206 protein-coding genes, 4 tRNA genes, 1 other RNA gene and 3 pseudogenes are annotated in these 230,686 nt (G+C 51.1%); 132 read left to right on the top strand and 82 right to left on the bottom strand.

The window, feature by feature from the left end; all coding sequences use genetic code 11:
- Positions 1-59: 59 nt before the first annotated feature.
- From ACJJIB_RS17505 to ACJJIB_RS17455, 11 genes are all read right to left on the bottom strand, one after another.
- Positions 60-134: transfer RNA gene (locus tag ACJJIB_RS17505), tRNA-Gln, on the bottom strand.
- Positions 135-173: 39 nt separating this feature from the next.
- Positions 174-250 (bottom strand) — tRNA-Met (locus ACJJIB_RS17500).
- Between the two features lie 91 nt (positions 251-341).
- Complete coding sequence (locus ACJJIB_RS17495) at positions 342-1,295, bottom strand: DMT family transporter (protein ID WP_444886988.1); 954 nt, start codon at positions 1,293-1,295, stop codon at positions 342-344.
- 63 nt (positions 1,296-1,358) lie between these two features.
- A complete protein-coding gene (gene ychF, locus ACJJIB_RS17490) occupies positions 1,359-2,450 on the bottom strand; it encodes a redox-regulated ATPase YchF (RefSeq protein ID WP_252083035.1) in 1,092 nt (363 codons plus the stop codon).
- Between the two features lie 203 nt (positions 2,451-2,653).
- A complete protein-coding gene (gene pth / locus ACJJIB_RS17485; protein ID WP_444884009.1) occupies positions 2,654-3,250 on the bottom strand; it encodes an aminoacyl-tRNA hydrolase in 597 nt (198 codons plus the stop codon).
- A 5-nt stretch (positions 3,251-3,255) separates the two neighbouring features.
- The gene (locus tag ACJJIB_RS17480) at positions 3,256-3,879 is read right to left on the bottom strand and encodes a 50S ribosomal protein L25/general stress protein Ctc (RefSeq protein ID WP_252083033.1); all 624 of its coding nucleotides are present in this window, start codon (positions 3,877-3,879) and stop codon (positions 3,256-3,258) included.
- A 190-nt stretch (positions 3,880-4,069) separates the two neighbouring features.
- The gene (locus ACJJIB_RS17475; protein WP_286037025.1) at positions 4,070-4,999 is read right to left on the bottom strand and encodes a ribose-phosphate pyrophosphokinase; all 930 of its coding nucleotides are present in this window, start codon (positions 4,997-4,999) and stop codon (positions 4,070-4,072) included.
- A 363-nt stretch (positions 5,000-5,362) separates the two neighbouring features.
- A tRNA-Gln gene (locus ACJJIB_RS17470) sits at positions 5,363-5,437 on the bottom strand.
- A 10-nt stretch (positions 5,438-5,447) separates the two neighbouring features.
- Complete coding sequence (gene ispE / locus ACJJIB_RS17465; RefSeq protein ID WP_444886987.1) at positions 5,448-6,350, bottom strand: 4-(cytidine 5'-diphospho)-2-C-methyl-D-erythritol kinase; 903 nt, start codon at positions 6,348-6,350, stop codon at positions 5,448-5,450.
- 64 nt (positions 6,351-6,414) lie between these two features.
- Positions 6,415-7,053 (bottom strand): lipoprotein insertase outer membrane protein LolB, encoded by a 639-nt coding sequence (gene lolB, locus ACJJIB_RS17460; RefSeq protein WP_252083030.1) that lies wholly within the window; start codon positions 7,051-7,053, stop codon positions 6,415-6,417.
- Positions 7,037-8,845, bottom strand: coding sequence for a tetratricopeptide repeat protein (locus tag ACJJIB_RS17455; RefSeq protein ID WP_444886986.1), 1,809 nt, complete (start codon positions 8,843-8,845; stop codon positions 7,037-7,039). Before ACJJIB_RS17455 ends, lolB begins: the two co-directional genes overlap by 17 nt.
- Positions 8,846-9,079: 234 nt before the next feature.
- On the opposite strand from ACJJIB_RS17455, the gene hemA reads away from it, so the two are divergent.
- The 4 genes from hemA to ACJJIB_RS17435 are packed head-to-tail and all read left to right on the top strand — an operon-like array spanning position 9,080 to position 13,250.
- Entirely contained in the window at positions 9,080-10,357 is a 1,278-nt protein-coding gene (gene hemA / locus ACJJIB_RS17450) for a glutamyl-tRNA reductase (RefSeq protein ID WP_444884013.1), read from the top strand.
- Positions 10,354-11,436 (top strand): peptide chain release factor 1, encoded by a 1,083-nt coding sequence (gene prfA, locus ACJJIB_RS17445; protein WP_252083027.1) that lies wholly within the window; start codon positions 10,354-10,356, stop codon positions 11,434-11,436. Before hemA ends, prfA begins: the two co-directional genes overlap by 4 nt.
- A gap of 38 nt (positions 11,437-11,474) precedes the next feature.
- Positions 11,475-12,305 (top strand): peptide chain release factor N(5)-glutamine methyltransferase, encoded by an 831-nt coding sequence (gene prmC, locus ACJJIB_RS17440; RefSeq protein ID WP_444886985.1) that lies wholly within the window; start codon positions 11,475-11,477, stop codon positions 12,303-12,305.
- Between the two features lie 39 nt (positions 12,306-12,344).
- Positions 12,345-13,250, top strand: a complete 906-nt coding sequence (locus ACJJIB_RS17435) for a cation diffusion facilitator family transporter (RefSeq protein ID WP_444886984.1) — start codon at positions 12,345-12,347, stop codon at positions 13,248-13,250.
- A gap of 4 nt (positions 13,251-13,254) precedes the next feature.
- Here ACJJIB_RS17435 and ACJJIB_RS17430 read toward each other — a convergent pair whose 3' ends face one another.
- From ACJJIB_RS17430 to ACJJIB_RS17420, 3 genes are all read right to left on the bottom strand, one after another.
- Positions 13,255-14,757, bottom strand: coding sequence for a succinylglutamate desuccinylase/aspartoacylase family protein (locus ACJJIB_RS17430; RefSeq protein ID WP_444886983.1), 1,503 nt, complete (start codon positions 14,755-14,757; stop codon positions 13,255-13,257).
- An 86-nt stretch (positions 14,758-14,843) separates the two neighbouring features.
- On the bottom strand, positions 14,844-16,235 hold the full coding sequence (locus ACJJIB_RS17425; protein WP_252083023.1) for an MATE family efflux transporter: 1,392 nt from the start codon (positions 16,233-16,235) through the stop codon (positions 14,844-14,846).
- Positions 16,236-16,451: 216 nt separating this feature from the next.
- A complete protein-coding gene (locus tag ACJJIB_RS17420) occupies positions 16,452-17,165 on the bottom strand; it encodes an alpha/beta fold hydrolase (RefSeq protein ID WP_444886982.1) in 714 nt (237 codons plus the stop codon).
- A 126-nt stretch (positions 17,166-17,291) separates the two neighbouring features.
- On the opposite strand from ACJJIB_RS17420, the gene ACJJIB_RS17415 reads away from it, so the two are divergent.
- The 3 genes from ACJJIB_RS17415 (at position 17,292) to ACJJIB_RS17405 (ending at position 20,887) form a co-directional block, all read left to right on the top strand.
- The gene (locus tag ACJJIB_RS17415; protein WP_252083021.1) at positions 17,292-17,909 is read left to right on the top strand and encodes an HvfX family Cu-binding RiPP maturation protein; all 618 of its coding nucleotides are present in this window, start codon (positions 17,292-17,294) and stop codon (positions 17,907-17,909) included.
- A 49-nt stretch (positions 17,910-17,958) separates the two neighbouring features.
- Positions 17,959-19,491, top strand: coding sequence for an ATP-dependent RNA helicase RhlB (rhlB, locus tag ACJJIB_RS17410; protein WP_444886981.1), 1,533 nt, complete (start codon positions 17,959-17,961; stop codon positions 19,489-19,491).
- A gap of 265 nt (positions 19,492-19,756) precedes the next feature.
- Positions 19,757-20,887, top strand: coding sequence for a hypothetical protein (locus ACJJIB_RS17405; RefSeq protein ID WP_444886980.1), 1,131 nt, complete (start codon positions 19,757-19,759; stop codon positions 20,885-20,887).
- A gap of 37 nt (positions 20,888-20,924) precedes the next feature.
- On the opposite strand, the gene ACJJIB_RS17400 is transcribed toward ACJJIB_RS17405, so the two are convergent.
- From ACJJIB_RS17400 to gatC, 6 genes are all read right to left on the bottom strand, one after another.
- Complete coding sequence (locus tag ACJJIB_RS17400) at positions 20,925-22,016, bottom strand: glycosyltransferase family 4 protein (RefSeq protein ID WP_444886979.1); 1,092 nt, start codon at positions 22,014-22,016, stop codon at positions 20,925-20,927.
- A gap of 160 nt (positions 22,017-22,176) precedes the next feature.
- A complete protein-coding gene (gene cysZ / locus ACJJIB_RS17395; RefSeq protein ID WP_252083017.1) occupies positions 22,177-23,010 on the bottom strand; it encodes a sulfate transporter CysZ in 834 nt (277 codons plus the stop codon).
- A 32-nt stretch (positions 23,011-23,042) separates the two neighbouring features.
- On the bottom strand, positions 23,043-23,342 hold the full coding sequence (locus ACJJIB_RS17390) for a PA4642 family protein (protein WP_444886978.1): 300 nt from the start codon (positions 23,340-23,342) through the stop codon (positions 23,043-23,045).
- A 64-nt stretch (positions 23,343-23,406) separates the two neighbouring features.
- Positions 23,407-24,858, bottom strand: coding sequence for an Asp-tRNA(Asn)/Glu-tRNA(Gln) amidotransferase subunit GatB (gene gatB, locus ACJJIB_RS17385; protein ID WP_444886977.1), 1,452 nt, complete (start codon positions 24,856-24,858; stop codon positions 23,407-23,409).
- Between the two features lie 11 nt (positions 24,859-24,869).
- Complete coding sequence (gene gatA, locus ACJJIB_RS17380; protein ID WP_444886976.1) at positions 24,870-26,315, bottom strand: Asp-tRNA(Asn)/Glu-tRNA(Gln) amidotransferase subunit GatA; 1,446 nt, start codon at positions 26,313-26,315, stop codon at positions 24,870-24,872.
- Positions 26,316-26,386: 71 nt separating this feature from the next.
- Positions 26,387-26,674, bottom strand: coding sequence for an Asp-tRNA(Asn)/Glu-tRNA(Gln) amidotransferase subunit GatC (gene gatC, locus ACJJIB_RS17375; RefSeq protein WP_444886975.1), 288 nt, complete (start codon positions 26,672-26,674; stop codon positions 26,387-26,389).
- Positions 26,675-27,029: 355 nt separating this feature from the next.
- Here gatC and ACJJIB_RS17370 point away from each other — a divergent pair, with 355 nt between their 5' ends.
- The 7 genes from ACJJIB_RS17370 (at position 27,030) to msrB (ending at position 36,684) form a co-directional block, all read left to right on the top strand.
- A complete protein-coding gene (locus ACJJIB_RS17370) occupies positions 27,030-28,064 on the top strand; it encodes a rod shape-determining protein (protein WP_020412569.1) in 1,035 nt (344 codons plus the stop codon).
- Between the two features lie 129 nt (positions 28,065-28,193).
- Positions 28,194-29,036, top strand: coding sequence for a rod shape-determining protein MreC (gene mreC, locus ACJJIB_RS17365; RefSeq protein ID WP_444884021.1), 843 nt, complete (start codon positions 28,194-28,196; stop codon positions 29,034-29,036).
- Positions 29,023-29,502 carry a rod shape-determining protein MreD gene (mreD, locus tag ACJJIB_RS17360; RefSeq protein ID WP_252083011.1) on the top strand — a complete coding sequence of 160 codons (480 nt, stop codon included), beginning with the start codon at positions 29,023-29,025 and terminating at the stop codon, positions 29,500-29,502. Before mreC ends, mreD begins: the two co-directional genes overlap by 14 nt.
- A gap of 96 nt (positions 29,503-29,598) precedes the next feature.
- Positions 29,599-30,210, top strand: a complete 612-nt coding sequence (locus ACJJIB_RS17355) for a Maf family protein (protein WP_444884023.1) — start codon at positions 29,599-29,601, stop codon at positions 30,208-30,210.
- Positions 30,207-31,694: a ribonuclease G gene (gene rng, locus ACJJIB_RS17350; protein WP_444886974.1), complete on the top strand. Its 1,488-nt coding sequence runs from the start codon at positions 30,207-30,209 to the stop codon at positions 31,692-31,694. The genes ACJJIB_RS17355 and rng overlap by 4 nt, the downstream gene beginning before the upstream one ends.
- A 78-nt stretch (positions 31,695-31,772) precedes the next feature.
- On the top strand, positions 31,773-36,044 hold the full coding sequence (locus ACJJIB_RS17345; protein WP_444886973.1) for a YhdP family protein: 4,272 nt from the start codon (positions 31,773-31,775) through the stop codon (positions 36,042-36,044).
- A 106-nt stretch (positions 36,045-36,150) separates the two neighbouring features.
- Positions 36,151-36,684: a peptide-methionine (R)-S-oxide reductase MsrB gene (gene msrB, locus ACJJIB_RS17340; RefSeq protein WP_444886972.1), complete on the top strand. Its 534-nt coding sequence runs from the start codon at positions 36,151-36,153 to the stop codon at positions 36,682-36,684.
- A gap of 150 nt (positions 36,685-36,834) precedes the next feature.
- On the opposite strand, the gene yjgA is transcribed toward msrB, so the two are convergent.
- The 12 genes from yjgA to ACJJIB_RS17280 form a co-directional block, all read right to left on the bottom strand.
- Positions 36,835-37,344 (bottom strand): ribosome biogenesis factor YjgA, encoded by a 510-nt coding sequence (yjgA, locus tag ACJJIB_RS17335; RefSeq protein ID WP_252083006.1) that lies wholly within the window; start codon positions 37,342-37,344, stop codon positions 36,835-36,837.
- 64 nt (positions 37,345-37,408) lie between these two features.
- Positions 37,409-38,776 carry a magnesium transporter gene (gene mgtE / locus ACJJIB_RS17330; RefSeq protein ID WP_435583621.1) on the bottom strand — a complete coding sequence of 456 codons (1,368 nt, stop codon included), beginning with the start codon at positions 38,774-38,776 and terminating at the stop codon, positions 37,409-37,411.
- A gap of 106 nt (positions 38,777-38,882) precedes the next feature.
- Entirely contained in the window at positions 38,883-39,152 is a 270-nt protein-coding gene (locus ACJJIB_RS17325; protein ID WP_252083005.1) for an HPr family phosphocarrier protein, read from the bottom strand.
- A 20-nt stretch (positions 39,153-39,172) separates the two neighbouring features.
- A complete protein-coding gene (gene rapZ, locus ACJJIB_RS17320) occupies positions 39,173-40,033 on the bottom strand; it encodes an RNase adapter RapZ (protein WP_444886971.1) in 861 nt (286 codons plus the stop codon).
- A gap of 127 nt (positions 40,034-40,160) precedes the next feature.
- A complete protein-coding gene (ptsN, locus tag ACJJIB_RS17315) occupies positions 40,161-40,622 on the bottom strand; it encodes a PTS IIA-like nitrogen regulatory protein PtsN (protein WP_444886970.1) in 462 nt (153 codons plus the stop codon).
- Positions 40,623-40,625: 3 nt separating this feature from the next.
- Positions 40,626-40,916 (bottom strand): ribosome hibernation-promoting factor, HPF/YfiA family, encoded by a 291-nt coding sequence (gene hpf, locus ACJJIB_RS17310; RefSeq protein ID WP_252083002.1) that lies wholly within the window; start codon positions 40,914-40,916, stop codon positions 40,626-40,628.
- A 181-nt stretch (positions 40,917-41,097) separates the two neighbouring features.
- A complete protein-coding gene (locus tag ACJJIB_RS17305) occupies positions 41,098-42,543 on the bottom strand; it encodes an RNA polymerase factor sigma-54 (RefSeq protein WP_444886969.1) in 1,446 nt (481 codons plus the stop codon).
- Between the two features lie 193 nt (positions 42,544-42,736).
- Entirely contained in the window at positions 42,737-43,462 is a 726-nt protein-coding gene (gene lptB / locus ACJJIB_RS17300) for an LPS export ABC transporter ATP-binding protein (protein WP_444886968.1), read from the bottom strand.
- 91 nt (positions 43,463-43,553) lie between these two features.
- Positions 43,554-44,102, bottom strand: a complete 549-nt coding sequence (lptA, locus tag ACJJIB_RS17295; protein ID WP_444886967.1) for a lipopolysaccharide transport periplasmic protein LptA — start codon at positions 44,100-44,102, stop codon at positions 43,554-43,556.
- Complete coding sequence (gene lptC / locus ACJJIB_RS17290) at positions 44,089-44,655, bottom strand: LPS export ABC transporter periplasmic protein LptC (protein ID WP_444886966.1); 567 nt, start codon at positions 44,653-44,655, stop codon at positions 44,089-44,091. The genes lptA and lptC overlap by 14 nt, the downstream gene beginning before the upstream one ends.
- Positions 44,655-45,194: a KdsC family phosphatase gene (locus ACJJIB_RS17285; RefSeq protein ID WP_444886965.1), complete on the bottom strand. Its 540-nt coding sequence runs from the start codon at positions 45,192-45,194 to the stop codon at positions 44,655-44,657. The genes lptC and ACJJIB_RS17285 overlap by 1 nt, the downstream gene beginning before the upstream one ends.
- 63 nt (positions 45,195-45,257) lie before the next feature.
- Positions 45,258-46,229, bottom strand: a complete 972-nt coding sequence (locus tag ACJJIB_RS17280; protein ID WP_444886964.1) for a KpsF/GutQ family sugar-phosphate isomerase — start codon at positions 46,227-46,229, stop codon at positions 45,258-45,260.
- A gap of 414 nt (positions 46,230-46,643) precedes the next feature.
- Between ACJJIB_RS17280 and ACJJIB_RS17275 the strand changes: the two genes are divergently transcribed.
- The 6 genes from ACJJIB_RS17275 (at position 46,644) to ACJJIB_RS17250 (ending at position 52,147) form a co-directional block, all read left to right on the top strand.
- Positions 46,644-47,297: an MlaC/ttg2D family ABC transporter substrate-binding protein gene (locus ACJJIB_RS17275; RefSeq protein ID WP_252082995.1), complete on the top strand. Its 654-nt coding sequence runs from the start codon at positions 46,644-46,646 to the stop codon at positions 47,295-47,297.
- A gap of 87 nt (positions 47,298-47,384) precedes the next feature.
- Positions 47,385-47,618, top strand: a complete 234-nt coding sequence (locus ACJJIB_RS17270; RefSeq protein WP_444884033.1) for a BolA family protein — start codon at positions 47,385-47,387, stop codon at positions 47,616-47,618.
- Positions 47,619-47,660: 42 nt separating this feature from the next.
- Positions 47,661-48,923 carry a UDP-N-acetylglucosamine 1-carboxyvinyltransferase gene (gene murA, locus ACJJIB_RS17265; RefSeq protein ID WP_252082993.1) on the top strand — a complete coding sequence of 421 codons (1,263 nt, stop codon included), beginning with the start codon at positions 47,661-47,663 and terminating at the stop codon, positions 48,921-48,923.
- A 59-nt stretch (positions 48,924-48,982) separates the two neighbouring features.
- Positions 48,983-49,618 carry an ATP phosphoribosyltransferase gene (gene hisG, locus ACJJIB_RS17260; protein ID WP_444886963.1) on the top strand — a complete coding sequence of 212 codons (636 nt, stop codon included), beginning with the start codon at positions 48,983-48,985 and terminating at the stop codon, positions 49,616-49,618.
- Positions 49,619-49,634: 16 nt separating this feature from the next.
- On the top strand, positions 49,635-50,942 hold the full coding sequence (hisD, locus tag ACJJIB_RS17255; RefSeq protein WP_444886962.1) for a histidinol dehydrogenase: 1,308 nt from the start codon (positions 49,635-49,637) through the stop codon (positions 50,940-50,942).
- A gap of 41 nt (positions 50,943-50,983) precedes the next feature.
- On the top strand, positions 50,984-52,147 hold the full coding sequence (locus ACJJIB_RS17250; protein WP_444886961.1) for a hypothetical protein: 1,164 nt from the start codon (positions 50,984-50,986) through the stop codon (positions 52,145-52,147).
- A 24-nt stretch (positions 52,148-52,171) separates the two neighbouring features.
- Here ACJJIB_RS17250 and ACJJIB_RS17245 read toward each other — a convergent pair whose 3' ends face one another.
- Together ACJJIB_RS17245 and ACJJIB_RS17240 are read right to left on the bottom strand one after the other, a co-directional pair.
- Entirely contained in the window at positions 52,172-52,606 is a 435-nt protein-coding gene (locus ACJJIB_RS17245; RefSeq protein WP_444886960.1) for a nuclear transport factor 2 family protein, read from the bottom strand.
- A gap of 27 nt (positions 52,607-52,633) precedes the next feature.
- On the bottom strand, positions 52,634-53,776 hold the full coding sequence (locus ACJJIB_RS17240; protein ID WP_444886959.1) for a S1C family serine protease: 1,143 nt from the start codon (positions 53,774-53,776) through the stop codon (positions 52,634-52,636).
- A gap of 606 nt (positions 53,777-54,382) precedes the next feature.
- Between ACJJIB_RS17240 and sat the strand changes: the two genes are divergently transcribed.
- Complete coding sequence (gene sat / locus ACJJIB_RS17235; RefSeq protein ID WP_444884039.1) at positions 54,383-55,573, top strand: sulfate adenylyltransferase; 1,191 nt, start codon at positions 54,383-54,385, stop codon at positions 55,571-55,573.
- A gap of 91 nt (positions 55,574-55,664) precedes the next feature.
- On the opposite strand, the gene ACJJIB_RS17230 is transcribed toward sat, so the two are convergent.
- Positions 55,665-56,105, bottom strand: a complete 441-nt coding sequence (locus tag ACJJIB_RS17230; RefSeq protein ID WP_444886958.1) for a Z-ring associated ZapG family protein — start codon at positions 56,103-56,105, stop codon at positions 55,665-55,667.
- 357 nt (positions 56,106-56,462) lie between these two features.
- Between ACJJIB_RS17230 and zapE the strand changes: the two genes are divergently transcribed.
- The 9 genes from zapE (at position 56,463) to ACJJIB_RS17185 (ending at position 64,878) form a co-directional block, all read left to right on the top strand.
- On the top strand, positions 56,463-57,587 hold the full coding sequence (gene zapE / locus ACJJIB_RS17225; RefSeq protein ID WP_444886957.1) for a cell division protein ZapE: 1,125 nt from the start codon (positions 56,463-56,465) through the stop codon (positions 57,585-57,587).
- Positions 57,588-57,714: 127 nt separating this feature from the next.
- Positions 57,715-58,143, top strand: coding sequence for a 50S ribosomal protein L13 (gene rplM, locus ACJJIB_RS17220; protein WP_152454552.1), 429 nt, complete (start codon positions 57,715-57,717; stop codon positions 58,141-58,143).
- Between the two features lie 15 nt (positions 58,144-58,158).
- Positions 58,159-58,551, top strand: a complete 393-nt coding sequence (rpsI, locus tag ACJJIB_RS17215; protein WP_252082984.1) for a 30S ribosomal protein S9 — start codon at positions 58,159-58,161, stop codon at positions 58,549-58,551.
- A 301-nt stretch (positions 58,552-58,852) separates the two neighbouring features.
- On the top strand, positions 58,853-59,452 hold the full coding sequence (gene petA / locus ACJJIB_RS17210) for a ubiquinol-cytochrome c reductase iron-sulfur subunit (protein WP_444884041.1): 600 nt from the start codon (positions 58,853-58,855) through the stop codon (positions 59,450-59,452).
- A complete protein-coding gene (locus ACJJIB_RS17205) occupies positions 59,449-61,650 on the top strand; it encodes a ubiquinol-cytochrome c reductase (protein WP_444884042.1) in 2,202 nt (733 codons plus the stop codon). The genes petA and ACJJIB_RS17205 overlap by 4 nt, the downstream gene beginning before the upstream one ends.
- A 104-nt stretch (positions 61,651-61,754) precedes the next feature.
- Complete coding sequence (locus tag ACJJIB_RS17200; RefSeq protein WP_252082981.1) at positions 61,755-62,381, top strand: glutathione S-transferase N-terminal domain-containing protein; 627 nt, start codon at positions 61,755-61,757, stop codon at positions 62,379-62,381.
- 25 nt (positions 62,382-62,406) lie between these two features.
- Entirely contained in the window at positions 62,407-62,802 is a 396-nt protein-coding gene (locus tag ACJJIB_RS17195) for a ClpXP protease specificity-enhancing factor (RefSeq protein ID WP_252086012.1), read from the top strand.
- A gap of 245 nt (positions 62,803-63,047) precedes the next feature.
- Entirely contained in the window at positions 63,048-64,148 is a 1,101-nt protein-coding gene (locus ACJJIB_RS17190; protein ID WP_444886956.1) for a GGDEF domain-containing protein, read from the top strand.
- A 106-nt stretch (positions 64,149-64,254) separates the two neighbouring features.
- Positions 64,255-64,878 (top strand): Yip1 family protein, encoded by a 624-nt coding sequence (locus ACJJIB_RS17185; protein ID WP_252082979.1) that lies wholly within the window; start codon positions 64,255-64,257, stop codon positions 64,876-64,878.
- Positions 64,879-64,897: 19 nt separating this feature from the next.
- On the opposite strand, the gene ACJJIB_RS17180 is transcribed toward ACJJIB_RS17185, so the two are convergent.
- Positions 64,898-66,793, bottom strand: coding sequence for a M48 family metallopeptidase (locus ACJJIB_RS17180; RefSeq protein WP_444886955.1), 1,896 nt, complete (start codon positions 66,791-66,793; stop codon positions 64,898-64,900).
- 3 nt (positions 66,794-66,796) lie between these two features.
- Positions 66,797-67,393 (bottom strand): LemA family protein, encoded by a 597-nt coding sequence (locus tag ACJJIB_RS17175; protein ID WP_444884045.1) that lies wholly within the window; start codon positions 67,391-67,393, stop codon positions 66,797-66,799.
- A gap of 177 nt (positions 67,394-67,570) precedes the next feature.
- Here ACJJIB_RS17175 and ACJJIB_RS17170 point away from each other — a divergent pair, with 177 nt between their 5' ends.
- On the top strand, positions 67,571-68,761 hold the full coding sequence (locus ACJJIB_RS17170; RefSeq protein ID WP_444886954.1) for a thiolase family protein: 1,191 nt from the start codon (positions 67,571-67,573) through the stop codon (positions 68,759-68,761).
- A gap of 128 nt (positions 68,762-68,889) precedes the next feature.
- On the opposite strand, the gene ACJJIB_RS17165 is transcribed toward ACJJIB_RS17170, so the two are convergent.
- The 4 genes from ACJJIB_RS17165 to ACJJIB_RS17150 form a co-directional block, all read right to left on the bottom strand.
- A complete protein-coding gene (locus ACJJIB_RS17165) occupies positions 68,890-69,480 on the bottom strand; it encodes a BON domain-containing protein (RefSeq protein WP_252082975.1) in 591 nt (196 codons plus the stop codon).
- Between the two features lie 3 nt (positions 69,481-69,483).
- The gene (locus ACJJIB_RS17160) at positions 69,484-70,074 is read right to left on the bottom strand and encodes an SIS domain-containing protein (RefSeq protein WP_226645585.1); all 591 of its coding nucleotides are present in this window, start codon (positions 70,072-70,074) and stop codon (positions 69,484-69,486) included.
- Positions 70,075-70,137: 63 nt separating this feature from the next.
- The gene (locus ACJJIB_RS17155) at positions 70,138-70,500 is read right to left on the bottom strand and encodes a YraN family protein (RefSeq protein ID WP_252082974.1); all 363 of its coding nucleotides are present in this window, start codon (positions 70,498-70,500) and stop codon (positions 70,138-70,140) included.
- The gene (locus ACJJIB_RS17150) at positions 70,487-72,400 is read right to left on the bottom strand and encodes a penicillin-binding protein activator (RefSeq protein ID WP_444886953.1); all 1,914 of its coding nucleotides are present in this window, start codon (positions 72,398-72,400) and stop codon (positions 70,487-70,489) included. Before ACJJIB_RS17150 ends, ACJJIB_RS17155 begins: the two co-directional genes overlap by 14 nt.
- Before the next feature lie 39 nt (positions 72,401-72,439).
- On the opposite strand from ACJJIB_RS17150, the gene rsmI reads away from it, so the two are divergent.
- From rsmI to mutT, 21 genes are all read left to right on the top strand, one after another.
- A complete protein-coding gene (gene rsmI, locus ACJJIB_RS17145; protein WP_444886952.1) occupies positions 72,440-73,282 on the top strand; it encodes a 16S rRNA (cytidine(1402)-2'-O)-methyltransferase in 843 nt (280 codons plus the stop codon).
- A 69-nt stretch (positions 73,283-73,351) separates the two neighbouring features.
- An RNA gene (gene rnpB / locus ACJJIB_RS17140) (RNase P RNA component class A) lies at positions 73,352-73,719 on the top strand.
- Positions 73,720-74,184: 465 nt separating this feature from the next.
- Entirely contained in the window at positions 74,185-74,628 is a 444-nt protein-coding gene (gene mraZ, locus ACJJIB_RS17135; protein WP_252082971.1) for a division/cell wall cluster transcriptional repressor MraZ, read from the top strand.
- Between the two features lie 12 nt (positions 74,629-74,640).
- The gene (rsmH, locus tag ACJJIB_RS17130; RefSeq protein ID WP_444886951.1) at positions 74,641-75,573 is read left to right on the top strand and encodes a 16S rRNA (cytosine(1402)-N(4))-methyltransferase RsmH; all 933 of its coding nucleotides are present in this window, start codon (positions 74,641-74,643) and stop codon (positions 75,571-75,573) included.
- 4 nt (positions 75,574-75,577) lie between these two features.
- Positions 75,578-75,853, top strand: a complete 276-nt coding sequence (gene ftsL / locus ACJJIB_RS17125) for a cell division protein FtsL (protein WP_444886950.1) — start codon at positions 75,578-75,580, stop codon at positions 75,851-75,853.
- 165 nt (positions 75,854-76,018) lie between these two features.
- Positions 76,019-77,779: a peptidoglycan D,D-transpeptidase FtsI family protein gene (locus ACJJIB_RS17120; protein WP_444886949.1), complete on the top strand. Its 1,761-nt coding sequence runs from the start codon at positions 76,019-76,021 to the stop codon at positions 77,777-77,779.
- Positions 77,776-79,305, top strand: coding sequence for a UDP-N-acetylmuramoyl-L-alanyl-D-glutamate--2,6-diaminopimelate ligase (locus ACJJIB_RS17115; protein WP_444886948.1), 1,530 nt, complete (start codon positions 77,776-77,778; stop codon positions 79,303-79,305). Before ACJJIB_RS17120 ends, ACJJIB_RS17115 begins: the two co-directional genes overlap by 4 nt.
- Positions 79,302-80,681 carry a UDP-N-acetylmuramoyl-tripeptide--D-alanyl-D-alanine ligase gene (locus ACJJIB_RS17110; RefSeq protein WP_444886947.1) on the top strand — a complete coding sequence of 460 codons (1,380 nt, stop codon included), beginning with the start codon at positions 79,302-79,304 and terminating at the stop codon, positions 80,679-80,681. Before ACJJIB_RS17115 ends, ACJJIB_RS17110 begins: the two co-directional genes overlap by 4 nt.
- Positions 80,681-81,766, top strand: a complete 1,086-nt coding sequence (mraY, locus tag ACJJIB_RS17105; RefSeq protein ID WP_252082965.1) for a phospho-N-acetylmuramoyl-pentapeptide-transferase — start codon at positions 80,681-80,683, stop codon at positions 81,764-81,766. The genes ACJJIB_RS17110 and mraY overlap by 1 nt, the downstream gene beginning before the upstream one ends.
- A gap of 7 nt (positions 81,767-81,773) precedes the next feature.
- Complete coding sequence (gene murD, locus ACJJIB_RS17100) at positions 81,774-83,156, top strand: UDP-N-acetylmuramoyl-L-alanine--D-glutamate ligase (RefSeq protein WP_444886946.1); 1,383 nt, start codon at positions 81,774-81,776, stop codon at positions 83,154-83,156.
- A complete protein-coding gene (gene ftsW / locus ACJJIB_RS17095) occupies positions 83,153-84,385 on the top strand; it encodes a putative lipid II flippase FtsW (protein ID WP_444886945.1) in 1,233 nt (410 codons plus the stop codon). The genes murD and ftsW overlap by 4 nt, the downstream gene beginning before the upstream one ends.
- A complete protein-coding gene (murG, locus tag ACJJIB_RS17090; RefSeq protein ID WP_444886944.1) occupies positions 84,385-85,482 on the top strand; it encodes an undecaprenyldiphospho-muramoylpentapeptide beta-N-acetylglucosaminyltransferase in 1,098 nt (365 codons plus the stop codon). The genes ftsW and murG overlap by 1 nt, the downstream gene beginning before the upstream one ends.
- 55 nt (positions 85,483-85,537) lie before the next feature.
- Entirely contained in the window at positions 85,538-86,980 is a 1,443-nt protein-coding gene (murC, locus tag ACJJIB_RS17085; protein WP_444888942.1) for a UDP-N-acetylmuramate--L-alanine ligase, read from the top strand.
- 6 nt (positions 86,981-86,986) lie between these two features.
- The gene (locus ACJJIB_RS17080) at positions 86,987-87,793 is read left to right on the top strand and encodes a cell division protein FtsQ/DivIB (RefSeq protein ID WP_444886943.1); all 807 of its coding nucleotides are present in this window, start codon (positions 86,987-86,989) and stop codon (positions 87,791-87,793) included.
- 112 nt (positions 87,794-87,905) lie between these two features.
- A complete protein-coding gene (gene ftsA, locus ACJJIB_RS17075) occupies positions 87,906-89,141 on the top strand; it encodes a cell division protein FtsA (RefSeq protein WP_444886942.1) in 1,236 nt (411 codons plus the stop codon).
- An 88-nt stretch (positions 89,142-89,229) separates the two neighbouring features.
- Positions 89,230-90,489: a cell division protein FtsZ gene (gene ftsZ / locus ACJJIB_RS17070; RefSeq protein ID WP_252082958.1), complete on the top strand. Its 1,260-nt coding sequence runs from the start codon at positions 89,230-89,232 to the stop codon at positions 90,487-90,489.
- A gap of 428 nt (positions 90,490-90,917) precedes the next feature.
- On the top strand, positions 90,918-91,829 hold the full coding sequence (lpxC, locus tag ACJJIB_RS17065) for a UDP-3-O-acyl-N-acetylglucosamine deacetylase (RefSeq protein WP_252082957.1): 912 nt from the start codon (positions 90,918-90,920) through the stop codon (positions 91,827-91,829).
- A gap of 201 nt (positions 91,830-92,030) precedes the next feature.
- A complete protein-coding gene (locus ACJJIB_RS17060) occupies positions 92,031-92,966 on the top strand; it encodes a M23 family metallopeptidase (RefSeq protein ID WP_252082956.1) in 936 nt (311 codons plus the stop codon).
- Positions 92,967-93,128: 162 nt separating this feature from the next.
- Positions 93,129-95,873 carry a preprotein translocase subunit SecA gene (gene secA, locus ACJJIB_RS17055; protein WP_444886941.1) on the top strand — a complete coding sequence of 915 codons (2,745 nt, stop codon included), beginning with the start codon at positions 93,129-93,131 and terminating at the stop codon, positions 95,871-95,873.
- Between the two features lie 216 nt (positions 95,874-96,089).
- Positions 96,090-97,292: a bifunctional glutamate N-acetyltransferase/amino-acid acetyltransferase ArgJ gene (argJ, locus tag ACJJIB_RS17050; protein ID WP_444886940.1), complete on the top strand. Its 1,203-nt coding sequence runs from the start codon at positions 96,090-96,092 to the stop codon at positions 97,290-97,292.
- A gap of 9 nt (positions 97,293-97,301) precedes the next feature.
- Positions 97,302-97,700 carry an 8-oxo-dGTP diphosphatase MutT gene (gene mutT / locus ACJJIB_RS17045; protein ID WP_444886939.1) on the top strand — a complete coding sequence of 133 codons (399 nt, stop codon included), beginning with the start codon at positions 97,302-97,304 and terminating at the stop codon, positions 97,698-97,700.
- Positions 97,701-97,765: 65 nt separating this feature from the next.
- Here the strand turns inward: mutT and yacG are convergent, their stop codons facing one another.
- The 5 genes from yacG to pilB all read right to left on the bottom strand — a co-directional run bounded on the left by yacG (position 97,766) and on the right by pilB (position 102,752).
- Entirely contained in the window at positions 97,766-97,981 is a 216-nt protein-coding gene (gene yacG, locus ACJJIB_RS17040; RefSeq protein WP_444886938.1) for a DNA gyrase inhibitor YacG, read from the bottom strand.
- Between the two features lie 73 nt (positions 97,982-98,054).
- Positions 98,055-98,651: a dephospho-CoA kinase gene (gene coaE, locus ACJJIB_RS17035; RefSeq protein WP_444886937.1), complete on the bottom strand. Its 597-nt coding sequence runs from the start codon at positions 98,649-98,651 to the stop codon at positions 98,055-98,057.
- A gap of 134 nt (positions 98,652-98,785) precedes the next feature.
- Entirely contained in the window at positions 98,786-99,664 is an 879-nt protein-coding gene (locus ACJJIB_RS17030; RefSeq protein WP_444886936.1) for a prepilin peptidase, read from the bottom strand.
- Positions 99,665-99,670: 6 nt separating this feature from the next.
- On the bottom strand, positions 99,671-100,888 hold the full coding sequence (locus ACJJIB_RS17025; RefSeq protein WP_444886935.1) for a type II secretion system F family protein: 1,218 nt from the start codon (positions 100,886-100,888) through the stop codon (positions 99,671-99,673).
- 151 nt (positions 100,889-101,039) lie between these two features.
- Positions 101,040-102,752, bottom strand: coding sequence for a type IV-A pilus assembly ATPase PilB (gene pilB / locus ACJJIB_RS17020; protein WP_444886934.1), 1,713 nt, complete (start codon positions 102,750-102,752; stop codon positions 101,040-101,042).
- A gap of 399 nt (positions 102,753-103,151) precedes the next feature.
- Here pilB and ACJJIB_RS17015 point away from each other — a divergent pair, with 399 nt between their 5' ends.
- The gene (locus ACJJIB_RS17015) at positions 103,152-103,577 is read left to right on the top strand and encodes a type IV pilin protein (RefSeq protein ID WP_444886933.1); all 426 of its coding nucleotides are present in this window, start codon (positions 103,152-103,154) and stop codon (positions 103,575-103,577) included.
- Between the two features lie 1,109 nt (positions 103,578-104,686).
- Here the strand turns inward: ACJJIB_RS17015 and ACJJIB_RS17010 are convergent.
- The 3 genes and pseudogenes from ACJJIB_RS17010 to imuA all read right to left on the bottom strand — a co-directional run bounded on the left by ACJJIB_RS17010 (position 104,687) and on the right by imuA (position 106,603).
- A complete protein-coding gene (locus ACJJIB_RS17010; protein ID WP_444888941.1) occupies positions 104,687-105,466 on the bottom strand; it encodes a DinB/UmuC family translesion DNA polymerase in 780 nt (259 codons plus the stop codon).
- A 6-nt stretch (positions 105,467-105,472) separates the two neighbouring features.
- Positions 105,473-105,874 (bottom strand): annotated as a pseudogene (locus ACJJIB_RS17005) (Y-family DNA polymerase); the annotation flags it as partial.
- Between the two features lie 21 nt (positions 105,875-105,895).
- Complete coding sequence (imuA, locus tag ACJJIB_RS17000) at positions 105,896-106,603, bottom strand: translesion DNA synthesis-associated protein ImuA (RefSeq protein WP_444886932.1); 708 nt, start codon at positions 106,601-106,603, stop codon at positions 105,896-105,898.
- 204 nt (positions 106,604-106,807) lie between these two features.
- Between imuA and dcd the strand changes: the two genes are divergently transcribed.
- Genes dcd through ACJJIB_RS16985 form a run of 3 tightly spaced genes read left to right on the top strand, consistent with a single transcriptional unit; the run spans position 106,808 to position 108,801 of the window.
- The gene (gene dcd / locus ACJJIB_RS16995) at positions 106,808-107,377 is read left to right on the top strand and encodes a dCTP deaminase (protein WP_152454498.1); all 570 of its coding nucleotides are present in this window, start codon (positions 106,808-106,810) and stop codon (positions 107,375-107,377) included.
- A 28-nt stretch (positions 107,378-107,405) separates the two neighbouring features.
- Positions 107,406-108,614: a BaiN/RdsA family NAD(P)/FAD-dependent oxidoreductase gene (locus tag ACJJIB_RS16990; protein ID WP_444886931.1), complete on the top strand. Its 1,209-nt coding sequence runs from the start codon at positions 107,406-107,408 to the stop codon at positions 108,612-108,614.
- A gap of 1 nt (position 108,615) precedes the next feature.
- Complete coding sequence (locus ACJJIB_RS16985; RefSeq protein WP_252082943.1) at positions 108,616-108,801, top strand: hypothetical protein; 186 nt, start codon at positions 108,616-108,618, stop codon at positions 108,799-108,801.
- Positions 108,802-108,943: 142 nt separating this feature from the next.
- On the opposite strand, the gene ACJJIB_RS16980 is transcribed toward ACJJIB_RS16985, so the two are convergent.
- Positions 108,944-109,213 (bottom strand): YMGG-like glycine zipper-containing protein, encoded by a 270-nt coding sequence (locus tag ACJJIB_RS16980; protein WP_444886930.1) that lies wholly within the window; start codon positions 109,211-109,213, stop codon positions 108,944-108,946.
- Positions 109,214-109,365: 152 nt separating this feature from the next.
- On the opposite strand from ACJJIB_RS16980, the gene ACJJIB_RS16975 reads away from it, so the two are divergent.
- On the top strand, positions 109,366-109,575 hold the full coding sequence (locus ACJJIB_RS16975; protein WP_444884072.1) for a DUF3820 family protein: 210 nt from the start codon (positions 109,366-109,368) through the stop codon (positions 109,573-109,575).
- Positions 109,576-110,152: 577 nt separating this feature from the next.
- Here ACJJIB_RS16975 and ACJJIB_RS16970 read toward each other — a convergent pair.
- The 5 genes from ACJJIB_RS16970 to gltA all read right to left on the bottom strand — a co-directional run bounded on the left by ACJJIB_RS16970 (position 110,153) and on the right by gltA (position 116,941).
- On the bottom strand, positions 110,153-110,701 hold the full coding sequence (locus ACJJIB_RS16970) for a Tll0287-like domain-containing protein (RefSeq protein ID WP_252082940.1): 549 nt from the start codon (positions 110,699-110,701) through the stop codon (positions 110,153-110,155).
- A gap of 12 nt (positions 110,702-110,713) precedes the next feature.
- Entirely contained in the window at positions 110,714-112,066 is a 1,353-nt protein-coding gene (locus ACJJIB_RS16965; RefSeq protein ID WP_444886929.1) for a cytochrome c3 family protein, read from the bottom strand.
- A complete protein-coding gene (locus ACJJIB_RS16960) occupies positions 112,067-114,097 on the bottom strand; it encodes an FAD-dependent oxidoreductase (protein ID WP_444886928.1) in 2,031 nt (676 codons plus the stop codon).
- Between the two features lie 699 nt (positions 114,098-114,796).
- Positions 114,797-115,333: a hemerythrin domain-containing protein gene (locus ACJJIB_RS16955; protein WP_252082936.1), complete on the bottom strand. Its 537-nt coding sequence runs from the start codon at positions 115,331-115,333 to the stop codon at positions 114,797-114,799.
- A gap of 318 nt (positions 115,334-115,651) precedes the next feature.
- The gene (gene gltA / locus ACJJIB_RS16950) at positions 115,652-116,941 is read right to left on the bottom strand and encodes a citrate synthase (RefSeq protein ID WP_252082934.1); all 1,290 of its coding nucleotides are present in this window, start codon (positions 116,939-116,941) and stop codon (positions 115,652-115,654) included.
- A 442-nt stretch (positions 116,942-117,383) separates the two neighbouring features.
- Between gltA and sdhC the strand changes: the two genes are divergently transcribed.
- The 10 genes from sdhC (at position 117,384) to ACJJIB_RS16900 (ending at position 129,793) form a co-directional block, all read left to right on the top strand.
- On the top strand, positions 117,384-117,758 hold the full coding sequence (gene sdhC, locus ACJJIB_RS16945; protein WP_444886927.1) for a succinate dehydrogenase, cytochrome b556 subunit: 375 nt from the start codon (positions 117,384-117,386) through the stop codon (positions 117,756-117,758).
- Complete coding sequence (sdhD, locus tag ACJJIB_RS16940) at positions 117,752-118,120, top strand: succinate dehydrogenase, hydrophobic membrane anchor protein (RefSeq protein WP_252082931.1); 369 nt, start codon at positions 117,752-117,754, stop codon at positions 118,118-118,120. The genes sdhC and sdhD overlap by 7 nt, the downstream gene beginning before the upstream one ends.
- Before the next feature lie 3 nt (positions 118,121-118,123).
- Positions 118,124-119,896, top strand: coding sequence for a succinate dehydrogenase flavoprotein subunit (gene sdhA / locus ACJJIB_RS16935; RefSeq protein WP_252082930.1), 1,773 nt, complete (start codon positions 118,124-118,126; stop codon positions 119,894-119,896).
- Positions 119,897-119,915: 19 nt separating this feature from the next.
- Positions 119,916-120,620 carry a succinate dehydrogenase iron-sulfur subunit gene (locus tag ACJJIB_RS16930; RefSeq protein WP_252082928.1) on the top strand — a complete coding sequence of 235 codons (705 nt, stop codon included), beginning with the start codon at positions 119,916-119,918 and terminating at the stop codon, positions 120,618-120,620.
- Positions 120,621-120,827: 207 nt separating this feature from the next.
- Positions 120,828-123,656 carry a 2-oxoglutarate dehydrogenase E1 component gene (locus tag ACJJIB_RS16925; RefSeq protein ID WP_252082927.1) on the top strand — a complete coding sequence of 943 codons (2,829 nt, stop codon included), beginning with the start codon at positions 120,828-120,830 and terminating at the stop codon, positions 123,654-123,656.
- Between the two features lie 46 nt (positions 123,657-123,702).
- Complete coding sequence (gene odhB, locus ACJJIB_RS16920) at positions 123,703-124,896, top strand: 2-oxoglutarate dehydrogenase complex dihydrolipoyllysine-residue succinyltransferase (RefSeq protein ID WP_444884076.1); 1,194 nt, start codon at positions 123,703-123,705, stop codon at positions 124,894-124,896.
- Positions 124,897-124,960: 64 nt separating this feature from the next.
- Positions 124,961-126,403, top strand: coding sequence for a dihydrolipoyl dehydrogenase (lpdA, locus tag ACJJIB_RS16915; RefSeq protein WP_020412682.1), 1,443 nt, complete (start codon positions 124,961-124,963; stop codon positions 126,401-126,403).
- A gap of 162 nt (positions 126,404-126,565) precedes the next feature.
- Positions 126,566-127,732: an ADP-forming succinate--CoA ligase subunit beta gene (gene sucC, locus ACJJIB_RS16910; RefSeq protein ID WP_252082922.1), complete on the top strand. Its 1,167-nt coding sequence runs from the start codon at positions 126,566-126,568 to the stop codon at positions 127,730-127,732.
- Positions 127,733-127,734: 2 nt separating this feature from the next.
- On the top strand, positions 127,735-128,607 hold the full coding sequence (gene sucD, locus ACJJIB_RS16905) for a succinate--CoA ligase subunit alpha (RefSeq protein WP_020412684.1): 873 nt from the start codon (positions 127,735-127,737) through the stop codon (positions 128,605-128,607).
- Between the two features lie 466 nt (positions 128,608-129,073).
- Positions 129,074-129,793, top strand: coding sequence for a M12 family metallopeptidase (locus tag ACJJIB_RS16900; RefSeq protein WP_444886926.1), 720 nt, complete (start codon positions 129,074-129,076; stop codon positions 129,791-129,793).
- A 175-nt stretch (positions 129,794-129,968) separates the two neighbouring features.
- Here ACJJIB_RS16900 and ACJJIB_RS16895 read toward each other — a convergent pair whose 3' ends face one another.
- Together ACJJIB_RS16895 and ACJJIB_RS16890 are read right to left on the bottom strand one after the other, a co-directional pair.
- Positions 129,969-131,342: an MATE family efflux transporter gene (locus tag ACJJIB_RS16895; protein ID WP_444886925.1), complete on the bottom strand. Its 1,374-nt coding sequence runs from the start codon at positions 131,340-131,342 to the stop codon at positions 129,969-129,971.
- Positions 131,343-131,354: 12 nt separating this feature from the next.
- Positions 131,355-131,918, bottom strand: coding sequence for a DUF2239 family protein (locus tag ACJJIB_RS16890; protein WP_444886924.1), 564 nt, complete (start codon positions 131,916-131,918; stop codon positions 131,355-131,357).
- 256 nt (positions 131,919-132,174) lie between these two features.
- Between ACJJIB_RS16890 and mtnP the strand changes: the two genes are divergently transcribed.
- Genes mtnP through ACJJIB_RS16860 form a run of 6 tightly spaced genes read left to right on the top strand, consistent with a single transcriptional unit; the run spans position 132,175 to position 137,581 of the window.
- The gene (gene mtnP / locus ACJJIB_RS16885; protein ID WP_444886923.1) at positions 132,175-133,074 is read left to right on the top strand and encodes an S-methyl-5'-thioadenosine phosphorylase; all 900 of its coding nucleotides are present in this window, start codon (positions 132,175-132,177) and stop codon (positions 133,072-133,074) included.
- A 5-nt stretch (positions 133,075-133,079) separates the two neighbouring features.
- Positions 133,080-134,027 (top strand): arsenosugar biosynthesis radical SAM (seleno)protein ArsS, encoded by a 948-nt coding sequence (gene arsS / locus ACJJIB_RS16880; RefSeq protein WP_444886922.1) that lies wholly within the window; start codon positions 133,080-133,082, stop codon positions 134,025-134,027.
- A gap of 36 nt (positions 134,028-134,063) precedes the next feature.
- Positions 134,064-134,747: a TVP38/TMEM64 family protein gene (locus ACJJIB_RS16875; protein WP_444886921.1), complete on the top strand. Its 684-nt coding sequence runs from the start codon at positions 134,064-134,066 to the stop codon at positions 134,745-134,747.
- Between the two features lie 7 nt (positions 134,748-134,754).
- Positions 134,755-136,230 (top strand): dihydrolipoyl dehydrogenase family protein, encoded by a 1,476-nt coding sequence (locus tag ACJJIB_RS16870; protein WP_444886920.1) that lies wholly within the window; start codon positions 134,755-134,757, stop codon positions 136,228-136,230.
- Positions 136,231-136,272: 42 nt separating this feature from the next.
- Positions 136,273-136,947 carry a TIGR04283 family arsenosugar biosynthesis glycosyltransferase gene (locus ACJJIB_RS16865; protein WP_444886919.1) on the top strand — a complete coding sequence of 225 codons (675 nt, stop codon included), beginning with the start codon at positions 136,273-136,275 and terminating at the stop codon, positions 136,945-136,947.
- A complete protein-coding gene (locus tag ACJJIB_RS16860; protein WP_444886918.1) occupies positions 136,940-137,581 on the top strand; it encodes a TIGR04282 family arsenosugar biosynthesis glycosyltransferase in 642 nt (213 codons plus the stop codon). Before ACJJIB_RS16865 ends, ACJJIB_RS16860 begins: the two co-directional genes overlap by 8 nt.
- Before the next feature lie 332 nt (positions 137,582-137,913).
- Here ACJJIB_RS16860 and ACJJIB_RS16855 read toward each other — a convergent pair whose 3' ends face one another.
- Together ACJJIB_RS16855 and mltF are read right to left on the bottom strand one after the other, a co-directional pair.
- Positions 137,914-138,066 (bottom strand): hypothetical protein, encoded by a 153-nt coding sequence (locus ACJJIB_RS16855; RefSeq protein ID WP_444884086.1) that lies wholly within the window; start codon positions 138,064-138,066, stop codon positions 137,914-137,916.
- Positions 138,067-138,084: 18 nt separating this feature from the next.
- Positions 138,085-139,560 (bottom strand): membrane-bound lytic murein transglycosylase MltF, encoded by a 1,476-nt coding sequence (gene mltF, locus ACJJIB_RS16850; protein ID WP_444884087.1) that lies wholly within the window; start codon positions 139,558-139,560, stop codon positions 138,085-138,087.
- A 413-nt stretch (positions 139,561-139,973) separates the two neighbouring features.
- On the opposite strand from mltF, the gene purL reads away from it, so the two are divergent.
- The 3 genes from purL (at position 139,974) to ACJJIB_RS16835 (ending at position 145,810) form a co-directional block, all read left to right on the top strand.
- Positions 139,974-143,840, top strand: coding sequence for a phosphoribosylformylglycinamidine synthase (purL, locus tag ACJJIB_RS16845; RefSeq protein WP_444886917.1), 3,867 nt, complete (start codon positions 139,974-139,976; stop codon positions 143,838-143,840).
- A gap of 464 nt (positions 143,841-144,304) precedes the next feature.
- The gene (locus ACJJIB_RS16840) at positions 144,305-144,628 is read left to right on the top strand and encodes a TfoX/Sxy family protein (protein WP_252082900.1); all 324 of its coding nucleotides are present in this window, start codon (positions 144,305-144,307) and stop codon (positions 144,626-144,628) included.
- A 300-nt stretch (positions 144,629-144,928) separates the two neighbouring features.
- Entirely contained in the window at positions 144,929-145,810 is an 882-nt protein-coding gene (locus ACJJIB_RS16835) for an aldo/keto reductase (RefSeq protein ID WP_444884089.1), read from the top strand.
- A gap of 80 nt (positions 145,811-145,890) precedes the next feature.
- Here ACJJIB_RS16835 and ACJJIB_RS16830 read toward each other — a convergent pair whose 3' ends face one another.
- From ACJJIB_RS16830 to ACJJIB_RS16820, 3 genes are all read right to left on the bottom strand, one after another.
- Positions 145,891-146,409, bottom strand: coding sequence for a TrmH family RNA methyltransferase (locus tag ACJJIB_RS16830; protein ID WP_444884090.1), 519 nt, complete (start codon positions 146,407-146,409; stop codon positions 145,891-145,893).
- A 24-nt stretch (positions 146,410-146,433) separates the two neighbouring features.
- Entirely contained in the window at positions 146,434-147,033 is a 600-nt protein-coding gene (locus ACJJIB_RS16825) for an SLATT domain-containing protein (protein WP_444884091.1), read from the bottom strand.
- Positions 147,034-147,242: 209 nt separating this feature from the next.
- Entirely contained in the window at positions 147,243-147,914 is a 672-nt protein-coding gene (locus tag ACJJIB_RS16820; protein WP_444886916.1) for an outer membrane beta-barrel protein, read from the bottom strand.
- 400 nt (positions 147,915-148,314) lie between these two features.
- On the opposite strand from ACJJIB_RS16820, the gene ACJJIB_RS16815 reads away from it, so the two are divergent.
- The 3 genes from ACJJIB_RS16815 (at position 148,315) to ACJJIB_RS16805 (ending at position 151,017) form a co-directional block, all read left to right on the top strand.
- The gene (locus ACJJIB_RS16815) at positions 148,315-149,694 is read left to right on the top strand and encodes an SLC13 family permease (protein WP_444886915.1); all 1,380 of its coding nucleotides are present in this window, start codon (positions 148,315-148,317) and stop codon (positions 149,692-149,694) included.
- A 140-nt stretch (positions 149,695-149,834) separates the two neighbouring features.
- Complete coding sequence (locus ACJJIB_RS16810) at positions 149,835-150,110, top strand: DUF1737 domain-containing protein (protein WP_252082889.1); 276 nt, start codon at positions 149,835-149,837, stop codon at positions 150,108-150,110.
- 238 nt (positions 150,111-150,348) lie between these two features.
- Entirely contained in the window at positions 150,349-151,017 is a 669-nt protein-coding gene (locus ACJJIB_RS16805; RefSeq protein WP_252082888.1) for a DNA-3-methyladenine glycosylase I, read from the top strand.
- A gap of 93 nt (positions 151,018-151,110) precedes the next feature.
- On the opposite strand, the gene ACJJIB_RS16800 is transcribed toward ACJJIB_RS16805, so the two are convergent.
- On the bottom strand, positions 151,111-151,881 hold the full coding sequence (locus ACJJIB_RS16800) for an SIMPL domain-containing protein (RefSeq protein WP_252082886.1): 771 nt from the start codon (positions 151,879-151,881) through the stop codon (positions 151,111-151,113).
- 575 nt (positions 151,882-152,456) lie between these two features.
- Here ACJJIB_RS16800 and ACJJIB_RS16795 point away from each other — a divergent pair.
- The 4 genes from ACJJIB_RS16795 (at position 152,457) to ACJJIB_RS16780 (ending at position 156,585) form a co-directional block, all read left to right on the top strand.
- A complete protein-coding gene (locus tag ACJJIB_RS16795; RefSeq protein WP_444886914.1) occupies positions 152,457-152,684 on the top strand; it encodes a hypothetical protein in 228 nt (75 codons plus the stop codon).
- Between the two features lie 29 nt (positions 152,685-152,713).
- On the top strand, positions 152,714-153,289 hold the full coding sequence (locus tag ACJJIB_RS16790; protein WP_444886913.1) for a hypothetical protein: 576 nt from the start codon (positions 152,714-152,716) through the stop codon (positions 153,287-153,289).
- Between the two features lie 1,004 nt (positions 153,290-154,293).
- Complete coding sequence (locus ACJJIB_RS16785) at positions 154,294-155,511, top strand: hypothetical protein (RefSeq protein WP_252082881.1); 1,218 nt, start codon at positions 154,294-154,296, stop codon at positions 155,509-155,511.
- 543 nt (positions 155,512-156,054) lie between these two features.
- Complete coding sequence (locus ACJJIB_RS16780) at positions 156,055-156,585, top strand: redoxin domain-containing protein (RefSeq protein ID WP_444886912.1); 531 nt, start codon at positions 156,055-156,057, stop codon at positions 156,583-156,585.
- A 158-nt stretch (positions 156,586-156,743) separates the two neighbouring features.
- Here the strand turns inward: ACJJIB_RS16780 and ACJJIB_RS16775 are convergent, their stop codons facing one another.
- From ACJJIB_RS16775 to ACJJIB_RS16765, 3 genes are all read right to left on the bottom strand, one after another.
- Complete coding sequence (locus ACJJIB_RS16775; RefSeq protein ID WP_444886911.1) at positions 156,744-157,130, bottom strand: DUF2750 domain-containing protein; 387 nt, start codon at positions 157,128-157,130, stop codon at positions 156,744-156,746.
- Between the two features lie 872 nt (positions 157,131-158,002).
- Positions 158,003-159,499: a hypothetical protein gene (locus ACJJIB_RS16770; protein ID WP_444886910.1), complete on the bottom strand. Its 1,497-nt coding sequence runs from the start codon at positions 159,497-159,499 to the stop codon at positions 158,003-158,005.
- A gap of 905 nt (positions 159,500-160,404) precedes the next feature.
- A complete protein-coding gene (locus ACJJIB_RS16765; protein ID WP_444886909.1) occupies positions 160,405-160,692 on the bottom strand; it encodes a metallophosphoesterase family protein in 288 nt (95 codons plus the stop codon).
- A 2,016-nt stretch (positions 160,693-162,708) separates the two neighbouring features.
- On the opposite strand from ACJJIB_RS16765, the gene ACJJIB_RS16760 reads away from it, so the two are divergent.
- From ACJJIB_RS16760 to ACJJIB_RS16745, 4 genes are all read left to right on the top strand, one after another.
- On the top strand, positions 162,709-167,352 hold the full coding sequence (locus ACJJIB_RS16760) for a fibronectin type III domain-containing protein (RefSeq protein ID WP_444886908.1): 4,644 nt from the start codon (positions 162,709-162,711) through the stop codon (positions 167,350-167,352).
- 184 nt (positions 167,353-167,536) lie between these two features.
- Positions 167,537-173,626: a toxin TcdB middle/N-terminal domain-containing protein gene (locus tag ACJJIB_RS16755; RefSeq protein ID WP_444886907.1), complete on the top strand. Its 6,090-nt coding sequence runs from the start codon at positions 167,537-167,539 to the stop codon at positions 173,624-173,626.
- 11 nt (positions 173,627-173,637) lie between these two features.
- Positions 173,638-174,000 carry a hypothetical protein gene (locus tag ACJJIB_RS16750; RefSeq protein WP_444886906.1) on the top strand — a complete coding sequence of 121 codons (363 nt, stop codon included), beginning with the start codon at positions 173,638-173,640 and terminating at the stop codon, positions 173,998-174,000.
- Positions 174,001-175,080: 1,080 nt separating this feature from the next.
- Entirely contained in the window at positions 175,081-175,194 is a 114-nt protein-coding gene (locus ACJJIB_RS16745) for a hypothetical protein (protein ID WP_444886905.1), read from the top strand.
- Positions 175,195-175,776: 582 nt separating this feature from the next.
- Here the strand turns inward: ACJJIB_RS16745 and ACJJIB_RS16740 are convergent.
- The 3 genes and pseudogenes from ACJJIB_RS16740 to ACJJIB_RS16730 form a co-directional block, all read right to left on the bottom strand.
- Positions 175,777-175,920 (bottom strand): annotated as a pseudogene (locus ACJJIB_RS16740) (ribonucleotide-diphosphate reductase subunit beta); the annotation flags it as partial.
- Positions 175,921-176,238: 318 nt separating this feature from the next.
- Positions 176,239-177,486: a ribonucleotide-diphosphate reductase subunit beta gene (locus tag ACJJIB_RS16735; RefSeq protein ID WP_252082869.1), complete on the bottom strand. Its 1,248-nt coding sequence runs from the start codon at positions 177,484-177,486 to the stop codon at positions 176,239-176,241.
- Positions 177,487-177,938: 452 nt separating this feature from the next.
- Positions 177,939-180,881, bottom strand: coding sequence for a ribonucleoside-diphosphate reductase subunit alpha (locus ACJJIB_RS16730; protein WP_444886904.1), 2,943 nt, complete (start codon positions 180,879-180,881; stop codon positions 177,939-177,941).
- Positions 180,882-180,920: 39 nt separating this feature from the next.
- On the opposite strand from ACJJIB_RS16730, the gene ACJJIB_RS16725 reads away from it, so the two are divergent.
- Positions 180,921-181,175: a hypothetical protein gene (locus tag ACJJIB_RS16725; RefSeq protein WP_444884105.1), complete on the top strand. Its 255-nt coding sequence runs from the start codon at positions 180,921-180,923 to the stop codon at positions 181,173-181,175.
- Positions 181,176-181,703: 528 nt separating this feature from the next.
- On the opposite strand, the gene argF is transcribed toward ACJJIB_RS16725, so the two are convergent.
- A complete protein-coding gene (gene argF, locus ACJJIB_RS16720; RefSeq protein WP_444886903.1) occupies positions 181,704-182,618 on the bottom strand; it encodes an ornithine carbamoyltransferase in 915 nt (304 codons plus the stop codon).
- 22 nt (positions 182,619-182,640) lie between these two features.
- A complete protein-coding gene (locus ACJJIB_RS16715) occupies positions 182,641-183,825 on the bottom strand; it encodes an acetylornithine transaminase (protein WP_444886902.1) in 1,185 nt (394 codons plus the stop codon).
- A gap of 322 nt (positions 183,826-184,147) precedes the next feature.
- On the opposite strand from ACJJIB_RS16715, the gene grxD reads away from it, so the two are divergent.
- Positions 184,148-184,480: a Grx4 family monothiol glutaredoxin gene (gene grxD, locus ACJJIB_RS16710; protein ID WP_444884108.1), complete on the top strand. Its 333-nt coding sequence runs from the start codon at positions 184,148-184,150 to the stop codon at positions 184,478-184,480.
- A gap of 112 nt (positions 184,481-184,592) precedes the next feature.
- Here grxD and bfr read toward each other — a convergent pair whose 3' ends face one another.
- From bfr to ACJJIB_RS16695, 3 genes are all read right to left on the bottom strand, one after another.
- On the bottom strand, positions 184,593-185,084 hold the full coding sequence (bfr, locus tag ACJJIB_RS16705; RefSeq protein WP_252082861.1) for a bacterioferritin: 492 nt from the start codon (positions 185,082-185,084) through the stop codon (positions 184,593-184,595).
- A gap of 299 nt (positions 185,085-185,383) precedes the next feature.
- The gene (locus ACJJIB_RS16700) at positions 185,384-186,712 is read right to left on the bottom strand and encodes a DUF2254 domain-containing protein (RefSeq protein ID WP_444886901.1); all 1,329 of its coding nucleotides are present in this window, start codon (positions 186,710-186,712) and stop codon (positions 185,384-185,386) included.
- A gap of 149 nt (positions 186,713-186,861) precedes the next feature.
- On the bottom strand, positions 186,862-187,104 hold the full coding sequence (locus tag ACJJIB_RS16695; RefSeq protein ID WP_435583619.1) for a bacterioferritin-associated ferredoxin: 243 nt from the start codon (positions 187,102-187,104) through the stop codon (positions 186,862-186,864).
- A 305-nt stretch (positions 187,105-187,409) separates the two neighbouring features.
- Between ACJJIB_RS16695 and ACJJIB_RS16690 the strand changes: the two genes are divergently transcribed.
- The 7 genes from ACJJIB_RS16690 (at position 187,410) to ACJJIB_RS16660 (ending at position 194,941) form a co-directional block, all read left to right on the top strand.
- Positions 187,410-188,012, top strand: a complete 603-nt coding sequence (locus ACJJIB_RS16690; protein WP_252082857.1) for a peroxiredoxin — start codon at positions 187,410-187,412, stop codon at positions 188,010-188,012.
- Positions 188,013-188,258: 246 nt separating this feature from the next.
- Positions 188,259-189,470 (top strand): serine hydrolase domain-containing protein, encoded by a 1,212-nt coding sequence (locus ACJJIB_RS16685; RefSeq protein ID WP_252082855.1) that lies wholly within the window; start codon positions 188,259-188,261, stop codon positions 189,468-189,470.
- 261 nt (positions 189,471-189,731) lie between these two features.
- Entirely contained in the window at positions 189,732-191,648 is a 1,917-nt protein-coding gene (gene htpG / locus ACJJIB_RS16680) for a molecular chaperone HtpG (protein WP_252082854.1), read from the top strand.
- A gap of 252 nt (positions 191,649-191,900) precedes the next feature.
- Positions 191,901-192,932, top strand: a complete 1,032-nt coding sequence (locus tag ACJJIB_RS16675; protein ID WP_444886900.1) for an NAD(P)H-dependent glycerol-3-phosphate dehydrogenase — start codon at positions 191,901-191,903, stop codon at positions 192,930-192,932.
- A 12-nt stretch (positions 192,933-192,944) separates the two neighbouring features.
- Positions 192,945-193,463 carry a DUF4389 domain-containing protein gene (locus ACJJIB_RS16670; RefSeq protein ID WP_444886899.1) on the top strand — a complete coding sequence of 173 codons (519 nt, stop codon included), beginning with the start codon at positions 192,945-192,947 and terminating at the stop codon, positions 193,461-193,463.
- Positions 193,464-193,482: 19 nt separating this feature from the next.
- A complete protein-coding gene (gene sixA, locus ACJJIB_RS16665) occupies positions 193,483-193,941 on the top strand; it encodes a phosphohistidine phosphatase SixA (protein WP_444886898.1) in 459 nt (152 codons plus the stop codon).
- 133 nt (positions 193,942-194,074) lie between these two features.
- Positions 194,075-194,941 (top strand): alpha/beta fold hydrolase, encoded by an 867-nt coding sequence (locus ACJJIB_RS16660; protein WP_444884112.1) that lies wholly within the window; start codon positions 194,075-194,077, stop codon positions 194,939-194,941.
- On the opposite strand, the gene ACJJIB_RS16655 is transcribed toward ACJJIB_RS16660, so the two are convergent.
- Both ACJJIB_RS16655 and folE read right to left on the bottom strand, forming a co-directional pair.
- Positions 194,938-195,282, bottom strand: a complete 345-nt coding sequence (locus ACJJIB_RS16655) for a 5-carboxymethyl-2-hydroxymuconate Delta-isomerase (RefSeq protein WP_252082845.1) — start codon at positions 195,280-195,282, stop codon at positions 194,938-194,940. The two genes, ACJJIB_RS16660 and ACJJIB_RS16655, sit on opposite strands and share 4 nt — an antisense overlap.
- 59 nt (positions 195,283-195,341) lie before the next feature.
- Positions 195,342-195,887 carry a GTP cyclohydrolase I FolE gene (gene folE / locus ACJJIB_RS16650; RefSeq protein WP_252082843.1) on the bottom strand — a complete coding sequence of 182 codons (546 nt, stop codon included), beginning with the start codon at positions 195,885-195,887 and terminating at the stop codon, positions 195,342-195,344.
- 374 nt (positions 195,888-196,261) lie between these two features.
- Here folE and prmB point away from each other — a divergent pair, with 374 nt between their 5' ends.
- Positions 196,262-197,185, top strand: a complete 924-nt coding sequence (gene prmB, locus ACJJIB_RS16645) for a 50S ribosomal protein L3 N(5)-glutamine methyltransferase (RefSeq protein WP_444884114.1) — start codon at positions 196,262-196,264, stop codon at positions 197,183-197,185.
- Between the two features lie 177 nt (positions 197,186-197,362).
- Positions 197,363-198,439, top strand: coding sequence for a chorismate synthase (aroC, locus tag ACJJIB_RS16640; RefSeq protein ID WP_444886897.1), 1,077 nt, complete (start codon positions 197,363-197,365; stop codon positions 198,437-198,439).
- 97 nt (positions 198,440-198,536) lie between these two features.
- Here the strand turns inward: aroC and ACJJIB_RS16635 are convergent, their stop codons facing one another.
- Complete coding sequence (locus tag ACJJIB_RS16635) at positions 198,537-199,532, bottom strand: integron integrase (RefSeq protein WP_444886896.1); 996 nt, start codon at positions 199,530-199,532, stop codon at positions 198,537-198,539.
- A 371-nt stretch (positions 199,533-199,903) separates the two neighbouring features.
- Here ACJJIB_RS16635 and ACJJIB_RS16630 point away from each other — a divergent pair, with 371 nt between their 5' ends.
- The 13 genes from ACJJIB_RS16630 to ACJJIB_RS16570 all read left to right on the top strand — a co-directional run bounded on the left by ACJJIB_RS16630 (position 199,904) and on the right by ACJJIB_RS16570 (position 207,910).
- On the top strand, positions 199,904-200,125 hold the full coding sequence (locus tag ACJJIB_RS16630; RefSeq protein WP_444886895.1) for a hypothetical protein: 222 nt from the start codon (positions 199,904-199,906) through the stop codon (positions 200,123-200,125).
- Between the two features lie 266 nt (positions 200,126-200,391).
- A complete protein-coding gene (locus ACJJIB_RS16625; protein ID WP_444886894.1) occupies positions 200,392-200,586 on the top strand; it encodes a hypothetical protein in 195 nt (64 codons plus the stop codon).
- Positions 200,587-200,679: 93 nt separating this feature from the next.
- Positions 200,680-201,009, top strand: a complete 330-nt coding sequence (locus ACJJIB_RS16620; protein ID WP_444886893.1) for a hypothetical protein — start codon at positions 200,680-200,682, stop codon at positions 201,007-201,009.
- 76 nt (positions 201,010-201,085) lie between these two features.
- Entirely contained in the window at positions 201,086-201,457 is a 372-nt protein-coding gene (locus ACJJIB_RS16615) for an Imm39 family immunity protein (RefSeq protein ID WP_444886892.1), read from the top strand.
- A gap of 78 nt (positions 201,458-201,535) precedes the next feature.
- Complete coding sequence (locus ACJJIB_RS16610; protein WP_444886891.1) at positions 201,536-201,877, top strand: hypothetical protein; 342 nt, start codon at positions 201,536-201,538, stop codon at positions 201,875-201,877.
- Between the two features lie 104 nt (positions 201,878-201,981).
- Positions 201,982-202,374: a hypothetical protein gene (locus tag ACJJIB_RS16605; protein WP_444886890.1), complete on the top strand. Its 393-nt coding sequence runs from the start codon at positions 201,982-201,984 to the stop codon at positions 202,372-202,374.
- Positions 202,375-203,434: 1,060 nt separating this feature from the next.
- Positions 203,435-203,653: a hypothetical protein gene (locus tag ACJJIB_RS16600; protein WP_444886889.1), complete on the top strand. Its 219-nt coding sequence runs from the start codon at positions 203,435-203,437 to the stop codon at positions 203,651-203,653.
- Positions 203,654-203,748: 95 nt separating this feature from the next.
- Entirely contained in the window at positions 203,749-204,186 is a 438-nt protein-coding gene (locus tag ACJJIB_RS16595) for a hypothetical protein (RefSeq protein WP_444886888.1), read from the top strand.
- 191 nt (positions 204,187-204,377) lie between these two features.
- On the top strand, positions 204,378-204,791 hold the full coding sequence (locus tag ACJJIB_RS16590; protein WP_444886887.1) for a hypothetical protein: 414 nt from the start codon (positions 204,378-204,380) through the stop codon (positions 204,789-204,791).
- A 118-nt stretch (positions 204,792-204,909) separates the two neighbouring features.
- Positions 204,910-205,209, top strand: a complete 300-nt coding sequence (locus ACJJIB_RS16585) for a hypothetical protein (protein WP_444886886.1) — start codon at positions 204,910-204,912, stop codon at positions 205,207-205,209.
- Between the two features lie 183 nt (positions 205,210-205,392).
- Complete coding sequence (locus ACJJIB_RS16580; protein ID WP_252082786.1) at positions 205,393-205,791, top strand: VOC family protein; 399 nt, start codon at positions 205,393-205,395, stop codon at positions 205,789-205,791.
- Positions 205,792-205,859: 68 nt separating this feature from the next.
- On the top strand, positions 205,860-206,096 hold the full coding sequence (locus ACJJIB_RS16575; protein ID WP_444886885.1) for a hypothetical protein: 237 nt from the start codon (positions 205,860-205,862) through the stop codon (positions 206,094-206,096).
- Positions 206,097-207,103: 1,007 nt separating this feature from the next.
- Positions 207,104-207,910 carry an amidohydrolase family protein gene (locus ACJJIB_RS16570; protein WP_444886884.1) on the top strand — a complete coding sequence of 269 codons (807 nt, stop codon included), beginning with the start codon at positions 207,104-207,106 and terminating at the stop codon, positions 207,908-207,910.
- A gap of 47 nt (positions 207,911-207,957) precedes the next feature.
- On the opposite strand, the pseudogene ACJJIB_RS16565 reads toward ACJJIB_RS16570, so the two are convergent.
- From ACJJIB_RS16565 to ACJJIB_RS16555, 3 genes and pseudogenes are all read right to left on the bottom strand, one after another.
- A pseudogene (locus ACJJIB_RS16565) lies at positions 207,958-208,083 on the bottom strand (IS110 family transposase); the annotation flags it as partial.
- Between the two features lie 13 nt (positions 208,084-208,096).
- A complete protein-coding gene (locus tag ACJJIB_RS16560; RefSeq protein WP_444886883.1) occupies positions 208,097-208,420 on the bottom strand; it encodes a hypothetical protein in 324 nt (107 codons plus the stop codon).
- 66 nt (positions 208,421-208,486) lie between these two features.
- Positions 208,487-208,645 (bottom strand): hypothetical protein, encoded by a 159-nt coding sequence (locus ACJJIB_RS16555; RefSeq protein ID WP_444886882.1) that lies wholly within the window; start codon positions 208,643-208,645, stop codon positions 208,487-208,489.
- 325 nt (positions 208,646-208,970) lie between these two features.
- Between ACJJIB_RS16555 and ACJJIB_RS16550 the strand changes: the two genes are divergently transcribed.
- The 8 genes from ACJJIB_RS16550 (at position 208,971) to ACJJIB_RS16515 (ending at position 214,941) form a co-directional block, all read left to right on the top strand.
- Complete coding sequence (locus tag ACJJIB_RS16550; RefSeq protein ID WP_444886881.1) at positions 208,971-209,414, top strand: hypothetical protein; 444 nt, start codon at positions 208,971-208,973, stop codon at positions 209,412-209,414.
- A 221-nt stretch (positions 209,415-209,635) separates the two neighbouring features.
- The gene (locus tag ACJJIB_RS16545) at positions 209,636-209,947 is read left to right on the top strand and encodes a hypothetical protein (RefSeq protein ID WP_444886880.1); all 312 of its coding nucleotides are present in this window, start codon (positions 209,636-209,638) and stop codon (positions 209,945-209,947) included.
- The gene (locus ACJJIB_RS16540) at positions 209,940-210,602 is read left to right on the top strand and encodes a hypothetical protein (RefSeq protein WP_444886879.1); all 663 of its coding nucleotides are present in this window, start codon (positions 209,940-209,942) and stop codon (positions 210,600-210,602) included. Before ACJJIB_RS16545 ends, ACJJIB_RS16540 begins: the two co-directional genes overlap by 8 nt.
- A gap of 91 nt (positions 210,603-210,693) precedes the next feature.
- Positions 210,694-211,047: a transposase gene (locus ACJJIB_RS16535; protein WP_444886878.1), complete on the top strand. Its 354-nt coding sequence runs from the start codon at positions 210,694-210,696 to the stop codon at positions 211,045-211,047.
- Positions 211,048-211,165: 118 nt separating this feature from the next.
- Complete coding sequence (locus ACJJIB_RS16530) at positions 211,166-211,885, top strand: IS3 family transposase (protein WP_444888940.1); 720 nt, start codon at positions 211,166-211,168, stop codon at positions 211,883-211,885.
- Positions 211,886-211,979: 94 nt separating this feature from the next.
- Entirely contained in the window at positions 211,980-212,537 is a 558-nt protein-coding gene (locus ACJJIB_RS16525) for a hypothetical protein (protein WP_444886877.1), read from the top strand.
- A 478-nt stretch (positions 212,538-213,015) separates the two neighbouring features.
- Complete coding sequence (locus ACJJIB_RS16520) at positions 213,016-213,267, top strand: IS3 family transposase (RefSeq protein ID WP_444886876.1); 252 nt, start codon at positions 213,016-213,018, stop codon at positions 213,265-213,267.
- 438 nt (positions 213,268-213,705) lie between these two features.
- Positions 213,706-214,941 (top strand): hypothetical protein, encoded by a 1,236-nt coding sequence (locus ACJJIB_RS16515; protein ID WP_444886875.1) that lies wholly within the window; start codon positions 213,706-213,708, stop codon positions 214,939-214,941.
- Positions 214,942-215,384: 443 nt separating this feature from the next.
- Here the strand turns inward: ACJJIB_RS16515 and ACJJIB_RS16510 are convergent, their stop codons facing one another.
- A complete protein-coding gene (locus ACJJIB_RS16510; protein WP_444886874.1) occupies positions 215,385-215,930 on the bottom strand; it encodes a tRNA-uridine aminocarboxypropyltransferase in 546 nt (181 codons plus the stop codon).
- Positions 215,931-216,021: 91 nt separating this feature from the next.
- Here ACJJIB_RS16510 and ACJJIB_RS16505 point away from each other — a divergent pair, with 91 nt between their 5' ends.
- Positions 216,022-216,456, top strand: a complete 435-nt coding sequence (locus ACJJIB_RS16505; protein WP_444886873.1) for a GNAT family N-acetyltransferase — start codon at positions 216,022-216,024, stop codon at positions 216,454-216,456.
- Between the two features lie 302 nt (positions 216,457-216,758).
- Here the strand turns inward: ACJJIB_RS16505 and ACJJIB_RS16500 are convergent, their stop codons facing one another.
- The gene (locus ACJJIB_RS16500) at positions 216,759-218,825 is read right to left on the bottom strand and encodes a glycoside hydrolase family 16 protein (RefSeq protein ID WP_444886872.1); all 2,067 of its coding nucleotides are present in this window, start codon (positions 218,823-218,825) and stop codon (positions 216,759-216,761) included.
- Positions 218,826-219,337: 512 nt separating this feature from the next.
- On the opposite strand from ACJJIB_RS16500, the gene ACJJIB_RS16495 reads away from it, so the two are divergent.
- The 12 genes from ACJJIB_RS16495 (at position 219,338) to ACJJIB_RS16440 (ending at position 230,591) form a co-directional block, all read left to right on the top strand.
- Positions 219,338-219,853: a CinA family protein gene (locus ACJJIB_RS16495; RefSeq protein ID WP_444886871.1), complete on the top strand. Its 516-nt coding sequence runs from the start codon at positions 219,338-219,340 to the stop codon at positions 219,851-219,853.
- A gap of 174 nt (positions 219,854-220,027) precedes the next feature.
- Positions 220,028-221,062, top strand: coding sequence for a recombinase RecA (gene recA / locus ACJJIB_RS16490; protein ID WP_252082775.1), 1,035 nt, complete (start codon positions 220,028-220,030; stop codon positions 221,060-221,062).
- Positions 221,063-221,551: a regulatory protein RecX gene (locus ACJJIB_RS16485; protein WP_444886870.1), complete on the top strand. Its 489-nt coding sequence runs from the start codon at positions 221,063-221,065 to the stop codon at positions 221,549-221,551.
- A 97-nt stretch (positions 221,552-221,648) separates the two neighbouring features.
- Complete coding sequence (gene glpK / locus ACJJIB_RS16480; RefSeq protein ID WP_444886869.1) at positions 221,649-223,127, top strand: glycerol kinase GlpK; 1,479 nt, start codon at positions 221,649-221,651, stop codon at positions 223,125-223,127.
- Positions 223,128-223,174: 47 nt separating this feature from the next.
- Complete coding sequence (locus ACJJIB_RS16475; protein WP_444886868.1) at positions 223,175-224,194, top strand: class I fructose-bisphosphate aldolase; 1,020 nt, start codon at positions 223,175-223,177, stop codon at positions 224,192-224,194.
- A gap of 46 nt (positions 224,195-224,240) precedes the next feature.
- On the top strand, positions 224,241-225,077 hold the full coding sequence (locus ACJJIB_RS16470; RefSeq protein ID WP_444886867.1) for an alpha/beta hydrolase: 837 nt from the start codon (positions 224,241-224,243) through the stop codon (positions 225,075-225,077).
- 135 nt (positions 225,078-225,212) lie between these two features.
- Positions 225,213-225,398: a Trm112 family protein gene (locus tag ACJJIB_RS16465; RefSeq protein WP_371841333.1), complete on the top strand. Its 186-nt coding sequence runs from the start codon at positions 225,213-225,215 to the stop codon at positions 225,396-225,398.
- Between the two features lie 4 nt (positions 225,399-225,402).
- Positions 225,403-225,750, top strand: a complete 348-nt coding sequence (locus ACJJIB_RS16460) for a histidine triad nucleotide-binding protein (RefSeq protein WP_444886866.1) — start codon at positions 225,403-225,405, stop codon at positions 225,748-225,750.
- Positions 225,751-225,821: 71 nt separating this feature from the next.
- The gene (gene alaS, locus ACJJIB_RS16455; RefSeq protein WP_444886865.1) at positions 225,822-228,434 is read left to right on the top strand and encodes an alanine--tRNA ligase; all 2,613 of its coding nucleotides are present in this window, start codon (positions 225,822-225,824) and stop codon (positions 228,432-228,434) included.
- Positions 228,435-228,563: 129 nt separating this feature from the next.
- Positions 228,564-229,787 (top strand): aspartate kinase, encoded by a 1,224-nt coding sequence (locus tag ACJJIB_RS16450; protein WP_444884137.1) that lies wholly within the window; start codon positions 228,564-228,566, stop codon positions 229,785-229,787.
- Between the two features lie 240 nt (positions 229,788-230,027).
- The gene (gene csrA / locus ACJJIB_RS16445) at positions 230,028-230,222 is read left to right on the top strand and encodes a carbon storage regulator CsrA (RefSeq protein ID WP_091391203.1); all 195 of its coding nucleotides are present in this window, start codon (positions 230,028-230,030) and stop codon (positions 230,220-230,222) included.
- A gap of 279 nt (positions 230,223-230,501) precedes the next feature.
- Positions 230,502-230,591, top strand: a tRNA-Ser gene (locus ACJJIB_RS16440).
- Positions 230,592-230,686 lie beyond the last annotated feature (95 nt).

Below are 230,686 nucleotides of genomic sequence, written 5' to 3'. Positions count from 1 at the left end.
TAAGTAATCTGGCTTTGAGTGCTGCCCTGATTCGGGCCTGCGGGATAAATTCTGGAAGATGGCTGGGGCGGAAGGATTCGAACCTTCGCATGACGGGATCAAAACCCGCTGCCTTACCGCTTGGCTACGCCCCAGTTTCAAGGTTCACAAAGAATAGTCTCTGTGATTTGAAATGGTAGCAAGGGGGAGACTCGAACTCCCGACCTCAGCATTATGAGTGCTGCGCTCTAACCGGCTGAGCTACCTTGCCATTTCTTTTGTTGTCTCGGCTGTCCCGAGGGCGCGCATTATTAATCGATGGGCTGGGTGTGTCAACACTTTTTTGTATTCTTTTCAGTTAGTTAGCGATTTTTTCCATCTGGAGCCGCAGAGCCCTTGGCGCGATGCCCGGAACGGATAGCGGCGAGGGCGGAACCCAACACCACCGCAGCGGCACCACTCCAGCTGATCCAGTTAAGCGGCTCCACCGCGATGTAATCGGGCCAGATACTGCTCACCAGGGTGCTGAACAGCAGCGTGATTACTGGTACTAGTGACAGAGTGGCACTGACACTGGAGGCTTCCCAGTGCGCCAGGGCCTTGCTAAAGGCGCCATAGGCGATCAGTGTATTGGCGGTAAGAAAGGCAAGTAGCAGCCAGTCCAGCCAGCCCAGATGGGCGACATCCAGTGGATCTGCCATGGGCAGGAAGCACAGGGTGCCAGCAATATAAATCAATACCAACAAGTCTTGAGGCGTGGCGCGGCTGAGGATTTTCTTCTGGAAAAAGCCATATACCGCCCAGGATACCGCGGCGATCAGGATCAATCCGAGCCCCAGCAGGTAATCACTATCGGCGCCGCTCCCCAGCTCGGCGAGGCGCTGGTTGAAAAATAACAGTAGCCCCATCACCACTAGGGCCACACCGGCCCACTGTCTCGGAGAAAAGCGTTCATTAAGCCACAGAACACTGGAGATCAGCAGTAGTAGCGGGGCTAGCTGGATCACGATCTGTGCCGCACCAGGGGTGATGTGATTTAGGCCGCTGGCATAGGTGAGGTAATTCAACAGCAGCCCGGCCACGGCGAGTAGGGTGAACAGCAGCAGGCTGCGGCTGAACAGTGCCTTTAATTTCAATTGCCGTGCACGCCCGTAGTAGAGTCCCGCCAACAACGCCGCGCCAGCAAAACGATACCAGGTGGCGGTCTCAGGGCTGATGTGTTCCAAAAGGCCTTTGAGGGCGATGGGTAGGGCTGCCCACATAAAGACGGTGGTCAATGCCAAAGGCAGGCCGACTTTCCAGTTTGATTGCGCCATGGATCTTACGCCGCAGAGACAGCCTCCCCGGGGTGGGGAGGCGAAGGATAGATAGCAGGGGGATTAGACGTTGAAGCGGAAGTGAATTACGTCACCATCAGCGACAACATAATCTTTACCCTCCAGGCGCCACTTGCCTGCGTCTTTTGCCCCAGCCTCGCCATTGTGATCGACAAAGTCACTGTAGCTAATCACTTCGGCGCGGATAAAGCCTTTCTCAAAGTCCGTATGGATCTTGCCGGCGGCATTCGGAGCGGTGGCTCCCAGCGGAATGGTCCAGGCACGCACTTCCTTCACTCCGGCGGTGAAGTAGGTGTGCAGGCCCAGCAGCTGGTAACCGGCGCGGATTACCCGGTTCAGGCCGGGCTCTTCCATACCCAGTTCTTCCAGGAATTCTTGCTTCTCATCGTCGTCCAGTTCAGCGATTTCCGCTTCAAGCTTGTTGCAGATGGGTACTAGTACAGCGTTCTCTTCAGCGGCAATGGCGGCAACGGCGTCCAGGTGCGGATTATTTTCGAAGCCGTCTTCGTGCACGTTGGCAATGTACATGGTGGGCTTCACCGTGAGCAGGCTCAGTTCACGCAGGTCCGTCAGTTCATCTTCGGACAGGCCAAAGGAGCGCAGCGGCTTGGCTTCGTTCAGGTGTGGCAGGATTTTTTCCAGCAGCGCTTTCATCTTGATGGCGTGCTTGTCCTGCCCCTTGGCGGCGCGGGTAAAGCGCTGCAGGGCTTTCTCCACAGTGTCCAGGTCGGCGAGTGCCAGCTCGGTGTTGATCACTTCGATATCGGATACCGGGTGCACCTGATTGGCCACGTGGATGACATTGTCGTCTTCGAAACAGCGTACAACGTGAGCGATGGCATCGGTCTCGCGGATATTGGCGAGGAATTTGTTTCCCAGGCCTTCACCCTTGGAAGCGCCTGCAACCAGTCCGGCGATATCGGTGAACTCCATGGTGGTTGGAATCACCTTTTGAGGCTTGACGATCTCCGCCAGCTTGTCGAGGCGGGGGTCCGGCACTGGCACTACGCCGGCATTCGGCTCAATGGTGCAGAAGGGGAAGTTTTCTGCGTCGATTCCCGCCTTGGTCAATGCATTGAAGAGGGTGGATTTGCCCACGTTAGGCAGGCCGACAATACCGCAAGTAAAACCCATGGTGATATTTTTCCGTTTGCCTGAGGCGCGAAGCGCTCTCTGCTAATTGCGTTTGAAGTCCGGTAGTGATTGCGCTGGCGGGAGTCTGGGCGGGCTGGGTAGCGCGGCCTCCGAATGATCCGGGCCAGCCGGGAAAATACCGGCAATTTGGCGCAGCACACTATCGAGATTTCCGGGGCAAAAGGCAAGCCGCCCGGTGGGATCTATTTGGCGGTGTGCAGCGTTTTCATGGCTGCGCCCCAGTCGCCGCTGGCGGCGGTGGGCAGCACGTCGATCGAGTGATCGATGGCGTCAGCCAGAGTTTCCTGTTCCGCCCTGGGGGCGCGCTGAAGGACAAAGCGCGCCACTTCGCTGGCGCTACCGGGGTGGCCGATGCCGAGTCGCAGGCGCATAAAGTCCCGGTTGTTGCCCAGAGCGGCAATAATATCCCGCAAGCCATTGTGTCCGCCGTGACCGCCGCCAGCTTTCAGGCGCGCGATACCGGGGGCCAGATCCAGCTCGTCGTGAGCGACCAATATGGCTTCCGGGGGAATTTTGAAGAAGTTCGCCAGCGGGCCTACAGCCTGGCCACTGCGATTCATATAGGTGGTGGGAATCAGCAGCCGGACTTCCCGGTTGCCGATTCGCACACGGCCGGTGAGGCCGTGGTATTTGCTGTCGGAGCTGAGCTGAGTGCCGTGGCGGCGTGCCAGCTCGACAACAAAGTCGGCACCGGCGTTATGTCTTGTCCGGTCGTATTCCGGCCCGGGGTTGCCCAGGCCGACAATCAACTGGATCGGAGTATCCGGTGCCGCAGCCAAGGTGATTACTCTTCGCCTTCGCCAGCTTCTTCGGCTTCAGCTTCAACAGCGCCGCGAGGCTTGTGAATAGAAGCTACAACCAGGTTGTGGTCTTCGCCGTGGCTCAGATCCGCAGACTCAACACCTTCCGGCAGTTTCAGGTCGGAGATGTGCAGGATGCCATCCAGTTCCAGGTCCGCCAGGTCTACTTCGATGAACTCGGGCAGTTTTCCGGCAGGAGCATTGACTTCCAGCTCGGTCAGGGTGTGAGAAACGATGCCGCCGGCCTTAACGCCTTTACAGGTTTCTTCGTTGAGGAAGTGCAGGGGCACTTTCACGTGTACTTTGGTGCTGGCGGAAACGCGCTGGAAGTCAATGTGCAGAAGCAGCTGCTTTGCAGGGTGACGTTGCAGATCGCGCAGAATAACTTTCTCTTCTTTGCCGTCGACGTCGATGGTCAGCATGGAGGAGAAGAAAGCTTCGTTTTCCAGGGCCTTGAACAGGTCCTTTTGCAGCAGGGATACGGACTGCGGCTCAACTTCGCCACCGTAAACGATGCCGGGTACACGGCCTTCCAGGCGACGCAGGCGGCGGCTCGCACCTTTCCCTTCATCGCTGCGGGCAATGGCGTTCAGTTTGATATCAGACATGGGTAAAACCTCGGGTTGTCTGTCCAGAGAGACCTGCGACCGGACCGCTCTGGCGTTAGTGTAAATTGGGCGCTTGCCCAGAAGTAATAGCCCGGCAGTGCCGGGCGGGCGCGTATTCTACGGGAATCAGTCCCAAACGCAAAGTGCCCCGCTGCTGCGGGGCACTTTTCTATTTGCCGATAAGGAGTCCTTAGCGGAACATCGCAGAGAGGGATTCCTCATTGCTGATACGGCGCATGGACTCGGCCAGCATGGCAGATAAGGTCAGCTGGCGAATTTTTGGAGCCTTTTCCATTTTGTCACCCAGCGGGATGGAGTCGGTAACCACCAGCTCATCCAGAACGGAGTTGTTCAGGTTGCTGATGGCATTGCCGGAAAGTACTGGGTGGGTACAGTAGGCGACAACTTTCTCGGCGCCGTGCTCTTTCAGGGCGTTGGCGGCGTTGCACAAAGTGCCAGCGGTGTCGACCATATCGTCTACCAGTAGGCAGGTGCGGCCACTAACTTCACCGATGATGTTCATCACTTCGGCAACGTTGGCGGCGGGGCGGCGTTTGTCGATGATGGCTAGGTCGCAGTCGAGGCTCTTGGCCACGGCGCGGGCACGAACAACACCGCCAATATCGGGGGATACCACAACCAGGTTCTGGTACTTCTGGCGCTCGATATCGTCGAGCAACACGGAAGAGCCGTAAACGTTATCCACAGGCACATCGAAGAAGCCCTGAATCTGCTCGGCGTGCAGATCGACAGTCAGTACGCGGTCGATACCCACGCTCACCATCATATCGGCAACCACTTTTGCGGAAATTGGTACACGCTGGGAGCGCACGCGACGGTCCTGGCGGGCGTAGCCGAAGTAGGGAACCACTGCGGTAACGCGGCCGGCTGAGGCGCGGCGCAGGGCGTCAACCAGTAGGATTAGCTCCATCAGGTTTCGATTGGTGGGCTGGCAGGTGGATTGCACTACGAAAACGTCGCGACCGCGTACGTTGTCGGTAATTTCAACTGCAATCTCGCCGTCGGAGAAGCGCTTGACCGTGGCTTCGCCCAGGGGGATCGCCATATGGTCGACAATTTTCTGCGCCAGTTCCGGGTTTGCGTTGCCGGTGAAGACCATTAAGTCAGCCACTGCGAGTTCCTTTAATTCTGTCTTGAAGTGAGTTGAAGTGTAGATGCCGGCATAATTTGCTAGCAGTTAGGATGCGATAGCACCACTTTTTATAGGGGGCGATAGAGCGGATAGCGAAGCTGTTAAATGTGCTGGCCGTGGCTCCTGGTCACCCAGGTGGTTGCTTTGATATTCGGAAAGCCTCCGGGTCGACGGCAGGGAGTTGCATGCAAAACTGCCTTCGACATTATTCTTTAGAATTCGGGGGTAGGCTTTTTGTAGCCCGCTACGAGTGGCCTCGGCCGGTTGGGTCAGTGTCGACTGAAACATGTCGGAACCGGTTTTTGCTGGTGCCACTGTATAAAAGGAAAATGGCTGGGGCGGAAGGATTCGAACCTTCGCATGACGGGATCAAAACCCGCTGCCTTACCGCTTGGCTACGCCCCAGTATCTTTCCTCAATTGCTTGAGGTTAATTTCGCGAGCTGCTGATGTGTCGGTGAAGTCTGTACACCGGCCGCAACAAAACCCTGCCATTTTCGCGGTAGCCTGGCAAGTGCCGATCGGGCTGCTTGCTCAGTTCCGAAGGCGGCAAAAACGCAACCTCCGGTGCCGGTGAGTTGTGCTGGCGCAAATTGCTGCAGCCACTCTCGGGCATCGCGAACTTCAGGGTAGAGACTCTCAACAAGTTCCTGGCAGTCGTTACCGGAAAAAGCTTCCAGCTTTTTACTGCTGAGTGGCGTTTCATTGAGCTGCCCCTCGCGAAGGGCCGCTAATGTAATTGCGTCGGAATCTCTTGTCAAACGGGAATCGGAAAAAATTTTTGCGGTACTCACCTGGCAACCGGGAGCAAGGACTAAATAGTGGCGTTTTTCTGTGCAAAGTGGTGTGAGTTTTTCTCCAACACCTTCGGCCCAGGCGGTGTGCCCTCGCACAAATACTGGAATATCTGCGCCGAGTTGCCGGCCAAGCTCTGCGAGGGTATCGATGGATAGATTGCACTGCCACAGATAGTTGAGACCGAGCAGAGTAGTGGCTGCGTCGCTACTGCCGCCGCCGATACCGCCACCGTGTGGCAACTTTTTACTCAGGCGGATATCTGCACCGGGAAGCGATTTATTCTGCCACTGCATATTTTGACGCAGCAGCAGAGCTGCGCGATAGACCAGGTTGTCCTGCTCGGGAACATCCAAAGCGCCTGCATCCACACGGATAATGCCGTCGTCCCGCAGGGAGAACTCAAGACTGTCGCCATAATCGAGTATTTGAAAGAGAGTTTGTAGTTCATGGTAACCGTCGGGGCGACGGCCGAGTATACGCAGAATCAGGTTGAGTTTTGCGGGGGCGGGTAAGGTCAGCATGCGGGAATGTTGGGCCGGTTAATTCTGTTGGGCGCATCATACCCGCATGCCGGGGCTTCGGCATTTAAAAAGCCCAGTCCTTAATTACCAGAGTGACTTGTACCGGCCCGGCGGCACCGTTGGTCTGGGCTTTAATACGTGTGGGAAGTAAGTAAGGGCCGTTTTGGCGATAATCGCTGAACCGCAAGGACCAGCCGGATTGTTGCAGGCTCTGTAGCTCGCCCTGGCCGTTGTGTTTTTCAGCGCCTCTTGGCCCAGGCGCGGGAAGACCGCGTACCCAGTAGAACATTTCCCTAGCCGGCAGCGGCCAGCCCAGAGTTTGCTGGGTGAGTTGGGCGGCATCGCGGGCGACTACCGGCGCTTCATTGCCGCGCACCAGACTGACACCGCCAGCGGAACCGGAAATTATCGTGGTACCAGCACCCAAGGGGCCGCTTAGGTGAATACGAAAATTTTGCGGGCCACTCTGTTGCCAGGTCAAATTGGCACTGCCGTTATCTGCCGGAGAGCGCACTCCGAGTTTTCCTTTGATAGTCCACTGCTTGAGTTGGGCTACCGAGGTGGGAGCTGCAGTTTCGCCGGGGGGCTCCTGAGCAACGGGCTCTTTGGTCTTTTGGCCAGCACAGGCGGAGATCAGCAGAGTCAATGCTGTTGCCAGGAGTAAATAAAACTTACGGGTAGCGGCGTCAGTTGTCGGATACATGTTGTTCCAGTGTTTCTTTGATTTGCAGTCGTTTCATCGCAGCCGGAATAATTTTGCTCTCTGGATTGGCGGCCAGCCCATCGTTCCAGACTTTGAGGGCCGCTTCGCGATCCCCCTGGACCCAGAGCACCTCACCCAAGTGGGCAGAGATTTCGTGATCCGGCAGTTTTTCCAGGGCTTTGCGCAAATATTTTTCCGCGTCGCGATAATTCCCCAGACGGTACTGCACCCAGCCCATACTGTCGATAATGGCTGGATCCTCCGGTTCCAGCTCCAGAGCCCGGCTGATAAGTTGCAGGGCTTCCTGGCGGCGGGTCTCATCGTCGATCAGTTTGTAGCCCAGTGCATTTAATACCGTGGCGTTATCCGGGTCGCGTTCCAGTAGTGTACGTAGGTCCTTCTCAAACGCTGCGGCATTGCCCAACTGATCGTTGAGCAGGGCGCGGCTATACATCAGGCGGCCGCTGTTACTCAGTTTAGAAATGGCCTGGTCTGCCACTTGTAGGGCCATCTGTGGCTCACCATTCCTGCGCAGCAGTTCGACCTCCATCAGGAAAAAATGTTCTACCTGTCCGGGGTGCCGCTCTCGCAACTTGGCAAACCACAGGCTGTTTTCACGGTGTTTACCACTGACTGCGAGTAGCTTGGTGCCCTTGGTAATGGCCTCCACGTAATCGTTGCCGGGTTGCACTTGTTGGAAGTGTGCGGCGGCAGTGTCGTTGTCACCCCGCTTCTGCGCGAGTCCGCCCAGGTAAAAGTGTGCCGCCGATTCGTGTTGTTTTAGTTCCAGTAGACGGTCGAGCAGGGGTTTGGCTTCACCGAGCTGGTTGGTTTCATAGTGAATCAACGCCAGGGATAAAATCAGGTTGCCGTCCTCTGGACGCTGTTTAACTAATTCGGCGAATTGTTGGCGAGCAAGATTGAGGTCTTCGCGAATAAGCAGGCGCGCGTATTGTAGGCGCAGGCGGGTTTCCTCTGGATAAATTTTGACTAAATTTTCCAATAATTGAATGGCTTCGTTGCGTCTATCCAAGTCCACCAAAAGATGGCTTTGTAGCAGCGGTGCATCGATTTGTTCGGGGTGTTGTTCCTGAATGTGGCGTACCAGTGCGAGGGCGCGCCTGTACTGCTTCGCATCACGCAATACCATGGCATAGGCCATAACGACTTCATCGTTATTGGGGTAAACCTCAGCCAGCCGGGCAAATTCAGCACGAAGTTGTTTATCGAGTTGTTGATGGCCGATGGCGGTGGCGGCGAGAGATTGCATCGGTGCTTTGCCGCCGAGAGCGAGCGCTCTCTCAGCGTGTTTCATGGCCTCTAAAAACTCTCCAGACAAGGTGAGCTCTGCGGTCAGTGCCAGTTGGGCATCCGCATTGTCCGGCTCCAGCTCAGCCCACAACTGTGCCGAACGCAGTGCGGCCTGACGCGCATTGAGAAAGCGTGCGATGCGGGTTGCACGCGCTGCCACGCCTGCATCTTTAGTAACTTCAGCCTGGTGGTAGTAGTTGGCCAGGGCCACATCGTACTGTTCGCGTATACCGGCGACTTCGGCTACCAGCAGTGTGTAAAACGTATCTATGGGGAAGCTGCGCGCTGTATCCTCCCCGGCAGCGGCCGTCCCTTCATCGCGATGCTGTTCCCGAGCTGAAGGCTCGGTTTCCTCATTGGTTGTCGTTTCAGGCGGCATTTGGGCGCAGGCACTCAGTAGGTAGACGAGGGATAGGCAGAGCGCACCGAGTGATAGAGTTTGGTTTTTGAGGAGGGGGAGCGGACGACGGGGTGGAAGCATAGATCGTATCCATACATGGCTGCTACTGGGATGCAGTGTCAGAGTGGCGTGTTTTAAACGTTTATCGCCATATAATTCTAGCCGTGAATCCGCTTCTGGAGCGCGGGCCCTGGGCCGGTTATTCAAATCAGCGCATAATTAAACCGCCTCATCAGCTTGCAAGCAAAGCGGTGGCCCGTGAAAATGCGCCCCGAATGCGGATGACGCGCCTCTAGATTTAGCCGACGGAATTCTATGCCAATTGTTACCCTGGGGATCAACCACGACAGTGCGCCAATCGAGGTGCGCGAACGGGTCGCTTTTGCACCCGAGGTGATGTCCGGTGCCCTGGGGGATGCGCGTAAGGCGCTCGACTGCCGGGAACTCGCCATTCTTTCCACCTGTAATCGCACCGAAATCTACGGCAATGTGGAGGCGGAGCCGCTGCTGCAGTGGCTGGCCGAGTATCATCAGGTACCGCTGGAGCAGCTGCGAGGTTGCAGCTATATCCACAGTGGTGAGGCGGCGGTGCGCCATATGATGCGCGTCGCCTGTGGGCTCGATTCACTGGTCCTTGGGGAGCCGCAAATTCTTGGCCAGATCAAGTCCGCCTATGCGGTGGCGCGGGAGTCTGGCAGTGTCGGCAGTGAGTTGCACCGGGTTTTCCAACGGGTATTTACCGTGGCGAAAAAGGTGCGCACAGAGACGGCGATTGGTGAAAACCCCGTCTCTGTTGCCTATGCGGCAGTATCCTTGGCTTCGCGTATTTTTACCGACCTGAAGCAACAAACTGCGCTGCTGATCGGTGCCGGTGAGACGGTGGAACTGGTGGCGCGCCACCTGTTAGATCAGGGCATTAAGCAGCTGATTGTGGCTAATCGGACTCTGAGTCGCGCGCAGTCTTTGGCGGAAAATTTTGGTGCTGAAGCAATACTGTTGGCAGATATTCCCGAGCACTTGTCCCGCGCCGATATCGTGATTAGCTCCACCGCCAGTCAGCTGCCGATTTTAGGGAAGGGGGCGGTGGAATCCGCGCTGCGCAAGCGCCGTCACAGCCCCATGTTTATGGTGGATATCGCTGTGCCACGGGATATTGAAACCGAGGTCGGCGAGCTGGACGATGTCTACCTGTACAGTGTTGACGATCTGCGCGGCGTGATCGATGAGGGGATGCGCTCCCGCGAACGCGCCGCCGAGGCCGCCGGGGAAATTGTAGATAGCGCTGCGGCGGAATTTACCAAAGAGGGGCGTGCTCTCGGAGCGGTGGACACGATTCGCAGCTACCGCCAGCGCGCACAGCAGATAAGTGGCACCGAACTTGAGCGGGTACTGCTGCAGCTCGATAAGGGCGATGACCCCAGGCGTCTGCTGGAGCAGCTGGCCCGTTCACTGACCAATAAATTGATCCATGCTCCCACGATCAGCCTGAAAAAAGCGACTGCGGATGGCGATCTGGAGCGGCTGCGTATCGCCCGCGAAGTGGTGGGGCTCGATGATCTCGCCGATACCGAATTAGAGAAAAAACAGAAATGAAAGAATCCCTATTGAACAAGCTGGAGAATCTGCAGGAGCGCCACGAAGAAGTTTCCGCGCTGCTTGGTGACGCCAGCATAATTTCCGATCAGGATCAGTTCCGTGAGCTATCGCGGGAGTACTCCGAGCTGGAAGAAGTGGTCAAGTGTTACGGCCGTTACAAACAGCTGAAAGAGGATATGGCTGCGGCGCGGGAAATGCTTGGCGAGAGCGACCCCGAGATGCGTGAAATGGCCCAGGAGGAGCTGCGTGAGGCAGAGGTCCAGGTGGAGCCCATGGAGCGCGAGCTGCAAACCCTGCTGCTGCCCCGGGACCCCAATGACCGCAAGAATGTCTTCCTGGAAATTCGCGCTGGCACCGGCGGTGACGAAGCGGCGATCTTTTCCGGCGATCTTTTCCGTATGTACTCGCGTTACGCAGAAAAACAGGGCTGGCGTATTGAAATTGTCAGTGAGAATGCTGGCGAGCACGGCGGTTACAAAGAGATTATCACCCGTGTGGCCGGTGAAGATGTTTACGCCAGGCTGAAGTTTGAATCCGGTGCACACCGTGTGCAACGAGTGCCGGAAACCGAATCCCAGGGGCGTATTCACACTTCCGCCTGTACCGTGGCGGTAATGCCGGAGCCAGACGAGCGCGATGCGATCGAGATCAATAAGGCCGATCTGCGTGTGGATACCTACCGCGCTTCGGGAGCTGGTGGTCAGCACGTCAACAAAACCGACTCCGCTGTGCGCCTGACGCACCTACCCACCGGCATCGTGGTGGAGTGTCAGGACGAGCGGTCCCAGCATAAAAACAAGGCCAAGGCGATGGCACTATTACAGGCCAAGCTTTCCAGCGAGCAAGAGGCGGCTGCTGCACAGGAGATCTCTGATGCCCGTCGTAGCCTGGTGGGTAGCGGCGATCGTTCCGAGCGCATTCGCACCTACAACTACCCCCAGGGGCGTGTAACCGATCACCGTATCGGTCTGACCTTGTACAAGCTCGATGAAGTGATGCAGGGTGCCCTGGAAGAGGTGATTGAGCCGCTGCGTACCGAACACCAGGCGGATCAGCTGGCGGCGATGGGGCAGTAGTTGCCGTGTTGTGTGGCGATATTGGGTAGAGTTTTCCTATGAGCAGTGTGAAGGATAATCTCGCCCGCAGTATTGAGCTTATCGACAGCGAGTCAGCGCGACTCGACGTAGAGGTCCTGTTGGCACATATTCTCGGCCGTGAGCGCAGCTGGCTGTATACCTGGCCGGAGTACGAGCTGAGCACGAGTGAGCAGAGTGAGTTCGATGGACTGCTGACGCGTCGTAAAGAGGGTGAACCTGTGGCTCACTTGACCGGTGAGCGGGAGTTCTGGTCTCTCACCTTGAGGGTCGATGCCTCTACATTAATTCCCCGCCCGGATACTGAACTGCTGGTGGAAGCCGCGCTGGAACTCTGCCCTCAAGAGAAATTGCGCGCACTCGACCTGGGAACTGGTAGTGGGGCAATTGCCCTGGCATTGGCCTCGGAAAAACCGGGATGGCAGATTATTGCGGCGGAGAAGTCTCCCGCTGCCCTGGCGTTAGCGGAGGATAACCGCAGGCGCCTCGGTTTCACCAATGTGCAGATCCTGGAAAGTGATTGGTTTGCCCAGTTGCCGCCCCAGCAATTTGGCCTGATCGTCAGTAATCCCCCCTATATCGATGCAGCGGATCCTCATCTGGCCCAGTGCGATGTGCGTTTCGAGCCACACTCTGCGCTGGTGGCTGAGCGCCATGGGCTGGCGGATATTGAAGAAATCGCCAATCGCGCGGGAAATTTTCTGCAAGACGGCGGCTGGCTGATGGTAGAGCACGGTTGGCAGCAGGCAGAATCCGTACGGGAAATTTTTATTGCTGCCGGTTACAGAGAGGTGGAGAGTCGCAAAGACTATTCCGGCTGGGAGCGCATAACCCTGGGGCGAAAAAACTAGCCGGGCGGGTATTACTAGGATTTAAAAGGGAGGGAGCTCATGCACGATCACGTTCACCATCGCAATGGAAATGGCGCCCTCCGCCCGCTAATTATTGCTCTGATTCTGACGCTTAGTTTTTCAATTGTTGAGGCCATCGGTGGATGGCTGTCGGGCTCCCTGGCGCTACTCGGGGATGCCGCCCACATGCTCACGGATACTTTTGCCCTGGCACTGGGTGCTATTGCTGCGGTGCTGGCAAAAAAGCCCGCAGACCGTGAATTGTCGTTTGGCTGGGGGCGTGCGGAAGTATTGGCAGCAGTGACGAATGGCCTGATTATGTTGCTGATTGTTGTGGGAATCTCCTTTATGGCGATCAACCGCCTGCGCAGCCCCCAACCGGTGCACGGCAGTACGGTGATGTTGATAGCTGCAGCGGGCCTGTTGATCAATATTCTGGCGGCTTGGGTGCTACTGCGTGGCGAGCGCACGCTCAATATTCGCGGCGCATTGCTTCATGTGATGGGGGATATGCTCGGCTCAGTAGCCGCCCTGGCTTCGGGTGCGGTGATTTACTTTACTGGCTGGGTGCCGATTGATCCGCTGTTATCGCTGTTGATCTGTTTTCTGATTTTGATTTCTTGTGTGCGTCTGCTGCGTGATGCGGTGGATGTGCTAATGGAGCGTGTTCCTCGGGAATTGAGCCTGCCAGTTGTGGGGGAAGCCCTGGCCGCGGAGGTAGGTGTGCGCTCAGTACACGACCTGCATATTTGGCGTCTGGATTCCAGCACCATCTCTCTGTCGGCACACATTGTGGTGGATGATTTAAGTGCTTGGCCCGCGGTGTTGGAGCGCTTGAGGAGGACCCTGACCAAGCGCTTTGATATCGAGCATATCACTTTGCAACCGGAGCCCTTGGAGCAGCCCAGCCCCAGGATTATCGATAAAGTGAGTGGCCCGCAGTAGCGGGCTAGTCCTCGTCCCCTTGGAGGTCCGCGGCGCTATTGTCGGATACTCTTGTTTTTTGGGCATCTGGAGATTGGGGTTTTTGTGCAGCCGCCTCTTCTGGGATGACCTCTTCGGGCGGGCTGATTTGTTCCTGCGGAGCCTGGATACCGATGTGGTAGGCGGCGAAGCCAGGTTGCACCACCTGATCCAGCGCCATGCCGAGAATACGGCCGTTGTGCTGCGAGCGAATTTCTGTGCGCACATTGGTGATGGGATTGGTCACTGTGCCCAGTAGATCTCCCTTGCGCACAAACTCTCCCAACTGAACCTCACTAAAAATAATGCCGCCAGTGGAAGCCCGCTGCCAGGTGGAGTTGTAGTACACGGGCTCGGGATCACCCCATAGGCGGAACTTGCTCACCATACCCAGTTGGTTAAGCAGGGTGCGAATCCCTTTCACACTGTGGCTAACGGAGCGCTCGTCCAGCACCATCGGCGCGCCAGCCTCCAGAGTTACAGTGGGGATACCCGCATCCACCGCGGCGCGACGCAGGGTGCCTTTGGCCCCGGCGCTGTGGAGTACCACAGTGGAGCCGAAACCTTTGGTCATTTTCACGATTCTGGGGTTGGTGAGGTCGCCGCGTAACTGCGGCAGGTTGGTGCGGTAAAAAGAGCCTGTGTGCAGGTCTACCACTGCATTGCAGCGGCTGATGACTTCGTGGAAAAAGGAGTTGGCAATCCGTGAGGCAGAAGAGCCATTAGGGTCTCCGGGGAAGTGCCTGTTCAGGTCGCGGCGGTCGGTGAGGTAGCGTGAGCTGCGGTGGAAGCCCTGCAGATTAACGATAGGCACGCCGATTACCGCGCCACTTAACTGTTCAGCATCGAGGTCGTACATGACCCTGCGCACCGTTTCTACGCCGTTTAATTCATCTCCATGGACCGCTGCGGTCAGGCAGAGTACCGGTCCCGGTTTGGCACCGTTGACAACCAGGACGGCGGTGGGGCTGTAGACACCCTCAAAGTGTTGACTGGGAGACCAGGCCAGGCGGGTGGAGGTTGCCGGGGTTACCTCGGCACCGAGCAAGCGCAGGGGCTTGGCCTTTTCTACTTCCATAGAAGTATTTCCGGTAGGGGATGATTCTGGCTGAGTGGGTGTATCTACTGTGGGCCTGGTTTGCGGCTCTTTATTTGAAGGCGGTGCTTCCAGTTCATTGATGGGTTGGTCTAACTGCAGATTTTCCGCCTGGGGCAGTGATTTCTGAGGGGGGGCTTCCCCATTGGCCTGCGTATCAATAATTGGTTCCGCGGCGCCACTGGGTGGGCCCAGCTCGGTAATCACCGGCTGGTCCAATTGCAAGTTTTCCGCCTTTGAGATGACGCCTTCCTGCTCTTTTTCCTGTGCCTTCACGCTGGGTTTTTCTTGTTCGCCGGTGGTGGCACTCACTGCCCAGGTCTGGGCTGAGGCCAAAATCAGGGCAAGGCTCAACAGGCGCCGGGGCCCGTTGGGAAAAAGGCGCGGGATCATTGGGTAACTCCGGTTAACTGCTTGTGCGGGCGGTGCCGGTTATTGTTGTTGCCCGGCACGCTTGGGGACTTGGAGCGCCAGTATAGTCAAAGCGTTCCCTGGGAATGTGAACCAACCTGTATTCCCCAGGTTTTGGCAATGGCTTTGCGGCTGGTTCGTCGCAGTCGAAGCGCTAATAGGATTGAGGCGGTGCCCAGGCCGATACAGACACCAGTCCAGTAGCCATAAACGCCCCAGAAGTTTTCACCCAGCCAATAGGCGCTGGAGAGCCCTACCAGCCAGTAAGAGAACAGCTGTATATACATGGGAACGCGGGTGTCTTTGTAACCTCGCAGTGCTCCCCAGGCCATGGCTTGAGCGGCGTCTACCAATTGGTAGGCGGCACAGAGCAGTAGTAGGTTGGTTGCCACTGCAATAATTTCCGCATTGTTGGTATAAGCCTGTACAAACAGGTGGCGAAAGGTGATCAGTAGTACACCTGTTCCGAGGGCATACACGACGCCACTACCAATCCCCACTTTACCGGCAAACAGTGCCCGCTTGGGGCGCTTCTGGCCGAGTAAGTGTGCCGTACGGATGCTCAGGGCCTGGGCTAGCGCCAGGGCTACCAGGTAAAAAATCGAGCCGATACTCATGCCGATTTGATGCGCTGCCACTATGGCTGCACCATAGGGTGCGAGCAGAATCGTCAAGCTGGCAAAAAATGTGACCTCACTGGCAGCGCCGACACATACCGGCAGTCCTACAGCCAAAAGATGCTTCAAAATGGGCCAGTTGGGCCTGGGCGGTATCAATTTTAGCTTGAGTTGGTGGTATACCGGATCTGTGGCGGCGTGCCAAAACAGGGCGATAGCAATCAGAGTACTTACCGCTGCGGTTGCCCAGCCGCAGCCGGCACCGCCCATAGCAGGTATAGGGCCGGCGCCAAATACAAAGAGAATATCCAGGGGGATATTAAGCAGGGCGGCGGCCAGATATATACGCATGACTGGGCGCACCTGTCCCATACCCTCACAATAGCCGCGCAGGGCGGTTCCGAGGGCAAAGGGTAGGGTGCCTACCGTGAGTGCCAGGATATAACCTTGTAAAACCTGTCGAACAGGCTCCTCGGTTTTGATCCACTGGCTCCACACAGGCACCGCGAGCAGGGCAAGTAGCACTAATATGCCGCCGATCAAGCCAATCCAGAGAGCTTGGTGTAACTGGGCTGCACAACCTTCCTCATCGCGACTTCCGCGCAAGTGGGCAACAACCGGGGATACTGCAGCGAGCAGGCCGATTAGGGTAACTGCGCATACAGCCCAAATACTTGAGCCCAGCGCCAAGCCGGCCAGGTCTACCTCCCCGGCGTTACCGGCGACAATGGTATCTACAACGCCCATGCTCACCACTGCCAAGTTACTGACTACTAAGGGGCCCCCCAGAGTGGTGAGGTGGGAGAGTTCGGTGGAGATGGCGCGTCGGTAAATCTTGAGCAAGGGAAAAACCAAGTTTATTAAGGCAGAGCCTGTCGATGATTTTGGTATATCAGCCAAGTTCAGCCGGGACTGGGCAGAAAATGTTATTGAGGCAGTCGGTTGTGCCAAATGATCTTTAAAGCAGAGCGGGGGAGCTGGATGGGAGCTGACAGCAAGAATTTCCCGTCGCCATAAAGGCGGAATATTCTACGGCTAAATCATGTTTTCTCCCAGCGGCTATAGAGGAATTTCCTGCAATAATCTGGCGACTTTGTGCGGTGTGAGAAAGATACAACCGTGGCTGACGGCAACTTCTCGGTAGTGCCAGCCGGGAATCTTTTGCGCGCGTTCACCGCTTACATTGGCTGGGGGGTAGTAGGGCTTGGTGCAGCGAATAAAAGTGCAGGCCGGTCCTTGCTCGGGTGGGAGTCTCATTTGGATGGGATCCAAATAAGTTTTCACGGGGTGAGGGGTCATATGCCGGCGCAGCCAATTTTGAACATCCTGACTCTTAATCCCCATTTGTGCTGGATCCATCGGTAAAAAACAGCGGGTGCCGTGAATTTCTTTTGCCTCTGCCAGGCGTTGTGCGAGGATATCTTGCGGTAGTTGTTCGGCAAAAGCGTGATCGGGATTGGGAATGGCACCATCCAGGTAAACGAGATGGCGAATGCGCTCGGGAAGTGCGTCAGCGGTGCCGGCGGCCGCCATGCCCCCAAAGCTGTGCCCCACTAAAATCACCCGGTTTAATTCCTCAAATTCGATTACGTTCACCAGGTCTTGGATAAAAGTATCCATACCTATTGTGGGTGAAAGTAAATGACGTCTCTCTCCCAGGCCTGTCTGGGTGGGGGTGAATACCCGGTGTCCGTTGGCAGTCAGCAGCCTGGCTAGGGGGCCCCAGCACCATCCCCCGAGAAATAGGCCATGAACCAGTACGTAGGTATTCACTATGCATTTACTCCATTCCGCGATTTGGAAGAACAAGCTTAGTTGGAGGCAGTGTAAGAGATGCCTGGGCCGCTCGACTAAAGTGAACACATATACTGAAAAGAGAGTGAAAAGGATGGTTCTGTTATGAATACCCTGGGTCGTTGGTATGGCTGCTTTGTGCATTGGGTGCAGAAAATCGACTGGCTCGGGCCTCTGGCACTACGGATTTATTTGGCGCCGATTTTTATTTTGGCGGGCCTCAATAAAATGGGGGATATCAATAGTGTGGCCGCTTGGTTTGGTAACCCCGACTGGGGTCTTGGCCTGCCGGCACCACTGTTTATGGCTTGGGCAGCGGCATTGACGGAGTTTTTTGGTGGTATTGCCATCCTACTGGGGTTTGCCACTAGGTTGGTGGCGATCCCCTTAATGTTTGTGATGGCGGTGGCGGCGTTTACAGCACACTGGGAGAATGGATGGTCAGCCCTGCCGGATAAAACTCTGGTTGCTCCTTGGGAGTGGCGCGAGGACCTGATTGATGAAGCCATCACTCGCAAAGAGAAGGCTATAGAACTCTTAAAAGAGCACGGCAACTATGAGTGGTTATCCGAGAAGGGTAGCTTTACTGTTCTGAAGAACGGCATAGAGTTTTCTGCGACCTACTTCATTATGTTGTTGGCACTGTTATGTAGTGGGGCGGGGCGCTTCTTTAGTATTGATTATTGGCTGTGCCGCCACTGTAGTGGGCGAGAATCCACCTAGAGTGGTGGTATACTCGCCGATTATTTGAACATTTGAGCGAGTATTTCACTTGATAGGAAAGTTGTTCCGCCGTTCCTCCTCCTCTGAGGAGAAGACTCCCCGCCAGGGAGACGAGCACTCCCAGCAGCGTAAAAGTGGCCAGAATCCCTCTAAAAAGCCTCGTGGGGGCCAAAAAGCCGAGGGGAAATCTGGCCAGAGCGAGGGAGGTTCGCGCCGGAGCGGCGGCAAAAGTTCCCAGAGGGGACGTCAGCGTTCTCGCTCTCCTAAGGCGGAGGCCCCGGCAACGCCCTGGTCCTTGGGTGATTTCAAGGTTCCAGAGCAAGAGGGCAAGGTCCGCTTCCATGACCTGGGCCTGCCGCCGGAGTTAATGCGTGGTATTCACGACCTGGGTTTCCAGTACTGCTCGCCAATCCAGGGCCATTCTCTACCTCACACCCTGAATGGCCACGACTTGGTGGGCAAGGCCCAGACAGGCACTGGCAAGACCGCAGCTTTCCTAATTACCGTCATTGATGATCTGTTGCGTCATCCCTTTGATGGTGAGCGTTACGCCGGTGAAGCCCGCGCCCTGATCATCGCTCCCACTCGCGAGTTGGTAATGCAGATCGCCGATGATGCCAAGGCGTTGTGCAAATACACCGACTTGGAAATCCATACCCTGGTGGGGGGGATGGATTACGATAAGCAACAGCGCAATCTGAATGAGCGATTAGTGGATATTCTAGTGGCGACACCGGGGCGCCTATTGGATTTTGTCGGCAACCGCGATTGCTTCCTGGATCAAGTGGAAGTGCTGGTGATCGACGAGGCCGACCGCATGCTGGATATGGGCTTTATTCCCCAGGTTCGTAGGATTGTACGCCAGACACCTCGCAAGACTCATCGCCAAACCATGTTTTTCTCTGCCACCTTCACCCCCGAAGTTGATGACTTAGTGGAGCAATGGACCGAAGAGCCGGTAGTGGTAGAAATCGAACCTGAACGAGTGGCCACCGATTCCGTCGAGCAGCATGTCTATCTGGCCGCTAGTGAGGAGAAGTACGCACTCCTCTACAATATTTTGCAGCGAGATGAGGTGGACAGTCTGATTGTCTTCGCCAACCGCCGTGACCAGTGTCGCCGCTTGCATGAACACCTGCTCGCCCACGGCATTTCCGCCGGTCTACTCTCCGGCGAAGTGGCACAGAACAAGCGTGTACGCACTCTCGACGACTTCAAGTCGGGTAAAACCAAGGTGTTGGTAGCCACGGATGTGGCCGGGCGCGGTATCCATATTGATGGCATTAGTCATGTGGTGAACTTCACGCTTCCTGAAGAGCCTGAGGATTACGTTCACCGCATCGGCCGCACCGGCCGTGCTGGCAAGACAGGAACATCGATCAGCTTTGCCTGTGAAGATGATGCTATGCGTCTGGAGCCGATCGAGCAGTTGCTGGGACAGAAGCTCAAATGTGAAGTCCCACCGGAAGAGCTACTAAAGGAACCCCCGAGAGTCGAAGTGCGTCGCAGTGGTGGTGATAGGGACCATCGTGGAGGGCACGGTAACCGTCGCGGTGGTGGCCGGGGGCGTTCTCGCCATTGACTCCATCTAAGCCAGTAGGCCGCTAAAGGCCTATTGGCGTTTCTAGTAATTGGAAACATACCTTATCTACTTAATAAGTAATGAGTGCATCAGTTTTTGCCTTTTTCCCTCTTCTGACCTCCCTTTTCTATCCTTGAACTACACTGGTATAGATTTTTCCTGTTGTTGGGATTTTCACTCCGTGGGCTGCTCCATTTGTTCAGGTGTTTGACGCAGCCTTGCATTCGGATGTTTTTTTACCTATGTAAAATCAAAAAGTATTCGAATGCGAACTCTCTTCCTACATATCGGTTTTCATAAAACTGGCTCTAGTGCACTGCAGCTTGCTCTAAAACAATCCACCAAATTATTAAGTTCAAAAGGTATTGAGTTTCTTTCCTTGGGGAAAAAGGGGAGTTCCTCTCGTACTGTCGATTTCCAGAAAAAAAATGGTCGAATGTCCTATCGTCTGAACCGGCGGCTTAGTGACTTACTGGCATCGAGTCGCGGTGATAATGTCGTTGTGTCTGCGGAGCACCTGTGTTTTCTGCATACCTTTGAAGATATTGATAGTCTCTACAAGGAGTGTCGAAGATTTTTCGATCGCTGCCAAGTCGTTGTTTATTTGCGACGGCAGGATTTACAAGCATTCTCATTTAAAAGGCAGGCTGCACGGGCGGCAGCACCTGATGTCAGTCCCTCCAGCTTGTTATTTGGGCATTGCGAAGGTGCTTTTCCACATCTCAATACTGACTTAATGATGTATTTTGACTATTTTTCAAAGTTAAAAATATGGGCTGCAGTTTTTGGGGAAACTGCCCTGAATGTGCGGGATTTCTCTGCTGAGTTCTTGCGTGAAGGCGATGTGGTTAGTGATTTTTGCTCATTGCTTGGAGTGAATTTTTGCATCCCATCTGTTCGTGTGAATGAGGGAGTCGGTCGAAAGGAATTTCTGTTAACTAATAAGCTGATAGAGCTTGGCGTTTCTAAGTCGGAGATTAAAAAAATCAAGCCGATGATGAGGTTGGAAGTTTCGGAGCCTTTCCCTGCAAAAGTTGAGGCAGAGCGCTTCTTTAGACGATTTGAGTGCTGTAATAAATCGCTTAACAGTCATTTCCTCAAACATTCTTCGGGTTTGGCATTTAGTGATGATTTTTCTGGATATCCCGAAGAGGGAAATGACTATTTAACCCTGCAGGATTTATCCTCTTGGTTACCGCAGATTCTATCTGCCGGTGTGAGGCATCCCCAACAGTTGCGCGATGCTCTGTTAAGAGAATCTCTGCAAAGCCTGATGGGAGAGTACCTCGAAAATCCATTGTTATTACGTGAGCTTGAAGGAATTATGAGATGCTTGTCCCCCGTAATTAAGGATAAGCCAGTTGATGTGCCGCGGTTGTGGTCTCTTCGCAGCTGATTTCTACTAAAAGTGCTTTCTTGTACCAGCTGGTTTTCTATTTGCGAGTCAACTGTTCGTAGTGAGTGAGTACTTGGTTGGCAACTTTCTCCCAGCTGAATTTCTCTTGTACCACGGCAAGTGCGGCATTCCCCATGCGATTACTCAAATTTCGGTCATTCATTAGTTGCATAATGGCTCCTTGTAGATCCTCCACAGAGCCAGGCCTTGTCAAAATGCCTGTAATGCCATCGTTGACAATATAAGGCGTGCCGCCAACATTTGAGGCTATCAGGGGGAGTCCCGAGGCCATTGCCTCCAGGCCGGCGATACTCATTCCCTCCATAAAAGAAGGTAGAGAAGAGGCGTTTGCGGCGCGGTAAATGTTTGACATCTCCTTGTTGCTGACATTACCGAGAAAGTGTGCGTGTCCTGAGCTTATTTTATCTTTTAGTAACTCTTTAATTTCTGCTGACTCTTTACCCTCACCAGCAACAACCAGATACAGTTGAGGGTCATCAATCGCTGCAACTGCCGCAGCCAAAAAACGCACACCTTTTACCCGTTCGAGTCGACAGCCGATAGCGATAACATAAGCACTAGCTGGAATCGATAATTGTTCTCTGAGGGAGGATTCTCCCGGATGAAATACAGAAGTATCTACACCATTACAGGTAAAGCTTATCGGTTTTTGGTAACCCGTTTCTTTAGTGTTGGCAATAAGGGTTTCACTGACAGCAAGTATGCTAGAAGTAATATCCAATTGTTTGCGCATCTTCTTGAGCGCTTTCTTCCCTTTTTGTGCTCTTTTGACAAATGAGGAGGTGTGATTGGTGAAAATAACGGGAACATCTAGCCCCTTGCAGGCATTTAAAGGGCGCATGCCGTGCACATGCACAATGTCAACTTTACGTTCACGTACTTGTTGGCGAATTTTTCTGCGTAATAGCCAGTCGTAGAGTAGGTGACTGTCTGGCAACTTCAGGCGCTCAACAGTTACATCGTCAAAACAGTCAGTTTCGGGAGTGTTCTCATAAGGCTTTCTGGTCAGTACGTGTACTGAGTGATTAAGCTTGGCAAGCGCTCTAGAGAGTTCGAGCACATGAGTCTGAACCCCACCGATGGAGGGTGGGAATTCATTGGTAATCATTAGGATATTCATTAACGCTTGTACTAATAATTAGGTGGGTGAGTAACTGCCTTGCCAGTGTGATGCATTTTTAGTGAGAAGCAGACTTATTCTGCCACTCACTGGAGTCAAAGAAATATTTATCTAGAGATCAAGAGGCAGACAATTACCTTGTTCCTATCTAGGCTGGGTATTGGTGAGAGTTTGTGCCAGGATCTCCCTCCCTGCGCAGTCGCTCTACCCAGAGTGCGGTACCCCCTGCCACTGCCGCAGGCATTACGAAGATATTCAAAATGGGCACCATTTTGGCCAGCATTACGCTTCCACCAAAGGCGAGGCTGGTTAGTTTGCGCCTGCGTAGTACGCTCTTTAGTTCGTCAAAAGGACGCTGGTGGTTATCGAGAGGGTAGTCAACATACTGTATTGCCATACACCAGGCACCCCAAACTGCAGCTAATACGGCAGGGATAATTATGGTCCAGCTGGTTACTGTGGATATCAGAAAAATGATCACTCCCCAGAAAATAAAATAACCTAACTTGCGCAGTTCCCGTCCCAGTGTGCGCCATACCATCTGTATCATTGGTTCAGCAGGAGGTGCTTTACCGGTGAGAAGTTCTTCAACTTTCTCGGCCAGGAGGCCATTAAAAGGGGCCGCAATAATATTGGTGATTATCCCAAACAAATAGCCATAGGCGAGGAAAAATAAAAACAACACCAGAATTGCAATGATCCAGGCGAGCCAACGAAAAACGCTGGCGGTCCAGGCGGCACCTTTGGCCATCACGGCTTCCCACCAGGACATATTGGTAGTGTCCACTGGGGTGTGTGACAGCAGGCTGCTGATAAACTCACTGAGACCACCGAGTTGGGTAATCATGATACCGCTGATCACGATAAATAACACTAGGTTGATCAGCAGGGGGACCAGGATAAAGGGGCGTAGTTCACGCTTGGTTAATAGGCGGGCGCCGCGCATTAGCGCGTCAATACCATGGACTGGATTTGAAGTCATAAAGTTACCTCTCGCAGGTGCGCGGCGGCCAATCAGTGTTTAGCACCGGCGGCTTTTAGTATTTCTATGTACTCGCTGCTCTGGCGGTGTTCACTAATACGGGTTAATAAGGTTTTTCCACCCGGATCCATACTGTTGAGGTCGTGACCTTCGGCGAGAAATAGTTGTACAAAAGTGGCAAAACTCTCCGCTTTCATACTGCGGTAGGCGCGCTCAAGCAAATGGAAATCCCGGTTGGTATTTTTTGGTGCTTCCCCCACTAGGAAACCGGCAATTCGCTCCTCGTCAAATACTTCACCGAGGACTTTTTGTTTGTCTTTTTTTAGGCTCAAAATCTTTTCCTTAGTTCTGTGAAAGAAGCCAGGTAGATTGAACCTGGCCGCAGGTTAAAAAGGTTTAAAGTAGAGCGTCGAGCTTATCCTTGAGGATCTTGTTGATCATCTGTGGATTCGCCTGACCCTTCGAGGCTTTCATGATTTGGCCGACAAAATAGCCCATCATCTTGGGCCGCTTGGATTCGTCGGCTTTACAGTAGTTATCTACTTGTGCGCTGCTGGCAGCAATAACTGTCTCTACCATCTCTTCAATGGCGCCGGTATCAGATACCTGCTTGAGACCACGCTTTTCGATAACTTCATCCGCACCACCCTCTCCCTGTGCCATAGCTTCAAAAACCTGTTTGGCAATCTTGCTGGAGATGGTGTTGTCTTTGATACGCATGATTAACCCGGCGAGCTGCTGGGCGCTAACCGGGGAATCCTGTATAGAGATTTCCTGACGGTTCAGCAGTGCGGCTAACTCACCGGTAATCCAGTTAGCGGTGAGTTTGGGTTCCCCGCAGGATTTGCATACTGTTTCAAAGTAGTCGGCGCTGGCGCGCTCCTGAGTGAGTTGGTCAGCGTCGTAGGCAGATAAGCCGTACTCTGACTGGAAGCGCTCGGCTTTGGCATCGGGCAGCTCAGGAAGTAGTTCACGCAGTTGCTCGACATAGTTATCGGTGAGCACTACGGGTAGGAGGTCTGGGCAGGGGAAATAGCGATAGTCATTGGCAACTTCTTTACTGCGCATGGAGCGGGTTTCATTTTTATCCGCGTCGTACAGTCGGGTTTCCTGCACTATGCTGCCACCATCTTCGAGGATATCGATCTGACGCTCGGCTTCAACTTTGATAGCTCGCTCAACAAAGCGGAAGGAGTTGATGTTTTTAAGCTCGGTGCGAGTGCCCAGCTTTTCCTCTCCCTTTAATCGCACAGAGACGTTGGCATCACAGCGGAGAGAGCCTTGAGACATATCTCCATCGGAGATGCCCAGATAGGTGACGATACTGTGGATTTTTTTCAGGTAGGCAACCGCTTCGGCGGCGCTGCGCATATCGGGCTCTGAGACAATTTCTATCAGAGGTGTGCCCGCGCGGTTTAAATCGATTCCAGACATGCCGTGGAAGTCTTCATGCAAGGATTTGCCCGCATCTTCTTCTAGGTGGGCGTGGTGCAAGCGTACTTTTTTACTACTGCCATCCTCTAGATGAATTTCAACTTCGCCAGCCCCAACGATAGGTTGCTCCAACTGGGTTGTCTGGTAGCCTTTGGGGAGATCTGGGTAAAAATAGTTTTTACGCTCAAAAACAGAGCGTTTACCAATATCCGCATTCATCGCCAGGCCAAACATAACCGCGTAACGAAAGGCTTCTTCATTAGGGACAGGCAGGGTACCGGGCATGGCCAAGTCTACGGCGCAGGCCTGGCTATTCGGTGCCGCACCGAAACGGGTACTAGCGCCAGAAAAAAGTTTGGATTGGGTGGATAACTGCACGTGAATTTCCAGCCCGATAACGATTTCCCATTCCACGATAGATCTCCTTATACGGCGCTGGCTTGGTGCCAGTCGGTAACCTGTTGGTATTGATGCGCAACATTGAGCATGCGGGATTCGTCCAGATAGTTACCGGTAATCTGAAGTCCTACAGGCAAATTGTTTACCAATCCACAGGGGATAGACATGCCTGGTAGGCCCGCCAAATTGGTGGCGATGGTATAGATATCTTCCAGGTACATGGCTACCGGATCAGCCCCCTTGGCTCCCAGCTCAAACGCAGGGGAGGGTGTGGTAGGCCCCATAATGACATCGACTTTTTCAAAAGCTTGTACAAAATCCTGCTTGATCAGTCGGCGCACCTGCTGGGCCTTGTTGTAATAAGCATCGTAATAGCCAGCGGATAGCGCGTAGGAGCCAACCAGAATGCGGCGCTGGACTTCTTCGCCAAAGCCCTCACCGCGGGAGCGCATATATAAATCTCGTAAATCTTTGGGGTTTTCACAGCGATGGCCATAGCGCACCCCGTCGAAGCGGGATAGGTTGGCGGAGGCCTCGGCTGGGGCTATGACGTAGTAAGCCGGAATAGCCAACTCAGTATGTGGCAGACTGATATCCACCAGCTCGGCCCCGAGTTTTTCAAACTCCTTAAGGGCATCTTGTACGCGGGCGGCTGTTTCAGCATTCAAGCCTTCCCCAAAGTATTCTTTAGGGACTCCGATTTTGAGGCCGGCGATAGAGTCGCTCAGTCCCGCGGTGAAGTCTTCATGCGGACGGTTCAGGCTGGTGGAATCTTTTGGGTCGTGGCTGACCATAGCAGACAACAGATAAGCGGCATCCTCAGCATTGCGCGCAATAGGGCCTGCCTGATCCAAGCTGGAAGCATAGGCGACAATACCCCAGCGGGATACACGGCCGTATGTAGGTTTAAGGCCGGTGGTATTGGTCAACGCGGCGGGTTGTCGAATGGAGCCGCCGGTATCTGTGGCCGTGGCTCCAGGTACTAGCAGCGCCGCTACTGCTGCAGCGGAACCTCCGGATGAGCCGCCCGGTACACAACGGGTATTCCAGGGGTTTTTTACTGGGCCGTAATAGCTGCTTTCGTTGGAGGAGCCCATGGCGAACTCATCCATATTGGTTTTGCCCAGAGTTACGGTGCCGGCGCCGTTGAGGTTTTCCACTATGGTGGCATCGTAAGGCGGAATAAAATTGTCCAACATCTTTGAAGCACAACTGGTGCGTACGCCATTGGTGCAGATGATGTCTTTATGGGCAACTGGCACTCCGCACAGGGTGGGTGCTTCGCCTTTGGCAATACGTTGATCGGCGGCTTCGGCCTGCGATAGGGCGAGTTCTTCGGTTACGGTAATAAAGCTGTTATAGCTGTCGTCTAGTTGTTGGATTCGTGCAAGTAGATGGCGAGTTAACTCCATACTGGAGAATGCCTTGCTCTGCAGGCCGCGGATCATCTCGGCGATAGTAAGCTGGTGCATGTTATTCCCTTAAAGGCTTTGGGCGGGCTCAGGGCGAAATCGAATAATTGGGTGCTTGCCTGGGGGCCTGTTCAGTCGATGACTTTGGGGACTAGATAAAGCCCTTCTTCAGATTGCGGGGCCAAGTTCTGGAAACTCTGGTGCTGGTCAGTCTCTGTTACCTTGTCGGCTCGCAGGGTCTGCACTTCATCAAGTGGGTGCGCCATGGGTGCGACCCCATCGGTGTTGACGGCCTGTAACTGGTCCACCAGTTGAAGAATATCGCCGAGGCGGCCGCTGACTTCCTCAATGGTTTCTTCGGATATGGCGATGCGAGCGAGTTCCGCCAGCTTCTCTACGGTTTGCGTATCCACAGCCATGGCAATAGAGCTCCTCCGGCTTCAGTTGCGAATCTGGGTTGCTCCGTATAAGGACGGGGCAGGGCCGGCAAATTTAGCACAATAGGCCGCTATTCTCACCGGCTCAGCTGTAGGGGGAAATCTGCAATCGATTAGCCGGGCTTCAGCCTTGCCCTGAACCGGTGCCGTTGTTAGAGTTTGCCCAATCCTGCCGGGCGCTCAGAGACTCCGGCGTATTGCGTAAATTCCGATTCGAAATGCGGCTCGGAACTCAGAATTATTTGCGCGGACTAACTAGGATTTGTATCCATAAAATAAGCCGCGCCCGCAGTGCCCGATCTGGGGGCTGACAATTAGTACAAGGTAATCGAATTCCATGTTTAAACGTTTGCGGGGCATGTTCTCCAGTGACCTCTCCATTGACCTGGGAACCGCCAATACGCTGATTTACGTTCGCGATCGCGGCGTAGTACTCGACGAGCCCTCTGTCGTCGCAATCCGTCACTACAATGGCCAGAAAATCGTTGAGGCAGTTGGAGTGGAAGCCAAACGTATGCTCGGCCGCACCCCCGGTAATATCACAGCGATTCGCCCACTGAAGGACGGGGTGATTGCCGATTTCCAAGTGACTGAAAAAATGTTGCAGCACTTTATCAAGAAAGTGCATGAAAACAGCTGGATGCGCCCAAGTCCCCGTGTGCTGGTATGCGTACCCTGTCAGTCCACCGAAGTGGAGCGTCGTGCAATTCGCGAATCTGCTTTGGGTGCCGGCGCCCGCGAAGTATCTCTGATTGAAGAGCCGATGGCGGCGGCGATTGGTGCTGGCCTGAACGTGGAGGAGGCCAGCGGTTCAATGGTGGTGGATATCGGTGGTGGTACGACTGAGATTGCCATTATCTCCCTCAATGGCGTGGTCTACTCCGACTCTGTGCGTATCGGTGGCGACCGCTTTGATGAAGCCATCGTCAACTATGTACGCCGCAACTACGGTAGCGTAATCGGTGATGCCACTGCTGAGCGTATTAAAGAAGAAATAGGCTGTGCGTACGCGGGCAGTGAAGTTCGTGAGATCGATGTACGCGGCCGCAACTTGGCGGAAGGGGTGCCCCGTAGTTTTACCCTGAATTCCGATGAAATTCTTGAGGCCTTACAAGAGCCGCTAACTGGTATTGTACAAGCGGTGAAAAGTGCCCTTGAGCAATCTCCCCCCGAGCTGGCTTCGGATATCGCTGAGCGCGGCATGGTATTAACCGGCGGTGGAGCCTTGCTGCGGGACCTGGATCGCCTGCTGATGGAAGAGTCAGGTCTGCCAGTGATCGTTGCTGATGACCCCCTTACCTGTGTTGCCCGCGGTGGCGGCAAGGCCCTGGATATGTTGGATCGCAGCCGTTTGTATCTGATGTCCAACTGAGTGGATTGAAGCTGGCGGGTTTTCCTAACAATTAGTGAGGTAGCCCTGCCGGCAGTTAGTTTCACGTTTCAGTGACATCCGATATATTGTGAGATCAATAATCATTGACCTGTACAAAGGTGGCTGCCCTTGAAACCGCTTTTTACCCGCGGCCCCTCCCCTGAGTTCCGCCTTCTATTATTGGTGCCGCTAGCAATCGCCTTGATTGTTGCAGACCACTACACCAATTGGTTCCAGTCTACTCGCGAGCGTCTTTCTGGTGTTACAGCGCCTCTTTACTGGATCACTGGTGCTCCAGAGCGTGTTGGCGATTGGGCTGGAGAGCAGTTTCGCTCTCGCGAGGAGCTGCTTGAAGAAAATGACCGTCTCAAGCGTCAAGTATTGCTGTTGGAGCAGCGCAGCCAATTATTGGCTGCGGTCAAGGCGGAAAATACGCGTTTGAAGGAGCTGATGAATTCGGCAGAAATGGTTGATGACCGGGTGCTGGTGGCCCAGGTTATCGGTGTCTCACCGGACCCCCTTGAGCATGTGCTGTTGATCGATAAAGGGCGCGATCATGGTATTGATGTGGGCACACCGGTGATGGATGCGAGTGGTTTGCTCGGGCAGGTGATTGAGGCTGGGGATGCGTTCAGCCGGATTCTCCTGATCACTGATTCCAGCCACGCAATTCCTGTCCAAGTGTTACGCAACAGTATGCGTGCCGTCGTTGAGGGCACCGGTGACCTCTATCGCCTCAAGCTCAGGCATCTTGCGAATACCAGCGATATCCGCGAGGGTGATCTGCTACTCAGTTCCGGTCTCGGTGGACGTTTTCCCGCAGGCTACCCGGTGGGCGAGGTTATGTCGATCTCCCGAGACCCGGGTCAACCATTTGCCGAGGCGGAAGTGCTCCCGCGCGGGCGTATGAGTCGCAGCCGCTTTGTTTTGGCGGTAATCGGGAGTGGGGGGCAGGGCCTTGCAAGCGAATAATCGCTGGTTTATCACGCTCACGCTCTTTCTCTCGATGTTACTTGTGGTTATGCCCTTACCACAGCAGTGGCTGTGGTTCCGCCCCGCGTTTCCGGCGCTATTGGTTATTTTCTGGGTTACTCGTATGCCTCAGGCCTTGGGCGTTGGTTTTGCCTGGCTGGTGGGTATCCTGGAAGATCTGATCAGCGGAGCCAGTCTCGGTACCCATGCATTGGCTCTGGCAGTTTTGGCCTATTTCAGCCTGTTAACCTACCAGCGTACCAGGGCCTTTAATCCAGCTCAGCAGCTTCTATGGGTGTTCGTTTTGGTGGGTATCCACCAGGTTGTGGGTAACTGGGTACATGGTTTGGAGGGAAAAACCGTTCCCGGCCTGACATTCTTATGGCCGGCACTCACCACGGCCCTGCTATGGCCTTGGGTTGCTCCGCTATTGCATCGTCTCTGCAGTCGGCTGCAGGTTCGTTGAGCGTCTCGTCAGTCTGTAAATCAATGTAAAATTCTGATCATTTTTCGATCAGTATCGCTATAATCAGCCGCTGGCCCACAGGGAATATGTAGTACAGTGACAAATATCACCTCTTCGAATCGCCTTCTTCTTGCTTCGGGGTCGCCACGTCGAGCCGAATTGCTGGAGCAAATAGGCGTTGTGTTTTCCCAATGCCCGCCCTCGGTGCCTGAGCAGAAAGAAGCTTCAGAGACTCCCCAAGAATATATTCAGCGCTTGGCGCAGGAAAAATCTGTGGCCGGGTTATTGGCGACACCAGAACAGGCCGGGCTCTGGGCCCTGGGGGCCGATACAGTCGTACTTTGTGGTGAGCGTCTCCTGGAGAAACCGCGGGATTTTACTGACTTTGAGTCCATGATGTCGGCCCTATCGGGCAGAGAGCATTCTGTGCTGACTGCGATTTGTCTTCGCAGTCAGCACAGGCAATTCAGCTGTCTGGTGGAAACCCGGGTGCGCTTTCGCCAATTATCAGTCCAGAGTATTCAAGACTACTGGCACACCGGTGAGCCCGCCGATAAAGCTGGAGGATACGGTATTCAGGGAATGGGAGCCGCGTTAGTGGAGTCTATCAGCGGCAGTTATAGCAATGTGGTTGGCCTGCCCTTGGAGGCGTTAGTTCCGATGCTGGAACAGGCCGGGATTTCTTACTGGCAGGAGGCCAAGTCTTGAGTGAAGAATTGCTGATCAATGTTGCCCCAACAGAGACCCGAGTGGCACTGGTAGAAAATGGTGTGCTACAGGAAGTCTACCTGGAGCGCAGTGCACGTCGGGGCATTGTTGGCAATATCTATAAGGGCAAGGTGATTCGGGTATTGCCGGGGATGCAGGCGGCTTTTGTGGATATTGGCCTGGAGCGAGCCGGGTTTATCCATGCCTCTGATATCGCCCCCCTGGATGATGATGGGATGGAGTCCAGGGATGCTGAAGTTGCTGATATTCGCGCTCTCGTGCGGGAGGGGCAGCCCCTGGTCGTTCAGGTAGTAAAAGATCCTATTAGCAGTAAAGGCGCGAGACTGACCACCCACTTGTCAGTATCTGCCCGCTATCTCGTCTATATGCCGCAAACCCGTCATATCGGGATCTCCAATCGTATCGAGGATGAGGGAGAGCGCGAGCGCTTGCGTAAGCTGGTGGAGGCCGCCTCGTCACGTCTCGCCGAAGATGGCCTTTCCGCTGATGGAGGCTTTATTTTGCGCACCGTGGCTGAGGGTGTTAGCGAGGAGGAGTTACTACGGGATATCCCCTTTCTTTACAAACTTTGGGGGGAGTTGGAGCAGCGCATCAAGGAGCGGGTAGTGCCCTCTGTAATTTACGAGGATTTGCCGCTATTTATGCGTGCCCTACGTGATCTTGCGCGCCCTTATACCGAGAAGATTCGTATAGACTCCCGCGAGGCGCACGGTCGCGCGGCAGAATTTGCAGGCAAGTATGCACCAGAAATAGCTGGACGACTCGAGCACTACCCCGGTGAGCGTCCCCTGTTTGATCTGTATGGGGTTGAGGAGGAAATTCGCCGCGCCCTACAGCATAAGGTGACGCTAAAGTCCGGGGGGTATTTAATTGTCGAGCAAACCGAGGCGATGAGTACTATCGACGTCAATACCGGCGCATTTGTAGGTCACCGCAACCTGGAAGAGACTATCTTCAAGACGAATTTGGAGGCGGCAACGGCAATCGCCCGCCAGCTGCGCCTGCGCAACCTGGGGGGAATCATCATTATCGATTTTATCGATATGAAAGATCCTGAGCACCAACGTCAGGTATTGCGCACCCTGGAGAAGGCCCTCGAGCGGGATCACGCTAAGTCGAGTATTACCGGGGTTTCCGAACTTGGTTTGGTAGAGATGACCCGCAAACGTACGCGGGAATCTCTTGGGCAAATCCTGTGCGAGCCCTGCCCTGTGTGCGAGGGGCGCGGCACTTTAAAGAGTGCGGAAACAGTTTGCTTTGAGATCTTCCGGGAAATTATCCGTGAGGCGCGCGCCTACGATAGTGAAAAAATCATGGTTTTGGCCAGTCAGGTGGTAATCGATCTGCTGCTGGATGAAGAGTCGGCGAATGTCGCCGATCTGGAGGAATTTATTCGCAGGCCCATACAGTTCCAAGTAGAGCCCATTTACAATCAGGAGCAGTACGACATTGTTCTTGTGTAAATCATTATTAGCCTCCTCGCAGTTTTTCGATGTTGGTCGTTGCGATGCCTGCGACAGCACCATGGAAGAGTGGGGGTGATGATGATCCTATTGCGCTGGCTTGCGCGAAAGTTCTGGTTGTTATCGGTAAGCTTGGTGATTGCCCTGGCGATCCTTGTACAAACCGGACGCCTGCTATCGCCTCAAGTTGAGGAATATCGCCCGCAGATCAGCCGTTGGCTCAGCGGCCAGTTGGGAGTTCCGGTGCAGATGGACCGTATCTCCCTGCGCTGGGAAGCACTGCAAGTCTCATTACAGCTCGACGGCCTGCGTCTGGGGCAGAAGGGCGAGTTGCGTATGGGACACGGTCTGTTCCAACTGGATTTGCTCGCCAGCCTATGGAATCGTGAGCTGGTGTGGAAAGACCTGCAAATGCACGCCTTTACGGCTGGACTCAGCCGAGATGAGCAGGGCGAGTGGCGTCTGGACGGCTTCCCCGATATCTCCCTAAAGCCTGACGGCAGGGTTGTGTCCAATCCCAAGGCAGCGGACCCGGCACGACTTTTCCAGTTGAGCCCCAAGGTCTGGATTAGCGATGCGGCAATCACTGTCAGGCTGCCTGATGAGCAGGTTGCCGAGCTCAACTTGCCACAAATTTCTCTGGAAAACCGAGGTGATTTTCATCGTCTTACGGCCCGCGCTTTTATCTCCCGCGAAGGCGAAGAGCAGGCTAGCAACACTGAGACTCTCCGCCTGGTGCTGGAGGGGCGTGGTAACCCGCGCAATAAAAAACAATTTTCACTGCGAGGTTATATGCAGCTCAATGAGCTGCTGTTGGACCAGGATATTGTGTCACTACTCCATCAGTTGACCCCTCTACCCGACCGATTTCATTGGAGTGGGCGTAAGTGGGCGGATGGACGCCTGTGGCTGCATAGCGATGCGAGCAGTGGTTATCGGTTGGTCGGACGAGTAGACCTTGCTCAGGTATCAAACTTGGATCAGCCAGAAGAGGCGCCGAAGAAAAGCAGTCAGGGCAAAAGTCAGCATGAAAGTAGTGATCTGGTACAAAACAGAGATCACATAATGGCACCTTTACGGGCGCTTTCTGGAGATATTTCTGGTCGCTGGCTGCCCGGTGAACATTGGCGTTTGGCTTTACAGGATACCCAAATCGATTGGCAGGGCTTGCAGATGCCACCGCTAAACCTGCAGGTTAGTAACGACCTTCAGGGAGTAGCACTGTCCGCAGATGTGATCGATTTAGCGGGATGGAGCGATATTCTCACTCGGCTGGATGTTTTGCAGGGTGCTGCAGGCGAGTGGTTGACGTCCCTGAAGCCTTCTGGCCAGTTGCGACGCGTGCAGCTGCGCAAAGAAGCGCAAGGTGCGGTGAGCCTGAGTGCCAATTTGCACAATATCAGCACGCAGGCATTCCGCGGTGCGCCATCAGTGGCCGGCTTGAGTGGCTACATGGAGTTTGCCGGTAACGATGGCCGGGTGGAATTGGATGGCTCGAACTTGCAAGCAGGGTTTCCAAATCTTTACTCCGAGGCATTCTCTTTTGAGCAAGCCAGCGGTACTTTGGCCTGGAGCCTTAGTAAGGATTCGAATGAAATCAATGTCTTCTCTGGCCCTTTGCTATTAGATGGAAATCTGGGCGAAGTTCGCGGGCAGTTTTTGTTGTCCCTGCCTTTCCATCCTCAGAGTCGTCCAACGGATTTACTCCTGTCGCTTTCTCTGCGTGATGCGGATGTTGGCGTTCAAGAGAAGCTGGTGCCGACAAATGTCAGTGAAGACTTGCGCAGTTGGTTGAATGAGGGGCTGGGCAACGGAAATCCTGGTCGGGTTGAGACTGCCGCATTTATTTACCGTGGCAGCAGTTATCGCAAAAATGGCAAGGATGAGTCACTACGTGCGCTGGGGGCTCACAATAAGCGTCAAACAGTACAGTTGGCTGCAGACTTTTCTGGCGCCAATCTTAAGTATGCCGACGAATGGCCTAAGGTTCAGTCTGTTGATGGCCTACTCAGGCTGGATGATGGCAATGTTTCTGTCAGTGCAGACAAGGCCCGTGTTTGGGGAGTGGATGCGAATAAAGTTTTAGTGGAAGTAACCCCACAAAAAGATAAAGGCTCACGTCTGGATGTGACCGCCCAGCTTCAAGGGCCGGCTGCTGATGGTTTGCGCTTGTTGCGCGAATCCCCTTTGCGCAAACAGCTCGGCAATGCTTTTGATGAGTGGTTGTTGTCGGGAGATATTCGCGGGCAGCTGAACCTCACTCAGCCCCTGGGTGGTGCTTCAGTATCACCAGCTCAAAGAGTTGAATTGCAGTTGAGTCGTGGTGATTTACAGCTGCAAAATCTGCGCTTGCATGCTGAGGCTCTGGCTGGTGATGTCATTTTTGACAGCGATACAGGACTCGAAGGTACTGAGCTGAAAGGTCAGCTCTGGGGGCGGCCAATAAATGCGAGCATACGTCATATAGGTGATGCCGATGCGCGCGATACGCAGGTGGTCGTGGATGGCAGAGCCAGTACTGAGTCGATCTACAGCTGGAGCCAGCGTCCCGAGCTGAGATGGCTTGAAGGTACCATGGGTTACCAGGCACTTATTACCATCCCAGCAAAATCTAAAGAGGCCCCCTACGCTGCAGTTTTCGAGCTGACCTCAAATCTTGCTGGTGTGGCGGTAAACCTTCCGGAGCCCCTGGCTAAGCCCTCTGAAAGTAAAACGAATTTTGTATTGCGTGCCCCCATTGGTGATCAGGGCAGCTTATTTCACCTGAATTACGGTGAGCACCTGCAAGGGCAGTTTTGGCTGGTGGACGGAGCTCTTGAGCGAGCGGCTATTGCGCTCAATGCCGAGGCGAAATTACCTGAAGAAAGAGGGGTGAGTATCCTTGGCGACATTTCCAATGTTGATTTACCCCGCTGGGAAAAGCTGTTGGGCGTTTACCGAGATGACTCATCGGTTGTTGAAGAGTCATCCGCTCAGCCCGAACAAGCACCATCACTGATTCATAAGGTGCAAGCAAGCAACCTGGATGGCCTGACTGCACTTCCCCAAAGTGGACAGACAACTGACAATGTTTCCAGTCCACTACCGATTAGTCTTGACCTAAGCACAGATAGCCTGCAATTGGGAACAGTGGCTATTGAGCATATTCATGTCACAGGCGGAGGAGTGGGTTCAAAGTGGCAGTTAGATTTTGATAGTGAAATGGCGGCGGGAAGACTTTCGGGAACGCTCGGTGGGCAAAAACCTCTGCGTTTAAAGTTGGCGCATTTACGCCTTCCTGCTCCTGAAGAAAGGCAGACTATTTCCGGCGCTACATTGGCTGAGCAGCCCTTTGCGGAAGAGTTGTTGGACCCCTGGGCAGATTTTAATTTTCAGACGCTGCCAGCCCTGGATTTCAGCACGGAAAGTCTGCGAGTGGGGGGTGAGGAGCTCGGGCGCTGGTCTTTTGAAGTTCGGCCATCCGAAGACCGCCTGGTTCTAAGCGATATTCGCGGTAGTGTCCGCGGGTTCCATCTGCAGGGACGTGGTGGTGGTGAAAAAGCCTTGGGAGCGCAATTGATGTGGATGCGCGATGCGGAGGGCAATAATTCCTCTCAATTTATTGGGCGCCTGGCAGCAGATGATCTCGCTGATATTCAGCGTGAGATGGGGCATGAACCGCTTATTGAAAGTAAGTCTGCGACCTTTGATACAGCCTTGCGCTGGGATGGGTCTCCGGCCATGGCCAAGGGTAGTTTGCTCTCCGGAGATTTGAAAATAGATATTCGTGATGGCCGCTTCCTTCGTTCCACCGGTACTGCTGGCTCAACGGTCTTGCGGTTGTTATCGCTGTTTAATTTCGATACCTGGGCGCGCCGCTTGCGCTTGGATTTCTCCGACCTTTATAAGAGTGGTATGGCTTTCGACCGAGTGCGTGGAGAGGTCGTGTTCGAAGGGGATGGGCAGTTGTTGATTGCAGTGCCTATTCAGGTTGAGGGGCCAACCAGTGAGCTGCAGATGGCGGGAAGGGTCAATCTTTTGCGGGAAGATTTGGATTTGACCCTGGTGGCGACTTTGCCAGTAAGTAACAACCTAGCCCTGGTTGCCGCTCTTGCTGGGGGATTGCCGGCTGCGGCAGGCGTTTATCTCATCAGTAAAGCGTTTAAAAAGCAGGTGAAGAAGATGGCCAGTGTGAGTTATCGCATCAGCGGTGACTGGGCTGACCCTCAAATGCGTTTTGAGAGACTCTTTGATGGAGATGGTGCAGAGCGTCAGGGGGCCGCCTCTGAGGCTGCTGGGAAACAGGCAAAACCGGATCAGGGAATCAGTCGTGCACCAACGCTTCCTTTGGCGGATGAAGCGGGCTCTTAGCCTGCTTATTGGGAGGATACACTTCCAGAAAGAGCTCAACTGCATGTGCATCTAGTTCTCTATCCTATTAGGTAGGTATAACTGAGTGAGGACAGGAGTTTGCAAGATGGTGAGGTCCCCGGCCTTATGGCCCCTGTTGGTGTTTGCCCTGATTCTATCGGCCTGCTCTGAGGCTGATGACCAAAGAATCCAGAATATGACAGTGGCGGAAGCCAAATCACGTATAGCCGAAGGCAGAGGGCTAGAGCAGATCCCCAAGTCGGTATGGAAGCAGCTACTCCCCGAGGACCGTTACAAGGTTCTCTGGCAGGGAGATACGGAGCGGGCTTTTAGTGGCAAATTGTTATACAACGAAAAAGAAGGTGTTTATGTCACCGCAGGCTGCCGTCTGCCGGTTTTTAGTTCAAAGCACAAGTTTAAATCGGGTACTGGTTGGCCCAGCTTTTGGGATGTGGCCTATCCGCAGAATATCGTATTAAAGGATGATTTCAGCTGGGGGCTCAGGCGCACAGAGGTATTGTCCAAATGCGGAGAGCACCTGGGGCATGTGTTTAAGGATGGTCCACCACCGACAAACCTGCGGTATTGCTTGAACTCGCTGGCCTTAGATTTTGAGCCGGCCGGGGATGTCAAACAATAATCGCTAGATCTCATACTATCTTTGTCTGATTTTTGGTTTGAGCGAGACTCTTTTGTAGTTTTAATTGATGCAATTTGGCTTTGGTATAAGTCAATTGAGTTTATGGGCGGAGCAGGGCCGCCCGTGTGACATGCGGTGGGTGAATGAGAACTACTGTGATGCCTGAATAAAGAAATCACGCAGGTAGCGGAACAGCTTGCGCTGATTGCTGGGTGGTTTGCTGTTTTTGATCTCGCGCAGGGAGTCGCGTACCAACTGCCGTAAATGCTGGTGGTCTATCTGGGGGTACTGGTCAAAAAAGGTACCCTGGGCACTATTACCTTCTTCGAGTAGGCGTCTGCGCCAGTCTTCAGCCATTTTATCGAAGCGCAGGTGCTGCTGGTCTCGCTCTTTAAACTTATTCAGCACGGCTTCTATCGCTTCGTGATCTGCACTGCGCATCAGCTTGCCAATATACTGCATTTGGCGACGGCGAGCCTCGTTGGACTTGATTCGCCCCAAGGTGTCTATTGCCTCGCGCATATCCTCATCAATGGGCACCTCGGCGAGCTGGGCTTTAGATAGTTCGGTTAATTGCTTCCCCAGGGCCTGCAGCTCGTGCATCTCCTGTTTTACCTGCGTCTTGCTCTTGGGCAGGTCTTCATCATCGTATTCGTACATCTTCAGTTCCGTATAAAAGTTCCGGATCGTACCGGCTCTGTTTGAGCGGGGAGTGTATTGCCTTTCAGCCAAAATACCAGGTGGCGAGGCCAAGGAAGGACATGAACCCCACCACATCGGTGACGGTTGTCAGTGCGACACTACCGGCTAATGCCGGATCGATTTTTATTGCCCGCAATACAACCGGTAAGATTGCTCCTGCCATCGCTGCCACAATCAAATTGATTACCATGGCCGCAACAATAATGACCGCAATGGTAATGTCGTCAAACCAGAGTGCAGCGATTAGCCCCATCACCAGAGACCAAAGCAGGGCATTAAGGCATGCAGAGCCGAGTTCCCGCGAGAGTAGCCAACTGAGGTTACTTTTGCCAATCTGGCCCAGAGCCATGCCCCTGATCACCACGGTGAGTGTCTGGCTGCCGGCCACCCCCCCCATACTTGCGACAATCGGCATCAATACCGCCAGGGCAACGACTTTTTCCAGCGTATTCTGGAACAGACTGATTACCCATGAGGCCAGAAGGGCTGTGAGCAGATTAATACCGAGCCAGAGGGCGCGCCTGCGCGCAGTGCGCCTTACCGGAGCAAAGGTGTCCTCTTCTTCATCGAGGCCCGCCATACTCATCAGTGAGTGGTCAGCGTCTTCGCGAATAACATCGACGATATCGTCGATTGTAATTCGACCCAGTAGGCGGTTGTGCTCATCCACTACTGGTGCGGTGATCCAGTCATACTTTTCAAACAGCCGGGCCACCTCTGTATCGCGCATATCGGCGGGAATTGGCTCCACATCAGTATTGACGACCTCGCGTACCGTGACAGAGGGGTCTGTGGTGAGAAGCTTTGAAAGCGGTAGCAGCCCGATATATTGGCCACGTCGATTGACTACAAATAAGCTATCGGTGGATTCCGGCAACTGCTCATGGCGGCGCAGGTAGCGCAGCACCACATCCAGGCTTAAGTTGGGGCGCACCGAGATAGTATCGGTGTCCATTAAGCCGCCAGCGGTATTCTCATCGTAAGCGAGTACGCTTTCCACCCTCAGGCGGTCGGTTTCGCTCATTGCTGAGAGGACTTCAGAGACGACACGTTCGGGGAGCTGCTGAAGGATATCGGCGATATCGTCCGCATCCAGCCCCTCCATAATCTCCACCATCTCCTCGGTATCCATGGTATCGAGGATTTGACTGCGCACTTCATCGGTGAGCTCTTGCAGTACCTCACCTTCGACATCCCGATCGATCAGGTTCCACAGAACCTGGCGAATACGCGGGGGGGAGCTTTCCAAAAGCTGCGCAATACTCTGCGGGGTCAGGGTTTTGAGCATGCGCCGGACTTCCTGCCCGGTGCCACTATCGAGGGCGGCGAACAACTCGCTGAGTTGGTTTTGCGCGCGGAACTTGATTTCGGCTTGGGGTGGGCTGGACACGATAAATCCTTACTGCTCAGCGGTGTTTAGGGAGTAGAGACCATAAGAAAGTCGCGGCGTTATTACGCCATGGCGGACTCTATCCAGAGCCGCTCGCCTTTGCAAATTACTCGGCTTCTCCAAAGCGCTCTGAGACGAGAGTGCTGATAGCTCCGAGTGCGTCACTCTCATCACGGCCCTCAACCTCCAGCTCCAACTCTGTACCCTGCCCGGCGGCAAGTAGCATAAGCGCCATAACGCTCTTGCCATCCACCGATCTATCGCCACAGTGCACTTTGATGTTGGAAGAAAAGCGGGCAGAGGTTTGGGCAAACTTACTGGCTGCGCGAGCGTGCAGCCCGAGCTTGTTAATGATGGTGAGGCGCTGTTTTTGCATAGGTAGCGGATTTGTATGGACTATCTCTGTTGTTCGCGGTGACGGACTTGAATATTGCCAAATTTGTGTAGAAAAGTGCGCGCCAGTTGTTCAACCATATAAACTGAGCGATGTCTCCCTCCGGTGCAGCCAATGGAGATGCAGGTGTAGCTGCGATTGCTCTCCTGGAAAGAGGGTAGCCAGTTCTCTAGGAAACCGGTGATATCTGCTTCCATCTTGTTAGTTTTGGGGTGGGAGCGTAAAAATTCGGCTACTTCATGGTCCAATCCGGTTTTTTTCCTAAGATTGGGTTCCCAGTAGGGATTTGGTAAGCAGCGTAAGTCGAACATCAGGTCGGCATCCACTGGCACCCCATATTTAAAACCGAAAGACTGGAAAAGTATTGCCATCCCTTCCGAATGTCCGCCCACCACGCGGCTTCTAATCAGCTCCCGTAACTCGTGCAAACCGAGGCTACTGGTATCTATCACCATATCCGCCATGGCTGAGACGGGTGTTAGCAGCTCTCTTTCTTGTTTCAAGGCTTCGAGCAAGTGGGTGCAATCATTGCTTAGGGGGTGTTTGCGGCGGGTCTCGCTGAAGCGCTGTACCAGTACAGGTTCGCGGGCGTCCAGGTAGATTACATCACACTCTACGCCGGTACTGCGCAGGGCTTCAATAACTCGGGGGGCCTGTTTGATATCCTGCCAGAGATTGCGAGCGTCTATTCCCAGAGCAAGGGGGGTGTCCCCTTTAGTCGTTTGCTGCTCAGCCCGCTTGATGAGTTCGGGTAGCAGGCTAATCGGCAGATTGTCGATGCAGTTAAAGCCCGCATCTTCGAGTAGTTGAAGTGCGGAGCTTTTACCAGAGCCGGAGCGGCCGCTGATGATAATCAAGCGCATGGGGACCCCCTCTTTTTAGCTCTTTATACCATTTAATCGTTAATTGAATGGTGTTTATATTCCTGGCGGTAATTTATAAGTCGTGACTCCGGAATCGGATTACCAGGATATGAGCGCAAAGCTAGAATCAGGCCGCTGCGGCTGAATCTATAGCTAGGGCGTAGAGTGCGTCGCTAGTGTCAGCCTGCCTCAACTTGTCCCGGACATGGGTGTTAGAGAAGAGCGCAGCGATTTCTGCCAGTGTATCTAGATGTTGTTGTTCCGAATCTTCAGGGACCAGCAAGACAAAGAGCAGATCGACAGGCTGTCGGTCGATAGCGTCGAAATCTATGGCGGGTTCTGTAGTGCAGAGCACGCCAATGGGGTGCTCACATCCAGGAAGGCGGCAGTGGGGGATAGCCACACCTTCGCCAATTCCTGTGGAGCCTAGACGCTCGCGTGCAATCAGTTGGTTGAATATGGTGTCAGAGTCATGCTGTGGATATTGTTCGGCTACAGCCTGGGCAATATTGAGCAGCAATTTTTTTTTGCTGCTCCCCGCCAGATGGCAAAGGCTGAGGCGGGGAGAGAGTAAAGCTTCCAGTGTCATAGTTCAGCGGTGGTTCTGCAACTTCTCTTTGTGTTTTTTCAGTTGGCGGTCCAGTTTGTCTGTAAGCGAATCAATGGCCGCATACATGTCCTTGTCTTCCGAACCCGCGCAAAGATCGTGACCATTGATATGTACTCGGGCTTCGGCTTTCTGGATCAGCTTGTCTATGGATAGGATGACTTGCGCGTTGGTTATATTGTCATAATGCCTTGAGAGCTTTTCCAGCTTGTTCTCACAGTAGCTGCGCATTGGCGAGGTAACGTCGACGTGGTGACCACTAATATTGATCTGCATGGATTTCTCCTTACCAGGTGCATCACATTACGGCGAGCCTCCTTTCGGGTCGCAACCCTACTAGGAAGTGGCCCAGAATGGAAGGATACACTCAAAGTTTGGAGTTCGGTTGCGAAGGTGTAGTAATTGGTGCCAGGTTATGACTTGGCCTACCTCATGAGTCGAAACCCAAGCGGCCCCTTTAGACCAAGCGTTTTCGCTCGCTGGAGGAGGGAATTCCCATTGACTCGCGGTATTTCGCCACAGTGCGGCGGGCTACTTTAATACCCTGTTTATCGAGCTCTAGGGTAATTTTGTTATCTGAGAGCGGCTTGCGAGGGGTCTCTGCGTCAATCAGCTTGCGGATCAGTGCGCGGATAGCGGTTGAAGAGGCATCCTCACCGGAGTCTGTGCTGACGTGGCTCGAAAAGAAATACTTGAGCTCAAACACGCCGCGAGGCGTGAGCATGTATTTCTGGGTGGTCACCCTGGATATGGTCGATTCATGCATGCCAATAGATTCAGCAACATCTGCCAGCACCATAGGTCGCATGGCTTCCGGGCCTTCTTCAAAAAAACCTTGCTGCTTTTCGACAATACAGTTGGCTACTTTGAGTAAAGTCTCGTGGCGACTCTGCAGGCTCTTCATAAACCAACGTGCTTCTTGCAGGTGATCCCGCAAAAAATTGTTATCTCTGGAGTTGTCGGCACGCTTGACCAGGGAGGCGTAGTGGTCATTGATACGGATCTTTGGGGTGATCTCTGCATTCAATTCTACGTGCCAGCGAAGGGTTTTGCGGGAAACGACAATATCCGGAATTACATAGTCCGGTTCTTGCCCGCCATAGCTCTCTCCCGGACTGGGGTTTAAGGTCTGGATTAGGCGAATGGCCTCGCCTAGCTGGGCTTCAGTGAGTCGTGTGCGTCGACTCAACTGGCGAAAATCCCTTTTGCCAAGTAAGTCCAAGTGTTTCTCAATAATGTTTTGCGCTTGGCTTAGCCAAGGGGTACTTGGGGGCAACTGCTGCAGTTGTAATTGCAGGCATTCTTTGAGATCCCGAGCCCCGCAGCCAGCGGGATCAAACTGCTGAATAGCCTTCAGAACCGCGAGCACCTCATCTTCATCGATCGATAAAGAGGTGGCGACATCCTGCACAGAAGTGCCAAGGAGGCCGCTGGGGGCTATGCCATCAATTAAGTTTTCACCGATCCACTTATCCTGCTCAGATAAGGGGGTCAAATTCAGCTGCCAGCGTAGATGATCCTGAAGGCCGATGGAGGTGGTGTTACGCTCATAGCTGGAGGAATCTAACTCGTGGCCGCCGCTGTTATTGGTGTAGATATCATCCCAGCGCGAGTCGACGGGCAGCTCATCAGGAATTGCCTGGTCCCAGTCCCCCTCGGCCAGTTCGCGCTCTTCTACCGGCTGTGTTGTGTTTTCCGGTGTTTGCTCAGGCTGTGGTTGATTTTCATCCACCTTTACGGATTGCTCTTCGCTATCCGCTTCCAGCATCGGGTTGTTGTCCAGTGCTGCCTGGACCTCTTGCTGCAGATCGAGTGTGGAGAGTTGCAGTAGGCGAATTGCTTGCTGCAACTGGGGGGTCATGGTCAGCTGTGTGCCGAGCTTGAGCTGGAGAGACTGCTTCATAGTGGAGCGCCGCAGGCCGATAAGACAGGGTGTCGATCAAATTGTCCTAAGATGGCGCAGACTACCCCTCTCTTCAATCTATTACAAGCAATAAGCGTGCCGGTCCTGGCATGATAGCTGGTGCTATGTTTCCAGAATTATGATTATTCCCGTCTTAAGTGAAGAATTTAAGGACAGAAATTGGTGGTTAGCCTCAAATAGTGAATTCGTGTCCCAAATAAACTTCGCGCACCTGTTGGTTGGCGAGAACCTCATCCGGCGTGCCTGCAGCGATGATATGACCTTCACTGACAATGTAAGAGGTCTCACAGATATCCAGCGTTTCGCGAACATTATGGTCTGTGATTAGTACGCCAATATCGCGATCACGCAGGTGGCGGATGATCTCCTTGATATCGTTCACCGATATGGGGTCTACTCCAGCAAAGGGCTCGTCCAACAGGACGAAGCCGGGGTTGGTGGCCAGAGCGCGGGCAATCTCAACTCGGCGTCGTTCTCCACCAGAGAGGGCCATACCCAGGCTTTGCGCGATATGGGTTATATTAAATTCCTCAAGTAGTGCTTGGGCCTGTTGTTGCCGCTCGTCTCTTGAGAGGTCCTTGCGGGTTTCAAGGATTGCTAAGATATTGTCTTTTACCGTCAAGCGGCGAAATACAGAGGCTTCTTGGGGGAGATAACCGATACCTTTGCGTGCGCGTCCGTGCATGGATAGCCGGGTTATATCCTCATCGTCGATCATCACCCTGCCAGCGTCGGCCTGCACCAGCCCGGCAATCATATAAAAGCAGGTTGTTTTGCCGGCACCGTTGGGGCCGAGGAGGCCGACGACCTGTCCACTGGAAACACTGACAGTGACATCCTGGACGACTTTTCTTTTTTTATACTGTTTCGCGAGGTGTAACGCTTTGAGCGTTGGCATAGTGTGTACCGAATCTATCCATGCCGCGGGCTAAGTGATGCCCGCCGGTGCAATAATATTTGTTACTTATACAGGGGTGGTAGCTGGGGAGTTACTGACCTTGATTATCATTGGCGTCTTGCGAGCTCTCTTTCTTCTCGGGCTTCCAGGTCATCTCTACACGCCCTTTCCCTGTTTGGCCCTTGGCACTCATTTGCTCGGTAGTGAGATCGTAGTCAATTTTTTCCGCTGTCAGTGTGTTGCCTTCCCGGTCAACATGGGCTTTACCGGTTAGTTGCAACTCCTCAGAGCCCACTCGGTATACAATGCGTTGGGCTCGGGCTTTTACGGGGTTCTCACCCTGGAGGATCTTTTGCTGGAAATGTGCGGGTTTACCCACGGCCACTACACGGCTAATTTCCTTTTCTGGAGTGAAGTAAACCTCAACGCGGTCCGCCTGTATTTTTAAAGACCCCTGAGTTATAACAACATTATTACTATATACCACTAGGTTATTATTTAGACCTGCATTCATTGCATCAGAGCTTATATTGATCCGCTGCTGGCGGTCCTCAGGCAGTGCAAAAGCCGATGAAGCTGTGAGCAGGAGCGCTGCGATGGTGGTGACTTTTAACAGATGGCGGTAATTAGTCAGTGTCATAGATGCTCTTTACATCGGATAGGATTTCCATCCGGTCTTCATTCAAGTAAGCGCGCATGCCTTTGCCGGTGGTGCGGTTTGGGCCAGAGCTTATAGTAACAACTTTGTCTGTCTCGGCGAATTCCTTCGCGGGCAGGATCGTAATACTGGACGTTTCCAATTTGATGCCACCAGGGGTGGGTAGTTCATCAATTTCTACATCGCCACTCAGGACTATTCGTTCACCACGATTGTGTGCCACTCCTTCCCGGGACTCGGTACGCCATTTAGGCTGGTCATCTTGGTAAAAAACCATGCGAGGTTCGGTCAGGTCTGCCCGGTCACGACGTTTAAACTGGTAGTAGGTTATCTGGTCTGCGTCCACGCGATAGGCTAGATTTCCTTCCTCATTAAAGTGGCGTGTCTTGGCGTTTCGGATGATCAGTTCTGCCGCTTTGTCATGCTGCTGGGGGGTAGGGCGGATTCCCAGCAGCTGATCTGGCGGGCTCTCCGAAAGCCATAGGCCAGCGCTGATTAGCGACACTACTAATAGCAGCGGTAGCCAGGTACGCATTATTGCTCACCAATATAGGGGGCAAGTGCAGAGTCAAATGTTCCCTGGGCCTGCATAATTCGGTCACAGGCTTCGCGTACAGCGCCTTCACCACCGCGGGTTCGGGTTATCCACAGGGCGCGCTCTCTGACTGGAGGGGCTGCATTGGGAGGGGCTATTGGGCAGCCGACACGGGTCATAACCAGAAGGTCAGGATAGTCGTCGCCAATATAGGCGATATCTTCTAAGCGGCATGGCTCGTCGGCTAAGAGCTCCTGCAGTGCTATAAATTTGTCCTCGCGCCCTTGGATCAGTTTAGTGATGCCAAGATCGTGAGCGCGGCGTTCCACTACTGAGCTGCGTCGCCCTGTAATAATGGCTACGCGAACCCCGGAATTTTGTAGCATTTTAATGCCGTGCCCATCGAGGGTATTGAAGGTCTTCAGCTCATTGCCGTTATTGTCGAAATACAGCTTGCCATCGGTGAGGACGCCATCTACATCCAATACCAGCCAGCGTACTTTCTGCAATACTGCGTTTATTTCTTCTTCTGAAACCACCAGAGTTGTCCTTGTTTACTGTTTTTTAGAGCACTAATGGGCCCTGCAAATTGTTTGATTATCTCAGATTACGCCGGCGCGCAGTATATCGTGCATATGTAATACACCGATCGGGTGGTGGACTTCATCCTCCACAACCAGCGCGGTGATCTTGTAATCTTCCATAATGCGTAGTGCCTCTGCAGCCAGGGTCTCGGCGGATACCGTTTTGGGGCGGCGACTCATCACCTGTTCCATAGTGGCTTTATCTAATTCAATTTTGTGATCGATTACGCGGCGCAAGTCCCCGTCGGTGAACACGCCAAGCAGTTCTCCTTTTACGTCGACGATAGTGGTCATACCAAACCCTTTACTGGTCATTTCCAGTAGGGCCTTAGATAGCAAAGTATCGGGTTGGACCTGAGGTAGTTCTTCCCCTGCGTGCATAACATCTTCGACTTTCAGTAGCAGGCGTCGGCCAAGTGCTCCACCAGGATGAGAGAAAGCGAAGTCTTCAGCCGTAAAGCCTCTCGCCTCCAGTAGGGCCACGGCCAGAGCATCACCCATAACCAAGGTGACAGTGGTTGATGAGGTTGGTGCCAGATTTAAGGGGCATGCTTCAGTTTGCACTGAAATATCCAGGTTTACCTCTGCCGCCTGCGCCAAGGGAGAATCTGTCTTGCCAGTCATGCTGACCATGGGGATGCTCAGGCGCTTCAACAATGGCAGTAGGGTAAGTACTTCAGCGGAAGAGCCTGAATTGGAGATGGCTATCACCAAGTCGTCTCGAGTGATCATTCCCAGGTCGCCATGACTCGCTTCCCCTGGATGAACGAAAAAACTTGGGGTGCCAGTACTGGCAAGGGTAGCCGCTATTTTACGCCCGATATGCCCTGACTTACCCATGCCAGTTACGATGGTACGTCCGGGGCACTGTAGGATCATCTCGCAGGCGCGCTGGAAGTCGCCGTTGATCCGGTGTTCCAGTGCGGCAACAGCTTCCGTTTCCATTCGCACGGTGCGCTGCCCGGCCTGCAATATCAAATCCTGGGTCATTGGGTGCCTCTGAATAACTGACTTCTAATTTAATAGTTTCTAATTTTATAAGGTAAAAAAGTGATGACTTATCTTCGTCCGGTTTTATGGTGAGCCCTTTGAGCGTTAGGGGGGAGACTTTATCACTTATGTTTGACGCAGTTGTCCCTGCGATTGTCGTGCTAATCTATATACGAACACCCAACAGGCATGTAGGAAAACCACTCGCCTGCCGGAGTGTCAAATGACACGCTCGTACACTGCCACACCACCGGGCGCGGTCATGGTATAGTCTGCCGCCGCTGCTGTCAGCTATGTCACTCAGCGGATGAACGACAATTTCCCATTTACTGGGACTGATTGCCAGCAGCTTCGTCATGGCACTTATTTACGCTGTGTGCGTCCAAGGAATGATTTGCTAATTGGAGAGTATTTGTGAATACATCATTTTGGATTGGTCGGTACGGTTTTTCCCGGTGGCTAAGATTTGTACTTTGCGCAGTATTGGTGTCTGCTGTGGTCCCCGCTGCGAATGCCGATCAAAACCCCTATGTAATGATTGAAGGGGTTTCCCAAAAACTGTTGAGTGTGATTCGCTCAAATGCCCAATATGCCAACTCTGATCCGCAGAGATATTACAGTGCTATTGAGGGGGTCCTGACGCCGGTTGTGGATTTTGATTTTATCGCGCGCGGTGTTATGGGGCGTTATGCCAAACAGGCGACTGCATCCCAGCGCTCCCGTTTTTCCAGTGCTTTTCGTCGAGATTTGGTGGCAACATTTGCTCGGGGTGTAGCAAATTTTGGCGACCTCGATGTGAAAGTGGTCAACCCGGGAACTTTGCCCAGTGGGAACCGGGTTAATGTTTTGCAGGAAGTGCGCAGCAAAGAGGGTATTACCAAAGTTTCTTATACTCTGGTGCGTAACCGCGCTGGAGAGTGGAAGCTGATTAACGTTATCTTAAATGGCGTTAATTTGGGTAAAACTTTCCGCAGTCAGTTTTCTCAATCTATGCAGTCTTATGGGGATATCGACAAGGTAATCTCCAACTGGTCCGCAGGACAGGATGTTGCCGATAAAGTGAGCTAGTCGGCGAACTTCAGGGTGCGCAGCTGCGCACCCTCCATGATTCAAGTACACTTGCGTGATGTTTTTTAACTAACGCAAATCCCACCTATGCAACCAGATGAAATCAAAACCCTCATTGAGGGTCATATCCCCGAGAGTAATGTCGACGTCGCCTTTGAAGGTAGCCACCTGATGGTGACTGTGGTGAGCAGCGCCTTTGAAGGCCTAAGCCGCTTGAAAAAGCAACAGCTGGTTTATGCGGCGCTAAATGACAAAATTGCCGACGGCACTTTGCACGCCGTGCAAATGCAGACCCTTACTCCAGAAGAAGCCAGTCGATAACCTGTCGCCTGTATTCAGGTGACTCCCGAAATACGAGACCGAATGGATAAGTTAATAATAGAGGGTGGTAGCCCAGTTTCCGGCACCCTGCGAATTTCTGGTGCGAAGAATTCCGCTCTGCCAATTTTGGCCGCAGCACTTTTGGCCGATGGTCCGGTACATATTCATAACCTGCCACACCTTAATGACATCACCACGATGATCACCCTGCTGCGCTGTATGGGGTGTGATGTCACAATTGATGAGAAGCTGGGTGTTGAAATAGACCCCCGTTCGGTCAACGATCTGACGGCGCCCTACGAGCTGGTGAAAACCATGCGCGCCTCTATTTTGGTTTTGGGCCCGCTACTGGCCCGCCACGGCGTAGCTAATGTCTCTTTCCCTGGCGGCTGTGCGATCGGTAGTCGTCCGGTGGATATCCACCTGAAAGGGCTGGAGGCGATGGGTGCAGAAATAACCATTGACGGTGGTTTTATCCGGGCCCGCTCCAATGGCCGCCTTAAAGGCGCCAATATCGTTATGGAGAAGGTTACTGTCGGTGGTACAGAAAACCTGCTGATGGCGGCAGTTTTGGCAGAGGGCACCACGGTATTGCACAATGCCGCGCGCGAACCTGAGATCGTCGACCTGGCAGAATTCCTAATTGCCATGGGGGCACAGATAGAGGGTGTTGGCACTGACACTATGCGCATCCACGGCGTCCCCAAGTTGACCCCTTGCACCTTTACCGTTATGCCGGATCGCATCGAGACTGGCACTTTTCTTGCCGCTGCGGCAGCAGCTCGTGGAAAGGTTCGGCTTCTGCATACCCGTGCGGACATCCTCGATGCGGTATTGGTGAAGTTTGAGGAGGCTGGCGCACACCTGAGCTGTGGTGATGACTGGATTGAGCTGGATATGAAGGGCAACCGCCCTAAGGCGGTGAGTTTCCGCACCGCACCTTACCCAGCTTTCCCCACCGATATGCAGTCGCAGTTTACCGCTATGAATGCCGTAGCTGAGGGTAAAGGCGCCGTGGTGGAGACTATTTTTGAGAATCGGCTGATCCAGGTTCATGAGTTGAATCGTATGGGTGCTGATATCACCCTTGAGGGTAATACGGCTTTCGTCACAGGTGTCGAGAAGCTTAAAGGAGCACCCGTGATGGCCTCGGATCTACGCGCTTCGGCAAGTCTGGTGATTGCAGGTATGGTTGCTGAAGGCACTACCACAGTCGACCGTATCTACCATATAGACCGGGGTTATGAATGTATTGAGGAAAAATTACAGCAACTGGGGGCGAGTATTCGCCGAGTACCTGGTTAGCAAGTTGAGACAGCCGCCCCTTTGGCCGGGGCGGCTCTCGAAGAAGAGCCGGCTTAATAATGACTATGCAAATCACGATCGCCTTGACCAAGGGGCGTATCCTGCAAGAAACCTTACCTCTACTCGCAGCGGCGGGTCTGGAACCACTTGAAGACCTAGGGAAAAGCCGCAAGCTGATTTTCCCCACCAACTGCGAGGGAGTGCGCCTGCTTCTCTTGCGTGGTGTTGATGTCCCCACGTATGTGCAGCATGGCGCTGCGGATATGGGGGTTGCTGGTAAAGATACTCTGCTGGAACATCATGCTGACGGTATTTATGAGCCTCTTGATCTCGGTATTGCGCGCTGTCGTCTGATGACCGCAGGGGTGAAGGGGGCCGCTCTGCCGAAGGGGCGGATAAAAGTGGCAACAAAATTTGTTGAGAGCGCCAAGCGACATTATGCCGCTCAAGGGCGGCAGGCGGACATTATCAAGCTATATGGCGCAATGGAGTTGGCTCCATTGATGGATCTTGCCGATGAAATTGTAGATATAGTCGATAGTGGTAATACCTTAAAAGCCAATGGCCTTGAAGCTCGTGAAATGATTGCGCATATCAGTAGCCGCTTGATTGTCAATAAGGCCGCCATGAAGATGAAGTATCAGCCAATCAGTCAGCTGATTGAAAAATTGTCGACAGCTGTCGCGCAGAATTAGAAGATTTTTATACGTTATGACTCGCAAGTTTATTGGTCGGCTAAGTGCCGCTGACACAGATTTTGATGGGCAATTAAAGCAGTTGCTCGCTTGGGAGGCGGTGGCTAATAAACAGGTCGAGGAGACAGTTGCAGAAATTCTGCAGCAGGTGCGCAGTCGAGGGGATGCTGCGGTTATTGAATATACCAACCGTTTTGATCGCCGTAATCTTACTGGAGCAGAAGACTTTTGTTTAACTTCACAAGCGCTGACTGAGGCTCTTGCCCGTATTGGAGTCGAGGAGCGTGAGGCCCTTGAAGTCTCCGCCCGGCGCGTACGTGAATACCATGAATACCAAAAGCAGGGCTCCTGGCGCTATACCGAGGCAGACGGCACAGTACTGGGTCAGCAGATTACTCCAATGGAGCGTGTTGGCATTTATGTACCTGGGGGTAAAGCCAGTTACCCTTCCTCGGTATTAATGAATGCTATTCCGGCTAAGGTTGCTGGCGTGGATTCAGTGGTTATGGTGGTTCCGGCTCCCGAGGGCGAGATCAGTGATTTGGTTCTGGCCGCGGCAGCGATTGCCGAAGTGGATCAAGTATTCACTATTGGTGGTGCACAGGCGGTGGCCGCACTGGCTTATGGCACCGAAACGATTGCCTCGGTAGATAAGATCGTTGGCCCCGGTAATATCTTTGTGGCTAGTGCCAAACGCGCGGTCTTTGGCCATGTGGCAATAGACATGATCGCCGGGCCCTCGGAAATACTCGTTATTTGTGATGGGGCCACCGATCCAGATTGGATCGCGATGGATCTGCTGTCCCAGGCCGAACACGATGAGCAGGCGCAGGCGATTCTACTCTGCCCTGACGCAGAATTTCTCGATGCGGTGGAGTCATCCCTTGAGCGGCTGCTGGCGGAGTTGCCTCGCGCAACAATAGCAGCCAAGTCACTAATGGATCGCGGTGCTCTGATTCTGGTGGACTCTCTTGAGCAGGCAATAAAAATCTCTAATCGTATTGCTCCCGAACACCTGGAAGTTTCTGTGGCTGATCCTGAACCTTTGTTGCCGCAAATTCGCCATGCCGGTGCGATTTTCCTGGGCCGCTATACTGCAGAAGCTCTGGGGGACTATTGCGCGGGGCCCAACCATGTGCTGCCTACCAGTGGTACCGCGAGATTCTCCTCACCCCTGGGTGTTTACGATTTTCAGAAACGCAGTTCGATTATTTATTGTTCCCCACAAGGTGCCGATCAGCTTGGTCGTGTAGCTGCCACCCTCGCTTGTGGTGAAGGGTTGGAAGCCCATGCTCGCTCTGCCGCCTTTCGGATCAAGAAATAACGAATACCTTATCGCGGTAACTGGCACCAGTAAGGCACATCATGCGTAAATTACTTCTGTGTTTAGCCGCCCTTAGCCTGGTTGGTTGTGCGACGACTGATGAATATAGCGTTGAAAAATATTCAGGGTTTGAGCAGAGCCTTCCCGCCCTATCCCTATTCGCCAAGATGCCTGGTGAGGATTTTGAACGGCGCTGTAACGACTATTCCGAAAGTTCTCTGCTCAAATATTGTCAGTATGGTGTAGTGGACTACACGGAACTATTGGGGCAGCTGGAAGCCTCCACAGCCTTTAGTTCTGTGCACTCTGGTAACGACGATATTCCTTACCAATTACTGATAACTTCTGCCGGTTATTCTGAGGAGGGGATAGAGGATATCGGCGAGGCGGTTATAGCAGGTGCCACTTTGATGTTGGCTCCTATGCGTACCACGCAGGATATCCATATCGATGCAATCCTGACTTGGCACGGCCTACCCTTGAAGCGATATCAATTAGAGTTTCCGTTCACAACAACAATAAGCCTATTTACTTCTCCGCTTGCCGCAAAGCGAGATTTAGCCAAAGTGGTAGCAGGGGAGCTGATAGCTTTACTGCAGGAAGATAGGGTTATGGCTCCGGAGTATCTCTATCAATCCATTGGAGCGAGTGACTACCACTCGGCTCTGAATTTGCCGGAGTCTGTCGGTGAGTATGTGAGCAACCCCCTTGTGCTTGCTAGCCACCCGTTATTTGGGGCTCAAACGCGCTACGTGCACCGTCAGTTTCAGTTCGACTCTGTAGATGTTTTTGTCTACCCAATCCCCAATTGGGAGTGGGGAGATCTGAAGCAGGCGCAGGTTGAGGAGCTGGATAGGGTTCGCGAGGAACTTGAGCTGGTGGAGAGGGAGGCTCAGTGGCAGGTGTTGGATCTCAGCGAGGAGGCTTCAGAAATATGGCGTGTACAGGGGCAGGACATGCCCGTGACCAGGCTTTCCGGTTATTTCCTCGCCGCAGATGGGGAGCGCTTTGATACCCATACCTATTTATTTGTACGCAAGGATAAATTTATTAAGGTGCGAGCTTCTTTTTCCGGAGAGGGGAGAAGCAGGGAGGAGGTAGAGACTTTTGCTAGGGGGCTAATTGCCCAGGCGAATGTACCCAGTGAATCCCGATTTATGGCTAATGTTCGCGAGAATTGGCGGGAAAGGCGGGCCGGGGACTAGCCTGGCCCACGCAATATCCTATTTCTACTGGCTTCCTTCTCTGGGAATTTGGGTTGCCTGCCAGGCGATTACAAACCAGTCTCCCTGGCGTTTCACAAAAGTGCCTGTATTTAAATAATAGTTTTTCTTTCCTTTGACACTATCGTTGGCGACTAATTTGAAAGCTACTACTGCCGTATCTCCAAGTAGGCGAATATCGATATCCTCTGCGGCGTAGTTCACTGTTATTGGCTCATCGCCAGCTGTCTCCATGCCCTGCATGATTTTTGCTTTGCCAAATCGTTTTCCTGCGGAGCTGGTATAGACAAGGTCATCAGCCCAAAAGCGCTGATGGGCCTCGGCACTGCTGGCAGCATTATCGATAAAATAATGTAGTAGTTTTTGGAGTTCCTCTTTGTCATCGGCCCAGCATTGCCCGGCAACAAGAGTCGCGAGGATGGAAAGGATGATTGTGCGCATAGGTTGTCTTCCTTGTTCCCCGGCAGGCTATTCCACAGGGGTTGTTGTATCTGGTTTGACTGACACGGTAGCTTCCACGGTATGAGACTGCCCCTCTCGAGTAAAGGTAATGGAGATGGTGTCTCCAGGACGCAGGGTTGCCATGGTGGCCTCACCTTGCTTTCCGTCGCCAATGGGGAGTCCATCGATATGGGTGATCACATCTCCAGGTTTGAGTCCGGCGTTATGAGCTGGGCTCTCATTGTAGATGGCAGTAATCATGACGCCACCGGTGGAGAGGAGATTGAATTCCTTAGCCATCTGTGGGCTGATTGCGCTGGCTTCGATGCCTAGCCAGCCGGGTACAACGCGGCCGTAAGCAATAATGTCCTGCATTACTTTAAAAGCGATATTGGCGGGAATGGCGAAGCTGATCCCGCCGGAGTAGCCGGACTGGTTGAGAATAGAAGTGTTAATACCGAGCAGGCGCCCGCGGGAGTCCACCAATGCGCCGCCGGAGTTACCCGGGTTCACGGCAGCGTCAGTTTGCAAGAAATTCTGTAGGTGGCTTCCGGTGCCGGAGTTTTCCAAGTGGCGTCCCTTGGCGCTAATGATGCCTTGGGTGACCGTCTGGCCAACCCCAAAAGGGTTGCCAATAGCCAGAACTACATCGCCTACTTGAGCGGATTCGGGCTCACCAACTGAGATAGAAGTTAGGTTGTCGAGTTCGATTTTCAAAACGGCCAAGTCAAAGTCGGCATCGCTACCGACCATGCGAGCCTGTGCCTCGCGGCCATCGGCGAGCAGAATGACAATAGCGTCTGCCTGGTCGACCACATGGTGGTTGGTGAGAATATAGCCGTTGTCACTGACAATAACCCCAGAACCGAGGTTCGACTGCATGCGTTCCCTCTGTGGGACATTCATATTGTCGAACAAACGGCGAAAAAGGGGGTCATTAAATAATGGGTGTTGCCGCTGTGGTAGTGCCATGCGGGTATAAATGTTAACTACAGCGGGACCGGCCATATTGACTGCCTGGGCATAGGAAACCGGCCCCTGCCAATCCTCCTGGGGAGGTGTGGGGTTTGTGCCGCGTAACTGCGGAAATATGACCAATAGTAGTGCGGCCATAGCCAAACCTATCAGGGCAGGCAGGGCCCAATCCTGTAAAAAGCGATTTTGGGACACTCGAGACTCCTCATTTGCGCTGATTATACACACCTCTCGCTGGGGATTCGCCGAGTACAGCCTTGCTGCTGTTTCAGTGGTTAGTTCAAGGTGAGTTAGGGGTTCTGCGAGGAGTTTTCTATCCCCCTAGTGACTATTGAGGGTGCGTTAGTGGGGGTATTCAAAAGATCAGCATCAATGACTTCTGTTTAGAAGCCTTCAAGGCAGTCCATTCATATGCTTGCCAGTGTTTATAGTTACCTTGTGGTCCCCAGAAGGCTTATTGAGCTTGATCGGGGGGGGGTAAGCTGACCTTTCTCGTCCCAGTTCTTATATCTATGCCCTATTGATGTTGACAGCCCCAAACAGATATTCGGGGATATTTTCCCAGTGTTTATTTCCTGGCTAGATTACCCCCAGCCTTTACTTCGAATATATGTACCATCTTTTAAAAATTGTGTTTTGGTAGAGCATCAATTTCTTAGAGCAGTATTGTTGTTTGGTGGGCTATAGGGGGAGCTATACTCCCCCACTCTGTATAGGTTTGACATTGGTCAGCCTTTATAGATGCGTATAATGGCCAGCCGATAATTGACTAACCGGCAAATTTTGTATTTGGAGACCAAAATGTCCTTAGTTCGTCCCCACGGCAGTGTTGAGCTGCAGCCTCGCTTTGTTTATGACAGCGAGCGGCATCACCAGCTGATGCATGAGGCGGAGTCGTTGCCCTCTATTGTGGTTAGCTCTGCCGCTGCCGCCAACGCAGTCATGCTGGGAGCGGGCTATTTCAACCCCTTACACGGTTATATGAACTTGGCCGATGCGCTGAGTGTTGCTGCCACCTTGCGCACAGTCGACGGCCTCTTTTGGCCTGTGCCGGTGTTGAATGTTGTTGAAGACACCAGTGCTATTGAGGGGGCATCTCGAATCGCCTTGCGGGACCCGAATGTTGAGGGTAACCCGGTGCTGGCGATCATGGATGTGGAATCGATTGAAACCGTATCCGATGAGCAGATGGATGCGATGGCCGAGCAGGTCTTTGGCACCCTGGATGATAAGCATCCCGGTGTTGCCACCTTTAAATCCGCTGGTCGTCAGTTAATTTCTGGCCCTATCGAAGTACTGAACTTTAGTTATTTTATCAACGACTTCCCGGATACCTTCCGCACAGCGGTAGAAATTCGCAATGAATTTGCCGAGCGTGGTTGGAGCAAAGTGGTGGCCTTCCAAACCCGCAATCCTATGCATCGCGCCCATGAAGAGCTGTGTAAGATGGCTCTCGAAGCGGTAGAAGCGGATGGTGTCCTGATTCATATGTTACTGGGGCAGTTGAAGCCCGGTGATATCCCTGCGCCGGTACGCGATGCCTCGATTCGCAAGATGGTCGAGCTCTACTTCCCTGCTAATACCGTAATGGTGACCGGTTACGGTTTTGACATGCTCTATGCTGGTCCTCGCGAAGCTGTGCTGCACGCGTTGTTCCGCCAGAACTGTGGTTGTAGCCACCTGATTGTAGGTCGAGATCACGCTGGTGTTGGAGATTACTACGGTGCCTTCGATGCGCAGACTATTTTCGATGAGAAGGTACCTGAGGGTGCTTTGGAAATCGAAATCTTCCGAGCCGATCACACGGCCTACTCAAAGAAGCTCAATAAAGTTGTGATGATGCGTGATGTACCAGATCACACTAAGGAAGACTTTATTCTGCTGTCTGGAACCAAGGTACGTGAAATGCTGGGGGATGGCATTGCGCCGCCTCCGGAGTTCTCCCGCCCGGAAGTGGCGCAGATCCTGATGGATTATTATCAGAGTCTGTAAGTTTACAACTTAATGAAAAAGGCGGGATATCCCGCCTTTTTCGATTTTACACCGTTGCGAAAAATAGAGCTTATTGGGTTCTTGTTACTTGTTAGCTGCCTGCGTGGGCCTCTTTCTCCAGGCCATAATCTTCATCGAGGGTGCCTTTGGCGCCGGGCTCTTTTGGTGCCCAGTCTTTCGGTGGTTCCATCTCTTGAAGTTGCTTGTCGTCTTCTTTCAGTTTGCCGCTACCGGCTTCAAGCATTTGTCGGCCTATATCCTGGTTGGAGAGGCGTAAAGCGCTATTGGATAGATACTCGTGAACGTCTTTGTAACTTTCGGTCAGGTTGTGAACCAGCTGAGAAGTTTGGTCAAAGTGTTCATTGACCTGTAGCTGGAAATCCTCGAGCTTGCTATTGGCCTCTCGCAGGCGCTGTTCCAGCTCTTGGGTGCGGTCAATACTGGAGCGCCCGCGAATCGCCAGGTAGGCTAAAAAAGCACCCAGCGTCATTCCGAGAATGCCAACTAAAATTAATATCGATGTAGAGTGCACTTCCTACCTCCCGAACTTGCTCTTATATGGCACTGGCGATCCCTGGTGCATGATTATGGATGGCGGTTATTTGGACCGCGATACTGTCTGAGGCCCTGGATGGTCAACGTTAAGTGGCTGTCGCCCAATGTTAGCGGGCCCAGTATACGCGATTATTAATCTGACAATTAAGGTTGTTAGTTATTTGCGACACGCCAATTTACCGCCAGTTCCGAATTGCCGGTATAGGCTGGCGAATCGGACGCGGGTAGGGCTTGGCTGGGTTCGCCGATGTTGTACCTTTGTCGCCTAGGCGGCTTTGTGGTGAATTTGGTAGAGTGCGCGCCTGTGATTTAGCTGTTGAAGAAATTTTCATCTATGTTGCCCGCCAAACCTCTCTTACTTTCCCCTCTTGAGCGCTATGAGAATGACCTACAGCGCCCTGAATTTTTGGAGGACTCGTCCCAGAGGGCAGCGGTTCAGGAGCTGCAAAATCTGCATCTGCGCCTGGTGGCAAGGGCTGAGCGAGGGTTTCTTGCCGGGCTAGTCTCACGTTTGCGCGGCGCCGATGTTGGGCCTGAGCGCGGGCTCTACTTCTGGGGTGGGGTGGGGCGCGGTAAAACCTATCTGATGGATGCCTTTTATGAGTCCCTGCCGTTTGAGCAGAAGCAGCGCACCCATTTCCACAGGTTTATGCGCCAGGTTCACCAGGATCTGAAGGAGTATGCCGGGGAGAAAAACCCGCTGGAAAAGGTAGCCGACAAGATTGCGCGAAGAGCGCGTGTGCTCTGTTTTGATGAGTTCTTTGTCTCAGATATCGCTGACGCTATGATCCTGGCGGGCCTTTTGGATGCCTTGTTCCGCCGTGGGGTGGCTCTAGTGGCCACCTCTAATATCGTGCCGGAAGGGCTCTATAAAGATGGTCTGCAGCGAGCCCGTTTTCTGCCAGCTATAGAACTCCTTCAGCAACACACCAAGGTGGTGAATGTCGATGGTGGCACCGACTACCGGCTGCGCACCCTGGAGTTACTGGAGCTATACCATGCTCCACTCGACAGAGCGGCAGACGAAAACCTGTCCAACAGTTTCTCCCGTCTGATCGTGGATGGTTGTGAGGTGCGCAGTGATGTCGACTTGCAGGTTGAGGGGCGTCCTATCCGCGCACTGAAGGTGGCAGATGATGTTGCCTGGTTCAATTTTGCAGATCTGTGCGATGGTCCTCGCTCACAAAATGACTATATAGAGTTGGCGCGGGAATTTCATACAGTGCTGTTGGCGGCGGTACCGAAGTTTGATGAGCGCATGGATGCCCAGGCGCGCCGCTTTATCAATTTGGTGGATGAATTCTACGATCGCTGCGTCAAGTTGGTGATCTCTGCAGAGGTACTGGCCGAAGAATTATATGGAGGGCAGCACCTGCGTTTTGAGTTTGAGCGCACGGTCAGCCGGTTATTGGAAATGCAGTCCAGGGAGTACCTGGAGAGGGCGCATCGCCCGGAATAGCCTCGCTTGCCGAGAAGGGTGGGCGCCCCAGAAATCGCTTGAAAAGCGAGCACTCCTTTTGTACTATCCGCGCTCTTTTGTGGGACGGCCCCTAAAACCAGGGGGTCATATTACAGGTGTTTATAACATGAAGACATACAGTGCCAAGCCAGAAGCGGTAAAACGCGACTGGTACATTGTTGACGCTGCGGACAAGACCCTCGGCCGTATTTCTGCCGAGATCGCCCACCGCCTGCGTGGCAAGCACAAGCCTGAATACACGCCCCACGTGGACACTGGCGATTACATTATTGTGATCAATGCCGAGAAGGTTCGCGTGACCGGCAATAAGGCCAAAGACAAGATCTACCACAGCCACTCCGGCTATCCCGGTGGTCTCAAGTCCATCAGCTTTGAAAAGCTGATCGAGAAAGCGCCCGAGCGTACCATTCAAAGCGCCGTTAAAGGCATGCTGCCGAAGGGTCCTCTGGGTCGCGCCATGTTCAAGAAGCTGAAAGTATACGGCGGTAGTGAACATCCTCACGCGGCACAACAGCCGATTGAACTGGCGATCTAAACGGGAAGAAATCTGATGGCAACTACTCAATACTACGGTACCGGCCGCCGCAAGACCTCCACTGCTCGTGTATTTATCGTGCCCGGTGAAGGAAAGATCAGCGTAAATGGTCGCGACCTGGACGAATACTTTGGCCGCCAGGTGGCTCGCATGATCGTGCGTCAGCCGCTGGAAAAAGTAGACATGGTCGAGAAATTCGATATCATCGCAACTGTAAAAGGTGGTGGTTCCTTTGGTCAGGCGGGTGCAATCCGTCACGGCCTGACCCGCGCCCTGATGCAGTACGATGAGGAGCTGCGTCAACCGCTGCGCGCCGCTGGTTTTGTTACCCGCGACGCCCGTGAGGTTGAGCGTAAGAAAGTGGGTCTGCGCAAAGCGCGTAAGAAGCCGCAATTCTCCAAGCGTTAAGCTTTCTTTTGGGCCCGGCAATTGCCGGGCTTTTTTCTATCCGGTAGTTGTGACTTTGAATACCCATTTGGGAATTGTTCAATTTCTCGCAATTTCACCGCGCAATTCCAGACGTTCCCCAGGTCTTTGCCTTGTATCAAAATGGCATTTTCTTTAACATTGCGCGGATTTGTATCCGCTTGATTTGTGGGGTTTATTCGCGCGGGCAATCTGCCGGAGCGGGACTTCTTTCAAGACTTTTTGGGTTTGGGCCAGCGCATTTCCGGTCTGTCCGGGATCGCTGTGATGGGAGAACTACGTCATGAGTGATGACGGTGTAAATGTAGGACGGCGCCGTTTTTTAACCGCTGCTACCTCTGTAGTTGGCGGTGCGGGTGCGGTTGGGGTGGCCGTGCCTTTCGTCGCTTCCTGGAAGCCGAGTGCCAAGGCGAAAGCTGCGGGCGCTCCGGTTAAGTACAACATTAGCAAACTTGAGCCGGGTCAGATGGTCACCGTTGAGTGGCGCGGCAAGCCGGTATATGTGGTCCGTCGTACTGACGAGATTTTACAGGACCTGGAAAAGGTGGAGCCGCTATTGCGAGACCCCAATTCCGAAGAGTCTATCCAGCCGGCTTATGTAAACCCGGAAAACCGCTCTATCAAGCCGAAGTTGTTGGTTCTGGTTGGTCTGTGTACTCACCTGGGCTGTGCGCCTATGTACCGCCCTGAAGTCGGTGCTGCCGACCTGGGTGGTGACGAATGGATGGGCGGTTTCTTCTGTCCCTGCCACGGTTCTAAATACGATATGGCTGGCCGTGTATACGCCGGTGTTCCGGCACCTACCAATCTGGAGGTTCCGCCTTATTCCTATGAGAGCGATGCTGTAATCGTGATTGGTGTAGACCAGGAGGGCGCTGCATGAAATGGCTAGCAAATTTCGGTGACTGGGTTGATCAGCGTTTGCCGATCTACCAGGCCTGGGATAAGCATATGGGCAAGTATTATGCGCCCAAAAACTTTAACCTCTGGTACTTCTTCGGCGTATTCTCCCTGCTCGTACTGGTCAACCAGTTGTTGACCGGTATTTGGCTGGTAATGAGTTTTAACCCCTCTGCCGAGGGCGCCTTTGCCTCCGTTGAATACATCATGCGCGATGTGGAGTGGGGCTGGTTGATACGCTATCTCCACTCGACAGGTGCGTCTGCCTTCTTCGTGGTGGTGTATCTGCATATGTTCCGCGGTCTGATGTACGGCTCTTATAAGCCGCCCCGCGAGCTGGTGTGGATCTTCGGTATGTGTATCTACCTGGTGCTAATGGCCGAAGCCTTTATGGGTTACGTACTGCCCTGGGGTCAGATGTCCTACTGGGGTGCCCAGGTGATCGTATCCCTGTTTGGTGCGATACCCGGCATCGGTGACACCCTGGTGGAGTGGATTCGTGGTGACTACCTGATTTCAGGTATTACTCTGACCCGATTCTTCTCTCTGCACGTCATTGCGTTGCCGTTGGTGCTGGTATTGTTGGTGGTATTGCACATTCTTGCGCTGCACGAAGTGGGCTCTAACAACCCAGACGGTATCGAGATCAAGAAGAACAAAGACGAGAACGGTATTCCTAAAGACGGCGTGCCTTTCCACCCTTACTACTCGGTTCACGACCTGGTGGGTATTGCGGTATTCCTGTTTATCTTCGCAACCGTGGTGTTCTTCTTCCCGGAGATGGGTGGCTTCTTCCTGGAGTACGCTAACTTCGAAGAGGCAAACCCGCTGAAGACACCGCCACATATTGCCCCGGTTTGGTACTTCACACCCTTCTATGCAGTTTTGCGCGCAGTAACTATGGATATTGGCCCTCTGCCGGCTAAGTTCCTCGGTACTGTTGCTATGGGTGCTGCTATTGCGGTGCTGTTTGTGCTGCCCTGGCTGGATAAGAGCCCGGTGCGTTCCATCCGCTACAAAGGCTGGTTGCCCAAGGCATTACTGCTGGTGTTCGCTGCGGTATTTATTATCCTCGGTTATCTTGGTGTTAAATCTCCGACCCCTGAACGCAACTTCCTGTCTCAGGTGGCGACTCTGTTCTACTTCGCCTTCTTTCTGACCATGCCGGTCTGGACGAATCCGAAGAGTAAAAAAGGGATTGGTTCCTGGGTTGTAAGCATCGGCTTCGGTGTGCTGTTCCTGTGGATGGCCGTTGCCAATCTCTCTGTGAATACTTTCATGGCTGTGGTAACCCTTCTACTGGCTGGCTTCTTTGCCGCTCTGCCGTGGATTACTAACCGCGATGACGTATATCCGGAGCCTGAGCGTGTAACCAGCCCGTCTGGCGCCAAGACTTTCGGTATCCTGTTTATTGGTATCGTGGTTGTCGGACTGCTGACCCTTATCCCGATTAAGGCGGTAGGTGCCGAGTCCAGTGTTGAGCTGGACCACATCAATATCGACCTACAGGACAAGCCGTCTCTGCAGCGCGGTGCCAAGTACTTCGTCAACTACTGCATGGGTTGTCACAGTGCCAACTACTCCCGCTGGGAGCGCGTTGCCACCGATCTGGATATCCCCAACGAGTTGATGATGCAGAACCTGGTTCTGGGCAACGATAAGATTGGTAATCTGATGGAGATCTCCATGCGTCCGGATGACTCCAAGGTGTGGTTCGGTGCCACACCTCCGGACCTGACGCTGGTGGCCCGCTCCCGCTCCCCAGAATGGCTCTACACTTATCTCCGCAGTTTCTACAAGGATGACAGCCGGGCTACCGGTGTGAACAACCTGGTATTCCCCAGTGTCGCTATGCCCCATGTTTTGATGGAGCTGCAGGGTTTGCCGGAATGTGCCCCGGGTCCTAAGCGCGACCACGGCAAGATTGTGCGCGATGAGTTGGGCAACCCCATTATGGATGCCGATTGTGGCAGCCTGAAAGTCGGTAGTGTGAAGGGTTCCATGAATCCTGAAGAGTTCGACCAGGCTATGTATGACTTGGTTAACTTTATGGAGTACATTGCCGAGCCTATGGCTGAAGATCGCAAGCGCATTGGTTTCTACGTGCTGGCGTTTATTTTTGTATTCTTTATCTTCGCCTGGCTGTTGAACCGCGAGTACTGGAAAGACATACACCACTAAGTTTCGCCGGTTTCTCTTTGATGGGTGGTGGAGTTGCTCCGCCACCCTTTTATATTTTGAAAAGGTTGGCGCTCGCCGACCAACTAGTTTGAGGTAGATTGAACATGGGTGTGCCTACCAACAAGCGCTCCTCGATGACCTTCTTTTCCGATGGTCGCAGTCACTACAGCCACCGCGTGCGCATTGTGCTTGCAGAAAAGGGAGTTTCCGTCGACATCATTGATGTTGATCCCGATGATAAACCAGCCGAGCTCGCTGACCTCAACCCCTATAATTCTTTGCCCACCCTGGTAGATCGCGATTTAGTATTGTTCGAAACCAAGGTGATGATGGAATATCTGGACGAACGTTTCCCGCATCCGCCGTTGCTGCCTGTGTATCCGGTTGCCCGTGCACAGAGCCGCCAGATTATGCACCGCATCGAGCGTGACTGGTGCCCGCTGGTAGATAAAATCTTGGCCGGCGGCAAAGATGTAGCTTCTGCGCGTAAAGAGCTGCGCGATAGCTTCGTTGGTATTGCGCCGATGTTTACCGAGTTGCCCTATTTCTTTAATGAAGAGTTCTCTCTGGTGGATTGCTGCATGGCCCCGCTGCTGTGGCGTCTTGAGCAGTTTGAAGTCAGTTTGCCTAAAACCAAGCAGGTTAAGCCGTTACTGGATTATATGGATCGCCTATTTGCTCGCGAAGCCTTCCAGCAGAGCCTGACTGAGTACGAACGGGAAATGCGTTGAGGACACTTTTGTGAGTAAGCCGGCTATGACATCCAATCGCCCTTACATTTTACGGGCGTTCTATGAGTGGATAACCGATAACCGGTGCACTCCCTATATTCTGGTGGATACCCATTTGTCTGGAGTCTTGGTGCCTCAACAGCATGTTAACGACGACGGCCAGATTGTGCTGAATGTCTCGGAAAGTGCTGTGGTTGGCCTGACCATGGATAACTATGCGATCAGATTTAATGCGCGTTTTGGTGGCGTGCCTACCGATATACAAGTCCCGGTAGGGGCGGTTATCGGTATCTATGCCCGTGAAAATGGGCAGGGCATGGTGTTCGAGCCTGAAGAGACCCCGGAACCGCCGGAGCCGACACCGCCTACCAGTTTAGGCAAAAAGTCGGTGAAAAAGCCCTCTTTAAGGGTGGTGAAGTAATCGCATCAGGATTTCGAAGGGGGCGATTTTGCCCCCTTTGTTGTTTTTACTCTAGCTTATTTTCGCTCCTCGCTATTTCTGTGAGTTACTTCTGAGAATACGCGCTTGCTAGTTGCGTAAAATTGCCTGTTATTTTTTAGTTCCTATTCATCACCATGCCGTCGTATTTGCAGTGGCTGCGTTTTAGCTGGATACCTGGGCTACTTCTGGGTTTACCGCTTGTCCAATACTTACCGTGGCTTGATTTGGCCTTTCTGCACAATGCCCAGCTGCCATTTCTCCTGTTGGTAGGGGCGCTTCTACTCAGCTTTTTTTACCACTCCAGCCGGGTTGGTTTGGCTGCATTGCTGCTGATGGCTTTCTATGGGGCGACTCGCCTGGACTGGTTATTGGGGTGGGAGCAGGACCTACCCATTTACCTGGGATTGATAGCTCTCAATCTGATGCTATTTAGTTGTAGCCGCGATCGTAGTATCTGGGGCTATTTGGGGGGTGTCTGGCTATTGGCGCTTCTTGGGCAGGGGATGGGACTCTTTTGGGTGCAGCAGAACTTTGGTCCACTGTTGCAGCAGTTCTCGTTGCCACACTTGCCGGCTTGGTCGTTAGCCTTTGAATCGTTCACCTCCCCACTACCACTTTTGGCCTGTATGGCGGCTTCAATGGGGGCATTCGCTCTATTGATCCTTTACCCAGGACCAACAGCCATGGGGTTGCTAAGTTGCAACCTGCTTATGCTTTATGGGGTTTGGAGTGGTATGCCCTTGGTTCCTCTGATGTCTGTAGCGGGCTTACTTCTTCTAACTTCGTTGCTTGGGAGTAGTTATGAGTTGGCTTTTCGCGATGAACTGACCGGGGTTAAGTCTCGGAGGGCGTTTCGCTATCAAATGCTTACACCGGGGTGGCACTATTGCATTGCGATGATTGATATCGATCATTTTAAAAAGCTGAACGACCGCTTTGGGCATCAGCTTGGAGATCAGGTATTGCGGATGGTGGCTACCCAAATTGCCAGATATGCACCGGGGCAATTATTTCGCTACGGTGGTGAGGAATTTGTGTTGCTGATACCGGGGCGTGACCGGGAAGCGGCAGAGAAACAGCTGGAATTTATGCGGGAGAAAATTGCCTCTTACCCTATGCATCTGCGCTCAGGAAAACGTAGCTCTGGGAATAAATTTTGGCGTTCTGAGAACCGTACGGGCCAGCAAGTCAAGGTAACCGTTAGTATCGGCCTTGCCCAGAAAAGCAGGAGATTGAGAAGGGCTGAGGAGATTCTAAAAGCTGCGGACCAGGCACTTTATAAAGCTAAACGCAGTGGTCGAAATCGCATGAGTATCCACCATTGATATAAATCAACCTGATTTGAAAGTGGCGCTTAATTTCTTATTTGCATTGGTTATTTTCACGCCGACCCCCGATACTGCAAAGCAGGGTATTAAAGGGAGAATAAGCGTGCGGTTACTCAGTCACACTATTGGTATTCTGACCAACCCAGAGAAAGAGTGGAAGGCTATACGGGCGGACAGGCATTCTTTCTTCCAGGTATTCATGACCCATGTGCCATTTCTAGCTTTGATACCTACAGTTGCCGGTTATTTTGGTGTAACTAGGGTAGGGTTTGAAGTAGGCGGGCACTTGGCGAAGCTGACCCCTGAGAGTGCGGCGGTTTTATCAATCGTTACCTATTTTGCTCTTTTGGTTGGTGTTTATTGCCTAGGGGAATTTATCAACTGGATGGCCAGGTCCTATGGGGTCGAGGGGGATGAGCCCACTAGGCACTATGAAGGTACAGCACTCGCCGTTTTTATCACCACACCGATTTTTCTTGCCAGCATTGTCGTGCTTTTCCCACACCCCTGGTTGACCATGGCTGCGGTCGGAATTGCGGGTATGTATTCCATCTATCTGGTGTTTGCAGGCATCCCCATTTTGATGAATATGAATAAAGAGCGGGCCTTCCTTTATGCTTGCGCAGTGTTGACCGTGGCCTTGGTGTTGATGGTCACAGTGCTAATCACCTCCGTTATTTTATGGAGTGTGGGCATAGGCCCAATCTATCAGCACCACGCGCCTTAAGAGTAAATAATTTGCCAGGCTAGTTTTCTTTTAATACTAGGGGCGGCATAGGGCAATCCAGGCTGTCCGCTACCGCTCTGAGCAACTCAATCTCTTCCGCCTTGATAATGCCATTGTGGTTTAGAGTGTAAACCAGCGCTTTTAGCAGTAAGGGCTTTTCTAAAGGCTTCATTTGACTGGCTATAGCGATCGCTTTGTCCAGGTGCTGCAGATCGATATCTTTGCGGCTTGGCAGCGGGGTGACCTCTAGCTGTAAAAACTTTAGCCCCTGCTCGTAGGCGCGTTTTGCCGGTAAGTACTCGCTATTACCCGCATGGGCAATGGCTGCGATCAGGAAGCGAGAGGCATCGTTACCAGCGCCTTTCTTGTTGGAAAGGCGCTGCCGATCGGGACTCTTTTCCAGGGCGTGCATCAATACTCGGTACAGGGCCCACTCCCAGATCTCAATCTTTCCATCGCTGCGCAATAGTTTAATCAGGTTCCTCTTGAATACCTGGTATTGCTGTGGAACCAGTACTTTGAGTGCGGGTACGCAGAGATCTAAAAGCGGCAGGCGCGCATTGTCGGGCAGGGCTTTTAGTTGTGGAGCTAACTTGTGCATTTCTCTTACTACCGCGGGATGGGCGATTTTCTTCAATAGCACCATCTGGGTCTCGCGCTTGCTCTCCCCACTGTGCAGCAGCAGATGATAAATCAGAGCACGAGCGATGAAGGGGTCGTGAGCAGCCTGCAGGATAGCGGAGGGGATAGATTCCAGTAGCTGACGGCCGTATTGCACTTGTTGTGCACTGGGGCAGGCAATACTGTTGTCCACCGCTTCCAGGGCGACCTGGAAGGGGGCTGAGTCGACGAAATGGATAGTTGATCCGGAATTTGTTTCTCTAGTTTGTGTTTGTGCAGTGGAGCTTCGCTCATTGAGGTAGAGGCCATTCCAGCTCGGTTCTAGCCGCGCTATGCGTTTGCTCAGGGGAGGGTGGCTGGCGAACAGGTTGAAAAAAGAGCGCTTTAGGCCGCTGCTAAAAAACATATGACTGAACTCAGCCGCTCTGCCACTACTGAGGTTTGAGCCAGTGCTGTAGCCGCCAATTTTCTTGAGGGCGTTGGCAATACCTGCGTTGTTGCGGGTGAACTGGACCGCAGAGGCGTCTGCAAGATATTCCCGTTGCCGACTCACAGCGGATTTGATTAGGTTGCCGAGTAATGTGCCTGCATAGCCCAACACCATCAGAGCTAGGCCCAAAGCAAACAGGGGTATACGACCGCGGTTATCTCTACTGTTGGGGTAGACGCCGCGCACCAGCCAGTGGCCCAGCAGGCCGATAATCAATATGCCGTTCAGTAGGCCGACGATACGGATATTCAGACGTGTGTCGCCATTGAGGATATGGCTGAACTCATGCGCCACCACGCCCTGCAGCTCGTCTCGGTTGAGATTTTCAATGCAGCCGCGTGTAAGACCGATCACCGCATCGCAAGGCTTGTAGCCGGCGGCGAATGCATTGATGGCTTGATCTTCAATCAGGTACACATCTGGCACCGGGGTACCGGAGGCGATGGCCATCTCCTCTACCACATTCAGGGCGCGCTGTTCGGCAGGGCCCTGAGAGGCGATATTGAGTTTGCGCCCGCCCAGCGACTCAGCTACCACTTTACCGCCGGCGGCCAGCTGCTGCAGTTTGTACAGGCTGCCCAGGGCCACGATAGCCACAATGGTAAGTGCTATGTAGCCCACTGTCTGCCAGCCGAGCAGCTGCTCGATTGCTAGTGGGGAAAAAGCCTGGCCGCGGGAATACGAAACCGCAGCGGCAGCCACCAAGGTAGTCAATCCAACCAGCAGAATTAACGCCAACGTAAAGAGTCCGGCTAACAAGCCGCTGTTGCGCCTGGCCTTATCCTGGTACTCGAAGAAGTTCATCGCTTAAAACTCGATTCGTGGTGCTACCTGGATGGCTTCGCTGTCGGCAAACTCCAGTAAGCGGCCGTCGGCGCGGTGACCAAAGAATCCCGCCAGTAGAACGGGGGGAAAGCTCTGTTTGTAAATGTTGTAATTGGTGACTGCGTCGTTAAAGGCTTGGCGGGCAAAGGCAACCTTATTTTCGGTGCTGCTCAGCTCCTCGTTGAGCTGCATCATATTCTGGTTGGCCTTGAGATCTGGATAGGCCTCCATAACAGCATTGAAGCGGCCCAGAGCGCTGTTTAGGGCACTTTCAGCACGGCCGAGGTTGTCGATCGCGCTGGCGTTGGAAGGGCTGGCTGCCGCGGCCTTCAGGTCGCTAATGGCGGTGTTGCGTGCACTGACCACCGCTTCAAGGGTATCCCTCTCATGCTGTAAGTAGCCCCTGGCGGTTTCCACCAGGTTGGGGATCAGATCGTGGCGGCGCTTAAGCTGCACCTCAATCTGAGCGAAGGCATTCTCGTTGCGATTTTTTAGGGATACCAGCCGGTTGAAGATGCCGATCCCGTAGAACAACAGTGCGGCCAAAACAACCAGAACGACGATGCTTGAAATCTCCATAATCCCCTCGCCACTTTTTCTTGTGATTGGCGTCGATAGTAACATGCCCCGTGGCGATCGAGACGTATTGCCCCGGGGTTCTGGCGGAGCGGGGTATGGCTTCGGCTATAATGCCGCGACATTAAAAACAATTGCCGCCACGACAGGGATGGCGGCGCTGAACTGGGAGCAGACAGAATGAGCGATGTAACCTCAGATCCAGTAGTGATCGTTGGAATGGCACGCACCCCAATGGGTGCTATGCAGGGGAGCCTGTCGGCGTTGAGCGCGCCGCAGCTGGGCGCCGCGGCCATTCGCGCGGCGCTGGAAGACGCCGGCGTGTCTCCTGCCGATGTCGATGAAGTACTGATGGGCTGTGTGCTTCCGGCCGGAGTCGGGCAGGCGCCTGCCCGCCAGGCTTCCCTGGCTGCGGGTATTCCCGAAGGCACGCCTACTACCACAGTTAATAAGGTCTGCGGCTCCGGTATGAAGACCGTGATGATGGCCCGCGACGCACTACTCTTGGGTGAAGGCAAAGTCATCGTTGCCGGCGGTATGGAGAGCATGAGTAATGCCCCATACCTGCTGGCCAAAGCTCGCTCCGGCATGCGCTTGGGACACGGCGAGGTCAAGGATTCAATGTTTCTTGACGGCCTGGAAAACGCGGCAGATGGCAAGTTGATGGGCACCTTTGCCGAGAGTACGGCCGAAAAATACGGTTTTACCCGTGAGGAGCAGGATGCTTTCGCACTGGAATCCCTGGCTCGGGCCCAGGCAGCCATCGAAAGTGGCAGTTTCGCTCGTGAGATCGCCCCAGTGACCATCGCTTCTCGTAAGGGCGAGGTAAAGGTTGATACGGATGAGGCCCCCGGCAATGCCCGCCCAGATAAGATTCCCCAGCTGAAGCCGGCCTTCCGCAAGGATGGTACTGTCACCGCGGCCAACTCCAGCTCTATTTCTGACGGCGCCGCCGCCCTGGTGCTGATGCGCAAGAGTGAAGCGGAGAAGCGCGGTCTCAAAGTGTTGGCAGTGATCAAGGCACAGGCTCAGTTTGCCCGCGAACCCGAGTGGTTCACCATCGCTCCGGTGGGCGCCATGCACAAGCTGCTGGAAAACTCTGGTTGGTCCGTCAGCGATGTAGACCTGTTTGAAATCAATGAGGCCTTTGCTGTGGTGACCATGTCGGCCATGCGCGAGCTGGATCTGCCCTGGGAGAAGGTCAATGTGAATGGTGGCGCCTGCGCATTGGGGCATCCTTTGGGCGCGAGTGGTGCCCGCATCCTGACCACCCTGCTGGCGGCGATGGAAAAGCGCGATGTGAAAAAAGGGGTGGCGAGCCTCTGTATCGGCGGTGGTGAGGCCACAGCAGTAGCGATTGAGCGGGTATAGGTCCCGCGCGATAGTTAGAAATAAAAAACGGAGGCTTTTGCCTCCGTTTTTTTGCGCTTGTTCTTTTTGACCGATATCACCAGGCTCTTATTAAGGCCTAGCTACAGTAGCGCGCAGTGGATGTGTTGTTAGTTGATATATTCCACCGCTTTCACCACTTTCTGAACCCCGCCAATCGAGCGGGTGAGGTCAGCAGCGCGCTCGGCCTCGGCTGGGGTGAGCAGTCCCATCAGGTAAACGACTCCGTTTTCCGTCACGACTTTAATGCGCGCACCATCAATTTCTTTGTGAGCGAGTAAGTTGGTTTTTACTTTGGTGGTCAGCCAGGTATCGCTGGTAGAGGCTAGAAAAGTAACTTTACCGCGAACCTGAGTTTCATTGTAAACCTGGCGAACATTTTGTACTTGGCTGGCAGTGCGCCCGGCGAGTAGGCGCAGTTCCTGATCGGGCACCTGTCCAGTGAGTAGCACGACTCCGTTAAAGGAGGTTACATCGATATTTGAGGTCTTCAGATCCGGATGTGCCTTATTGATATTGACCGTCACTATCGTTTCGATTCTCTCGTCATCGATATAGGTGCCCAGTGAGCGTTTGCCGGGATCTTGTTGAATGGGGCCATCGTGGGTAGCCTCCATAACGGTGCTGCAGCCACCGAGTAATGCGGTTGCGGCAAGGGCAGAGAGAAGGCGTTTTCCCAAGGAAAGTTGGTTTTTTTTCATGGTTCAGTCCTCGTAGCCACCAAAAAGGCTGCTGTCGATTAGATCACACAGGCAAAAAATAGTCAGAAGGTGCACCTGGTGTACCTCTGCTGCGACATCAGAAGGCACTCGCAGTTCAATATCGTGTGTGTCTAGCAGGGCTGCACAATCGCCACCGTCGCCACCGGTCAGCGCTAGTATGCCCATATCCCGATCCCGTGCAGCGCGCATGGCTTGAACGAGATTTGAGTCGCGACCATCACTGCTGATAATTACCAAAAGGTCGCCGGGTTGTCCCAGTGCGCGCACTGGGTGCGCAAAGGTATCGGCGCTGCCGTGATTTTGTGCAACGGTGCCCATGGAGACGCCGTCACTGTTAAGGGCCATGGCGGGCAGGCCTGGGCGCTCGCGCTGGAACCCCCCGGTAAGTTGAGAGCAAAAACTCTGTGCCAGGGCGCCGCTGACCCCATTGCCGCAGAGCAGCACCTTGCTCTCTGCCAGCAGTGTGTGCACCACCATCTCACTGGCTTCCGCAATCAGGGGCGCCAGTATCTCACCGGCGTTCATGGTGGCTTCCAGGCTGTGGTGAAAAAGGGTTACGACTCGCTGTTCCATTGTGTCCTTAATACTGGCGAACTGGGGTTCGCCATACTTGGCAAGGTAAATCTCGGTTTTGCCTCAAGCTTCGAAGGCGTTTTTAATCCACTGAATGTTTTGCGCATCGCCCTCTATAGCAAGGACATCGAAGCGGCAGGGACAGTCCAGTTTGTGTTGTTGCAAATAGCCGTGGGCAGTGGCGAGCAGTTTCTGTTGCTTGCGAATATCTACACTGGCTCCGGCCCCGCCGAAACGGTTGTTGCGGCGGAAGCGCACCTCCACAAACACTACAGTATCGCTTTCACGGGCGATAAGGTCTATCTCTCCGTGGCGACTTCGGTAATTTCGTTCGATCAGGGTGAGTCCGGCACGCTGTAAATAGCGTGCCGCGGCGCCCTCCATGTGGGCGCCGATACTGCCTGCGGAGCCTTTAAAAAGTTTCACTATTATCCGCTTGCAGGCTGGGTTGTCGCGCTGGCATCGGGGGTTCTATGGTTGTAATCGGTACCGGCACACCTTTTTCAATTTGAGCCCACATCTGCTCGCGCACTATGCGCCCGTCGGTGCTTAGGCTCAGTGCGCCGGTGAGGCCGTGTACTTTTTGCTCTGGGAACTGGCGCAACATTGGCAGGCGCGGGTAGAGGCGGAAAGCATCTGCGCCCAGAGCGTAAAGGCGGGCGAATGCTGCCTGCGGGGCTACCTGCTCTTCGATATTCCGTTTGGTTTCACTGTCTTCAAACAGCCAGGGCAGTGCGGTAAAGCGCACGCCATTGATATCTCGATCGCGATTTGAGTTGGCCTGGCCGGCAAAAACATGTGAGGTCGCATAAACCGGCAGGTCTCCAGCATAGAAGTAGGTCAACATGGGGTTGAGCTGTCGTGCCTGCTGCGGCAGGGCGGTAACAAAGATCATGTCGACATCACCGCGCCGGCGCGGGGTGAACTCCAGTGGCGCCGACAGGCGTCCCTGGAGTGCCTTCTTGCGCGCCTTACTGTCGGGGATAAGCAGGACATCGCTGACCAGGTCAGAAAATTTGCTGTTATTAGTGAAGGTTTCATTGATGCTTACGGAGCCGCCGAGTTGCTGCCACTCCTCCACGAACGTTTCGGCACCACGCTGTCCCCAGCTGCTATTGGTGCTCAAAACCATCGCCTGGCGATGTCCCTGGCGATAGGCGTGACGGGCAATCTGGCGAGCTTCATCCTCAACTGCCAGCCCAAATTGGACCAGGTCGCCAGTAAGTCGGCCCTTGTCGCCATAGTTCAGCGCGAGTGTGGGGACGGGTAACTTTTCAGTGGCCAGTAAATTAGCGACCTTACTTTTATCGAGAGGGCCGACAATAAACTGTGCTCCCGCGTCTACAGCATTTTGATAAATCTCCTCGAAAGGTTGCTCGGTACCGGTGTCGTACACCAATACCCGAGGCGTTGCTGCACCAGCTTTTAAGGCGGTGTAGTGGGCGGCCATAAAACCATCGCGAATCGCGCGGCCGGCACTGCCCAGTGAGCCACTGATAGGCAGTAATAAGGCAATATTATCTGCCCGCTGCGCAGCTAGGCGTTCCAGTAGTTGCAGTGCCTCGGGTGGGTGGGAATTGGCACTGTGTGCTGGCCAGCGCTCCCGCCAGCGGCTCAGGGCGGTGAGTTGAGAGCTGATATCGGCCTGGGTATCGCGCCCCAGCAGGGCGAGCTGATACCAGCCGCGCATCTGGGTATCGCTGCTACTGTTGGCGCGCTGCTGAAGTTCGCTGGAGGGCAGCTGGGTTAACAGCTGCCAGAAACCGTTGTTGTTCTCGGTGATGCTTTCATCAGATTGGGCCAGGTAGGAAATCTCGCGGCGCTCAGATATAGCGCTATCCAAGTCTCCCAAAAGCCCCCATAGGTCGGCACGCAGGTTTCGCAACGGCAGGGCGGTATCGTGGGGTAGTTGCCTCCAGACGCTGTCGAGGCGCGTCGAGGTTGCTAGGTCTAAAGCCTCGAAGAAATCGTCATTATCAACCAGTAGATGGCCGTAAACCTGGGCGTAGCTGGCAAACAGAGTGTCGTCGAGCTGCTCGGGAATTATTAGGGTTACTGCGTCTTTGGCCGTCTCTTTGTCGCCCAGCTCGTATAGAATAGCCGCCGCTTGCAGACGCTGTTGGTCCCTAGCGGGTGCCGGCAGGGTATCTGCGCGGCGCAGCAGCCGCAGGGCATCACTGCGGCTGACTTGGTGGTTTGCCGGATAGGAGGGCTGGTAGCCTCCAGGCCGTGAGGCTGGAGTCTGGCAGGCAGCTAAGGCCAGTGTCAGGGCGGCGGCTGCCACGCTGGTGATCACAGTAGAGGTACGCCGGGAAGAGGCGAACATATTCTTCTCCCGCAATATTTATATTTGGAGTGAACAGCTATGGGGCCGGATCAGGCGCTGCTATATATTGTTGCTACGCCCATCGGTAATTTGGCCGATATGGTACCGCGAGCGATTGAAGTTCTACAATGCGCCGATCTGGTTGCGGCAGAGGACACACGTCACAGTCAGAGACTCTTTTCCCATTTCAATATCGATACGCCGCTAATGGCCTATCACGATCATTCTGATGACAAGCGTACGGGACAGATACTACAGCGCCTGGAGCAAGGGCAAACGGTGGCGCTGATCTCCGATGCCGGTACCCCACTAATCTCCGACCCCGGCTATCGTTTGGTGCGCGAGGCGCGTGAGCGGGGCGTTCGTGTAGTGCCGATTCCCGGCGCCTGTGCCTTTGTTGCCGCGCTGAGTGCTGCCGGCTTGCCCAGTGACCGCTTTAGCTTTGAGGGTTTTCTACCCGCCAAATCCGGCCCCCGTGAGCGAGCATTACAGGAGTTGGCATCAGACAGTCGCACTCTGGTTTTCTATGAGGCGCCCCACCGGGTCGCAGATACCTTGCAGGTGATGGCAGAGATTTTTGGCGCTGAGCGCGAAGCGGTCATAGCACGAGAGGTGAGCAAGGCCTTCGAGACATTCCAGTTGATGTCTTTGGGTGAGTTGGTAAATTGGGTGCGTTCCGACAGTAATCAGCAGCGAGGAGAGATTGTATTGTTGGTGCGTGGTGCTGAGCGTCGCCACGACAACGAGCTGGATGGAGAGGCGCAGCGAGTGATGACTCTGTTGCTGGCCGAGTTACCACCGAAAAAGGCCGCCGCTATTGCTGCGGAGATTACCGGTGTTAAAAAGAAGGCTCTGTATAACTGGAGCCTGGAGCAAAAATAAGGCGCTGTCTTTCGCGGTTCAGGGAAAATGCCTGTTGCATTCCGGCTGTCGCCTCATTACTCTTCGCCGCGAGCTGGCCGGGCAATCGCTGTCGCCTTGTGCGATGGAGGAAAGTCCGGGCTCCATAGGGTGGAACGCCAGGTAACGCCTGGGGGGCGCGAGCCTACGGAAAGTGCAGCAGAGAGTAGACCGCCGATGGCTTCCCTCGATTTTGGTCTGGGGAAGCACAGGTAAGGGTGAAAGGGTGCGGTAAGAGCGCACCGCGCGGCTGGTAACAGTCCGCGGCACGGTAAACCCCGTTCGGAGCAAGACCAAATAGGCCCTCTATAGGTGTGACCCGCACTGAGGGCGGGTAGGTCGCTTGAGGTGCCTGGTGACAGGCATCCCAGATGAATGGTTGTCCTCGACAGAACCCGGCTTACAGGCCAGCTCACACATTTCTAAAGCCCGGCATCCGCCGGGCTTTTTATTTTGTTCCCTCTAGCTTGGCATAGCCTTTGGCGGAGAATGGAACGGATGTACCTCTGTTTTTGATCGTGGCGCGCTTACTGGTGCTGTGGCGGCTAGTTTAATATGGTTGACTATTTTGTAAGTGGGTGCCCACTCCATTTTGTTACTTTGTGACAGTGATTTATATGTCATTACTCCCATCTTTGCTGTAGACCCCGATTTTACTGGGGTTTATGCGGACTTTGCGGTCGATTTCCTTGACTTTGTGTCGACCAGTTTTATAGTGTCGAGAGTGGGTAAAAGTGGAAATTCGTGGAACTTTGTGGTTTATTCGTCGCCGGTAAGTGGGCATTTACACAGTGCGGCGTAAGTTTAAATTTTTCCCGCTATCGGCCCGCTGGATGAAGGGGTCTACCGCGACAATCGCCTAGCAGAGCGAGTGAACTCACAAAGTGTATTTAGGCAGCCATGCAATCAATATGGACGCCAAGGGGCGTCTGGCGATACCGGCGAAGGTCCGCGACCGCTTGCTGGAGGAGTGCGCCGGTAGCCTGGTGATCACAGCTCATACAGAGGAGCGTTGCCTACTGGTCTATCCGGCGCCGCAGTGGCAGCAAATTTTGCCTAAAGTCGAGGCTCTTCCCAGCTTTAATAAGGTGGCGCGCCGGGCCCAGCGATTACTGATTGGCTATGCCTGTGAGCTGCAGGTGGATGGCAATGGCCGCGTTTTGATCCCTCCCACTCTGCGCGAATATGCGGGGCTGGAGAAAAAGCTGATGCTCGTGGGGCAGGGCAAGAAATTAGAGCTTTGGAGCGAGGAGCGATGGATGTCCTGGCTCGATAATAGTGACGACGAGGAGGGAATGCCCGAGGAAATGGCTTCCCTTTCATTATAAGGAGTACACCGAGTGTCTCAAGAATTGCATCGCAGTGTGTTGTTGCGCGAGGCCGTGGACGCTCTGGTGACTGACACCGAAGGTTTCTATGTGGATGGGACCTTCGGGCGCGGTGGACACAGCGCTGCGATCCTCGAACAACTGGGCCCCAAGGGGCAATTGTTGGCTGTGGATAAAGACCCCCAGGCGATTGACTATGCGCAGCAGCGTTTTGCTGCTGAGCCGCGCTTTTCAATTTGGCACGGCTCCTTTGCCGATATGGACCTCGCTGTTGGCGAGAGAGCGGGAAGTGTTAGCGGGATTCTGCTGGATCTGGGGGTTTCCTCTCCCCAACTGGATCAGGCTGAGCGTGGCTTTAGTTTTATGCAGGACGGTCCGCTGGATATGCGTATGGATACTAGCCGGGGTATCAGTGCAGCGCAGTGGGTGAATACCGAGGCCGAGGATGAGATGGTCCGGGTGTTTAAAGAATATGGCGAGGAGCGTTTCGCGCGGCGAATGGCTGCAGCCATCGTTCGCCGTCGCACTGAAAAGCCCTTCGAGCGAACTTTGGATTTGGCTGAGGTAGTGAAGGCAGCCAACCCGGCCTGGGAAAAGGGCAAGCACCCGGCTACTCGAGTCTTCCAGGCTATTCGCATTCATGTGAATGGTGAGCTGAACGACCTGCAGAGTACGTTGGAGAAGTCTCTGCAGTTGCTCGCGCCGGGAGGCCGGTTGGTGATTATCAGCTTCCATTCGCTGGAGGATCGCATGGTCAAGCGCTTTATCCGCGAAAAAGAGCGCGGACCCAAATTGCCCCGCGGACTTCCGGTAATGGATAGCCAAATCGCCAAGCCCCTGCGTTCAGTGGGCAAAGCGGTCAAGGCTAACACCATTGAGGTGGATGAAAACCTGCGCTCGCGCAGTGCGGTGATGCGGGTTGCCGAAAAGCAGGCTGGGTGCTGATTCTGTGCCTATACGGTCGTTTCTTGGCATTGCTGTGCTCTGGGTGGGTGCAATTTCCTCGGCGTTGGCAGTGGTGTATTCGACTCAGCGCAGCAGAGAATTGACCGCAGAGCTAGGCCGCGCACAAAAGACCCGCGATGAATTGCGTTATGAGCAGGAGCGCCTGCTGCTTGAGCGGGGGGCCTGGTCTGCCTATAGCCGTGTGGAGAAAGTGGCCCGGGAAGAATTAAAAATGCGAATGCCGAGCCCTTCAGAGCAGATCTTGGTGCCAGTGGAGTGATTGGCTTGGTCGGAGTGTAGGCGGCCCTTTTAGGCAGTGTACACCGGAAATTGACTTAATAAGCATAAGAAAATTTGTTTATCGATGCGCTGTCGGGGTACCGGTTAAATCGCCCCGCTAAGAGGTTTGCCCTCAGGATGACAATATAACGCCAATTGGAAAATTATGGGCGCAGTAAAGAAAAAGCAAGTTCAACCGGGAATCGCTCGCTGGCGCTTTGTGCTGGTAGCGGTTCTGTTGTGCCTGCTTGCTCTGGCACTGGTGTCTCACTTAGCGCGTTTGCAGGTGGTTCCTGCAGCAGAGCGGGGATATCGCTTCCTGCAGGATCAGGGGCGCGCGCGCACCATCCGTACCGAGGAGATAGCCGCCTATCGGGGTTCCATTGTCGATCGCAACGGAGAGCTGTTAGCGGTTAGCACCCCGGTGCACAGCCTCTGGGCCAATCCCAAATTATTGCGCGAGAGCAGTCCCGAACAAGTAAAGCAACTGGCTAAGACGCTGAGGTTAAAGGCGGATAAGTTGACCGCGCGCCTGGAAAAATACCGCAATAAGGAATTTATGTATCTGCGTCGCCACCTGACCCCAGAGCAGGCGGAGCGGGTCTTGTCTCTCGATTTGCCCGGTGTCTACAGCAAAAAGGAATACCGCCGCTTCTATCCCGCCGGGGAGGTGGTTGCGCAGCTATTGGGCTTTACCAATATCGACGATCGCGGTCAGGAGGGCATTGAGCTTGCTTACGAAAACTGGTTGTCCGGAGAGCCAGGTGCGCAGCAGGTGGTTAAGGACCTGAAAGGTCGCACGGTGCAAGAACTGGCTATTCAGAGAGAGGCTCAACCCGGTCAGGAGTTGCGCCTCTCGATTGATATGCGTCTGCAATACCTCGCCTATCGGGAATTAAAAAGTGCTGTGGCAGAAAATGGTGCCGCTTCCGGTTTTATGGTGATTTTGGATATCCACAGTGGCGATGTCCTCGCCATGGCTAACCAGCCCTCTTTTAACCCCAATAACCGCAAGGGAGTTAGGGCGGCGGCGATGCGCAATCGCGCCCTGATTGATCAGTTTGAGCCGGGCTCTACGGTAAAGCCTTTGACGGTATTGGCGGCGCTGGAGACAGGTCGCTACAAGCCCCATACCCAAATAGATACAAGCCCGGGTTATATCCGCGTGCCCGGTAAAACTTTGGTGGATCCGGTCAACTACGGCAAGTTGGATCTAACCAGCATTATCACCAAGTCGAGTCAGGTGGGTATTACAAAAATTGCCCTGGATTTGGAACCAAATACGCTTCGAGAACTCTTTTACCGCCTGGGTTTGGGGGAGGCGGTTGGCAGTGGTTTTCCTGGTGAGACGCCGGGAATCCTACCTAGCCGCAGCCGCTGGCACCCAATCGAGCGGGCTAATTTTGCCTTCGGCTACGGTTTAACCGTGAATGGGGTGCAATTGGCCCAGGCCTACAGCGTGTTGGCTAACGGTGGGCTTAAACGTCCGGTTTCCCTGATTCTATCTGACGATAAGCCCGATTCTGAGGCGCAGCGGGTAGTCGAAGGGCCGCTCGTTAAGGATGTGAGCGCCATGCTGGAGACCGTAATTGGCAGCCGCGGCACTGGCCGTCAAGCCGCTGTAGAGGGTTACCGAGTGGCGGGCAAGACTGGCACTGTTCACAAGGTTGGTAGTGGTGGTTATGCCGATAATCGCTACCGTTCAGTATTTGCGGGATTTATTCCCGCAGACAAGCCGCGCCTTGCCGCGGTTGTAGTAATAGACGATCCCAGCCAGGCGAAGTACTACGGCGGTGAAGTGGCAGCGCCGGTATTTGGCGCTGTGATGGCTGGGGCTATGCGCCTGCTGCAAGTACCGCCAGAGCTCAAAGAGCCGGCGGAACGGCAGCTGGCCGCGCAGTTAACCGGAAGGGGTTCAAAGTCGTGACTCAGCGCGAACAATCATTTATCTCCCTGCAGGAATTGGTGCCCGGATACGCGAGCATACCCGATGTACCTGTTAGTGGTGTAGCTCTGGATAGCCGCAAGGTGAAAGCTGGCGATGCTTTTATGGCGTTGCGCGGCTCTGTCGTGGATGGGCGGGAATATATTGATGCCGCAATAGAAGCTGGCGCTGCCGTAGTGTTGGCAGATGGGGATAAACTGGAATGTAAAACCCACAAGGATATCCTTGTGGTTACCGTCCCCGGGCTTGCTAAGCGGGTGGGGGAAATAGCCGCGCGCTTCCACGATAATCCCAGCGGAAAAATGCATTTGGTGGGAGTGACCGGCACAAATGGTAAAACTACCTGCGCTTATCTCACCTCCCAGTTATTGGCTCGGCATTTTGGCAGCGCTGCCCTGATCGGTACCATTGGTAATGGCATATGGAATCACGGGGTGATTGAGCTGCATGAGACGGGGCTCACAACTCCTGACCCTGTGCGGCTACAGGAGGATTTTGCCGATTTTTGCCGACGCGGAGTAGGTGCTGCGGCGATGGAAGTTTCCTCCCATGCCCTGTCACAGGGCCGAGTACATGGTCTTATTTTTGATACCGCAATTTTTACCAATCTTTCCCGCGACCACCTGGATTATCACGGCAATATGGCAGCCTACGGGGCTGCCAAAGAAAAATTATTTGGCCTGCCAAAATTAAAGCGCGGCATTATAAACCTGGATGACCCTTTCGGCGCTCAACTGGCGGAGCGTTGCAGATTGCGCGGGTTGCGTGTATTGACCTATGGCCTGCAGGCGGGCGACCTGCATGTGACAGATTTACGCCGTCATGAAAAAGGCTTTTCTGTCCAGCTAAGTTCTCCCTGGGGGAGCGGTGAACTCAATGCATCGCTGATTGGCGATTTCAATATTTATAACGCACTTGCCGTTATCGCTGCTGCTGCTTCGGCGGGTATGCCGTTCGAGGAAATTCTCACGGTTTTTCCCTCTATTCAGGGGGTACCCGGTCGTATGGAGCGAGTTCAAGTCGAAGGTGTCTATGAAGTGGGTGTGTTGGTCGATTACGCCCATACTCCAGATGCGTTGCGAGCGGCGTTGGCCGCTGCACGCCCTTATTGCCGTGGGAAATTGTGGTGTGTATTTGGCTGTGGTGGTGATCGTGATACTGGTAAGCGCGCTTCAATGGGGCGTATAGCTTCGGAAATGGCCGATCGGGCCATTGTTACCAGCGACAATCCCCGCAGTGAAGAGCCGCAAAAAATTATCGACGATATCCTCGAAGGTGCTGCCAGTAATATTGAAGTAGAAATTGATCGGGCCAAGGCTATTGGCCAGGCAGTGGCTGCGGCACAGCCGGGAGATATAGTGCTGATCGCTGGTAAGGGCCATGAGAATTACCAGATTATCGGCAGCGAAAAAATTCATTTTTGCGATCGTGAGCAGGCAGCTTCTGCGTTGCTTCGGCGTATGGGTAAGCCCCTCAAGGTTGAAGGGATGAAGGGGGAAGCCCAGTGATTGGGTCGTTATCTCTTAAGCAACTGCAAGAACGCTTCGGTGGTGAGTTGATCAATGGCTCGGTCGAATTTTCTGAGGTGTGCACAGATACTCGTAAATTAAACCCCCAAGCACTGTTTGTTGCATTGGTTGGTGACAATTTCGATGCTCATGATTTTGTCGGAGAGCTTGATGGTCAGGCACTGGGCTTAGTTGTTGATCGGGAGGTTCGGGGTTGCGGCCTGCCTCAGTGGCGGGTGAAAGATACTACCGTAGCACTCGGACAAATTGGTCTGTTGTGTCGTGAGAAATTCTCTGGTCCAGTAATTGCGATTACTGGTTCCTGTGGCAAGACCACGGTTAAGGAAATGCTATCGGCGATTTTTTCCCAACGCCACACACCTTGTGTGACTGCAGGCAACCTAAACAACCAGTACGGTCTGCCGATAACCCTTTTCGGTCTCAGCGAAGAGCACGATGTACTGATTTTGGAGATGGGGGCGAATGGCCCTGACGATATTGCTTATCTGTGTAGTATCGGCAAGCCACAAGTGAGTGCCGTCAATAATGTTATGCCCGCTCATGTTGAAGGGTTTGGTTCTATTGACGCCATCGCCAAAGCCAAAGGTCAAATTTATACAGGGTTGGATGTCGGTGGAACCGCAATTATCAATGCCGATGATAATTACGCAGACTATTGGCGCGGGCGAATGCCCGAAGGTGTGCGCACTTTAGAGGTGGGGCTTGCCAGCCAATGTGAAATCTTTGCGGAAAATATTGTCCTGAATAACAGTGGCTGTGCCGGATTTGACCTAGTGATTGAAGGGCTTAGCTACCCGTTGCAGCTTCAGCTACTTGGAGAGCACAACGTGCACAACGCTCTAGTAGCGGCAGCCTGTGCTTTTGCCGCGGGGATATCGGCAAAAGAAATTGTTCAGGGGCTATCAAGCCTGAGAGGTGTCAGCGGCCGCTTGCAGGAGCAGCGCGGTATTTGTGGAGCCACAGTTATCGACGATAGCTATAACGCGAATCCGGGCTCTGTAGGTGCGGCTATTGAGCTATTAGCACAACGACCAGGGAAACGAATCCTGGTGCTTGGGGACATGGCGGAGTTGGGGCCGGATGCTGAGGATATGCATCGCGATGTGGGTGATCTGGCGCGAGAGCGTGGGCTTGATGCGCTGTTTACTTTGGGACCATTAGGCACTGCTGCCAGCTTGGCATTTAGCCATGGGGACAATAAGCCCCTGCAGAATTATCGGGAGCGGGAGCCGTTGATCGCGGCTCTGACCCATGAATTAGATAACAACACCACTGTTTTGGTGAAGGGTTCTCGTAGTGCCCGTATGGAACTGGTCGCTCAGGCCCTGCTTGGCAACAGCAGAGGGGAGTCGTAATGCTGCTTTGGCTGGCGGAATTATTACAACAACATGTGAGCACCTTTTCGGTGTTCAATTATTTAACTGTCCGCGCAATTCTTGCGGCCCTTACCGCACTGGGGATTTCCCTGATTGTTGGGCCACGCATGATCAACTGGCTGAACCATTTACAAGTGGGGCAGGCGATTCGCGACGATGGCCCTGAAACACATTTGAGTAAATCCGGTACGCCCACTATGGGCGGCACCCTGATTCTCGCCTCGATCTTTGCTTCGGCGCTGCTATGGTCGGATCTTGGTAATCGCTATGTGTGGGTCACATTACTGGTGACCTTTGTCTTCGGCGCGGTAGGTTTTGTCGATGACTATAAAAAAGTTGTACACAAGAACCCCCGTGGCCTCATCGCACGCTGGAAATATTTTTGGCAATCCATTGCCGGTTTAGGGGCGGCCATATATTTATTTATGAGTGCGACCAGCCCGGCGGAAACCCAGTTCTTTGTGCCTTTCTTTAAAGACGTCGCTATTAACCTTGGGCCGGTCACCTTTATTCTGCTGACCTATTTTGTAGTGGTGGGTTCCAGTAATGCGGTTAATCTGACCGATGGTCTTGATGGCCTGGCAATTATGCCTACGGTGATGGTAGGCGGGGCACTGGGAATTATTGCTTATTTATCTGGACATGCGGAATTTGCCGATTATCTACATATTCCTGCGATTGCTGGTGCAGGGGAACTCGCCGTATTTTGTGCCGCTCTGTGCGGTGCAGGCTTAGGGTTCCTATGGTTTAACACCTATCCGGCGCAGGTGTTTATGGGGGATGTGGGTGCCCTGGCCCTGGGTGCGGCCCTGGGCATCATTGCGGTGATCACTCGCCACGAGATTGTGCTGTTTATTATGGGAGGCGTGTTTGTGATGGAAACCGTTTCAGTCATCCTGCAGGTTGCGTCCTTCAAGTTGACGGGTAAGCGTATTTTCCGCATGGCCCCGTTGCACCACCATTTTGAATTGAAAGGTTGGCCCGAGCCGAGGGTAATCGTGCGCTTCTGGATTATCACGGTAATTCTGGTTCTGGCTGGACTGGCAACACTGAAACTCCGATAAAAATACAATGAGCCTGATCGCGACTTCTTCGCAGCATAAAGTGGTAATTGGACTGGGCGCTACCGGGCAATCGGTGGTGCGCTATCTGCTGCGTCATGGTCATACCCCGGTGGTGGTGGATAGCCGTGATAACCCTCCAGGGCTTGCGGCTTTTCAAGGGGAATTTCCCCAGGTCGCGGTGGAAACCGGCCCACTACGTGCAGACACTTTACTTGCGGCCAGTTTAATTATTGTCAGCCCTGGTGTGCCCTTAGCGGAGCCGGTTTTGCAAAAGGCCGTTGCCGAGGGTATTCCGGTTGTTGGTGATATTGAATTATTTGCCCAGGCTTTACTGCGCAAGCAGTCCAAAGCGAAGTTGGCCGCGATTACTGGTTCTAACGGCAAAAGCACGGTCACGACACTAATTGGCAGAATGGCTAAAGCCGCCAATATTTCTGTGCGGGTGGGTGGCAATATTGGCGTACCGGTGCTCGATTTATTGGATGACCCCTTACCGGAGTTGTTTGTACTGGAGCTTTCCAGTTTCCAATTGGAGACAACTTATTCCCTCACTCCAACAGTAGCGACTGTTTTGAATATGAGTGCGGACCATATGGACCGCTATCCCAGTATGTTGGAGTATCACCGGGCGAAGCAACGGATTTATCGCGGTGCAGAAGTATTTGTGGTTAATCGCGAAGACCCCCTGAGCCAGGGACCTCTGTCGCGCGAGCGGCGTGAGTGGACTTTCGGCCTTGATCGACCGGACTTAAAACAGTTTGGTGTGTGCTTATCTGGGGAGCGTGAGTGGTTGGCTCAAGGAAGTGAGAAGTTATTGCCGGTCGATGAGCTGGCGATGGTGGGCAAGCATAATATTGCCAATGCTCTGGCTGCATTGGCCATGGGTACTGTAGTGGGATTGCCCATGGCGGCAATGCTGTCGGTTCTGCGTAGTTTTCCTGGCTTGGCACATCGCTGTGAGCGCGTGGCGGATTTACATGGCGTAACTTATGTCAACGACTCTAAGGGCACTAATGTAGGTGCAACTCAGGCCGCGCTGGATGGATTGGCGACCTCAACCCGTAAAATAGTTTTAATCGCAGGTGGAGATGGTAAAGGTGCAGACTTTTCCGCATTGAAGAAAAGCGCAGGCGCCTTGCGTGCAGTGGTTTCAATCGGTGTTGATGGCGACAAAATTGCCAGCGTGTTTGCCGGTCAGTGCAGCACACTCAGCGCTGATTCTATGGCGGATGCTGTGAGTAAGGCCCGAACTTTGGCGCATAGCGGAGACTACGTGTTGCTCTCCCCGGCGTGTGCCAGCTTTGATATGTATCGCAATTTTGAAGCGCGTGGTGAAGACTTTCGCAATATTGTAGCGGCGCTGTGTGAGTGCTCACAGGAGGGGCAATGAGTGAATTGCTCTCCCTAAATACCAGGCGTGATTTTCTCGATGCTCTTTTACCTTTTAGCGTTTTGGCGCTGGTGAGCATCGGCGTTGTGATGGTGGCTTCAGCGTCGATCGCTTTTGCTACAGATATTTATGCAGACCCTTGGTATTTCCTGAAGCGTCACTTGGTATTCTTGTTAATTGGGGCAATTGCGGCGTTATTGGTAAGCCAGATCCCATTGGCTATTTGGTCGCGCCTATCTTGGCCACTGTTACTGTTTTCCTGTCTGCTTTTAATCGTGGTATTGGTGCCAGGTATTGGTCGAGAGGTAAATGGTAGTCGACGCTGGTTGGTGTTTGCGGGAATTACTATCCAACCTGCAGAAGTGGCGAAGTTTTGCATGCTGGTATTTTTTGCCAGTTTTCTAACCCGGCGCAGCAAGCAATTACACCACTGGAGCAGCTTTATGGTACCGGTGGTTATTCTCACGATGGTTGCTTTTTTACTGTTATTGCAACCGGACTTCGGCTCTGTGGTAGTACTTTCCGGCACAGTGCTGGCGATGGTGTTTTTGGGTGGTGCACGCTTACCCCACACGTTTTTACTCGTGGCGGCAGCGGCTTGCGGTTTGGCCTTGATGGCTCTGATGAGCCCCTATCGTTTGCAGCGCCTGCTAACGTTTCTAGACCCCTGGGGAGACCAGTTTGCCAGTGGCTATCAGTTGACCCAATCGCTTATCGCTTTTGGTCGTGGTGAATGGTTTGGTGTGGGGCTGGGTAATAGCGTGCAAAAACTGTTTTATCTGCCCGAGGCCCATACCGACTTTATTTTTGCCATCCTCGCCGAGGAGTGGGGAATGTTTGGCGGCTTGGTTGTTGTTGGGCTTTTTGTGCTCCTGACCTGTTCGCTATTGCGTTTGGTCCGTGAAGCCCTGGCACAACAAAAATTTTTTGCGGCTTTACTGGCATTTGGCATGGCAATACAGATTGCTGGCCAGGCTTTTGTGAATATGGGAGTGGCTTCAGGGTTGTTACCGACTAAGGGGCTAACCCTGCCGTTTGTCAGTTCCGGTGGTAGTAGTTTGATTATTTGCTGTGCCCTATTGGGGTTGGCTTTGAGGATTCGCACTGAATTGCGAGGGCAATTTGGGCAAGCCGGGGATAGTGAGGAAAGTCCTGGTTTGTTTGGGAAGTTGCCAATTTTTGCCCGGCGCCGCACCAGTGCTGGCGTTGGTAGTGGGGAGGTAGTCTGATGTCCCATGAAGAAAAAATTTTCGCCAATAAGAAGTTTTTACTGATGGCCGGAGGTACCGGTGGCCATGTATTTCCAGCACTGGCAGTGGCAAAAGCCTTGCAGGAGCGCGGTGCCAGTGTTGAGTGGCTGGGTACACAGCGCGGTATCGAAGCGCGTTTAATTCCCGAGGCGAATATTCCACTGCACTGTATTCGTGTGGAGGGCGTGCGTGGCAAAGGCAAATTGGCCTTGTTCAAGGCACCTCTGCAGATTTTTCGCGCGGTGGTCCAGGCCCGTGCCGTGGTAAGGGCGGTAGCACCAGATGCGGTGCTCGGGTTCGGTGGCTTTGCCACCGGTCCCGGTGGTGTAGCAGCACGACTCAGTGGAATTCCGCTGATTATTCACGAGCAGAATGCGGTTGCCGGTACCACTAACCGCCTACTTGCTCGAATCGCGAGTAGGGTATTGGAGGCTTTCCCCAGTGGTTTGCCTGGTGCTAAGCAGGTCGGCAATCCGGTGCGCACTGAGATTGCGAGTTTGCCTGAGCCGCAACAGCGTATCGGAAATGAGGCACCACTGCGCCTGCTGGTGCTCGGTGGCAGTCTCGGCGCTGTGGCAATTAATGAGCTGGTGCCAAAAGCTGTGGCTCTTTTGCCGTTATCCCTACGGCCGAAAGTGGTTCATCAGGCGGGTGAACGTCATACAGCGTTGGCCCAAGAGGCTTATAAAGCTGCGGGAGTAGAGGCAGAGGTTGTACCTTTTATTGCGAATATGGCCGATGCCTATAGCGTTGCAGATTTGATCATTTGTCGCTCCGGGGCGCTGACTGTGTCGGAAATCGCTGTCGCTGGTGTGGGCGCAATTATGGTGCCTTTTCCCTTTGCGATTGATGATCATCAGACACGCAATGGCGAGTGGTTACAGAATGCCGGTGGTGCTGTGGTAATTCAGCAGAGCGCCATGGATGCACAGAGTCTGTCAGAATTATTGCAGAAGCTTCTCTCGGACCCTCAAGCGTTGCTTGCGATGGCGAAAGCTGCGCGCAGTGTGGCAAAAATTGATGCAACCGAGCAGGTAGTAGGTGCCTGCGCTGAACAGCTGGCTCTTGTCAGATAGCAAATAAAAAATGAGTGGATCAAGGTTAGAAAGTATGGCTTCTGAGCGTGCCAATATGGAAAAAAGTTATGCTGTACCGACGATGCGCCGCATTCGTCGCATCCACTTTATCGGAGTGGGTGGTGCAGGCATGAGCGGCATTGCTGAAGTGCTACAGAATCAGGGTTACGAGGTTTCTGGTTCCGATTTGCGCGAATCAGCTGTAACAGACCGTCTGCAAAAGCTCGGTGTTAGGGTTGAAATTGGACACAGTTCGGAAAATATCCGTGGTGTCGATGTGGTTGTTAACTCTTCGGCCGTGCATGACGACAATCCAGAGTTGGTCGCCGCCCACGAAAACCGAATTCCGGTGGTGCGCCGTGCGGAAATGCTCGGGGAACTGATGCGTTATCGCTATGGTATTGCCGTGGCGGGTACACACGGAAAGACTACAACTACCAGCCTGATAGCCTCGATTTTTGCTGCGGATAAAAAAGATCCGACGTTTGTGATTGGCGGTTTGGTCAATTCGGCAGGTGCCAATGCGGCATTGGGCGAAAGTCGTTATCTAATCGCCGAGGCAGATGAAAGTGATGCATCTTTTATTCACCTGCAACCGATGGTGACGGTGATCACGAATATTGATGCGGACCATATGGAAACCTATGGTGGGGACTTTGAAAAGGTAAAACAGATCTTTATTGATTTTGTCCATAACCTACCTTTTTATGGCCTTGCTGTGGTCTGTGGCGATGATGCCAATGTGCAGGAAGTAATACCCAAGTTTTCCCGGCCGGTGCTGACTTATGGGTTTGCTGAGGGCAATGATTTCCGCATTGTCGAGGTTAAACAGGAGCCGTTACGAAGCCATTTTAAAGTGCAGCGCCCGGCGGGTGATCTGCTTGAGGTCTCGGTAAATACTCCTGGTATCCACAATGTATTGAATGCTACTGCGGCAATTGCTGTCGCTACCGATGAGGGTATCGGTGATGAAGCTATTCAAAAAGGATTACAAGATTTCCAAGGAGTCGGTCGTCGCTTCCAAATTTATGGAGATTTCTCTATTAGTGACGACAGTAACGCAGAAAAAGTGATGCTGGTGGACGATTATGGCCACCACCCAAGGGAAGTGGCAGCAACCATCAGGACTGTACGTGACGGCTGGTCCGATCGGCGCTTAGTGATGGTTTACCAACCGCATCGCTATACCCGAACCCGTGATCTGTTTGAGGATTTTGTTCAGGTGCTGTCCGAGGTCGACAAACTAATTTTGCTGGATGTTTACAGTGCTGGGGAGGCACCGATAGCCGGCGCGGATGGGCGGACTTTGGCTCGTAGCCTGCGCAATCGAGGCCAGGTTGATCCCATTTTTGTCGAAACCGTTGATCAGGTTCCCCCGATCCTGGCTGATCTACTGGAACCCGGCGATGTGGTTCTGACTCAGGGCGCGGGTAATGTTGGGGCTCTTTCACAGAGGTTGGCGGAATGGCGTCTGGGTGAGAAAGACCTCGAGGCTTGAGTGGTAGTGAGGTCTGCACAGAAAAAAAATACAGGGACTCAGCGGGCCCCGGTACGTGGTGCCAGCCCTCTCAAAGAGAGAGAGAAGCGGGGATTCCACTGGCGCCGCTGGTTATTTACCAGTGTCTTTATGTTCTTGCTTGGTGGGCTGCTTAGTGGGGGCTACTGGTTGTGGCAGCACCTACCGGCGATTCAGCTCAGTCGAGTTGATGCACTGGAGCAAGTTGAGGTTCGCGGAACCTTTAATGCTGTAACTGAAGAGCAGATTAAAGAAATTTTACTGCCGTATTTGCAAGCGGGTTTTTTTTCTGTTGATATCCGCGCGATGCGCGCAGCATTGCTGGAGAAACCGTGGATTACCAAGGTTTCCATAAGTCGCCGCTGGCCCAAAGGCGTTGTTGTTGAAGTCAGCGAGGCGCAGCCACTTGCCATCTGGGGCCGTGATCGTTTGTTGGTTGCCAGTGGTGCACTGCTGCCACGGCCGAAACAAATGCAGGTGGGTACACTACCTGAACTCGCCGGGGATGAAGAATTGGTTGGGCAAATTATGTCCCAATACCAAGCGCTTGCGGGGCTTTTGACTACGCGGGATATGGAAGTGAGGCGCTTGTCATTTGATGACCTTAGTGGCTGGCATCTGGAGTTGATGTCGGGAATTGAATTAAAACTCGGTCATGAGGCACTGCTGGAGCGTGTTAACCGCTTTCTCACTTTGAGTCGCGGGTTACTTGCTCCTTATTTACAAAAAGTAGCCGAGGTAGATACTCGTTACGGTAACGCGGTAGCGGTTCAGTGGAAGAACGAGCAAGAGTAAACAGGGACGCGGCAGTAGCCGCTGTGGAAAGATAAAGTTTAAAAGCGAAGGCGCTGATCCGGTTGATAATGAAAGGAAAGCCGGGGTATGGCCTAGCGAGGTTGGCACAAAAATGACACAAGTATCCGATCAGCGCATGATTGTTGGGCTGGATATCGGCACCTCCAAGGTGGTTGCCATCGTTGGTGAGGTATCTGCTAACGGGGAGCTTAATATTGTTGGTATTGGCTCCCATCGCTCCACCGGGATGAAAAAAGGTGTGGTGGTAAATATTGAATCCACCGTGCAATCTATTCAGCGTGCCGTGGAGGAAGCAGAATTAATGGCGGGGTGTGAAATTCACTCTGTGTATGCCGGTATCGCGGGCAGCCATATTCGCAGTCTCAATTCTCACGGCATTGTGGCTATTAAAGATCGTGAAGTAACCCAACAGGATTTGGATCGGGTAATTGATGCAGCTCGTGCAGTTGCTATACCCGCGGATCAGAAAATTTTACATACGCTGCCGCAAGAATACCTGATCGACAACCAGGAGGGGGTAAAAGAGCCTCTGGGTATGTCTGGTGTGCGCCTCGAAGCAAAGGTGCATTTAGTCAGTGGTGCCGTCAATGCGGCACAAAATATTGAGAAGTGTATCCGCCGCTGTGGTCTTGAAGTGGAGGATGTCATTCTCGAACAGCTGGCTTCCAGTTACGCGGTACTGACTGAAGATGAGAAAGAACTCGGAGTATGTATGGTCGATATCGGTGGGGGTACCACCGATATTGCTGTATTTACCGGTGGCTCAATTCGCCATACTGGAGTGATTCCCATCGCTGGGGATCAGGTGACTAACGATATTGCAATGGCATTGCGCACCCCGACACCGCACGCCGAAGATTTAAAAATAAAATATGCCTGTGCTCTGGCAAAACTTGCGCGGGAAGGTGAAACCATAAAAGTACCGAGTGTCGGAGATCGGGAACCCCGGGATTTGTCCCGTCAGGCCCTGGCTGAAGTAGTAGAGCCGCGCTATGACGAGCTGTTTACTCTGGTGCAAGCGGAATTGCGCCGCAGTGGATTTGAAGACCTGTGCGCAGCAGGAGTGGTTTTAACGGGAGGCTCTTCAAAAATGGAGGGTGCGGTAGAGCTGGCTGAGGAAATTTTCCATATGCCGGTACGTCTCGCAGTGCCTCAAGGAATTTCTGGATTGAGCGATATCGTGAGCAATCCAATTTACTCCACCGGAGTTGGATTATTGATGTACGCAATGCAGCAAGAAGAGGCTGCAGAGGGAAAAACTCAGCCCGTGCGTAACGATAATCAGTGGTGGGACAAAGTAAAGCACTGGTTTCGTGGAAATTTGTAATAGCATGCAACCAGAATTAGCCGTCCCATAAGGGATTTTTTTTAGGCGTGGCTGTAAAATTCGACATGAGCAAGAAAGGGGAACAGCGATGTTCGAGCTAGTTGATAGCGTACAGGATAAACCTGTCATCAAGGTAATAGGAGTCGGCGGCGGCGGTGGCAATGCTGTTAAGCATATGATTGCCAGCGACGTGGAGGGCGTAGACTTTATCTGCGCGAACACTGACGCTCAGGCGCTGAAAGATATTGAAGCGCAAACTATCCTACAGCTTGGTAATACGATTACCCGTGGACTAGGTGCTGGGGCCAATCCCGATATCGGTCGTCAGTCCGCTCTGGAAGACCGCGATCGCATCGCTGAAGTCTTGGGCGGTGCTGATATGGTGTTTATTACCGCTGGCATGGGGGGCGGCACTGGTACCGGTGGAGCGCCGATTGTAGCCGAGATTGCCAAAGAGCTCGGCATTCTCACCGTGGCTGTTGTTACTCGCCCGTTCAAAATTGAAGGCCGCAAGCGCACTGTCGTAGCCGAAGAGGGTATTCTCGAACTGCGCGACAAAGTGGACTCCCTGATTACTATCCCTAACGATCGCCTGCTGGAAGTATTGGGTAGCAAAATCACAATGAAGTCTGCCTATAAAGAGGCTGACAACGTGTTACTCGGAGCGGTACAGGGTATTGCCGATCTGATGATCCGCCCCGGCATTATGAATGTGGACTTCGCCGATGTACGCACGGTGATGTCTGAAATGGGTATGGCGATGATGGGCTCCGGCTCTGCCATTGGCGAGAATCGCGCTCGTGAAGCGGCGGAGAAGGCTGTACGCAGTCCGCTGTTGGATAACGTTAACCTTGCTGGTGCACGCGGTATTTTGGTCAACATCATTACCGGCAGTGAAGAAGCTGGCTGTCAGGAGTTGACCCTGGGTGAGTACTCTGAAGTGGGTGAGATCGTGCAAGAGATCGCCTCTGATGAGGCCACAGTGGTTATTGGTACGGCAGTGGATGATAAGCTGGGTGATGAAATGCGGGTGACTGTAGTAGCCGCTGGCCTGGGTGAGGGAACTCCTGCGGCTCGCCCAGCTAAAGTGGTAGATAACACACGTCGTCCAGAAGTGCGTGAATCCCGCGATGTTCGCGAGACTCGAGACATGCGTGAGAGCCGGGATATGCGCGATATGCGTGAAAGCCACGGTGCCGCAGGGCTAGTCTCTCGTGAGAGCGCGGCCGACACTCGTCCTAGGGTGGATGTAGAGCGTCCCAAGCGCCCCGCTCCGTCGCTCAGTTCTGCTGATGCCGATATGGAATATTTGGATATTCCGGCCTTCCTGCGCCGCCAGGCAGACTGAGAGTAGCCGCCGCAGAGGCAGTACACTGCTCATGTCCACCCAGCTTATTGTTGGGTGTCGCCTCTGCGGGGCGGCTTATCGCAGAATTTTGTATTTGATATCACTTTTGGTATTGCTAGATCAGAAGTTTGCCCAGTTCCATAAGACCTGCTATCAGAGTTACTCTCAGCTATGAGGGGTAAGGAAATAGGCAAGTAAGAGTTTAATTAACAATTTTTTACAGTGATCCCGGCGCTCATGGTCTTAAAATGCTGTCTCAGCGACTGAGATGTGGCGCTCCAATCTTTATTTAAACTATCCTTAGAAGGACGGTGGCGGTGTGTTAAGTTGACCACACGCCCACAATTGGTATTGGCGTCGCAATTGTGCTAATATCGGCGGCTTGCTGCGCGTTTTGCGTAGACCACCGACTGGGAAAAGATAGTTTCATGATCAAACAGCGCACGCTTAAAAATGCTATTCGCGCCACTGGCGTAGGTCTGCACACTGGCAAAAAGGTCATCCTGACCTTGAAGCCGGCTCCCGTAGACACCGGCATCGTGTTCCGTCGAACGGACTTGGACCCGGTGGTCGAAATTGAAGCCCGCGCAGAGAATGTGGGCGATACGCTACTTTCCACTACCCTGGTCAAGGGCGATGTTCGCATCGCTACCGTGGAGCATTTGCTCTCGGCGATGGCGGGCCTGGGTATCGACAATGCGATTGTCGAACTGTCCGCCCAGGAAGTACCGATTATGGACGGCAGTGCCGGTCCTTTTGTGTTCCTGATCCAGTCCGCTGGTATTCAGGAGCAATCTGCGCCGAAGAAATTCCTGCGTATTAAGAAGCCGATAACCGTGGAAGAGGGCGATAAAGTAGCCAGCTTCCTGCCTTTCAATGGTTTCAAGGTCTCCTTTACCATCGACTTTGACCACCCGGTATTCCAGGGGCGTAATCTAACCTCTTCCGTAGACTTCTCCAGCACTTCTTTTGTGAAAGAGGTGAGTCGTGCGCGTACATTCGGATTTATGCACGAAATTGAGTACCTGCGCTCTAAGGGTTTGGTTCAGGGTGGTTCTGTGGATAACGCCATCGTGATTGACCAGTATCGCATTCTGAATGAAGGTGGATTGCGTTACGAAGACGAATTTGTGAAACATAAAATTCTCGATGCCATTGGCGACCTTTATCTTCTGGGTACCAGCCTGATCGGTGAGTTCAAAGCCTTTAAATCCGGCCACTCCTTGAACAATAAGTCTCTGCGTCATTTGATGACTCAAAAGGACGCATGGGAGATGGTGACATTCGAGGGAGAGCAAGAAGCTCCAATCTCCTACGTTAAGCCAATACTGGCAGTTTAAACTCTCAATAAAAAAGCCGGCATTATATTGCCGGCTTTTTTACGTGACAGATTCGCCAGAGAGGGTTGGGGTAATTCTGGTAACCTTGTTTCCCTTTGGGTATTTGGATGACCGGTCTTTTAGTGTGAGGTATTGCACTGGAGCCTCGTCTCACTTACAGAGACAGCAAAATTACAAGATATCGGACTTCTCCTGCTTGTTATGAAAGTAATTCTGGTCAATGAGCGCGGTGCAACCCGCAGCTTCAACTTTGGTGGGCTGAGCAAGGCGCTATTGAGCTTGTGCCTCTTGGGCCTCCCGGTTGGTGCCTTCTTCCTGGGTGCCAATCTTCCTGTGACCAAAACTGATTTATTTGATGCGCGTACAGCCAAGGCTTGGGAGCGCGCTTTGCGTAAGCAGCAGCAGGAAATTGAGGAGGCTGATCGCGAGGCTCACGAGCAACTTGCTGCGCTAACGGTAAAGCTGGCTGAATTGCAGGCGCGCCTTACCCGATTGGATGCTGTGGGTGAGCGCCTAACCGCAGCGGCCAATCTCGATCAGGGCGAGTTTGAATTTAGCGCTGTGCCTGCAGTGGGTGGTCCGGAAGATCCTGGCATCGCCGGAGCTTCAGATTTACCCTATCAACCCCCCGAGTTTCTCGAAGTGATTGGTGACTTGTCTCACAAAGTAGATGATCGCCAAATGCAGCTCAATACGCTCGAGTCCCTGATGGCAAACCTGCAGCTGGAGGATGAGCAATTTATTGCCGGGCGCCCGATCACCAAAGGCTGGATGTCCTCGCGCTATGGTTATCGCACCGACCCTTTCACAGGGCGCCGCACTTGGCATAAAGGTGTGGACTTTGCCGGTAAGATGGGGTCAGACGTAGTATCTGTAGCCGCCGGTGTTGTTACCTGGGCTGATGAGCGTCACGGCTACGGACATATGGTGGAAATCAATCATGGTAATGGTTATTCCACCCGCTACGGCCATAACAGTGAGCTCAATGTTGGGCTCGGTGATGTAGTTAAGAAAGGGCAGGTGATTGCCCAAATGGGGTCCAGTGGGCGCTCCACTGGTCCCCATGTACACTTTGAGATCTTTAAGAACAATCGCACGGTCGACCCGGCCAGCTATATCCGCCGTACAGGCAGATAACAACTATCCTTCCTTTACGCGTAATTGCTGGCAGCTTGGCATAAGAGTTGCCAGCGCTTACGCCTTCCTGTTTACTTGCACCCCTCGCATAAAGGAGTATCGGTGCAATATCTGCCCAGCATTAGCGCCGATAGCGCACATAAGATAAGTGGTTTCTAGATAATGATTGGCAAACTGATTAAATCGGTCTTTGGTACAAAAAATGACCGCGAGCTGAAGCGCATGCGACGCGTCGTGGAAAAAGTCAACGCGCTGGAAGAGGATTTCCAGAAGCTGGATGATGCAGCTCTTCGTGCCAAAACAGAAGAGTTTAAAAAGCGTATTGCAGATGGGGAAACTCTAGACCAGCTGCTGCCGGAAGCTTTCGCCGCAGTGCGTGAAGCGGGTCGGCGCACAATGGGCATGCGTCACTTCGATGTACAGCTAATCGGCGGTATGACTCTACATGAAGGTCGTATCGCGGAAATGCGTACCGGTGAAGGTAAGACTCTGGTAGCGACCTTACCGGCTTATTTGAACGCGCTCGAAGGCAAGGGCGTGCACATTGTTACGGTCAACGATTACTTGGCATCCCGCGACGCCAATTGGATGCGCCCAGTCTATGAATTTCTCGGTCTGACTGTTGGGGTGATTATCTCCCAGCAGCACCCTGACGATAAAAAGGCCGCCTATCAAGCCGATATTACTTACGGCACCAACAACGAATTTGGCTTCGATTACCTGCGTGACAATATGGTGTTACGCAAGGAAGATCGTACCCAGCGCCCACAAAATTTCGCCATCGTGGATGAGGTGGACTCAATCCTTATCGATGAGGCGCGTACCCCGTTGATTATTTCTGGTGCGGCGGAAGATTCCTCTCACCTTTACTTGGCCATGAATAAGCTGATTCCACAGCTGGAGCGTGCCGAAGAAGGTGGTGAGGGACACTACACCGTAGATGAGAAGACCCGCCAGGTAGAGCTGACCGAGCAGGGGCATCAGTTGGTGGAAGAGCTGCTGTCTCGCAGCGGCTTGATGAAAGAAGATCAATCGCTCTACGCCCCTGGTAACCTGGGCCTGCTGCACCATGTGCATGCCGCATTGCGTGCCCAGGTACTGTTTAACCGGGACGTGGACTATATCGTGCAAAACGGTCAGGTTGTCCTGATCGATGAGCACACCGGCCGTACTATGCCGGGCCGACGTCTCTCCGAGGGTTTGCATCAGGCGCTGGAAGCCAAGGAGAATGTTCAGATCCAGTCTGAAAGTCAGACGCTAGCCTCCACTACCTTCCAGAATTTATTCCGTTTCTATCCAAAGCTCTCTGGTATGACAGGTACCGCAGACACTGAAGCGTTTGAATTCCAGCAGATTTATGGTCTGGATGTGGTAGTAATCCCCACTAATAAGAATATTCAGCGGGATGACCTCAACGACCTGGTCTACCTGAGCAAAGAAGAAAAAATGGACGCCATTATCGAGGATATTAAGTTCTGCCGTGATAAGCAGGCACCGATCCTCGTAGGTACCGCCTCTATCGAGACTTCTGAAGAGATGTCGCGCATGTTGCAAAAGGCGGGCATCAAGCATCAGGTACTAAATGCCAAATACCATGAACGTGAAGCACAAATAATTGCTCAGGCTGGCCGTCCCGGTACTGTCACCATTGCAACCAATATGGCCGGTCGCGGTACTGATATCGTGCTGGGTGGTAACTGGGAGGCTGAGGCCGAGGCGCTCACTCAGGAGAAAGGTAGTGACTTGAGTGAGGCCGAAGTGGCCAAGGTGAAGGAGCAGTGGAAGAAGCGCCACGAGCAGGTGATCGAGGCTGGCGGCTTACATATTATCGGCACCGAACGTCACGAGTCGCGTCGTATCGACAACCAGCTGCGCGGCCGTGCCGGGCGTCAGGGTGACCCCGGTGTAACCCGTTTCTACTTGTCTCTGGAAGATAATCTAATGCGTATCTTCGCCTCCGACCGGGTGAAGAACTTTATGCAGATGCTGGGAATGGAGCGCGGTGAGGCTATTGAGCACCGCATGGTCTCCAATGCGATTGAAAAAGCCCAGCGTCGCGTTGAAGGGCGTAACTTCGATATTCGCAAGCAGTTGCTGGAATATGATGATGTGGCCAATGATCAGCGCCAGGTGATTTACAGTCAGCGTAATGAGCTGCTGGAGGCCGGTCAGATCAGCGATACCATCAACGCTATTCGCGAAGATGTTGTGAATGAAATTATCTCAGCTTCTGTACCGCCACAGAGTGTTGAGGAGCAGTGGGATATCCCGGCACTGGAACAGCAATTGGCTGGTGAACTGGGCATTGAACTGCCTATTCAGAAATGGTTGGATGAAGACCGCAATCTGCACGAGGAGACGTTGCGCGAGAAGGTTGTTGCCGAAGCTCAAGCCGCTTACGCAACCAAGGTGGAGCGCATCAGTGAATCTTCTGGCGATGCCAATCTGATGCCGACGGTGGAACGCCAGATTATGCTGCAAGTGCTGGATCAGCTGTGGAAGGAGCATCTCTCTAGCATGGACCACCTGCGAGCGGGTATTGGTTTGCGTGCCTACGCCAACAAGAACCCCAAGCAGGAGTTCAAACGCGAGTCTTTCCACCTTTTCCAGAGTATGCTGGAAAACCTCAAGCACGAGGTGGTACGTATCTTAGCCCATGTGGAACCCATGACCCGCGAGCAAATGGACGAGCTGGAGCAGCGCCGCCTGGAAGAGCAGCGTAAGCAGCAGCTGGAGCTCCAGCATGCCGAGGCCTCCGCGCTTCCTGAAAGTCAGCCGCAGCAGCAGGCGGCACCTGTGCCAGAGCGCCGTGGACCCAAGGTTGGCCGTAATGACCCATGTCCCTGCGGTTCTGGCAAGAAATACAAGCAGTGCCACGGTAAGTTGGCTTCCTCTACCCAGAGCTAAGGCCTTCAGACTGTAGTGTTTAAGTTAGAAAATACCCCGCTATATGCGGGGTATTTTTTTGCCTGGCAAGAAAATATTCTGCGGAATTTATATTTTTATCCGCATCAAGTGCGGATAATTGTTGATTCGAAAGAGGTAGGATCTAATAATGGCGCTTTTCTACCTACAGCTAGCTTTAACTAATAGAGCCGAAGCCGGTGCTAGAGTCGAACAGATATGCCTGAATCATTACTTCCTCCCGTAAAAGGGATTCGCCTTGCCAGTGTTCCAGCCAAGATCAAAGATTGGCCCCGTGATGACCTGTTGTTAATAGAAGTCGCTGAGGGGGCATCGGTCTCGGCCACCTTCACCCAGAACAGCTTCTGTGCGGCGCCGGTACTGGTAGCCAAAGAGCATGTCGCACAGGGCAATATCCGCGCCTTGCTGGTTAATGCGGGTAACGCCAATGCGGCCACAGGCGCGCGTGGTATAAGCGACGCCAGGGCCTGCTGTTCAGCAGTAGCTGCAGCGATGAATGTTCGAGCAGAGCAGGTATTGCCATTCAGCACTGGGGTGATTGGTGAGCACTTGCCTTTACAGCGTTTATTGGATGCTATCCCCAGCGCTGCTGCAGAGCTAATCGAAAGCGGGTGGGAGAGGGCAGCAAAAGCCATTATGACTACGGATACCCGTCCGAAAAAAGCTCAGCGCCTCCTAAAAATTGGCAGTGAAGAAATTACAGTGGTGGGGATCGCCAAAGGATCCGGCATGATTCAGCCAAATATGGCGACCATGTTGGCCTATGTCGCCACTGATGCCAGCATCGCCCAGCCTTTACTGGATCAAATGGTGAAGGAGGCCGTAAATGCCTCCTTTAATCGCGTTATTGTAGATGGCGATACCTCTACCAATGATGCCTGTGTGCTCATTGCCAGTGGAGTAAAAGGTAAGCCTATCCATTCCCCTGCTGATGAAGGTTATAGCGCATTGATGGAAGCTATTACCCAGGTGCATATCGAGCTGGCCCAGGATGTGGTTCGGGATGGTGAGGGGGCCAACAAATTTGTCACGATTCAGGTGGAAGGTGCGGAGAGTAGTGAAGAAGCTCTTAAAGTCGCTTTCGAAGTAGGTAATTCCCCTCTGGTAAAGACTGCACTCTACGCTTCAGACCCCAACTGGGGGCGTTTAGTGATGGCTGTTGGCAATGCAATAACTCATGGTCTGGATACTGAAAAGGTCAATATTTACCTGGATACTGTGCAGGTAGTACAGGCCGGAGGTCGCGCGGTGGACTACCGGGAAGAGTTGGGCGAGCAGGTGTTTTCTCAGCCTGAATTCACCATTCGTATAGAGCTGGGCCGTGGCAACGTCAGTGAGCATATCTGGACCTGTGACTTCTCCCACGAGTATGTCACCATCAACGCCGAATATCGCACCTGAGGAGTTGTTGTGAGCCGTGTTATTCATGTTGCTGTTGGTGTAGTCCGTCGCAGCGATGGCAAAATTTTAATTGCCCGCCGCCCGGATCACCTGCATATGGGCGGGCGCTGGGAGTTTCCTGGTGGCAAGGTGGAGCTAGGGGAAACCGTACAGCAGGCTCTGACCCGCGAGCTGCTTGAGGAGGTGGCAATTGAGGTTGAGCAACTGCAGCCTCTGGTGGAAATCCAGCATGAGTATGCGGAAAAGACCGTATTGCTGGACACCTGGCAGGTAACGGCATTTTCCGGTGAGGCTCAGGGGCGTGAGGGGCAGGAGACCGCCTGGGTGGCGGTACAGGAACTAAACAATTATCAGTTCCCAGATGCCAACCAGGCGATTATTGAGACTATCAAGGCTGTGGAAGTTTAAATCGAGCACGCCTATGTAAAGTCTTGGCAGAGTCTTATGCATAGGCTGCAATCATAGATCTCGACTTAATGGCGCTGCTTGCTCGAGTCTAGGTCATCACTCAAAACGTCATCATAAATAGACTCGCCTGGTATCTTGTGCCCCTCACTGGCCCACTCGCCAAGATCAATTAATTTGCAACGCTCGCTGCAAAAAGGCTTAAAGGGAAACTTATCGCTCCACTCTATTGGCTTTTTGCAGGTGGGGCAGTTTAGGCTTGGGGCTTCTTTTGGTTTGGGCATATTAGGTTTGGTACAGCTTCTTCGATGTTTGGGGTAGTCTCGGGGTCTATTATTTTACATTAGTAGAGTCGTGCTAAGACTTCGCTAATTGCAAATATTTCTGATGCAAAGCTTGTACCTGGCTGCGTAACTCCGTCAACCCTATAGAATTGTCCAGCACATCATCAGCCTTGGCCAGGCGGTCCTGTCGGTTAAGCTGTGCCGCCATAATTTTGCGTATTTGTTCTGGGTGAATTTCATCCCTGCTACTGGCCCTCTCCAGCTGTAAGCTTTCCGGCAAATCCACCACGCAGATTCTATCTACCAGCTGATACTGGCCGGATTCGATCAATAGCGGTGACTCCAGTATCGCGTAAGGGCTAGAACTCTGTTCCAGCGAGGTAATGATTTCCTCGCGTATCAAAGGGTGCAATAGCTTTTCCAGCCAGGCCCGCTCTTCATCATGATCAAACACTAAGACACGCAGTTGCGCTCGATCCAGCTCACCATTTTCTAGTAATACATTTGCGCCAAAGTGTCGGGCTATCTGCTCCAGCGCAGGTCTGCCTGGTTGTACCACTACCCTTGCGGCCCAGTCCGCATCCACCACGTGAATGCCCAGCTCGCGAAAGTACCCCGCGGCGGCTGACTTGCCACTGCCGATACCTCCAGTTAAGCCTACTCGAAACAATGGCTTGTCTCCCTGTAATAAAAAGTTTGGAGCTAAAAACAAGAAACCCGGCCAATGAGTGGCCGGGTTAATGGTAATTCACTTGCCTCAGATGGGCTAATCGGGTCCTGAAAGTAGCTGGTATGGCTGGCTACCTATAGGCCGGAAAAGCTCAGGTACCAAGCAACAATCTGCTCACCCCATAGCATAGCAATCCAGCCTGCACCGGCCAGATAAGGACCAAAGGCAATCGGTAGGCTGCGATCCCGTCCAACCGCCAGGCTCCAGGAAATACCCGCTATAGCACCAACTGCGGCAGAGAGCAGAATTACCAGAGGCAGCATCTGCCAGCCAAACCAGGCCCCGATAGCTGCGAGTATCTTGAAGTCCCCAGCTCCCATACCTTCCTTGCCGGTAACCAGCTTAAAGATATGAAACACCAGCCACAAAGAAAGATAGCCCGCGATAGCTCCAATCACGGCATCTTGCAGTGGAACAAAAATACCCCAAAGGTTTATCAGTAAGCCACCCCAGAGCAATGGCAGGGTAATGCTGTCTGGTAGTAACTGCTTATCGAAGTCGATACCAGTAAGTGCGACCAAAGCCCAAGTAAAGACACAGCCCGCCAGCGCCTGCCAAGTAAAGCCCAGCTGCCAAACCACTACGGCGGTGAGAATTCCAGTAGCAAACTCAATCAAAGGGTAGCGTTTGGAAATCGGCGTGCCACAGGAGCTACATTTACCGCGCAAAAATAGATAGCTGATGACAGGAATATTTTGCCAGGGCTTAATTTCAGTTTTGCATTTAGGGCAGTGGGAGTGTGGCAACATCAGGTTGAACGGTTTATTCAGCTCCTCTTGCTCAGCCTTGTTAGGCTTTGAGTCAAAATAGCTATAAAAATCCCGTTTGTATTCCCGCTCCATCATTACAGGCAGACGCAGGATTACTACATTGAGGAAGCTGCCTATTATTAGGCCTAAAATAAAGGCGCCGCCTAGTAGCAGCATTAAGTAACTCGAAAGATATTCAATCATGGAGAGCTAGCCGACTACTTTGCCGAGTTGGAAAATCGGGAGGTACATGGCGATAAGCAGACCGCCGACTAGTACGCCGAGAACGGCCATAATCATCGGCTCAATTAGAGTGGTTAAATTGTCAACGGCATTGTCAACTGCTTCTTCGTAAAAATCAGCAGCCTTGCTGAGCATTTCATCCAGTGCTCCGGACTCTTCGCCAATGGAGGTCATTTGTACTAGCATCATGGGATAAAGTCCGGATTGACGCATAGCGGTATTCAAAGGGACGCCCGTGGCAACTGAATCGCGTATTTTTAGCGTGGCTTGCTCATAAACATAGTTACCCGTGGCTCCAGCTACCGATCTCAAAGCATCGATCAGTGGAACCCCGGCAGCAAATGTTGTTGAAAGAGTACGGGCAAATCGAGCTGCAATGGAGTTATAAGTTATCGTGCCAATGATAGGTAATTTTAGGGTGAGTTTTCCAAAGAATCTATCGACGGACTTGTTTCGCTTCTTGGCTTCTAGGGTCCCACCTATCCCAAGGATGGCGCTAATTAAAGCAATAAACCAATAAGATTGCATCCATTCTGAGATGCCTACTACAAATAAGGTGAAGGCTGGAAGCTCTGCACCGAAACCTGCAAAGGTCTCTGCAAACTGAGGTACAACCTTGATTAAGAGTATAGAGGTTACAATGACTGCAATAACAATTACTGCAAGTGGGTATGTCATTGCTTTTTTTATCTTGGCTTTAAGAGATTCAGTTTTTTCTTTATAAGTAGCAATGCGATCAAGCATCACTTCAAGTGCACCGGATTGCTCGCCTGAGGCAATTAGATTGCAAAATAAGTCATCAAAATAAAGGGGGTGCTTACGCAGAGCGTCTGCAAAAGCAGTGCCAGAGGCAACTTCATCCCGAATTTTGAATATTAGCTCCCTCATCCCTTCATTATCCAGGCCATCTGCAACAATTTCAAAACTTTGTACCAAGGGTACGCCAGCCTTCATCATGGTTGCCAATTGTCGGGTAAATAGGGCAACATCCGAGGGTTTTACTTTCTTTTTGCCCCCGCCAAATAGTGGTTTGGGTTTTTTTTGTACGCGGCTGGCAATGATACCCTGCTTACGCAGTTGTGCTTTTATCAATGCGGGGCTGGTCCCGCTGATCTCACCTTGAACCTTAGCCCCTTTGCTATCCACACCTTTATAGATATATGCGACTGCTGCGGCATTGGCCATACTTTTTATCCTGATTCTTTTGTTGGCTGGACTCACGTCATGCCTGGTATCTATTTTACTTTGGGGCTCCAGAAACTCATATGCAGGCTGAGCACTGTAGTTTGTTGACATCACTGCAGGCGTCCCCCTTTAAGAGATTAGCTTTACGAGTTTAATCTTTGGTGACTCGATTGGCTTCTTCTAGACTAGTAATACCCAATACTACTTTGCGCAATGCCGAGGTCCTGAGGTTGTTAAAGCCCTCTTTACGTGCCTGGTCGGCAATCTGAATGGAGTTACCGCCCTCCATTATAATTCTGGAGATGCCATCGGTGATGCGAACCACTTCATACACACCCACACGGCCTTTGTAGCCATTCGAGCAATGTTCGCAGCCGACAGGCTGGTAAATTGTCCAGTCACTTTTGAGAATGCTGACAGTCGAGAAGCCTTCAGCCTCCAAGACTTCATTCGGAAGTGTTGTAGCTTTTTTGCATTCATTGCATAAGCGCCTTGCCAAGCGCTGAGCGATAATAACACTGACAGAAGTGGCAATATTGAAAGTGGGAACCCCCATATTCATCAGGCGCGTGAGGGTTTCCGGCGCTGAGTTTGTATGTAGCGTAGAAAGCACTAAGTGCCCGGTTTGTGCGGCCTTAATGGCAATTTCTGCAGTTTCCAGGTCCCTAATCTCTCCTACCATCACAATATCAGGATCTTGCCGTAGGAAAGAGCGCAGGGCTTCAGCGAAATTTAGTCCAACTTTGTTGGAGACATTAACCTGATTGATCCCCTCCAGGTTGATTTCTACCGGGTCTTCAGCAGTAGATATGTTGAGTTCAGGAGTGTTGAGAATATTGAGGCCGGTGTATAGAGAAACTGTTTTACCTGAACCAGTGGGGCCGGTAACCAGGATCATCCCTTGGGGTTGTGCCAGGGCATCCATGTAGATCTTTTTTTGTTCCTCTTCATAGCCTAGGGCATCAATCCCCAGTTTCGCCGAAGAGGGGTCGAGTATCCGCAAAACAATCTTCTCTCCCCATAGGGTTGGCAAACTGTTTACCCGGAAGTCGATAGCCTTGGTCTTGGACAGCTTCATTTTAATCCGGCCGTCCTGGGGTACTCGCCGTTCCGAGATATCCATCTTCGACATCACTTTCAAGCGGGCCGATAGACGTGTTGCTAACTGAATCGGAGGCCTGGCAATTTCATGGAGCACACCATCAGTGCGAAAGCGCACCCGGTAAGACTTTTCGTAGGGTTCAAAGTGGATATCGGAAGCCCCGGTGCGAATAGCGTCAAGAAGAACCTTATTGACAAAGCGAACAACTGGGGCTTCGTCTCCTCCCGGCTCGCTCTCATCGTCGGATTCAGATTCGCTTTCGCCAACATTGAGCGAGTCGAGCTCTTCATCATCAATACCTTCTAGCCCCCCCCCGATATCTCCGCCATCAGAGAGGTAGCTCTCTATCGCCTTGCCTAGCTTGTCAGCTTCTACTAAAACCGCGTCTGTACTGAGGCCGGTATTGAAATTGATCTCGTCCAATCCTGCCAAGTTGGTAGGATCTGCCACGGCGATAAAGAGGCGGTTACCTCGCTTGAAGAGAGGTAGGGCGAAATGCTTACTGATTAATTTGTCGTCAACAATACCCTTGGGGATCATTTCGAAGTTGTAACTACCCAGGTCAAAGAGTGGAGTGCCAAAGGCAAGGGAGGCAATATTGGCAAGCTCCCGGCTTTTCACGAGTTTGGCTTCCACGGCATGCTGGGCAAAACTCTGCCTTGCGCGCTGGGCTGCCTTAAGGGCGGAGGCGGCGGTGGTTTCGTTGAGGATTTGGTCTGCTACCAGGCGTTTTGCCAGGCCACTTAGGGGGGAGCTTGTCATTGAGGAAACCGCTGTTGATGCCGCCGCACTCTCAAACTGGGTTAAGTTGAGCGCACTAATGTTTAATTTTTGTTCCAATAATCGTTATGGTAGAGGAACCTAGAGTGAGGCAAATATAGCGAATAAAGTTTAGTGAGCCAATTAGGCATTTGGTTGGCTAAGGGCCACCGACAGATAAAACGATTGATGTCCAAAGATGACATTTTTTGTCAATTACTGGGTTGGGATGTCAGTAATATTAGTAACTCTCAGAAAATTTCCTGTATTAGTGATTACTCTCTCACTTGTGAAGACGAGATAGTGCCCTGTCTTGCCAAACTTGGCATAAACCTTGTATCTTGTTTCGCGACTTCCTCACGGGATTCACTTATTTAAAAAGTCTGTATGGAGACGGTTACAATGAAAAAGCAACAAGGTTTTACTCTTATTGAACTGATGATTGTGGTTGCGATCATCGGAATTTTGGCCGCGGTAGCAGTTCCTGCTTACCGTGACTATGTTACCACCTCTCACGGTGGTGCTGCCCAGAAAGCAGTACAAGGGTATGTCACTAAGGGACTGTCCTGTGTTCAGACAGGTAAACAGTGCGCCTCCTTGAAAGCTGATGCTGGTGCCACCACAGGTCTTTCTGTAAATCCTGCAGATCCAGCACAAGACACAGCTCTTACTATTAGTTTTGATGATGATACTTGTGTTGTGAACGCGGTAATAACCTCTGCTGGTGCGCTATCTTATACTGCCAAGAAGGGCGCAAAGGCAGGCAGTGATGTTACCGATGAGCAGTGCGTAGAAGGTGCTGGCCCTAACGTTGCAAAAGCTACCTAATAAGGCTTGCTCTTTTGAAAGTTTACAAATAACTTTTGGTTATTTGCTGGCCTCTGTGAAAACAGAGGCCTTTTAGATTTTGCTAATTATCTCTTATCTCTTATTTCAGATTTTTTCAGTTTCATTCAAGGGCTCCGATCTAAGTTTATGAGCTTTCTCGCTACAAGCATGTTTTTTGTACATTTCTCACCAGCTAAAAACACTAGGCTAAAAAGGTGTTTTTAGGTCGTTTTATGTAAGAAATTATTTTTGACATGTGTGCCGGTTAGGTTTTTAAGTAAGTCAGTTTAGATTTCTTGGTTTGTTTTCATTGCGTATGATTAAAAAAGAGAAAGATTTTTAAGCTCAAATTGTTAAAGGTGGCTTTGATTTCAAGTGGGGCTTAATTTTCTTTGGGGAGTAATGTTTATATCTCTTTATCATATTTCTAATATGGTAAATACTTCTACGAGCTCGCCACATAAATGAGGCCGACAATTTATTAGAGGCTAATTTACAGCTTGATTAGCGTGGTTGGTATAGAGCATAAAAAGATAGAGTAAGCGGGTGAATTGCCTGGCGATTGAGTGGAAATGATTTCCTAATTATTAAAAACACCGTTTAACTTACTTGCGTCGGAGATACCTTCTACCCCCCCCTGCTCTTAGGGTTTTCTATTTTTCCAGCAAACAGATAAAGCCATTTTTGCGACTAAATAGTTTCTTTCAAAGAGGGGCGCCGGTTAGTTTTACATCATGCAATGAATACATGTGCTTGTATTTGTAAGTTTAGCATTAAGGGTTTTGTGTGATAACTTCATCTCTTTTGCTGAAGTTGCGGTAGCGGTGCCCCTTAGGAGCCCCTTTGTTGTCGACCACCAGCATCCTCTTGAAACCTTGCTGCTTTTTTTTCAGGTTTCAGCCTTCCTCTTTAGGAGGGGTGTGTCTCTGTAGTATGTTGCTCTCCTTATTTAGTCTGCGCTTATGGAATGGCTGCGTTTCAAAGGCGTGGTAACTTTTTTCTGTGTGGACGGTAGGGGGGGTAATTTGTCTTTCTGTCAAATTTTATAGTTGTGTATATTGTTTGGGTTGCCGTCTGTATCGTGTTCTTCACATATAAATAAAATCAGGCTATAGATTTCCCTTCAAATTAACGCCTGAAAGTGCCTGAGATCCCAGTCTTTCTTGTAATTTATCTATAAGATTTTGACTTATACTGTTTGTATTTAACACTCTGCTTTCAAGAAGGTCGTCATTCAACCTTTCAGGGCTCTGCGGGTTAAGTTTGGTACAAGATAGGCTCAATGAGTGAATGGGTTTATTAAAAGAAATTTTTTTAAGTCGAAGTTTGGTCTGTGCAATCAGCTCCTGCTCTTCTGGTTTTGAAAAAGATATCTCTATATTGAAGTGGGTTGTTGGTATTTTGTTATTTTGTAGTTGCCAGTGTAATTTTTGGGGAGGGAGCCCATGGCGCTGTAGCCGCTGACAAAGTTCTCGAAGAAGGAGGCTGCAAGGGTGCAGCAGCTGTTCACCGTTGCTTAGTGGTCTTGAAAAAAGTAATTTTTTATCGAAGTAGGTAGATTGCGAATGGTAAGTGACAGGGGCCTGTTGGCTGCCGTTGATTCTAGCAAGATAATTGATAAAAACACTACCAAAATATGCTTCTAACTCCGATAAGGGCAGCGCTAGTAATTGGCTGACACGTCTGAAACCGTGGGAGTAGAGTTCTTCTATGGTTTTGTTATCGCAAGCGAGTAGCTTGCAGGGAGAGTTGTTGATCCATTCCCTCCACTGCTGTGGAGTCGGTGGGCTGTGGGTTTGTTGGAGCCATTGGCGGTGTTCGGGTAATTTGTTGAATAGTAGTGCGGCGCTGGGGCTAAGGCCAAGCCCCATGTAAAAGTCAATATCCATTTGTTCAAGATCCTGCTGTATTTGATCCAGGAGTGCCCTGAGTCCGCCATGGGTGTTTAAGCAGTTAGCCAGCTCAAGGTAAAGCGCCGGGTGGTGTTTACCCTGTTCTGGGTTTGAGATTTGTGCAGAAACTGCCGAAGTAAAGCTGAACCCCCATTGCGCCAGCTCATCCAGTTGCTGCTGCTCCCTTTTTCTATCACGGAGCAATATTTGGAGGTCTGGGCACAAGATGCGAGCGGTGGCAGAGCTCAAACCAGCAATGACTCCACACTCGAAGGCGGCTTTATTTGCCTCCACTATGATTTGCTTTTCCACTATCGCCAATGGTTGGCTTCTCTCCTCTGTCGTCTGAGCCCGGATGAGCGCCTCTAGGGGAAGTTTAGGGAATCGTATACAGAGCCAGAGCATGAAGTGTCTCGTTGAAGAAGCTTAGTGTAAGGCTTGGTGATGTCGTTTTGATGCGCTGTTCTGCCGGAGGCTTAGCCGAAGGTGTTGACCGCTAGGGCCACCCACTTGCTTCAGTAGTCTGAGGGCAAGTTTTTCTGGCTTGCTATGCAGCTGTAGTCGTAGCGTGGCCGGTGAGGGCTGGGGGGCTTCTGACTGGGGGCGGAAGTGGAAGTGAAGACAGCCGTTTTTTTCGGCGGATTGCTGCAGGCGCTGCAGCTCTCGATAACTTATCGCCTGCTCGCCCTGCCAGCTCAAAACTGCGGAACAGCCTCCGGATTGTAGGGACTGCTCTATGGCCCAGAGGCAGTCCCTCTTGTCGCGGGGATGGACTAATAATAGCTGTTCCAGCTGAACGCCATACTGGATGAGCGTTCTGGCGCAGGGAGTAAATGGGGGTTTGATGAGAGCCACCATCTCTCCTTTTTGGGTTAGTTCAGCGAGTAGAGGTAGTAGGAGGCTCAATGCGTTGGAGTTTGCCTGGGCTACAAGCAGCTCAGTAGTGCTACCGTGCGGCCAGCCGCAGTATTTGAGAAGGGCGTCCAAGCTGGTGAAACCGGTAGTGGTCCCTGCGTTTTGGGGTTCATTGGCTGCTTGGCAGGCCTTCTTGTCTCTAAAGTGTCGCAGTCTGATTGAGGAGCCGGCTTGGTTTCCCAAGTGATTGTTTTGTATGAAATTTTTGGCTTTGTTCACATTGCCACCCCGTATTCTTGTCTCGGTCTTCAATCGGATCTAACCAGGAGACTGTATGTATATACAGTTTATTGTAGATTTATACAGTAGTTAGCGGTTGGCGACAAGGTCGTAAGGCGTCGATTGGCACTTTTTTGCACAGTCTAAACCGGCTATGATTCCGCCTCTTTTGTTGAGCACTGATTATTCTTTTAGGGGGACGGAGTGAGTATCAAGTCCGATAAGTGGATTCGCCGCATGGCTGAGCAGCACGGCATGATTGAGCCTTTTGAGCCGGGCCAGGTGCGCCATGGCAATGATGGCGAGCGACTCATCTCCTACGGTACTTCGAGTTACGGTTACGATGTGCGCTGTGCTGGCGAGTTTAAGATCTTTACCAACGTGCATTCGGCTACCGTGGACCCCAAGACCTTCGATGAAAACAGCTTTGTCGATGTGGAAGGGGAGTACTGTATCATCCCACCGAACTCCTTTGCCTTGGCGCGTACCGTGGAGTATTTCCGTATTCCGCGCTCAGTACTGACTATCTGTCTGGGTAAATCCACCTATGCGCGCTGCGGCATAATCGTCAATGTAACGCCGCTGGAGCCAGAGTGGGAAGGGCATGTGACCCTTGAGTTTTCAAATACCACCAATCTGCCGGCGAAGATCTACGCCAATGAAGGTATCGCTCAGATGTTGTTCTTCGAGTCTGATGAAGTCTGCGATGTGTCCTATGCGGATCGCGGTGGTAAGTACCAGGGGCAGCGCGGCGTGACCCTGCCTCGTACCTGATACTTGGGTGATTGCGCAGCCCTAATTCATGAGTGATGTATCCCATAGCCAGCTGCCTAAAAGTGTCGATGTACTGATTATCGGCGCCGGGGCAGCGGGTTTAATGTGCGCCGCCACTGCCGGCCAGCGCGGCCGAAACGTACTGGTATTGGATCATGCCAATAAAGTTGGCAAGAAGATCCTGATGTCCGGCGGCGGCCGCTGTAATTTCACCAACCTCTACACCAGTGCGGAAAATTTCTACAGCCGCAATCCCCATTTTTGTAAGTCTGCCCTGGCGCGCTATAGCCAGTGGGACTTTATTGCATTGGTGGAAAAGCATGGGGTTTCCTACCATGAGAAAACACTGGGCCAGTTGTTTTGCGACAACAAGTCCAAGGATATTCTCGACCTGTTATTGGCGGAGTGCCGTGCAGCCAAAGCTCAGGTTCGCACCCGTTGTGCCATATCCTCAATAGAGTCGGGGCAAAGTGGTTATCGTGTTGAGACCAGCCTAGGGCTGGTTCACTGTGAGTCCCTAGTCGTGGCTACTGGTGGATTGTCGATACCCACCATGGGGGCCACTGGCTTTGGCTATGATATCGCTCGCCAGTTTGGGCTCAATATCATTCCCACTCGTGCGGCCTTGGTGCCCTTTACCCAGCACAAGCGCCATTTGGAGCGACAGGCTAGCCTACCGGGCAGCTCGCTTAGTGTGACGGCCTCCTGTGATGAGGGTAGCTTTCACGAGCAGATGCTGTTTACTCACCGAGGTTTGAGCGGACCGGCAGTGTTACAAATATCCAGCCACTGGCGCGAAGGCGAAAAGGTGACTTTCGATCTGGCCCCGGATCGTGATCTGGCCGATTGGCTGCAACAGCGTCGCCGGGAGAGCCCAGAGATTCACTTGCACAGTGTTTTGGCTGAGCTTTGGACTAAGAAGCTTGTGCAGTTTTTCCTACAGCGGCAGCATATCGACAGCCGTCCCCTTAAGCAGTTTACTGAAATAGAGCTGCAGGAACTCGGAGCCAAGTTGCAAGCCTGGACGCTGGTTCCCGATGGCACCGAAGGCTATCGCACTGCAGAAGTTACCCTCGGCGGTGTGGATACAGATCAGATTTCTTCGCGTACTATGGAGTGCAAAACCCAGCCAGGGCTTTATTTTGTGGGTGAAGTACTCGATGTGACTGGCTGGCTGGGGGGCTTTAATTTTCAGTGGGCCTGGGCTTCCGGGCACGCGGCGGGGGAGGTCGCCTGATATGGGAGATGTGATTCCTTTTAAAAGAAAAACCACCTGGCAGAAACATAAGGGCAGCACTCTTTGCCGGGAAGGTTTTCATAAGTGGAAAGTGGTTACCGAGCGCAAGTTTGATGTTAAGCAGGGCAAGCTCGTCACAGAGTATTGCTGTGAGCGCTGTGGAAAAACCAAGACCAAGTTGCTTTAGAGTGGCTCGCTAGAGAAAACGCAGCTTCCTGAATGTTGCTCATTGTCCCGGTAGCTCTTATCCCGGATAACCCCTGGTGCGTTAGGCGCACCAGGGGCTGCGCCATGCATTAACTCTGAGCCTGACGATTCTCCATTAAACACTAATAACGATAGTAGCGTCCGCGATAGCGATAGTAGTCTCTGCGTTTTCTTTCTCTATCGTAGAGATAGCCTGCCCCTGCGCCAATCACGGCGCCTGCTGCGGTGCCACCGGGCCGACCTCCACTGATTAGGGCGCCGGTAACGGCACCGACGCCGATGCCGGTTCCGATGCGACGGTCGGTATCGCTCATATTGGCACAGCCTTGCCCGCCGAGGCCTAGGGCCAATACTGCGGTTAAGCTGAGGTATTTAATCGCTTTGATACGCATAGTCACCCCTTTCAGTGATGCTTGAGGGATAGATATTCGGTAAGACAGACCGAATAATTTCGCAGCCAGTGTAGGGTGGAGATAAGTCAGCAACAAATATCTAAGCTGTGGGCTGCGTATAGCACAAAATAAGAGATTTGAAGGATTTTGCGATGTTTGAAAAGCAACAATTGATTGATATTGCCCAAACTCCAATGCCATTCGGTAAGTATGCGGGTAGAGTACTTATCGATCTTCCTGAGGAGTACCTGCTTTGGTTTGCCAAAAAGGGTTTTCCTACTGGGAAGTTGGGGCAGTTGATGGCTCTGACGTTGGAGATCAAAATTGAAGGGCTGGAAGGGCTGATTGCGCCGTTAAAATAATCTGAAGATGTTCATTGTTGTCTCTTGGTAAAAGTCAAAAAAATCTAAGTAAGTGACCACTTTAAAAACTCCTAGGCTGCTCTTTTCTTTGTTTCGTTTTCCATGATTTTTTGTGGAAAAAATGCCTACTAGCTTGGTTAAGAGCATGTTATACCAGTACCTTGATTTTGATTTTCTAGGTTGCGAGTCTAGTATGTAAATGCCTAGGTGAGCTTTGCGGAGCGAAGCGTTAACAACAAGCGGTCCGTAATGGAGACTGGACTAACCCGGAAATAGGCCCACAGCGGGTGACCACTGGTCTGAATGATTTCAGCGAGGTTAAAGCGGGAGTAGAGCCAGTCATATTAAAGAGGGAGCGGTCGAAATGAATTCGGCCGCTAATTAATTGTATCTGCTCAAAATATTTTCCTTAATTTTTGCTGATTTTTATCGGTAACTATTGGAATTCTAAGAAATTTTGCAATTAGCTCTGTGGGATAAAAGAAAATCGTTGATTGTTAAATGTAGAGGGTGTTGGGGAAAACCCCGGCAGTGGATTTACCGGGGCTGGATCAGCTAAGAAAGTTCAAGCGATAAATTAAAGCGGTATACGAACAACTACACCACCCATAGTTTCGCCAAGCTCAAAATTATCTCGTGGACTATCCGCGTGGTCATTGTGACAGCTGACACAAGCTGGGGATACACCCACATCGGCATAAACCGCGGTAAAGTATTCGGTATCACCGAGTGTCTCACGGCCATAGAAGTTTTTACCTGGGTTGTCGATGACAAACTGCAAGCCTTGCTTTTCCATTTCGGTACGCGGCTTGTTCTGTTTGTTTACCGGCCATAGGGACAGCAGGGCGTAGCTGAAGCCAGATTCTTTTTCCGCGACTCGCTCAGCACCCATTCGCATCATTTGTGCGGGCAACGGCAGCAATTTTTTATCCTGCCAGTGCTCGTCGGCATCCAGAACTTTTTCCTCATTTTGCAAACGGTTAACTACCTTGTTGGTGTAATTGGCTCTGTCTGCCTCAATCACGGCAAAGATAGCATCCGCCATTCGCTCAGGTGCCACGCCCTGGTTTTTTTCACAGCCAGTGAGTAGGGCCAGTCCGGCGATAAAACAAGCGGCAATACGCATAATGTTCCCCTCCTATTGGGATTGTGTTTGCTTATTTTTGCTTTTGGAAATTCTTGCAATGCGGTCGCGGATTAAGTCAAACGTTTCATGCTTATCCGCAGGCTTATACTTGAAATTCTGAGAGATCAGTTTTTCGTCCGCCATGGCTGCTAGGGAAAACTCCGCTCCATGGCAGTTCAGGCAGACAGGCAACATTTTTTCATTGGGGCGGAGATTGTGGTTCTGGTTATGATTGACCACAACCTGTTCTCCGTGGGTTTCCCGCGGCAAGTGACAGCTGGCACAGCTAACGCCGTTTTCTGGATCTGCTTGCCAGGTATTGAAGTGCGGCGATTCCTTGTAGGCCAAGCTGTGCTCATCGCTGTGGCAGCTGAGACAGGATTCCACAGCAGCGAACTGCAAGTCGACATCGTGCGGGCCGTGACAACTGGTGCAACTGAGTTCCCCGGAAGCGTCAGACTGCATGGGTATCCAGGCCTGATGTGGCGTCATGGCACCAACCTGTTGAACAAATTCCTGTGGCAACTTGGATGAGAGGCGCATTCCGTGTTTACCTTGGGTAAAAGATTCCCGTTGCTCGCTGTGGCAGCTCGCACACTGTTCTACAACCTCAGCACTAGTAAATTGCATTTGTCCATTGGTGTGGCAGCTGCTGCAGTTCACGTCCACTTGAGCATGGGGGCTTTGCGCCCAAGTCTCAGCGATTCCTGCAGCTGCAGTTTCTTCCTGTATATCCGCCTGCTGCACCTGTAGGGGGTGGGCATCGGGATGTTCCTGTAACCAGGATTGCATGGCGGTACGGGTCGGAAGCTTTGCCTCCTCGAGCAAATCGGGTTGTCCGGCATGAGCGATTAAGAAATCTTCATAAAGGGTGCCGTTATCGTGGTAGTTGTGGCAGCCGGCGCTGGCGCAGGTCTCGAAGCCCATACCTTCATGGCTACTGCGCTCTTCGGCAATTTCGCTGTGGCAATGAAAGCAGAAATCCCCGGCCAGGCTGACACCCATTTCGCGAGTAATTTGCTGTTTGTGTTCTGTGTGGCAGCTGATGCACTGACGCGCATCCAGGGTTTCCAGCAATTGGGCGTTACGGGGGTCGAGGAATTTTTTGCGCGGATGGGAGTCATCGGCCAGCTCTAATTCTTCTGCGTGGCAGCTTAGGCAAGATTGCTGAATAGATTCCTCCCCTGAAAACCCATCGGTATGACAAGAAGTGCAAGCGAGTTCTATCTGATGATGGCCATGTGTGGGCTCGCCAGTTATAAATAAAGACTTGTCATCTGCCGTTAGGTTATAGGAAGCGTAGGCACCTACAACCAGGGTCAACAGTAGTCCGTAATGCCAAAATTTAAATTGATAAGATTTCATTTAGAAGTAATAAACCGCAAGAATGTGATAGGCGAGGAGTACCGGCAGTGCCCAAAGTAAGGCGTAGTGAACGCGTGACCACCACTTGCGATGTTCGCGTAGTCTGAGATCGGTCCAGTGATGGTTGCGGGCCATAAAAACACCAACAAGGGAGCCTGTAGCAGTAACCCCAAGGAAGACCAGCATGAGTGCGAGGTTGAGGTTTTGCCCCATACGGAAGCCTGTGTGCACAGCAAGTGCGACCACGGCAACTACCCCAGTAAGGCTGTGGGCGTAGCGCCAGTGATCCACATGGCCGAAAGATAGTTTTTTCCAGCGCTTTCGCACACTGAGTGCAGCGGTAAAAAAACACAGCGCGAGAATCGTGTAGCCGGTTACCTGTTTCCAGAAGTTGTCGTACCAGAGTTTTTCCCAGAATTGGCCGGCCTGTACCGAGTCGGATATTGGCGGGGGTGGCATCAGGAATGACAAGGTAATTAAAAGTAACGATATGATCGAAGTGATTAATATACCCTTGGCGTGGCGCATAACCAGATTAGGCGCAGGGGTATCGAGTAGCTCGGCCATTAAGGGGCGGCAGCTGCCGCAGACAGATCCGGCGGTGGTTGCCTGCTGTAGTTCGTTTAACGTGCGCTTGCCTTCGGAAATAGCCTTGCATAATTCCCCTTTACTGACGGAATTACACTGGCACACCAGGTAGCTGTCGGGAAAACTCTTGATACTGTTTGAGGTCTGTAGGCCAAATAGACGGCCCTCGTCTGCAAACTGCTTAAGCGCTTGAGCACTGACTTTTTCCTCCTGAGCCACCGCTTGGCGCAAGCTGTTGGCCTCATCCCAGCTGCCAATATAAATAGCACCGAGAATGCGCCCATCTTGAACAAATAGCCGGCGATAAATACCCTTGAACCGATTACGGAAAACGTGACTCTGTAAATTACCCTGCTGATGAAGGTTGTCGGAGGCAACGTCTCCCATAATAGCGCAAGGAATATGGGCGATTTTGAGTTGGATATCTGTGTAACTGCCGGAGTAGGGGCGCTCTAAAATCTCCCCACCATGTTCGCGGCGAATATGTGAACAACAGCTTTCCGCCTGCTCATAACCGGGGCGAACCAGCTGATAAACCTTTTGATCAAACTCGGCACATTCACCAATTGCGTAAACATCCGGATCGGAGGTTTGCATCCATTCGTTGACTACAACCCCTCTATCGATTTTTAGTCCGGCTTTTTGGGCAAGGGCGACTTCCGGCTGAATACCAGTGCAAAGAACAATAGCATCGACGCAGAGGTTTTCGCCATCCTCAAAGTGTAAATTGGATTTTTCTTCCTGCTGCTCAATTGACTTAAGAATTGAGCCAGTTTTCAGCTGCACACCAAGGGCGGCAAGAGAGGATTTTAAAAACTCTTCGCCTTCCTCACCTAAAAGGCCACTTAGTAATTTTCCGCGGGATTGAAGTGTGACAGTATTTTTCGGTGTTTTTAGAGCCGTTGCCGCTTCCAGTCCCAAGGCGCCGGCGCCGATCACACAAATATCGGCGTGCCGTTCCCGCAGGGCGATTAGATCATTGGTATTGCGCAGGCTGCGAAAGGGGTAAACGCTGGGTAAGCCTGCACCGGGGATTGTGGGAATTTTGGGGTTGGAGCCGGTGGCTAGAATCAGCTTGGTGTAGGGCTGAACATTACCGGCAGCATCTGTTACCGTTTTTTTGACACGGTCTATAGAGACGATTTTACGGTCGATATATTCTGCGAGGCGGTGGTCAGTTTTACCTAGGATGGGATTATCCAGTTCCTCCCGTTCCACATGGCGAGAGAGGTACTGAGATAATTTTACACGATTATAAGGTGATTCTGTTTCCGCTCCATAGATAACAATTTGCGCTTCGTCACAGAATTCAAGCAGTTTTTGTGCGCAGCGAACCCCGACCGGCCCAGTGCCTACAATTACATAAATCGGATAGCTGCTGTCGCTGGTGCGGGCGCCATCTGGTAAATATTGACGAGCAGCTGAACTTTCTAGTTCAGTCATATTTCCCCCGAATCCCCCGGCTTTTACTACTGGCCTTTTGTCCTTTTTGTTTTAAGCCACAAAGCTTTCAGAACTTCCTAGACCAATATTCCACCGTTATGAGTTTTTTTAAATTCTAATTTCTATATGTTTAAACAAAATTAAATAAACGTCTAGTGTTGAATAGAAATCGCGAGAGAGAATAGGAAGGTATGGGAGGTCAGGCTGGAAAGTTTTTTTAAGTTGTTGTTATTGTTCGCTTTTTTTGAAGCTAGCTTCAGCAAAAAAAGTGGCTGACCTGATTGTGGTTGCCACTTTTTATTTGTTGAGGGAAAATTTTTAATCAGGTCTTCGCTGTCAATACCTATTAGGTGGGTAAGTTTGATTAGCCCTGGGGTGTAGCTTTAAATAAGCTAAAAAATATGCACTCCACTCTTATGGGCTAGATGCGCTTATCCGAAATAATTCCAAAATAATTTTCACTTACCTGTCGGGTGTGCGTCTAACGCTTTTGGGTTGGTAAGCGGTTTTTAGAAAAATATTTTGAGTCAGCGAGGGCCTGGAGCCAGGCTTCTAAAGGGAAAAGGTTTGCGCCCCGTCCTTGTGGGTCGCAGACATTCATTCAAAGTATTTTTTAATAAGTTGTTACTCACTCATTGGCTCCCGCCTAATTCCTGTAGATGTTGAGTAACGAACCGGACCTCTCTAGTCCGAAAATACTTAGGAGGGTTGATAGAGAACGTAAAGTTCTTTTTCTTCCAGTGCGGTGCGCCGAGTGAGTGCTTCACCTATCTTTTGGTAATCCATTTTAAAGTCGCGAACCATTTCCGGGGTGAAGGCTTCATGGTTGTAGCGCTTGCAGAATTGCACCACGGCATTGGCGATTTCATTCATATCGGTGCGGAAATCTTTTACAACCTGCAGTGTGTGCGCATCGCCGGCGAGGGCCTGCTCCAGATAGACGTAGAAGCGAACATTTTCCTTTATTAGGTGTGCCTGGAAGCCGGACTTAAATTGAGTGAGTAGTTGTGACAGTTGGCGATAGTTTTGCTTTTCAAAGCCTTCGGACCACATACGCTGGAAAATGCCAATTAAGTGGCGGTGATCGTCCTCCAGGGCTTTGATCAGAGTTGGGTCGTAAGAAATTGTGCGGCTGCCTTTAGCGCTGGCATAGTTGCTGCGGGTATATTTTTCTTCCAGGTCGACGCTGTCGGAGGACTTGCTACCTCTGAACATGCCGGAGATAAAGCTAAGCATATGCTGTGCCCTTAATAGGTTTAATTTTGTGTGTTGTATGGGTAAGGGAAACCGCGGGCGGGTAGTCGCTGAGGTGCGGTAACTACACAGCAAATTCACCCGGTCCGAGAGGCGCGGATTTTACATTGCATGACAGGTGTTTTTCTGTGTGGCGGGAGTTGCATCAGGGTGAGAATTTTAATATTGAGAACCTCGTCACAATTAATAGAGGTCTAGGTTGTTGCGTTATTTGAATTTTGTTGAATATTTTTAAATTCCAGGTGGTTATTTCAGGAAATAAAAAACCCGGCATTGCCGGGTTTTTTATTTTGAGCTTTATTAGCGTTGTTCCAGTGGAACATAATCGCGCTGGGCATAGCCGGTATAAAGCTGGCGAGGGCGACCAATTTTGTACGGGTTGGAAATCATTTCGTTCCAGTGTGCGATCCAGCCTGAAGTGCGGCCGGTGGCAAAAATTACGGTGAACATATCGGTGGGGATGCCGATAGCCTTCATAATAATACCGGAGTAGAAGTCGACGTTCGGGTAGAGTTTCTTCTCGACGAAGTAATCGTCCTCAAGGGCGATTTTTTCCAGTTTCTTAGCGATCTTCAGCAGAGGATCATTTTCTGCACCCATGGCTCCCAGAACTTCATCGCAGATGCCCTGCATTACGCGGGAGCGAGGATCGAAGTTCTTGTAGACGCGGTGACCAAAGCCCATTAAGCGGAAGGGGTCATTCTTGTCTTTGGCGCGCTTCACGAATTCGTCGATACGGCTCTCATCGCCGATTTCCTGCAGCATGTTCAGTACTGCCTCGTTGGCGCCGCCGTGAGCGGGTCCCCATAAAGTGGCGATACCGGAGGAGATGCAGGCGAAGGGGTTGGCGCCAGAGGAGCCCGCCAGGCGCACGGTAGAGGTGGAGGCGTTTTGCTCATGGTCAGCGTGTAACAGGAAGATGATGTCCATTGCCTTGGCGACAACCGGATCGATCTTGCTGGGCTCGCAGGGATTGCCAAACATCATGTGCAGGAAGTTCTCGGAATAGCTGCGGCTATTGTCCGGGTACATGAAGGGCATGCCTTGGGAGTGCTTGTAGCACATGGCTGCCAAGGTTGGCATCTTGGCAATCAGGCGGTGCGCGGAAATCTCGCGGTGCTCTGGATTGGTGATATCCAGGGAGTCGTGATAGAAGGAGGCGAGGGCACCCACTACGCCACACATCATCGCCATCGGGTGGGCATCGTAACGGAAGCCTTTAAAGAAACTCACCAGGGATTCGTGAACCATGGTGTGAGACATAATAGTGTCTACATACTTCTTCTTTTCTTCTGCATTGGGCAGTTCGCCATTCATCAGCAGGTAGCAGGTTTCCAGATAGTCGGATTTTTCTGCTAATTGCTCGATGGGGTAGCCCCGGTGCAATAATTGGCCTTTGCCGCCATCAATAAAAGTGATCTTGGAATCACATGAGGCGGTAGATACGAAGCCCGGGTCGTAGGTGAAAAAGCCTTTGCTGGTCAGGCCGCCGACATCGATCACATCGGGGCCGAGGGTGCCGGAGCGAACGGGCATCTCAAGAGCGCCGTCGATACCATCGACTGTGAGGTGCGCTTTTTTATCGGACATTGCGGACTCCTAAAAACTGTTCTTATGGCGGCCTTTTCCTAGTGTTTTCGGGTGCTGGCGGCCTTTTGAGCGGGGCCAAACTTAAGTGCCGCGCCGCAAATTGTCAAACCCAAAGGGGTGGACGGTCAGTCGGCTGGCAACAGGATATTCGGCGACAGCGTGGGCTGGTAGAGCTTTTGCCTGGTCGTGGGCGCAAAAATCTGCGGAAATCCCGTTGGGCTAAATCCTGTGCCTACGAGGTGCGCTGAGGTGGCGTATTCCTAGGCGTTCGTTGTGTTTTGACTATCGAATGCCTATAATCCGCGCGGCTTGCGCCATGGTACGGCTACTTTGTACAAGGCTTCATCAGGTCGAGTGCAAAGTGATCAGCAAGCAGCTCGTCCCTCCCAATTTGAAAAGCTAACGGGCGCCCGGTCGTTCAGGGCAACAAGGTGTTTTTCCTGTGAACAAAAACAGACCTGTCAATTTAGACATTTCCACTATAAAGCTTCCCGCTGCCGCTTTGGTTTCCATTTTGCACCGTGTATCCGGTGTGGTGCTCTTCGCCGTTGTGGCGTTGCTGCTCTGCATGCTCGATGCCAGCCTGGAATCCGAACAGGGCTTCGCCGATATGGCGGCAGCATTTAACAGTATTCCAGCCAAGCTCATCCTGTGGGCCTCCCTGGCAGCTCTTATTTACCATTTGCTGGCCGGTGTGCGTCACCTGTTTATGGATATGGGTATGGGTGAGAGCCTCGAAGGTGGTCGCCGCAGCGCAATTGTCGTGCTGGTGGTGAGTGTAATCCTTATTCTTTTAGTGGGAGTATGGTTGTGGTAAGAACAGTAACTAGCTTCGGCCGTAGCGGCACATTCGACTGGCTCTACCAGCGCGTTACCGCAGTAATACTGCTCGCTTATGTCCTCTTTATAGTGGGCTTTATCTTTTTCACCAAAGACTTCGGATACCAGGCCTGGTCTGAATTGTTCGCCCAGCGCTGGATGCGTGTATTCAGCTTGGTTGCCTTGCTGTCCACCGTGATTCACGCCTGGATCGGCCTCTGGTCTGTGGTTACCGACTACATCACCAACCGGGTGATGGGCGGTAAGGCCACTGTTCTGCGTCTGTTCGTAGAAGTGATCCTGGCTGCGGTTGCCGTGCTTTACACGGTGTGGGGCATTGAAATTCTTTGGGGTGTATAAGCAATGGCGAACATGCGAACTATTTCTTTTGACGGGATTGTGATTGGTGGCGGCGGTGCGGGTATGCGCGCGGCTCTGCAGATGGCCCAGTCCGGCTATAAAACTGCGGTAATTACCAAGGTATTCCCAACCCGTTCTCACACGGTATCCGCCCAGGGTGGTATTACCTGTGCGATTGCCAGCTCTGACCCCAATGATGATTGGCGCTGGCACATGTATGACACCGTTAAAGGCTCCGACTATATCGGTGACCAGGAAGCGATTGAATACATGTGTTCTGTAGGCCCCGAAGCGGTATTTGAGCTGGAGCACATGGGCCTGCCTTTCTCCCGAACTGAGGAAGGCCGTATTTATCAGCGCCCATTCGGCGGTCAGTCTAAAGATTTCGGCCGCGGTGGCCAGGCAGCCCGTACCTGTGCTGCCGCCGACCGTACTGGCCACGCACTCCTGCACACGCTGTACCAGAATAATGTTAAGCACCAAACCGAGTTTCTGAACGAGTGGTTTGCGATTGACCTGGTGAAGAACCAGGACGGTGCCGTGGTGGGTGTGATCGCCATGTGCATAGAAGATGGCGAAGTGGTGTTTATTAAGTCCAAGGCGACCGTATTCGCTACCGGTGGTGCCGGCCGTATCTTCGCCTCCACCACTAACGCACACATCAACACCGGCGACGGTGTCGGTATGGCCCTGCGCGCAGGTATGCCTGTACAGGACATCGAGATGTGGCAGTTCCACCCGACTGGTATTTACGGTGCCGGTGTACTCGTGACCGAAGGTTGTCGTGGTGAGGGTGGCTACCTGATCAACAAAGACGGCGAGCGTTTTATGGAGCGTTACGCGCCCAACGCTAAGGACCTCGCTTCTCGCGATGTTGTAGCCCGCTCCATGGTACTTGAGATTCTCGATGGCCGCGGCTGTGGCCCCGAGGGCGATCACGTGTTCCTGAAGCTTGATCACTTGGGCGAAGACTTGCTCAACAGCCGTCTGCCCGGTATCTGTGAGTTGTCCAAGACCTTTGCCCATGTCGACCCAGTTAAGGCGCCGATTCCGGTTGTTCCCACCTGTCACTACATGATGGGCGGTATTCCGACCAACGTTCACGGCCAGGCCTTGACCCAGGACGCTGCGGGCAACGACCAGATCATCGATGGCTTCTACGCCTGTGGTGAGGTTGCCTGTGTATCTGTACACGGCGCTAACCGCCTGGGTGGTAACTCGCTGCTGGACCTGGTGGTATTCGGCCGCGCATCCGGGCTGTTTATCGAGAAGGCGCTGCGTGAAGGTATCGAGCACCGCGAAGCTTCCGAGTCCGATCTGGAGGCGGCGATGGCGCGTCTGAACCGTCTGGAAACCAACGAAACCGGTGAGAAAGCTGCGGACCTGCGCAAAGAATTGCAAGGTGTAATGCAGAATCACTTCGGCGTATTCCGCCGCGGCGACTACATGGCGGAAGGTGTGAAGAAGCTGGCTGACCTGCGTGAGCGTATTGAGAATGTACGCCTGGATGACAGAAGCCGTGCCTTTAACACTGCCCGTGTCGAAGCCCTGGAGCTGCAGAACCTGCTGGAAGTTGCCGAGGCCACCGCGATTGCCGCTGAGACCCGCACTGAGAGCCGCGGTGCCCATGCCCGCGAAGACTTCCAGGAGCGCGATGATGAAAACTGGCTGTGTCATTCCATGTACTTCCCAACTGAGAAGCGTGTGGGCAAGCGTGCGGTAAACTTCGCACCGACCACCATGGAAGCCTTTGAACCGAAAGCTCGGACCTACTGATTCGGGAGCGGAATAGAGTATGTTGAAAGTAAGCATTTACCGTTACAACCCGGAAACTGATAAAGCGCCTTACATGCAGGACTACCAGCTCGACACCCAGGGCAAGGACCTGATGGTGTTGGACGTGTTGGAGTTGCTCAAGGCTCAGGATCCGACCCTGTCCTTCCGCCGCTCCTGCCGCGAAGGTGTGTGTGGTTCCGACGGTATGAATATTTCCGGCCGCAATGGCCTGGCGTGCACTACGCCACTGTCTGAAGCTGCCCCCAAGGGTAAACTGATTCTGCGTCCGCTGCCGGGCCTGCCTGTGATTCGCGACCTGGTTGTGGATATGGAACAGTTCTACGAGCAGTACAAAAAGATTGAGCCGTATCTGCAGAATGACACTCCGGCACCGGCGATTGAGCGCCTGCAGTCCCCAGAGGATCGCGAAAAGCTCGACGGTCTGTACGAGTGTATCCTGTGTGCCTGCTGCTCCACCGCCTGTCCGTCCTTCTGGTGGAACCCGGACAAGTTTATCGGTCCGGCCGGCCTGCTACAGGCTTACCGCTTCCTGGCGGATAGCCGCGACCTGGCCACTGACGAGCGTCTATCCAACCTGGACGACCCCTTCAGTGTGTTCCGTTGTCACGGTATTCAAAACTGTGTCAACGTATGTCCTAAGGGTTTGAATCCGACTCGCGCCATTGGCCATATTCGCAATATGCTGCTGACGCGTGCTGTATAGGGATTAATGAAGGCTGCAAAGCAGTCTTCAGGGCTCACCTTTGGTGGGCCCGGTGCCAGGTAGGGCGCTTATCTAATACAAAAGCCGGCTCCGGTCGGTATTAAATTAAAAAGGGGAGGTGGCTTTGTGCGCCTCCCCTTTTGTGAGTGAAGGAAAGCGCAGTGGCTGTAGCGATGAGAGTCCACTGCAATCGAGGTAGGCATCAAAATGCACGAAAGTACCATGGAGCAGCTGTGGCGTAGCTCCCATATCTCCGGGGGCAATGCTGCCTATGTGGAGGAGCTTTACGAGACCTATCTGCACGACCCCAACGGTGTACCGGAGGAGTGGCGCAATTACTTCGACAGCCTCCCCCGCGTTGAGGGCAGCAGCGATGTCTCTCACGCCGCAGTGCGCCAGCACTTCGAGCTGCTCAGCAAACACCGCGCGCGCCCAGTAGCGGCGCCCGGTTCCGGCTCCGTCAATATCGAACACGAGCGCAAGCAGATTAAAGTTCTGCAGCTGATCGATTCCTATCGCCATCGCGGCCATAAGAAAGCGACCCTGGACCCGCTCGGCCTGATGGCCCGCGAGCAGGTGCCCGATTTACAGTTGAGCTACCACGGCCTGACTGAGGGTGATTTCGATACCACCTTCAATACCGGTAGCCTGTTCCTCGGCAAAGAAGAGGCGACCCTGCGTGAGATCGTAGAGGGGTTGGAGCGCACCTACTGTGGCAATCTGGGTGCAGAGATCATGCATCTCTCCAATCTGGAAGAGCAGCAGTGGTTTCAGCAGCGCCTGGAGCGCAGCCAGTCCAAGGCCAACTTCGGCACCGATATCCAGATTGAAATCCTGCAGCGCTTGTCTGCAGCAGAGGGCCTGGAGCGCCATCTGGATTCCAAATACCCGGGTACCAAGCGCTTTGGTGTCGAGGGTGGTGAGAGTCTGATCCCGATGATGGACGCCCTGATCCGCCGCTCCGGTACCTACGGGGTGAAGGAAATCGTGATCGGCATGGCCCACCGTGGCCGTCTGAATACCCTAGTGAATATCCTCGGTAAAAACCCATCGGACCTGTTCGAAGAGTTCGAGGGCAAGAAAACTCTGGATACCTCTGGCGACGTGAAGTACCACCAGGGCTTCTCCTCCAACGTAATGACTCCCGGTGGTGAAGTACACCTGGCGCTGGCCTTTAACCCGTCACACCTGGAAATCAGTGCGCCTGTGGTGGTTGGTTCTGTACGCGCTCGCCAGGACCGTCGTAAAGACGGGACTGGTGAGAAAGTAATGCCGATTAACATCCACGGCGACGCGGCTTTTGCCGGTCAGGGTGTGGTGCAGGAAACCCTACAGATGTCTCAGACCCGCGGTTACTACACCGGTGGTACTGTGCACATCGTACTGAACAACCAGGTGGGCTTTACCACCAGCAAGCGCGAAGATGCTCGCTCCACCGAGTACTCTACCGATCCGGCTAAGATGATCGATGCGCCGGTGCTGCACGTAAACGGCGACGACCCGGAAATGGTCGTATTGGCCGCGCTGCTGGCGGTGGACTACCGCTACGAATTTAAGAAAGACATCGTTATCGATTTGGTTTGCTACCGTCGTCGCGGCCATAACGAGACCGATGATCCCTCTGGTACCCAGCCGCTGATGTACCAGACTATCCGCAAGCATAAAACTACCCGTACCCTCTACTCCGAGAAGCTGGTGGGTGAGGGCATTCTCGATAAGGCTGCCGCGGACAAGCTGGCCAACGACTACCGCGATAAACTCGATGCGGGTGAGGACGTGGCCACCGGCTTGGTGAAGCAGCCGGACTCCTCCATGTTTGTAGATTGGAGCCCCTACCTGGGCCACGACTGGCAAGTAGCTGCAGATACTGGCTATGCGTTGCCGAAGTTGCAGGATGTGGCCAACCGTATGACCGCTGTGCCCGATGGCATTGTGATGCAGCGCCAGGTCTCCAAGATTTACGATGACCGCCGCAAGATGGCCGGTGGCGCACTGCCCTTGAACTGGGGCATGGCGGAAACACTGGCTTATGGCACTTTGCTGGAAGAGGGCTTTATGGTCCGCTTTACCGGTGAGGATGTGGGTCGCGGAACCTTCTCCCACCGTCATGCGGTGATTCACAGCCAGAAAGATGGCCAGAGCTATGTGCCTTTGCAGCATATGTTCGAAGACCAGCCGCCTTTCTACATCTACGACTCGCTGCTGTCTGAAGAGGCGGTGTTGGCGTTTGAATACGGCTACGCCACCACTACACCAAAATCCCTGGTGGTTTGGGAGGCTCAGTTCGGTGATTTCGCCAACGGTGCCCAGGTAGTAATCGACCAGTTCATCACTTCCGGTGAGCACAAGTGGGGCCGTATGTGTGGCCTGGTAATGTTGCTGCCGCACGGCTACGAAGGCCAGGGTCCGGAGCATTCCTCCGCACGTCTAGAGCGCTTTATGCAACTGTGTGCCGAGCACAATATTCAGGTGTGTAATGCCACTACTCCGGCACAGATCTTCCACCTGCTGCGTCGTCAGGCGGTACGCCCGATGCGTCGTCCGCTGGTGATTATGAGCCCGAAATGGATTTTGCGTCACAAGCTGGCCACCTCCAGCCTGGAAGAGCTGGCCGAAGGCCGCTTCCATAACGTGATCCAGGACCAGGGCGTAGACCCAGAAAAAGTGAAACGCTTGGTGCTGTGCTCCGGCAAGGTTTACTACCACCTGCTGGAAGCCCGTATGGAGCGTGAACAGGAAGATGTTGCGTTCGTACGAATCGAACAGCTGTACCCATTCCCAGACGAAGAGTTTGTGGAAGCGGTATCCGCATTCAAGAAGATCAAGAGTGTTGCTTGGTGTCAGGAAGAGCCCATGAACCAGGGCGCCTGGTACTCCAGTCAGCACCACTTGCGTCGTCTACTGTCGGAAACCCATCCGAAGCTGGATCTGGAATACGTGGGCCGCGCCCCATCCGCAGCACCTGCGGCGGGCTACATGTCCACGCACCTTGAAGAACAGAATAAGTTCATCAACGAGGCGCTGACCGTCAAGTAACCGGCGGCAGTAATAAGTGAAGAGTCAATCTCAGGAAACAGAAAAAATGACGATCGAGATTAAAGCGCCAACTTTCCCTGAATCTGTTCAGGACGGAACTGTCGCCACCTGGCATAAACAACCCGGTGAAGCTGTGTCCCGCGATGAACTGATCGTGGACATCGAGACCGATAAAGTTGTGCTGGAAGTTGTTGCACCTGCCGATGGTGCCCTGACTGAAATCATCAAGGGGGAGGGCGATACCGTCCTCTCCAATGAAGTGATTGCCAAGTTTGAAGCGGGCGCTGGCGCGGCCGCTGCCCCGGCGGCAGAAAAAGCAGAAGCTCCGGCTGCCGAAGCGGCTGCCCCCGCTGCTGGCGACAAAATTGCCATGCCATCCGCCAAGAAAATGGCCGCTGAGAAGGGTGTCGATCTGGCGGGTGTTGAAGGCACTGGCAAGGGTGGCCGTGTTCTCAAAGAAGATGTAATGAAGGCGGGCACTGCGCCTGCCGCTGCTGCTCCCGCCGCTGCTGCTGAAGTGGCTGTTGCTCCGGGCGAGCGCGTGGAGAAGCGTGTTCCTATGACCCGCATGCGCAAGCGTATTGCTGAACGCCTGCTGGATGCCTCCCAGTCCACCGCCATGCTCACCACCTTTAACGAGGTGAACATGAAGCCGGTCATGGACCTGCGCAAGAACTACAAAGACCTGTTCGAGAAGACCCACAACGGCACTCGTCTGGGCTTTATGGGCTTCTTCGTGAAAGCTGCGGTAGAAGCGTTGAAGCGCTACACCGCGGTGAACGCGTCTATCGATGGTAACGATATCGTTTACCACGGTTACCAGGATATCGGTGTAGCGGTTTCCTCTCCGAAAGGCCTGGTTGTACCGATTCTGCGCAATGCGGAAAACATGGGCCTGGCGGATATGGAAAACAATATCCGCGATCTGGGTGTTCGCGCCCGCGATGGTAAATTGTCTATCGAAGAGATGACTGGCGGTACCTTCACCATTACCAACGGTGGTGTATTCGGCTCTCTGCTGTCCACTCCGATCCTGAACCCGCCGCAAACCGCAATTCTGGGTATGCACAAAATCCAGGAGCGCCCGATGGCGGTAAATGGCAAGGTGGAAATCCTGCCGATGATGTACCTGGCGCTGTCCTATGACCACCGTCTGATCGACGGTAAAGAAGCGGTTGGCTTCCTGGTAGCGATCAAGGAAATGATCGAAGATCCAGCGCGTATCTTGCTCGAAGTTTAAAAAATAAGTTCTGGGGCCTGCGGGCCCCTCGATCACACTGCATTAGAAATATCTGGAACTGATCATGTCGGAAAAATTTGACGTAATCGTAATTGGCTCCGGTCCTGGTGGTTATGTCGCTGCCATCCGTGCCGCTCAGCTGGGCCTGAAGACTGCTTGTATTGAAAAGTGGAAAAACAAGGAAGGTAAATACGTTAACGGCGGTACCTGCCTGAACGTAGGTTGTATTCCCTCCAAGGCACTGCTGGACAGCTCCTGGAAGTACCACGAGGCCAAAGACGCTCTCGACGTGCACGGCATTGAAGTCGGCAAGGTCAAGATGGATGTGAGCAAGATGATCGAGCGCAAGGGCGAGATCGTTAAGAAGCTGACCGGCGGCGTAGCGGGCCTGTTCACCGCCAATAAAGTGACCTCCATTTTCGGTACCGGTAAACTGCTGGCCAACAAGAAAGTGGAAGTCACTGACGACGAAGGCAACAGCACTGTCTACGAAGCCGAAAATGTCATTCTGGCTTCCGGTTCTGTACCGGTAAATATTCCGCCTGCTCCGGTAGACAATAAAATTATTGTCGACTCCACCGGCGCTCTGGAATTCACTGAAACGCCCAAGCGTTTGGGCGTTATCGGTGCCGGCGTTATCGGTCTGGAGCTCGGTTCAGTATGGAACCGCCTGGGCTCTGAAGTAGTTGTTCTGGAAGCGATGGATAAGTTCCTGGCGATCATGGACCAACAGGTTGCCAAAGAATCCCAGAAGATCTTCAAGAAGCAGGGCCTGGATATCCGCCTCGCTTGCCGCGTAACCGGCTCTGAAGTGAAGGGCGAGGAAGTGGTTGTTACTTACCAGGACAAAGATGGTAAAGAGCACCAGGAAACTTTCGACAAGCTGATCGTCTGCGTTGGCCGTCGCCCTTACACCGAAGGCCTGTTGTCTGAAGATGCCGGCGTGAAGATGGACGAGCGTGGATTTATCTACGTTAACGACCTGTGCATGACTTCTGCACCGGGCGTATGGGCGATCGGTGACGTGGTACGCGGTCCGATGCTGGCGCACAAGGCTTCTGAAGAAGGTGTTGTGGTTGCCGAGCGCATCGCCGGCCAGAAGCCAATGATGAACTACGACGTGATCCCCAACGTGATCTACACCCACCCGGAAATCGCTGCGGTTGGTCGCACCGAAGAGCAGGTGAAGGCCGATGGCGAGCCCTACAACGTAGGTAGCTTCCCGTTTGCCATCAACGGTCGCGCTATGGCTGCCAACGATACCCAGGGCTTTGTGAAAATCATCGCTCACGCGGAAACTGACCGTGTACTGGGTGCCCACATCGTTGGCCCGTCTGCTGCCGATCTGGTTCAGCAAGTGGCGATCGCGATGGAATTCGGTTCCAGCGCCGAAGATATCGGTATGACCGTATTCGCACACCCGACTCTGTCTGAGACCGTGAAAGAAGCGGCATTGGGCGTGAACGGTCATGCGATTCACACCGTAAATCGCAAGAAGCGCAAGTAAGAAGTTTTTTCGATGTCGGGGCACTAATTATTGATTAATTAGCGCCCCGGTTTCATTTGCGGAATTCAAAATTTGCAACGACGGAAATTTTGAGTTTTGTCTTTCAGGTGCAGAGAGATCTGCAATTAATAAACACATTTCACATGTGAATTGGTATTGACTATGAACTTGCATGAGTATCAGGGCAAACAACTGTTTGCGGCATACGGATTGCCGGTTTCCAAAGGCATTGCAGCGGAAACCCCGGCAGCGGCAGTAGCAGCGGCTGACGAAATTGGCGGTGATAAGTGGGTAGTAAAGGCCCAGGTACACGCTGGTGGCCGCGGTAAGGCTGGCGGAGTAAAGCTGGTAGATTCCAAGGCAGAAATTGAAGAGTTTGCCAAGAAGTGGCTGGGCGAGCGCCTGGTAACTTATCAAACAGACGAAAATGGCCAGCCTGTTTCCCGTATCCTGGTTGAAAGCTGCACTGACATTGACCAAGAACTGTACCTTGGCGCCGTTGTTGACCGCTCCACCCGTCGTATCGTTTTCATGGCTTCCACCGAAGGCGGCGTTGAGATCGAGAAAGTAGCGGAAGAGACTCCGGAAAAAATCTTGAAAGCTACCATCGACCCGCTGGTAGGCGCTCAGCCTTACCAGGCGCGCGAGCTGGCTTTCAAACTGGGCCTGAACCCGACTCAGGTGAAGCAGTTCACCAAGATCTTCCTCGGCCTGGCGAAAATGTTCGAAGAAAAAGATCTGGCCCTGCTCGAGATCAACCCACTGGTAATTACTACCGAAGGCAACCTGCACTGCCTGGACGCCAAAGTGGTAATCGACAGCAACGCGCTGTACCGCCACGCGGACCTGCGCGAAATGCACGATCCTTCCCAGGAAGATTCCCGTGAAGCGCACGCTGCCAAGTTCGATCTGAACTACGTAGCCCTCGATGGCAACATCGGCTGCATGGTAAACGGTGCTGGTCTGGCCATGGGTACCATGGACATCGTCAACCTGCACGGCGGCAAGCCAGCTAACTTCCTGGATGTTGGCGGCGGCGCGACCAAAGAGCGCGTTGTTGAAGCGTTCAAGATCATCCTGTCTGACGAGAACGTAAAAGCCGTACTGATCAATATCTTCGGTGGTATCGTTCGCTGTGACATGATCGCCGAAGGCGTTGTGGGCGCAGTAAAAGAAGTTGGCGTTAAAGTACCGGTTGTTGTGCGCCTGGAAGGTAACAACGCAGACCTGGGCGCCAAGGTTCTGAGCGACAGTGGCCTGAACATTATCGCGGCGACCAGTCTGACCGATGCGGCTCAGCAAGTGGTTAAAGCTGCGGAGGGTAAATAATCATGTCAGTATTGATTAACAAAGACACTAAAGTAATCTGCCAGGGCTTCACCGGCTCCCAGGGTACTTTCCACTCCGAGCAAGCGATTGCTTACGGTACCAAGATGGTTGGTGGTGTAACTCCGGGTAAAGGCGGCCAGACTCACCTGGGCCTGCCAGTATTCGATACCGTTAAAGAAGCGGTAGAGAAGACCGGCGCTGAAGCTTCCGTAATCTACGTACCTGCGCCTTTCTGTAAGGATTCCATCCTGGAAGCGGCCAACGCTGGTATCAAGCTGATTGTTTGTATCACCGAAGGTATCCCGACTCTGGATATGCTCGACGCTAAAGTGAAGTGCGACGAGCTGGGCGTGCGCCTGATCGGCCCGAACTGCCCGGGTGTTATCACTCCGGGTGAGTGCAAGATCGGTATTATGCCGGGTCACATCCACAAGCCGGGTAAAGTGGGCATCGTTTCCCGTTCCGGTACCCTGACCTATGAAGCGGTTAAGCAAACTACCGATTACGGCTTCGGCCAGTCCACTTGTGTGGGCATCGGTGGCGACCCCATCCCGGGCTCCAACTTCATCGATATCCTGGAGATGTTCCAGAACGATCCGCAGACCGAAGCGATTGTTATGATCGGTGAGATCGGTGGTACTGCTGAAGAAGAAGCCGCTGCTTACATCAAGGAAAATGTTACTAAGCCTGTAGTTTCCTACATCGCTGGTGTAACTGCTCCTCCCGGCAAGCGTATGGGTCACGCGGGCGCGATTATCTCCGGTGGTAAAGGCACCGCTGACGAGAAGTTCGCTGCTCTGGAAGACGCTGGTGTTAAAACCGTGCGCTCCCTGGCTCAGATCGGCGACGCTCTGAAGGAAGTTACTGGCTGGTAAGTAATTACTAGCTGGCTAGCACAAAAAAAGGCCACCCTTTGGGTGGCCTTTTTTTGTTTATTAAACTCAACCGTCATCCTAATTCCGTGCCAATCTTTCCCTTGGCTTCTTTTGTTGCCAGATTAATTTCGCTGCGCAGCCATTTTAATTTTCACGCTACTCACTATTTCTGTGCATTTTGCCGATATTTTTCTTCTGCCTTGTGGTTTTTTCACATTTTTGTTTTTTTATGCAATTAAATATTGAATGATATTTATTGTTGTTTGAGAAAGTATCTTATTTTTTATTTTTTCTTGGAGTGTTTTAGGAGTTATTTAATTTTTTCTAGGTGTTGTGAATTTGTTGGGGTATAAATTCCTTGTTGGGATTAAATGCGGAGGTTGGCTTTTAAGAGTCCGGTTGTAAGTTAGATAAAGGATTTATTAACCCTCAAAATAATGACCAAATAATTGTGGAGGTTCACAGCATGGGACTATCAATAGATAAAAATATTCGAAATATTTCATATAAGCTGGTCTTTAGTGGTTTTTCTTTGGATAGAAATGAGGATGTTGGCGGAGTCTGGCCTAATGGGATCGTAAAATATTACATCCCGAATAATCTTGATGCTGGCTATGTAACGGCGGTTAAGAAAGCCATGTCCCGCTGGGAGTTGTGTATTTATCGGGCGTTTCAGTTTGCGGCGATTAAATTTTTGCAGGTGGGAGCGGCCGGGCAGGGTGTGATTACTATCCGGGATAATGATAGTAGTGCCACTGTAGGTTATACCAATACAACAAATCAGTATTGCGGCGTTAATTGGAGAGGGAATCGGGCTGCGATTGCCTCGCTTCCACATGAAATTGGTCATACCCTGGGATTGGCCCACGAGCATATGCGTTCAGATGCTCCCATGGCAGTGCAGAGCACACTGGACTCTTTACAAGTGCAAACCCGCACCCAGACAATGGCACGCTTTATGACTCATGGCTCGTCATTCGATGGCCAGTCTATCATGATGTACGATGCTCAAGCCCAAGCGCTGGGGGTCAGGGAAAATACCAGGACAGGCGGTTGTAAAATTACCCCCAACCAGGTAAATAATTCAAGTTGGAATCCCAGCGCGGGTGATTTGAATATGCTTTCCTATTTGTATGATGGCAGGCGTCTGACCTTACCAAGATCTTTTGCGATGCCAATGGTGTAGATCAGTTCGTTGCTGTGAAGGTGACTTAAAAAAGGGAGTCAGTATCTCCCTTTTTTACTTTTTATTTTCTTCTCTAAACGTACCCTCTAAATTTCTAGCTCTTTAGGCTTAAGCGCAAAATTTACTAAAAGATAAATTGCATTTTCTATCTGTGCCGCTGAAGTATTCGGTACTGCTAGGTGCTATACAAACCGTATTTGTGACCGTGTGTGCGACTGCGTTGATAAAGAATAAAAGCCGTCAGGCTAAGTAGTAATAACTCAGCAATGGGCCCTGCATACCAGATTCCAACTTCACCAACGGCCAGAGGTAGTAGCACTATCAAAGGCAGTAAAAATATATAAGTTTTTGCCAGTCCGAGAATGGCTGCTCGTTTGGCGTCACCAATCGCCTGGAAGAAGGTATTAACCATCATGAGGGGGCCGGCCAAGAAATAAACCAGAGTCATCATTGGCAGGATACGCGCTACTTCTTCAATGATCAGAGGATCGTTAACAAATAGCCCACCTAAAGTGTCTTTAAAAATAATGACAGCTAGTTGAAGCAGCAGGCAGTAGCCGAATGCCGCAGTCAGGGCGATATTGATACTACTATCCATTCGCGACCAGATCTTTGCGCCAGCATTATTTCCAGCCACCGTTTGAAAAGCCTGGCTTAAGCCGAGTAGGGGTAGAAAAATAAAAGTCATAATCCGAGTGGTAATACCGTAGGCGCTAACGGTAGCGTCATAGTTTTCCGCTCCCCATGCCTGTAGACTGAATATAACTGCCATAGAGGTGAGGGAAACGCCGATATAGCTCAAACTAGCCGGTAAGCCCAAGGACAGAAACTCTCTCCAATATTGTTTCTCATAGGAGAGGCGGATGACCTGTGTATCAATGACTGTTTTTCCGTAATGACGATAGCCGGCCACTATCATCAGGGCGATTGATTGAGCCAATGCTGTTCCATAAGCGGAGCCCGCTACTCCCATTTGAAACTGGGCAATAAAAATATAGTTAAAAACGATATTAAGAAGTATGGAGCTTAAAGAAACTATCGCCATCAGCGATAGTTTCCCCTCACAGCGTAATGTGTCGGAGTTTACGGAACCAATAAATAGGGCGGGAGACAGGAAAACAAGAATTGTTAAATAGGTGTAGCCCATATCCGCCAACGGCTGGGAGCCATTGGCTACCAACATCGTCAATTGTTTACCCCCAAGAGTAAACAGCACCATAAGAAGGCCGCAAACTAACAGTGCCAAGGTGATTGCCTGAGAGAAAGCCTGTTTTGCCTTATCTGTTTTTCCCGCGCCCAAGAGTCTGGCCTGAACGCTGGAGTAGCCAGCCGATATTAAGGAGGATAGTGCCACTAACAACATAAACATTGGAAATGTCAGGGTGACAGCTGCCAGTGCGTCAGGGCCTACATACTCCCCCAGGAAATAAGCATCCAGCAGGGTAAAAGAGCCGTTTACCAACATTATAAAAATGATCGGTGCCGCTGTTTTGAAGAAAACCGGTAAAAGTGCACCCTTGAGGAAAATGTTGTCTTGTTGTTCACTCATATACGATCCCTATTACTTATTTCCACTATGTATCTCTGCAATATCATTAAATTTGGCCAATACAAAGTGTTTGATTTCTTCTGGCCAGGCTCGGATGGCTTTTTCAAAGCTTACTTTGCTATTTCGATAGAGGGAGCGGCTGGCATCTTCGAAGCCTGGGGCGTCACCAACAACCTGCAGCATAAATCTATCGAGTTGATGCTGGCTTGTGGTGATACGCTCTTCGAGTGAAATATTTTTTTGGGCCTGCTCCACCAGCTTGCGCAGGGTTACGGAGGCTCCGCCTGGTTGCTGTCTCAGCCACTCCCAGTGACGGGGTAACAATGTGACTTCCTTGGAAATGACTCCCAGCTTTGGGCGCCCTCGCTTTGCACTGGTAGGTGTTGTGCTGGGCTTCAATCTGGTTAGTACCGTCTCAATATCGCCTTGCCAATCGATCTCGATTCTTTGGCAGTTATCGGTTGAAAAAACCATGGGTTCAAGTGGTGTTTCACGGGATTTTACCTGGCGAACGATCGACTCCAGTGTGCCCCGTGCAATCAGTTGTTGTCGCTCAATGGCTATGTACTCTGGCACAACAAAAGTCTCCTATTAATTTATCCGGGCAAAATAATATTACCCCGGTAAATATAGGCGATCAATTTGTCTATGTACAGCAAAGGTCTCTCGCCAGATCTACTGGTATGTGCTGAAGGACTACTATCGGTGGGATTACCGTGAGTATTTCTGGCTCTAGGCGCGTTCTTAGGGAGTATTTTGCACTCTATCTGGCGATATACAGGGTCATTGCTCAATTCTATACTGCGGAAAAACTAACTACTTAGGAGTGAACATGGCTAGAGCACTGGTTGGTGTGATTGGGGGGAGTGGCCTCTATGAAATGCCGGGGCTGACTGATGTGCAAGAGGTTCAAGTGGAGACCCCATTTGGCCCGACATCGGATCCGATTCTGTGTGGCAAGCTGCAGGGTATCCCGGTTGCTTTTCTCTCCCGCCATGGACGTGGTCACAGGCTGATCCCCTCTGAGGTGCCCTACAGGGCAAATATCCATGGGTTGCGTCAGTTGGGTGTGCGCTATCTGCTCTCTCTCTCAGCGGTTGGCTCTCTGCAGGAGAAGGTCAGGCCACTGGATATGTTGATTCCCGATCAGTTTATCGACATGACGCGCAAGCGTGAGGGCACTTTTTTTGGTGGCGGCGCTGTAGCCCATGTCTCTATGGCAGACCCCGTATGTTCCGCAGTTGCGGACTGTCTGGCGCGGGCCTTTGCTTCCACCCAGGCCGAGCAGCCGGTGCAGTTACATCGGGGTGGTAGTTACTTGTGCATTGAGGGGCCACAATTCTCAACGCGAGCGGAATCCCACTGGTATCGCAGCATGGGGGCGTCGGTTATTGGTATGACCAATATGCCAGAGGCGAAATTGGCGCGAGAGGCGCAGATTGCCTACGCCACACTCGCAATGGCCACCGATTACGACTGTTGGCACCCTCGCGAGCAAGCGGTTACCGCGGAAGTGGCGATCGCCAATCTGCAGCAAAATGCTGCGCGTGCCCAGTTGATAGCAGCAGAGGCCATTCGATTATTGGGTATGGAGAAACCTGACTCCATTGCCCATACGGCATTGACCAGTGGATTGGTCACACCTGTGGAAACAATGTCGCAGGGCCAGCTTGCTGTAATAAAACCACTGCTTGAACCGACACAATCAGTGTTGGAAGAAGTGGAGCACTGAGACATATGCATGAAACACTGCCATTACTTGAAATATCCGATTTCCCGGCAATACGCCGCAGTACTATCGAAACCCTGCAGCTCAACATTGGTTATCGCTGTAATCAGTCTTGTGTGCACTGCCATGTAAACGCGGGCCCCAATCGCACGGAAATGATGTCGGATGCAAACCTGGCACTGCTGTTGGAGGTCATTGAGAAGCGCCGTATTCGGAGACTGGATATTACTGGTGGCGCACCGGAATTACATTGGGGGTTTCGCGGCTTGGTCAGTGCTGCACGGGCATTGGGAGTGCAGGTTATTGATCGGTGTAATCTCACAGTTTTGTTCGAGCCAGGCCAGGAAGATACTGCGGAGTTTCTCGCCCGAAATCATGTGGAAGTGGTCGCTTCTCTTCCTTGTTATTCCATGGATAACGTCGATAAACAGCGCGGCAAAGGGGTCTTTGACAAGAGTATTGCCGGTCTGCAAAAGCTCAATGAACTGGGTTATGGCAAGCCAGAAAGTGGTTTGCAGTTAAATTTGGTATACAACCCTCAAGGCCCCTTCTTACCCCCAGAGCAGAGTGTCCTGGAGGCGGACTATCGCAGAGAATTGAGAAGGCAATTTAATATTGAGTTCAATCAATTGTTTGCGCTAGCCAATATGCCCATCAAGCGCTTTGGTTCCATGTTGATTTCCAAGGGGCAGTTTAAAGATTATATGACTTTATTACGTGACAGTTATAGCGCTGAAAATCTCGATGGCGTTATGTGTCGCAGCCTGGTGAGTGTTGACTGGCAGGGGAATCTATTCGATTGCGATTTTAATCAGCAGCTAGATATTCCTGTGCCAGGTAGGCCGCACCTGCATGATTTACTCGATGAGAATCTGCAGGGGAGCGCGATTGCAGTGGCAGATCACTGCTATGGCTGTACTGCGGGGCAGGGTAGTAGCTGTGGCGGAGCACTGTAAGAGGAAAGGGTTTTATAGCCATAGGGCAGGAATACTATGAGTAAAAAAATACTGCTGTTGGTGGTTATCGCGGTATTGGTGATTGCTTTTTACGCACTTGATTTACATCACTGGTTGAGTCTAGACAAGTTGCAGGAAGGCGGGGAGCAATTCCAGCAATGGAAAGCGGCCTCACCATTTATAGTGAGTTTCCTGTTTTTAGTTTTTTATATTTTGGTGACCGGCTTGTCCTTGCCTGGCGCGGCTATTCTCACCATAGCCGCTGGTGCGATTTTTGGTTTGTTGTGGGGCACCGTTATTGTGTCTTTTGCTTCCAGTATCGGTGCCACTCTGGCTTTTCTTATGGCCCGCTACTTATTTCGCGATTATATTCAGGAAAGGTTTGCGGTACGCCTCCAAGTTGTGAATAAAGGTATTGAGCGGGAGGGCGCATTTTATCTTTTTGCTCTGCGCCTTGTACCTATTTTCCCGTTTTTTCTGATTAATATCTTGATGGGGTTAACCCACCTGCGAGTCTGGACATTTTATTGGGTGAGCCAGTTAGGCATGCTTGCGGCCACAATTGTCTACGTGAATGCGGGAACGCAACTCGCCCGAATAGAAAGCCTTAAAGATATCGCTTCCCCTCAATTGCTTTTGTCCTTTGCGCTGCTGGGTATTTTCCCTCTGTTGGCAAAATACTTCCTCAACTGGCTTAAACGTCGCCGCGAGGCCAAGTGAGACTCCAATGAAAAAACCTAAAAAGTTTGACCGCAATATTATTGTTATCGGAGCAGGTGCTGCTGGGTTGGTCAGTGCTTATATTTCTGCGGCAGTAAAAGCTAAGGTAACATTAATTGAGTCTGGGGACATGGGGGGGGATTGCCTGAATACCGGCTGTGTGCCCAGTAAGGCATTGATCAAGTGTGCTCGTGTGGCGCACTCCGCACGTACTGCGGGTAATTTCGGTGTGCGGCTGCCGGAACCGGAGATTAATTTTCCTGGGGTGATGCGGCATGTGCGTGCATCTATCCAGCAGATAGAGCCTCATGACAGCGTGGAGCGATATTCAGAGCTCGGTGTGGAAGTGATAAAAGGCTATGCACGATTGGTTGATCCCTGGACAGTTGATGTCACTTTGAAAAGTGGCGGTGAAAGATCTTTGCGTGGGCGTGCCATTATCCTGGCTACTGGTGCCGAGCCTATAGTGCCGCCATTCCCCGGCCTTGATACAGTTAATTATCTGACGAGTGAAACACTCTGGGATAGGTTTGCTCAACTGGATAAGGTTCCGCATAGATTGGTATTACTGGGTGGCGGTGCCATTGGTTGTGAGCTGGCCCAGGCATTTACCCGTTTGGGGTCTCGGGTGACCTTGATTGAGCGGGATAAACGTCTACTCCCCCAGGAAGACCACGAAGTATCGGAGGCTGTTGCCAAGGCATTGAAATCTGAAGGGGTATGTCTTCTCACTGGGCATGAGGCAGTTTCTTTTAGTGGCAATAAAGATCGCCAGGAGAGCACATTACATTTACGTAATGCCGAGGGTGAAACACAGGTGACATTTGATGAGGTTATCCTGGCACTTGGCAGGCGCGCTCGCACCAAGGGCTTCGGGCTGGAAAAATTGGATTTGTTGCAGGATGGTAAACTGACAACCGATACTTTCCTGCGCACTCGCCACCCCCATATTCTCGCGGCTGGGGATCTTGCCGGTCCCTATCAGTTTACCCATATGGCTTCGCACCAAGCCTGGTATGCTGCAGTGAATGGCCTTTTTGGTGATATCAAGAAATTTGCCGTAGATTATTCGCTGGTACCTCGGGCAGTTTTTATCGATCCTGAGGTGGCCAGTGTTGGGTTCAGTGAGCTCGAGGCCAAGCGACATGATATTGCTTATGAGGTAACTCGTTATAATCTTGATGATCTGGATCGGGCTATTGTAGATGGGGCGGCACAGGGTTTTATTAAAGTAATAACAGTATCAGGTAAAGATAAAATATTAGGCGTTTCAATTGTTGGTGAAAATGCGGCAGAGCTTATCGCCGAGTTTGTGTTTGCTATGAAGCAGGGGCTGGGGCTGAATAAAATCCTATCCACCATTCATATCTATCCGACAATGACCGAAGGCAATAAATTTGTTGCAGGAAACTGGAAGCGGGCCAATGCACCCAAACGCTTGCTGCGCTGGTTGGAAAAATTTCACCAGTGGAGACTGGGGTAAGGCCTAAGTAAAAAAGGGATGAGACGGAGTTGAGGCAAGATAGTGCAATACAGTGTTATTGTGCCCCTGTTAAATGAGCGGGAGCAGTTACCCAATTTGGTAGCGCAATTGAGGGAGCTGGTCGCATACAGCAGTTGTGAAATAATCCTGGTTGATGGTGGCAGTAGTGATGGTAGTGCAGAGATAGCCGCTGCAGCCGGGTTGCGGGTAATTCAATCCCAGCGTGGACGCGCGCTTCAAATGAATGCGGGTGCTTCGGTTGCCTGTGGCAGTTGGTTGTTATTCCTACATGCAGATACTCGCCTACCGCAAGGTGCTCTGAGTGCGATTGCCTCTGCCTCGGTTAGGGGGGCACAATGGGGGCGTTTTAATATTCGTATCAGTGGAGACAGTCTGTGGTTTCCCCTGATTTCTACCATGGTTAATTGGCGCTCTCGTTTGAGTGGGATCGCCACAGGGGATCAGGTGATTTTTATTCGCCGCTCCCTCTTCAATGAGGTGGGAGGTTATGCCCGGCAACCACTGATGGAAGATATTGAGTTGAGCCGGCAACTGTTAAAAATAGCGCGGCCCCATTGTCTGCGTCAGAGAGTCACTACCTCTGGGCGCCGCTGGCAAAAGTTCGGAATTTGGCGCACAGTCTTGTTAATGTGGCGTTTGCGTTTCGATTACTGGCGCGGCGTTCCGGCGGAGTGTCTGGCAAAACGCTATGAGTAACTCTTCTCTGCCCTCTCTGCGTCTAGTGGTAATGGCTAAGGCGCCCCTTCCCGGCTATGCAAAAACCCGTTTGATTCCAGCTCTTGGGGAGCAGGGTGCCGCCTCTTTGGCTGAGCGTTTGTTGCAGCAGACATTAATGGAAGCAGTAAAAGCCGACCTCGGCCCAGTAGAGTTGCATGTTGCACCGGACTCCCTGCATCCCTTCTGGCAAACACTATCCCTACCCAGGGGGGTAACTCTGCATAATCAGACGCAAGGCGACCTAGGTCAGCGTTTGTGGCAAGCGGCCAATACTTATCAGGTGGCGGGCCAGGGACTTTTATTACTGGGCACAGATTGCCCTGCATTAACGGCCGCGCGTCTGCGTAAGGCGGCCGTTGCGCTAAAGAATGCCGATGCAGTTATGTACCTGGCAAAAGATGGTGGTTACACCCTGTTGGGACTCAAGCGGGTGTGCTGGAGATTGTTTGAGGACATTTCCTGGAGCACGGAGGTGGTTGCCCAGCAAACCCTGGAGCGCCTGCAGGAATGTGCAATGCTCTGCCGGTGTTTGGAAGTGCTACCAGATATTGATGAGCCAGAGGACTTGCAGTTTTTGCCTTGTGCCTGGGGAGTGTCTCAAGCGGAAAGCTAGCTGGTTTCTATTAGCCTGGTGGGGATTCAACAAATTATCCGTTGTACAGTGGGCCTTTTATAGGGGGCGGCCAGTGTAGCTGCTGTGTAGGGATTAGCTAGGGTAGAAGGGCTCCAGAAAAATGATTTCCCGAATGACTTGCCAGCGCCCATCCTCATAAACTAGGTCGATGCCCAGCCTTAATTTTCTTTCCTGGCCAGCTAAGTTATTTTTTCGGGAAAATATTACCAGCGCAGAGTTGTTGTTCGCTGCCACATGGTGAATTTTTTCCAGCTGTTCAGTGGCAATTCACCGGCATCGCGCTTGTGTTTGAATAAATCGATAAATGCGCTCTAATCGGCCAGGGTCAACTGGTCGGATTCATCGAGCATGTAGACCTGCATATTCCTGTAGTAGACGCTCTCCAGCTCATCCACTCGGCAGTGGACTCCTGCCTGTACAAGATAATCGATAAACTCCTCGATCTCTTTAACAGTGTCTTCCATCTCTCTGGCGCCTGTAATTTATAGCGCGGGTGCGGCACTGCCTTCCGCTTCCACTGCGCTGTTCTCTGCAAGAATCCCACCGTTTTCATCATTGGCCGCCAGGCGTTGTTCTTCGATACGGCTGGTCCAGCTCAGCAGAGCCTGGTAGTGGCGGATATTTTGCACATAGGTGACCGGCTCCCAGCCGCGTGCGTAGCCGTGCTTGGTAGATTTGTAATATTGGCGCTTGGCCAGTAGTGGCAGATGGTCGCGTACATCCGGCCACAGATCCGGGTTGCCGCCCATGCGCTGGGTGAGTACGCGGGCATCTTCCAGATGACCGTAGCCCACGTTGTAGGCGGCCAGAGCCATCCAGGTTCTGTCGGGCTCGCGGATGCGTTCCGGTAGCTTGTTGCGGATATGCACGATATAGCGAGCGCCGCCCTCAATACTCTCTTCCGGGTTGAGGCGGTTGACCCCCAGCTCTTTGGCGGTATTCAAAGTAAGCATCATCAGGCCACGAACCCCAGTGCGTGAGCGAGCGCGGGGATTCCAGTGGGATTCCTGGTAGCTGAGTGCAGCCAACAGATGCCAATCCAACTCGTATTGATCGGCCACTTTTTGCATAACTCCGCGCCACTTGGGCAGTCGCTCGCGGCTACGCCTGGCGAATGCCTGGGCACCACCGGGATTCAGTTCGCTGACGTGACCAAAAAATTCCTCGCGCAGCTGTGCAATCATGCCATTGGTATTGGCACGCAACATAAACAGTCGTGCTCGCTGATAGAGGCTGTCGTCGTCACTTTTGGGAAAAGCCCAGGAAACCGGTTGGAACTGGCTGAGATTAAAAGCCACTCCAGTTTTGGGATAGAGCCCACGGTGCACAGCGTAGGCGTTGGAATCCACCACCGCATAGCTGTATTGGCCCTGGTGTACCATCTCTACCAGTTCCATAGCGTCGACATCAGAAACCTCCTCCCAGCGCAAATTGGGGTAACGCTGTGAGAGTTTTTTTAATTCTTCGGCATGGGCGCTGCCAGCGATAACCGCAATGGTCTTACCTTCAAGGTCACTGGTTCTGCGCGGACGTTTTTCTCCGAGGCGGTAGATAATCTGTTGGCGAACTTCAAAATAAGAAGGGGAGAAACGCACTTGTTCACGGCGCTCCGGGGTCACTGTCAGTCCGGCGGCGGCAAAGTGAGCACCCTCTTCGGGATCGCGCAGGCGAGCGAACATATCATCCAGGCTGTGCACATCGCGAATCACCAACTTGACTCCCAGCTCTTCGGCAAAGGCGTGCAGCATGCCGTACTCAAAACCGGTGGGATTGCCAGAGGCGTCTTCGTAATAGGTGGTAGGGCCGTTTTGCGAGAGGACAACCAGTTCACCGGAAGCTTTAATTCGCTCCAGGGTATTCGGTGCTTTACTGGCAACTAATAGGGAGGCACAGCAGGACAGCGCGATACCTTTGCACACGCGGCGGACATAGCGCAGCGCTCGGCTTCTCATCATCATAGGCTGTCCCCTCTAGCTCGTCCGTTGGTTTTATCGCTGTTATGCCTAAGGCCTGCTGCGGGTATTTCCGCCAGGGCTTTCCTCGCCAATGCTGGCACAGCCTGCCAATTTTACATTATTTGACGACAATCTGCCCAATTTGGCTTTAGGACACTGTGACATGGGCGCTTGAAATGCCATTAAGACTTTTGTAGGGAGTTTTAACCCCCTAATAAAATCGGTGAATTTACGATTGGTTTTGTTCGCCTTTTGATCACATTGATTGCTATTTAGTTCATGTGTACTCAAGTGACGGGCGGGTGTGTTGGAGTTGCGGCGCTTCGGGTACAATTGCGCCTCTCAAATTTCCGGGGCCTTGTGCGATTCTTCTTTCGCGCAATCTTTCTCATTTAGACAAGAGGCTATCTCCCGCAATGTTAGTTCTGCGTGGTGCTCCCGCACTGTCGAAATTCCGCCATAAAAAACTACTCAACCAACTGCGCGCGCTGCTACCGACCATCGACGATCTTTACGCCGAGTTCGTACACTTCGCCGATAGCGACGCACTGGATAACAAGGAGATGGCGCTGCTTGAGCGGCTACTCCAGTACGGCCCCAGCGAAGAGAAGCACCAGCCGAAAGGCGAGCTGATCCTGGTGGTGCCGCGCCCGGGCACTATTTCTCCCTGGTCTTCCAAGGCCACTGATATTGCCCACAATGCTGGTCTCACCCAAATTCATCGGCTTGAGCGTGGTGTTGCCTACTATCTGAGTGGGGTTGAGCTTAGCGAGGCCGAGCGCCAGGCGCTGGCCTCACAACTACACGATCGTATGGTCGAGGTGGTCTTTACCGAGCTCGAGCAGGCTGAGCAGCTGTTTGTTGAAGAAGAGCCCCGCCCGCTGCGTGGTGTGGATATTCTCGAAGGTGGCCGCGAGGCATTGGAAGTTGCCAATGTGACACTGGGCCTGGCCCTGGCCGAAGACGAAATTGATTACCTGCTCACCAGCTTCCAGGAATTGGATCGCAACCCCACCGATGTGGAGCTGATGATGTTCGCCCAGGCGAACTCCGAGCACTGCCGCCATAAAATCTTTAATGCCTCTTGGACAATCGACGGCGAAGAAATGCCGCATTCTCTATTTGGCATGATTAAGAATACCTACCAAAAAGGCGGCGACAACGTCTTGTCTGCCTATGCGGATAATGCCGCAGTTGTGGTGGGCAACGTGGCTGGACGTTTCTACCCAGACCCGGAAAGCAAGGAATACGGTTTCAGTCATGAAGCCATTCATCTGCTGATGAAGGTGGAGACGCACAACCACCCCACCGCAATTGCTCCTTTCCCCGGCGCTGGTACCGGTGCCGGTGGTGAAATTCGCGATGAGGGCGCGGTGGGCCGCGGCTCCAAGCCGAAAGTGGGCCTGACCGGTTTTACCGTTTCCAACTTGCAGATCCCCGGTTGGGAACAGCCCTGGGAGTCCAATTACGGCAAGCCCGAGCGTATCGTTACCGCTCTGGACATTATGATCGAAGGCCCCATCGGTGGCGCAGCATTCAACAATGAATTTGGCCGCCCGAATATCTGCGGTTACTTCCGTACCTTTGAAGAAAATTTCGATGGCGAGCGTCGCGGCTATCACAAGCCGATTATGCTGGCCGGCGGCTACGGCAATATCCGTGAAGAGCATGTAGAGAAGCCCGAGTTCTCCCCTGGCGCCAAACTGGTAGTGCTGGGTGGCCCGGCCATGTTGATTGGCCTCGGTGGCGGTGCGGCCTCCAGTATGGCCAGCGGCTCCAGCTCTGAAGACCTGGATTTCGCTTCAGTACAGCGCCAAAACCCGGAAATCGAGCGTCGCTGCCAAGAGGTGATCGACCAGTGCTGGCAGCTGGGTGAGAACAACCCGATTGCCTTTATCCACGATGTGGGTGCAGGTGGTTTGTCCAATGCTTTCCCCGAGTTGGTGAAAGATGGCGGTACCGGCGGTAATTTCGAACTGCGCAATGTGCCCTGTGATGAGCCGGGTATGAGCCCGCTGGAAATCTGGTGTAACGAATCCCAGGAGCGCTATGTACTGGCGGTTATGCCGGAAGACCTGGAGCGTTTCGAGCAAATCTGTGAGCGTGAGCGTACGCCTTACGCTGTTGTTGGTGAGGCTACCGAAGACAAGCACCTGTTGCTGAATGACAAGAAGTTTGATTCCAAACCAGTGGATCTGCCGATGTCGGTACTGTTCGGTAAGCCGCCGCGCATGCACCGCGAAGCAGAGACTCGCCAGGTTGAAGCCAAGGCTTTCTCCACCGCGGATATCGACCTGAACGAAGCGGCTGAGCGCGTGCTGCGCCTGCCCACTGTGGCCAGCAAGAGCTTCCTGATTACCATTGGTGACCGCACTGTAACCGGCCAGGTATCCCGCGATCAAATGGTCGGTCCCTGGCAGGTGCCGGTGGCTGATTGTGCGGTGACTACTGTTGCCTATGACAGCTACGCCGGTGAAGCCATGTCTATGGGTGAGCGTACCCCGGTGGCACTGTTGGATGCGCCGGCCTCAGGCCGCCTGGCTGTGGGTGAGGCAATTACCAATATCGCCTGTACTCCGGTGAAGCAGCTGTCCGATATCAAACTTTCCGCCAACTGGATGTGCGCTGCGGGCCACCCGGGTGAAGAGGAAAAACTCTATCGCACCGTAGAAGCGGTGGGTATGGAGCTGTGTCCTGAATTGGGCATTACCATCCCGGTGGGCAAGGACTCTATGTCTATGCGCACTGCCTGGGAAGAAGAAGGTGAGCAAAAGTCGGTTACCGCACCGCTGTCTCTGGTAATTTCCGCCTTTACCCCGGTTACCGATGTACGCAAAACAGTGACCCCGCAACTGCGCACCAATAAAGGTGAGAGTGAGCTGCTGTTGGTTGATCTGGGTGCTGGCAAAAATCGTTTGGGCGCTTCCTGTCTGGCACAGGTCTACAACGAGTTGGGCGACAAGCCCGCAGACCTGGATGATGCCAAGAAGCTGAGAAGTTTCTTCGAGGTGGTGCAGCAGGCTCTGAACGAAGACCTGATCATGGCCTACCACGACCGCGCCGACGGCGGTCTATTCACAACCCTGGCGGAAATGGGCTTTGCCGGCCGCGTGGGTATGGATGTGGAAATCTATGAATTGGGTGAAGACCCGATTGCCGCGCTGTTCAGTGAAGAGTTGGGTGCAGTATTACAGGTTCCCGCTTGTGAAGCGGATATGCTGGTACAGCGCTTTGCCGCTGTCGGTGTACCTACCCACAAGATCGGTTACCTGAATAATAACGAACACCTGTGCATCACCAATAACGGTGTTGAAATCTTCAAGCGCTCCCGTGCTGAATTGCAGCAGATCTGGTCGGAAACCAGCTTCCGTATCCAATCCCTGCGCGATAACGCTGAGTGTGCCGAACAGGAATTTGCCGCAATCGCCCAGGAAGATCCGGGCCTGATAGTAAATCTTACTTTCGATATCAACGAAGATATCAGTGCGCCCTATATCGCTAAAGGTGTTCGCCCGAAAGTTGCTGTACTGCGAGAGCAGGGTGTGAACAGCCAAGTGGAAATGGCGCACTCTTTCCACCGCGCCGGCTTTAACGCTGTCGACGTACATATGAGTGACATCTTGTCCGGCCGCGTCGCTTTGGACGAGTTCAAAGGTTTGGTGGGCTGTGGTGGCTTCTCTTACGGCGACGTACTGGGTGCCGGTGAGGGGTGGGCTAAAACCATTCTGTTTAATGATCGTGCTCGCGATCAGTTTGAAGGCTTCTTCAATCGCAACGATACCTTCGGCTTGGGGGTGTGTAACGGTTGCCAGATGTTCTCAGTGATCAAAGAGCTGATTCCTGGTGCGGATCACTGGCCGCGCTTTGTGCGCAACCTCTCTGAGCAGTATGAAGCGCGCTTCGCACTGGTAGGCATTGAAGACTCACCTTCCGTGTTGTTTAAAGGTATGGCGGGTACTTACATGCCGGTTGCCGTTGCTCACGGTGAGGGACGAGTGGAGTTTGCTGACCAGCAGGCACTGGAGAAGTGTGAAGCTTCCGGCACTATCGCGATGCGCTACCTGAATAACAAAGGGGAAATCAGCCAAACTTATCCGGCCAACCCCAACGGCTCGGTCAATGGTATTACCTCCCTAAGTTCTGAAGATGGCCGCGTGACTATTATGATGCCGCACCCCGAGCGTGTTGCCCGAGCTGTCAGCAACAGCTGGCATCCAGATGAGTGGAAAGAAGATTCCGGCTGGATGCGCTTGTTCCGCAATGCGCGGGTATTTGTCGACTAAGCCGATTCTCTTCTGCACCCCACAATTCTGTCGGGGTGCAAATTATTTTCTAGGCAGGCAAATGGATTTTTGTGGCATAAGGATATGCCGCCTGTATCAGCTGTTAAATCGCCCTTCAAAATCGATAGTGATTCTTCGAATTCAGTGTCGAGTGTATTTTCACTGTTAATTGATTTTTTATGGTTTTGTCAGTGTTTGCATCTGGCACGATTTACTTTTTGGAGCGCTTTGGATATTTCCTGCTACACTTAAAGGATTATTCGAAATAACTTTTCTCGCTATGGTGCAGTTATCTGTATCGATTCACAATTTTTTAATTGGCTTCTATGCAGAAATTCGGCATGGGGCGCTGCTCATAAACTCCCTTCGACTGATCTTTCGCTTGTCGCGTTTTTATTGGCGCAGATCCCAGCAGTACCAAAAATTCTTTTTCCTACCTAGCAACAGTGACTAAGGAGATTGTCATGGCGTACAACGAAACACTAGCAGAAAAAGTGCGCAATTTATTACAGGGAAGTCAGGGGCTCTCTGAAAAACAGATGTTTGGTGGTCTCGCATTTATGTTAAATGGCAATATGGCTTGTGGTGTGGTTGGTGAAGAGTTGATGGTGCGGGTGGGGCCGGATAATTATCAGGATGCTTTGGCTGAGCGTTATACTCGCCCTATGGATTATACCGGTCGCCCTCTAAAGGGGATGGTCTATGTGGAGGAAGATGCAGTGGAGCAGGACCTCGATGAGTGGGTAAATCGGGGGGTGGAATTCGCGGGGTCTCTCCCTCCCAAATAACATAAAGTAAAGAATTGAGATGCAGTGGTAGTCAAGATTTTCTGGCTTTTGCACTTGGATTTTTATATCGATTCGCAAAAAAGAGTGCACTATTCTCGAAATATTTCGACAAATGACATTGAGATCGTTTATGCAATCGAGAGTGGTGTATTTCTTTTTTTCTTTTTAATTAAATGTCTATTTATTTGAAAACTTCGTCGCTAATAACTTGTATCACCTATATTCAGCGCCGGGCGTAATTAGAATAAGGGTGGCTGTTTGTTGTGGGTAGAGACTGCAGCATTTGGCAAGGGATCGAGTATGTATTTTATCGAATTAAATAATGGAGTGGAGATTCCCCAAATCGGAATGGGGATGGCTGCGATAGGTAGTTGGCAGCAAGATGATGGTTTTGTCACCGAGGTAATCCTAAAGGCCATGGCAATTGGCTATAGGCATTTCGATACGGCATCTTTATATGGCAATGAACGCGCCTTGGGCCGAGCTATCAAGGAGTCGGGTATCCCCAGAAGTGAACTGTTTATTACCAGTAAGGTCTGGGATACCGAGCAGGGAGGAAAGAAGACTCACGATGCTTTTGCACGAAGCTTGGAGCGTTTGAAACTGGAGTACCTGGATCTTTATTTAATCCAGTGGCCCGTTCCCGCTTATACACGGGAAACCTGGGAGGCGATGGAGGGGCTATACCAACAGAAAAAAGTTCGAGCTTTAGGGGTATCAAATTTCCGCAAATCAGATATTGAGCAAATAGCATCTTTTGCCGAAGTTCGCCCGGTTATTAACCAAATAGAGTTACATCCATATTTCACCCAGCAACCACTAGTTGACTATTGTCAATTTCATAAAATTGCAATTAGTTGTTGGTCCCCACTGGGTACCGGGGGCTGGGCAGAGGTGCCTTTGGCTGAGAAGCCGATAATGGACCCGGTGATCGCTGAAATTGCTGAAAGGCATTCAGCTACGCCGGCACAAGTCATCTTAAAGTGGAATATTCAGCAGCATCGTATTGTTATACCTAAATCAGAATCTATAGAGCATATAGGAACTAATTTCTTACTAAGCGATTTTAATCTGAGTAACTCCGATATCCAGTCGATTAACAACTTGAATTGTAACAAGCGGCTTGGCGGTGATCCGGATTATGTACACAAGAAAAATATAACTTTAAAAGTACCGGATTGAGGGCAGAGCTTAAATAACGGAAGGAGATAATTTATCTATCCTGCGGTTGTGTCTATAACACTGTAAAGAAGTTTTTTGCTTTAAGCGGACCGCGAGGGAGTCATCTTTCTTAATAGCTCATAACTTGCGATAGCACAGGCCGAAGTGACATTCATTGAGGAATTAACCCCATGCATAGGGATGTGCACCGTTGCATCGGCTATTTCCAGTATTTCGGAGGCAATTCCATCTTTTTCAGCCCCCAAAACCAAGCAGACCTTATCTCCCTCAACGACAGGGGCTTGACCCAGTTCAACGCTTCTGGATGTGATCTCTAAACAGATTATCCGGTATCCCTCTTCCCGTAGTGCTAAGGCGGCTTTTAGGGCGTCTTCCTCGTGTTGATAGGGAATGTGCTGCTCAGTTGAGCGGGATACCTTACGGATCTTGGAGTTTGGTGGTAGCAGACTATCTCCAGCCAGGTAAATTTTCTCTACGCCCAGGGCATCGGCAATGCGAAAGAGTCCACCGATATTGCTGGGTGTGCGAATATCAGTGGCCAAATAGCAAAGGGGAAAATTGTGTTTGCTGGGTGAATGATCGCTGTGCTCTTTCTGCATAGTTACCGCTGCTGAAAATGACTATTAACTGCTGAGAGGTTCTTGGGAACTCTCTACCTGTGAGCCTATTTTAGCTTCTTCGAAAGAAGTATTCCTCATGCGCTCCACTAAAGAAGGCTCCTTGCTGGCCTTTTGGCTTTGTATCTGCATCGCTTGGCGATAAACCTTGTCGGAGACAATAAATTCTTCGGCCCGTTGATTAATTTCACTGTAGCGGGTATTGAGTTCGGAAATTTTATTGGAGAGGTGCTCCAGGTCGAGAATGCGATCAAAGTAGAGGGCAATTAACCGTTCACATTCTCTGGCAATGGCTAGGTATTCATTACCCACCTGGCGGTGTCCCTCATAGTTTTTCTTGAAGTTGAAGAAAGTCTGTACTCCCCCCAGTAAAGCAGCCAGCAAGGCTAAAGCGGCGCCACTCCACTTGGTCCAGTCAGGAAGTTCCGCATTGATTAGGGAAAAGAATAGAGAGCCGAGGAATAAGTTGACCACCACTATGGGGACTCCGCAGAGCACATGCAGATTGCGCCCCTTCATAGAGGCGCGGAAGTGGCTGTGCTTACACAGATGGGCATTCCAGCGCAGTTTGTCCAGTACTGCCACGGTATTCGGTATCGTGCTCATGAATCCCTTCTGCCCCTTTAGAGTTATTTTTGGAGGGCGATAGTTTGCCGGATAAAAATGAGATGTACAGGGTGGAGCAGGGAAGATTGGGATTGAGGTGTTTAATTTACACACTGAGGGTTTAGTGGGTCTTGTGCTGGCGGTTAGTGAGCACCCGCCTTACAAGGCCTCAATTTGAGGGCTTCAAATAGGAGCTGGCAGTGAATTGCCTAGAAGCTATACGTTACGCCGACAGAAGACAGGTTGGCCTTCTCTTTTTTAATCTCGTAGATGGTGTGTTCCAGGTTGATGCCCCAGTCACCGTTCTTCCACTTAACTTCAGCACCGTAGTATGGGTTGCTGCCGCTGTCCTTCTCATTACTCCAGCTATAAGACCTATCGTAGGACTCTGCATACAAGAGCTCGCAATCTAGGCTGTATACGCTGAGGTTGCCGGAGTCTTCAGTCTGGCCGCTGTTATTTTCATTCCATTGGTGTACACCAAAGCGAACTCCGGCATTTAAGTTTTGTTGAATTTGCGTCGAAAGGGTTAATCCTAAGCTATAAGAATTGTATTTGGATTCCTGCTGACTTCTGAAATCGTAGTTTTCTATTAACACTTCATCTTCATTGTGCCACTCGAGGCCGTGAGCGCTCTGTTCATAGTCTCTGTGGATATTGCCGAGATTCGCTATACCGCCTTCGAAGGCAATATAGTTATTTACCTGATAGCCAACAGTCAATGCGTAGCCGGTTGAGTGGAGGTCCTCTCTTATCGCAGTGGAGTCTTCGCTATCAAACTGCATATTACCTAGTGAGGCTTTTAGGTAAAAAGGCTTCTCCTCTGCGTAAACGCCGCTACTAACTAATGCGATTAGGGCGGTGAGAGCGATATGATTCAAGGGGTACCTCAATTCAGTCAGTCGACAGGCGCTTGGGTGTTAGCAAGCGGCAAAGATCGTAAAGTCATGATTGGCGCGCATTGTACATCTGTACAAATTAAGCGTTAAGCAGAAAGGGTCCTTCATTACTGGATTGAAGAGGAAATTCTCATTGCTATGACACTGGGCTTGTCTTTTGGTGACGGCGGTTGAGCCCTTCCCTCATGACTACTAGGTCTGCTTATTTAAATATGCCCCCTTCCCGGAGTATTTTCTTCAGGTCAAGGCTGCGAAAGCCGCTCGATTTCTTGTATTTTGGGCAGCTCCAGATGAGAGGGGTAGCACTGCTCACCAAATTCACCTGGGGAATAAATCAATAAGAAAGTTAACCCTTCTGGCTAGGGGGGAATTGGGAGCTGGTATGTCGATTGCGCGGCAACAATTTATCGTCTTGGGGCCGTTACTGGCTGTAGCGTTTTACATTTTTTTGACTCTACTGGGGATGCAGTATCTTCCGGCAGTAACGGCAGCGATCACCCTGCTAACAGTGACTTGGTGGGTAACAGAGGCGCTTCCTATTCCCGCCACTTCTCTAGTGCCATTTGTGCTTTTACCTCTATTTGGGGTGACGGATCATAAGACTGTTGCGGCATCCCTTGGTAGCCATGTGATTCTGCTTTTGATGGGCGCTTTTATTCTGTCGAAAGCCCTGGAAAAGAGTGGTGCCCACGAAAGGTTGGCTCTGTATATGTTGCGTATCTTTGGGGTATCTAGCGGTAGGCGCTTGGTGCTCGGTTTTATGCTGGCCGCTGGTTTCCTCAGCATGTGGATTTCCAATACCGCCACAACCCTGATGATGTTACCCATTGCCTTGGCAATTCTCTCCCGTATTGAAAATCAGCGCCTCACTGTTGCCCTGGTTCTGGGGATTGCCTATGGAGCAAGCCTTGGAGGCGTGGGGACACCTCTGGGGACACCGCCCAATGTCATTTTCATGGGAATATATGAAGAGGTCACCGGTCGGGAGTTTAGCTTTCTTGGCTGGATGAAGATCGGGGTACCGGTTGCCCTGGTAACTTTACCGATAATGGCCCTCTGGCTTACCCGCAATGTTCACTTGAAGAATAAAATTGAGCCGCCCCAAGTCGGTGAGTGGCGGGCTGAGGAGAAACGCACTCTGCTAGTGTTCGCCATCGCTATTTTCTTCTGGGTAACCCGCAATGCACCGTTTGGTGGCTGGAGCGACTGGCTGGGTATAGGGGCGGCGGGAGACAGTACCGTAGCTCTCGCTGCAGTGGTGGCAATGTTCCTGGTACCCAATGGCAAAGGAGGGCGCTTGCTGGACTGGCAGACAGCGGAAACCATTCCCTGGGGCATGTTGTTATTGTTTGCAGGTGGTATAGCCCTGGCCAAAGGATTTTCAACATCTGGCTTGAGCGACATGCTCGGTAATGGATTGTCCTTTCTTACTGCCATGCCACTATGGCTGATGTTGGTGATTCTATGTTTGGGAGTTACCTTTCTTACAGAGATCACCAGTAATACAGCCACTGCGACTCTACTCATGCCCATTCTCGCTGTGGCGGCGACCTCTGCGGGCTTTGAACCTATGGTATTGATGATCCCCGCTGCCATGAGCGCCAGCTGTGCCTTCATGTTGCCTGTTGCCACGGCCCCGAATGCCATTGCTTACGGGACTGGTAAAGTGCGTATACAGGATATGGTTCGCGAGGGGGCGGTACTCAGTGTGACCGCATCGTTGATTATTGCTGGGATGAGTTGGTTGATTTTACCGGGTTGAGTTCACAGGTTTCTCTAGGGCTGGTATTAGAGTGGGTGGTAAGTGTTTTAAACTCCGCCCCTTTGAGCCTAATAAGGTTATGTACCGGTTACAGAGTGTGAATGGCGTAATCAGAAAAACATGCGGTACAGGAGGTAGATGTGAAGAAAGCTGAGTATAAAATTGCCGTCGGGAAGTCTGGTTTTTCCAGTTTGGAAGAGGAAGTTACCCAGCTGCTGAATGAGGGCTGGAAGCCGATTGGTGGCTTGGCGTTTAATGCGGGCTACCCCTACCAAGCGATGGCGCGAGTGGTGAATGTTACCAAGCCTTCTGGCCATTCACAAAGCCAGGCCCAAGCGTCATCTGAAGCTGAACCTACCAGAAGGCAATCCTATGGTGCTCAGGATGCGATGCGTATGATTGATGAGCTCACCTGAGATTATTGATTCGTAGATTGTTATGCGCTGATGCATGGAGGCAACTTTACATCCCTGCGGTGATCAAGCCAATTGTAAGAGCTCCCTTACTGATTAACGGCCTTCTAAAGAAGATGGGAGAAGAGGCTATGATAGGCTGACTCCTAGCCTGGACACACTGTGGTCCTGTCAAATGTGCTCACCGCTAACTTCATCACTCGTACGACATGCTTTAGCTATTAAAGGATATTAAGCATAAATGCGAAATTTTCTCGATATTGAAGCCCCCGTCATTGACCGTTTCGGCGGAAAGAAAGGCCTTACGGCCAGACTCACAAAGCCTAAACCCGCTAAAGAAATCTCAGCAATACCCAACAGCCAATGGTTGTCTGCGGCTTCTCGGGCTGTATTTCAGGCGGGGTTTAGTTGGAAAGTCGTGGAGAAAAAATGGCCGGGGATAGAGCATATTTTTTATGGCTTTGATTTGTCCTTTTGCCGATATCTCTCTGAGGAAGCGCTGGATGACTTAATGCGCCAGGAGGGCATGATAAAGCATTGGACCAAAACCCGCTCAATCTCCCGGAATGCAGACTTCTTCTGGCATTTATCCAATGAGAATGGGAGTCTGGGGGAGTATTTTGCTAGCTGGAATACGAAAAACTATGTAGAGAATCTCCAGAGTTTACGCAAAGGTGGAGACCGACTGGGAGGCAAAACCGCCCAGGTTTTTTTGCGTCGTATGGGGGTGGATACATTGGTCTTTGCCAGCGACACTATTCGTGCTCTGGTGAGAGAGGGGGTAGTAGATAAATCTCCCTCTTCAAAAAAAGACTGGGCCGCACTACAAGCAGCTATTGAAACTTGGCAGGCGCAGTCGAACCGCAGCTTAAATGAGATCAGCCAGATATTATCCTTATCTGTTGGGTAGTTGGTTAAGCCTGGTAGATGGAGCCCACTGCTTAAGCAGTTTAAAGAGTGGGCTCAGATCATCAGAATTGTAATAACACTAGAACTGGTTTAACTATGGCTGAGGACGAACACGAAAGTCTACAGAGAGCTCCGCCTCATAAATAACCTCATCAAATGATTTATCCTGGCCAGAATCAAAAAAATTGCTCTCAAAGTTACTGCTGGAGTCACGGGAAGCGGTAACAACAACCTCTTCTATAGCCATGGCGCCTTCAGTGGCTCGGTAGTGTATGTTATCACCGCGAATGCCTATCGGTGTCAGCTGGACACCAAGCGCCTTTTCATAATCTGCTTTCTGTTCCAGAATATCTTGCAGAGCCTTGGATTTAACTTTTTTGTTAAAAAAATGCTTTTCTGAATGCTCAAATGTGGTGTTTGCTATTTCAACTTCTCTATTTTGATCTGTGAGCTGCGCAATACTGTGGAGTTGGCTTTCCTCGTTGATTGAAATAGTTACGCGGTTAACAACCTTATAGCTTTTGGGCTTCTTTCCCATCCAGCCATATTGGGGTGAGGAGGAAAATTTTGAGCTTTTAATATTTGCTCCCTTGATCCCGGCCTCTGTCAGGCTCTGATGCAATTTGGAACGGAGCCTGTGATTGGCGTCAATTGCATTTGATAGTAGCTCCTCTTCCGTTGTGACAATCAAACTGACAATGGCCTTATCGGAGTAGGCGGTTTCTTCCGCGCTGCCACGGATGGTAACAATACTCTCCGCCGGGTGGAGGAGTCCACGTAGGTCCTGGGGTGTACCTCTAATTTCTGGAGCTGCCAGGCAAGCACTAGATAAGAGCAAGCTGATAATTAGTAGTGGTAGTTTCATTTCACTATATCCTTGTTAGGTTTTTACAGGTGTACTACTTATGTGGTGGAATATCAATTTATTTCATGGGTGTATATTGTTGCCAGGCCCTAATAGCTTGAAGAATGATTATTTTTGTTAAAAGTCGTATAACCTAGCAGCTTTCTATCTCAATCAAAGTATATAGATTGCTTACTGAACATTAATAAAAAATACCTTGATTATTTGTTTGCCTTCACTTTTGTTGAATTGTATCTCTGATTTTTTAATAAGTTATCTTTTGGTGGCTGTTCGCATCAATGTTCAATACTTTGCATTGTATTTTTGCTCTCATGTTGCTTTATCAAGACCTTTTGTCTTTTGAGGCTTGATCTATGTCACGGTTTTTGTGGTGAGTGTATCACGGAAAGTCGATTGCATAGCTAATAAGGTCGCGTTGGCTTACATGTATCTCAAACCAAATAATAACTATATTTGTAGCGACTTACCGGATAAATAAAAATCATGGGAATTCTTTTTAACAAAAAAATATTGGCCCTGGCTCTCACTACTCTGCGGGCTTAACAATCATTAATAGAAATGATTGGTCTTTGAAAATGAGTGCCTCAGATAACCGTGGCTGGGACTGGGCTTGCGGCAATGGTCACGTGGTCAATATCCGTGCTTTTTACAATCCAGATAATGAAAGCTATGGTGCTCTATGTACCAGCGATTGGAATGACTGGATTGGGAGTTCACGTGGTCAGTTGGGCACAATTGCGATAAAAATGGAGTGGGGTGATTCACTCGAAGGCTATTTTAATCATTTTGTACTTCTACTTTAGCGATGGTATCCAATGGAGGAGGCCATACGGTGGTACCTCTAGATGAGGAGACCAACCTATCAGTTATTGTTTCTCCTAAATACATAGAAAATTCAGATATGGAGCGCTACCTTCGTGATGAGGTTGGTGCTGATCTTAATGATGTAGATGCTTTTGATGAGGGATGTAGTTCAAATTGGGAGGTTAATTGTTTTCTCTCTTATAGGGCCCATAAGAGTGAATATGATAATGATGATTATCCCATTATAGAGCGCCAGGCTCTTTATTCCGGTAACGGACTGGATTCCTCTTTTTTAACTCGTGTGGGAATTACCAAGGTTAATGGTAGTGGCAGCATTGATGGTGAGGGCTTTAAATGGTTGGTTGAGGATAATAATTGCCAAATTAGTGATCCTCAGTTGATTGGCTTAAGAAATGGTCGTTATTTACTCGGTTATGCTAAATTTCAATGTATTTCGGATAATCTGAAATTTGATCGAATTAATAGCCCTAACTCTCTGCGGTTATTAGTCCCAAAAGCGTATTATGTTTTAGATATCGATTCGGATTTGAATATTCTTGAGGGCCCAGTTCAACTTCCTAACCATGGTTGGGGGGCTAGATGAACCGATGTATTTAGGTGATGGTGAGGTAGCTTGGAGCTACATTAAGAACCCGAAAATTGAAAATTATGGTGGTGGTCAGCAGAATGTGTGGCAGGCGATAATTTATCATTCCAAGAGTACCAATTAAGCCCCTCCGTCAAAAAGGATAGTAAGTTTGTGCTCAGTAATGTTGCTGGGTCATTTTCTATAAATGGTGGAATAAGTTTCATGTTTCTGCTTGAACTCTGCAAAACTTATTTTTTTGTTTAATCGGTAAGCAAAGTTTCAAGGTATATTTTCTAAATTAGACTGGCCTTCCTTTGCCAAAGCGGTGCCTGCTGAATATCTACTGTATTAGCCCGTGAAGCTCCAATCCTTTCCTTTCTGGAGCTGCTGGTATCATTAAGTTAAAGCGGCAGGCGGGTAGTACCTCCTTGAGCAAAATAGACTCCAGCTATGGAATCGAATACTTCGATTTTGCACAGACGTCTGCGATGTAATTCATCTCATATTTTGGGTTTATATCCATATAGAGCGTTTGCCTAACACCCCATACCTTTACCCCGTCTTGAATATCTTCCTCAGGGGAATGCATAGTTGCCCTAATTTCTATAGCGTTTTTTTGAGAAGTCTAAGGATGTAAATGACTTGATGATACCTCGTAATCTTTACTAAATGGGCCTGGTGGAGGGTGAGCCTCAATAGGCTTGGGCAGACTTTCTTTCTTGAGAGAGGGGGGGAATAGAGGGGAGTAGTAACTTCAATATTCCTTGCATTGGGTTTATGGATCAGTACTGATCAAGGCAATTTTGATTTGAGTTAATTCGATTAGCAGCTGGTAGTCAAATGTATGTGACTGGCTAGTCCGCAAGCCTGTCGCCCCCGGTTCTCGTTTGGCGCCCTAAGTCCTATATCCGTTGAGCATCCCCGGATAACTTTCCCTGTCCAAAAATGACTCCGGCCAATAAAAATAATTTTTTGGGAAGTGTGATCTAGAGCCGGGAAATAAATATAAGGAAACAACAATGACTCTTTGTAAACGACTAGGTGCGAGTCTCTCACTCGCACTGGCTGGCCTATTTGCTTCCGTATCTGCTGCGGCAGATAACTGCTATATCCTGGTTCACGGACATGGTACCGAAGGGCATATAAAACAGCGCACCAACTCCCAGGGTAAGTTAGAGCAACCAGCCCTAGATTATTGGAGTGAAGCTTTCTTTGATAAATATAACGGCAGTAATTTTATTGAGCAGCTGCGAATCAATGGCGGCAACTATGGAGTTGTAGGTTATAACTCCACCGATGAAGGTGAAATGCCTTACTGGCATGATGGCACAGCTGGCGAAATTGCCAGGCAGATTATCGATATTCGCAGCGGTAAGGGAGATGGCTATCAACATGAGAATCAATGTAAAGCCGATGATACTTTTTGGGTGATTGCCCATAGCCAGGGCGCTGCACAAATGATGTACTTATCTGGTAACGCAGTGCCTGGGTCTCCTTATTACAATCGTGCTTATAATCAGTTTGATAGTAATACTATTACTGAGAGCAATAAGGTTTGTACTGGTCGCTGGTTTTGGAAGAGATGTAAAACGGAAACCAAAACCAGAAATGTTGCCGGTTTAGATGATCGCTATGCTGTAGAGGTCGACTTCGACAAAGCTATGAATGGTATTGCTGCGATCTTTACCACTGGAGGGGCTATTACAGGCACCGAGTTCGTCGATCGCCTGTGTAATGGTAGCTGGATCGAAAGCGTGGTTAACGACCTATTTATCGGTCGTGAATGCTCAGCGGTACGTTATCTGCAAACTAATGATGTGTACTCCGTGCGCAACTATGTGGGCACTAACTTGGCATCGCCCGTATATACCATTGGTGGTTATGCTGGTTTCCCTGGTGTTGCAACCGCAAGCTCTATATTGCTTGCTGGTGAGGACGATGGTTATATTAATCTCGCATCCCAGATGAACTGCTCCGGTTCTGCCAAGCGTAATCTCTATTCAGACCTGAAGGAATATAAAACCTTCCTCGGAATTGCCTATGGCAGCGCTATCTTCTCTTGTGACAACGATCACAAGGGCACAGCGCGTTCATATAACCTGGCAAGCCTCTATACTGACCACGATGCACAGCGTAATGGCGGCATTATGTCCCCAGATTATACCGGCATTCCTAATGGTCTGAACTGCGGTATTGGTAAGAACAGCGCTGGTCGTATTGCTGCCTGTACTCAGTAATTTTTAGATCTACTTTTGTGCCTTTTTTGACACATTAGGGGGCTTAATCGCTTCCTGCTTCCTCACAGGATAAAGCCCGCTTATTTATAGCGGGCTTTTTTTAGGGAAAGTTCAAGGTGGGTGGTATCAACCGCTGTTACTTACCAGTGCCATTCGGTCATCTTTTCCTTGGAAATGGTGCGTATTCCAAAACGTTAACTATCTATATTGTTTATTGTATGGGGCTTACCGGAATAGTTCGAAGAACTCATTCCTGGGAAATATATATCTGGCAGTGTCAGTCAGTAATCTCTCCAGATAGTCTCGCTCAGTGCAAATATATCCTTTAAAGAGTATCAAATAGAATAAAACTGATAAGAGTTACTTCATATATTCACCTGTATTTAATATTTGATTTTTTTGTCCGATTAGTCATAACTATAGCTTCTATCATTGGAGAGTGGGCGATGTAGTCCTCCTTACATTTGGCTTCTCAAGTCAGTCGTGTTCTAAAGGACTAGTCTTGATAGAGTGTCTTTGGCAGTAGTCTTATGGAGCGGCTTTATGGGCAATCTTAAGTTGGCAGCGGGTGTTGAAATCCCTGCTATTGAAGTGGCCAAGCTGGGTGGTGGGAAAATTCAGCTGGGTAAAATGGAAGGGAGCTTCCCCTGGCAAATGGTAGTGGTTTATCGAGGTAAGCACTGTCCGCTCTGTACCAAGTATTTACGGGAATTGAATGTGCTGCTGCCGAGATATCATGAAGAGGGCGTTTATGTGACAGCTGTGTCAGCGGATAGCGCCGAGAAAGCGTCTGAACAAATGAAGGAGGTCAAACCAGATTTTCCGATAGGTTACAATTTATCCATCCCTCAGATGCAGCAACTGGGAGTCTATATCTCCAATCCCAGGTCTCCAGAGGAAACTGATAAGCCTTTTGCCGAACCCGGGATTTTTGTGATTAATGAGGCTGGTAAGCTGCAAATCGTTGATATCTCTAATGCACCCTTCGCCAGACCAGACTTGCAGACCTTGTTGATGGGGATAGAGTTTATTCGAAATCCGGAGAATAACTATCCAATTCGGGGAACCTACTAAAGCTACTCATCTGAGGGTTATCCTCCTAAAAACGCAATAAAAACCCCATTGGGATGTGAGATTTTTATTGCGAGTTAACGGTTAACTTTGTAGCTATTTATCAATTCTTTTTAGAGTGTCAGAGGTTTGCCATAGAACCCAGTTTGAGGCCAGTGACATTAGAAATTATTCAACTCTTCACGTAGGTCGTGTTCCAGCTCCTCAGTGCCAGTAATCCATATGCTTTTATCTGGTGCGGGGAATACACCAACTTCAATATTATCTTTTCTCAAGCCGGGGAGCCATTTCTTCAGAAACTGTGGGAGGGGAATACTTTTAGGCGTGAGTTCGGTTTCATCTTTAGCATAAGCGCTAGCAAATTCTAACGTAGGCCATACGGGTAAATATTCAAAACCTCCGTCCTCATCGGTATGTATTTTGAGGAAGCAGTTTTGGTTATCGACTAATATCCAAATTTCCCGCTCTTCACCGATTGCACTCAGGAAATATTCGTATCGGTCTTCACAACTCTGGTTAATTACTTCATTTAGATTGGGAGTACTCATATATAAATTCGCAATGGCTGATTGGTAGCAGGCTGATATTTACAGGCCTGCTCGAATAAGTGTGTAACAGTAACACAGTCAATGCGAGGCATTATGCGCGAATACAAGATACTGTCCAGATGGTTTGATGTGTTGCCCGGTAGTAGAGAGGAGCCGGAGGGATTCTGTGGAATATAAGTCTATGACTGGTTTGGAGAGTAAATCGAAGTACTCTCAATAAAAATCGGCTTGAAGGCTTATTCCAACAATTCTCTCTATGAGCGACAACTTTTCTTTTTGTGGTAATTCATTGGCCCGAAACCTGTTGCGAACTCTACCATATAATACAGTATAAAACCTCAATAAAATCAACTATTTACAGATTGGTTTTTATAGCAGATAACGCTCAGATTTACTCTATCAAACGACGTTTATATTAGATAGGTACTTTATCTGGTGGCTTAGCCTGTTTTTGGCCTAGAGTCTCTAGTTGCTATTAGAGAAGCTTTGTCAATATTGGAGCTTGTTTATGCAAACTTGGGGCAGTTTATCATTGTGCAATTTAAGTCATGAGTCGATAAAGCTTCAGTTTCCACTGTTACTGCTCTTGTCACAAAGCTGTGATCAAGAAAGGTATCGAAAAGGGCTTTTGCCCGTGACTCTGAAATTCGGGGCAGCCATCAGAGCATCGAGACCAGTGCCGAGTATTTCTTCGGCAAAGTTCTTGTGATCTTTTCGGTAACCGCGAAAGCGGTTACCGAAAAGATCGCGCCTACCGGCGATCGTTTGGCCATGTTATGTGGCTACTCCTGGTTTCATTAAAGATATGGCGGGCCAGTTTCGCTTGCTGGAGTTTGGCAAAGTTGAATTACTATCGAGGAATTGCAGTTCCTTTAAGCAAGCCGCTCAAACTCTTTCTTCGACATATACTTCGCAGTAGGGTAGTAGGGCCCCATGACCAGGCTGTCCATAGGCGCGGGATTTTCCTCAGTAGGTACCGGAATATTGAGGGGGGAGTTCGGCCAGTCGTAGTTGCTCAGTGACGCCTGGTAGCGTATGTAGACGCAGTTGACCCAGCTGCGCGCGCCGATATAGTGCCCCTCGCCGGCTCCGAACTCTATCCATTTGACGCCGTGCTCGCGGTCTGCATTTTTGGGCCGATCGATCGCCCGGCTCATGACGATAGTGAACTTACGATCCTCAACCAGTGGTATCTCTTCATCGAAGATTGTCGACCAGCCCAGACCCGATGGCGCCGTGCCCCCAGTGGTAAGAGACCAGTAGCGTACCTGGGTTTGCTCTTCGGGCCAGTTCACCTGACCATGCTTGGTTTTAGGAAAAGTCGGCATCTTACCTTCGATCACCACGACCTCGCCAAAAGCTAGCGAGAACAGGCCAACCATGTATACAGTGTCGGGGTTGTTCAGCCATGCACCTTCATTGCTTGCAGGGCAACGGATAACCCGCTTGATCGGATCTGGGATGAAGGCGCCTTTGACACTGTAATCCATATTCCAGAATCGCTGGAACATGGGGGCGGGCATGGCAGGCGCATTGACCCGGTCCCAGGAGTCCTCGATCAATTGAAGCCATTCTTTAGTCGGGAATTCCTGCTTCTGCCCCTCCTTAGAAGCCAATAATGCACGGCACATTCTCTCGCCTGTTAGCACCATATCGTCGCTGTTATACAAACCCTCTTCGCCCTGGATCGGGGTCTCCGGAAGGTGCAGCGTGACTGTTGGTAGGCCCAGCTCAACTGGCAATCCACCCTCCTCAAGTGGCGGCATGCGCACGTTGCCTGTGCCATCATAGCCGTTGTCGGGCATATAGTTACGAAACGCGAGGTGGATGCCGGCTCGCTCAGAGTTGGTACCGGTATAAAGTGTATTGGGGCGCGGCTTGCGAGGAGCCTGCCCCGAGCGGATATATACGGTGTAGCGTCGGCGTTCTGTCGGCACATCGCGTCTATTGGGCGACATAAAAGGGTTGATTGAGCCCTCATCGGGCACGATTTGGTCGTCACGCAGGTAACTACCGTTCCCCTGTACTCCGCCCGGCAAATTGTTTGCGATGGTGAGTGAGAAATAACGCAGGTGACCGTAATGTCCCCGCAGCTTCAGGTAAGCGCCTTTTGGCAATTTGAACTGACCGACGAAATAGGTGGAATTTTGATCCGGGTAGGCATTCGCGACTTGAATATCCTGGTGTCCGCGCAATAGACCGTAATCGAGCCCCTTCGGCCCTCCCCAGAAGCAGCTTAAGCGCTGGTATCGCCAATTAGTGACCTCGACAACAGTCATGGGTACCGGCGTGAGTGCAGTCGTGTCGCCAGGCAAGGTAGTCGGCTCAACTCCTTCCGTGCGTTCAGGTGTCACTTCATCGTTCTTCATGGGGAGTCTCCAAGTGATGCTGTGCCTCGGCCAGTAGCCTAGGGCTCCTGGGCAGAGCGTTTGTGTGTGAATTTTATTCGTGTCATTTTGTTATCAGGGGGGACATCAAGTGAATTGGGCTCACTTACAGAGTGAGAACCTATAGCATAGAAATTTAGATTTATGCTTGCTTTACGCGACATTTTTCATGCGATGACATGGCAGGCTTGAGCGCACCTTTTCATCGCCATTTTATTTGCAAGAAACTATGAGATTTTGTCGAAAGCTAGCCCTCCTCTACGAGTACGCTGGATTCCAACAGGATAGAGTCGTACAAGTCATTGCTACTCCCCCAGTTCAAGTAGCTTCACGAAGAGCGCTCCCTGAGGTTTGACCACTAAAACGAAAGCGAATTTAGCCGATTTCGTACTCAGCGATATTGGACTTCTGTCTAAGGCTGTTGAGCCGATCGATAAATCACATATTTGGTAAATTAATAAATGCAATCATTTAATAGCTGCCTCATCAGTCCGAACTATGAGGTATGGGGTTTTCAGGAGATAGGCCAGGTTGGCTGAGGGGATTATGTTCTAGCGCTCTAGAAAAAAGCGTTTGTATTCTTTTATTGTACGCTTCGCACCAACCATGCCAAGCAGGTACTAGTGTAGCTGCTTAACTGGGGAGCGGCCCCATAGAAAATACCCCTAAGCTCTCGCAATCGCCTCCTCCTCTTCGATTGATGCTTCAGCGGATCAGGCTTTATCAATGGCGGCTAGGGTGCTATGCGTGAGTGGCTAGCTGTTATTGAGGACGTCCGTGTGGATCAGGCCAAAACGTTAGTTTCCTGCATCTAATTCTATACCCCAAGGCCAGCATCTAATCTGATTTACTAACTGCTGATGCTCTTTCATCCTCAATTTGTAGAACTACTCACCTGCGTTGGATTTATGCCTGGGCGCCGTATCAGGATTCTCTAGTTTGGCAATTACCATGGCTTTATGATTGCTTAAAATATTGAAGTAAGTTTTGTGATCAATAATCGTGAGAAAAGACTCGCTGTTAGGGCTTTTATCATTAATATCTCCAAGGCAAAACAGACGGTTGCAGGATGGATCAAAAGCAACCTCTTGCGGTTGTTTATCTAATTGGTACAAGTGGCCATGTATATCTCGGACAATAAAATCTAGGCCTAAGTTGTTTCTGTCAACCTTCAAACAGGTACTCATAGTATTAAGAGTGAGTTACTTAACTTTACAATGCTGTGCTTTGACAATTATGAATTGCTTCGCATCGATAGGTTATGTGAATTCTGTTTTACTTCCTGTCTCTTTGCAGATTTCATTACAAGTTGCATTAGGTTCAAAAAATATATGACGCATTTAGACGCGTGAACTCTTTGTGAACCTGTTTGTGCTTGGTCAGTATGGCCTTCTCTTTTTTATAAGCTGTCCTCCAATGACGCCGTGCATATGATCTGTTGGTTATACGAGGTTTGCTAACGCTGAGAGTAGCAGGCCATCCTACATGCTAATTAACCAGATGCCTCTCTGGCCGATGCAACGGATGCATAGCGCAGCTTACAGGTGTGCCAGATACTTATAGTTTATGCTGATCCCACTAGTAAAATATTAAAGTATAGGGGTTTGAAAACGCGGTGCTCTAGCTTGTGACCATTAAGTTGATCGACCCGCTTTCAGCCTCTGATTAACATTAGTATTGAGCTGATAATGTAGTGACTCCTCAAATGGTAGCTTGCTTCGGCTACGGATAATGGCCCCAACTTGTACCATCATTTCGCCATTCCCGTAGTGATACTCCGGATAATGATAGTGGAACTGCACTATATAAATTCATAATCTTCTACTTCTATTGGGAAGGTGGGATTTTTATTCGCCGATGAATTGCGAAGAAACAAAGCCCATTTTCTTGAGACGCTTGTCACTCTAAGTTATGTGTGGGCTTCGTTTTGTCGGATAATCCAGGTGGTTGAGCGTATTGTATAGTCGGAATGATTGTGCTGATTAGGTGATGTAGTGAAAATGAGGGGGATAAAATAAAAGGACTGATTATGATAACAAAGATAGGTAAGTGGTTCAGTGGAGTACTATTTCTGGGGGTTGTGGCAGTTTCAATCTTCGCTGTCAACGCCATTTATTTTAAACCTTGGTCTATCAACATTTTTTTGAAAGGGCATTTTTTAAGATCTAAGGAGTCAGTCCAGAAAATCTCACTATGTACGGTATTCTTGAGAAATTTGGGTTAGATGAGCGCAATGCACATCTCGATGATGTGTCTGATAAAGAGCAGCAACGTAAATTACTGAAAGCATAAAAATGCGACCTGGGTAATTACAAGTCTCGCTGCTTCCCTGTAATACGTGCACTTATAAACAAAGGTAATTTTACCATTTCTGAGGTGGTAGCAAGCACAAATATATCTCAGCTGGCAGTAATTCAAGTTATGAAGAGTGTGATTAAGCAAAGATTGGTACGAGTGTCATTAGGTGAAGATGCGAGAGAGTGAAAAATTCGGTTGATTCGCAAAGGTAGCGCTTTATTACCTGGGTTTAAGGCCGTAATGGATGGCCACATTGGAAGCTGAGAAATCCCTTAATGCCGCGCTTTCGGTGTCCCTTCCTGAGTTGCTTGGCAATGCAATTAGAGTATTGGAAAAGTGATCTTATCTGGCCCGGATGCAGCAAGGCATCTTGATGAAAGATGGGGATGATTGATCAATGTGAAAATAAAATTCACTCGCCAAGCATCTGCAATAATTATATAGGGTGACTTTTTGTGACACTTAAGGTGGCATTAAAGAATAAATTGTAGTTCTACCACTAAAGTTTCAAAATTTCTGAAGGTTAATCTGCCTGGGGTGAGATTAACCTTGTTGCTATTTATAAGTTTTCCTTCAGCTGCACTTTTTTGGAATGTTCTTTATCAACGGAATGGTAGTTGAAAACTAGTACTGTATTTAAGAAATGTAATTTTCTGTAAGAATGAATTTGGCGACTTGGTTGTAAAAGTTGCTTATATTCTTGTGTGCCTCCAAATCTTGTGGTTTCTCTCTGTGAGTATTCAAGGTTTTGTGGTTTTGAAGTTAAATATGTTTTCAGTGGGAGGTGTTTGGAGGGTATTTATTATTTTACAGATGTTTTTGATAAGTTTGGATTAGATTCTGATGTTTGTCAGTGTTTTATCTAGATAAATTATAATAACTTGGTTTGATAAATGTTTACTTATATTCGTAATTTATTTGTACTGCAGCTAGTTTTTGCTAGTGCAGTTGCATATGGAGATTACCTGGATGGTCCTAGTGTGGATACTGACGGGAACTTTTCTTTGGAGTATATGCCGGTAGATGCTTCATTTTCCTTGAGTCGAACATATTTGAAAGAGTATAAAAACGGTAACTATGTACGAACTCTCTCCCTGAATTCATGGGGAACGTCAAATAAATTTGTTTCGATATCTGGGCTTTCTGCTGGTACCTATCATTATGAATACTGGCATGAGTTTGAGGAGTGTATCCCAGACGACGATTTTAACCGGACTGCTTTGAGAGCTCCCGAGCTATGTAGGGGGGATACTATAGAGTATGAAACTGTCATCGCCACACATACTGTTAATGTGGTAACTCAGTTGCCAGTGCCTTCCAGTATTAGTTATACCTCTTTCGATAGTGATGGAACCTACCCGATTAGCTGGTCCTCAGTTACTCACGCAAGCAAGTATGAGCTTTACCGCAGCCTGAATGGTGGTTCTTGGAATAGAGTTTATAGCTCATCAGGGACTAGCTTCCCTGAAAGCAGCCGTTCCAATGGCAACTACCAGTATCGTGTACGCGCTTGTGTTTCTAACATATGTAGTGGTTACAAGACCGGCGGAACTATGAAGGTAGAGCATACTCCATCGGTTCCATCTTCCATCAGTGTACCCAGCTATACACCCTCTAGCAGTGCAAATCTAAGCTGGTCTGCCAGTAGCGGGGCCACTCGTTATGAATTACAGCAACGTAAGGATAATGGAAGCTGGTCGGGTAATATTTATTCTGGTTCATCTACCAGTACAACGATTTCTTCCCTGAGCCATGGTAGTACTTACCGCTTTAGAGTGCGGACCTGTAATACCACTTGCTCTGGCTATCGAGAAAGTAAAGATTTAGAAGTCTATTTCCGTCCTGGTGTACCAACACCTAAATTAAATACCACCACCAGCCTCGATGGTAAATATACTGTCAGCTGGAATACCAAGCAGTTTGCCACCAGTTATCAGTTGGTCGATGGCAGTGGCTCCACTCTGTACAATGGTTCTGGTTTAAGTAAGAGTTTCTCTGGTGTTAGCAATGGCTCTTATAGCTATAAGGTTCGCGCTTGTAATGCCAAGGGCACTTGCTCCAACTACTCCTCGTTAGTAACAGTTAAAGTCGATCGCGCTGTTGGTGTACCCGTAGCCTCAGCTTCGCCAACCAACAGCTGGGATGGCAAGGTCAAGCTTAGCTGGAGCGAAGTTAAAAAAGGCGGTCTTACCGTTGAATATCAAGTGGTAGACAGTGCAAATAAGCAGCTTTATCGTGGCACTGCACGCAGCTACCAGCTGAGTAACTTGCAAGACGGGCGCCACTGCTACCGGGTACGTGCACTGACCTCAACAGATCAGTCCAACTATTCACCGGAAGCTTGCGCCACCGTAGCGTTGCTGAAGCCACCTATAGCGCCTAGTTATATCACTGTACCTTCCTCTACTGGCGAAGCTTATACCGTGAGCTGGCCATCAGTTGCCGAAACTGATAGTTATCTGCTGCAGCAACGTATGAATAATGGCAGCTGGAAAACCGTGTATAACGGTGCTGGCAACAGCTATAAATACAATGCCTCTCCATTAGTATTCGGTACGCACGATTATCGTGTACAGGCCGTGAACAAAGCGGGCTCTTCCGACTTTAGTAATACCTTTACGGTAACGATGGAGCTGGATCCCACGGTACAGATACGCAAGCAGCTGTACTACAACGAAGCCGATCAGGTACCTGCGGCCCAGGAAAATCCTGCCCAGGGTATTTTCTCCCGGGATAGAGCGGCCTTCCGCTACCTGGACCTGATGTATATCGTTGATACCAACACCAATACGGTGATTAATCCTTATGCCAGTGGTGAAGCCACGGTTGAATTTTCCAGCCTATATGACACTGCCGAGCGTAACCGCGCTACAGAGGTAGAAGCGTTTATTTTTGAGCAGCTCACTCATCATCCCAACAATGAAAACCTGCAACGTTTCACGCTGGATGTTTACTACGATCGCGCGGTAGCGGAAATGATCCTGGCTAATGAAGCCCTGGATAATGCCCGTATTAGCCGCCTGCGTAACGAAGCGGTAGAGGTCGAAGTTGGTCATATAGAAACTGCACACCAGTTGTTGAAGGATGCCCTGGAGCAGTACAACTCCCTGCTGACCTATGCACCGGAGTTTTTAGCACAATGGGGTCCCTCCCGTGGTCAAATTAGCCCCCGCTACTACGACCCCAACGACCTGGCACAAAAAGATGTAACCCCAGCAGAATTACTGTTCACCGGTTACAAAGATGTCACCATGCTCTATCAGCTGATGAGCAAATTGGCTTCTACTAAAGTGCAGCAAGCGCGTCTGGCCGTCGTTGCCGGACAGACCAATACCACCCTGCTGGCACAAATGGTTGACGAGATGAATACGCTGCGCAGTGAGTTGATTGCTAAAGAGCAATCATTGCGTGCGATCTTTCCGAATGTCGACTTTACCCAGGTGCAAGGTTTCTCCGGCCTGCCTGAAGCTGTATCCGAATGGAATACCCATATCAGCGATTTGGAAAACTCAGTGAGCTGGCTCACTGGAGAAACCAATATTCTGGGTCTGCCCCAGGATGCTGTGTTGCTGGTACAGGGCTACGGTATTGATGGCAACACCGTGTTTGACTCCTTCGATGCACTGAGTGACTTTCTGGGCAACGAAAACAGTGGCCCTATTGCCACAGCGCAAAACAGTTTGGTAGCAGCAAAAACCAGCTATGAGAACTATCGCCACAGCGCCGATAAGCTCGCTACGGAATATACCGATCGTCACCAGCAACTGGGCAACTGGTTGTACAGCTTGCTGGGCCTGGAATTCCCGAGTAATTGTTTTAACCAAGACTGCATCATTATTGAAGAGTCTGCGCAGCAAGGTAGTGAAATTGCGCTACAGGCGAAAAACATCGAGCTCGCGGAAATTGCGCTGAGTAATAATTTGCAGCGTATGGAAAATCTGCTGGATACGATTCAAATCGAAATTGAGCGACGCGCGGAAGAAGAGGGTATCGTCGACGGCATGTCGAAGATCATCCTGGATTATGGCTCCAAGCAGGAATCCATTTCGAAGCAGATCACCAATATTCGTGAAGAAGCGGAGAAATCCAGAAAGCGGGGTGGCTTCCTGAAAGTGGTGGGTGGCGCGATCAAAGCGTATTTCACCGGGGATACAAGCACTATGAAGCAGGGTATTGGTCAGGTAGTTTCCAGCCATAAGAATCTCAAGAGTATTAAAGAGATTGGTAAACTGGAGGCGCTGAGCATTCGCCTGGGCGCAGAGGAGCGAGCGAAGCTGAATGACAGCACGAATAAACTGCTTGATGTGGAAAGCCGTGCACGTGTGCGCACCATGTGGCTGGAAGCGAATACCATCGCTCTGGATATTGCCCAGGCAGAAGCGACCGTAGAGCAGGAAGTTGAGCGCCTGATCGGTATGCTTAATCAGGCACAGCGGGTTATGAGCCAGATGTTCACCACCAACGCTAACCTGGCAGAGCGTTATTTTGCTGACCCGATTCACGCCAGTCGCCTGACTACAGAAATGCTGCGTGCGGAACGTCACTTTGAAGAAGCGCAGAAATGGTTGTTCTACACGGTTAGTGCACTAGAGTACAAGTGGCAGGAGCCTTTTGTTGGTCCCAGTAGTGGATATAGGAAAGAGGCTATTTATGGCTTGCGTAATGCTGAGGAGCTGAGGGATTTCCACAGTGAGATGTTGTCTTTCGATCAGTTGCGTGACCTGAATGGCACTCAGCAGGCAACGGATAAATTCTCGCTTAAGGACGATGTGTTCGGTTATGTGGATCTTATCAGTGGTATCACGCAAAGCTATCCACACCCTGATCCTGAGCAGCAGAATGGCTCTTTGTTAAGCTCTGAGAAAGCTTTTCAGGAAAAACTGCGTTTGTTATCGCGTTCTGTCCGTGAAGACATTTGGGTAACTGTGGAATTTAGTACTGCGAAGGAGTTACCACGCAGTACTTTCTTCAAGGGGCCTGTAATTGCGGACGATGATGATCTGACTTGCTTGGCAGCCGGAGGTACATACCTGGATAAAATTGAGACTATTGGACTCAATATTCCAGTCAAGTATAGCCTTATTAATGAAACTGAAGTGCCAGCGTTCTTAACCTATGGAGGTACCAGCTTCCTACGTAGTAAAACGCCAGGTACTTTGGTGGACAACGAAGGTGATGTGGACATTCAAGGTGAGTTTATTACCCATAGTCCTCGTTTCTGGGATACCGGGGAAGGTAGCAATTTAGCCTTCCGTGATAGCTATCGCGTATTTATGTCTGCAAATCTGGATACGTTTAACACCGGTTCTGGCTCCAATTCCACGATTACTAGCGTCTTCAAGGAGCGCAGTGTAGCCGCAACAGGTTGGCGCTTATCGATTCAATTGAAAGATCGGTTTGGTCAGCTTGTCGATATTGATGCAATTAAGGATATTGAGCTGATCTTCAATCATCGCTATAAGTCAAGAAATTTTGATACCTGTGGTGATGATGACGGCGGCCCGCTGTTATTACTGAAGCAGCCAGTAACTCACTAATTCTAACTTCAAAAAATAGAGAACTTATTTGGCAATCCAGTGGCATTTATGCTGCTGGGTTGTTGCTCTATTTTGGGGGTTATTTCTTTATCACCGAACCTCGCCGGTTTTATTCGTAAAGAAAAAATTATTAAGTTCTTAAAGTGTTTTTTATAAAGCACTTCTCTCTAAAACAAGGATGCTTATGCTGCGCAATTTATTGCTTTCTTGCTGCATGGTTGTGTCATCTACGGCTGCTGTTGCCGCCAATGAACACACCGCTTTGCAAGCGCCCGTTCTCAATCTGCCGACAGGCCCGGGCAGTATCTCCGGACTCGGTGAGGCTTTCACCCCTAATTTAAATACCGGCACCAGTTCGCGCCTAGTGAACTTGGCTGTGCCCCCTGGGCGTAATGGACTGGCTCCGGATGTATCACTGGAATACAACAGCGGGTTTGGTAATGGGCTATTGGGACTGGGGCATAAACTGGTTATTCCCTATATCCAGCGTCAAACCGACAAGGGCCTGCCTAATTATTCAGAGTGGGGCCAGACTGATCGGCAGGATAACGACCGCGATGGTCGCATCGATGAGTTTGATGAGTTTGATACGTTTATCAATCACCTGGGCGAAGAATTAGTTCTGGTGGAAGACGGTGTTTATCGCACCAAAAATGCCAGCGATTTTGCTCGCTACGAGCGCCTGTCGAAGGGTTGGCTGGTGACTCAATCCAACGGCCTGCGTTGGTATTTGGGGCAAGACTCTAATAGCCGAGTCAGTGGCAACAACGGCACATCGGTATTCTCCTGGTATCTAGAGGCGGTAGAAGATACCCATGGCAATCGTATCGACTATCAATATCGCAAGTTGGATGATGGTGTTCAGATTTATCTGGACAGGATTCAATATAATACGAATGGCGATATGGCGGTGCAGTTTCACTATGAAGACCGCCCTGACATCCTAACAAATTATAAAGCGGGCTTTGAGATTAAAACCGCTTATCGCTTGCAACGCGTGGAAACACAATTTGCCGGGCGCCACTTACGTAAATACGAATTTTCCTATCAGCCGCTAACGGAATGGCAAAGCCTCTCTTTGTTACAGGAAGTCCATTCCAGTGCAGGCGAGGGCGAATCTACGGTAACCCTGCCACCAGTGCGCTATGGCTACACCCACTACCAGCAGGATCAGGTGTTTATGTCACCGATGCCGGCTGCGAGTCAGGTACCACTGAATAACCCCGACGTTGCCTTCTTGGATATTAACCGCGATGGACTGCCGGATATTATTAACACCGCACCGAATAAAGACAGCTACTGGCTCAACCTAGGTCCAGGGGACGATGGCCTGCCGCAATGGCAGAACTATCGCGAAATGAGTACTTTTTCCTATAGCCGAATTTCTAATCCCGCCGTTACCTGGGCTGATATCGATGGTGACGGGCTGGTTAATATGCTGCAGTACAATTCCGGCAGTATTGATTACTTCCACTTGGATGAAACGCATAATTGGCAGTATAGCGGGGCACTCAATCGCCTGTATATTCCCCTGGACAGTCCAAACGTTGAAATGGTGGATATCAATAACGATAAGCGCATTGACGTTTTTACAACCTCTGCTAGCACTAATGGGAAGGTTACATCTCATATAGTGCAGTTGAACCACCCCGATGGCTGGTCGCAGCCCATCGAATTACCGATACCTGCAGATAGCCAGAGAGTGCGTTTGGGTGATCCCAATGTCTTTCTCCGGGATATGAACGGAGATGGTCTGCCTGATCTGGTTTGGGTCAGCAATGGCTACGCGGCTTACTACGCTAACCGTGGCCTGCAGGGTTTTGCTCCCGCAGTAGTGTTTGCCAATAGTCCCGATACGTTACACAACCTCAAGAATGTTCGTGTTACTGATATCAATGCCGACGGCCGTGCGGATCTAATTTACCTCAATGGCACTCAGGTATCGCTATGGTTGAACCAGGGCCTGGATACCAAGCAACATCAGCTGGCAAAGTTTAGTCAGCCACAATTAATTCAAGCCCAGGGAAATGTATCCGCCGAAGAAGTGCGCCTGGTCGATATTAATGGTAACGGCTCTACGGATATTGTTTGGTACAGCCCCGGTCGCGGTGCTAATACTTTTTATTTCGCAGAGCTATTCCCCAATGAGCAACCGAATCAGCTAAAAACGATCGACAATGGCCTGGGTGCATTGACGACCCTGGAGTACGGCTCTGTTGTCGAGGAGATGGTGAGAGACCGCGAGGGTAACAGCCCCTGGTCGCAGGGTATCCCTGTGGCAATGCAGGTACTTAAGCGCGTTGTTGTGGATGATGGCCGCGGTGGTGAACAGCAAACCACCGAGATGGATTACTGGGACGGCTTTTACGATGCTGCCGATAAAGAATTCCAGGGCTTTGCACACAGTGAAGAGCGCCGCGTGGGCGATGCCAGTACCCCGACACTGGCAACCCGCTACGAATTCCACCTGGGCCAAAAAGCCGATGGCACCGAACAGGAAGCCCTACAGGGCAAGATCAAACAAATAGAAACCCGCGATGCCTTCGGCGGAATTTTCTGGCGCGAGGAAAATCAGTGGGAGTTGCGCCAACTGCTGTCTGGTTATGCCGAGGAAAGCCGCAAAGTCGAGTTTGCGGCTATGACCGAACGCCAGCAGCATATGCTGGAGCGGGGCAGTGGTACCCCCGTGACCCTTGCCTGGGAGTATGACTACGATAATTACGGCAATACCACTTATATCAAAGAGCTGGGCCGTACCGATGGCAACTGGCAGGATGAGCGTATTACCCAATTGCGCTTCAGTGCGGAATCCGCCTCTGCACAGGGCCACTGGTTCCTGCACCTACCGCTAGAGCGCAAGGTTACCGACCTATCGGGCCGCGCTGTGGCCAAAGAGCAGTGGTTCTACGATGATGAAAGTTTCTCCGCTGGTAATTTAGGCGCGATCTCCAAGGGCAACCTGACCCTGCGTCGACTCTGGCACGATGCTGAGAGTGCAGATGCCTATGTTGCCGCAGAGCGTCACCACTACGATGCTTTTGGCAACCGCATCCAAAGTTATGACCCCCTGTGGGATGCCAACACAGGCCACCAAACCAAAGTCACTTACGACTCGCAATATCACACCTTCCCAACAGAAGTGGGTTTGCATACCGGCAGCCGCTGGCTCACCGCTCGTGCGGGTTATGACAAGGGCCTCGGTGTACTTACCGACTACACCGACTTTAACGGGCAGCAGACTCAATATGGTTACGATAGCCATGGACGCCTCACCGCCATGGCCAAGCCAGGGGACAGCCTGCAACTCCCCACGGTCGAGTACGATTACCAACTGGCGCAGATGGTAGATGGTCACCGTATCAGCTGGGTAGAGACTCGCCAGCGCGAGCGGAGTGGTGCTAGCGGTACCATCGACAGCCGCCGTTTTTACGACGGTCTGGGCCGCACCCTGATGGTGCGCAGTGAAGCCGAGCAACCGGGACAGGTTGTGGTCAGCGATCACAGTAACTTTAATGCGCGCGGCCAAGTAGTGCAGACCGCACTGCCTTACTTTGCCCAGGGGCTCGCCTATCGCGCTAATGATAAAGGTCAGCACCACCGACAATATCTTTACGACGCCCAAGGGCGTACCCAGGAGGTTTATCAGCCCTATACCGCGCAAAGTGGGGAAAGTGTCTTCAATCGCATCACCTATTTGCCCATGGCACAGGTGCTGGAAGATGAAGAGCAAACTCGTGCGAACAGTGTTCACCATGGCGCCGCCAAAAAACTGGTGTTTGATGGCCTGCAAACGGCGCAGGGTGAATACCGCCTGAGGCAAGTGGATGAAATTGTTGGAGCCAATACCCAGGGCGGCATCGGTGGTGCCACCTGGTCCACCTATTACGACTACGACCTCAATAATAATTTTACCCGCCTGCAGGATGCACAAAATAATGTGCGCACCATGCACTACGACGACCTGGGGCGCATGCGCTTCTTGGACGACCCCAACCGCGGACAGCGCTGGCAGTACTTTGACGATGCCGGCAACCTACTGGCCACCCGCGATGCCCTGGGGCAGGAGCGGCACTATCGCTACGATGGCGCCAACCGCCTCTTTGCCGAGTATCAATTATCACCGCGAGGAGAAGCTCCCAGCGGCGCAAATTGGCAACCGGGCTTGCAGCTGGGCTCTACTTCACCGGTAGTCAGCTACCAGTACGACCAGCGCGGCGAAGAGGGCGGTGCCTTCCTGCTTGGGCGCCTGGCCAAAGTGATCGACCAAGCCGGCTTTGAACAGTGGAGTTATGACGCGCGCGGCAGAGTCGTACAGCGCCAGCGCAAGATCACCGGCCCACAAATTGACAGCCCTCTCTACACCACGCGCTTCGCCTATGACAGCGCCGGGCGTATGACACAGCAGTTCTACCCCGACAATAGCCGGGTGAACTTCGAATACAACACCCGCGGCCTGCTCGAGCGCATCCCGGGAGTGGTGGAGCGTCTGGACTATACCGCCAATGGTGTTTTACAGCACCAAGGGTTGGCCAATGGTGTTGAAACTGATTGGGGCTTTGACGAGCGCCAGCGACTGGCCGGCTTGCGCACCCAGCGCAGCGGGGACGCCCTGCCACTGCAACAGTGGGATTACCGTTTTGATGCCGTCTCCAATGTACTCGGTATCGATGATAAACGCCCCAGCGACGCCCTCGCCGCAATGGCTGCCGAACTCGGCGCAACCAGTGCCCAGGCAGCCTCCCTGGCAAAAAATATTGTCTACAGCTACGACGATGTCTATCGCCTGACCGGCGTTGCCGACGATATCGAGCAGGTTTATTACAGCTACGACAAAATCGGCAACCTGCTGCAAGTGGGTCGCGCGAGTGTCGACCTGGCAGATATGGCCACTGCTGGAAATACCCAGATCACAGATCTGCGTTACGGCGGCAGCAATGACAATAATAACAACGGCGCCTCCAACCGCAGCAGCCGTGGCAGCCTGCCCGGCCCCCAAGCGTTGAGCTGGGCCCAAGGCCTGATTGAATACGATGACAACGGTAATCGTACGCAAGCCGGTGACCAGACCTACCACTGGGACCACGACCAGCGCCTGACTTACGCCGGTAATCAGCAAGCCGCTGACCAGTACGGTTATGACTTTAAACACCAGCGCCGCTTTAAAATCACCGAACGTGCAGGCGGAGCCCGCAGCGTCACCCTGTATATCGACGGAGATAGTGAAGTACGTGATGGCAAATTACTGAAGTACATCAGTGTTGGTCAGAAACGTATTGCCCGCAGTGACCAGAGTGGGGAAGTGTTCACGCCGACTGAGTATTACCTGCACACGCACGTAGGTTCTACCGACCTGACCCTGGATAAGGCTGGCAAGATCGTTAATGCCTTTACCTATAAGTCTTACGGCGAGCTGGAAAATGTCTTCGGCGATAGTACCGCAGCACCTTACCGCTATGCGGGTAAAGAGTTGGATAAGTCTACAGGGTTAGGCTACTTCGAACGACGTTACCTGCAGTCTGATTTTGGTACCTTTATCAGCCCGGATCCGGTGCTAAACCACTCGGGACGTTTTACGGATCCACAGCGTTGGACACCTTATCGTTATGCGCGGAATAACCCGATTAATTATGTGGATCCGAAAGGGGAATGGGTTGTTGGTGTTGGGGATGGTGGTCCTGGATCTCCAAATATCTGCGGCGCGACTTCATGTGGTGTTGGATCAAACGGTGATGACAATCTTTCTACTCTACCGTCACATTTAAATCCTCCATCAATTAAAAATGATTTAGAGTATGTACAAAAAACCAAAGTTTCTCTAGGGTTTAGTGATGTTGCTGGAGGTTTGGCGCAGCATGCGTATGTCCTTGTGGAAGGCCCTGATGGACAGGAATGGGCTATAAGGGGGGGGCCCTCTAGTGGTGGAGGTTCTTCAGGAGGACCTTCTGTTGTAAGTGCTGAAGGTAGTAGTACTGGTAGTGCGTCCTCTGGAAAGTTTGGAAATTTAACTGTCCATAAAGGAGCGGAAGCTTTAGCTATTGAAAGGATAAGTCCATCTGTAGGAACTCAGTTGGTGGGATATTTTGATAGTTACGATAATGTTGTTAGCACATTATCGGCATACGGAGATTCTGTTAATGCTGCAAAGATATCGTATATGCCGTTATCTACTAATTCCAATTCATTTGCTTTTGGAGCCGTTGAGAAGCTGACAGGGTCTCGTCCTCAGAGTAATTTCAAGACTCCTGGGAGTCAGGCAGCCCTTAAAGTGAAATAGAGGATAGGAAGATGATACGAAAAATTAAAAAAATATCCATCGCCCTAATTGCGCTTGTGTCCATTGCTTCATTATGTTTTGCAATGTCGCCAGGAGGAAAAACCGTGGGTAAAAAAATTAACGAAAGTGATATTGGTGTGAATATAAAGCAGGGGATGTCGTTAGTCGAGGTGAAGTCTTATTTGGACGAGAACTCGGTTAAATATTTTGTTGAACAAAAGGGAAATATTATACAGTTAGCCTTTACTATTGATGACGGTAGTAAAGGAAGTGGTCTAAGTGCGGTTGAGAAGTATATTCTTTTTACGGTGAAATTCGGTGATGACTCCCTTGTTTATCAGGTTGAAAAGCAAAAGGCTTATAAGGGATTGTAGTTAATTGATTTTTTGAAGCCCAGCATTGCGCTGGGTTTTTGCTGTTCACTAGTCAATACCAAGCCCCCTTCATAACCCAGCCCTTCACAGGCGAATCAACCTCAAATCCCACTTGGATTAACCAATGCTCTTAAGATAAATCTTACCGATGAGTGTACGCTGGTGGCAGTTCTGGCTCAGTTGGTAAGAGTGGCAAACCTCCCTGACTTTGAGCTAACGTTGTTAGTTTTTGATTTGTGGCAGGTATTCGCCAGACGTATACTTCTCGTTAGTCATAAGAACCTCACTACAATTTTTTGGTTGAAAGCTATAAGTCAATAAAGAATGATAATTCTGTTTCTATGCTTGATGTTTATAACCTGGAGGTCTCTCAACTTGAAAATCTTTCAGATTTTAAGGGAGTTAAGGTTGATGAAGTTGATATGGCCCAAGTAAGGTGGGGGATTTCTTAGTTAATGATTTTGAGTCAATGCATTTGATGGCGGTGATTAGTATAGAGGGAGGGTGATCTCTAATTTATAAAGGTGATTTTTTGCTGAGTTCTGGGTCTACGAAGTTGGATTTCGAAAATCTAAAAATCTATAGAGTATGTGGGCTCTATGGATAGGGGGGTTGTAATAATTGAACAGTGAGATTGTTTGGTAAAGTTTGTCAAAAAAATGGTTGGGTGATTTTTGAATTAACCTTTTACCATTTAAATAATGGTGGAAGCAAGCTGCCCAAGTTTCTTTGGGGTTTGTTTGATGGTTTTTTGTTGCGATTGGCGTGACTGTTTTGAATCTCGCTAGTTTTTAATAGTTTTGGTCTCAATTGTTTTGTGTGGCTGGGTATTCGGGGGGGATCTATTTGCAATGTTTGATGGCCCATATTTTTATAATGACTGGGCTGGATTGATTTAGGTTAAACAGGATGCATCCATTATAAAAAATAGGGGGTCGCGGGTTTTGATGAGGGTGCCTAAACTGAAAAGAAAAACCAAAGATAAATTCTATGGTACATACTAATGGCCGCATCATCAATCACAAGGCTGGAATGCTCAATCTGACTTAAGAACTCGGTAAAATCACCAAAGCTTGCAAGATGTTTGATGTATCGAGAGGCACTTTCTATCGGCACAAGGAAGCTGTTTTAAGCGGCGGCGTGGATGCATTTCTTGAGAAAAATCGGCGGGTACCTAACCACAAATCGAGTTGATACTGCCATCGAAGAGGCCCTATTGACCTATACCCTGCAAGAGCCTGCCCATGGAAAAGTTTAGGGATCTAATGACCTACGTAAATGTGGTGTATTTGTATCTCACAATGGTATTCGAAGCATCTGGTAATGGCATATCCTGGTCAACTTTAAATTGCGATTAAAAGCGCTTAAGGCCAAGTTGGCTAAAGAGGGGATGATACTCACCGAGTTACAAGTTCAGGCTTTAGAGTGAAAGTGGCATGATGAAGTCTGGAGGGTGTTTAAAACTCTGTGTCAGCCAGGAAGCTATAAGTTGCCTCGTCCCTAGGAGTTTACATAGATATTTCAATGTACCTCCTATTTTGTATTGAAGAGGGCATTATGCCCGCTTCAATACATCACTTTCTGTGAGTGACTCTTTTGTAGTAATTCCATTTCTACAGCCTGTTGGGGGAGGTTCCACATGAGCGAAACCTCATTATTGGTATCTATAATCTTCTCTATATGTATTTCGTTACGCCCAGCTCACTAAATAAGAAATATTCTCAAAGTCACCAGATGGCGTGATTGGAGTCAGTTAATGCTATGACTCACAGCGGCTTACCACCACAATGCACCGCCGGTCTGATATTCGATAATGCGGGTTTCAAAAAAGTTTTTCTCTTTGCGCAGATCCATAATCTCAGAAATCCACTGGAACGGGTTTAACACGTTAGGGAATTGTTCTTTGGGGCCTTGCTGGCTGGGTGACGGTTAGCGATACACTGGAAGAAGCTACTAGGTGAGAGCGAGAGCCGGGCCTCGCTCTGCAAAAAAGTTAATGAGTTATTTGTTGCGGGGACTTGGCAGGTTCCACTTGAAATAGACTCCGAGGGGGCAAGGTGTATTGCAATAAATGTTAAGTCAGGGGGTGGAGAGGTAAGAAAAGCCTTTTTATGCTTTTGTTTTAAACTATTCAGGGTTTAGATAAAAAAAACGGGCTGAAAGCCCGTTTTCAATACTTCTCTTCCTGTGAGCGACTACTTTTTCCTTTTGTAGTAATTCACTGGCCGGAAGCCTCTCTTACCACTGCAGCGCGCCGCCGGTCTGATATTCGATAACGCGGGTTTCAAAGAAGTTTTTCTCTTTGCGCAGGTCCATAATCTCAGACATCCACGGGAATGGGTTCTGTGCGCCTGGGAACTGCTCTTTCAGGCCCAGCTGGCTAAGGCGGCGGTTGGCGATAAACTGGAGGTATTCCTCCATCATATTCGCGTTCATGCCGAGTACGCCGCGGGGCATGGTGTCGCGGGCGTAGGCCACTTCGAGTTCCATACCTTCGAGAATCATCTGGGTCACTTCCTGCTGGAATTCTGCCGTCCACAGGTGTGGGTTTTCCAGCTTGATCTGGTTGATCACGTCGATGCCGAAGTTCAGGTGCATAGACTCGTCGCGCAGGATGTACTGGAACTGCTCGGCAACACCGGTCATTTTGTTGCGGCGGCCCATGGACAGGATCTGGCTGAAACCACAGTAGAAGAAGATACCCTCGGTAACGGCATAGAAGGCGATCAGATTGCGCAGCAGCTCCTGGTCGGATTCAACGGTGCCGGTTTTGAAGTTGGGGTCGCCGATGGCCTGGGTGTGGGACAGGCTCCAGGCTGCTTTTTTGGCAACGGCGGGCACTTCGCGGTACATATTGAAGACTTCGCCTTCATCCATGCCCAGGGATTCTACACAGTACTGGTAGGCGTGGGTGTGGATGGCTTCTTCGAAAGACTGGCGTAGCAGGTACTGGCGGCACTCCGGGTTGGTGATATGGCGGTAGATAGCCAGTACCAGGTTGTTGGCAACCAGGGAGTCTGCAGTGGAGAAATAGCCCAGGGAGTATTCCACGATGCGACGCTCGTCCTCGGTCAGACCGTTGGGGTCTTTCCACATGGACACGTCTTTGTTCATGTTGATTTCCTGGGGCATCCAGTGGTTGGCGCAGCCATCCAGGTATTTTTGCCAGGCCCAGTCGTATTTAAAGGGGACCAGCTGGTTGAGGTCCGCACGGCAGTTGATAATACGCTTTTCATCGACCTGGATGCGGGCTGCACCCATTTCCAGTTCTTCCAGGCCGGGCGCCGGGTCCAGGCTGGCAACGGCTGCACGTGCAGCCTCAACAGCGGCGGAGCCATTTTTCGTGGTGGAGCTCGCTGGAGTTTCCGCAGAGTAAGAAGCGCTGGGCTCTTGTACGGATTTCGCCTGGGGCTCCGCTGCGGTCTGCGCCTTAACGGCTTTTTCGGGTTGTTGGGGCTTTGTCTCGAAATCGTCCCAGCTCAGCATAGTCGGCCCTTTTAATCGGTCTCGTTATCGGAAATTCGATATTAATTTCTGTGTTCTTCCTGGCGCTACATTCGCAGAGCGAGGCCAGGGGTGCTATTCCGGAATTTTCCGGCAGTGGTCAATCGCTGCAGGTATTTTTACCCCAGCGGGGCACAAAGTTTCTGTGCCAGATCAATTATCACTTTGCTTTTAGCCAAAATTTATTTTTGGGTTTTCACCGCACGGCTGTGAGGTTTGTGGCAAAGTTTTTTTCGTAGTTTTCATGCGCCGCACCTTTGTGCGGGTTACTGAAAACGCAGTTGGGGAAAAACGCAGACGATCCCCGGCCCGAAAATTCCTCCCGGTGTTTGCATACCGGGTGGGCCGGGGTCGTTGCGCATGGTCATGCCCGCACTTGCGGTTACGACGCTCTCCCCCGAGAGTGAGTACAGGCCCCAGGAGGGGCCAAATTTTTACTGACAGGCTTCGCAGTCTGGATCGTCCAGAGAGCAAGCCTGCGGCACTGCAGCCGGTGCGGGTGCAGCCTGTTCTACAGGCGCTGCTGCTGCGGCGGCACCATTGCTGCTGCCGTGGGCGCTTACCGCGTTCAGGGTGCCGCTGTTTACAGTGGATTTCTCTGTGGTAGTGGCAGCCAGGGCACGCAGGTAGTAAGTGGTTTTCAGGCCGCGGAACCAAGCCATGCGATAGGTCAGGTCCAGCTTCTTGCCGTCGGCGCCGGCAATATACAGGTTCAGGGACTGAGCCTGGTCGATCCACTTCTGGCGACGGCTGGCAGCGTCCACAATCCAACGCGGTTCCACTTCAAACGCGGTGCGGTATTTTGCTTTCAGGTCTTCTGGTACGCGATCGATTTTCTGTACAGAACCCTCGTAGTATTTCAGGTCGTTAACCATGACCTGGTCCCACAGGCCGCGATCTTTCAGATCGTGTACCAGGTAGGGGTTCACTACGGTGAATTCGCCGGACAGGTTCGATTTCACATACAGGTTTTGATAAGTCGGTTCGATCGACTGGGAAACCCCGGTGATATTGGCAATGGTCGCGGTAGGGGCGATCGCCATCACGTTGGAGTTGCGCATACCCTGGGCTTTTACTTTTTCGCGCAGGCCGTTCCAGTCCAGAGTGGAGCTGGTGTCCTGATCGATAAATTGCTGGCCGCGCTGCTCAGCCAGGATTTGGATGGAATCCAGTGGCAGAACACCTTTGCTCCACAGGGAGCCTTCGTAGGTCTGGTACTTGCCGCGCTCGGCAGCTAGGTCGCTGGAAGCGGAGATGGCTTCGAAGCTGATGGCTTCCATGGTGTTGTCAGCGAAGGCTACGGCTTCATCGCTGGCGTAGGCGATGCCGGCTTTGTACAGCGCGTCCTGGAAGCCCATCAGGCCCATGCCCACAGGGCGGTGACGCATGTTGGACTGACGTGCACTTTCAACCGCGTAGTAGTTAATGTCGATAACGTTATCGAGCATACGTACCGCGGTTTTTACGGTATTGGCCAGTTTGGTGCGGTCGAGTTCACCGTTTTCACCAATGTGTTGAGCCAGGTTGACAGAGCCCAGGTTACATACGGCGATTTCGTCGTCGGCCTTGGTGTTGAGCGTGATCTCGGTGCACAGGTTGGAGCTGTGTACCACACCGGCGTGCTGTTGTGGGCTGCGCAGGTTGCAGCTGTCTTTAAAGGTGATCCAGGGGTGGCCGGTTTCGAACAGCATGCCCAGCATCTTGCGCCACAGGTCGAGAGCGCGGATTTTCTTAAACAGACGCAGCTTGCCTTCGGCAGCCAGTTGCTCGTAGTGGTTGTAGCGCTCTTCAAAGGCGGTGCCGAACAGGTCGTGCAGGTCTGGGCAATCGGCCGGGGAGAAGAGGGTCCACTCTTTGTCTTCGAACACGCGCTTCATAAACAGGTCGGGGACCCAGTTGGCGGTGTTCATATCGTGGGTACGGCGGCGGTCGTCACCGGTGTTTTTGCGCAGCTCGAGGAATTCCTCGATATCCAGGTGCCAGGTTTCCAGGTAGGCACACACAGCGCCTTTGCGCTTACCGCCCTGGTTGACGGCTACTGCGGTGTCATTGGCCACTTTCAGGAAGGGCACAACACCTTGGGACTTGCCATTGGTGCCTTTGATATAGGAACCGAGGGAGCGCACCGGCGTCCAGTCGTTGCCGAGGCCGCCGGCCCACTTGGACAACATGGCGTTGTCGCGGATAGCACCGTAAATACCGTGCAGGTCGTCCGGTACTGTAGTCAGGTAGCAGGAGGACAGCTGCGGGCGCAGGGTGCCGGCGTTGAACAGGGTCGGGGTGGAGCTCATGTAGTCGAAAGAACTCAACAGGTTGTAGAACTCTACCGCGCGCTCGTTCTTGTTTTCTTCGTTAATGCTGAGGCCCATAGCGACACGCATAAAGAAAATCTGCGGCAGCTCGAAACGAATATCGTCACTGTGCAGGAAGTAGCGGTCGTACAGGGTCTGCAGGCCCAGGTAGGTAAACTGGTGATCGCGCTCGCCTTTTAAAGCTCCGCCGAGTTTTTCCAGGTCGAAGGTGGCCAGGGCGGGGTCCAGCAGGTCCAGCTCGATACCCTTCTTCACGTAAGCGGGCAGAGTGGAAGCGTAGAGTTTTTCCATCTCGTGCTGGGTGGCGCGCTCGGCGATATCGAGGAAGCGCAGGGCTTCGGAGCGCAGCTTGTCCAGCAGCAGGCTGGCTGTGGCGTAAGTGTAATTTGGCTCTTTTTCAACCAGAGTACGCGCAGTAATTACCAGGGCGGTATTGATATCGTTTTCGGAGACGCCGTCGTAAAGGTTCTTCAGGGCCTCGCTGAGGATGGCCTCGGCTTTGACGTCTTTCAGACCTTCACAGGCTTCGCTGACAACAGTGCGCAGGCGCTCCATATCCAGGGGAACGAGGCTGTCGTCGTCGAGTTTAACGCGGATGCTGGGGTGCGCATCGACAGCCTGTTCGGTTTGACTGGCACTTTTTTCTTTTTCTGCACGCAGGCGTGCGTGCTCTTCGCGGTAGAGTACGTAGTCGCGGGCAACCTTGTGTTCACCGGCGCGCATCAGGGCCAGTTCCACCTGGTCCTGAATTTCCTCGATATGGATAGTGCCACCAGAGGGCATGCGACGCTTGAAGGTGGCGCTGATCTGACCAACCAGCTCCTCGACTTGCTCGTGTACACGGCTGGACGCAGCGGCGGTGCCGCCTTCAACAGCGAGAAAGGCCTTGGTAACGGCAACGGAAATTTTGCCATCGTCGTAGGGGACAACGGTACCATTGCGCTTGATGACGCGGATCTGGCCCGGTGCGGTGGCGGCCAGAGTGGTGCCGTCAGTAGCCTGGTCGCTGGTTGTGCCTGATTTTGCCGCAGGCACGGTTTGAGAGCGCCCTGTCTCTGTGTGCATGTAAATCTCCGAAAGGTTTGTATTGTTGTCTGTCCGCGTGTGTTCACCAGAACAGCGCCACTGGACTGCGTGGCATGTGCGGAGCGAGTCCATCGCTTGGCCAGTGATTCCTCCCACACCGTGAAGGCACTGGAAACAGGCGGCTCGGTGGCCGGCATTCAATTAAGCTTTGCCGGCTGCTGCCTGTGGCGGATCATTCCTTTCCGCCCGCTTACCTCTGATTCTGCTTTGAAAAAAGCAGCGTCTGGCACCGGCCGCCAAAAAGTGTGGCGGAGTGCCGGGATTCGCCCCTAGATTTGGGGATGCTCAAGGTCCCTTACCCCAATATATAGGGGGTATGCCTCGAGCGCGCTACAAGATAATGCGGTAGGCGGGTCAGTTCAAGCCGAATAACTTTGTGGTTGTTTGTGGATAAATTGTGGGTAGGCGTGTTGAGTCAGTAGCCACTTCTGCGGCAGGTCCCGCCACAGCTGGGCTGCATGGCATTTATCAGTGAAGGGAGAAGGGTAATACAAGCTCTTACAATTTTTTTTAATAGCCGGGGCGTTCTAAATTAACAACGGCAATAACCATTTGCGAATGTGCGCAATTTGAGCAAGTTGGTACTAAGATGATCAGTTTTGTGGCGTGATTTTTTTGTTGCAACATGCCTGGTTATTATTTGTTCATCCGTATTGTTTCGTCTGAACCTGTATTTTGATGCCACGAAAAAAGTGCGTGGTCGTTTTTTATACGGATGTCAGTTGGTGGAGGGGTGGTAGGGCGGAGGATGGGCCAGTCGACAGGTTGTAAATAACGCCATCGACCGACGCATAAAAAACCTTACTGGCTGTGCTCCTGTAAAAACTCCATGAGTGCTTTCTGTGCATGTAGGCGATTTTCCGCCTCGTCCCACACCTTGGAAATACGCTCGTCCTCCAGTAATTCGGCGCTGACTTCCTCACCGCGGTGCGCTGGCAGACAATGCATGAAAATTGCGTTTTCGTTAGCGTGGCTCATCAGCTCGTGATTCACTTGGTAGCGGTCGAAGGCTTCGCTGCGGGCTTGTTGTTCTGTCTCCTGGCCCATGGAAGCCCATACATCGGTACTGACCCAGTCGGCATCGCGCACGGCCTCCATAGGGTTATGCACAACTTTTACCCGATCGCCGGCGGCAGCGACAATATCGGCATCTGGAGCATATCCTTGGGGGCAAGAGATACGTAGTTCAAAGTCGCAAAGCCGCGCCGCATTGATATAGGAGTGACACATATTGTTGCCGTCGCCCACCCAGGCCACCACTTTGCCCGCGGGGCTGCCGCGGTGTTCGACGAAAGTCTGGATATCGGCGAGCAGCTGGCATGGGTGGTAACTGTCAGATAAAGCATTGATTACGGGCACTCGTGAGTGGGCTGCGAAGCGCTCCACATTTTGATGGCCGAAGGTGCGGATCATCACCATGTCGACCATGCGGGAGATGACTCGGGCACTGTCCTCGATGGGTTCACCGCGCCCCAGCTGAGTATCCCGCGGCGATAGGAATAGGGCGCTGCCACCCATCTGCGCCATGCCAGCTTCAAAAGAGACACGGGTGCGGGTGGAAGACTTTTCAAAAATCATCCCCAGCACTTTGCCGCGAAAAAGGTCGGTAGTAATGCCCTGGTTGCGTAAGGTTTTTAATTCGATAGCGCGCTCGATAATTTGTTTTAGCTCCTCTGCGGAGAGATCCATTAAGGTGAGGAAATGCCTGGTCGCCATAAATTGTTCTCCTTTGAGTGCTTCAGACTGCCTGCGGGGTAAATTGTTGAATCAGAGTGCTGACATCGTCAGCCAGTTGCTGGCACTCCTCGTCAGTAAGGGTGAGTGGAGGCAGTAGCCGCACCACATTGCCGGAGGTGACGTTGATCAGCAACGCCTGCTCCCTAGCCCGTTCGACGAGCTCAGCGCAAGGGTGGTTGAGCTCAATACCGATCATCAGACCCTGTCCGCGAATATCCACTACCCCAGGGCAATCACCCAGTCGCATGCGCAGGGAGTGTAGTAATTGTTCGCCCAGTTTTTCTGCGCGCTCGATTAACCACTCGCCCTGAAGAGTCTCCAGCACTGCAAGACCGGCACGGCAAGCGAGAGGGTTGCCGCCGAAGGTCGAACCGTGGCTGCCAGCGGTGAAAAGGCCGGCAGCCTTGCCGCGGGCGAGACAGGCGCCGATAGGGACACCATTGCCGAGCCCTTTGGCGGTGGTTAATACATCCGGCACTATGTCGGCGTGCTGGTAGGCAAACATTCTGCCGCTGCGACCGTTGCCGGTCTGGATCTCATCCAACATTAACAGCCAGTTGTGTCGATCGCAGAGTGTACGAAGTTGTTTTAGGTAATCGGTATCTGGTACGCGGACACCGCCTTCCCCTTGTATTGGTTCCACCAGTATGGCGACGATATCGCTGTGCTGTTGTGCCAGGTTTTCAATGGCTTGCACATCGTTGAAAGGCACCCGCAAAAAACCCTCGGGTAAGGGGGCGAAGCCCTGTTGTGCCTTTTCATTGCCTGTTGCCGTAAGCGTGGCGAGTGTTCGCCCATGGAAAGCGCCCTCCATAACCACAATTTGCGGTGTCACCAGCCCGCGCTCATTACCGAGTTTACGCGCTAGCTTGATAGCGGCCTCATTGGCCTCAGCACCGGAGTTGGAGAAAAATACATTATCCATACCCGATAGGAATACGAGCCGGTCGGCCAACTGCTGTTGGGGAGGAATGTTGTACAGGTTGGATACATGCAGCAGGGTGTTGGCCTGCTCCTGTAGGGCTTCGGTGACTTTTGGATGGCAGTGGCCAAGACCGCAGACGGCGATACCGGAAATAGCGTCCAGGTAGCGGTGGCCGCGATCATCCCACACGTAGTTTCCCTCGCCGCGGACCAGGGTCAGGGTCCTTTCGCCATAGTTGTGCATCAGTGTGTGGGGGGGCACTGAGACGCCTCCTTATTTAATCGTTGGGTTTGTTTAATAGAAGCTATTTCCGCAGATAATTCTGTTTGGTGTATTTTAATCTGCAAATTATATCGTTGAACTAATGCTAACACAGCCTTTGCGGCGTGTGGGCCATCTATTTGATTTCTCTTTGTAAAGGATGGGGCCATTGGGGAGTGGTGCGCATTTTTTGGCTATGCACTGCTGCGGGTACTTATTCCCCCCTGCGCTGAGGTACAATGGCCGACCGTGCGCAATGGCTGGGTGCCGATGCGATACACGTTAATAAATTTGCTTCCACCACCTGAGGTTTCTCACGCTTATGGATACACTGGAGAACATCAAACAGCAGATTGCTGACAACGACATTCTGCTCTACATGAAAGGTAGCCCCAACGCGCCCCAGTGCGGCTTTTCCATGCGCGCCTCCCAGGCGATGATGGCCTGCGGTAAGCGCTTTGCTTATGTGGATATCCTGGCTAATCCAGATATTCGCGCTGAATTGCCCAAGTATGCCAATTGGCCGACTTTCCCTCAGCTTTGGGTGAAGGGTGAGTTGGTCGGCGGTTGCGACATCATTATGGAAATGTATGAAAATGGTGAGCTGAAAACCCTGATCGATGAGGCATCGGCGGAGAGTGAAGGCGAAGGTTAATTTTCGTTTTTGCTTCGATGTATCTGCCTGGTGAAAGCGGCAGTACATGGTTGAGAATAAAAAAACCGCAGTTGAAACTGCGGTTTTTTTATACCTGTTAAGGTTGTTCTAATTACTTGCCAGAGTGGCCGGCTGCAGTTTCCATTTGAGTTTGCAGGTAGTTTTGAATGCCCACTTTGTCAATCAGTTCGAGCTGTGTCTCCAGCCAGTCGACATGCTCTTCTTCGGAATCGAGAATTTTTTCCAGTAATTCACGGCTGCCGTAATCGCGTACCGATTCACAGTAGGCGATGGCTTCGCGCAGATCGGGAATTGCTTTGGATTCAATCTTCAAGTCGCACTTGAGCATTTCCTCGGTATTCTCACCGATCATCAATTTGCCCAGGTGCTGCAGATTGGGGATACCCTCAAGGAACAGGATACGCTCGATCAGCCAATCGGCGTGTTTCATTTCATCGATGGATTCGTGGTATTCCTGTTTGCCTAGCTCTTTTAAACCCCAGTTGTCGTACATGCGCGCATGCAGAAAATACTGGTTGATAGCTACCAGCTCATTGCCCAGTACTTTATTTAAATGTTCGATAACCTTGGGATCGCCTTTCATAGCTTTTGCTCCTGTGGCCCTGCGAGCTAGATAACACCCTCAGAGAATTCCTATTTGTTGGTTACTTGAAATAAGTAGCAATAAAAAGTCACTAAATTGTGTTAGTCACTTATGTCTGCAGCTGACCGATTTCCCACAATTTATTTTAGGGTGATAGCTGCAATCCGGGCCGAGTTTGCGTTGCGATTTGCGGCAAGTCAAGAAGAAGTTGTTAGCTGCGGAATGCAGAAAAAACACGGTTTTTAACACGAATTTGGCCGAAAATAGCAACGAAAATGATTCTTGTTTAGGTTGCAGTGTCAGCTGGCGAGCTTTTTCTGAATAGCGGATATTATTTGCTGAATTTCAGTGGAGTCGGTTTCACTCTTAATAAAGTTTTTATTGTCGTTGGCCAGACGTTGCAGATAATTAAATAGTGCAGCCTTGTCTTTTTCCCTTTGGCAAACTTCGGCGAGATGTTCCAGTGCGTTGAGTAAGTGGCGCATAAAAACGCCATTGGCGCGGCCGTGTTCGACGATTTCATCCAGTGAAGCATCAAGCAGCTGAGCAAATTCCAATTTGCAGCTGATTAGGCGTAAAGCTCCGCTGGAGTCAGTAAAACAATTCGCCGGTTCCGGTCTTTGCAGCACAGTACCCAGCCCCTCAATGAGGCGGTCAACACAGGAATAAGCTGTGAAAGGATCATTAATACCGGGGGATAGTGCACGTACTGCAATCTGTGATAACTGGCGCACTGAAAAAACAATGTCCTGCTCGGCAGTGGGCAATGCGCCAATTTGTAGGGCGGACTGCAGTGGTGGAATTATCTTTTCAGGGTTGTCGCCCTGATAAATTCTGCCGATGTGTCCCCAGTGATGCACATAGGAGCCTGGGTGACAATGGACCTGCACACAGCAATTAAATTTTTCCGCAATGGCAATCATTTTTTCCCGATCGATGATTTGTATATAGCCCCCGCGGGGAGTGGGTAAGGGGATCCACCCAGGCCCCAATGCCAGGCGCTCAGTATCGAAGTGCTCGCCGCGTTTGGGCTCTGTTGAGCTTGGGTATTCACGGTTTATTGCCTGGTGGAATTCCAGGTTGATCTGGTGGGCGATGTTATCCACTTGGATGGATTGCGCCACGTTGTGGATGAAATAAACGAGGTAGCCGACGCTGATTAGAGTGAGCAGTAAAGCGACTTGGATAGCAAAGCCATAGGTAGTGATTTCCCCAGTGCTACCCTCAATACCGCGCATTGTGACCAGTGCATAGACATAAGTTGAGAGAAAGATCCCGAGGGACCCCTGGGTACTGCGATCGCGGATAAAGTTTCTTACCAGGTGAGGGCCAAATTGGTTGGAGGCAAGGGTTAGGGCCACCACAGTAATTGAGAATACAGTACCGGCAACTGTAATAGTCGAACCGGCAATTACCGAGAGCAAGGCGCGTGCGCTGTTAACGTCGGTCATATGCAGCCAGTCGAGAGTGGCGATATGGCCTGTTTCAAATACAGGCAGTGCGCTTAAAAGGGCGTCCAGCTGACGCATCAGGTAGGCGAGCAGCAACGCCGACAGAATCATCACGAGTGGCACACTCCAAAAGCTGGAGCGAAGCCGTTCATAGAAGTGTAAGAGGTGCTTCTTCATGGGCAAAGCTGAGCACATTGATGTGCACCCAGCTTAGCGCACCGAGTGTGATTGCCAGGAGTCTAGGGAAAGCTGCAGGGGTAGGGCTTTAAGTATAACTGGCCGCCATTCATGGCAATCTATTCGTGCGCGGCGGCCAAAAAGAGAGCTTAGCTGGCGGAGTAAAACAGTCCGCTGGTGGCAGAGGAAATCATTCCGGTACCCAGGGTTTCACTGATAATTTCCTTGGTCTGCTCGGCGCAGCGACCGCACTGGGAAGAAACTCCGAGCTGGCGTCTTAAGGCCTTCACTGAGGTGGAGCCATCGTAGACAGCCTCTTTGATTTGGCGGTCGGTTATACCTTTACAGATACATACATACATCGTGGTGGGCTCTGCTCGATTTCTGTTCAATACTAGACTGATGTGAATCCTATTGCAATTGAGAATGAGTGTCAATAAGATTCCAGAAAGATCAAAAAGCGACCTCTATGTTTCTTTTTTATGCGAATTATCGGTTGTTTTTTCCTAATTTGAGGCCTGGTTCACGCATAGCTTTTCCGCTATCAGGCTCATTAAAAAAATTTATGGGCCTGCAATAAGTGGATGTGTATCATAGCGGCCCACTATCAATTCCTATTCAATTTATAGCTGTTGCGTATAAATTGAACACTTCACTCTCTTTATCAACAACCCATCATTGGATTGAGGAGGTTTTCATGGCAGTACTGGTAGGCAAGCCGGCTCCGGACTTCACCGCTGCAGCGGTATTGGGTAATGGCGAAATCGTCGATACCTTTAACCTGAAAGAAGCGATTAAAGGTAAGAAAGCAGTAGTTTTCTTCTATCCGCTGGACTTCACCTTCGTATGTCCCTCTGAGCTGATCGCTTTCGACCACCGCTTTGCCGAGTTCGAAAAGCGTGGTGTTGAGGTAATCGGTGTTTCCATCGACTCTCAGTTCTCTCACAACGCATGGCGTAACACCCCGGTCAACGACGGTGGTATCGGCCCCGTAAAATACACTCTGGTTGCCGATGTTAAGCACGAAATCTGCCAGGCGTACGACGTAGAAGCTGACGCTGGCGTTGCTTTCCGTGGCTCTTTCCTGATCGATGAGGAAGGTTTGGTTCGTCACCAGGTTGTGAACGATCTGCCGTTGGGCCGCAACGTTGACGAAATGCTGCGTATGGTTGATGCTCTGGCGTTCCACCAGGAGCATGGCGAAGTTTGCCCGGCCGGTTGGCAGGAAGGCGACAAAGGTATGAACGCTTCTCCGGAAGGCGTAGCGGCTTACCTGAGCGAGAACGCTGAGAAGCTGTAAGCTCAAGTTCGCTGGGTTAGCTCGAAGCTAGTCCTGATGCAGAAAAAACCGCCGAAAGGCGGTTTTTTCGTTTTAATGAGTGCCAATACGCAGATCTATGCGTGTGGCATGGGGATTCACACAGGACTAATGGCAAGCGACTAGAATTCAGCAGTCAGTCCTGCGTGGCGCCTAAATAGAGTTTTTGCCCGTTGGCTGCTAGTCTTATCTGCATGTACCGGATTGCTTTGGCGGCTCGATTTGCTTATGAGACCTGCAATTCTTTCAAATATCGTCTATCACCTACGCGCCTGGAAGGCGTGTACCATTCTTTCACTACTGCTCCTATGCGCTGTGGCGCTACCTGTGCGGGCGATGGATATAGACGCCAGGGCCAAGGAGTTCGATCGATACTTCCGCAAGATGATGGCTGGCAAGTCGATCCCCGGTGGTGCCTATGTCATTGTTGATGGCAACCGGGTGGTGGCCATGGACACTTACGGTGTGCGCACACGCGGAAAGAAAGGTAAGGTGGATTCGGATACCGTTTTTCGCCTGGCCTCGGTCTCAAAGACCTTTGCCGCCAGTATGGCCACTCTGTTGGAGCATGAGGAGCGCTTTAATTGGGATGACAAGGTCGTCAATTATGTGCCGGATCTCAGCTTTAAGACGCCGTCCCTGTCTCGCCAGCTGCAGGTAGAGCATTTACTCAGTCACTCCTCCGGCTTAACGCCCAATGCCTACGATGATTATCTGGAGGACAATAAACCGCTCAGCAAAATATTGCCGAAATTCGCCAATATTGACCCACGCTGTACTCCGGGAAAATGCTATGGCTACCAGAATGTGCTGTTCAGCCTGATTGAAGATGTGATTCTTGAGGCGACAGGTACCACCTTTGCCAAACAACTCAAGACGCGAATCTTTGTACCGCTGAAAATGCAGAATGCCTCGGTAGGTTGGGAGAGCTTTATGGCCTCAGACAACCGCGCCGCGCCCCATGTGCAAACAGGCAGTGGCTGGCGCCCGGTGAAAGTGGAAAAAGAGTACTATTTCGCCGCCCCAGCAGCGGGTGTCAACGCCAGTATTTCAGATATGGCCCAGTGGTTGAAAGCACAAATGGGTTACTACCCCAAGGTACTTTCTCCCGCAATGATCGAGGATATGACCACCGAGCGAGTGTCCACTCAGCGCCATATGCGCCACCGTATCTGGCGGGATTACCTATCTCATGCCGGTTATGGCCTCGGCTGGCGTCTCTACACCATCGGGGATGACCGCATTATCTATCACGGTGGCTGGGTGGCAGGTTTCCGTGCGGCAGTTGCTTACTCGGAGAAGCTGAAAATCGGTATCGCCATTTTGCTGAATGCCGAATCCCGGGTGATCTCCGATATGACCGCTAACTTTGTGATCGACGTGACCGGCAGCAAGGGCAAAGCCGCTACGCTCAAGGCTAAGGCCAGTCGCAAGCGTTAGTTGACTGTGTAATAGTTAATAATGCACTCCCCTTAAAGCCCCAGCTGGTGGGGCTTTAAGGGGAAATCCCAAACCTAAAATGTCTTCTTGAAACCCCACCGTTTCCCGTAAAGTCTAAGCTGAATAGCGAATTACTGTCAGCGCCGTTTGCGTTACGGCATCATGCAGATATCCTCTATTTCCAGCTTTGCCCTTGAAACCTGTCAGCAGGTCCCAATATTTGCTCCCTGTTCCGATTGACGTGTATGGGGAGACCTACAGATGACCGTTGAGGCCCACAAAGAGAGCCACGGGTTCCAGACAGAAGCCAAGCAACTGCTGCACCTGATGATCCACTCGCTCTACTCCAATAAGGAGATTTTCCTGCGCGAGCTGGTATCCAATGCCTCCGATGCCGCTGACAAACTGCGCTTTGAGGCACTGTCCAAACCAGAATTATTTGCCGATGATACGGATTTGCGTATTCGTATCGAGTTCGATAAAGATGCGGGCACCCTGACCATTACCGATAACGGTATTGGTATGAGCCGTGACGAAGTGATCGAAAACCTCGGTACCATCGCTCGCTCCGGTACCTCCGCCTTTATGCAGCAACTCACCGGTGACCAGAAAAAAGACGCGCACCTGATCGGTCAGTTTGGTGTTGGTTTTTACTCAGCATTTATTGTCGCCGATAAAGTGGATGTGTTTACTCGTCGCGCAGGTGCAGAAGCCGATCAGGGTGTGCACTGGGAGTGTCACGGCGAAGCGGAATATTCCGTAGAAAATGCAGAGTTGCCCCAGCGCGGTACCCGTGTCGTTCTGCACCTGAAAGAAGATGCCAAAGAGTTTGCCGATGGTTGGCGCCTGCGCTCCATTATTAAAAAGTACTCCGACCACATCGCTATTCCGGTAGAGATGCTGAAAGAGGAAATGCCGGCGGCAGAGGGTGAGGAAGAAAAAGAAGAGAAGGCGCCCGAGTTTGAAGCGGTCAATGCGGCCCAGGCGTTGTGGACCCGCCCACGCTCCGAAGTGAAAGCCGAGGAGTACAAAGAATTCTATAAGCATATTTCCCACGATTTTGATGATCCACTCAGCTGGAGCCACAATCGTGTTGAGGGCAAGCAGGATTACACCAGCCTGCTGTATATTCCGGCGCGTGCACCTTTTGACTTGTACCAGCGCGATGCCGCCCGCGGCCTCAAGCTTTATGTACAACGCACCTTTATCATGGACGACGCCGAGCAGTTCCTGCCGCTGTACCTGCGTTTTGTGAAGGGTGTGCTGGACTCCAACGATCTGCCGCTAAACGTTTCCCGTGAAATCCTGCAAAAAGACCGCAATACCGATGCGATCAAAAGCGCACTGACTAAGCGTGTGCTGGATATGCTGGATAAGCTGGCGAAGAAGGACGGTGACGAGTACCAGAAATTCTGGGACCTGTTTGGCAATGTGCTGAAAGAGGGGCCGGCCGAGGATTTCTCCAATAAAGAGAAAGTGGCCAAGCTGCTGCGCTTCGCCACCACGCATACCGATACCGACAAACAAGATCAGTCCCTGGAAGACTACGTCAGCCGTATGAAAGATGGCCAAAAGGCGATCTACTACGTGTGCGCAGACAATTTCGCGACAGCGAAATCCAGCCCCTACCTGGAAGTATTCCGTAAGAAGGGTATCGAGGTGCTGCTGCTCACCGATCAGGTGGACGAGTGGTTCGTGGGCCATATGAACGAGTTTGATGGCAAGCCGTTCCAGGACGTGGCCAAAGGCGCGCTGGATTTGGGTGAAGCCGAGAGCGAAGAGGATAAAGCCGAACGCGAGAAAGTTGAGAATGAGTCTGGTGCGCTGGTTGAGCGCGTTCAGTCTGTTCTGGATAGCCGTGTGGAATCTGTACGCGCTACCACTCGCCTGGTGGACTCGCCGGCGTGTCTGGTGGTGAGTGAGCAGGATATGGGTCCGCAGATGCGCCGTATCCTCGAACAGGCCGGACAGGCGGTACCTGAAGCCAAGCCAATTTTTGAAATTAACCCATCGCACCCGCTGGTACAGCGCCTGGATCAGGAGCAGGATGAGGATCGCTTTGCCGATCTCACCAATATTCTGATGGATCAGGCCAACTTGGCGGCGGGCAACCAGCTAACAGATCCGGCCGACTATGTGCGTCGCCTGAATACACTGCTGCTGGAAATGCACGACTAAGTTTTAATCAGTTGTTATTGGCTTTCAGGAGCCTGGCGCGGTGATTTCTTCGGAAGTTCTTGCGCCTTATTTCTGCGGCCTCAGCGGAACAGCCCGGTTGTGCAACCGGTAGCTTGTCCCGCTGGGGCCGTTTTCCGTTTTTGGCGTGTTAATTTGTAACTTTACGCGCAAGATCCTGATAGTTGAACCCTTTGGGATGAGCGGGTCATACCTCTATAATCCCTGCCCTCGAGAAGCTTTATCGGTATCAATATGCAAAAGGAAACTTCCAACCCTCTCTCCATCGCTGTATTGGGCGGCGGTAGTTTCGGTACGGCCATTGCTAATATTATTGCGGGTAATGGTCACGATACCCGCCAGTGGATGCGGGATTCGGAGAGCGCGGAAGCCTGTCGAGAAACCCGTGAGAACAGCAAGTATTTGCCCGGAGTGGCCCTGCACCCAGAACTTTGTATCAGCAGCGACCTGCAGGAAGTGGTACGGAACTGCAATATTGTATTTGTCGCTATCCCCAGTAAATCTTTCCGTGAAGTGGTCCGCCGGGTGGCCCCGCTGCTAAAACCGGGCACCATGTTGATTTCCACCACTAAGGGAATAGAGCACGATAGTTTTCATTTGATGAGCGATATCCTGCGCGAGGAGACCCAGGGTATGCGCGTGGGGGTGCTGAGCGGGCCCAACTTCGCTAAGGAAATTGTCGCAGGTCACTACACAGCAACCGTGGTTGCCAGTGAAGATGAAGCGCTGTGCAAGGATATCCAATCCGCACTGCATTCCGAGACTTTCCGCGTTTACTCCAGTAACGATGTGTTTGGTGTGGAACTGGCGGGGGCGCTGAAAAATATCTATGCCATTGTCACCGGTATGGCGGCGGCCTTGGACCGGGGGCAAAATACCATCAGCCTGCTGATTACCCGTTCGCTCGCAGAGATGATGCGCTTTGCCGAGGCTATGGGTGCAGATCCTATGACTTTTATCGGCCTCGCCGGCGTTGGCGATTTAATCCTGACCTGCTCCTCCGACCTCAGCCGTAACTACCGGGTAGGTTATTTGGTGGGCAAGGGTAAGCCTTTGGATCGTGCTGTCGCGGAAATCGGTCAGGTTGCCGAAGGGGTGAATACGGTTCGTCTGATTAAAAAGAAAGCGGATGAAATGAGCGTCTACATGCCCTTGGTTTCCGCAATTCACGCCATATTATTTGAAGAGCGACCGATTCCTGAGGTAATTCGCAATTTAATGTCGGGCGCGCAAACTTTTGATGTGGCCTACTCGGCCAAGCCTTGATGGAAGCCTCTTATGAAAAATGATGATTTAAAGCGCAACCTGACTTCCGGGAACCAGTGGGTGCGGCTGATCTATATGGTGCTGTTTGCGATCTGCCTGCAGATTGCCAGCTGGGTGCTACTCGCGGTGGTTGTGCTGCAGTTCCTATTCTCGATTATTGGCGGCAGTGCCAATGATAATTTGCGTCGTTTTGGCGACCAACTCGCCTCCTATATTTACCAGGCGATACAGTTTTTAATTTACAACTCTGAGGAAAAGCCTTTTCCTTTTGCAGAGTGGCCGGAATCTGAAGTGGACGATCTCTCCGGTTACGAGGGCGCGCAAGAGGTTAATGCAGAAGTTATGGCTTCCGATGATGAAGCCGAGGCCGAGAAAAAAACTGAGTCCAAAAAGGAAGAAGAAGCCGAGGAGGCCATTATCCTCGGTAGTGATGACGGTAAGCCCGAGCTGGTAGAGGAGAGTGCAGAGGAGTCCTCAACGCCCTTCAGTGAGCAGAAGGGTGAGTCTGACAAGCGCGGCGACACACACTAAACCGATTGAGGCGAAGTCAATGCAGCTGTTTATCCTGCGTCATGGTAAGGCCGAACCCATGTACGGTAACGATGCCGGCCGCGCGCTTACGGAGCGCGGTCGTAAGCAGGTGGCGCAGGTCTGCAAAGAGCGCGCTGAGGAGTTGTCCTCCGTGCGTGCTATTTGGGCGAGCCCCTTTGTGCGCACTCAGCAGACAGCTGATATTGTCTCCGCCCACTTGGGGTTGCCTGTTGTCACCGAGTCACTGCTGATTGGCGATACCGATCCGCAGCAGCTACTCGATAAGTTACAGAAACAGCAAGCTGATCATTTCCCTCTTCTACTGGTGAGCCATCAACCACTGGTGGGTAGCCTGTTGAACGGTCTCTGCGGTAGTGGCAATCAACACCCGATGGGGACTTCCAGCCTCGCCTGTGTCAGCGCGGAGGTCTGGGCTAATGGTTGTGCTGAGTTGCAGTGGTTACAGCACCCCGGCTAGCCATTTTTCCCTCCGGTTTTTCCCCTTTGCCTTCAAATCCCTAGGTTGCTGGCGCTAACTGTCATTGCCTGCGGGCCTTTGGACCTGCACCATCTGGCTCTTTAATATTCACTTTTTTCTGGAATCTGCGCGCATGAAGCAAGCCGCCCCCCGTGAGATCAGCCTGGAATTCGACAGCAAGACCATTGCCGCAAAGCAGTGGGGGGATGGCACAGGGGAGCCGGTATTGGCACTGCACGGATGGCTGGATAATTGCGCCAGCTTTGATCGTCTGGCCCCACTTTTGAAAGGCGTTAATTTGGTCGCCGTGGATATGGCAGGCCATGGGCGCAGCTACCATCGGTCTCCCCATGCTAATTACAATATTTGGGAAGAAGCTGAGGATATTATCGGTGCCTCCGAAGCACTGGGCTGGCGCAATTTTTCTTTACTGGCCCATTCCCGCGGTGCTATTGCCAGTGTGATAACGGCAGGCACCTTCCCCAAACGCATCAAACGCCTGGCCCTGATTGATGGCCTGGTACCTCCTGCTACCAAGGATAGCGAGGCGCCGGAAATTCTCGCTAAGGCTATCGCCCAGCGTGCCCGTTACAGCCAGCGCAGGGCAAAGATTTACCCCACTTTTGAGGGGGCGGTAGAAGCGCGTATGAACGGCATGTTCCCGCTGACAGAATGGGCGGCGCGTGCGCTGGCCGAGCGGGGGACCCTGCCACTAGAAGGTGGCTTCACCTGGAGTAATGATCCGCGCCTGATGGCGGCGTCCTCCGCCAAGCTTAACGAGGCACAGGTGCGCGCTTTTCTATCCCGCCTGAGTATGCCGGTGCGCCTGGTGCTGGCGAAGGAGGGGATTGCGAATATGATTGAGCGGCTGCGCCCGGTGTTGGAGAGCTATAAAACGATCGAGGTGAGGGAAATACCCGGCAGCCATCACCTGCATATGGAAGAGGGCGCCGAGGGTATTGCCGAGTGGTTTGGTCCCTTCCTGCGTGGAGAAGCTTAGAAGGGCACCCGCTTTGAGTAACTGCCGGGGTCCATTTCACGCACTTCTACCGAGACCGCTGGTACCCCATCGGCAAATTGGCACAGGCAGTTAAAAACCGCTGAACTCAACGCTTCCCGCTCGCGGTTGTTGCGGCCTGCCAGTAGGCGGATTTCCGCGTGAATAAAACTATCGCCGTGCTCACCGGCAATAAATTGGTCGTAGGGCTTGGCGCGGGTCTTGATGGTATGGGAGGCGAATAAGCCGGAGCTATGCATTGCCTCCTGAGCCGAGCTGACCAGGGCGGCGACAGAAATACGTTCTTCTAGATTCTTGGCGTACTCAATAACCAGATGGGGCATGGTGGCTCACTCCGTGATTGCGGGCGGCCCAGGGGGCCGCACGTTGCTAGCTCGCAGCCTTAAGGGCGGCTGATCAGGGAAAGAAACTCGTTGCGTGTAGCTTGGTTCTCGCGGAAGGTGCCCAGCATTGCCGAACTCTTCATCACGGAGTTCTGCTTCTCCACGCCGCGCATCATCATGCACATATGCTTTGCTTCAATAATAACGCCAACACCGGCGGCATTAGTGACAGACTGCAGGGTTTTGGCGATCTGTGTGGTCAGCTGCTCCTGAATTTGCAGGCGGCGTGCGTACATATCGACAATACGCGCTACCTTGGATAGGCCCAGCACCTTACCTTGGGGGATATAGGCCACGTGGGCGCGACCGATAAATGGCAGCATATGGTGCTCGCACAGGGAGTAGAGCTCGATATCCTTGACCAATACCATGTCGGTGCAGTCACTGGGGAAGAGTGCGTCGCTGACAACCTCTTGAACGGTCTGCTGATAGCCGCGGGTCAGGTATTCCATGGCCTTGGCAGCGCGCTTCGGAGTATCTTTGAGTCCGGGGCGCTGCAGGTCTTCGCCGATTGCTTCAATAATTCGTGCGTAGTGTTCGTTCATGCTGCTCTTTCCAACATCTCAGCCCGAGGGGGCGGGTGCGCTACCCTAAGCGTTTGTAACCCGAGAGTAAAGATCCGCGCGGACCTAGGGGCCTATTGGTACCAATTTGATCGCTACTCTCGGGGCCATTGTGAGCTCGGGGAGGCAAAAGGAGTGAATCCACATAAACGACCGACAATGCAGTTGGGTGAAAATTAGCCTAGGTCCTTCGGGTTACAGCTATTAAACCGTCACTCAGCGTTACTCGTCGCTTATTTGGAACAACCAAACTACACTCCTCGTGCCTTGATTGGCGCTTCTATAGCCACAGCAGAGGCTACTTAATGAGTGACAATAGGCCTTGATGAGATACATAGCACTTAAGGATAGATTCAATGATAGAAAGGCGTGAATCCAGCCTGCACGAGCTGACCACGGTTTTGGACTATATCCGCTGGGGAGCCAGCCGTTTTAGCGAAGCGGGCCTTTGGTATGGTCACGGCACGGACAATGCCTGGGACGAGGCGGTACTGCTGGTAACCCACGCACTGCACCTGCCGCCCTACAGTAAGCAGGAAATCCTGCATGCGCGGTTGACCATGGAGGAGAGACGGGACGTGCTTACTCTCCTAGAGCGGCGTTTTATCGAGCGTTTGCCAGCGGCTTATTTGACCAATGAAGCGCATTTTTGCGATATGACTTTTTATGTGGATGAGCGGGTGTTGGTGCCGCGTTCCCCTATAGGTGAAATGATCCGCCACAATTTTGAGCCTTGGCTCAATGTAGAACCGTTGGCAATCCTCGACCTCTGTTGTGGCAGTGGCTGTATCGGCCTCGCCTGTGCAGAGGCCTTTCCTGAAGCGAGAGTCGACCTGAGTGATATTTCTGAAGGCGCTATTGAAGTGGCACAGCTGAATATCAATCGCCACCAGCTCAACGAGCGTGTGCGCGCAGTGCAGTCGGATCTTTTCAGTGGTTTGCAAGGCATGAGTTACGAGTTGATCGTGTGTAACCCTCCCTATGTGGATGCACGCGATCTGGCAGAGATGCCGCAAGAATACCTGGCCGAGCCGGAGATTGCCTTGGGTTCCGGTGATGATGGTCTTGATTTTACCCGCCGTTTGCTGCGTGAGGCTGCCAATCACCTGCAGCCAGAAGGCTTACTAGTCTGTGAGGTGGGCAATAGTTGGGAAGCTCTGGAACAGGCTTTCCCGGAAGTGCCATTTATGTGGCCCGAATTTGAGGATGGTGGCCACGGTGTGTTTGTGATTAGTCGCGAAGAGCTGCTCGCCTACCAAAGCCACTTTGAAAAAGAGTAATTCTTTTTCTGAACCCGGCAAAAGCTATTGCCGGGTTCTCTGATAAAGCCACATAGCTGCAGCAATTGTGCTTTTTACCTTGAACGCCGCGCGCGGCGGCTAGATCCTTTATAATGCGCGGCTCTGCATAAAGCCAACCGCTGTTAATTTATCAACCGTTATCTGGAAAAGTCGCATATGTCGGGCAATACCTTTGGCAAGCTGTTCTGCGTCACCACCTTTGGCGAGAGCCATGGTCCAGCCTTGGGCTGTATCGTCGATGGCTGCCCCCCGGGGTTGGAGATCAGTGAAGAGGAGATCCAGCTGGAGCTGGACCGCCGAAAGCCGGGTACTTCTCGCTATACCACACAGCGCCGTGAACCGGATCAAGTGAAAATTCTATCCGGTGTGTTTGAAGGAAAAACTACCGGTACTCCTATTGGCCTGTTGATTGAAAATACGGATCAGCGCTCTAAAGACTATGGCAATATCGCTGAGCAGGTACGCCCGGCGCACGCCGATTACACCTACTGGCAAAAATACGGTATTCGTGACTACCGCGGTGGAGGTCGCTCTTCTGCAAGGGAGACCGCCATGCGTGTTGCGGCCGGGGCCATCGCCAAAAAATGGCTTAAGCAGAGGTATGGTATTGAAGTACGCGGTTACCTGTCCCAGCTAGGACCAATTAAAGTGCAAAAACTGGATTGGGAGCAGGTCGAGCAGAATCCATTCTTTTGCCCGGATGCTGAACGAGTACCCGAGATGGAAGCTTATATGCAAGCCTTGATTAAAGAGGGTAACTCCATCGGTGCACGGATCTCAGTACACGCCAGCGGCGTCCCTGCAGGGCTGGGCGAGCCGATTTTTGATCGCCTGGATGCAGACCTGGCCCACGGCCTGATGAGTATCAACGCGGTGAAAGGGGTGGAGATTGGAGCCGGCTTTGATTGTGTGGAGCAAAAGGGCACCGAGCATCGCGATGAAATTACTCCCGAGGAGGGTTTCCTCTCCAATAATGCCGGTGGCATTCTCGGCGGTATTTCCAGTGGCCAGGATATTGTTGCCCATATCGCCCTGAAACCCACTTCCAGCTTGCGTATCCCCGGCCGGAGTATCGATCGCTCCGGCAATGCTATTGAGGTGGTTACCAAAGGTCGCCACGACCCTTGCGTAGGTATCCGCGCAACGCCAATTGCTGAAGCAATGATGGCTCTTGTTTTGATCGACCATGCTCTGCGCCACCGAGCACAGAATGGTGACGTAATACCAGGATAATTTGATCGGCCTTCTTCTATTGCGATACCGGCGAAAGCCGGTATTCGGTATCCTCGCTGCTAAGATGCAGCCAATAAGTTAAGCCCCTGTACTTCCCCTACTTACTCCCAACAAAATAGTTAGCTCCAGCCTCCTCAATTTTATTAATGTTGCGCAGTCGATCTGAGGGGCTTAAAACGCCTTTATTTCCCCGATTTACGACATGGGTATAAATTTCAGTAGTACTAACATCCGAATGCCCTAGCAGTTCCTGAATCGTACGCAAGTCATAACCCGCTTCGAGCAAGTGAGTCGCAAAACTATGGCGAAATGCATGGCAACGAGCCGGTTTATTGACTCCCGCTAGCTTGACAGCTATACGAACCTGGCGCGCTAAAGTTGTTGCGTGCATATGGTGCCTTCTGTTTTCACCGGAGCGAGGACATTGGCCGATGGTGCTGGAAGGGAAAAGGTATTGCCAGGCGAGTTGTCGGCTTGCACTTGGATACTTTCTTTCCAAAGCGTTAGGTAAATAAACCGAACCAAAACCGGCCAAAAGATCTTGTTGGTGCAATAGGGAAACAGTCTTTATTTGCCTATGTAACTGCACTATTCGCCCGTTAGGTAATATTGTAGTGCGATCCTTATCCCCCTTGCCACCTCGAACAAAAATATTATTGCTGTCGAAGTCTATATCCTTTATACGTAAAGAAAGCAGTTCGGCACTGCGAAGGCCGCTACCGTACATTAGCTCAACTTGTAATCTGTAAGTGCCTTCAAGATGACCCAAAATTGCTGATATTTCTCTACGGCTATAAACCAAAGGTAAGTACTTTTGTTGTTTTGCCAGTTTAAAGTCCAATGCTTGCATATCCCTACCTAAGAATCTCTTGTACAGATATATCAAAGCGTTCAGAGCTATTCGCTGTGTATTTGCGGAGCAAAGACCTTGAACTGCAAGGTGAGAGAGAAACGTCTCAATCTCAACGGCTCCCATATCAGCAGGGTGCTTCTTTTTATTGAAATGAATGAAGCGTTTAACCCAATGCGTGTAAGTTTGCTCTGTTCGGTACGACAGTCCTTGTTTTCGAATATGAAATCGCAGGTTGTCCATAAAACGTTCAGGCTTACTTGGAATTTTGTGGCGAATGTCGTCTATGATATTGCTCTTAAACTGTTTTTATATACAGTATTTATTCTTTTGTTCTGCTGTCAATATCAGAATTCAAGAGAAGCTTCTCCTATTTCTGGGGGTGAGGGGCTAACTCTTTGACTTTTATAGAGTTGGTGATGTTATAAAGAGCAGAAAAAGCAGGTAGATATATAGTGCCTGCTATATATCTGCCTGTTGAGAATTATGCCAAAGCTCTTAACTTTTTGATATTGTTAGGTTTTTTAGGTTATCTTGAAAGTAGTGAGTAGAATTATATAGAAGGGTGATATAAAGACGCTTCTTTTGAATTAACTGTTATGTGTAATTAGAAGATGAATATACCTTTAAATACCATTGGCAAAATTGAGGCTGGCGACAACAAAGGCTGGCAAGTAAAAGTAGAGCCATGTGCAACTGATTCAGAGAATTGTCTTGTTTTAATTTCTCGTGACTTCAGCAACCCAGAAGCAGAAGGCTACGACGACTGGGTAGAGGACTACGAATCATTAAAGCAATATTTTAAAGAGTCAAAGTGGTTAATATCATGGGCATAAATAAAATCACACATAACCAGTTGCAGCACGTTAGCCCACTGCGTGGGCTCGGACTTTCGCTGCTATGCAGCTCAAGCCCGTGTGCAAGGCGTTATTTTTCGTAGGGGAGATCGATCATTAAAGCCAGTGAGTACGCAAAACTAATCAGTGAGCTAGATAAATCTGCGAAGATTACATTTTATGAGTGCTTAGCGCATGCGCTAACAGTATCGGTCCGCGTAGTTTGGTCGGATGAGAAGTTAAGTCTTGAAGACCAAATAGCACAGATGAAATGGTTAAATGAAATTCAGCATCGAGTTGTGGCAAAAATCCAAGTCGAGCGTTTAGAAAGGCATAAGTGGCCTGAAAATGAGTTCATAGAGATGGTCGGAAAATATATCAGTCAAACACCTGGCATTGGTCATTTGGTTGGCTGGGCAATAAATCGAGCTTATGAAGCAGCAATTAAGCAAAAAACATAACAAACTAATGAACTTCGCGCCCTCGGCGCCCGACAGCTTACACTCCGCTTCGCTGTGTTCCAGCTGCGGGTTATTGAGGCGTTATGTGAATACATGAATTACTACATACTTTCAAAAGACCTATGCTTAGGTCAATCGAGACTGGAACATGCTGATTTAAGCATGGGCATGGTTCATGGGATCTTTACGCAAGAACCTGATTATCAAAAAGCAAAAAATATTTTTAAACTGTTCGCCAACGAGCAATATGATGAATATTATCAGAAAAGAGATGATTTAGAGTTAACCCTTCAAGATGAGTCAGGTAATAAAATTTCTACTCACTTTATCCACATTGAAGACTATTCTCCAGAGTTTGAAGAGATTAGTGTAGAGGTCAAATTAGTAGACCCTCAGTCATGGGCAGGTAATGCAAACACATAACCAGTGCAGGCAAAATCGCCCGCAAGCGGGCTGGACCTCCCTGACGGTCGGCCTTTGCTGCAAGCGTTAAATGTCTATGAGCGAATATCCAGTACTTATTGGCGGAGTGGGTTTAGTTAAGGGTCGAATTAAGAATATCGGCCAAGCAATGGCTTCTGTTTGTGAAGAAGTTAAACTCATCATCGAACAAAGCAGAGCCTTTGATGAAATGCCGTTCAAAGAAATAAATATGATCATTCGCTGGGGCAATGAAAGAATTGAGGCCCCAGAAATAGGCCCATTGCGTAAGGCCAAAAATAGTCTTGAGGTTGCAACAACTATCAGCCTTTCCGAAGGTAAGGAAATAGAAAATAGCCCTGAGCAGCTGAAGGCAATGGTAAAAGGTGAGCTTGTAAAAGTATTTAAAGCAGTAGAGGCAAAGTATGGCCTGTGCCAAATCAACATTTAATAAGTCAAGGCAGCATCGCCACTTCGTGGCTGGACGCGCTAACGCGCGCCGCTGCTTGAAGCGTTAAGTGTCCACATCATGAAATACATCGTGCCACTACTGTCCTTATTCCCTTTACCAGCTCTGGCTGAGGTATCAGATAAGATGACCTCTATTCCTGTAATGTGGGCTCAGGGTGCAGTCGGCGCAATAATACTAATGTTCTTAATTCGGCGTTTTATCTGGGCAAGTGTTTTAGGTTTTCTGGTGGTAGCTTTTTTTACTTATGCGTCTTACGCTACTTTTGATAATCCACATATAGGCCCAGCAATAATCAAAGAGCAAGGTACACCGTATATTGTCGCAGCATATGGATCTGCAGCCCTTATGGCGGTCGGTTTGTGTTGGGGTATCTTTTTAAATCGCAGGTGCTGCAAGTAATGCACTTAACAAGTCAATCAACTACGCGCCTTCGGCGCCGGACCGCTAAAAGCGTGGCTTCGCCACAACGCGGCCGGTTATTGAGGCGTTAGGAGTTTAGAGTATTGCGTGCTTTATTCTTGATAGCTTTATGTTGGGCAATGGTTGATTCAGCTGCTGCCGTTGAGAAGGATCAGGCAACTACAATCGCCGTGTATGGATCATTGTCTAAAGCTCCAGAAAATACTGAACTCTATCGAGAGTTTCATTGGGCAAGGCGCGCTAACGGAGGGCCGGCATTCATATTTCGGTGTGGTAAAGGCCAATTCAGGTATGCAGTTTTGAAAGCGGATGCTGGGAGCTATTCCTTCGAAGTAGACACATCATATGAAGGGAGTAAGTGTCCTTTAGGGAAGTACTCAATTGAGTTGCTTGAAGATCGTTTAAAGCTAAAGATAAGCACTGAAAACGGAGTTGTAATTGAAGAGGCTCTTCCAAAGTGGCCAGGCAACTCCTAACAAAGCGCTGCAGTGGGACTCCCAAAGCTATGCACCTTATTTGTGTAGTTCGCTACGCTCACATTTTACACAAAACGGTGCGCCGCATTGGTAGCCCCTGAACGCGGCGTTATGTGTCTACTGAAATTAAATTATGCTGCAAAAAATAAATACTAAGCTAATTGGCGCAATCTTTGTTGGCACACTCGTTATTGGGTGGTTGATGCTCTATTCGCGACTAAGTAATCCCATCAAGCTAGGTGATGGTAGTACGTTGCCTCCAATAGATCCGAGCATACTGAATATAGTTAGCAATCTACATTTGAATTTGTATAGCACGGCCATATTCTTAATTTCAGGAATTATTCCTCTTGTGCTAGTAAAGTATGCAAAGTTCAGAGGGGTAATTAATGTTTCGAGGGCCCTGTGGGTTTGCTCTATTGGACTATTGTTTTTGGTGTCTTATTTAGCTGCTTAACACATAACAAGCTGCTGTAGTCGCGCCGTAGGCGCTGGGACAGCCTTTCCATTGCTCGTTTATGGGCTTTTACGCTACGCTAGCCCAACACAATCACTACAAGTCTGCCCCTAAGCAGGGCGTTAAATGTCATATGAATAAGATCGGTAAATACACAGCACTTGTGATCGCTATGATGAGTGCAATGTTGTGCTCTTCACTGTACTTTCGCCCGCCTAGTCTGTTCGATTTGCCGCGTTATTTGGACATCTTCCTAAATATTAAGAGCTATTTTGCTCAGGGACTACTTTCTGGGATAGTGGGCTTAGTTCTTGCTAAGAAGTTAGGGGTTTCTAAGTACTCTGTCTTTACTGTAGGTCTCGTTATCTCTGTTGTGCTTTTGACCTTATATAGTCTAAGAGTACAATCTATAGATTTTTATCATGCGCAATTTGTAGTATTGCCACTGATTGGTGGTGTTGCATGCGGAATTACACTGGCCGAATATGTGGAACATTTAACAAGTTTAGGCACCCGACACCTTCGGCGCCGGTGCTAAAAGCGTTATATTTCTGAGAAATCATGATAGATAGCAAGAAAAACCCAGTTGAATGGAGTCAATTAATGAGTGAGCTAGAAGATGCACATGAGCATCTAGGTGATCTCATTAAAGAAATGGGATCTAAGGGGAGCGTCGATATCGAGGGCTATTCTATAGATATAGCCCATATATATGCGCACTTAAATCGAGCGTGGAATTCCCGTGATTTCAAAGGTGAAATGAGTGAATCTCAATGGGAGGAGTTTCGTTCTTTTCCCTCTGATTTGGAGCCAATCGCGTAATGAAATATAACCAGCGGCGGCACAATCGGTCTTCGGCCTGGACTCAGTACTGCGCGCTTTGCCTGTGCGCCAGGCGTTACGTTGCAAGGTGAAATATGAAGAAAGCATCTAGATTTATGCCCAAGTACGAGCCTGAAAAGGCAAGCGCACCTGTTCTAGCTGTTTTCCTTGCAATTGCTGTGGCTATCGCTATATACCAGCCTTGGTATCTTACCGTTCTAGCCGAGATATTTTTATTGGTTATGGTTTGGAGTGCAATCGAGCAGCCCAAAGTTGAAAGACATTTTTCAGAGTTGTGCAAAGACCGTTATGGCTTGTCCATTTGTGAGTTCGCAAGGGAGTTTGATTCAAAGGTTGTAGATACGTGGGTCATTCGAGCAGTTTATGAGCAACTTCAGGCTGCGCTGCCAACTAAGCAAAGTGTTCCTATTAAGGCTTCTGATAGCCTCTTTGATACCTTACTGCTTGACGAGGATGATCTCGATCTTAGATTTAGTAGAGGAAATAGCACAACGCACTGGCCGAAGTCTTGATGGCTACGAAAATAACCCTTATTTCGGTAAGGTTACAACAGCACGTAACCTGGTGCTGTTTTTCAATCTTCAGAATCGTGCCAATGCAACGTAACAATGTCATTAAATTCGTTCCGGCCGCAAAAGACGCGGCCTCCACTGGACTGCCTGCGCGTTGCTTCGGCATCCGTTTATGGCGGCGTTAGGCACACATGAGCATCGTAGCAAAAACAATATCCATAATCGTATTCGTTGCCGCACTATGTTTCGCGATATCGAGTACTGGCAACGAGTTATGGCTCACAGCTTGGTTTCTATTGTTTTTCTTTGCGGGTATCCCCCTTAGCTTGCTGGTGTTAAAGGATCTGCTAGTTGTTGTGGCTCCTAAGTGGCTCGGCCCATCACAAATATTGTTGCATGTGTGCGCAATATTTGGTGCGGTAATAGGCTATGGTCTTGGCCTCATGGCTGTAAGCTCGGAGCACGAGAAAGCCCATTTACACCAATTGTTAGTGGTTGTTTTTCCACTAATGGTTTACGCAACGCCATTGCTGATGATATTTCATGGCATTCCAATATCGCGAATTAAAGAGTTCTATTTTAAATCTAGCCAAGGTGACAAGTAGCATGCCTAACAAGTCAATCAACTTCGCGCCTTCGGCGCCCGACAGCTTACACTACGCTTCGCTTCGTTCCAGCTGCCGGTTATTGAGGCGTTAATGGGCGTGGGTACAATCGAAAACAATGAATAACAAACTAAATATAAATACGTTGGTAATGCTTCTTGTGAGCTTGGCATTCAATTATTTTACTGCCAGCCTAATTGCAACTAACGAAGGACCTTCAGCATATGACATAGGATTTGTTTTTGGCCGTGCCATAACCAGTGTTCTAATTGCTTTTGCAATAGTAGGTATACCTCTTGCCATTTTTCGCCGCGGGAAAAAGAAATTTACTAGAGGGGCTTACATAGTCTGGTGGGTTATCTTTGTTTTGCTAAGTTTAATGGCTTTGTTTGGTAATATGTTGCCGCCGGAGGGTTAAGCCATTAACAAGTTACTCAAGTTCACTCCGGGCCTTCGGCCCTCCGCGGGACAGCTTACCTTGTACACGTTTTACACAGGTCGCTGCGCTCCCATTGTCGCGCAAAATGTGCACAAGGTAAGCTGCCCCTGCCGGCGGCGTTAGCTGCTCCGAATCATTTACACTCAATATCAAGGGACGATGATGAAAGATATAACCAGAATTAATCATGTAGGATTGAGGGTTAGAGATTTGGATGTCTCTCGTGAATTCTATGGCAAGCTAGGTTTTGAGTTTATAGTTGGCCCAGTTGGCCCTGAGCCAGTAGCTATAGTTGAGCATCCATCAGGAGTTAACATCAACTTGATCCTTAATGCTTCAAAGGATGCACCAAGGAAAAATGTGCTAATGGAAGGTGATATGAAATATCCAGGCTATACGCACATCGCTTTAGAAATAACAGACTATGATTCAGCCAAAAGTAACGTCGAAGCTCTGGGTTTTCCTATAACAGGTGAAGCCGAATACAACGGTGCTCAGTTTTTCTTTATAAGAGATCCAGATGGCAATGTTATAGAGTTCCATCAACCAGCACGCAGCTAACAAAGCATTCAAGGTGACGCCTACGGCGCACCTGAATGCGGCGTTAAGTGAAAACGTAGTTCCAGAGTATGAGTAAAGAATTCCCCAAAATTGAAAAGTACATAATAGCTAGTGATATCGGTGGTGATAGGGACGGCATCGGCGTAGAGGTATACATCGGAAAGGATATGGTGTTGGAGGTTTTTCGTGATGACTCCAAAAAAACTAGAGAAGTTACTCTTTACAAAAAGGATCTCGATTTAGAGCTGGTAGAGCAAACTATTGCTCTATTTAAAAAGGAAATTCCATGGGATTTTCAATATTAGCCTTAATCTCACATAACAAAGCGGTGTTGTCGCCTCGGCTGGGACTGCCATTCCGCTGGCGCTCAATGTCAGCCCCAAACCACGGCTTATGAATTCATGAGAAATACTAAATCAATACTACTTCTAGTTCTCTTGGGGCTGACCGCTTGTAGTAATAAGCCGTCCGGCGGGTTCATGCGAGGAGGTGTGCCTATGGTTGTCGGTATGTTTGAAAGTTACTATGGCAATCATGTTCAAGTTGTCGGTTATATGTACAAACCACCCAGAGGCAATGTTTTAGTATTAATTCCAATCAAAAGATCATATTAATTTACAGACACGGCCTCCAGCTAACGTATTGAGTTTACTGTTATTCTCCGACCCAGCAATTAGAAATGGCAGGGTTCACTCCGAGATGGAAGGGTGTATTGGTAAGACTACCTATGTGTCTGGGCTAGTCGGCATTTTTTCTGGGTTACCTGCAATTGAAGAGACTCGTGAAGTGGCGTGCTAAATTCATACCAAACGCAAGCAGGATGCTCCGCCCCTTCGGGCTTCCGCGGGACGCCCAACGCAGTGCACATTTTGTGCGGATCGCTGCGCTCCCAGTTTCGCACAAAATGTGCACAGCATTGGCCGCCCCTGTTTCGGGCGTTGTGTTTTTATTGATTCTTAGCTTCAATTTTAAATTTGTGATGACTAAAGGGATTTAGTGTGAAAGAAGATATAGCCGAGTTAAAAAGTGAATTTAAGACTAAGTTATTATTCTGGAATAACATCAAAAGTAAAAAACTTAAAGTAGCCTTAATAGTTCTGTTTGTTGGCCTCGTAGGTTTGAAAATTCTTACAAGCATTTTTACGTTCGATTGGCTAGTAAGTTTTTTCAATTGATAAAACAGTGTAGTAAAACATAACAAAGCACTCAAGAACGGACAAAAAACAGTTGGCTGTTGTTCACTACGTTCATTATTTTAGCCAACAATGTTTTGCCACTTAGTGCGGCGTTAAGCAGCAAAGGAGAAAAGTAGATGATTGTTGATGCTTGGGCACAGCACCCAACATTACGGCACTCGCAAGATCCAGTCTTCAAGTCGCTACGCAGGTGGACGAAGATGCCTATGCCGACAACAGAAATCCCGATAGAGATGACTCTCGGAATGATGGATCAAGGTGGTGTGGATCGCAGTCTGATATCGGCTTGGGTTGCTCCCCGAAATGTCATGATCTCCAATGATGAAGTCGCAGGTTTCGTGGCTAAGGCACCTGACAGGTTGGTTGGCGTGGGGTCAGTGGACATCTCGAAGCCGATGGAGGCTGTTCGAGAGATCCGACGTTGCGTAAACGAACTAGGTTTCAAAGCGATTCGGGTTTTGCCCTGGATTTGGGAGGTGCCGCCGATCGATCGTCGGTTTTATCCCGTGTACACAGCATGCTGTGATCTTGGTGTTCCGTTCTGCACCCAGATTGGTCACACCGGGCCGCTCATGCCGTCGGAGGTTGGTCGACCTATCTACCTAGATCAGGTGGCCCTGGATTTTCCTGAGCTAAAAATCGTCGGTGGTCACATTGGCTACCCTTGGACAGATGAGGCTATTGCGGTGGCTACAAAGCACGAAAACGTATACATCGACACGTCAGCGTACACCGCTAAGAGATACCCACAGCCTCTAGTCGAGTTTATGCGAGGACATGGCCGCAACAAAGTTCTCTTCGGCACAAATTACCCAATGATCATGCCCGCCAAAGCGCTCGAGAATCTTCCAGAGCTGGCGTTGGGAGAAGATGTGGAGGAGCTTTTCTTGAGTGGTAACGCATGCCGAATATTCAATTTATAGTCAGAGCGGTGTGGCCTAACAAGTGACTATGGCCCTTTGTCAAATATTTAAACCGTTTTCTCATCCCAGTAAGTGTTGTTTTTTACCATTGTATTTAGGATGGTAAGTTGCTTCCTCATACATGCGATAAGGGCTACTTTCTTTGGTTTACCAGCAGCGACCAGGCGCTCATACATTGGCTTTAATTTAGGGTGGCATTGTATTGCCGACTCCTTTAGCACTTAATAAGAGATCGCGTTTTTGTCGCCACACGGCAACACTGTTAACAAGTTTATCAAGTTGCTTATCGACCCCTTCTAGCTCTTTCTTGATGTCTTTTAAGATAGCCTGAATGGGCTTGTAAACAGACTTAGGCATTCTCTTGAGACGATTCTTTTGCATTGTGCTCATTTCTAAGCACTGGTTCCTGACCGTCAGAAAATCACTGATATTTTTTAGTTTTTCTGGTTGGATTGATGACAATCTTGGCTTCATAGCTTCACCAAAATATGCGATATCAATTGCATCCAACTATCGGCAGTCCCGCTTTATGAGCAGCACAGACGAATTCTAATTCTAGTCTTCCTATGGACTATATTAATACTCTTTGAGGTTTAAGCGGTTGTAGTTGTTTAATGGCGTTTTAATACCTTCTTTGTTATTGGTTACACTAAAGAACTGACCATTAGATCTCACATAAATATCGAGTTGTTTACTGCTGGTATCGATACCGACATTGATCTCTTGAGGTTCCATAAGATAAGCTATCTCCGCCTTGCTATTCGGGATCGAGGCCCACATGACTATTCGAGTTATGCCTATTGAGTGTCTGTCACGTTCATACTTGTTATCGGTCTTTATGAACCGGCACAGCAACAAACTGTGACAAGCAAGGCCTTCGGTGGCCACCGAAGGTGGGTCTCAATTTACCCGTTAGCGAAAAGGATTTTCAACATCAGAATCGGGCAAGAACAACCATACAAGTACAAGCAGGTTGCTACGGGCCTTTGGCCCTTCGCGGGACGGCCTACGCTATGCTCCAGCCGCCCCTGTTGTAGTCGTATGGTTCATAGAGAGCAGAATGAAAACTATACTACTGGGGATCTTTGCTGTTCTTTCAACTCATAGCTTTGCGTGTGAAGAGTCTAACGCAGACATTTTTGTTCGTGATGTAAAGGTGTATCAGCATCAGGGCCAAACTTGCACATCTGTACAGATACTTCTTAATGAATATATAGAAAATAAAAATCGATATATCGATTCTGCATACTTAAATATCATTGACGCAAACCGCAAAGTAGTAGCTGAAATCGCTCCGGAGTTGGAGCGCCCCGGTTTCGGTAATGTACTTGTGTCTATGTGCGTTTCAGAGGAGTACATAGAAAACTCAAGGCTGTTTCTAAATGTAAAGCCGAGGCCCTTGGTAAAATTGAAAGGCAATGGGACAATTTCTACCGGCAGCCCTTTGTGTCTCGAAACACAGGAATTATTACTTTCCAAGCTTGTAAGTCACGATGGTGAGTAGGTCCGTGCCAATTAACCATAACCATAACCATAACCATAACCATAACCATAACCATAACCATAACCATAACCATAACAATCACAGGCAGGGAAGCTCCGTCCCTTCGGGCCTCCGCGGGACGTCTTACCTTATACACGTTTTGCGCGGTCGCTTCGCTCCCATTTTCGCGCAAAACGTGCATAAGGTAAGACATCCCTGCTGTGGGCGTTAAGTGTAAGCGCATGAAACTAGTACTCTTCTTAGCAATATTAATTTCGGCTTCAGTAGTAACACATAGTAAAGAAGTCGAGATAACTGTTTCAAATTGTGGCCCTCTAGCAAGAGGTGAGCTTGGAGTCGTATTCAGAACTGGTCCACAAGGGAAGGGGCAGGTGTTCTTTGTAAAGGGTAAGGCAGCTGAAGTGTGCCCAAAAGTAATTCAAGCAATTTTAGTTAGAGGTACAGAGTCTAGCTACTGTGATTACATTAAGTCTAATGAGCCTGAATGTAAGAAGATAAGAATCTTGGATATTACAGAGGTTGTCAGTGAATAAATACTTTACAAAGCCACGCAAAATCACTGCGAAAAGCGCGGCTGGAGCTAGCTACCGCTGGGACTTTGTTGGCGGCGTTATGCCTCATGCAACAAAAAAGAAACTCATGAGTGAGTACGAAAAATCCATTAAATTATTTGGTGATTATTCTTTTGAGTCAAAATTTGACGAGGATGATGAAGATAACGATTTCTTGTATATGTACTTCTATTCGAAAAAATTCTCTAGACTAATGGCCGAACTTTTTGGAGAAGAGAATTCTCCATTCTGGGGCTACCTCCCAAGGAAGCTTAGGGAAGATCAGGAGGGATGTCTGGCGTTTGCCTCCCCTATGATCGAGGAAAGTAATAATGAAAGTGGGGAAGCGTTTATTAATGCGGGGGAAGAAATCGATGCTGAAGAGTATTTTAATATTGTCCACTCTATCGATACACCCGACAAGCTGCTCGCACACCTATTTAAGTTTGATAAAAATATGGTGGCGGTAATAGAGAGGTATTGGGTGTTTCTATATCTCTGTTGTGAGTCTGGTCTAACGGAAGTTTCTAGGATGTTAACTGATGCAGAGATCCAGTATCGTAATCACTGGGGTACGGCGAAAGAGCTTGATGAAGGCATAGTAAAGCAGTTTATTGAGGCATATGAAAAGATATAACAAATCAATCAATGGCGCCCTGCGAGGCTGGACCTCCTCTGAAACCTTCCCCCATTGAGTAGAAGCCTACCTTTTGAATAGGGTAGGGAAAATGCCGAAAATACTGAGTGAAGAGCGGGTTATTGAATATTCAACAGGGTTCAAAATTAGAGTTGTAGCCCTCACTAATCACCTGAAAGTAGATACGACTACTATCGCCAACATTATTGGTTTGCATCCAGTAATGGTGTATAGATGGCGACAGGAAAGTAGAGAAGGCAAGCTGGTCGAGAAGCCCAGTCGTAGAATAAGTATGACAAAGATAACGAAAACTCAGTCTCAAACTGATGATAAAGAGATAGAACGTCTTAAAAAGCAGGTTGAGAAATTGCAAAAGGAGAATGATTTCCTAAAAAAGTGGGAAATGTACCTGAAAGATCCAAAGCCGAAAGATTCTCGTTCATAGCTCTTAATCGATCAGACCGTGGTGTCAGGTACTTATGTAGATACTTGAATGTTTCACCCCAAGGGTTTTATAAGTGGCTCAACCGCGATGAGAGCACTCGAGACATAGAAAAAGGCGAATTCTAGCGTGTATCGAAACTATCTATGCGCAGCATGATGGTAATTATGGAAGTCCAAGAATTAGCGCAGAGCTGAAAGCTAATGCTGAACGAATAAATCACAAACGCGTTGAGCGCCTTATGAGTGAGGCTGGAATCGTGGGGAAAGCTGGAAGGATCTATCGTCGACGCCCTTTGCCTGGAAATCCTTGCACTAAGGTTGAAAATTTACAAAGAGAGCATGGTATGTCGAGTAAACCAGACTCTCAATGGGCTGGTGATGTAACCTATCTGAAGATCAATGGGCAATGGCAATATTTAGCTGTGATTATTGATCTTTACTCCCGAAAAGTGTTGGGTTGGGAGCTGTCGGATACTCGAACTGTTGAGCTAACACTGTCAGCGCTAAAAAAAGCTATTCGTCGTAGAAATATAGAATCAGATCTAATGTTTCACAGCGACCGAGGTTCTGAGTACGGTGCTTATGCATACCAAAACCGACTCAAAGAACTGGGTATTGAGCCGAGCATGAACCGTCCAAGATTTATGAATGATAATGTGTATGTAGAATCATTTTTTCAAACACTGAAAACTGAGAGTTTTAAAGGATTTAATTTTGAGTTTGTTGAGGAGCTAAGAACTAACTTAGCTTGGTATCTTGATAGGTACTATAACTTTAAAAGAAGACATGGTTCACTTGGGGTCAAAAGCCCAGATGAATATGAAAGAATGGCGGCATAAGATGAATATAAGGCGGCGTCTACTTTAAAGGGGGAGGCTTCCGACGGCCTACAGGCCGCCGCTGTGCCAAGCGTTATGTACAGTGAGAAATTCTATGTACGAATCTCTACCAAATAGGAATTTATCAGAAGCCGGTGAGCTGTCTCAGGCTTTTAGTAAGCTTGGATTGTCGAGTTTTCACGAGGCGTGCGAGTATGTATGGAAATTACCTTACGGTAGAACGAGCGATAGAGCTAATTGGAGGCTTATTTTAACCGAAGGTCAGGGCGCATGCAGTACAAAGCACGCTTTATTAAAGGAGCTAGCCGATGAATTGGAAGTCAGTGTTGATTTGGTTGTTGGTATTTACCCCATGACTGAAGCCAATACTCCTGGTGTTGGTAATGTCTTGACTGAATATGGCTTTGAGTTTATTCCAGAGGCTCATTGCTATCTTAGCTATCAAGGTGTTAGGGTGGATCTGACACGATACGGAATTGAAGCCGATGAAGTGATAAACGACTTCTTCTCTGAGAAAGTCATCGAACCAAATGGAATTGGTGAGGAAAAGCAGGAATTTCACAAAGAATACATTCGAAATAAATATGGTGAATCTGAATTTGAAGAGATTTGGAAGGCCAGGGAAGAGTGTATTACGGCAATTAGCACATAACCAGCAAAGGCAGCGGACGCCGCAAGCGTCACCTCGCTGCTTTGGGCGTTATGCATAAAAATGAGCTATCGAAGACAACAAATTGAAGAGCTGAATTTGGTTGAGCGCTGAAGACGCCCAGAATGCATATGACTTTGCGTTGAAGTACAGCATTATGGATCGACATGGTCTGAATGCTGACACAGTATCTTCTATTGATAGATCAGAAGTTGAGAGTTCGAAACTTTCTCCCATTGGGTAGAGGCCAGCCTACTTAAGTGTTACTTCGACGTGAACCGTTTAAATTGCAGCTGGATCAGTGATATAGCATATTACTGAATGCGGGAGCGGTGGTTATACCTTGTAGTAGTTATAGATCGACGTATTGAAGGTTGAGATTCGATTCTTAGATAACCGATGAACTGATCTGTCCAGCGTTGAAGATGGTTCTAGAGCGACGATAAACAAAATCTGGACTAATTTTTATTCTGTTAAAAAGATGCATTATCGGGAGCAGAAATACCAGGACCCCTTGTCCGAAAGAAAGTGTAAACCGAGCATGAGCCATCAGGCTAATTGTTGGGATAATATGGCAGTGGAATCATTCTTTAGTAGGCTGAAAGTCGAGATGGTCTATGTTTGGGTGCTCAAAAGTGAAAAGCAAGCGAAATCCGAAGTGTTTGGATATATCGAGATTTTAATTATAGGGTTCTTATGTGCTCAGCATCGGAGCTTCTGTAAAACCGTGTAGATTGCTATTACCCCCCCTGTTGTTTTAAGTTTGCGTAGTTGTATATTAAGTATTTTACTGTTGAAGTTGCTAGCAGTTTAGCTATAAACAGGTTTGTCGATATTCCTCAATTATATTTACGAGGAGAGTCAAATATTTTTGGTCAAATAATATATCTGACTATTTGATATCTTTTAGATTATTGCTGTGAGAGCTTGTGCTCTGTTAGGGGGGGAGCTTGTATGGGTGAATGCTCTAAAGCGTATATTTGAAATTATTGCGGATGGCAGTTGAGGGGCTGCCCTTCCTTTCTGAGGATGTCTTAACCTTTTATAGGTATCTAAGCATATGTCCTGCAAGAAATGTAGGGGCAATACGATGCATGATGCTCTGTTTCGATATCTTTGGATTGGCTTTTGGTGGAGATCCAGTTTTCTTGTAACTTTTAAGGACCATAAATTGAAAAATTTAGAAGCCTCGAGAAAGCCCGAGTTGCATTTAGCTATAGATGGCCAAAATTGGACTGTGCATCTAACAAAGATGCCATTCTTTAAATCTGATACTAAGTATGCTTTTTATCTGTTAAAAAATGGGGTTAGAGTAGCTCATTGTAGGTATGGCAGGCAGCTTACAGCAAAGTTTGAAAATGATGGCGCAGCTGGTCATTATCATGCTAGAGCTTTTATTAAAAGTGTGTCCGAAGGTGATGTTTCTCCGACTATAAATATAGTCGATTCACCTCGAGTCTCTCAGATTGGGTCGCCTTATGATTTGAAAAAATGGAATTTTTTACCTATTACTGAACTTAATTTTAATTGTGGTTGGGGGTTTTCTGCTATAAAAGATGGTATTTACCATTTTATTGAGGGAGGTAGAACCTTAGATGTTCAGATCTTTGGGATGGAAAATGCGCTATCTAAAAAAGAGATCCTTGTCTGCTTTCGTGGAGCTATTTCCAAGCGGGAATATAGGTCGGCACCATTTTTTCCTGGCATCGGAATTGCAAAACAGTTAGGAGTTCCCGTTGTTTCTATTTCAGATCCTTCGCTAGCCCGCTCCCATTCGCTCACTTTGGGTTGGTATGCTGGACACGAAGGGTTTACAGATGTTCCTTTTCGCATAGCAAATTTGTTGGACTCTTTAGTATTACAACTTAACTGCCGCTTGGTTGTTTTTGGGGGGTCCGGTGGTGGATTTGCCTCTCTGCTTGTTCTGAGTTTGCTCAAAACAGATAAAGTTTCTGCGTTTGTCTGGAATCCTCAAACGTCTATTTCAAGATATACTTTATATCTCGTTGAGTGTTATTTAGATATTTCTTTTCCGTCTATTTCTTCCAAGCTAAACATACGAGAACGCCTTGATCTAAGTGGTGTAGTCCATGATGTTCTACACTGTGCAGAATCACTAATGTCTCAGCGTTCGATTCTCTATGTACAAAATAAAACTGATTGGCATGTTGAGTCACATGCAAAGCCATTTATTGAGAAAGCTGCGTTTATGAAAAAAGCTTCAGAAGAAGTATTTTCTTGTCAGGCTAATTTTTCATACTTTCTGGGAGGTTGGGGGAAAGGGCATGTAGCACCGCCGCGAGAAATTATCTTATCTGCATTAAAGGGGCTTCTTTCAGGAGATAGTCCGTTGGTAGTGGCGTTAAGAATTGAACAAGAAATTAAAGATTTAACACTGAAAGTGTAAAGTTAAGCAGATGCCTTATTGGTAACTTCAGAGTAGAAGCTATTCCATAATTTTTTTGACGTAATTTGTATGAATACAATATGGAAAACATGAGCTAATAGGGAAATGCTGTTCGCCCCTAACAACCAAACAGCAGTAATCTCCTCGCTATGCAAAAGTTCGCTCAACTTTTCAGTGTTAGGGATAACTTCTGTGTTACTTCTATCCTGTTTTGGGCTTCTTTCCTATTTTTCCAGCATAGACAGTTGAGGTTAATTCTATGAGTTATCAGGCTACCTCAAAAAGAACCAGAGTCCGCTACTTTGTTATATACTAAGTGATAGATCTTTGTGTTCTTATACATAGCATTAAATGATTGGCGTAATAACTAAGATATCCCCGCATTTAATAGATATCTTATTTATATAGCTAGATTTCGTACGGTGCGCCATTAGCTTGGTTAATCAGCCAGGTTCAAATGCAAAACTCTTCTTTTGCAGCTCAACCATTTTCTCAAATGGCGCTAACAATTTTAAAAAACTGTTATTCCCCTCAAGCAATTGCATTGCCATGGCGATACTTTCAATTGTCGATAGCCCGTCCGCTACAGAGGTCTTTCGAATTGTATAATTTGATTTTAGGCCCCCACCAAGATTGATCCGTGGAAGTTTTTGCAATTGGGGGTTGAGGTGGAGAATTTTTTTGGATTTCTTCCAGGTCGCATCTAGCACGATCAGCTGTTTAACAGGTGCTTGTTTACTTGAAGTTTTATCAGATTGGTGATTATTAGAGTTCAGCTCGCCACTGTCAGGTAACCATTCCAGGGATGGGTAGAGTAGGGCGGAGGGGGTGCAGAGTAAGGCATCTAGCTGATGGGTTGATAGGCTCTCGGCTATCATCATTTCGCTGTTACTCAGGCATAGATGTGCCATACGTCCTGTATTGAATGGGTGCTTCTCCTCCTGCGGGTGCTGTATGATCACCACTTTTATGGTGCTTGTTAGGCTCATCAATGCGCTGCAATAGCAAACATTGGGTGGGCGCAGGCAAGTATTGCAGGTTTCTCTGGGCATTTTTCGACTACTGAGTACAGGCAGGTTTATGGGAGTTACGCAGCCTTCTTATAAGGTTCAATGGTTGGCAGATATTGAGATTCCGCTAGCGAACAAATTCTATCGCATGCATGGATTTCGTGGCAAAGCCAAGCGACATGAAGATTGTGCAGTCGTGCGTAACGAGCGGAGTGAGGTGATCGGCTGTGGCTACCTGCGTAGATATGAATCTTTTAAATTACTTGCAGGGGTTGCGGTGGCCCCTGAGTACCAGGGGCGGGGAGTCGCGCGTTTATTGCTAGCACTCCTGGCTAAGAGGTTTGATAGGAATACCTATACCTTTCCCTATATCCACTTAGAGTCTTTTTATTTGTCGCTGGGCTTTGAGGTAGTGGAGGCCGAATTGCTGCCAACCCCTGTAGCTGAACTGTATAGTAGCTACCTGAATCAAGGGCGCTCCATATCAGCAATGGGTTATCGATAGCTGTTTTTTTGGTTTATATTTCTCTAAATGATTGAGTGCAGAGTATATATACCCTTTTGTGCGATTTAATTGAAATTTTATAACTTTCCTCACAATCAGATAATAAACTGGGCATCATCATTAAGATGCTGCCCAGACCGTCCAGAAGGCGTTGGTTTCTCAGGTAGGTAATCTGTACGCTGTGCTCCGTTTGGTACAATTAATTTTTAGGCAGGGTAGTTGCAGTTTACACTGATTGAGTGTTGACGTTTGTGGTTACTTAATCCGTACAGGGACTGGATATTGTCCGGCGGCTGTCACCGTTATTCTCCAGCAGAGTCTAGACAGCGGTGTTGGTGACCTCCCAGTCGATAGTTACAGAGCTGATCATTGCTGAAGTCACTTAGGGGGCTGCAGGGCTTGCACTTTCTTTTAGGGTGCTCCTGTCGCCCGTGATGTGGATGGCACTTGTGGGGTGGGTGCTGACAGTGGGATCCAGAGGCTTCACTGGAAAAATAGATGTTATCGATCTCAATATTAGTGATATCTCCTTCTACACCTAATATTTCAAATAACTGAATCAGGTTGGACATATCCACTTCATTGCTGAAGTCGCTGACTGGAATGGATATTTGATGCCATTGGCCGTCACGGACAAATTCATAGGGATCAGGGTTTTTATTAAATTCGATCCACTTTTGTTCAATATTAGTGATGCTGCCACTCTTCATGCCGACTTTAAAAGGGGTGTCACTGCTGGTTTTAAGGAAAAAATTTAGTGTGGCTCTATCGTTATCGTAAGCGGATAGGTCGTGGTAGCTGTTGGCGGTAAACGCCATGCCAAACCAGCCGGCTCCAGAGGATTGGTAGGAGAGGGACTTTTCGCCTTCGAATGGTGATTGAGAGACTTCCAGCAGGGTGTTTTCCCACACGAATAAATTGCCATCGCTACCCAGCTTAAAAGTCGAATCGGCTTCGAGCGTTTCACTGTATACGGAAAAAATGCCAGCGGGGATAGTCTTTGCCTCTCCCTCACTGAAGTAAATGTCATCAATGGCCAAGGTGAACCCCTTTGCAGGTGCGTCACCACGAACCATTATGGCCTGGCTAATGGTGTGGAAGTCCACAGCATATTTGCTTAGCGGAATGCTGACCAAGTGCCATTGTCCATCTCGTTTTAACCCATAGTCTTCACCGCCATCGACTAAATCAACCCAACTATCGCTACCACTGCCAGTGCTGGCGATACCAATACCAATCGTTTCAGTGCTGCTGGTCTTGATACGTAAGTTTAAGTGACCATTTTGATAGTGCATCATATTTAGGTCGTAGTGCATCCAAAAACCCATGCCAAACCAATCGCCAGCGTCAATATTAAATTCCAAGGCCTCATTGTCATCAACACTTGCGGTGGATTCCATATTGTTCCAGATATAGAGTTCGGTATCGGTGCCAAGCTGCAAAGACTCAGGGATATCTTCACCGTCACCGTATATGCTTAGGTTGCCGAATTTTGCCTTGTCTTCGGCCAGGGTGATTTCTGTGTTGTAGTTATTATCGTCGTTATCATAGATACGGATATAATCCACATACATTTTGGCGGGCATCGGTGCAGTGATTTCTTCATTGCTAAAAATCTGTGGGAAAATACCGCCCACAGCGAGGTTGAGTATCAGGAAGTGCTCTTGACGAAACTCATCAAACGCCGGGTCTTCACTGTCAATGTTGATAATTTCGTTGGCTTCATCGTCCACCCACATCGTAATACGGTCGGGTGTCCAAGTCATACCAAAGATATGGTAATCCTCGGTTAAATCCCTACTGTAGCCAAAATCTTTGATGAGGTTTTTACTTTGACCGTAATCAGCTTGTCCTGTGTATTCATCGGACTCGTGATGCCAGTGGAAGGCACTGGAAATCGTTGAATTGACACTGCCGCTTTCGAGCGCCTCGGCCATGCCGGCTTCGAGAATATCCAGTTCACCGCATGCGGGCCAGCCGACCTGCCCATAGTTATTGCCGAGCTGCCAAAAAGCCGGCCAGAGACCGGCGTTAAGATCAGGTAGTTTGATGCGGGCCTCAATCGTACCGTATCGATAAGAGAAACGGCCAATCGTTTTCAGGCGGGCAGATGTAAAACTGCCATCAGTATTGCGTTGTGCCTGAATAACCAGATTACCCTCTTCAATATAGGCGTTATTACTATTGTCCGTGTAATCTTGTAGTTCGTTATTGCCCCAACCCCAGCTGCCTACATCGTAAGTCCAGACGGATTTATTAATACTGTTTCCATCAAAATTATCTTCCCAGATTAAAGTTTTTGCGTTGATTAATGGAGAAGCGCAGCTTCCCAGGATAGTCATAACCATCACTGATTTTTTTATTCGCATAGCTTTTTATTCTTTTTTGGCTATCAAAGGGGTGTCGTTGATTTTTTTTATCGACGAATAAAGCCTAACAAATAGCGGGTTATTCTTGGGTGAGTGCTTTCCCTCTTTATCGCGTGCTCAGTCCTGCTTATCGCACGAGGTTAGTACCATGCATTTTTCTTTGTCCTGTAGCTATATTTTCCGCACTTTTAAAACCTATGAGGATGTTTATGTGTTGGGCGTGCCCGACTAGAAGAGCTACATCTTTTTTGTGGGTAGTTATGTCTTGATTAAAGGGAGGTAGTTTTTTGAATCTACAGAGGCTGTAGTACCGCTTCAGTAATTTTAAGGCTGGCACGGTAATGTTATTTTCGTTTGCTGCTTGTAGGTCTATGGATGGCTATACGCCATTGCTTGGTGCAGCGGATGGCGGTCTTGTTAGTGGAGGTTGCGTTCAGTTGGCATAATATAAGGTGATGTGCGGGTTGCTCCTGGCGAGTGAGTACCTTGAGAAATGATACGCGGGTAGAAAAATGGCTGATCATGGCGAGATATTAAGTTTGGCACAGCAGCTTGGTGAGGAATTGATAAAGCGCTGTTGGTTTGTAACCTCTGCGGAGTCCTGTACTGGTGGTGCGATTGCCGCGGCGATCACTTCTATTCCCAATGCGTCCAATTGGTTTGATGGTTCAGTCGTTAGTTATGCCAATCGCATCAAGCACAGTGTGTTAGGGGTGGATGCGAAGGACCTAAAACAGTTTGGTGCGGTCAGCGAACCAGTTGCCCGGCAAATGGCTTGTGGAGTGCTGGCTATGATGGATGCCAACCTGTCCGTGGCGGTAAGCGGTATTGCTGGTCCCAGTGGCGGTACCGAAGAGAAACCAGTCGGAACTGTGTGGATTGCCTGGGCTCATGCGGAAGGACAGGAACCGGTTCAGATTGATGCTCGGTGTTTCCACTTTAAAGGGGATCGGGCCACAGTTCAGGCACAAACGGTGCTGGAGGCTCTCAAAGGGATGCTGAAGATCCTGGAGGAACACCCTGTTTAAAGGTGGTCTACCTGGTCAGTTTACTGGTGTGATAGCGGGGTTGTGCTGAATTTAGAGCGGTGTAACCGTGTTGGGAAGATTGGTACTGATTGCGCTGGAATTACTGGTTGCTTATACAGTAATCCTTCGATAAGCTTGCCCCACTCAACACAGCTCAGATATACGGGAACGGTCATGGATTCCAATAAAGACAAGGCATTGAAAGCGGCGCTGTCGCAGATCGAGCGCCAGTTTGGCAAGGGTACAGTGATGCGTATGGGGGATAAGGAGCGCGAGCGTATCCCCGCAATCTCCACTGGCTCTCTCGGCCTGGATGTGGCACTGGGTATAGGCGGCCTGCCCCGCGGTCGTATCGTTGAGATCTATGGCCCGGAATCCTCTGGTAAAACCACTCTGACCCTGCAAGTGATCGCCGAGGCCCAGCGCAAAGGCGGTACCTGTGCTTTCGTGGATGCAGAACACGCCTTAGATCCCATTTATGCCGAGAAGCTCGGTGTAAATGTTGATGAGTTGATCGTCTCCCAGCCAGATACCGGCGAGCAGGCCTTGGAAGTGGCAGATATGCTGGTGCGTTCCGGTGCTGTGGATGTATTGGTTGTGGACTCCGTTGCAGCCTTGACACCGCGCGCTGAAATTGAAGGAGAGATGGGAGATTCCCACGTAGGTTTGCAGGCTCGTCTGATGTCCCAGGCACTGCGTAAGTTGACCGGTAATATCAAGAACACCAATACCTTAGCGATCTTTATCAACCAGATTCGTATGAAGATCGGTGTAATGTTCGGCTCCCCGGAAACCACTACTGGTGGTAATGCTCTTAAGTTCTACTCCTCCGTGCGTTTGGATATCCGTCGCATCGGCTCGGTAAAAGACGGCGATGAAGTAGTGGGTAACGAGACCCGCGTGAAAGTGGTGAAGAACAAGGTGGCTCCGCCCTTTAAGCAGACTGAATTTCAGATCATGTACGGCGAAGGCATCAATATGATTGGTGAGGTTGTTGACTACGGTGTGAAGCTGGGCTTGGTTGATAAGGCGGGCGCTTGGTATAGCTACAAGGGTGATAAGATTGGTCAGGGTAAGGCCAATGCTACCAAGTTCCTGCGTGATAACCCCGATATCCGCAATGAAATTGAGGCTCAGCTGCGCGCACAGCTGTTAGGCGATCTGGTTCCGGCCAGCCCTGAAGAGGCTGCCGAACTGCCCCAAGAGTAAGTGTCTTTTTCCTCCAAGGCGGCCTTCACCGCCGACCCCGCTCAAGCGCTTTTCGGCGCGGCGCTTGAGCTGCTTACTCGCCGCGAGCACTCCCGTTTGGAATTGAGGCGGAAGCTGGTGGGTAAGTTCCCTGATGCCGACTTCGATGCGCTATTCGCGCGCTTGCAAGAACTCAACTACCAGTCTGATCAGCGCTTTGCCGAAGTTTTTGCCCGTTCTCGTGTTCAGCGTGGTCAGGGCCCCCTGCGTATCCGCCTGGAATTACAACAGCGCGGCATTTCCGCTGAGCTTTTATCCCAGGTCTTAGAGCAGTTAGAGGTGGACTGGTTTTTCCTGGCCCATGAGCAGCTGCAGCGCAAATATCGCTCGCCAATTGATTTGGCGTTGCCGCGGGAACAGCAACTGAAGGAGCGCGCACGTCGCCAACGCTACCTGTCTTACCGCGGTTTCTCTTCAGATGCTATTAGCTGGGCGCTGGACGAAGAGTAATCACGCTTATACTCTCATGCTTGCTTGAGGCGCGAAGGTAATGCTTTCCCTCAGGCTTAGGGTAATGAGAGAAAGAATAATAAGTGCGAGAGACTTTATGATCCTGTCTATTGATCAGGGCACTACAGGCACCACGGCTTTCGTTTTTGATAGTAGCGGCACCCTGGTGGGGCGCAGTTACTCAGAGATCCCCAATTACTATCCAGAGCCTGGATGGGTCGAGCAGGATGCCGAGGAGATCTGGCAAGTCACCCAACGTGTCTGTATGGCTGCTCTGCAGCGTGCTGGTGTTTGCGCATCCGAAATCAACTCGGTTGGTATCACTAACCAAAGAGAGACCACGATCCTGTGGGATCGCCACACAGGCGAGCCAGTTCATAGGGCAATTGTCTGGCAGTGTCGGCGCTCAGCAAATATTTGTGCGCAGTTTGCCACGGAAGGAAAGTCCGAATGGCTGCGCGCACGCAGCGGACTACTATTGGACGCGTACTTTTCTGCCAGTAAGCTGCTGTGGCTATTTCGAGAGCAGCCGGATCTACAGGCGCGTGCTCGCAAGGGGGAGCTGTGTTTTGGCACGGTAGACAGCTGGTTGATCTGGAAGATGAGTGGTGCCCGCGCGCACATGACTGATCATACTAACGCCAGTCGCACCCTACTTTATAACTTGGAGCAGAAAAGCTGGGATCCAGAGCTATTGGCGCTTTTTGAGTGCCCTGAATCGATTCTGCCAGAAATCAGGCCGTCTGCCGGATATTTTGTCGATACGGATCCAGCAGCTTTTGCTGGCGTCAGTGCACCTATTTGTGGGGTGGCTGGAGATCAGCAGGCGGCGCTGTTTGGGCAAGGCTGTACGAACCCAGGAGATCTCAAAAATACCTATGGCACAGGCTGCTTTATGCTGGCCTATGCCGGGGAAAAACGCCCTGAACCGCCTCACGGCCTGCTGGCCACAATCGCCTGTGATCCCCATGGGTTACCAGGCTATGCAGTTGAGGGCTCAGTTTTTACCGCGGGTTCTGCAATACAGTGGCTGCGTGATGAAATGGGATTGATTCAGCGGGCTGTCGATAGCGAGATTATTGCGCAGAGCATTCCCAATACCCGCGGAGTGTATTTGGTGCCGGCGTTTAGCGGCCTGGGTGCACCACACTGGGATTCGTCGGCGCGGGGGACCTTGTGTGGCCTGAGCCGGGGCGCGGGGCGGGCTGAAGTGGTTCGCGCCACTCTTGAGTCCATCGCCTACCAGAGTGATGAGCTGGCGCGGCTTATGGAAGAGGCTCTAAAGGTTGATATCAGCCATATGCGTGTCGATGGCGGGGCAAGCGCGAACAATTTCTTGATGCAGTTTCAGGCCGACATTTCCGATCTGCGTGTAGAGCGCCCCAGACAGATTGAGTCCACGGCAATCGGCGCGGCGCTATTGGCGGGGATCGGCAGTGGTCTCTGGCATTTTCACCAGCTACCGGAGCGTTTGCTGGAGATTGAGCGCGATTTTCTGCCGGGAATGCCAGCAGAAAAAAGGGATTCCTTACTGACGGGTTGGAAGCGGGCAGTTGCAGCCTGCAAAGCATTCTAATTTAAGCGTCTATCCTTGACTGGGTTTTGGCACATGGAGGTGTTTCTATGACAGTTCACGATGAGTTAAAAGCAACGATAGATTCTCTGGTCGATGGTCGCCGGGGAATCCTGGCTGCAGATGAGAGCAGCGGAACTATCGCCAAGCGCTTTTCTGCTGTAGGGGTGGAATCAACCGAAGCAAACCGCCGAGATTACCGTGCGGCCCTGCTGTCGAGTGAGGGGCTTGGGGACTTTATTTGTGGTGTCATTCTGTTTGAGGAAACGCTCGGTCAGAGTGATAGAGGTGGTACGCCTTTGCCTGAGGTGGCGGCGGCACAGGGGATTCTACCGGGTATTAAAGTTGATAAAGGCAAGGGGCCTCTTCCCGGCGCGGAGGGGGACATGATCACCTATGGGCTCGATGGCCTTATCGAACGCTTGCGGGAATATAAGGCGCAGGGAGCGCGATTTGCCAAGTGGCGGGAAGTGTATCCCGTGAGTGCTCACAACCCCACTGAGTTGGGGCTTACGGCTAACGCGGAAATGCTGGCTCGGTATGCCGCCGCTTGCCAGTCTGAGGGGGTGGTGCCCATTGTTGAGCCGGAAGTGCTAATGGACGGCAGTCACAGTCTCGAACGCTCCGCGACTGTTAACGAACAGGTTTGGAGCAGTGTTTTTCATGCCTTGAATCGTCATGGTGTTATTTTGGAGTTGATGTTGCTCAAGCCGAGTATGGTCACTCCCGGAGCAGAGTTGCCTAGTGCGGAGCCGCAAGAGGTGGCTGAGTACACTTTGCGCAGCCTGCGCCGCAGTGTGCCTGCCGCAGTGCCCAGTATCAATTTTCTTTCTGGTGGTCAGGGCCCGGAAGAGGCTACAGAAAACCTGAATGCCCTTAACCAGCTTAACAATGCCCCATGGCAGTTGAGCTTCTCCTATGGAAGGGCATTGCAACAGCCGGCGTTAGCGACTTGGCATGGCAAGCTGGAAAATATCGAAATGGCGCAGAGAGCTTTGGTTAAGCGAGCATGTATGAATCATCTGGCTATGTTGGGTAAGTATCGAGATAGCCTTGAGGGGGAGGGTTAGGGGTGATCAAACCTCGATAAAACAATAAGGAAAGTGGGCTGCGACAATGGAATTTTTAACAAGAAACATCAGTTTGCATTACCGCCGCTGGTGGGTTGAAGGCGCGCGGGGAACTGTGGTGATTTCCCATGGGCTGGGTGAGCACAGCGGCCGTTACGTTAATTTAGCGGCACATCTTAATCGGGCAGGTTTCAGTGTGTATGCGCCGGACCATTATGGTCATGGTTTGTCCCAGGGGAAGAGGGGGCACATAGAGGATTTCTCGCTCTATAGCGAGGACCTCTATGAATTTATCTGCCTGGTCAAAAGTGGTAACCCCGGTACAGGGCTGCATCTGTTAGGGCATAGTATGGGGGCGGTGGTCGCTTGTGGCAGCGCCATTCGCTACGGGGCTGTAGATAGCATCATCCTATCAGCACCGGGTTTCCGCGGGGCCAAGGAGCCTTCGGGACTCGAGTTGAGGCTGGTACTGATGCTGGCAAAGATGTTCCCAGGGCTAGTGCTTTCCAGCAGGATAGATAGCCAGTGGTTGAGCCGGGACTCTGCGGTAATTGAAGCTTACCGAGAGGATGAGCTAACGCATCGAGGGGTTTCACTGCGCTGGTTTGAGACATTTCTTCGCGAGCGGGAGTTTCTCTCCGCTAATCTGGAGCGATTACTGGTGCCTTGTCTGATGTTGCTGCCGGAATCCGATCGGCTGGTGGATGTTGGAGTGAGTCGTGAGTGGTTTGAGCGGATGGGCTCGGCCGGCAAAATGCTGCACTGCTTTCCCAAGGCTTATCACGAGCTTTTTAATGAGGTCGAAGAGGGGCGTTTAGCGCGTGATCTGCTGCTTGGTCATTTAAAATCCTACGAACCGCAGGCGGGGCCTGTCGTCTCTTGATAAAAATAAGGGGCAGTCAACCATACTGGTTGTAACCCTTGGCGAATGCCGTGAAAAACCCTATGAAGCATTGTATGATACGCGGTCATTTTTGCCCCCTGCTTGTTACGCCAGGGGGAAATAGTGGGGTGGAACATGGATAAGAAGTTACTGAGCCTGTTAGTGTGTCCGGTAAGCAAGGCGCCGCTTGAGTACCGTGAGGAGACCCAGGAGCTGGTGTGTAAAGCTAGCGGTCTGGCCTATCCAATAAGAGACGGTATTCCGGTGATGCTGGAATCCGAGGCGCGTCAGCTGACTGCTGAGGAAAAGCTGGAAAAATAAACCAATGGGTGATCCCAGCGTTTTCAGTCGAATTATCTCGGGCGAAATAGCGAACGAGAAAATCTACGAGGACGATCTTTGTATCGTTATTGAGGATCGGGCGCCACAAGCCCCGACCCATCTCCTCATTATCCCGCGTAAACCCCTGGTTAACTTGTTTGACGCCAAAAGCGATGACAAGGCTCTGCTCGGCCATCTGATGTGGGTGGCCGCTGAACTTGGCAGAAAGCTGGGATTAGAGGGATTTCGACTTGTGGTCAACAATGGTCGAAGCGCGGGACAGACCGTATTTCACCTGCATGTCCATCTACTGGCTCAACAAACAATGCCCGAGCAGGGGCTTGCACAGTAGCGGGACAGACGAGACACCGCGTCACCGGTGTCATTCAATAACTCTCAACTAACGAAGTGGAATTACGCCGGATGAAAAGCGCACAGATTCGCGACGCCTTTCTGAATTACTTTGCCGAACAGGGCCACACTGTGGTGCCGTCAAGCTCCTTGATTCCGGGCAATGACCCGACCCTGCTATTCACCAACGCCGGCATGGTGCAGTTTAAGGACACCTTCCTCGGTCAGGAAAAGCGTCCCTACAACCGGGCCACTAGTTCGCAGCGCTGCGTGCGTGCTGGGGGTAAGCATAATGACCTGGAAAATGTAGGTTATACCGCGCGCCACCACACATTCTTCGAGATGCTGGGTAATTTCAGCTTCGGTGATTACTTTAAGCGCGATGCCATCCGTTTTGCCTGGGACTTCCTCACCAAGGTGCTGAACTTGCCAGAAGAGCGCCTGTGGGTAACCGTGCATATCAGCGATGATGAAGCAGCCGATATTTGGCAAAAGGAAGTTGGGGTGAGCCCTGAGCGCTTCTCCCGTCTTGATGAGGATAATTTCTGGCAAATGGGTGATACCGGCCCCTGTGGTCCCAGTTCAGAAATTTTCTTTGACCACGGCGAAGATGTACCCGGTGGCCCTCCTGGTTCCGACAACGACGATCTCGATCGCTATATCGAGATTTGGAACCTGGTATTTATGCAGTACGAACGCACGGCGGACGGCGAGCTGCACCCGCTGCCCAAACCCTCTGTCGATACCGGGATGGGGCTGGAGCGTATTGCCGCTGTTATGCAGGGCGTGCACTCAAATTATGAAATTGACCTATTCCAGGCGTTGTTACGAGCAGCCAGTAGCATTGTTGGTTGCGATAACCTAGAGGAAAAATCCCTGCGGGTAATTGCCGATCATATTCGCTCTTGCTCCTTCTTAATTGCCGATGGTGTTATGCCTTCCAATGAAGGTCGTGGCTTTGTATTGCGTCGTATTATTCGCCGGGCAGTGCGTCATGGACACAAGTTGGGCCACAAAGAAGTCTTCTTCTTCAAGTTAGTGAGCGCTCTAGTAGAGCAGATGGGAGAGGCCTACCCAGAATTGCGTGAGAAACAGTCGCTGATTGAGCAGGCGCTGCGCAAAGAGGAGGAGCAATTCGCCAAGACCCTGGATAAAGGCATGGCTTTACTTGAGAGCGCATTGAGCACTCTCGAAGGGAGTGAGGTGCCGGGTGAGTTGGTATTCACCTTGCACGATACCTACGGTTTTCCTACAGATCTAACCCAGGACATCGCCCGCGAGCGTGGCCTATCTCTGGATATGGCGGGTTATGAAGCCGCTATGGAAGCTCAACGTGAGCGGGCCCGTGCCGCCGGTAAATTTAAGCAGGATTATACCGAGGCGTTGGATCTGCAAGGTGCCACGGAGTTCCTTGGATACGAAACCACCGAAGCTGAAGGCACAGTAACCGCGATTCTCAAAGGCGGAGAGCAGGTTGAGTGTCTGGAGAATGGGGAAGAAGGCGTGGTAATCCTCGATCGGACACCATTTTACGCTGAATCAGGTGGCCAGGTAGGCGATAGCGGTTATCTGAAGGCCGCATCGGGCCGTTTTGAGGTGCGAGATTGCACCAAGCAGGGCAGTCATCATTTACATGCCGGCAAGCTGCTGCAGGGAACAGTAGTTGTTGGTGAGCAGCTCACTGCTGAGGTGTCAGCGGATGTGCGCCAGGCAACGGCATTGAATCACTCTGCGACTCACTTGCTACACGCCGCTCTGCGCAAAGTGCTCGGCGAGCACGTAACCCAGAAGGGCTCATTGGTGGATTCTGAGCGCTTGCGTTTTGACTTCTCCCACCCGGAAGCGGTCACCGCCAAGCAATTGCATGCGATCGAATCCCTAGTGAACACGCAGATTCGCGCGAACACACCGGTTGATACCTGCGAGACAGATATTGAGTCAGCCAAAGAAATGGGTGCCATGGCACTGTTCGGTGAAAAGTATGGCGATACAGTGCGCGTTCTCTCTATGGGCGCTGTAGAGGGCAGGACTTTTTCTGTAGAGCTGTGTGGTGGCACTCACGTGAAACGCACGGGGGATATTGGTCTTTTGCGTATTGTCAACGAGAGTGGCATCGCCTCTGGCCAGCGACGTATTGAGGCGGTCACCGGTGCGCATGCGCTGTCACAATTTGATCGAGCTGAGCAGCGGCTAGAACATGTTGCGGCTCTCCTCAAGGCGCGCCCGGACACTCTTGCAGATAAGGTAGAGCAGTTACTGCTCAATAACCGCAAGTTGGAAAAGGAAGTTGCGCAACTCAAGACTAAGCTGGCCAGTGGTGCTGGTGGAGACCTCAGTGCCCAGGCAATAGAGATTGCGGGCTTTAAACTGTTGGCTACATCAATCGACGGCGCCGACCCTAAATCTTTGCGTGACCTGGCTGACCAAATGAAGAGCAAATTGGGCAGCGGAGTTGTATTGCTGGCGGCACCGGGAGAGGAAAAGGTTGCTCTGGTTGCGGCAGTGACTAAAGACCTCACCGACCGCCTATCGGCGGGAGACTTGATGCGTTTTGCTGCTGGCAAGATTGGCGGCAAGGGCGGTGGTCGCAGCGATATGGCGCAGGGGGGGGGCACCGACGCTTCGGCTCTGCCAGGTATGCTACAAGAAGTGCCTGTATGGGTAAAGAACGCCCTAAAAAGCTGATTTAGGTCAATTTGGCGCCATAAATAGCGTGTGAAGTTGATTTCGCCGAAGTTTGGTGATTAAGTGCGCGCCTGCACGATTTCGGGTGGTGCGCGGACTTGGCCTGGAGCTAAGGAAACACAGAAAGTTATGAGTTTGTTCGTGCAGAAATACGGCGGGACTTCGGTAGGCTCTATTGAGCGTATTGAAGCCGTCGCCGATAAAGTAGCCGCATTTCGTGCAAAGGGGCACGGTATGGTTGTCGTTCTTTCCGCTATGAGTGGAGAGACCAACCGCCTGATTGAGCTCGCCTACCAGATTCAGGAAAAACCCGATCCCCGCGAACTCGATGTACTGGTGTCCACAGGTGAGCAGGTCACTATTGCACTGTTGAGCATGGCCCTTAAGAAGCGCGGTTACGATGCCTGCTCCTATACTGGCGGGCAGGTCAAGATCCTCACGGATAATGCCCACACCAAGGCTCGCATCCAGCGCATTGATGTCGAGCGAATGCGCACAGACCTGGATGAAGGCAAGGTAGTTGTGGTTGCCGGTTTCCAGGGCGTGGATGACAACGGAAATATCACCACTCTGGGGCGCGGCGGTTCAGACACCACGGGGGTAGCGCTTGCTGCTGCCCTTGATGCCACGGAATGCCAAATATATACGGATGTTGACGGGGTCTATACCACTGATCCACGTGTGGTGGATAGTGCGCGCCGTATGGATCGGATCACTTTTGAGGAAATGCTGGAAATGGCCAGTCTTGGCTCCAAGGTCCTGCAAATCCGCGCCGTGGAGTTCGCTGGCAAATACAAGGTTCCTTTGCGCGTGCTCTCAACATTTGAAGAGGGTGAAGGAACCCTGATAAGCCTGGATGAGGAAGATAACGAGATGGAGCAGCCTGTCGTATCCGGCATCGCATTCAACCGTGATGAAGCCAAATTAACGATTCGTGGTGTCCCGGACACCCCCGGTGTTGCCTGCCGTATTTTGGCACCTGTAGGTAAAGAGAATATCGAGGTCGATGTAATCGTGCAGAATATCAGTGCGGTTGACGGGACTACCGATTTTACTTTCACGGTACATCGCAATGATTTGGTTAAGGCTCGCGAAGTCTTGGAGCGTGTTTCGGCGGAACTTGGCGCCCGTGAGGTGATCACAGACGACAAGATTGCCAAGGTTTCTATTGTCGGCGTGGGAATGCGTTCCCATGCAAATGTGGCCAGTCGTATGTTTAGTGCGCTGGGTGAAGACAATATCAACATTCAGATGATCACTACTTCGGAAATTAAGATTTCGGTGATTATCGATGAGCGCTATCTCGAGCTGGCAGTGCGTGCTTTGCACAGTGAGTTTGAACTCTCCAAGTGAGAGAGCTGAAAGAAACACTATAACCGGAGTTAAGGCAAAGAGAGTCTTCCCATTTCGATTCAGTTGTTTGGCATTGCATCCAACCTGTTGAGATTTTGTTCGACTGGTCAATACTGAAGAGTGTGATGGGTAGTTTTTGACCTTGCGTGCACCGCCACCCGGTTATGATGACCAAATAAGAGCAGCTTTGGATAAACACCGGCTGTTCTTTATCACAGGATGATCAAGGAGAAGTAGGTAATGTTGATTTTAACCCGCCGAATTGGCGAGACGCTGATGGTTGGCGACAATGTCACGGTTACCGTGCTGGGGGTGAAAGGCAATCAGGTGCGTATTGGCGTAAATGCGCCAAAAGAAGTCGCCGTACACCGTGAAGAAATTTATCAGCGTATCCAGCGCGAAAAGCAATCCTCTGAGGAGGGTGGCAACGAATAAGCGAATCGTTTTCAAAAAGGCCGGTATCCCGGCCTTTTTTTATTTGTGCTGCAAGGTAGTAGCATTCCGTATTTGGCGGAAAAGTCTTTTTTTTGAACATCCTGTATGAAAGGTGTCCGGAAAAGCAAAAAACTGCAAAAAGTTATTGATTCGCCATTGCTTTTTGCCGAGCCGTTGGTATTATGCCGCCCACTTTCAGCAAGCAATCAAACAGGTTGATTAGCGTGAAAGGCCTCTTCGGAGGTGGCCTGAAAGCGGAGCTTCCGCTTCGGCTTAAAAGGAGAGATGGCCGAGTGGCTGAAGGCGCGCCCCTGCTAAGGGCGTATGGGTTAACACTCATCGAGGGTTCGAATCCCTCTCTCTCCGCCATTATTTGGGTCTTCCAAAGTGAGGGCTTGAGCCTTGAAAAAGAAGTTTTTCAAGGCTTGCAAAAGAGGGTGTCGCGACTACAATGCGCGCCACTT

The organism is Microbulbifer mixtoriginis (SeqCode) (assembly GCF_052467705.1).
Note: the sequence above shows the minus strand (reverse complement) of the source record. Positions and strands in the feature narration are given on the sequence as shown.

What these genes read in the sequence shown, in the direction of transcription:
- ACJJIB_RS17495 (WP_444886988.1), bottom strand. Translation starts at nt 1,295, where the DNA reads ATGGCGCAATCAAACTGGAAAGTCGGCCTGCCTTTGGCATTGACCACC.
- ychF (WP_252083035.1), bottom strand. Translation starts at nt 2,450, where the DNA reads ATGGGTTTTACTTGCGGTATTGTCGGCCTGCCTAACGTGGGCAAATCC.
- ACJJIB_RS17480 (WP_252083033.1), bottom strand. Translation starts at nt 3,879, where the DNA reads ATGTCTGATATCAAACTGAACGCCATTGCCCGCAGCGATGAAGGGAAA.
- ACJJIB_RS17475 (WP_286037025.1), bottom strand. Translation starts at nt 4,999, where the DNA reads ATGGTCTTCACCGGCAACGCAAACCCGGAACTGGCGCAGAAAATTGTC.
- ispE (WP_444886987.1), bottom strand. Translation starts at nt 6,350, where the DNA reads ATGCTGACCTTACCCGCCCCCGCAAAACTCAACCTGATTCTGCGTATA.
- lolB (WP_252083030.1), bottom strand. Translation starts at nt 7,053, where the DNA reads ATGTATCCGACAACTGACGCCGCTACCCGTAAGTTTTATTTACTCCTG.
- ACJJIB_RS17455 (WP_444886986.1), bottom strand. Translation starts at nt 8,845, where the DNA reads ATGCTTCCACCCCGTCGTCCGCTCCCCCTCCTCAAAAACCAAACTCTA.
- hemA (WP_444884013.1), top strand. Translation starts at nt 9,080, where the DNA reads ATGCCAATTGTTACCCTGGGGATCAACCACGACAGTGCGCCAATCGAG.
- prfA (WP_252083027.1), top strand. Translation starts at nt 10,354, where the DNA reads ATGAAAGAATCCCTATTGAACAAGCTGGAGAATCTGCAGGAGCGCCAC.
- prmC (WP_444886985.1), top strand. Translation starts at nt 11,475, where the DNA reads ATGAGCAGTGTGAAGGATAATCTCGCCCGCAGTATTGAGCTTATCGAC.
- ACJJIB_RS17435 (WP_444886984.1), top strand. Translation starts at nt 12,345, where the DNA reads ATGCACGATCACGTTCACCATCGCAATGGAAATGGCGCCCTCCGCCCG.
- ACJJIB_RS17430 (WP_444886983.1), bottom strand. Translation starts at nt 14,757, where the DNA reads ATGATCCCGCGCCTTTTTCCCAACGGGCCCCGGCGCCTGTTGAGCCTT.
- ACJJIB_RS17415 (WP_252083021.1), top strand. Translation starts at nt 17,292, where the DNA reads ATGAATACCCTGGGTCGTTGGTATGGCTGCTTTGTGCATTGGGTGCAG.
- ACJJIB_RS17405 (WP_444886980.1), top strand. Translation starts at nt 19,757, where the DNA reads ATGCGAACTCTCTTCCTACATATCGGTTTTCATAAAACTGGCTCTAGT.
- ACJJIB_RS17400 (WP_444886979.1), bottom strand. Translation starts at nt 22,016, where the DNA reads ATGATTACCAATGAATTCCCACCCTCCATCGGTGGGGTTCAGACTCAT.
- cysZ (WP_252083017.1), bottom strand. Translation starts at nt 23,010, where the DNA reads ATGACTTCAAATCCAGTCCATGGTATTGACGCGCTAATGCGCGGCGCC.
- gatA (WP_444886976.1), bottom strand. Translation starts at nt 26,315, where the DNA reads ATGCACCAGCTTACTATCGCCGAGATGATCCGCGGCCTGCAGAGCAAG.
- gatC (WP_444886975.1), bottom strand. Translation starts at nt 26,674, where the DNA reads ATGGCTGTGGATACGCAAACCGTAGAGAAGCTGGCGGAACTCGCTCGC.
- ACJJIB_RS17370 (WP_020412569.1), top strand. Translation starts at nt 27,030, where the DNA reads ATGTTTAAACGTTTGCGGGGCATGTTCTCCAGTGACCTCTCCATTGAC.
- ACJJIB_RS17345 (WP_444886973.1), top strand. Translation starts at nt 31,773, where the DNA reads ATGATGATCCTATTGCGCTGGCTTGCGCGAAAGTTCTGGTTGTTATCG.
- msrB (WP_444886972.1), top strand. Translation starts at nt 36,151, where the DNA reads ATGGTGAGGTCCCCGGCCTTATGGCCCCTGTTGGTGTTTGCCCTGATT.
- yjgA (WP_252083006.1), bottom strand. Translation starts at nt 37,344, where the DNA reads ATGTACGAATACGATGATGAAGACCTGCCCAAGAGCAAGACGCAGGTA.
- ACJJIB_RS17325 (WP_252083005.1), bottom strand. Translation starts at nt 39,152, where the DNA reads ATGCAAAAACAGCGCCTCACCATCATTAACAAGCTCGGGCTGCACGCT.
- rapZ (WP_444886971.1), bottom strand. Translation starts at nt 40,033, where the DNA reads ATGCGCTTGATTATCATCAGCGGCCGCTCCGGCTCTGGTAAAAGCTCC.
- ptsN (WP_444886970.1), bottom strand. Translation starts at nt 40,622, where the DNA reads ATGACACTGGAAGCTTTACTCTCTCCCCGCCTCAGCCTTTGCCATCTG.
- hpf (WP_252083002.1), bottom strand. Translation starts at nt 40,916, where the DNA reads ATGCAGATCAATATTAGTGGTCACCACGTCGACGTTACCTCGCCAATG.
- ACJJIB_RS17305 (WP_444886969.1), bottom strand. Translation starts at nt 42,543, where the DNA reads ATGAAGCAGTCTCTCCAGCTCAAGCTCGGCACACAGCTGACCATGACC.
- lptB (WP_444886968.1), bottom strand. Translation starts at nt 43,462, where the DNA reads ATGCCAACGCTCAAAGCGTTACACCTCGCGAAACAGTATAAAAAAAGA.
- lptA (WP_444886967.1), bottom strand. Translation starts at nt 44,102, where the DNA reads ATGACACTGACTAATTACCGCCATCTGTTAAAAGTCACCACCATCGCA.
- lptC (WP_444886966.1), bottom strand. Translation starts at nt 44,655, where the DNA reads ATGCGTACCTGGCTACCGCTGCTATTAGTAGTGTCGCTAATCAGCGCT.
- ACJJIB_RS17280 (WP_444886964.1), bottom strand. Translation starts at nt 46,229, where the DNA reads ATGACCCAGGATTTGATATTGCAGGCCGGGCAGCGCACCGTGCGAATG.
- ACJJIB_RS17270 (WP_444884033.1), top strand. Translation starts at nt 47,385, where the DNA reads ATGCAACCAGATGAAATCAAAACCCTCATTGAGGGTCATATCCCCGAG.
- murA (WP_252082993.1), top strand. Translation starts at nt 47,661, where the DNA reads ATGGATAAGTTAATAATAGAGGGTGGTAGCCCAGTTTCCGGCACCCTG.
- hisG (WP_444886963.1), top strand. Translation starts at nt 48,983, where the DNA reads ATGACTATGCAAATCACGATCGCCTTGACCAAGGGGCGTATCCTGCAA.
- hisD (WP_444886962.1), top strand. Translation starts at nt 49,635, where the DNA reads ATGACTCGCAAGTTTATTGGTCGGCTAAGTGCCGCTGACACAGATTTT.
- ACJJIB_RS17250 (WP_444886961.1), top strand. Translation starts at nt 50,984, where the DNA reads ATGCGTAAATTACTTCTGTGTTTAGCCGCCCTTAGCCTGGTTGGTTGT.
- ACJJIB_RS17245 (WP_444886960.1), bottom strand. Translation starts at nt 52,606, where the DNA reads ATGCGCACAATCATCCTTTCCATCCTCGCGACTCTTGTTGCCGGGCAA.
- sat (WP_444884039.1), top strand. Translation starts at nt 54,383, where the DNA reads ATGTCCTTAGTTCGTCCCCACGGCAGTGTTGAGCTGCAGCCTCGCTTT.
- zapE (WP_444886957.1), top strand. Translation starts at nt 56,463, where the DNA reads ATGTTGCCCGCCAAACCTCTCTTACTTTCCCCTCTTGAGCGCTATGAG.
- rplM (WP_152454552.1), top strand. Translation starts at nt 57,715, where the DNA reads ATGAAGACATACAGTGCCAAGCCAGAAGCGGTAAAACGCGACTGGTAC.
- rpsI (WP_252082984.1), top strand. Translation starts at nt 58,159, where the DNA reads ATGGCAACTACTCAATACTACGGTACCGGCCGCCGCAAGACCTCCACT.
- petA (WP_444884041.1), top strand. Translation starts at nt 58,853, where the DNA reads ATGAGTGATGACGGTGTAAATGTAGGACGGCGCCGTTTTTTAACCGCT.
- ACJJIB_RS17205 (WP_444884042.1), top strand. Translation starts at nt 59,449, where the DNA reads ATGAAATGGCTAGCAAATTTCGGTGACTGGGTTGATCAGCGTTTGCCG.
- ACJJIB_RS17200 (WP_252082981.1), top strand. Translation starts at nt 61,755, where the DNA reads ATGGGTGTGCCTACCAACAAGCGCTCCTCGATGACCTTCTTTTCCGAT.
- ACJJIB_RS17195 (WP_252086012.1), top strand. Translation starts at nt 62,407, where the DNA reads ATGACATCCAATCGCCCTTACATTTTACGGGCGTTCTATGAGTGGATA.
- ACJJIB_RS17180 (WP_444886955.1), bottom strand. Translation starts at nt 66,793, where the DNA reads ATGAACTTCTTCGAGTACCAGGATAAGGCCAGGCGCAACAGCGGCTTG.
- ACJJIB_RS17175 (WP_444884045.1), bottom strand. Translation starts at nt 67,393, where the DNA reads ATGGAGATTTCAAGCATCGTCGTTCTGGTTGTTTTGGCCGCACTGTTG.
- ACJJIB_RS17170 (WP_444886954.1), top strand. Translation starts at nt 67,571, where the DNA reads ATGAGCGATGTAACCTCAGATCCAGTAGTGATCGTTGGAATGGCACGC.
- ACJJIB_RS17165 (WP_252082975.1), bottom strand. Translation starts at nt 69,480, where the DNA reads ATGAAAAAAAACCAACTTTCCTTGGGAAAACGCCTTCTCTCTGCCCTT.
- ACJJIB_RS17160 (WP_226645585.1), bottom strand. Translation starts at nt 70,074, where the DNA reads ATGGAACAGCGAGTCGTAACCCTTTTTCACCACAGCCTGGAAGCCACC.
- ACJJIB_RS17150 (WP_444886953.1), bottom strand. Translation starts at nt 72,400, where the DNA reads ATGTTCGCCTCTTCCCGGCGTACCTCTACTGTGATCACCAGCGTGGCA.
- rsmI (WP_444886952.1), top strand. Translation starts at nt 72,440, where the DNA reads ATGGGGCCGGATCAGGCGCTGCTATATATTGTTGCTACGCCCATCGGT.
- ACJJIB_RS17120 (WP_444886949.1), top strand. Translation starts at nt 76,019, where the DNA reads ATGGGCGCAGTAAAGAAAAAGCAAGTTCAACCGGGAATCGCTCGCTGG.
- mraY (WP_252082965.1), top strand. Translation starts at nt 80,681, where the DNA reads ATGCTGCTTTGGCTGGCGGAATTATTACAACAACATGTGAGCACCTTT.
- murD (WP_444886946.1), top strand. Translation starts at nt 81,774, where the DNA reads ATGAGCCTGATCGCGACTTCTTCGCAGCATAAAGTGGTAATTGGACTG.
- ftsW (WP_444886945.1), top strand. Translation starts at nt 83,153, where the DNA reads ATGAGTGAATTGCTCTCCCTAAATACCAGGCGTGATTTTCTCGATGCT.
- murG (WP_444886944.1), top strand. Translation starts at nt 84,385, where the DNA reads ATGTCCCATGAAGAAAAAATTTTCGCCAATAAGAAGTTTTTACTGATG.
- murC (WP_444888942.1), top strand. Translation starts at nt 85,538, where the DNA reads ATGGAAAAAAGTTATGCTGTACCGACGATGCGCCGCATTCGTCGCATC.
- ftsA (WP_444886942.1), top strand. Translation starts at nt 87,906, where the DNA reads ATGACACAAGTATCCGATCAGCGCATGATTGTTGGGCTGGATATCGGC.
- ftsZ (WP_252082958.1), top strand. Translation starts at nt 89,230, where the DNA reads ATGTTCGAGCTAGTTGATAGCGTACAGGATAAACCTGTCATCAAGGTA.
- lpxC (WP_252082957.1), top strand. Translation starts at nt 90,918, where the DNA reads ATGATCAAACAGCGCACGCTTAAAAATGCTATTCGCGCCACTGGCGTA.
- ACJJIB_RS17060 (WP_252082956.1), top strand. Translation starts at nt 92,031, where the DNA reads ATGAAAGTAATTCTGGTCAATGAGCGCGGTGCAACCCGCAGCTTCAAC.
- secA (WP_444886941.1), top strand. Translation starts at nt 93,129, where the DNA reads ATGATTGGCAAACTGATTAAATCGGTCTTTGGTACAAAAAATGACCGC.
- argJ (WP_444886940.1), top strand. Translation starts at nt 96,090, where the DNA reads ATGCCTGAATCATTACTTCCTCCCGTAAAAGGGATTCGCCTTGCCAGT.
- yacG (WP_444886938.1), bottom strand. Translation starts at nt 97,981, where the DNA reads ATGCCCAAACCAAAAGAAGCCCCAAGCCTAAACTGCCCCACCTGCAAA.
- ACJJIB_RS17030 (WP_444886936.1), bottom strand. Translation starts at nt 99,664, where the DNA reads ATGATTGAATATCTTTCGAGTTACTTAATGCTGCTACTAGGCGGCGCC.
- ACJJIB_RS17025 (WP_444886935.1), bottom strand. Translation starts at nt 100,888, where the DNA reads ATGGCCAATGCCGCAGCAGTCGCATATATCTATAAAGGTGTGGATAGC.
- pilB (WP_444886934.1), bottom strand. Translation starts at nt 102,752, where the DNA reads ATGACAAGCTCCCCCCTAAGTGGCCTGGCAAAACGCCTGGTAGCAGAC.
- ACJJIB_RS17015 (WP_444886933.1), top strand. Translation starts at nt 103,152, where the DNA reads ATGAAAAAGCAACAAGGTTTTACTCTTATTGAACTGATGATTGTGGTT.
- ACJJIB_RS17010 (WP_444888941.1), bottom strand. Translation starts at nt 105,466, where the DNA reads ATGGATATTGACTTTTACATGGGGCTTGGCCTTAGCCCCAGCGCCGCA.
- ACJJIB_RS16990 (WP_444886931.1), top strand. Translation starts at nt 107,406, where the DNA reads ATGAGTGATGTATCCCATAGCCAGCTGCCTAAAAGTGTCGATGTACTG.
- ACJJIB_RS16985 (WP_252082943.1), top strand. Translation starts at nt 108,616, where the DNA reads ATGGGAGATGTGATTCCTTTTAAAAGAAAAACCACCTGGCAGAAACAT.
- ACJJIB_RS16980 (WP_444886930.1), bottom strand. Translation starts at nt 109,213, where the DNA reads ATGCGTATCAAAGCGATTAAATACCTCAGCTTAACCGCAGTATTGGCC.
- ACJJIB_RS16975 (WP_444884072.1), top strand. Translation starts at nt 109,366, where the DNA reads ATGTTTGAAAAGCAACAATTGATTGATATTGCCCAAACTCCAATGCCA.
- ACJJIB_RS16970 (WP_252082940.1), bottom strand. Translation starts at nt 110,701, where the DNA reads ATGCGTATTGCCGCTTGTTTTATCGCCGGACTGGCCCTACTCACTGGC.
- ACJJIB_RS16965 (WP_444886929.1), bottom strand. Translation starts at nt 112,066, where the DNA reads ATGAAATCTTATCAATTTAAATTTTGGCATTACGGACTACTGTTGACC.
- ACJJIB_RS16960 (WP_444886928.1), bottom strand. Translation starts at nt 114,097, where the DNA reads ATGACTGAACTAGAAAGTTCAGCTGCTCGTCAATATTTACCAGATGGC.
- ACJJIB_RS16955 (WP_252082936.1), bottom strand. Translation starts at nt 115,333, where the DNA reads ATGCTTAGCTTTATCTCCGGCATGTTCAGAGGTAGCAAGTCCTCCGAC.
- gltA (WP_252082934.1), bottom strand. Translation starts at nt 116,941, where the DNA reads ATGTCCGATAAAAAAGCGCACCTCACAGTCGATGGTATCGACGGCGCT.
- sdhA (WP_252082930.1), top strand. Translation starts at nt 118,124, where the DNA reads ATGGCGAACATGCGAACTATTTCTTTTGACGGGATTGTGATTGGTGGC.
- ACJJIB_RS16930 (WP_252082928.1), top strand. Translation starts at nt 119,916, where the DNA reads ATGTTGAAAGTAAGCATTTACCGTTACAACCCGGAAACTGATAAAGCG.
- ACJJIB_RS16925 (WP_252082927.1), top strand. Translation starts at nt 120,828, where the DNA reads ATGCACGAAAGTACCATGGAGCAGCTGTGGCGTAGCTCCCATATCTCC.
- odhB (WP_444884076.1), top strand. Translation starts at nt 123,703, where the DNA reads ATGACGATCGAGATTAAAGCGCCAACTTTCCCTGAATCTGTTCAGGAC.
- lpdA (WP_020412682.1), top strand. Translation starts at nt 124,961, where the DNA reads ATGTCGGAAAAATTTGACGTAATCGTAATTGGCTCCGGTCCTGGTGGT.
- sucC (WP_252082922.1), top strand. Translation starts at nt 126,566, where the DNA reads ATGAACTTGCATGAGTATCAGGGCAAACAACTGTTTGCGGCATACGGA.
- sucD (WP_020412684.1), top strand. Translation starts at nt 127,735, where the DNA reads ATGTCAGTATTGATTAACAAAGACACTAAAGTAATCTGCCAGGGCTTC.
- ACJJIB_RS16900 (WP_444886926.1), top strand. Translation starts at nt 129,074, where the DNA reads ATGGGACTATCAATAGATAAAAATATTCGAAATATTTCATATAAGCTG.
- ACJJIB_RS16895 (WP_444886925.1), bottom strand. Translation starts at nt 131,342, where the DNA reads ATGAGTGAACAACAAGACAACATTTTCCTCAAGGGTGCACTTTTACCG.
- mtnP (WP_444886923.1), top strand. Translation starts at nt 132,175, where the DNA reads ATGGCTAGAGCACTGGTTGGTGTGATTGGGGGGAGTGGCCTCTATGAA.
- arsS (WP_444886922.1), top strand. Translation starts at nt 133,080, where the DNA reads ATGCATGAAACACTGCCATTACTTGAAATATCCGATTTCCCGGCAATA.
- ACJJIB_RS16875 (WP_444886921.1), top strand. Translation starts at nt 134,064, where the DNA reads ATGAGTAAAAAAATACTGCTGTTGGTGGTTATCGCGGTATTGGTGATT.
- ACJJIB_RS16870 (WP_444886920.1), top strand. Translation starts at nt 134,755, where the DNA reads ATGAAAAAACCTAAAAAGTTTGACCGCAATATTATTGTTATCGGAGCA.
- ACJJIB_RS16860 (WP_444886918.1), top strand. Translation starts at nt 136,940, where the DNA reads ATGAGTAACTCTTCTCTGCCCTCTCTGCGTCTAGTGGTAATGGCTAAG.
- ACJJIB_RS16855 (WP_444884086.1), bottom strand. Translation starts at nt 138,066, where the DNA reads ATGGAAGACACTGTTAAAGAGATCGAGGAGTTTATCGATTATCTTGTA.
- mltF (WP_444884087.1), bottom strand. Translation starts at nt 139,560, where the DNA reads ATGATGATGAGAAGCCGAGCGCTGCGCTATGTCCGCCGCGTGTGCAAA.
- purL (WP_444886917.1), top strand. Translation starts at nt 139,974, where the DNA reads ATGTTAGTTCTGCGTGGTGCTCCCGCACTGTCGAAATTCCGCCATAAA.
- ACJJIB_RS16840 (WP_252082900.1), top strand. Translation starts at nt 144,305, where the DNA reads ATGGCGTACAACGAAACACTAGCAGAAAAAGTGCGCAATTTATTACAG.
- ACJJIB_RS16835 (WP_444884089.1), top strand. Translation starts at nt 144,929, where the DNA reads ATGTATTTTATCGAATTAAATAATGGAGTGGAGATTCCCCAAATCGGA.
- ACJJIB_RS16830 (WP_444884090.1), bottom strand. Translation starts at nt 146,409, where the DNA reads ATGCAGAAAGAGCACAGCGATCATTCACCCAGCAAACACAATTTTCCC.
- ACJJIB_RS16825 (WP_444884091.1), bottom strand. Translation starts at nt 147,033, where the DNA reads ATGAGCACGATACCGAATACCGTGGCAGTACTGGACAAACTGCGCTGG.
- ACJJIB_RS16815 (WP_444886915.1), top strand. Translation starts at nt 148,315, where the DNA reads ATGTCGATTGCGCGGCAACAATTTATCGTCTTGGGGCCGTTACTGGCT.
- ACJJIB_RS16805 (WP_252082888.1), top strand. Translation starts at nt 150,349, where the DNA reads ATGCGAAATTTTCTCGATATTGAAGCCCCCGTCATTGACCGTTTCGGC.
- ACJJIB_RS16800 (WP_252082886.1), bottom strand. Translation starts at nt 151,881, where the DNA reads ATGAAACTACCACTACTAATTATCAGCTTGCTCTTATCTAGTGCTTGC.
- ACJJIB_RS16795 (WP_444886914.1), top strand. Translation starts at nt 152,457, where the DNA reads ATGAGTGCCTCAGATAACCGTGGCTGGGACTGGGCTTGCGGCAATGGT.
- ACJJIB_RS16785 (WP_252082881.1), top strand. Translation starts at nt 154,294, where the DNA reads ATGACTCTTTGTAAACGACTAGGTGCGAGTCTCTCACTCGCACTGGCT.
- ACJJIB_RS16780 (WP_444886912.1), top strand. Translation starts at nt 156,055, where the DNA reads ATGGGCAATCTTAAGTTGGCAGCGGGTGTTGAAATCCCTGCTATTGAA.
- ACJJIB_RS16775 (WP_444886911.1), bottom strand. Translation starts at nt 157,130, where the DNA reads ATGAGTACTCCCAATCTAAATGAAGTAATTAACCAGAGTTGTGAAGAC.
- ACJJIB_RS16770 (WP_444886910.1), bottom strand. Translation starts at nt 159,499, where the DNA reads ATGAAGAACGATGAAGTGACACCTGAACGCACGGAAGGAGTTGAGCCG.
- ACJJIB_RS16760 (WP_444886908.1), top strand. Translation starts at nt 162,709, where the DNA reads ATGTTTACTTATATTCGTAATTTATTTGTACTGCAGCTAGTTTTTGCT.
- ACJJIB_RS16755 (WP_444886907.1), top strand. Translation starts at nt 167,537, where the DNA reads ATGCTGCGCAATTTATTGCTTTCTTGCTGCATGGTTGTGTCATCTACG.
- ACJJIB_RS16750 (WP_444886906.1), top strand. Translation starts at nt 173,638, where the DNA reads ATGATACGAAAAATTAAAAAAATATCCATCGCCCTAATTGCGCTTGTG.
- ACJJIB_RS16745 (WP_444886905.1), top strand. Translation starts at nt 175,081, where the DNA reads ATGTTTGATGTATCGAGAGGCACTTTCTATCGGCACAAGGAAGCTGTT.
- ACJJIB_RS16735 (WP_252082869.1), bottom strand. Translation starts at nt 177,486, where the DNA reads ATGCTGAGCTGGGACGATTTCGAGACAAAGCCCCAACAACCCGAAAAA.
- ACJJIB_RS16730 (WP_444886904.1), bottom strand. Translation starts at nt 180,881, where the DNA reads ATGCACACAGAGACAGGGCGCTCTCAAACCGTGCCTGCGGCAAAATCA.
- argF (WP_444886903.1), bottom strand. Translation starts at nt 182,618, where the DNA reads ATGGCGACCAGGCATTTCCTCACCTTAATGGATCTCTCCGCAGAGGAG.
- grxD (WP_444884108.1), top strand. Translation starts at nt 184,148, where the DNA reads ATGGATACACTGGAGAACATCAAACAGCAGATTGCTGACAACGACATT.
- bfr (WP_252082861.1), bottom strand. Translation starts at nt 185,084, where the DNA reads ATGAAAGGCGATCCCAAGGTTATCGAACATTTAAATAAAGTACTGGGC.
- ACJJIB_RS16700 (WP_444886901.1), bottom strand. Translation starts at nt 186,712, where the DNA reads ATGAAGAAGCACCTCTTACACTTCTATGAACGGCTTCGCTCCAGCTTT.
- ACJJIB_RS16690 (WP_252082857.1), top strand. Translation starts at nt 187,410, where the DNA reads ATGGCAGTACTGGTAGGCAAGCCGGCTCCGGACTTCACCGCTGCAGCG.
- ACJJIB_RS16685 (WP_252082855.1), top strand. Translation starts at nt 188,259, where the DNA reads ATGAGACCTGCAATTCTTTCAAATATCGTCTATCACCTACGCGCCTGG.
- htpG (WP_252082854.1), top strand. Translation starts at nt 189,732, where the DNA reads ATGACCGTTGAGGCCCACAAAGAGAGCCACGGGTTCCAGACAGAAGCC.
- ACJJIB_RS16675 (WP_444886900.1), top strand. Translation starts at nt 191,901, where the DNA reads ATGCAAAAGGAAACTTCCAACCCTCTCTCCATCGCTGTATTGGGCGGC.
- ACJJIB_RS16670 (WP_444886899.1), top strand. Translation starts at nt 192,945, where the DNA reads ATGAAAAATGATGATTTAAAGCGCAACCTGACTTCCGGGAACCAGTGG.
- sixA (WP_444886898.1), top strand. Translation starts at nt 193,483, where the DNA reads ATGCAGCTGTTTATCCTGCGTCATGGTAAGGCCGAACCCATGTACGGT.
- ACJJIB_RS16660 (WP_444884112.1), top strand. Translation starts at nt 194,075, where the DNA reads ATGAAGCAAGCCGCCCCCCGTGAGATCAGCCTGGAATTCGACAGCAAG.
- ACJJIB_RS16655 (WP_252082845.1), bottom strand. Translation starts at nt 195,282, where the DNA reads ATGCCCCATCTGGTTATTGAGTACGCCAAGAATCTAGAAGAACGTATT.
- folE (WP_252082843.1), bottom strand. Translation starts at nt 195,887, where the DNA reads ATGAACGAACACTACGCACGAATTATTGAAGCAATCGGCGAAGACCTG.
- prmB (WP_444884114.1), top strand. Translation starts at nt 196,262, where the DNA reads ATGATAGAAAGGCGTGAATCCAGCCTGCACGAGCTGACCACGGTTTTG.
- aroC (WP_444886897.1), top strand. Translation starts at nt 197,363, where the DNA reads ATGTCGGGCAATACCTTTGGCAAGCTGTTCTGCGTCACCACCTTTGGC.
- ACJJIB_RS16635 (WP_444886896.1), bottom strand. Translation starts at nt 199,532, where the DNA reads ATGGACAACCTGCGATTTCATATTCGAAAACAAGGACTGTCGTACCGA.
- ACJJIB_RS16630 (WP_444886895.1), top strand. Translation starts at nt 199,904, where the DNA reads ATGAATATACCTTTAAATACCATTGGCAAAATTGAGGCTGGCGACAAC.
- ACJJIB_RS16625 (WP_444886894.1), top strand. Translation starts at nt 200,392, where the DNA reads ATGAAATGGTTAAATGAAATTCAGCATCGAGTTGTGGCAAAAATCCAA.
- ACJJIB_RS16620 (WP_444886893.1), top strand. Translation starts at nt 200,680, where the DNA reads ATGAATTACTACATACTTTCAAAAGACCTATGCTTAGGTCAATCGAGA.
- ACJJIB_RS16615 (WP_444886892.1), top strand. Translation starts at nt 201,086, where the DNA reads ATGAGCGAATATCCAGTACTTATTGGCGGAGTGGGTTTAGTTAAGGGT.
- ACJJIB_RS16610 (WP_444886891.1), top strand. Translation starts at nt 201,536, where the DNA reads ATGAAATACATCGTGCCACTACTGTCCTTATTCCCTTTACCAGCTCTG.
- ACJJIB_RS16600 (WP_444886889.1), top strand. Translation starts at nt 203,435, where the DNA reads ATGAGTGAGCTAGAAGATGCACATGAGCATCTAGGTGATCTCATTAAA.
- ACJJIB_RS16595 (WP_444886888.1), top strand. Translation starts at nt 203,749, where the DNA reads ATGAAGAAAGCATCTAGATTTATGCCCAAGTACGAGCCTGAAAAGGCA.
- ACJJIB_RS16590 (WP_444886887.1), top strand. Translation starts at nt 204,378, where the DNA reads ATGAGCATCGTAGCAAAAACAATATCCATAATCGTATTCGTTGCCGCA.
- ACJJIB_RS16585 (WP_444886886.1), top strand. Translation starts at nt 204,910, where the DNA reads ATGAATAACAAACTAAATATAAATACGTTGGTAATGCTTCTTGTGAGC.
- ACJJIB_RS16580 (WP_252082786.1), top strand. Translation starts at nt 205,393, where the DNA reads ATGAAAGATATAACCAGAATTAATCATGTAGGATTGAGGGTTAGAGAT.
- ACJJIB_RS16575 (WP_444886885.1), top strand. Translation starts at nt 205,860, where the DNA reads ATGAGTAAAGAATTCCCCAAAATTGAAAAGTACATAATAGCTAGTGAT.
- ACJJIB_RS16570 (WP_444886884.1), top strand. Translation starts at nt 207,104, where the DNA reads ATGATTGTTGATGCTTGGGCACAGCACCCAACATTACGGCACTCGCAA.
- ACJJIB_RS16555 (WP_444886882.1), bottom strand. Translation starts at nt 208,645, where the DNA reads ATGGAACCTCAAGAGATCAATGTCGGTATCGATACCAGCAGTAAACAA.
- ACJJIB_RS16550 (WP_444886881.1), top strand. Translation starts at nt 208,971, where the DNA reads ATGAAAACTATACTACTGGGGATCTTTGCTGTTCTTTCAACTCATAGC.
- ACJJIB_RS16545 (WP_444886880.1), top strand. Translation starts at nt 209,636, where the DNA reads ATGAAACTAGTACTCTTCTTAGCAATATTAATTTCGGCTTCAGTAGTA.
- ACJJIB_RS16535 (WP_444886878.1), top strand. Translation starts at nt 210,694, where the DNA reads ATGCCGAAAATACTGAGTGAAGAGCGGGTTATTGAATATTCAACAGGG.
- ACJJIB_RS16525 (WP_444886877.1), top strand. Translation starts at nt 211,980, where the DNA reads ATGTACGAATCTCTACCAAATAGGAATTTATCAGAAGCCGGTGAGCTG.
- ACJJIB_RS16520 (WP_444886876.1), top strand. Translation starts at nt 213,016, where the DNA reads ATGCATTATCGGGAGCAGAAATACCAGGACCCCTTGTCCGAAAGAAAG.
- ACJJIB_RS16510 (WP_444886874.1), bottom strand. Translation starts at nt 215,930, where the DNA reads ATGAGCCTAACAAGCACCATAAAAGTGGTGATCATACAGCACCCGCAG.
- ACJJIB_RS16505 (WP_444886873.1), top strand. Translation starts at nt 216,022, where the DNA reads ATGGGAGTTACGCAGCCTTCTTATAAGGTTCAATGGTTGGCAGATATT.
- ACJJIB_RS16500 (WP_444886872.1), bottom strand. Translation starts at nt 218,825, where the DNA reads ATGCGAATAAAAAAATCAGTGATGGTTATGACTATCCTGGGAAGCTGC.
- ACJJIB_RS16495 (WP_444886871.1), top strand. Translation starts at nt 219,338, where the DNA reads ATGGCTGATCATGGCGAGATATTAAGTTTGGCACAGCAGCTTGGTGAG.
- recA (WP_252082775.1), top strand. Translation starts at nt 220,028, where the DNA reads ATGGATTCCAATAAAGACAAGGCATTGAAAGCGGCGCTGTCGCAGATC.
- glpK (WP_444886869.1), top strand. Translation starts at nt 221,649, where the DNA reads ATGATCCTGTCTATTGATCAGGGCACTACAGGCACCACGGCTTTCGTT.
- ACJJIB_RS16475 (WP_444886868.1), top strand. Translation starts at nt 223,175, where the DNA reads ATGACAGTTCACGATGAGTTAAAAGCAACGATAGATTCTCTGGTCGAT.
- ACJJIB_RS16470 (WP_444886867.1), top strand. Translation starts at nt 224,241, where the DNA reads ATGGAATTTTTAACAAGAAACATCAGTTTGCATTACCGCCGCTGGTGG.
- ACJJIB_RS16465 (WP_371841333.1), top strand. Translation starts at nt 225,213, where the DNA reads ATGGATAAGAAGTTACTGAGCCTGTTAGTGTGTCCGGTAAGCAAGGCG.
- ACJJIB_RS16460 (WP_444886866.1), top strand. Translation starts at nt 225,403, where the DNA reads ATGGGTGATCCCAGCGTTTTCAGTCGAATTATCTCGGGCGAAATAGCG.
- alaS (WP_444886865.1), top strand. Translation starts at nt 225,822, where the DNA reads ATGAAAAGCGCACAGATTCGCGACGCCTTTCTGAATTACTTTGCCGAA.
- ACJJIB_RS16450 (WP_444884137.1), top strand. Translation starts at nt 228,564, where the DNA reads ATGAGTTTGTTCGTGCAGAAATACGGCGGGACTTCGGTAGGCTCTATT.
- csrA (WP_091391203.1), top strand. Translation starts at nt 230,028, where the DNA reads ATGTTGATTTTAACCCGCCGAATTGGCGAGACGCTGATGGTTGGCGAC.